Annotated in this window: 217 protein-coding genes, 4 tRNA genes, 2 pseudogenes and 1 riboswitch (2 of these 224 cut by a window edge); of the genes and pseudogenes, 148 read left to right on the plus strand and 75 right to left on the minus strand. The window is 71.6% G+C overall.

Annotated elements, in window-relative coordinates; genetic code table 11:
* Together BLU27_RS19195 and BLU27_RS19200 are read left to right on the plus strand one after the other, a co-directional pair.
* Nucleotides 1-685: the end of a hypothetical protein gene (locus tag BLU27_RS19195; RefSeq protein WP_172804995.1), read on the plus strand. It extends 1,703 nt beyond the left edge of the window; only the last 685 of its 2,388 coding nucleotides appear in the window; the start codon falls outside the window, past its left edge; the stop codon is at nt 683-685.
* Nucleotides 686-747: 62 nt separating this feature from the next.
* The gene (locus tag BLU27_RS19200; RefSeq protein WP_092655055.1) at nt 748-2,364 is read left to right on the plus strand and encodes an SRPBCC family protein; all 1,617 of its coding nucleotides are present in this window, start codon (nt 748-750) and stop codon (nt 2,362-2,364) included.
* 663 nt (nt 2,365-3,027) lie between these two features.
* On the opposite strand, the gene BLU27_RS19205 is transcribed toward BLU27_RS19200, so the two are convergent.
* A complete protein-coding gene (locus BLU27_RS19205) occupies nt 3,028-3,324 on the minus strand; it encodes a hypothetical protein (RefSeq protein ID WP_092655056.1) in 297 nt (98 codons plus the stop codon).
* Nucleotides 3,325-3,379: 55 nt separating this feature from the next.
* The gene (locus tag BLU27_RS19210) at nt 3,380-3,784 is read right to left on the minus strand and encodes a DUF3618 domain-containing protein (protein WP_157728682.1); all 405 of its coding nucleotides are present in this window, start codon (nt 3,782-3,784) and stop codon (nt 3,380-3,382) included.
* A 321-nt stretch (nt 3,785-4,105) separates the two neighbouring features.
* On the opposite strand from BLU27_RS19210, the gene BLU27_RS19215 reads away from it, so the two are divergent.
* From BLU27_RS19215 to BLU27_RS19265, 11 genes are all read left to right on the plus strand, one after another.
* On the plus strand, nt 4,106-4,426 hold the full coding sequence (locus tag BLU27_RS19215) for a gas vesicle protein GvpO (protein ID WP_092655058.1): 321 nt from the start codon (nt 4,106-4,108) through the stop codon (nt 4,424-4,426).
* Nucleotides 4,423-4,830 carry a gas vesicle protein gene (locus BLU27_RS19220; protein WP_197681495.1) on the plus strand — a complete coding sequence of 136 codons (408 nt, stop codon included), beginning with the start codon at nt 4,423-4,425 and terminating at the stop codon, nt 4,828-4,830. Before BLU27_RS19215 ends, BLU27_RS19220 begins: the two co-directional genes overlap by 4 nt.
* Nucleotides 4,830-5,615 (plus strand): GvpL/GvpF family gas vesicle protein, encoded by a 786-nt coding sequence (locus tag BLU27_RS19225; protein ID WP_092655060.1) that lies wholly within the window; start codon nt 4,830-4,832, stop codon nt 5,613-5,615. The genes BLU27_RS19220 and BLU27_RS19225 overlap by 1 nt, the downstream gene beginning before the upstream one ends.
* Complete coding sequence (gene gvpJ / locus BLU27_RS19230; RefSeq protein ID WP_092655061.1) at nt 5,608-5,826, plus strand: gas vesicle protein GvpJ; 219 nt, start codon at nt 5,608-5,610, stop codon at nt 5,824-5,826. The genes BLU27_RS19225 and gvpJ (BLU27_RS19230) overlap by 8 nt, the downstream gene beginning before the upstream one ends.
* Entirely contained in the window at nt 5,823-6,182 is a 360-nt protein-coding gene (locus tag BLU27_RS19235; protein WP_092655062.1) for a gas vesicle protein K, read from the plus strand. Before gvpJ (BLU27_RS19230) ends, BLU27_RS19235 begins: the two co-directional genes overlap by 4 nt.
* Entirely contained in the window at nt 6,170-6,634 is a 465-nt protein-coding gene (gvpJ, locus tag BLU27_RS19240) for a gas vesicle protein GvpJ (RefSeq protein WP_092655063.1), read from the plus strand. The genes BLU27_RS19235 and gvpJ (BLU27_RS19240) overlap by 13 nt, the downstream gene beginning before the upstream one ends.
* Before the next feature lies 1 nt (nt 6,635).
* On the plus strand, nt 6,636-7,391 hold the full coding sequence (locus tag BLU27_RS19245; RefSeq protein WP_157728684.1) for a GvpL/GvpF family gas vesicle protein: 756 nt from the start codon (nt 6,636-6,638) through the stop codon (nt 7,389-7,391).
* Between the two features lie 81 nt (nt 7,392-7,472).
* Complete coding sequence (locus BLU27_RS19250) at nt 7,473-8,156, plus strand: hypothetical protein (protein ID WP_092655065.1); 684 nt, start codon at nt 7,473-7,475, stop codon at nt 8,154-8,156.
* Nucleotides 8,157-8,170: 14 nt separating this feature from the next.
* Nucleotides 8,171-9,358, plus strand: coding sequence for an SRPBCC family protein (locus BLU27_RS19255; RefSeq protein ID WP_197681496.1), 1,188 nt, complete (start codon nt 8,171-8,173; stop codon nt 9,356-9,358).
* A gap of 253 nt (nt 9,359-9,611) precedes the next feature.
* Nucleotides 9,612-10,031 (plus strand): STAS domain-containing protein, encoded by a 420-nt coding sequence (locus BLU27_RS19260; RefSeq protein ID WP_157728686.1) that lies wholly within the window; start codon nt 9,612-9,614, stop codon nt 10,029-10,031.
* 107 nt (nt 10,032-10,138) lie between these two features.
* A complete protein-coding gene (locus BLU27_RS19265) occupies nt 10,139-11,101 on the plus strand; it encodes an SDR family NAD(P)-dependent oxidoreductase (protein WP_092655067.1) in 963 nt (320 codons plus the stop codon).
* Here the strand turns inward: BLU27_RS19265 and BLU27_RS19270 are convergent.
* The gene (locus BLU27_RS19270; protein ID WP_157728688.1) at nt 11,073-11,366 is read right to left on the minus strand and encodes an HAD family hydrolase; all 294 of its coding nucleotides are present in this window, start codon (nt 11,364-11,366) and stop codon (nt 11,073-11,075) included. The genes BLU27_RS19265 and BLU27_RS19270 overlap by 29 nt on opposite strands.
* Nucleotides 11,363-11,800 carry an HAD family hydrolase gene (locus tag BLU27_RS29235; RefSeq protein ID WP_157728690.1) on the minus strand — a complete coding sequence of 146 codons (438 nt, stop codon included), beginning with the start codon at nt 11,798-11,800 and terminating at the stop codon, nt 11,363-11,365. The genes BLU27_RS19270 and BLU27_RS29235 overlap by 4 nt, the downstream gene beginning before the upstream one ends.
* 107 nt (nt 11,801-11,907) lie before the next feature.
* Between BLU27_RS29235 and BLU27_RS19275 the strand changes: the two genes are divergently transcribed.
* Both BLU27_RS19275 and BLU27_RS19280 read left to right on the plus strand, forming a co-directional pair.
* Entirely contained in the window at nt 11,908-12,942 is a 1,035-nt protein-coding gene (locus BLU27_RS19275) for a MurR/RpiR family transcriptional regulator (protein ID WP_092655069.1), read from the plus strand.
* A gap of 12 nt (nt 12,943-12,954) precedes the next feature.
* Entirely contained in the window at nt 12,955-13,938 is a 984-nt protein-coding gene (locus BLU27_RS19280) for a DUF6528 family protein (protein WP_092655070.1), read from the plus strand.
* Nucleotides 13,939-13,983: 45 nt separating this feature from the next.
* On the opposite strand, the gene BLU27_RS19285 is transcribed toward BLU27_RS19280, so the two are convergent.
* Nucleotides 13,984-15,531 (minus strand): threonine/serine exporter family protein, encoded by a 1,548-nt coding sequence (locus tag BLU27_RS19285; RefSeq protein WP_092655071.1) that lies wholly within the window; start codon nt 15,529-15,531, stop codon nt 13,984-13,986.
* Between the two features lie 202 nt (nt 15,532-15,733).
* On the opposite strand from BLU27_RS19285, the gene BLU27_RS30620 reads away from it, so the two are divergent.
* Entirely contained in the window at nt 15,734-17,389 is a 1,656-nt protein-coding gene (locus BLU27_RS30620) for an HNH endonuclease signature motif containing protein (RefSeq protein WP_092655072.1), read from the plus strand.
* 117 nt (nt 17,390-17,506) lie between these two features.
* Here the strand turns inward: BLU27_RS30620 and BLU27_RS19295 are convergent, their stop codons facing one another.
* The 4 genes from BLU27_RS19295 to BLU27_RS19310 form a co-directional block, all read right to left on the minus strand.
* Nucleotides 17,507-17,995, minus strand: coding sequence for a MarR family winged helix-turn-helix transcriptional regulator (locus tag BLU27_RS19295; protein WP_092655073.1), 489 nt, complete (start codon nt 17,993-17,995; stop codon nt 17,507-17,509).
* 62 nt (nt 17,996-18,057) lie between these two features.
* Complete coding sequence (locus tag BLU27_RS19300) at nt 18,058-18,708, minus strand: LysE family translocator (protein ID WP_092655074.1); 651 nt, start codon at nt 18,706-18,708, stop codon at nt 18,058-18,060.
* An 85-nt stretch (nt 18,709-18,793) separates the two neighbouring features.
* A complete protein-coding gene (locus tag BLU27_RS19305) occupies nt 18,794-19,528 on the minus strand; it encodes a class I SAM-dependent methyltransferase (protein WP_241827518.1) in 735 nt (244 codons plus the stop codon).
* A complete protein-coding gene (locus BLU27_RS19310; RefSeq protein ID WP_092655075.1) occupies nt 19,525-20,445 on the minus strand; it encodes a phosphotransferase family protein in 921 nt (306 codons plus the stop codon). Before BLU27_RS19310 ends, BLU27_RS19305 begins: the two co-directional genes overlap by 4 nt.
* A 294-nt stretch (nt 20,446-20,739) precedes the next feature.
* Here BLU27_RS19310 and BLU27_RS19315 point away from each other — a divergent pair, with 294 nt between their 5' ends.
* The 4 genes from BLU27_RS19315 to BLU27_RS19330 all read left to right on the plus strand — a co-directional run bounded on the left by BLU27_RS19315 (nt 20,740) and on the right by BLU27_RS19330 (nt 25,140).
* Nucleotides 20,740-21,825 (plus strand): Gfo/Idh/MocA family protein, encoded by a 1,086-nt coding sequence (locus BLU27_RS19315; RefSeq protein WP_092655076.1) that lies wholly within the window; start codon nt 20,740-20,742, stop codon nt 21,823-21,825.
* Between the two features lie 98 nt (nt 21,826-21,923).
* Entirely contained in the window at nt 21,924-23,525 is a 1,602-nt protein-coding gene (locus tag BLU27_RS19320) for an N-acyl-D-amino-acid deacylase family protein (protein WP_092655077.1), read from the plus strand.
* Nucleotides 23,522-24,853, plus strand: a complete 1,332-nt coding sequence (locus BLU27_RS19325) for an alanine racemase (protein ID WP_092655078.1) — start codon at nt 23,522-23,524, stop codon at nt 24,851-24,853. Before BLU27_RS19320 ends, BLU27_RS19325 begins: the two co-directional genes overlap by 4 nt.
* Before the next feature lie 41 nt (nt 24,854-24,894).
* The gene (locus BLU27_RS19330; protein WP_092655079.1) at nt 24,895-25,140 is read left to right on the plus strand and encodes a hypothetical protein; all 246 of its coding nucleotides are present in this window, start codon (nt 24,895-24,897) and stop codon (nt 25,138-25,140) included.
* 50 nt (nt 25,141-25,190) lie between these two features.
* On the opposite strand, the gene BLU27_RS19335 is transcribed toward BLU27_RS19330, so the two are convergent.
* Complete coding sequence (locus BLU27_RS19335; protein WP_092655080.1) at nt 25,191-25,568, minus strand: PPOX class F420-dependent oxidoreductase; 378 nt, start codon at nt 25,566-25,568, stop codon at nt 25,191-25,193.
* A gap of 129 nt (nt 25,569-25,697) precedes the next feature.
* On the opposite strand from BLU27_RS19335, the gene BLU27_RS19340 reads away from it, so the two are divergent.
* Nucleotides 25,698-26,315: a TetR/AcrR family transcriptional regulator gene (locus BLU27_RS19340; RefSeq protein WP_157728692.1), complete on the plus strand. Its 618-nt coding sequence runs from the start codon at nt 25,698-25,700 to the stop codon at nt 26,313-26,315.
* Nucleotides 26,316-26,403: 88 nt separating this feature from the next.
* Here the strand turns inward: BLU27_RS19340 and BLU27_RS19345 are convergent, their stop codons facing one another.
* On the minus strand, nt 26,404-27,159 hold the full coding sequence (locus BLU27_RS19345) for a Clp protease N-terminal domain-containing protein (protein ID WP_092655082.1): 756 nt from the start codon (nt 27,157-27,159) through the stop codon (nt 26,404-26,406).
* A gap of 74 nt (nt 27,160-27,233) precedes the next feature.
* Complete coding sequence (locus tag BLU27_RS19350; RefSeq protein ID WP_241827519.1) at nt 27,234-29,273, minus strand: N-acetylmuramoyl-L-alanine amidase; 2,040 nt, start codon at nt 29,271-29,273, stop codon at nt 27,234-27,236.
* A gap of 202 nt (nt 29,274-29,475) precedes the next feature.
* Here BLU27_RS19350 and BLU27_RS19355 point away from each other — a divergent pair, with 202 nt between their 5' ends.
* Together BLU27_RS19355 and BLU27_RS19360 are read left to right on the plus strand one after the other, a co-directional pair.
* Complete coding sequence (locus tag BLU27_RS19355; RefSeq protein WP_092655083.1) at nt 29,476-30,210, plus strand: MBL fold metallo-hydrolase; 735 nt, start codon at nt 29,476-29,478, stop codon at nt 30,208-30,210.
* Between the two features lie 118 nt (nt 30,211-30,328).
* Complete coding sequence (locus tag BLU27_RS19360) at nt 30,329-31,339, plus strand: aldo/keto reductase (protein WP_092655084.1); 1,011 nt, start codon at nt 30,329-30,331, stop codon at nt 31,337-31,339.
* A gap of 16 nt (nt 31,340-31,355) precedes the next feature.
* On the opposite strand, the gene BLU27_RS19365 is transcribed toward BLU27_RS19360, so the two are convergent.
* Entirely contained in the window at nt 31,356-32,012 is a 657-nt protein-coding gene (locus BLU27_RS19365) for an MBL fold metallo-hydrolase (protein WP_092655085.1), read from the minus strand.
* 75 nt (nt 32,013-32,087) lie between these two features.
* On the opposite strand from BLU27_RS19365, the gene argS reads away from it, so the two are divergent.
* From argS to BLU27_RS19385, 4 genes are all read left to right on the plus strand, one after another.
* Complete coding sequence (gene argS / locus BLU27_RS19370; RefSeq protein WP_197681497.1) at nt 32,088-33,821, plus strand: arginine--tRNA ligase; 1,734 nt, start codon at nt 32,088-32,090, stop codon at nt 33,819-33,821.
* 37 nt (nt 33,822-33,858) lie between these two features.
* Nucleotides 33,859-34,452: a DUF5998 family protein gene (locus BLU27_RS19375; protein WP_092655087.1), complete on the plus strand. Its 594-nt coding sequence runs from the start codon at nt 33,859-33,861 to the stop codon at nt 34,450-34,452.
* 38 nt (nt 34,453-34,490) lie between these two features.
* Nucleotides 34,491-35,651 (plus strand): alkaline phosphatase family protein, encoded by a 1,161-nt coding sequence (locus tag BLU27_RS19380; protein WP_241827520.1) that lies wholly within the window; start codon nt 34,491-34,493, stop codon nt 35,649-35,651.
* Between the two features lie 75 nt (nt 35,652-35,726).
* The gene (locus BLU27_RS19385) at nt 35,727-36,383 is read left to right on the plus strand and encodes a thymidine kinase (protein ID WP_092655089.1); all 657 of its coding nucleotides are present in this window, start codon (nt 35,727-35,729) and stop codon (nt 36,381-36,383) included.
* Nucleotides 36,384-36,433: 50 nt separating this feature from the next.
* Here the strand turns inward: BLU27_RS19385 and BLU27_RS19390 are convergent, their stop codons facing one another.
* The gene (locus BLU27_RS19390) at nt 36,434-37,792 is read right to left on the minus strand and encodes a M20/M25/M40 family metallo-hydrolase (protein ID WP_479683686.1); all 1,359 of its coding nucleotides are present in this window, start codon (nt 37,790-37,792) and stop codon (nt 36,434-36,436) included.
* Nucleotides 37,793-37,860: 68 nt separating this feature from the next.
* Nucleotides 37,861-38,811, minus strand: a complete 951-nt coding sequence (locus tag BLU27_RS19395; protein ID WP_092655090.1) for a S66 peptidase family protein — start codon at nt 38,809-38,811, stop codon at nt 37,861-37,863.
* A 104-nt stretch (nt 38,812-38,915) separates the two neighbouring features.
* Here BLU27_RS19395 and BLU27_RS19400 point away from each other — a divergent pair, with 104 nt between their 5' ends.
* Nucleotides 38,916-39,839, plus strand: coding sequence for a sulfurtransferase (locus BLU27_RS19400; protein ID WP_092655091.1), 924 nt, complete (start codon nt 38,916-38,918; stop codon nt 39,837-39,839).
* On the opposite strand, the gene BLU27_RS19405 is transcribed toward BLU27_RS19400, so the two are convergent.
* The 3 genes from BLU27_RS19405 to BLU27_RS19415 form a co-directional block, all read right to left on the minus strand.
* On the minus strand, nt 39,783-40,271 hold the full coding sequence (locus BLU27_RS19405) for a hypothetical protein (protein WP_092655092.1): 489 nt from the start codon (nt 40,269-40,271) through the stop codon (nt 39,783-39,785). The two genes, BLU27_RS19400 and BLU27_RS19405, sit on opposite strands and share 57 nt — an antisense overlap.
* Before the next feature lie 231 nt (nt 40,272-40,502).
* The gene (sepH, locus tag BLU27_RS19410) at nt 40,503-41,669 is read right to left on the minus strand and encodes a septation protein SepH (protein ID WP_157728694.1); all 1,167 of its coding nucleotides are present in this window, start codon (nt 41,667-41,669) and stop codon (nt 40,503-40,505) included.
* A gap of 233 nt (nt 41,670-41,902) precedes the next feature.
* Nucleotides 41,903-43,126 (minus strand): MFS transporter, encoded by a 1,224-nt coding sequence (locus tag BLU27_RS19415; protein ID WP_092655094.1) that lies wholly within the window; start codon nt 43,124-43,126, stop codon nt 41,903-41,905.
* Nucleotides 43,127-43,275: 149 nt separating this feature from the next.
* Here BLU27_RS19415 and BLU27_RS19420 point away from each other — a divergent pair, with 149 nt between their 5' ends.
* From BLU27_RS19420 to BLU27_RS19460, 9 genes are all read left to right on the plus strand, one after another.
* On the plus strand, nt 43,276-44,352 hold the full coding sequence (locus tag BLU27_RS19420) for a ferrochelatase (protein ID WP_092655095.1): 1,077 nt from the start codon (nt 43,276-43,278) through the stop codon (nt 44,350-44,352).
* 122 nt (nt 44,353-44,474) lie between these two features.
* A complete protein-coding gene (locus BLU27_RS19425; protein ID WP_092655096.1) occupies nt 44,475-46,592 on the plus strand; it encodes a S9 family peptidase in 2,118 nt (705 codons plus the stop codon).
* Nucleotides 46,589-47,449, plus strand: a complete 861-nt coding sequence (locus BLU27_RS19430; RefSeq protein ID WP_172804996.1) for an inositol monophosphatase family protein — start codon at nt 46,589-46,591, stop codon at nt 47,447-47,449. Before BLU27_RS19425 ends, BLU27_RS19430 begins: the two co-directional genes overlap by 4 nt.
* A gap of 568 nt (nt 47,450-48,017) precedes the next feature.
* The gene (locus BLU27_RS19435; RefSeq protein ID WP_092657888.1) at nt 48,018-49,103 is read left to right on the plus strand and encodes an ABC transporter permease; all 1,086 of its coding nucleotides are present in this window, start codon (nt 48,018-48,020) and stop codon (nt 49,101-49,103) included.
* Between the two features lie 2 nt (nt 49,104-49,105).
* A complete protein-coding gene (locus BLU27_RS19440) occupies nt 49,106-50,023 on the plus strand; it encodes an ABC transporter permease (RefSeq protein WP_092655097.1) in 918 nt (305 codons plus the stop codon).
* A gap of 9 nt (nt 50,024-50,032) precedes the next feature.
* Nucleotides 50,033-50,920, plus strand: coding sequence for an ABC transporter ATP-binding protein (locus BLU27_RS19445; RefSeq protein ID WP_092655098.1), 888 nt, complete (start codon nt 50,033-50,035; stop codon nt 50,918-50,920).
* Entirely contained in the window at nt 50,913-51,812 is a 900-nt protein-coding gene (locus BLU27_RS19450) for an ABC transporter ATP-binding protein (RefSeq protein ID WP_092655099.1), read from the plus strand. The genes BLU27_RS19445 and BLU27_RS19450 overlap by 8 nt, the downstream gene beginning before the upstream one ends.
* A complete protein-coding gene (locus BLU27_RS19455; protein WP_092655100.1) occupies nt 51,809-51,994 on the plus strand; it encodes a hypothetical protein in 186 nt (61 codons plus the stop codon). The genes BLU27_RS19450 and BLU27_RS19455 overlap by 4 nt, the downstream gene beginning before the upstream one ends.
* A 48-nt stretch (nt 51,995-52,042) precedes the next feature.
* Nucleotides 52,043-53,908: an ABC transporter substrate-binding protein gene (locus BLU27_RS19460; RefSeq protein WP_092655101.1), complete on the plus strand. Its 1,866-nt coding sequence runs from the start codon at nt 52,043-52,045 to the stop codon at nt 53,906-53,908.
* A gap of 162 nt (nt 53,909-54,070) precedes the next feature.
* Here the strand turns inward: BLU27_RS19460 and BLU27_RS19465 are convergent, their stop codons facing one another.
* Nucleotides 54,071-55,288 (minus strand): ABC transporter permease, encoded by a 1,218-nt coding sequence (locus tag BLU27_RS19465; protein ID WP_092655102.1) that lies wholly within the window; start codon nt 55,286-55,288, stop codon nt 54,071-54,073.
* Complete coding sequence (locus BLU27_RS19470; protein ID WP_092655103.1) at nt 55,285-56,244, minus strand: ABC transporter ATP-binding protein; 960 nt, start codon at nt 56,242-56,244, stop codon at nt 55,285-55,287. Before BLU27_RS19470 ends, BLU27_RS19465 begins: the two co-directional genes overlap by 4 nt.
* A 338-nt stretch (nt 56,245-56,582) precedes the next feature.
* Between BLU27_RS19470 and BLU27_RS19475 the strand changes: the two genes are divergently transcribed.
* A complete protein-coding gene (locus BLU27_RS19475) occupies nt 56,583-56,882 on the plus strand; it encodes a DUF4193 domain-containing protein (protein WP_092655104.1) in 300 nt (99 codons plus the stop codon).
* A gap of 185 nt (nt 56,883-57,067) precedes the next feature.
* Here the strand turns inward: BLU27_RS19475 and BLU27_RS19480 are convergent, their stop codons facing one another.
* Together BLU27_RS19480 and BLU27_RS19485 are read right to left on the minus strand one after the other, a co-directional pair.
* Entirely contained in the window at nt 57,068-57,310 is a 243-nt protein-coding gene (locus BLU27_RS19480; RefSeq protein ID WP_241827521.1) for a DUF4235 domain-containing protein, read from the minus strand.
* A gap of 159 nt (nt 57,311-57,469) precedes the next feature.
* Nucleotides 57,470-58,072 (minus strand): DUF3093 domain-containing protein, encoded by a 603-nt coding sequence (locus BLU27_RS19485; protein WP_092655106.1) that lies wholly within the window; start codon nt 58,070-58,072, stop codon nt 57,470-57,472.
* 53 nt (nt 58,073-58,125) lie between these two features.
* On the opposite strand from BLU27_RS19485, the gene dut reads away from it, so the two are divergent.
* From dut to BLU27_RS19505, 4 genes are all read left to right on the plus strand, one after another.
* Nucleotides 58,126-58,611 carry a dUTP diphosphatase gene (dut, locus tag BLU27_RS19490; RefSeq protein ID WP_241827522.1) on the plus strand — a complete coding sequence of 162 codons (486 nt, stop codon included), beginning with the start codon at nt 58,126-58,128 and terminating at the stop codon, nt 58,609-58,611.
* A gap of 1 nt (nt 58,612) precedes the next feature.
* Nucleotides 58,613-59,380, plus strand: a complete 768-nt coding sequence (locus tag BLU27_RS19495) for a DUF3710 domain-containing protein (protein WP_241827523.1) — start codon at nt 58,613-58,615, stop codon at nt 59,378-59,380.
* A gap of 64 nt (nt 59,381-59,444) precedes the next feature.
* Nucleotides 59,445-59,840 carry an OB-fold nucleic acid binding domain-containing protein gene (locus BLU27_RS19500; RefSeq protein ID WP_092655108.1) on the plus strand — a complete coding sequence of 132 codons (396 nt, stop codon included), beginning with the start codon at nt 59,445-59,447 and terminating at the stop codon, nt 59,838-59,840.
* 2 nt (nt 59,841-59,842) lie between these two features.
* Nucleotides 59,843-60,724, plus strand: a complete 882-nt coding sequence (locus BLU27_RS19505; RefSeq protein ID WP_157728696.1) for a DUF3159 domain-containing protein — start codon at nt 59,843-59,845, stop codon at nt 60,722-60,724.
* 12 nt (nt 60,725-60,736) lie between these two features.
* On the opposite strand, the gene BLU27_RS19510 is transcribed toward BLU27_RS19505, so the two are convergent.
* A complete protein-coding gene (locus tag BLU27_RS19510) occupies nt 60,737-61,420 on the minus strand; it encodes a potassium channel family protein (protein WP_092655110.1) in 684 nt (227 codons plus the stop codon).
* Nucleotides 61,420-62,082 (minus strand): potassium channel family protein, encoded by a 663-nt coding sequence (locus BLU27_RS19515; RefSeq protein WP_092655111.1) that lies wholly within the window; start codon nt 62,080-62,082, stop codon nt 61,420-61,422. The genes BLU27_RS19510 and BLU27_RS19515 overlap by 1 nt, the downstream gene beginning before the upstream one ends.
* Before the next feature lie 131 nt (nt 62,083-62,213).
* Between BLU27_RS19515 and BLU27_RS19520 the strand changes: the two genes are divergently transcribed.
* Entirely contained in the window at nt 62,214-64,259 is a 2,046-nt protein-coding gene (locus BLU27_RS19520) for an APC family permease (protein ID WP_092655112.1), read from the plus strand.
* An 84-nt stretch (nt 64,260-64,343) separates the two neighbouring features.
* Nucleotides 64,344-65,285: an LLM class F420-dependent oxidoreductase gene (locus tag BLU27_RS19525; RefSeq protein WP_092655113.1), complete on the plus strand. Its 942-nt coding sequence runs from the start codon at nt 64,344-64,346 to the stop codon at nt 65,283-65,285.
* A 26-nt stretch (nt 65,286-65,311) separates the two neighbouring features.
* Here BLU27_RS19525 and BLU27_RS19530 read toward each other — a convergent pair whose 3' ends face one another.
* Nucleotides 65,312-65,845: a CGNR zinc finger domain-containing protein gene (locus BLU27_RS19530; RefSeq protein ID WP_092655114.1), complete on the minus strand. Its 534-nt coding sequence runs from the start codon at nt 65,843-65,845 to the stop codon at nt 65,312-65,314.
* 25 nt (nt 65,846-65,870) lie between these two features.
* On the opposite strand from BLU27_RS19530, the gene BLU27_RS19535 reads away from it, so the two are divergent.
* The 6 genes from BLU27_RS19535 to BLU27_RS19560 all read left to right on the plus strand — a co-directional run bounded on the left by BLU27_RS19535 (nt 65,871) and on the right by BLU27_RS19560 (nt 73,465).
* Complete coding sequence (locus BLU27_RS19535; RefSeq protein WP_092655115.1) at nt 65,871-66,158, plus strand: hypothetical protein; 288 nt, start codon at nt 65,871-65,873, stop codon at nt 66,156-66,158.
* On the plus strand, nt 66,155-66,748 hold the full coding sequence (locus tag BLU27_RS19540) for a hypothetical protein (protein ID WP_092655116.1): 594 nt from the start codon (nt 66,155-66,157) through the stop codon (nt 66,746-66,748). Before BLU27_RS19535 ends, BLU27_RS19540 begins: the two co-directional genes overlap by 4 nt.
* Before the next feature lie 174 nt (nt 66,749-66,922).
* The gene (locus BLU27_RS19545) at nt 66,923-67,702 is read left to right on the plus strand and encodes a YcnI family copper-binding membrane protein (RefSeq protein ID WP_092655117.1); all 780 of its coding nucleotides are present in this window, start codon (nt 66,923-66,925) and stop codon (nt 67,700-67,702) included.
* A gap of 89 nt (nt 67,703-67,791) precedes the next feature.
* Nucleotides 67,792-68,352 (plus strand): copper resistance CopC family protein, encoded by a 561-nt coding sequence (locus BLU27_RS19550; RefSeq protein ID WP_157728698.1) that lies wholly within the window; start codon nt 67,792-67,794, stop codon nt 68,350-68,352.
* 17 nt (nt 68,353-68,369) lie between these two features.
* Nucleotides 68,370-70,415, plus strand: coding sequence for a bifunctional copper resistance protein CopD/cytochrome c oxidase assembly protein (locus BLU27_RS19555; RefSeq protein ID WP_157728700.1), 2,046 nt, complete (start codon nt 68,370-68,372; stop codon nt 70,413-70,415).
* Between the two features lie 242 nt (nt 70,416-70,657).
* Nucleotides 70,658-73,465, plus strand: coding sequence for an aconitate hydratase (locus BLU27_RS19560; RefSeq protein WP_092655120.1), 2,808 nt, complete (start codon nt 70,658-70,660; stop codon nt 73,463-73,465).
* A gap of 117 nt (nt 73,466-73,582) precedes the next feature.
* Here the strand turns inward: BLU27_RS19560 and BLU27_RS19565 are convergent, their stop codons facing one another.
* The 3 genes from BLU27_RS19565 to BLU27_RS19575 form a co-directional block, all read right to left on the minus strand.
* Complete coding sequence (locus tag BLU27_RS19565; protein WP_092655121.1) at nt 73,583-74,059, minus strand: hypothetical protein; 477 nt, start codon at nt 74,057-74,059, stop codon at nt 73,583-73,585.
* 114 nt (nt 74,060-74,173) lie between these two features.
* The gene (lysX, locus tag BLU27_RS19570; protein ID WP_092655122.1) at nt 74,174-77,599 is read right to left on the minus strand and encodes a bifunctional lysylphosphatidylglycerol synthetase/lysine--tRNA ligase LysX; all 3,426 of its coding nucleotides are present in this window, start codon (nt 77,597-77,599) and stop codon (nt 74,174-74,176) included.
* A 113-nt stretch (nt 77,600-77,712) separates the two neighbouring features.
* Nucleotides 77,713-78,171 (minus strand): HIT family protein, encoded by a 459-nt coding sequence (locus BLU27_RS19575; RefSeq protein WP_092655123.1) that lies wholly within the window; start codon nt 78,169-78,171, stop codon nt 77,713-77,715.
* Between the two features lie 193 nt (nt 78,172-78,364).
* Between BLU27_RS19575 and BLU27_RS19580 the strand changes: the two genes are divergently transcribed.
* The 3 genes from BLU27_RS19580 to BLU27_RS19590 all read left to right on the plus strand — a co-directional run bounded on the left by BLU27_RS19580 (nt 78,365) and on the right by BLU27_RS19590 (nt 83,463).
* The gene (locus tag BLU27_RS19580) at nt 78,365-79,729 is read left to right on the plus strand and encodes an ROK family transcriptional regulator (protein ID WP_241827524.1); all 1,365 of its coding nucleotides are present in this window, start codon (nt 78,365-78,367) and stop codon (nt 79,727-79,729) included.
* Nucleotides 79,730-79,923: 194 nt separating this feature from the next.
* Nucleotides 79,924-81,843, plus strand: a complete 1,920-nt coding sequence (dxs, locus tag BLU27_RS19585; RefSeq protein ID WP_092655124.1) for a 1-deoxy-D-xylulose-5-phosphate synthase — start codon at nt 79,924-79,926, stop codon at nt 81,841-81,843.
* An 84-nt stretch (nt 81,844-81,927) separates the two neighbouring features.
* On the plus strand, nt 81,928-83,463 hold the full coding sequence (locus BLU27_RS19590) for an amino acid permease (protein WP_092655125.1): 1,536 nt from the start codon (nt 81,928-81,930) through the stop codon (nt 83,461-83,463).
* Between the two features lie 110 nt (nt 83,464-83,573).
* Here the strand turns inward: BLU27_RS19590 and BLU27_RS19595 are convergent, their stop codons facing one another.
* The 6 genes from BLU27_RS19595 to BLU27_RS19620 all read right to left on the minus strand — a co-directional run bounded on the left by BLU27_RS19595 (nt 83,574) and on the right by BLU27_RS19620 (nt 90,257).
* Nucleotides 83,574-83,960: a VOC family protein gene (locus BLU27_RS19595; protein ID WP_092655126.1), complete on the minus strand. Its 387-nt coding sequence runs from the start codon at nt 83,958-83,960 to the stop codon at nt 83,574-83,576.
* Between the two features lie 86 nt (nt 83,961-84,046).
* The gene (locus tag BLU27_RS19600) at nt 84,047-86,167 is read right to left on the minus strand and encodes a 3-hydroxyacyl-CoA dehydrogenase NAD-binding domain-containing protein (RefSeq protein ID WP_092655127.1); all 2,121 of its coding nucleotides are present in this window, start codon (nt 86,165-86,167) and stop codon (nt 84,047-84,049) included.
* A 35-nt stretch (nt 86,168-86,202) separates the two neighbouring features.
* Complete coding sequence (locus tag BLU27_RS19605) at nt 86,203-87,399, minus strand: thiolase family protein (protein WP_092655128.1); 1,197 nt, start codon at nt 87,397-87,399, stop codon at nt 86,203-86,205.
* Nucleotides 87,400-87,495: 96 nt separating this feature from the next.
* The gene (locus BLU27_RS19610) at nt 87,496-88,278 is read right to left on the minus strand and encodes a DNA alkylation repair protein (protein WP_241827525.1); all 783 of its coding nucleotides are present in this window, start codon (nt 88,276-88,278) and stop codon (nt 87,496-87,498) included.
* 150 nt (nt 88,279-88,428) lie between these two features.
* Nucleotides 88,429-89,676 carry a ribonuclease D gene (locus BLU27_RS19615; protein ID WP_092655130.1) on the minus strand — a complete coding sequence of 416 codons (1,248 nt, stop codon included), beginning with the start codon at nt 89,674-89,676 and terminating at the stop codon, nt 88,429-88,431.
* On the minus strand, nt 89,673-90,257 hold the full coding sequence (locus tag BLU27_RS19620; protein WP_092655131.1) for a DUF3000 domain-containing protein: 585 nt from the start codon (nt 90,255-90,257) through the stop codon (nt 89,673-89,675). The genes BLU27_RS19615 and BLU27_RS19620 overlap by 4 nt, the downstream gene beginning before the upstream one ends.
* Nucleotides 90,258-90,423: 166 nt before the next feature.
* Between BLU27_RS19620 and hemE the strand changes: the two genes are divergently transcribed.
* The gene (gene hemE / locus BLU27_RS19625) at nt 90,424-91,497 is read left to right on the plus strand and encodes a uroporphyrinogen decarboxylase (protein WP_092655132.1); all 1,074 of its coding nucleotides are present in this window, start codon (nt 90,424-90,426) and stop codon (nt 91,495-91,497) included.
* A 118-nt stretch (nt 91,498-91,615) separates the two neighbouring features.
* Here the strand turns inward: hemE and BLU27_RS19630 are convergent, their stop codons facing one another.
* On the minus strand, nt 91,616-92,710 hold the full coding sequence (locus tag BLU27_RS19630) for a DUF4349 domain-containing protein (protein ID WP_157728702.1): 1,095 nt from the start codon (nt 92,708-92,710) through the stop codon (nt 91,616-91,618).
* Between the two features lie 28 nt (nt 92,711-92,738).
* On the opposite strand from BLU27_RS19630, the gene hemG reads away from it, so the two are divergent.
* The 3 genes from hemG (at nt 92,739) to BLU27_RS19645 (ending at nt 95,508) form a co-directional block, all read left to right on the plus strand.
* Nucleotides 92,739-94,262 (plus strand): protoporphyrinogen oxidase, encoded by a 1,524-nt coding sequence (gene hemG / locus BLU27_RS19635; RefSeq protein WP_241827526.1) that lies wholly within the window; start codon nt 92,739-92,741, stop codon nt 94,260-94,262.
* Nucleotides 94,259-94,975 carry a hydrogen peroxide-dependent heme synthase gene (hemQ, locus tag BLU27_RS19640; RefSeq protein ID WP_092655135.1) on the plus strand — a complete coding sequence of 239 codons (717 nt, stop codon included), beginning with the start codon at nt 94,259-94,261 and terminating at the stop codon, nt 94,973-94,975. Before hemG ends, hemQ begins: the two co-directional genes overlap by 4 nt.
* A gap of 140 nt (nt 94,976-95,115) precedes the next feature.
* Entirely contained in the window at nt 95,116-95,508 is a 393-nt protein-coding gene (locus tag BLU27_RS19645) for a hypothetical protein (protein WP_092655136.1), read from the plus strand.
* Between the two features lie 74 nt (nt 95,509-95,582).
* Here BLU27_RS19645 and msrB read toward each other — a convergent pair whose 3' ends face one another.
* A complete protein-coding gene (gene msrB, locus BLU27_RS19650; protein WP_092655137.1) occupies nt 95,583-96,041 on the minus strand; it encodes a peptide-methionine (R)-S-oxide reductase MsrB in 459 nt (152 codons plus the stop codon).
* Nucleotides 96,042-96,134: 93 nt separating this feature from the next.
* Between msrB and BLU27_RS19655 the strand changes: the two genes are divergently transcribed.
* Entirely contained in the window at nt 96,135-97,172 is a 1,038-nt protein-coding gene (locus tag BLU27_RS19655) for a helix-turn-helix transcriptional regulator (protein WP_092655138.1), read from the plus strand.
* Here the strand turns inward: BLU27_RS19655 and BLU27_RS19660 are convergent.
* Nucleotides 97,162-98,547 carry an endonuclease/exonuclease/phosphatase family protein gene (locus BLU27_RS19660; protein ID WP_092655139.1) on the minus strand — a complete coding sequence of 462 codons (1,386 nt, stop codon included), beginning with the start codon at nt 98,545-98,547 and terminating at the stop codon, nt 97,162-97,164. The two genes, BLU27_RS19655 and BLU27_RS19660, sit on opposite strands and share 11 nt — an antisense overlap.
* 10 nt (nt 98,548-98,557) lie before the next feature.
* A complete protein-coding gene (locus BLU27_RS19665; RefSeq protein ID WP_092655140.1) occupies nt 98,558-99,664 on the minus strand; it encodes a single stranded DNA-binding domain-containing protein in 1,107 nt (368 codons plus the stop codon).
* Nucleotides 99,665-99,925: 261 nt separating this feature from the next.
* Between BLU27_RS19665 and BLU27_RS19670 the strand changes: the two genes are divergently transcribed.
* The gene (locus tag BLU27_RS19670) at nt 99,926-100,324 is read left to right on the plus strand and encodes a hypothetical protein (protein ID WP_092655141.1); all 399 of its coding nucleotides are present in this window, start codon (nt 99,926-99,928) and stop codon (nt 100,322-100,324) included.
* Nucleotides 100,325-100,372: 48 nt separating this feature from the next.
* Nucleotides 100,373-102,157, plus strand: a complete 1,785-nt coding sequence (locus BLU27_RS19675; RefSeq protein ID WP_092655142.1) for a WXG100 family type VII secretion target — start codon at nt 100,373-100,375, stop codon at nt 102,155-102,157.
* Nucleotides 102,158-102,303: 146 nt separating this feature from the next.
* On the opposite strand, the gene BLU27_RS19680 is transcribed toward BLU27_RS19675, so the two are convergent.
* Nucleotides 102,304-103,227 carry a hypothetical protein gene (locus BLU27_RS19680; RefSeq protein ID WP_092655143.1) on the minus strand — a complete coding sequence of 308 codons (924 nt, stop codon included), beginning with the start codon at nt 103,225-103,227 and terminating at the stop codon, nt 102,304-102,306.
* Between the two features lie 946 nt (nt 103,228-104,173).
* Here BLU27_RS19680 and BLU27_RS19685 point away from each other — a divergent pair.
* The 3 genes from BLU27_RS19685 to BLU27_RS19695 are packed head-to-tail and all read left to right on the plus strand — an operon-like array spanning nt 104,174 to nt 107,687.
* On the plus strand, nt 104,174-105,241 hold the full coding sequence (locus tag BLU27_RS19685; protein ID WP_092655144.1) for a hypothetical protein: 1,068 nt from the start codon (nt 104,174-104,176) through the stop codon (nt 105,239-105,241).
* Nucleotides 105,242-105,294: 53 nt separating this feature from the next.
* The gene (ligD, locus tag BLU27_RS19690) at nt 105,295-106,341 is read left to right on the plus strand and encodes a non-homologous end-joining DNA ligase (RefSeq protein WP_092655145.1); all 1,047 of its coding nucleotides are present in this window, start codon (nt 105,295-105,297) and stop codon (nt 106,339-106,341) included.
* A gap of 44 nt (nt 106,342-106,385) precedes the next feature.
* Nucleotides 106,386-107,687, plus strand: a complete 1,302-nt coding sequence (locus BLU27_RS19695; RefSeq protein WP_092655146.1) for an RNA polymerase sigma factor — start codon at nt 106,386-106,388, stop codon at nt 107,685-107,687.
* Nucleotides 107,688-107,715: 28 nt separating this feature from the next.
* Here the strand turns inward: BLU27_RS19695 and BLU27_RS19700 are convergent, their stop codons facing one another.
* Genes BLU27_RS19700 through BLU27_RS19710 form a run of 3 tightly spaced genes read right to left on the minus strand, consistent with a single transcriptional unit; the run spans nt 107,716 to nt 110,188 of the window.
* Nucleotides 107,716-108,255, minus strand: a complete 540-nt coding sequence (locus tag BLU27_RS19700) for a hypothetical protein (RefSeq protein ID WP_092655147.1) — start codon at nt 108,253-108,255, stop codon at nt 107,716-107,718.
* A gap of 60 nt (nt 108,256-108,315) precedes the next feature.
* Entirely contained in the window at nt 108,316-109,386 is a 1,071-nt protein-coding gene (locus BLU27_RS19705) for an ATP-dependent DNA ligase (protein WP_092655148.1), read from the minus strand.
* Nucleotides 109,387-109,423: 37 nt separating this feature from the next.
* Nucleotides 109,424-110,188, minus strand: coding sequence for a pyrimidine reductase family protein (locus BLU27_RS19710; RefSeq protein WP_157728704.1), 765 nt, complete (start codon nt 110,186-110,188; stop codon nt 109,424-109,426).
* 205 nt (nt 110,189-110,393) lie between these two features.
* Here BLU27_RS19710 and BLU27_RS19715 point away from each other — a divergent pair, with 205 nt between their 5' ends.
* Nucleotides 110,394-111,248: a polyphosphate kinase 2 family protein gene (locus BLU27_RS19715; RefSeq protein WP_092655150.1), complete on the plus strand. Its 855-nt coding sequence runs from the start codon at nt 110,394-110,396 to the stop codon at nt 111,246-111,248.
* 123 nt (nt 111,249-111,371) lie between these two features.
* Here BLU27_RS19715 and BLU27_RS19720 read toward each other — a convergent pair whose 3' ends face one another.
* The 8 genes from BLU27_RS19720 to BLU27_RS19750 form a co-directional block, all read right to left on the minus strand.
* Nucleotides 111,372-111,836 carry a MarR family winged helix-turn-helix transcriptional regulator gene (locus BLU27_RS19720; protein WP_092655151.1) on the minus strand — a complete coding sequence of 155 codons (465 nt, stop codon included), beginning with the start codon at nt 111,834-111,836 and terminating at the stop codon, nt 111,372-111,374.
* The gene (locus tag BLU27_RS19725; RefSeq protein WP_241827527.1) at nt 111,833-113,644 is read right to left on the minus strand and encodes an MFS transporter; all 1,812 of its coding nucleotides are present in this window, start codon (nt 113,642-113,644) and stop codon (nt 111,833-111,835) included. Before BLU27_RS19725 ends, BLU27_RS19720 begins: the two co-directional genes overlap by 4 nt.
* Before the next feature lie 175 nt (nt 113,645-113,819).
* Nucleotides 113,820-115,919, minus strand: coding sequence for a glycogen debranching protein GlgX (gene glgX / locus BLU27_RS19730; RefSeq protein WP_092655152.1), 2,100 nt, complete (start codon nt 115,917-115,919; stop codon nt 113,820-113,822).
* 402 nt (nt 115,920-116,321) lie between these two features.
* Complete coding sequence (locus BLU27_RS19735) at nt 116,322-117,083, minus strand: sirohydrochlorin chelatase (RefSeq protein WP_197681498.1); 762 nt, start codon at nt 117,081-117,083, stop codon at nt 116,322-116,324.
* Nucleotides 117,070-118,389, minus strand: a complete 1,320-nt coding sequence (gene cobA, locus BLU27_RS19740; protein ID WP_092655154.1) for a uroporphyrinogen-III C-methyltransferase — start codon at nt 118,387-118,389, stop codon at nt 117,070-117,072. Before cobA ends, BLU27_RS19735 begins: the two co-directional genes overlap by 14 nt.
* On the minus strand, nt 118,386-119,102 hold the full coding sequence (locus tag BLU27_RS19745; protein WP_092655155.1) for a phosphoadenylyl-sulfate reductase: 717 nt from the start codon (nt 119,100-119,102) through the stop codon (nt 118,386-118,388). Before BLU27_RS19745 ends, cobA begins: the two co-directional genes overlap by 4 nt.
* Nucleotides 119,099-119,245 (minus strand): hypothetical protein, encoded by a 147-nt coding sequence (locus BLU27_RS29620; protein WP_172804997.1) that lies wholly within the window; start codon nt 119,243-119,245, stop codon nt 119,099-119,101. Before BLU27_RS29620 ends, BLU27_RS19745 begins: the two co-directional genes overlap by 4 nt.
* Complete coding sequence (locus BLU27_RS19750) at nt 119,242-120,951, minus strand: nitrite/sulfite reductase (protein ID WP_092655156.1); 1,710 nt, start codon at nt 120,949-120,951, stop codon at nt 119,242-119,244. Before BLU27_RS19750 ends, BLU27_RS29620 begins: the two co-directional genes overlap by 4 nt.
* A gap of 396 nt (nt 120,952-121,347) precedes the next feature.
* Here BLU27_RS19750 and BLU27_RS19755 point away from each other — a divergent pair, with 396 nt between their 5' ends.
* Entirely contained in the window at nt 121,348-121,929 is a 582-nt protein-coding gene (locus tag BLU27_RS19755; RefSeq protein ID WP_092655157.1) for a TetR/AcrR family transcriptional regulator, read from the plus strand.
* A 35-nt stretch (nt 121,930-121,964) separates the two neighbouring features.
* Nucleotides 121,965-122,567, plus strand: a complete 603-nt coding sequence (locus BLU27_RS19760) for a DUF4865 family protein (RefSeq protein ID WP_197681499.1) — start codon at nt 121,965-121,967, stop codon at nt 122,565-122,567.
* Nucleotides 122,568-122,582: 15 nt separating this feature from the next.
* On the opposite strand, the gene BLU27_RS19765 is transcribed toward BLU27_RS19760, so the two are convergent.
* Nucleotides 122,583-124,262 (minus strand): acyl-CoA dehydrogenase family protein, encoded by a 1,680-nt coding sequence (locus BLU27_RS19765; RefSeq protein ID WP_092655159.1) that lies wholly within the window; start codon nt 124,260-124,262, stop codon nt 122,583-122,585.
* Nucleotides 124,263-124,280: 18 nt separating this feature from the next.
* Here BLU27_RS19765 and BLU27_RS19770 point away from each other — a divergent pair, with 18 nt between their 5' ends.
* A complete protein-coding gene (locus tag BLU27_RS19770) occupies nt 124,281-125,333 on the plus strand; it encodes a YihY/virulence factor BrkB family protein (protein ID WP_172804998.1) in 1,053 nt (350 codons plus the stop codon).
* On the opposite strand, the gene BLU27_RS19775 is transcribed toward BLU27_RS19770, so the two are convergent.
* From BLU27_RS19775 to BLU27_RS19805, 7 genes are all read right to left on the minus strand, one after another.
* Nucleotides 125,315-126,613, minus strand: a complete 1,299-nt coding sequence (locus tag BLU27_RS19775; protein WP_479683687.1) for an ArsB/NhaD family transporter — start codon at nt 126,611-126,613, stop codon at nt 125,315-125,317. The genes BLU27_RS19770 and BLU27_RS19775 overlap by 19 nt on opposite strands.
* On the minus strand, nt 126,610-128,277 hold the full coding sequence (locus BLU27_RS19780) for a potassium/proton antiporter (protein WP_092655160.1): 1,668 nt from the start codon (nt 128,275-128,277) through the stop codon (nt 126,610-126,612). The genes BLU27_RS19775 and BLU27_RS19780 overlap by 4 nt, the downstream gene beginning before the upstream one ends.
* Before the next feature lie 382 nt (nt 128,278-128,659).
* The gene (locus BLU27_RS19785) at nt 128,660-129,136 is read right to left on the minus strand and encodes a hypothetical protein (protein WP_092655161.1); all 477 of its coding nucleotides are present in this window, start codon (nt 129,134-129,136) and stop codon (nt 128,660-128,662) included.
* 222 nt (nt 129,137-129,358) lie between these two features.
* Nucleotides 129,359-129,430, minus strand: a tRNA-Val gene (locus tag BLU27_RS19790).
* 16 nt (nt 129,431-129,446) lie between these two features.
* A tRNA-Cys gene (locus BLU27_RS19795) sits at nt 129,447-129,520 on the minus strand.
* Nucleotides 129,521-129,576: 56 nt separating this feature from the next.
* Nucleotides 129,577-129,649, minus strand: a tRNA-Gly gene (locus BLU27_RS19800).
* A 58-nt stretch (nt 129,650-129,707) separates the two neighbouring features.
* Nucleotides 129,708-130,910, minus strand: coding sequence for a CapA family protein (locus BLU27_RS19805; RefSeq protein WP_092655162.1), 1,203 nt, complete (start codon nt 130,908-130,910; stop codon nt 129,708-129,710).
* A 110-nt stretch (nt 130,911-131,020) separates the two neighbouring features.
* On the opposite strand from BLU27_RS19805, the gene BLU27_RS19810 reads away from it, so the two are divergent.
* Nucleotides 131,021-131,842 carry an aminotransferase class IV gene (locus BLU27_RS19810; RefSeq protein WP_092655163.1) on the plus strand — a complete coding sequence of 274 codons (822 nt, stop codon included), beginning with the start codon at nt 131,021-131,023 and terminating at the stop codon, nt 131,840-131,842.
* Between the two features lie 123 nt (nt 131,843-131,965).
* Here BLU27_RS19810 and BLU27_RS19815 read toward each other — a convergent pair whose 3' ends face one another.
* Nucleotides 131,966-132,403: an SsgA family sporulation/cell division regulator gene (locus BLU27_RS19815; protein ID WP_092655164.1), complete on the minus strand. Its 438-nt coding sequence runs from the start codon at nt 132,401-132,403 to the stop codon at nt 131,966-131,968.
* Nucleotides 132,404-132,704: 301 nt separating this feature from the next.
* Here BLU27_RS19815 and BLU27_RS29240 point away from each other — a divergent pair, with 301 nt between their 5' ends.
* Entirely contained in the window at nt 132,705-133,337 is a 633-nt protein-coding gene (locus BLU27_RS29240; RefSeq protein ID WP_157728706.1) for a TIGR02611 family protein, read from the plus strand.
* 47 nt (nt 133,338-133,384) lie between these two features.
* Nucleotides 133,385-133,456: transfer RNA gene (locus tag BLU27_RS19825), tRNA-Val, on the plus strand.
* 144 nt (nt 133,457-133,600) lie between these two features.
* Here BLU27_RS19825 and yaaA read toward each other — a convergent pair.
* On the minus strand, nt 133,601-134,401 hold the full coding sequence (yaaA, locus tag BLU27_RS19830; RefSeq protein WP_092655165.1) for a peroxide stress protein YaaA: 801 nt from the start codon (nt 134,399-134,401) through the stop codon (nt 133,601-133,603).
* 162 nt (nt 134,402-134,563) lie between these two features.
* On the opposite strand from yaaA, the gene BLU27_RS19835 reads away from it, so the two are divergent.
* The 8 genes from BLU27_RS19835 (at nt 134,564) to BLU27_RS19865 (ending at nt 142,672) form a co-directional block, all read left to right on the plus strand.
* Entirely contained in the window at nt 134,564-136,156 is a 1,593-nt protein-coding gene (locus tag BLU27_RS19835; RefSeq protein WP_092655166.1) for an Hsp70 family protein, read from the plus strand.
* Between the two features lie 65 nt (nt 136,157-136,221).
* Nucleotides 136,222-137,316 carry a J domain-containing protein gene (locus tag BLU27_RS19840; RefSeq protein ID WP_092655167.1) on the plus strand — a complete coding sequence of 365 codons (1,095 nt, stop codon included), beginning with the start codon at nt 136,222-136,224 and terminating at the stop codon, nt 137,314-137,316.
* A gap of 2 nt (nt 137,317-137,318) precedes the next feature.
* Nucleotides 137,319-137,954, plus strand: coding sequence for a nucleotide exchange factor GrpE (locus tag BLU27_RS19845; protein WP_092655168.1), 636 nt, complete (start codon nt 137,319-137,321; stop codon nt 137,952-137,954).
* 102 nt (nt 137,955-138,056) lie between these two features.
* Nucleotides 138,057-140,042 (plus strand): threonine--tRNA ligase, encoded by a 1,986-nt coding sequence (gene thrS, locus BLU27_RS19850; RefSeq protein ID WP_092655169.1) that lies wholly within the window; start codon nt 138,057-138,059, stop codon nt 140,040-140,042.
* A gap of 21 nt (nt 140,043-140,063) precedes the next feature.
* A complete protein-coding gene (locus BLU27_RS29245) occupies nt 140,064-140,228 on the plus strand; it encodes a hypothetical protein (RefSeq protein ID WP_157728708.1) in 165 nt (54 codons plus the stop codon).
* A complete protein-coding gene (locus tag BLU27_RS19855; protein ID WP_157728710.1) occupies nt 140,228-140,494 on the plus strand; it encodes a PfkB family carbohydrate kinase in 267 nt (88 codons plus the stop codon). Before BLU27_RS29245 ends, BLU27_RS19855 begins: the two co-directional genes overlap by 1 nt.
* Before the next feature lie 98 nt (nt 140,495-140,592).
* Nucleotides 140,593-141,999: a Si-specific NAD(P)(+) transhydrogenase gene (gene sthA / locus BLU27_RS19860; protein ID WP_092655171.1), complete on the plus strand. Its 1,407-nt coding sequence runs from the start codon at nt 140,593-140,595 to the stop codon at nt 141,997-141,999.
* 160 nt (nt 142,000-142,159) lie between these two features.
* The gene (locus tag BLU27_RS19865) at nt 142,160-142,672 is read left to right on the plus strand and encodes an HIT family protein (RefSeq protein WP_241828032.1); all 513 of its coding nucleotides are present in this window, start codon (nt 142,160-142,162) and stop codon (nt 142,670-142,672) included.
* 48 nt (nt 142,673-142,720) lie between these two features.
* Here BLU27_RS19865 and BLU27_RS19870 read toward each other — a convergent pair whose 3' ends face one another.
* The 3 genes from BLU27_RS19870 to BLU27_RS19880 all read right to left on the minus strand — a co-directional run bounded on the left by BLU27_RS19870 (nt 142,721) and on the right by BLU27_RS19880 (nt 146,619).
* Nucleotides 142,721-143,116: a cupin domain-containing protein gene (locus tag BLU27_RS19870; RefSeq protein WP_092655173.1), complete on the minus strand. Its 396-nt coding sequence runs from the start codon at nt 143,114-143,116 to the stop codon at nt 142,721-142,723.
* 135 nt (nt 143,117-143,251) lie between these two features.
* Nucleotides 143,252-144,226: an alpha/beta fold hydrolase gene (locus tag BLU27_RS19875; RefSeq protein ID WP_092655174.1), complete on the minus strand. Its 975-nt coding sequence runs from the start codon at nt 144,224-144,226 to the stop codon at nt 143,252-143,254.
* 224 nt (nt 144,227-144,450) lie between these two features.
* Nucleotides 144,451-146,619 carry an elongation factor G-like protein EF-G2 gene (locus BLU27_RS19880; protein ID WP_092655175.1) on the minus strand — a complete coding sequence of 723 codons (2,169 nt, stop codon included), beginning with the start codon at nt 146,617-146,619 and terminating at the stop codon, nt 144,451-144,453.
* A gap of 242 nt (nt 146,620-146,861) precedes the next feature.
* On the opposite strand from BLU27_RS19880, the pseudogene pgsA reads away from it, so the two are divergent.
* The 16 genes and pseudogenes from pgsA to BLU27_RS19960 all read left to right on the plus strand — a co-directional run.
* Nucleotides 146,862-147,443: pseudogene (gene pgsA, locus BLU27_RS19885) on the plus strand (phosphatidylinositol phosphate synthase); the annotation flags it as partial.
* 128 nt (nt 147,444-147,571) lie between these two features.
* Nucleotides 147,572-148,615, plus strand: a complete 1,044-nt coding sequence (locus BLU27_RS19890) for a phosphatidylinositol mannoside acyltransferase (protein WP_241827528.1) — start codon at nt 147,572-147,574, stop codon at nt 148,613-148,615.
* Complete coding sequence (locus BLU27_RS19895; RefSeq protein ID WP_092655177.1) at nt 148,615-149,781, plus strand: glycosyltransferase family 4 protein; 1,167 nt, start codon at nt 148,615-148,617, stop codon at nt 149,779-149,781. Before BLU27_RS19890 ends, BLU27_RS19895 begins: the two co-directional genes overlap by 1 nt.
* Nucleotides 149,778-150,317, plus strand: coding sequence for a LemA family protein (locus BLU27_RS19900; protein ID WP_172804999.1), 540 nt, complete (start codon nt 149,778-149,780; stop codon nt 150,315-150,317). Before BLU27_RS19895 ends, BLU27_RS19900 begins: the two co-directional genes overlap by 4 nt.
* Nucleotides 150,318-150,398: 81 nt before the next feature.
* Nucleotides 150,399-151,334, plus strand: a complete 936-nt coding sequence (gene pdxS, locus BLU27_RS19905) for a pyridoxal 5'-phosphate synthase lyase subunit PdxS (RefSeq protein WP_092655178.1) — start codon at nt 150,399-150,401, stop codon at nt 151,332-151,334.
* Between the two features lie 168 nt (nt 151,335-151,502).
* Nucleotides 151,503-152,117, plus strand: coding sequence for a pyridoxal 5'-phosphate synthase glutaminase subunit PdxT (gene pdxT, locus BLU27_RS19910; RefSeq protein ID WP_092655179.1), 615 nt, complete (start codon nt 151,503-151,505; stop codon nt 152,115-152,117).
* A gap of 6 nt (nt 152,118-152,123) precedes the next feature.
* Entirely contained in the window at nt 152,124-152,885 is a 762-nt protein-coding gene (locus BLU27_RS19915) for a YebC/PmpR family DNA-binding transcriptional regulator (protein WP_092655180.1), read from the plus strand.
* 199 nt (nt 152,886-153,084) lie between these two features.
* Nucleotides 153,085-154,845 carry a serine/threonine-protein kinase gene (locus BLU27_RS19920; protein ID WP_092655181.1) on the plus strand — a complete coding sequence of 587 codons (1,761 nt, stop codon included), beginning with the start codon at nt 153,085-153,087 and terminating at the stop codon, nt 154,843-154,845.
* 113 nt (nt 154,846-154,958) lie between these two features.
* Nucleotides 154,959-155,642 (plus strand): crossover junction endodeoxyribonuclease RuvC, encoded by a 684-nt coding sequence (ruvC, locus tag BLU27_RS19925; RefSeq protein ID WP_092655182.1) that lies wholly within the window; start codon nt 154,959-154,961, stop codon nt 155,640-155,642.
* Nucleotides 155,639-156,352: a Holliday junction branch migration protein RuvA gene (gene ruvA / locus BLU27_RS19930; protein ID WP_092655183.1), complete on the plus strand. Its 714-nt coding sequence runs from the start codon at nt 155,639-155,641 to the stop codon at nt 156,350-156,352. Before ruvC ends, ruvA begins: the two co-directional genes overlap by 4 nt.
* Nucleotides 156,353-156,442: 90 nt before the next feature.
* Nucleotides 156,443-157,519: a Holliday junction branch migration DNA helicase RuvB gene (gene ruvB / locus BLU27_RS19935; protein ID WP_092655184.1), complete on the plus strand. Its 1,077-nt coding sequence runs from the start codon at nt 156,443-156,445 to the stop codon at nt 157,517-157,519.
* 235 nt (nt 157,520-157,754) lie between these two features.
* On the plus strand, nt 157,755-158,123 hold the full coding sequence (gene yajC, locus BLU27_RS19940) for a preprotein translocase subunit YajC (protein WP_157728712.1): 369 nt from the start codon (nt 157,755-157,757) through the stop codon (nt 158,121-158,123).
* A 32-nt stretch (nt 158,124-158,155) separates the two neighbouring features.
* A complete protein-coding gene (gene secD, locus BLU27_RS19945) occupies nt 158,156-159,868 on the plus strand; it encodes a protein translocase subunit SecD (RefSeq protein ID WP_241827529.1) in 1,713 nt (570 codons plus the stop codon).
* 1 nt (nt 159,869) lies between these two features.
* Entirely contained in the window at nt 159,870-161,117 is a 1,248-nt protein-coding gene (secF, locus tag BLU27_RS19950) for a protein translocase subunit SecF (protein WP_092655186.1), read from the plus strand.
* Entirely contained in the window at nt 161,114-161,656 is a 543-nt protein-coding gene (locus BLU27_RS19955; protein ID WP_172805000.1) for an adenine phosphoribosyltransferase, read from the plus strand. Before secF ends, BLU27_RS19955 begins: the two co-directional genes overlap by 4 nt.
* 465 nt (nt 161,657-162,121) lie before the next feature.
* Entirely contained in the window at nt 162,122-164,347 is a 2,226-nt protein-coding gene (locus tag BLU27_RS19960) for a RelA/SpoT family protein (protein WP_241828035.1), read from the plus strand.
* Between the two features lie 175 nt (nt 164,348-164,522).
* On the opposite strand, the gene BLU27_RS19965 is transcribed toward BLU27_RS19960, so the two are convergent.
* Together BLU27_RS19965 and BLU27_RS19970 are read right to left on the minus strand one after the other, a co-directional pair.
* Nucleotides 164,523-165,761 carry a DUF349 domain-containing protein gene (locus tag BLU27_RS19965; protein ID WP_241827530.1) on the minus strand — a complete coding sequence of 413 codons (1,239 nt, stop codon included), beginning with the start codon at nt 165,759-165,761 and terminating at the stop codon, nt 164,523-164,525.
* A gap of 19 nt (nt 165,762-165,780) precedes the next feature.
* Nucleotides 165,781-166,266, minus strand: a complete 486-nt coding sequence (locus tag BLU27_RS19970; RefSeq protein WP_092655189.1) for a hypothetical protein — start codon at nt 166,264-166,266, stop codon at nt 165,781-165,783.
* A 211-nt stretch (nt 166,267-166,477) separates the two neighbouring features.
* On the opposite strand from BLU27_RS19970, the gene BLU27_RS19975 reads away from it, so the two are divergent.
* The 19 genes from BLU27_RS19975 to aroB all read left to right on the plus strand — a co-directional run bounded on the left by BLU27_RS19975 (nt 166,478) and on the right by aroB (nt 188,110).
* A complete protein-coding gene (locus BLU27_RS19975; protein WP_092655190.1) occupies nt 166,478-167,215 on the plus strand; it encodes an MBL fold metallo-hydrolase in 738 nt (245 codons plus the stop codon).
* 9 nt (nt 167,216-167,224) lie between these two features.
* Nucleotides 167,225-168,580 carry a histidine--tRNA ligase gene (gene hisS, locus BLU27_RS19980; protein ID WP_092655191.1) on the plus strand — a complete coding sequence of 452 codons (1,356 nt, stop codon included), beginning with the start codon at nt 167,225-167,227 and terminating at the stop codon, nt 168,578-168,580.
* On the plus strand, nt 168,577-170,418 hold the full coding sequence (gene aspS, locus BLU27_RS19985) for an aspartate--tRNA ligase (protein ID WP_092655192.1): 1,842 nt from the start codon (nt 168,577-168,579) through the stop codon (nt 170,416-170,418). Before hisS ends, aspS begins: the two co-directional genes overlap by 4 nt.
* A gap of 293 nt (nt 170,419-170,711) precedes the next feature.
* Nucleotides 170,712-171,689, plus strand: a complete 978-nt coding sequence (locus tag BLU27_RS19990; RefSeq protein WP_092655193.1) for an ABC transporter permease — start codon at nt 170,712-170,714, stop codon at nt 171,687-171,689.
* A gap of 45 nt (nt 171,690-171,734) precedes the next feature.
* Complete coding sequence (locus BLU27_RS19995) at nt 171,735-173,537, plus strand: ABC transporter substrate-binding protein (protein WP_092655194.1); 1,803 nt, start codon at nt 171,735-171,737, stop codon at nt 173,535-173,537.
* Between the two features lie 88 nt (nt 173,538-173,625).
* Complete coding sequence (locus tag BLU27_RS20000) at nt 173,626-174,618, plus strand: ABC transporter permease (protein WP_092655195.1); 993 nt, start codon at nt 173,626-173,628, stop codon at nt 174,616-174,618.
* Nucleotides 174,615-175,715: an ABC transporter ATP-binding protein gene (locus BLU27_RS20005; protein WP_092655196.1), complete on the plus strand. Its 1,101-nt coding sequence runs from the start codon at nt 174,615-174,617 to the stop codon at nt 175,713-175,715. Before BLU27_RS20000 ends, BLU27_RS20005 begins: the two co-directional genes overlap by 4 nt.
* A 13-nt stretch (nt 175,716-175,728) precedes the next feature.
* A complete protein-coding gene (locus BLU27_RS20010; protein ID WP_092655197.1) occupies nt 175,729-176,886 on the plus strand; it encodes an ABC transporter ATP-binding protein in 1,158 nt (385 codons plus the stop codon).
* Nucleotides 176,887-176,935: 49 nt separating this feature from the next.
* Nucleotides 176,936-178,339 (plus strand): replication-associated recombination protein A, encoded by a 1,404-nt coding sequence (locus BLU27_RS20015; protein ID WP_422386053.1) that lies wholly within the window; start codon nt 176,936-176,938, stop codon nt 178,337-178,339.
* Between the two features lie 124 nt (nt 178,340-178,463).
* Nucleotides 178,464-178,883 carry a DUF948 domain-containing protein gene (locus BLU27_RS20020; protein WP_092655198.1) on the plus strand — a complete coding sequence of 140 codons (420 nt, stop codon included), beginning with the start codon at nt 178,464-178,466 and terminating at the stop codon, nt 178,881-178,883.
* A complete protein-coding gene (locus BLU27_RS20025) occupies nt 178,880-179,179 on the plus strand; it encodes a DUF6167 family protein (RefSeq protein ID WP_197681501.1) in 300 nt (99 codons plus the stop codon). The genes BLU27_RS20020 and BLU27_RS20025 overlap by 4 nt, the downstream gene beginning before the upstream one ends.
* Nucleotides 179,179-181,857 (plus strand): alanine--tRNA ligase, encoded by a 2,679-nt coding sequence (gene alaS, locus BLU27_RS20030; RefSeq protein WP_092655199.1) that lies wholly within the window; start codon nt 179,179-179,181, stop codon nt 181,855-181,857. The genes BLU27_RS20025 and alaS overlap by 1 nt, the downstream gene beginning before the upstream one ends.
* Nucleotides 181,858-181,872: 15 nt before the next feature.
* The gene (gene ruvX, locus BLU27_RS20035) at nt 181,873-182,340 is read left to right on the plus strand and encodes a Holliday junction resolvase RuvX (RefSeq protein WP_092655200.1); all 468 of its coding nucleotides are present in this window, start codon (nt 181,873-181,875) and stop codon (nt 182,338-182,340) included.
* Nucleotides 182,333-183,436: an endolytic transglycosylase MltG gene (gene mltG / locus BLU27_RS20040; protein WP_092655201.1), complete on the plus strand. Its 1,104-nt coding sequence runs from the start codon at nt 182,333-182,335 to the stop codon at nt 183,434-183,436. Before ruvX ends, mltG begins: the two co-directional genes overlap by 8 nt.
* Nucleotides 183,437-183,484: 48 nt before the next feature.
* Complete coding sequence (locus tag BLU27_RS20045) at nt 183,485-184,363, plus strand: shikimate dehydrogenase (protein WP_197681502.1); 879 nt, start codon at nt 183,485-183,487, stop codon at nt 184,361-184,363.
* Nucleotides 184,364-184,443: 80 nt separating this feature from the next.
* Complete coding sequence (locus BLU27_RS20050; protein ID WP_092655202.1) at nt 184,444-185,274, plus strand: prepilin peptidase; 831 nt, start codon at nt 184,444-184,446, stop codon at nt 185,272-185,274.
* 30 nt (nt 185,275-185,304) lie between these two features.
* Nucleotides 185,305-186,483, plus strand: a complete 1,179-nt coding sequence (aroC, locus tag BLU27_RS20055) for a chorismate synthase (RefSeq protein WP_092655203.1) — start codon at nt 185,305-185,307, stop codon at nt 186,481-186,483.
* Entirely contained in the window at nt 186,480-187,013 is a 534-nt protein-coding gene (locus BLU27_RS20060) for a shikimate kinase (protein WP_092655204.1), read from the plus strand. Before aroC ends, BLU27_RS20060 begins: the two co-directional genes overlap by 4 nt.
* Nucleotides 187,010-188,110: a 3-dehydroquinate synthase gene (aroB, locus tag BLU27_RS20065; protein ID WP_092657912.1), complete on the plus strand. Its 1,101-nt coding sequence runs from the start codon at nt 187,010-187,012 to the stop codon at nt 188,108-188,110. Before BLU27_RS20060 ends, aroB begins: the two co-directional genes overlap by 4 nt.
* Before the next feature lie 34 nt (nt 188,111-188,144).
* Here the strand turns inward: aroB and BLU27_RS20070 are convergent, their stop codons facing one another.
* The 3 genes from BLU27_RS20070 to BLU27_RS20080 are packed head-to-tail and all read right to left on the minus strand — an operon-like array spanning nt 188,145 to nt 189,539.
* Nucleotides 188,145-188,405, minus strand: a complete 261-nt coding sequence (locus tag BLU27_RS20070) for a Prokaryotic metallothionein (RefSeq protein WP_092655205.1) — start codon at nt 188,403-188,405, stop codon at nt 188,145-188,147.
* Nucleotides 188,406-188,455: 50 nt separating this feature from the next.
* Entirely contained in the window at nt 188,456-188,899 is a 444-nt protein-coding gene (locus tag BLU27_RS20075; RefSeq protein WP_092655206.1) for a MerR family transcriptional regulator, read from the minus strand.
* Between the two features lie 49 nt (nt 188,900-188,948).
* Complete coding sequence (locus tag BLU27_RS20080; RefSeq protein WP_092655207.1) at nt 188,949-189,539, minus strand: ribosomal protein L7/L12; 591 nt, start codon at nt 189,537-189,539, stop codon at nt 188,949-188,951.
* A 100-nt stretch (nt 189,540-189,639) separates the two neighbouring features.
* Here BLU27_RS20080 and aroQ point away from each other — a divergent pair, with 100 nt between their 5' ends.
* The 8 genes from aroQ to BLU27_RS20120 all read left to right on the plus strand — a co-directional run bounded on the left by aroQ (nt 189,640) and on the right by BLU27_RS20120 (nt 196,441).
* Nucleotides 189,640-190,074, plus strand: coding sequence for a type II 3-dehydroquinate dehydratase (gene aroQ, locus BLU27_RS20085; RefSeq protein WP_092655208.1), 435 nt, complete (start codon nt 189,640-189,642; stop codon nt 190,072-190,074).
* 55 nt (nt 190,075-190,129) lie between these two features.
* Nucleotides 190,130-191,230, plus strand: a complete 1,101-nt coding sequence (locus BLU27_RS20090) for a M24 family metallopeptidase (protein ID WP_092655209.1) — start codon at nt 190,130-190,132, stop codon at nt 191,228-191,230.
* Nucleotides 191,231-191,329: 99 nt separating this feature from the next.
* Nucleotides 191,330-191,887, plus strand: a complete 558-nt coding sequence (efp, locus tag BLU27_RS20095; protein WP_092655210.1) for an elongation factor P — start codon at nt 191,330-191,332, stop codon at nt 191,885-191,887.
* Nucleotides 191,887-192,297 carry a transcription antitermination factor NusB gene (gene nusB, locus BLU27_RS20100; RefSeq protein ID WP_092655211.1) on the plus strand — a complete coding sequence of 137 codons (411 nt, stop codon included), beginning with the start codon at nt 191,887-191,889 and terminating at the stop codon, nt 192,295-192,297. The genes efp and nusB overlap by 1 nt, the downstream gene beginning before the upstream one ends.
* Before the next feature lie 370 nt (nt 192,298-192,667).
* Nucleotides 192,668-193,315, plus strand: coding sequence for an ABC transporter permease (locus tag BLU27_RS20105; protein WP_197681503.1), 648 nt, complete (start codon nt 192,668-192,670; stop codon nt 193,313-193,315).
* Nucleotides 193,308-194,609: an ABC transporter ATP-binding protein gene (locus tag BLU27_RS20110; protein ID WP_092655212.1), complete on the plus strand. Its 1,302-nt coding sequence runs from the start codon at nt 193,308-193,310 to the stop codon at nt 194,607-194,609. Before BLU27_RS20105 ends, BLU27_RS20110 begins: the two co-directional genes overlap by 8 nt.
* A complete protein-coding gene (locus tag BLU27_RS20115; RefSeq protein WP_241827531.1) occupies nt 194,606-195,385 on the plus strand; it encodes an ABC transporter permease in 780 nt (259 codons plus the stop codon). Before BLU27_RS20110 ends, BLU27_RS20115 begins: the two co-directional genes overlap by 4 nt.
* Nucleotides 195,386-195,400: 15 nt before the next feature.
* Nucleotides 195,401-196,441, plus strand: coding sequence for a glycine betaine ABC transporter substrate-binding protein (locus BLU27_RS20120; RefSeq protein ID WP_092655213.1), 1,041 nt, complete (start codon nt 195,401-195,403; stop codon nt 196,439-196,441).
* Between the two features lie 310 nt (nt 196,442-196,751).
* Here BLU27_RS20120 and bldD read toward each other — a convergent pair whose 3' ends face one another.
* Entirely contained in the window at nt 196,752-197,255 is a 504-nt protein-coding gene (gene bldD / locus BLU27_RS20125; RefSeq protein ID WP_092655214.1) for a transcriptional regulator BldD, read from the minus strand.
* A gap of 373 nt (nt 197,256-197,628) precedes the next feature.
* On the opposite strand from bldD, the gene pyrR reads away from it, so the two are divergent.
* From pyrR to BLU27_RS20200, 16 genes and pseudogenes are all read left to right on the plus strand, one after another.
* Nucleotides 197,629-198,246 (plus strand): bifunctional pyr operon transcriptional regulator/uracil phosphoribosyltransferase PyrR, encoded by a 618-nt coding sequence (gene pyrR, locus BLU27_RS20130; RefSeq protein WP_092655215.1) that lies wholly within the window; start codon nt 197,629-197,631, stop codon nt 198,244-198,246.
* Nucleotides 198,243-199,208, plus strand: a complete 966-nt coding sequence (locus tag BLU27_RS20135; protein WP_172805001.1) for an aspartate carbamoyltransferase catalytic subunit — start codon at nt 198,243-198,245, stop codon at nt 199,206-199,208. The genes pyrR and BLU27_RS20135 overlap by 4 nt, the downstream gene beginning before the upstream one ends.
* The gene (locus BLU27_RS20140) at nt 199,205-200,494 is read left to right on the plus strand and encodes a dihydroorotase (protein ID WP_092655217.1); all 1,290 of its coding nucleotides are present in this window, start codon (nt 199,205-199,207) and stop codon (nt 200,492-200,494) included. Before BLU27_RS20135 ends, BLU27_RS20140 begins: the two co-directional genes overlap by 4 nt.
* A gap of 67 nt (nt 200,495-200,561) precedes the next feature.
* Entirely contained in the window at nt 200,562-201,839 is a 1,278-nt protein-coding gene (gene carA, locus BLU27_RS20145) for a glutamine-hydrolyzing carbamoyl-phosphate synthase small subunit (protein WP_092655218.1), read from the plus strand.
* Nucleotides 201,839-205,117: pseudogene (gene carB / locus BLU27_RS20150) on the plus strand (carbamoyl-phosphate synthase large subunit); the annotation flags it as partial. The gene carA and the pseudogene carB, both read left to right, overlap by 1 nt.
* Nucleotides 205,118-205,240: 123 nt before the next feature.
* The gene (gene pyrF / locus BLU27_RS29625; RefSeq protein WP_172805116.1) at nt 205,241-206,083 is read left to right on the plus strand and encodes an orotidine-5'-phosphate decarboxylase; all 843 of its coding nucleotides are present in this window, start codon (nt 205,241-205,243) and stop codon (nt 206,081-206,083) included.
* 42 nt (nt 206,084-206,125) lie between these two features.
* Nucleotides 206,126-206,965 (plus strand): 3'(2'),5'-bisphosphate nucleotidase CysQ, encoded by an 840-nt coding sequence (gene cysQ, locus BLU27_RS20155; protein WP_092655220.1) that lies wholly within the window; start codon nt 206,126-206,128, stop codon nt 206,963-206,965.
* 167 nt (nt 206,966-207,132) lie between these two features.
* Complete coding sequence (gene mihF, locus BLU27_RS20160) at nt 207,133-207,453, plus strand: integration host factor, actinobacterial type (protein WP_092655221.1); 321 nt, start codon at nt 207,133-207,135, stop codon at nt 207,451-207,453.
* A 4-nt stretch (nt 207,454-207,457) separates the two neighbouring features.
* Nucleotides 207,458-208,066, plus strand: coding sequence for a guanylate kinase (gene gmk / locus BLU27_RS20165; protein WP_092655222.1), 609 nt, complete (start codon nt 207,458-207,460; stop codon nt 208,064-208,066).
* A gap of 2 nt (nt 208,067-208,068) precedes the next feature.
* Entirely contained in the window at nt 208,069-208,362 is a 294-nt protein-coding gene (gene rpoZ, locus BLU27_RS20170) for a DNA-directed RNA polymerase subunit omega (RefSeq protein ID WP_092655223.1), read from the plus strand.
* A gap of 76 nt (nt 208,363-208,438) precedes the next feature.
* Complete coding sequence (gene coaBC, locus BLU27_RS20175; protein ID WP_092655224.1) at nt 208,439-209,698, plus strand: bifunctional phosphopantothenoylcysteine decarboxylase/phosphopantothenate--cysteine ligase CoaBC; 1,260 nt, start codon at nt 208,439-208,441, stop codon at nt 209,696-209,698.
* A gap of 107 nt (nt 209,699-209,805) precedes the next feature.
* On the plus strand, nt 209,806-210,027 hold the full coding sequence (locus BLU27_RS20180; RefSeq protein ID WP_092655225.1) for a hypothetical protein: 222 nt from the start codon (nt 209,806-209,808) through the stop codon (nt 210,025-210,027).
* 58 nt (nt 210,028-210,085) lie between these two features.
* Nucleotides 210,086-211,105, plus strand: a complete 1,020-nt coding sequence (locus tag BLU27_RS20185; RefSeq protein ID WP_092655226.1) for an Rv2578c family radical SAM protein — start codon at nt 210,086-210,088, stop codon at nt 211,103-211,105.
* A gap of 117 nt (nt 211,106-211,222) precedes the next feature.
* Nucleotides 211,223-212,419 carry a methionine adenosyltransferase gene (metK, locus tag BLU27_RS20190; protein WP_092655227.1) on the plus strand — a complete coding sequence of 399 codons (1,197 nt, stop codon included), beginning with the start codon at nt 211,223-211,225 and terminating at the stop codon, nt 212,417-212,419.
* Nucleotides 212,420-212,479: 60 nt separating this feature from the next.
* Nucleotides 212,480-214,543, plus strand: a complete 2,064-nt coding sequence (locus BLU27_RS20195) for a primosomal protein N' (protein WP_172805003.1) — start codon at nt 212,480-212,482, stop codon at nt 214,541-214,543.
* A gap of 40 nt (nt 214,544-214,583) precedes the next feature.
* Complete coding sequence (locus BLU27_RS20200; RefSeq protein ID WP_092655228.1) at nt 214,584-215,231, plus strand: HAD family hydrolase; 648 nt, start codon at nt 214,584-214,586, stop codon at nt 215,229-215,231.
* A gap of 30 nt (nt 215,232-215,261) precedes the next feature.
* On the opposite strand, the gene BLU27_RS20205 is transcribed toward BLU27_RS20200, so the two are convergent.
* A complete protein-coding gene (locus BLU27_RS20205; RefSeq protein WP_092655229.1) occupies nt 215,262-215,843 on the minus strand; it encodes an NUDIX hydrolase in 582 nt (193 codons plus the stop codon).
* Nucleotides 215,844-215,991: 148 nt separating this feature from the next.
* Here BLU27_RS20205 and def point away from each other — a divergent pair, with 148 nt between their 5' ends.
* The 10 genes from def (at nt 215,992) to BLU27_RS20255 (ending at nt 224,288) form a co-directional block, all read left to right on the plus strand.
* Nucleotides 215,992-216,537, plus strand: coding sequence for a peptide deformylase (def, locus tag BLU27_RS20210; RefSeq protein WP_206744624.1), 546 nt, complete (start codon nt 215,992-215,994; stop codon nt 216,535-216,537).
* A 50-nt stretch (nt 216,538-216,587) separates the two neighbouring features.
* Entirely contained in the window at nt 216,588-217,514 is a 927-nt protein-coding gene (gene fmt / locus BLU27_RS20215; RefSeq protein WP_092657920.1) for a methionyl-tRNA formyltransferase, read from the plus strand.
* Nucleotides 217,514-219,019, plus strand: a complete 1,506-nt coding sequence (locus BLU27_RS20220; RefSeq protein ID WP_092655231.1) for an RsmB/NOP family class I SAM-dependent RNA methyltransferase — start codon at nt 217,514-217,516, stop codon at nt 219,017-219,019. Before fmt ends, BLU27_RS20220 begins: the two co-directional genes overlap by 1 nt.
* Nucleotides 219,020-219,032: 13 nt before the next feature.
* A complete protein-coding gene (gene rpe, locus BLU27_RS20225) occupies nt 219,033-219,704 on the plus strand; it encodes a ribulose-phosphate 3-epimerase (protein ID WP_092655232.1) in 672 nt (223 codons plus the stop codon).
* A 9-nt stretch (nt 219,705-219,713) separates the two neighbouring features.
* The gene (locus BLU27_RS20230) at nt 219,714-220,223 is read left to right on the plus strand and encodes a cupin domain-containing protein (protein ID WP_241827532.1); all 510 of its coding nucleotides are present in this window, start codon (nt 219,714-219,716) and stop codon (nt 220,221-220,223) included.
* Between the two features lie 72 nt (nt 220,224-220,295).
* Nucleotides 220,296-220,437: riboswitch (FMN riboswitch) on the plus strand.
* A gap of 126 nt (nt 220,438-220,563) precedes the next feature.
* Nucleotides 220,564-221,214, plus strand: a complete 651-nt coding sequence (locus BLU27_RS20235) for a riboflavin synthase (protein ID WP_092655233.1) — start codon at nt 220,564-220,566, stop codon at nt 221,212-221,214.
* Nucleotides 221,211-221,906 (plus strand): nicotinamide riboside transporter PnuC, encoded by a 696-nt coding sequence (pnuC, locus tag BLU27_RS20240; RefSeq protein ID WP_092655234.1) that lies wholly within the window; start codon nt 221,211-221,213, stop codon nt 221,904-221,906. Before BLU27_RS20235 ends, pnuC begins: the two co-directional genes overlap by 4 nt.
* Entirely contained in the window at nt 221,903-223,168 is a 1,266-nt protein-coding gene (locus tag BLU27_RS20245) for a bifunctional 3,4-dihydroxy-2-butanone-4-phosphate synthase/GTP cyclohydrolase II (RefSeq protein WP_092655235.1), read from the plus strand. Before pnuC ends, BLU27_RS20245 begins: the two co-directional genes overlap by 4 nt.
* A complete protein-coding gene (gene ribH, locus BLU27_RS20250; RefSeq protein WP_092655236.1) occupies nt 223,165-223,686 on the plus strand; it encodes a 6,7-dimethyl-8-ribityllumazine synthase in 522 nt (173 codons plus the stop codon). The genes BLU27_RS20245 and ribH overlap by 4 nt, the downstream gene beginning before the upstream one ends.
* A 29-nt stretch (nt 223,687-223,715) precedes the next feature.
* Nucleotides 223,716-224,288: a SixA phosphatase family protein gene (locus tag BLU27_RS20255; protein ID WP_157728714.1), complete on the plus strand. Its 573-nt coding sequence runs from the start codon at nt 223,716-223,718 to the stop codon at nt 224,286-224,288.
* A 93-nt stretch (nt 224,289-224,381) separates the two neighbouring features.
* Here the strand turns inward: BLU27_RS20255 and BLU27_RS20260 are convergent, their stop codons facing one another.
* From BLU27_RS20260 to BLU27_RS20280, 5 genes are all read right to left on the minus strand, one after another.
* Entirely contained in the window at nt 224,382-225,224 is an 843-nt protein-coding gene (locus BLU27_RS20260; RefSeq protein ID WP_092655238.1) for an ABC transporter permease, read from the minus strand.
* Nucleotides 225,221-226,270, minus strand: a complete 1,050-nt coding sequence (locus BLU27_RS20265; RefSeq protein ID WP_092655239.1) for an ATP-binding cassette domain-containing protein — start codon at nt 226,268-226,270, stop codon at nt 225,221-225,223. The genes BLU27_RS20260 and BLU27_RS20265 overlap by 4 nt, the downstream gene beginning before the upstream one ends.
* Before the next feature lie 237 nt (nt 226,271-226,507).
* The gene (locus BLU27_RS20270; RefSeq protein WP_092655240.1) at nt 226,508-227,191 is read right to left on the minus strand and encodes a PadR family transcriptional regulator; all 684 of its coding nucleotides are present in this window, start codon (nt 227,189-227,191) and stop codon (nt 226,508-226,510) included.
* A gap of 125 nt (nt 227,192-227,316) precedes the next feature.
* Nucleotides 227,317-228,528 carry a phosphoserine phosphatase SerB gene (serB, locus tag BLU27_RS20275; RefSeq protein WP_092655241.1) on the minus strand — a complete coding sequence of 404 codons (1,212 nt, stop codon included), beginning with the start codon at nt 228,526-228,528 and terminating at the stop codon, nt 227,317-227,319.
* Nucleotides 228,529-228,581: 53 nt separating this feature from the next.
* Nucleotides 228,582-229,448 (minus strand): SDR family oxidoreductase, encoded by an 867-nt coding sequence (locus BLU27_RS20280; protein WP_092655242.1) that lies wholly within the window; start codon nt 229,446-229,448, stop codon nt 228,582-228,584.
* 123 nt (nt 229,449-229,571) lie between these two features.
* On the opposite strand from BLU27_RS20280, the gene melA reads away from it, so the two are divergent.
* Nucleotides 229,572-230,168, plus strand: partial view of an alpha-glucosidase/alpha-galactosidase gene (gene melA, locus BLU27_RS20285; protein WP_092655243.1) — the start only. Its footprint extends 957 nt past the window's final position; 597 of the gene's 1,554 nt are visible here — the first part of the coding sequence; its start codon is at nt 229,572-229,574; its stop codon lies beyond the right edge, outside the window.

Below are 230,168 nucleotides of genomic sequence, written 5' to 3' on the forward strand. Positions count from 1 at the left end.
GTCGGGTGAGGGTGCGAAGAAGGCGACATCGGCGCGGGGTGGGGCCAAGAAGGCCACAGCTGCGGATGGTGGGGCGGCGAAGAAGGCGACATCGGCGCGGGGTGGGGCCAAGAAGGCCGCTTCGTCGGGTGAGGGTGCGAAGAAGGCGACATCGGCGCGGGGTGGGGCCAAGAAGGCGACCTCCGCCCGGGGTGGGGCCAAGAAGGCAGCCTCCTCCGGTGGTGGGGCCAAGAAGGCCGCTTCGTCGGGTGGGGCGAAGAAGGCCGCCGCCTCCCGCGGCGGGGCGAAGGCGACCTCCGCCCGGGGTGGGGCCAAGAAGGCCGCTTCGTCAGGTGAGGGCGCGAAGAAGGCGACATCGGCGCGGGGTGGGGCCAAGAAGGCGACCTCCGCCCGGGGTGGGGCCAAGAAGGCAGCCTCCTCCGGTGGCGGGGCCAAGAAGGCCGCTTCGTCAGGTGAGGCGAAGAAGACGACCTCCGCTCGGGGTGGGGCCAAGAAGGCAGCCTCGTCGGGTGAGGGTGCGAAGAAGGCCGCATCGCGCACAGCTGCGAAGAAGACCACATCAGCCGGCGGGGCGAAGAAGGCCGCATCCTCCCGCACCGGTGCCAAGAAGACCGCATCGACTGGTAGCGCGAAGAAGACGGCTTCGTCCCGAGGCGGGGCGAAGAAGTCGGCATCAGCGTCCTAGAGCCGTACCTCGAACTCTGGACGTAGGTCCACGCGCACCGGTCGGTAAGGAGAGGAGAGCAGATGGCAGGCAAAGGAAAGTCGGTGCTGGCCGATGTCGGGTCGTCACTGCTGAAGGGACCTGTGGGGGATCGCCTCAAGCAGGAGGCACGCGAGTTCGCCACGGCCCGGGGGTCGGACTTCGTCCAGTCCCTCGGCGGCCGGCTCGAGGGGGTCACGCAGCGGCTGGAAGATCACGCCGAGAACCCCAACGGCCGTAAGAACAAGAACGGCGGCGGCGACGAGGAGGGTCAGGAGGACGGCGACGACTCCCAGCCCGGCCGCCTCGCCTCGCTGGGGTCAGGCCTGAAGGACAAGGCCAAGTCGCTTGTCGGCAAGGGCGACGATGACGGTGAAGACGGCGAAGACGGCGAAGAGGGAGAAGGCGGCGAGGGCGGCGACGGCGAGAAGAAGGGCCGTGGCAAGGGGCGGTCCGGTCCGAAGATGACCAACATCATCGAGGACATCAACGTCGGTGTGCCGGTGTCGGTGGCGTACGACCAGTGGACGCAGTTCCAGGAGTTCGGCTCGTTCATGAAGGGCATTCGAGGGGTCGACGCCAAGGACGAGGTGGAGAGCAACTGGCGCGGCAAGGTCTGGTGGTCCACTCGTAGCTGGAGTGCTCGCGTCACGGAACAGATTCCGGACCGGAAGATCGCCTGGACGACCGATGGTGCGAAGGGCACCACGAAGGGCACCGTCACCTTCCACCCGTTGGCCGACGACCTCACCAAGATCCTTGTGGTCGTCGAGTACTACCCCAAGGGGTTCATGGAGAAGACGGCGAACCTCTGGCGGGCGTTCGGCCGTCGGGTGCGTCTCGACCTCAAGCACTTCCGCCGGTTCGTCACCACACAGGGTGAGGCGTCCGGGTCGTGGCGCGGTGAGATCCGCGACGGCGAAGTCGTTCGCGAGCCCGACGAGAACGACGACTACCGCCGCGAGGACGATTTCCGTCCGCCGAACAAGCTCCACTCGGATGACTCAGAGGACTCCGACTTCGACGACGAGACGGAAGACGACGAGTTCGACGACGAGTTCGACGACGAGGACGACGACTTCGACGATGAGGACGAAGGCTCCGAAGAGGACGACGAGCCGACCGACGAGTTCGACGAAGACGGTGAGCCTTCGGACGAGTCCGAGGACGCCGATCAGGGTGACGACGAGGGTGCGCCCGAAGACGCGGCGGATTCGGATGAGCCGACCGACGAGTCCGAGGACAGCTCCGACGCCTCCGACGACATCTCGGACGAGCGCGCTGCTGAGTCCGAGCAGGGCGACGAGCCGAGCGACGAGTCGGAGAACGACGCGGACGAGCCGGCCGAGAGGCCTGCGCGCAGGCGTCGTCCGAGCTCGCGTGAAGGCGCGCGTAAGCGCCCGCGCCGGCGCCCCGACAGCGAGTCCGGCGACGGCTCGGATGAGTCGGCCGCCGAGTCCGACCAGGGCGGCGACCAGTCCGACGAGTCCGGGGACAACGCGGACGAGCCGGCCGAGAGGCCCGCACGCAGGCGGCGCCCGAGCTCGCGTGAGGGTTCGCGTCAGCGCTCGGAGCGGAGCTCCGACGGTGAGCGCAACGGCCGTTCGAGCGAAGGCCGTCGCTCTCCCCGCCGGGCCCGGAAGTCGACCACCTCGGCATGAGCACCAAGCGGTGAGCCACACCGCGTTGAGATGAACGAAGTCGTGCCTCTCGCGAGCAGCGGGGGGCACGACTTCGTCCGCGGTGAAGTGTCGTCCGCGGTGAAGTCAGTCGGCGCCAAGCGCTCTGGAGTGGGTGGGAACTTCAGCCGGCGTCCAGTCCGCGCAGGCGGCGACCGTCCCCGTCCAGACGCGTTGCGGTGCGACCCGGACGAACAACCCGGTGAGCGCGTGCGTGACCCGCTGGTGCCGAGGGTCAGGCTCTCCTCCACCGGCCAGACGCTGCCCGGCTCGGTGAGGCTGCGCCAGACCGTCCGGCGACCTCGGCCGGCAGGGCGCGCCGCAGCACCTCCACCAGGTCGGCCCGGTGGAGGTGTGTACCTTGCCACGGGACCCGACCGGAAGGCCGTGCGCACGCACGTCTGCCCGGGCGCCCAGGACGTCGAGTGTGCGCAGGGCGTTCGGCCACAGGGACAGACATGCACCGACCTCGGCGATCACCGGCGCGCGCTCGAGTACGGTGACGGACCATCCGGCCCGCCGCAGTCCTACCTACCGCCGTCGCGAGGCCACCGATCCCGCCACCTAAGACCACGGCGTGGCGAGCCATCTCCCTGCCCCCGTTGCCAATGCCTCAGCCTTCCGGTGACCGGCACCATGCCGCGGCTACGGGTTCGAGTGCCCCTTCGGTCCCCTCGCACTCCTGGGGACCCGCGCCCCCCGCAGCAGGTCGGCGTGTTCGCTTCGGGTGGCGACCGACCAGGAGGCCGGGACGGAGACGGCGCCGAGGTGACTGAGCAACCGCGCCACCCGGTCCCGCACCATGCCGCCGGCAGCCGCCGAGTGGGTGCAGACGGCGGCAGGTACGGAACCGGTGACGGCCAGAACGGTGACGGCGCGGGCAGCGGTGTCCCGGACGCCGCGCGCCACCTGCTGGACGTACGGAACGGCCTTGTTCGTCATGGACCTCTCTCGTCCGCGAGTACGTCACTGGCTCACGCGAATAGGCGTGGAGGGGTCAGTGCTTCCTGATCCGGCGCAACAGGAGCAGCGATCCCAGCGCCACCGGGACCGCCACCGCGACGGCCTTGCCGTTGCGGGTGCGTACGGTCTTTGCGACCTGGGTGCCGGTCCTCGCGACCTGGGTGCCGGCCTTGCGTAGTTGCTTCGGGCCGTCGGTGCGCGCCGTCGCGGACAGGTCCTTCGCCTTGTCCCGGGCCAACGTGGAGGCGCTGGTGGCGCCGGAGCGCACGCGTCCGGTCAGCTTGGCGGACTTATCCTGGGCCATCGCTCGTACGTTCATCTTGGTCCCAATCTCGTCGATGGTTCCACGTAGTCGCTCGCGGGCCTGGTCGACCTGAGCCTGGATCTCGGCGGGTCCGGCGGCCTCGCCGTGGGTGTTCGCGTTCTGCTGGTCGCGCATCCGTGCCTCCTCCCGCCGGTTCGGTGATCTCTTGCTATCGGGACCTGTCAACTGCGTCAAGTCGCCCGTTACGGCGGGCGAACCACCTCTGGCGATTTCGCGGACGGGAATCGCGGCGGCGGCGCCACCGAACTCGGACATCTGGCCGCCGCGTGCGTACTGAGGGGTTCGTCGCACCTACTCACAGTCATTCCTTGTCAGGAAGGCCAAATCACCTCGCGCGACACAACTCAACCGATGCGGTAGCGTCGCGAAGGCGTCATCGGGGGGTGACAGAGTCGAACACGAAATACTGACCTGACCCATATCCGCTGGGGACTTATGACCGAGCGACAGCAATCAGACGCCGACCAACCCCGGGAGCGGGTGCCTCGCGCCAAGAAGAAGCCGAGCATGGCCAAGGTCATCCGTGGAGCCGTGCAGCAGTTCGGTGAACTCACCGGCAAGCAGGCCGACGGGGTGAGTGGCGTACGCCGTGAAGGTGACGGCTGGTCGCTGCTCGTCGACGTGGTGGAGCTCGAGCGCATCCCCTCCACGACGACGGTGATCGCGACCTACCGGCTCGACGTCACCGCCGACGGCGAGCTGGACGGCTACGAGCGCCTGCGCCGATATGTACGTGGATCGGTGGATCCGTCGTGACGCAGTCGATCACCGGTCGCAACCCTCGGCCCGACACGCTGGCCGACGTCCTGGAACGCGTTCTGGACAAGGGTGTCGTCATCGCAGGCGACATCGTCGTGAACATCCTGGACATCGAGCTGCTCTCGCTGAAGCTGCGGTTGTTCGTCGCCTCCGCCCAGACCGCCCAGGAGATGGGCATGGACTGGTGGACGCGCGACGAGTTCTTCACCTCCCAGGCGACCGGCGGTGGCAACAAGAACGGCGAGGTCGAGGGCAAACGCGCCCCGGCTGAGCTGGAGGCGGAGAACGACCAGCTGAAGGAACGCATCGAACGTCTCGAGCGCGCGATCGCCGACCGCGAGCTTCCGGAGCGATCCGGGCGATCGAACCAGTCCGACGACACGCAGGAGGAGGATCGCTGATGACGGCGGGCAGTGCTCGCGGCCTCTACCTCTTCGCCATCGTCGGTTCCACGGCGGTCGACCTGTCCGGCCTGCCGGGCATCGTCGGGGGCAGCAGCCCGCGGCTGGTCGCTCACGGCGACCTCGCGGCCGTGGTGGCCGACGTTCTTCTTTCGGCGCTGGACGTGCGGGAGGAAGAGGTCACCGAGGACGGCCCGCTCGCCCGGATGGCGATGGACCACGACACCGTGATCCGCGCCGTCTTCGACCAGACTCCCGCGCTTCCGCTGCGGCTGGCGACGGTCGTCGGCGACGAGGACGCCGTGCGGCGGCTGCTGGAGGAGCGTTCCGCCGAGATCCGCGACCTGCTCGCCCGGCTGGCCGACCACCAGGAGTGGGGGGTGAGGCTGCGCCGCGAGGCCGGGAAGTCCGACCCGAACGCCGAACGCGAACGCGACCGTGCGGGGCGTCCGTCCGGGCGTGCCTACCTGCAGGCGCGACGGGAGGCGTTGCGAGCAAGCCAGGAGCAACGCCACGCCGTACGCCAGGCCGGCGACGAGGTCTACCGCGCGCTGGCCGAGCACGCCAGCGACGCCACCCGGCTGTCGTCCGGCGGTGGGGCCGTCCTTCTGCTGAACGCCACCTATCTCGTTCCCACGTCGGCGACCGACACGTTCCGGGGCGTAGTGGAGAAGTACGCCACCGAACTGCAGGCCGGCGGGGTCCAGGTCGAGCTGACCGGCCCCTGGCCGCCGTACAGCTTCGCGCAGGTGACCATCGGATCGCAGGCGGCGGCCGATGGCTGACCGCACGCTCGTCACCGGTTCGGGCGGGGGCACCAGTCTGGTGGACCTGCTGGACCGCGTTGTCGACCGTGGGGTGGTGGTGTCCGGCGACATCATCATCTCCCTGGCCGGCATCGACCTGATCCAGGTGAACCTCCGGCTGTTGCTGATCGGGCTGGAGACGGCCAACGAGATACACCGCACCAACCTCGAAGGGAGGGGCGCGCGATGAGCGAACCGGCACACCTGCCGCGGCTGCCGGACCTGCGGCGCACCCCTCGCATCGACGCGAACGCCGAGGACCTCGGTAGGGGCCTCGGACAACTCGTCGTGGCTCTGCTCGAACTCGTCCGTGACCTCCTGGAGCGCCAGGCGATCCGGCGAATGGACGGCGGAAGCCTGGACGACGAGGAAATCGAACGCCTGGGGGAGGCGCTGCTCGCACTGGAAGACAAGTTCGCCGAGCTCCGGGAGATCTTCGGGGTCGAACGCGAAGGACTCCGACTCCCGGTCGACGTCGACGACCTGCTCGACGAACACGAACGGCTCGACACCACAGGGAGGCACAACAAGCCATGGCAGCTGTAGCAACGCAGGGAATCAACCGTGCGCCCCGGCCGAGCAGTCTCGCGGATGTCCTCGAGGTGATCCTCGACAAGGGCATCGTCATCGACGCCTACGTCCGTGTCGCGCTCGTGGGTATCGAGATCCTCACCATCGACGCCCGGATCGTGATCGCGAGCGTGGACACCTACCTCCGGTTCGCCGAGGCGGTCAACCGGCTGGACCTCGGCCAGCAGGAGGACCAGGTGGCCGGCCTTCCGGGCCTGGTCCGGGAGGTGACCGGGGACGGCGACTCCGGCGGCAGCAAGACCAAGGGTGCACTGAGCGGAATCAAGGAGTCCTTCTCCTCCGACGATGACGACGACGAGGATGACGACTCCGGCCGGGAGCGGTCCGCCACTCGCCGGAGGTCTTCGTCGAGCCGGAGCGCACCGCGGTCGCGGCGCGCCAGCCGTCAGCCGACAGAGGAGTCCTGAGATGTTGTTGTTGCACGGAGTGGTCCCGGCCGGCCGCGAGATCGACGAGCAGGGTGAGCTTTCGGGCGAGGAGTACCAGATCGTCCAGGACGGTGATCTGGCCGTCCTGGCGCGGGAGGTTGCCGACGCCGAGGAGCTGACCGAGGACGACGCGGTGAAGTACCTCGACGCGCTGGTCGAGCTGGTGCGCGGCGGGCCCGTCCTGCCGCTCCGTTTCGGAACGGTCGCTCCCGATGTGGACGCGGTACGCTCGGAGGTGCTCGCGCCGGCGGCCGAGGAGTTCATCCGGGCGCTGGAGGCGACCGCCGATCTCGTGGAGCTCCGGCTGACGTTCACCCTCACCGACGAAGCCGTCCAGCGGCTGTTCAGGGAGGACCCCGAGCTACGCGCGGCGGCGGGCCGCGGCGGGCCGGGAAGTGAGATGTCGGAACGCATCGAGGTCGGGCAGCTCGTCGCGCAGCGGCTCACCGAACAACGCTCACAGCTCGTCGCCGCCTGGGTCGCGACGCTGGACGAACTCACCGAGGACACGAAGTCGATCAGCTCGTCGGAGGAGGGCTGGGAGCAGGTGGCCCTCCTCGTCCGCCGGGAGCGGTTGGACGAGTTGGACGAGGCGGTCAGGGCGCTCGCCAACGAGGTGGACGGGCTGGCTGAGGTCGAGTACGTCGGACCGCTGCCGCTCTACAGCTTCGACGCGATCGGAATGGCCGAAGCGTCGACCACAGCTAAGTCTCAGCAGTCCCGCTGGGGCTGGTGAGCTTGACGGCCGGAAGACCTTCACCGCGGGGGACCGCGGTGACGAGGCCGGGTCTTTCGCCGTAATCGAGAGGAGAACACCGTGGATGACAGGACGAAGATCGCTGCCGCGGTCGCGGGGGGATACCTCCTCGGCCGGACGAAGAAGGGAAAGGCCGCCATAAGCCTGGCCCTGTGGCTCGCGGGTAAGCAGCTTGGTCTGCAGCCGCGCGAGCTCGTCCGGGAGGGTGTGCTCAAGCTGGCCAGCACGCCACAGATCACCCAGCTCGGCGACCAGCTGCGCGGTCCGGTCGCCGAGGCCGGCCGCAAGGCGGCGTTGGCAACGCTGGAGTCGCAGCTCAACCGGCTGTCCGACGGCCTGCAGTCGCGCACCAGCTCCCTGACCGAGAAGTCCTCGAAGCTCAAGGACAAGGCCGGAGAGACCGTTCAGGGCGCCGACGACGAACTCGACGACGACTACGACGACGAGTACGACGACGAGGCGGACGACCGCGCCGACGACCAGGCCGACGAGGACGAGCCCGAGGCCGACGACGAGCCCACGGACGAGGCTGACGACTCCGAGGACGCCGAGGAGCCCGCGGCCGAGCGCCGGGAGCGGCCGCGGCGTCGCCCCCGCGAAAGCGGCGGGGACGACTCGCAGGAGAAGCCGCGCCGTAGGCGCCCAAGTTCGGACGCGCCCCGCCGGGCCGCGAGCAGGACCCGTTCGGCGGGCTCCCGCCGTCAGGGTTCCGGCTCCGGCCGGCAGGTTCGGTCGCGGGGCTGAGGAAGGAGAGCCGGGTGGCTTCCGAAAAGAGCTCGCTCCTGGGGGACGTCGGTAAGGCTCTGATGAAGAGCCCTGCCGTCGAGCGCCTCACCGACGAGGCGAAGGAGTACGCCGCCGCCCGCGGATCGGAGCTTGTCGAGTCGGTCAGCGGCAAGCTCGGTTCGCTGACCGAGAAGTTCGAGGATCAGGCCGGGAACCCCACCGCGATGACGGCCGGGGTCAAGGCGCTGCTCGAGGGCAAGTCGCCGTTGAGGGCCGGCATGAGCGCTCTCGGCCAGGGCCTGAAGAACAAGATCAAGGGCCTGTTCGGCGGCGGTCGTACCGGGCCGAAGATGACCAACATCATCGAGGACATCGAGATCGGTGCGCCGGTGTCGGTGGTGTACGACCAGTGGACGCAGTTCCAGGAGTTCGGCTCGTTCATGAAGGGTGTCGAGGGCGTCGACGCCAAGGACGAGGTGGAGAGCAACTGGCGCGGCAAGGTCTGGTGGTCCAAGCGGAGCTGGAGCGCGCGGGTCACCGAGCAGGTTCCGGACCGCAAGATCGCCTGGACGACCGAAGGTGCGAAGGGCACGACCAAGGGTGTCGTGACCTTCCACCCGCTGGCCGACGACCTGACGATGCTCCTCCTCGTCATGGAGTACTACCCCAAGGGGCTGTTCGAGAGGACAGCGAACATCTGGCGGGCGTTCGGCCGCCGGGTACGCCTGGACCTCAAGCACTTCCGCCGGTTCGTGACGATCCAGGGGGAGGCCTCGGGGTCGTGGCGCGGTGAGATCCGCGACGGCGAAGTGGTTCGCGAGCCGGACGAGAACGACGACTACCGCCGCGAGGACGACTACGCCTCGCGGGGCAAGGCGAAGTTGGACGAACGTCCGGACGAGGACGACCTCGACGACGAGGCGGACGAGGACGCCGACGACGCGGACGAACCCCGCGACGACGACGATCTCGACGACGAGCCGGAGGACGACCGGGACGCCGACGACGAGCCGGAGGACGACCGGGACGCCGACGACGAGCCGGAGGACGCCGACGAGCCGGAGGACGACGACCAGGACGCCGACGACGAACTCGACGACGAGTACGACGAGGACGACCGTTCGGGCGACGAGCCGGACCACGACTCGTCCGTGAACGGCAACGGCCGGGGCCCTTCGCCTCGTCGCCGGCGCCGCCGCCACGCCGAGGCGGTCCGCTGACCGACCCGACCGGGGCGGACTCGCGGGAGTCGCACGTAATCCCGACTGTCACCTCGCAACGACACAGGGCGCTCGTGAAGTGCCGGTTTCGACCGGCCTTCCGGGCGCCCTGCGCCGTATGACGACCGTTCATGACGCGGGCCACTGTCCAGGGGTGCCGGAACGGACCCGGTTGGCCGGTTCGGGTTCGCTGGCCTACGGTGGGGGAGAACGGCGCGCTTCCGGCCCAGTCCCAGCGAACGGAGCGAACCCCGTGTCGACCAACGAAACCAAGGCGAACGCCGTACACAACACCGGCGGCGCCGACCCCCAGATCCGCATCAACGCGAGCCACACCGGAGCCGGCGCTCTTGTCGCGTCCGTGACCGGCGACCTGGACCAGGCCACCTCCCAACAGCTGTCCCAGCAGCTCAACCACCTGCTCGACGAACGACCGGCGATGGTCGTGCTGTCGTTGGAGGACGTGCCCTTCCTCGACTCCGGCGGCCTCGACGTCCTGGTGAACGTCCAGCGCCGCGCCCACGCCGAGCAGGTGCCGGTGCGCATCTGCGCGCCGCGCAGGGGGCCTACCAAGATCCTTCAGCTCACCGGCCTTGACGTCGCGTTCGACATCTACCCCACGGTGGGCGACGCGCTGGCCGGCACCGCCAACGCGGGTTCTCCCTTCGCCTGAGCCCGGGTCCCGGCGGTTTCACAGCCGGCACCTCGGGTACGCGATCTTCGACCCGGACCACCACGCTGGTCCCTTCGCGACGTGCCCCCGAGGGCGGTTGAGATCCGATGGAAGAACCCCCGACCCGAACAGCCCTGGTGACCGGTGCCTCGCGTGGGCTCGGCCTTCTGGTCGCGCGTGAGCTCGCCCGGCGCGGCTACTCCCTGGTGCTGTGCGCTCGCACGGCCGAGGACCTCTACGCGGCCCGGGATGATCTGACCGCCCGCGGCGCGGACGTCCTGGCCGTTCCATGTGACGTGCGAAACGCGCAGGAGGTCGAGCATCTGGTCGCCCGCGCTATCGGCTACCGCGGTGGCCTCGACGTGGTGGTCAACGTGGCGGGCATCATCCAGGTCGGGCCGCTGGAGTCGGTGACCCTGGACGAGTTCCGGGACGCGCTGGACACCATGTGCCTCGGCCCGGTCCAGGTCACGCTCGCGGCGCTGCCGCACCTGCGCGAACGCCGGAGTGGCCGGATCATCAACGTCACGTCGATCGGTGGGAAGGTCGCGGTGCCGCACATCCTGCCGTACTCCGTGGCGAAGTTCGGAGCGGTCGGATTCTCCGAGGGCCTGCGCGCCGAACTCGCGGGCAGCGGCATCTCCGTCACCACGGTCGTACCCGGGCTGATGCGCACCGGCTCCCACGTGCGGGCGTCGTTCGCCGGGCAGTCGACCAAGGAGTACGGCTGGTTCTCCGCCGCGGCCAGCGCGCCGCTGCTGTCGATGGACGCCGAGCGCGCTGCCCGCCGGATCGTGGCGGCGGGCCTGGCCGGGCGGGCGGAGGTCACGCTCACTCCGGCCGCGATCCTCGGCGCCAGACTGGCCGGGTTGATGCCGGGTACGACGAGCAGGCTGCTCGGCCTGGTCCGGCCGCTGCTGCCCGGCCCGCCCGCCGATGCCGGGCAGGCCGTTGCCGAGCCCGGCCACCGGGCCCAGGCGCGGACGGAGTCCAGGGTGCTCCGTGCCCTCACCACCATGGGGCGTTCGGCCGCGCAGAGGTTCAACCAGCGGCGCGCGACGGGTACCTGACCGGCGCCGGAAGGAAGGCCCGGACCTCGGCGAGAGTTCGTACGTGCTCGTGGTCACCGGGGGCGTCGCAGTCGGCGTACGGGTCGTAGTGCACGGCCAGGATGTCCGCGGCCTGGGCGCCGCGGACGTCGGCCGGCACGGTGTCACCGACGTGGACCGCGCGGTCGCACGTGACGCCGACCGCGTCCAGCGCGGCCCGGAAGAAACGCGGGTCGGGCTTGTCGTAACCGACGACGGCGCTGTCCAGCACCGCGTCCACCGTCACACCCAGGCCTCGCCCTCCTGGCACATCGCGGCCTCGCGCAGCATCTGAGCGATCCGCCCGTCCGCCTGGGACACGATCGCCACGCGCACTCCCTCGCCGGTGAACTCGGCCAGCGCGGCCCTGGAGGCAGGGTCCGGCGCGTGCCACATGTTTCGCGTACGGGAGACCGCCCGATAGTCCTCGACCGCTGCAGGCAACCGCTCGGCCGGAACGCCCGCGAACCTCGGCAGCAGTTCGTAGTAGTCACGCAGCTCCCCCCGGGCGGGGAACGCGGCGTTGTGTGCGGCGTAGTGCGCCCGCAGGAACTCTTCCTCGGTGTCGACACCGCCGTGCCGGGCGACGACCGGGGTGAGCAGCGCGGCGTTGGGCAGCAGGAGAACTCCGCCCACGTCGACGAGCAGGGCGGTGGACGAGGCGAACTCGGCTGACGACACCAGATCCTCCATTGCTGGACGCTTGATGGGACACGTTGCGGACACGTTGCTGGTCGCGTGGTGGAAATGATTGACGCCTCAGAGTACTGGATGTAAATATTGCCCGCATGGGATCGACGGGGGTGCATGAGGCGAATGCCAACGCCACGTTGCTGGAGCGGATCGCGTCGATGCGCGACACGCTCACTCCCACTGCCCGCCGGATCGGTGACGTCATCTGCGAGGACGCGGCTCTGGTCGCCCGGATCGGGATCGAGGACCTGGCCGAACGCACCGGCACCTCCACTGCCAGCGTCAACCGCTTCTGCCGGATGCTCGGCCTCGCCGGCTACACCGAACTCAGGTTGGTGCTCGCGGGGGAGGCCGGCCGAGGTGGCCCGGCCGACCGCCATGACCCGGACGCCGACCCGAGCGGTGACATCCCGGCGGACGCCGATGCCGAGACGACCGTGGCGCTGCTCGCGTCGTCCACGGTGCACGCGATCAGGCGTACGGCGGAACTGCTCGACACCTCAGACCTCGACCGGCTGGCCGGAGCCGTGGCCGAGGCCGGACAGGTGCAGGTCTTCGCGTTCGGGGGAAGCGCCGACGTCGCGCACTATCTCGCCGCCCAGCTCACCGGCATCGGTGTCCCGACGCTCACCTCCGCCGACGTCCACACTGCCGCCGCGTACGCGGTGACGTTGGGACCCAACGACGTCGCGATCGCGATCAGCCACTCCGGCCGCGCGGTCCAGGCGATCGAACTCCTCGACCTGGCCCGCTCCCGTGGCGCGACCACGGCCGCCGTCACCAGCAGCGCGGTCTCTCCGCTGGCCGCCGACGCCGACGTCACGCTGGCCACCACCGCCCGTACGGCGACCTACCGCTATCGCGGCACCGCCGGGCGGCACGCACAACTGTTCGTCACCGACGCGCTGTACGTGCGGGTGGCGCAGCGGCGAGCCGAGTCCGCCCGGCAGTTGCTCGACCTGGCCGGGGCCGCCACCGCCCGCTACCAGCTCGGGCCGTCGAAGAAGCCGGCGCGCAAAGCAGCACCCAAACCGGCGAAACCAGGCACGAAGCAAACCCCGAGACAAGCGGGGAGATCATCCGAACGCACCAGGAGCAGCAGCAGTCGCACCTCGAATCCCCACCACTGAAGGAGAACGAGCATGCGTGTGACCCGCGGCATCCTTGCCGGAGTGTCCGCCTGTCTGTTGGCCGCGACTGTCGCCGGGCCCGCCGCCGCGGCCACGGCCGCCGGCCGTCCCCGTCCAGCACCCATCATCGTCACCGAGCAGGCCGGCGACCGCATCGTGGTGCTCGACACCACCAAGCGCTGGGCGAACTCCAACGCCACGCTGTGGTCGTGGCGGCCCGGCGCCGACAGCGACACCGGCGACACCAGCACGTCGTGGGGGCTGCCCGACGACGCTCGCCTGCGTACGGGCGCCGACGGCCGCCAGTACGTCCTGGTCACGGACTCCTACGGGTTGCTCGCCTCGGTGCCCTATCCGGACAAGGGTCCGGTTGCGTGGTCGGTCGACGTCGGACGAAGTCCCAACCCGCACGGCATCGACCTCCTGCCCGACGGCAACATCGCGGTCGCCGCCAGCAACGGCAGCTGGATCCGCGTCTACACCGCGAGCCAGGGCAGGCATTCCGACACCTACGTCGAGGCCGCGCTGCCCGGCGCGCACGAGGTCTGGTGGGACGCGCGTCTGACCGTCCTGTGGGCGATCGGCGACCACCTGCTGGTGAAGTACGCCGTGGGCGGCACACCGGCGGCGCCGACCCTGACCCAGCAGGCGGCGTACACCCTGCCGAGCAACTGGGGCCACGACCTCGGGCCGGTGGCCGGCGACCCCGACCGGCTGTGGCTCACCACCGTGTACGGCGTCCACCAGTTCCAGAAGTCCACCGGGAAGTTCGTCAGCTTCCCTCGTCAACGTGAGCTTTACGCGCTCAACATCAAGAGCGTGGGAACGGACGCGGCCACCGGCACCGTGCTGGAGACCACGCCGAAGGCCGGCAACCCGTGCAGCTGGTGCACCGACCAGGTGGACCTGTTCGTCGGCGCTGACCAGACGGAGGAGAAGGTCCTTCCCGGCGCCCAGATCTACCGGGCCCGCTGGTTCGACGAGGAGAGCTCGTAGGGCAGATCCGGGACGTGGTTCCCGAGCAACGTCGGCGCGGGCGGGTCAGCCGGTTCTGGAGCCCGCGCCGGCGCGGCTGCCGCGGTCGTGATCGTCCCACCGGTCCCGTCGGTAGCGGCGGACGCGGAGGTCGCGGCGGGGACGGTGGTCACGGCGAGGACGGTGCACAAGTACGCGTACCGGGCCCACCAGCCGCGGTCCGGCGTACCTGCGTTCCGACCGTGACAACCCACGGCGTAGCGGCTGGAGAAGGAACTCGCCCAGGATCGCCCCGGCCGCGAGGGCGAGCGACTCGGTGGCGGCGAGCAGCAGGCCGGAGATCCCTCCGCGGCTGTCGCCCTGGGTGATCTGCAACATCGCGGAGTAGATCGTGAGACCGGGCAGCATGGGAACGATCGCCGGCAACACCACCGCCAGGGCCGGCAGCCGCCGCCGGGCCGCGATCGCCTGCCCGCACATGCCGATGGCGACCGCGACCAGCCCACGTGCCATCGACGGTGAGGACAGGACCTCGTCCAGTGCGAGGTAGGCGACCCAGCCGAAGCCGCCGAGCAGGAACACCGCCGGCAGCAGCCGCATGGACGCGTACAACCCGACCGCCATCGCGGCCGCGACCACCCCTGCGGAGAGGAACCGGGGCGGCAGCCCGGCCAGGGTGAACGGTGCCGGCGGGGTCACCGTCATCGTCACGCCCGCCTGACGGGCAACGATCAGGGCCGCCGCCACCCCTCCGGTGATGCCGGCCGCCAGCAGCACCACCTCCATCGCGCGGGCGGATGCGGTCACCATGAACCCCGTCAGCGCGTCCTGTACCGCGCCGAGCAGCGCGACACCGGGCAGCAGCAGAACCACCCCGCCGGCCACGACCAGGCCGGGCTGGACCGGCGCACCCATCCCCGTCAGGGCCACGGCCACCGAGGTGACCAGGGACGCACCGATGAAGTTCAGGTAGAAGTCGGGGAGGTTGCGCCTGGCCAGCCGGCGGCCCAGCCGGTCGATGACCACGGTGGTGCAGAAGGTGACCAGAGCGAGCAGCCACCCGCCGCCAAGCTGTACGGCCACCGCGGCGGCGAGGGCACCCCAGGCGCCGCTGACCACCCAGCGGGGATAACGCTTCGGCGAGCGGACGACGGCGTTCAGCCGCAGGTACGCAGCGTCCGGGGTCAGCGAGCCCTCCGTGAGCCCCAGCACCAGCTGGTGCAGAGCCACCAGCCGGTTGTGATCCACGGCGCGCACCCGCACGATCCGCAGGTCGGTCAGCGGCGCCCCCGAACCCTCGACCGCCACCGAGACCAGCACCTGGGTGTAGGTGACCGACGCCTCCACGTCCTCCAGCCCCAGGGCCGTGGCGCTGGCCACGATCGAGGCCTCGACGTCGACTGAGCCCGCACCACTTCGCAGCAGCAGTTCACCGAGCCGGAGCAGGAAGTCCAGTGCGTGCCGCAGGTCACGGTCGTCGGCGTGGGTGGCGGTGCGTACAGGGTACGGCGAGTGCCGTGGGCGTTGCGAGACGACGGGCTCGTCCCTGCGTAGCGCGGCGCCGGCTGCTCGTCGTAGGCGGTTCCGCATCCCGGCGGTGGCGGGGTCGTGCACAGTAAGTCTTCCTCGTCGCGTCGTCTCGCGTGCCAACCGCACTAAGGTACGAGGGTCCTCGGCGCGCCCACGCGCGAGCCGGTCCGGATCGGCGTAGCGCCTCTCGTTGGCGGTGCTGTCAGGTGCCTCGCTCCCGATGGATGATTCTCAACGCTGTTGTGGACAACGGGTTGTTGTCGGTGGTTGCCGGTAGGGTTCGAACATGTCTTCGACCGCCCAGGAGTCTCCTCGCAGCGGAGGTGGCACACCGCTGCATCCGTTGCTGGCTGCCTTGGGCATGGTCACCGCCGGCAACGACGTGGTGTTGTCGACGTCGGTGGTGTCGTTGACGGCCGAGCATGCCGGGGAGGCGCTGGAGGTACTGGGCCGGGAGATCGCCCGGCTGCAGGCGGCCCAGCTGAAGGTCGTCCGCCAGGCCGAGGCCTGTGACGTCGGCAAGCTCACCGGGGCGCCGAACGCCACCGTCTATCTTCGGACGGCTCTGCGGATGAGCAGGCACGAGTCCTCTGCCACCGTCGGCCTCGCGCGCGACCTGGACAAAGCGGTCCCGTCGACCGGGGACGCGCTCGCCGCCGGGAACGTGTCGGTGCGGCAGGCGCAGGTCATCGCCGATGCGGTCAAGAAGCTCCCCGACTACGTGGGTCCGGAGGAACGGGTCGAGGCGGAGGGGTTCCTGATCGGCAAGGCCCGGTTCCACAATCCTGATGAGCTGCGGGTGCTGGGTACGAAGCTTCTGGAACGGGTCGCGCCGGAGGAGTACTACCGGCAGCTGGGCGAGGAACTTGCCAGGAAGGACCGCACAGCAGAACAGAAACGGTCCCTGCGCTACTCCCCGAACGGGGTTCCGCAGTCGGAGTCGGTGCACATCAGCCTCCCGGCGTGGGAGATGGAACTGCTCCGCAAACTGATCGAACCCCTCGCCGAACCCGTCAAGGGGGCAGACCCAGACCACCGGCCGATCGACCAGCGTCGAGGCGACGCGTTCGCCGAACTCATCGGCATGCTGGCCGCTGCGGCGAAAGCACCTGTCCGTGGCGGCAGACCACCACAGGTCGCGGTCACCATCCCACTCGACACCCTCCTGAAGGGCACGGGTGCGGGGACGGTCGACGACACCGCAACTGTCGTCCGTCCCAGGCCGTGCACCTGCCCCTGCACAGACCCCAAGTACGCCAAACAGAGCACCAAGAAGCCCGCCGAGGCCGGAGAGCCGACATCAACGGAAGCCGGAGGTCAGGAGGAAGGCCAAGTAGGTAAGGAGAAACGACCATCGTCCGGCACCGGCGCGCTCGCGGACGGGATGCCACCACCGCGAGAACCCGGCCAGCACCCACAATCAGATGTCGGGGATCCGGAGAGTGACGCTGAACCCGAGAAGGGTGCTGCGGGCCCGGGGGCTGCCGTCGACCCGCATGACGGGTGCCCCACCTGTGGAGGTGGCGGGTCAGCCCGCTACCTCGGCGCCGACGGCAAACCGATCTCGGCGGCGACCGTGCGCCGGCTGGCCTGCGAGGCCGACCTCATCCCCGCCGTCCTCGGCGGCGACGGGCAAGTCCTCGACCTCGGCCGCTCCGACCGGTTCTTCAAAGAACCACAACGCCGTGCACTGGCCATCCGCGACGGACACCACTGCAACTTCCCCGGCTGCCAAATCCCCGAACCACGCTGCATCACCCACCACATCAACCCCTGGGACCACGGCGGCCCGACAGACCTCGCCAACGGCGTACTCCTGTGCCGCCACCACCACACCACCATCCACCACAAAGGCTGGCAAGTCCGCATGGGCAGCCACGGCCACCCCGAATACACACCCCCGGAATGGTCCGATCCGAAGCGACGCGTCCTTCGCTCCTGAATGAGATCCGGCGTGAGCCCCGTCCGGCCGCTGAGTCCGATCCGCTGACGAGACCCGGCCCGACCGGTGGATTCGAGCGGCCCGCGGGCGGCAAGGATGAGTGCCGCGGGAGGAACGCTAGGGCTCCCGTTGCCGGGCTCGGCGGACCGGACGGGGAGCCTCCACGGGGTCGGCGAGGTGGCCGGTGGTCAGTCGCTCGAGCGCGCGCAGGAAGACCTTGCGTTCGTCGGCGGGAAGCGCGGCGAGTGCCTCCTGGTGCACCCGATCGACCACCCGTTGGCTGCGCCGGGCCATCCGCGTTCCCTCCTTCGTGACAGCCACGATCCGAGCCCGGCGGTCGGTGCTGGACGGCCTGCGCTCTGCCAGCCCGGCCTGCTCCAGTGCGTCCACCGTCACCACCATGGTGGTCTTGTCCATGTCGCCGAGCTCCGCGAGCTGGATCTGGGTGCGCTCCTCCTCCAGGGCATGCACCAGGACACAGTGCATGCGGGCGGTGAGCCCGATCTCGCCCAGCGCGGCCGCCATCCGCGACCGCAGAACATGGCTGGTGTGGTCCAGCAGGAACGACAGGTCTGGTTCGGAGCGGCTCGGAGCCATGGCGGTCATGCCGTCCAGGCTACAACTCGGTCCGATACGGATTATCCGAGAAGCGCCGTTTCGGGGCCAGCTCACGGGCTGGCGAGTGCCCGGGACCGGTCCGCGGCGATCCGTACCGCCAGCCCGGCGAGCACCGTCCCCATCAGGTAGCGCTGCACCCGCAGCCAGGTCGGCCGCCGGCCGAGGAAGGAGGCCAGCGACCCTGCGCTCAGGACGATCAGAGCGTTCACCGTCAGCGCCACGGTGATCTGCGTCAGCCCGAGCGCCAGGCTCTGCCCGCCCACGTGACCGCGCGCAGGGTCGACGAACTGCGGCAGCAGCGAGACGTACAGGATCGCGATCTTGGGGTTCAGCAGGTTGGTGACGAACCCCATCGCGAACAGTCGGCGCGGCGGGTCGATCGGCAACGCCTTCGGTGTGAACGCCGACTCACCGCCGGGCCGCACCGCCTTCCACGCCAGCCAGAGCAGGTAGGCCGCGCCGCCGAGTTTGAGCGCGGTGTAGAGCGCCGGCACCAGCGAGAAGACCGTCGCCAGACCCGCCGTCGCCGCGAGGAGGTAGACGAGGAACCCGGCGGCCACGCCGGTCAGCGACACCAGGCCCGCTCGGCGTCCCTGGGTCACCGAACGCGACACGAGATAGATCATGTTCGGTCCGGGCGTGAGGACGAGACCAAGGGCGACGGCAGCGATCCCGAGCAGGGCATGTGGGCTGGTCGGCATGCCTGGGCAAGTTCCGCCCGGGCCGCGATTATTCCCGGCGGCCGGATTCCACCCACCCACCCGCGGCGGACCACCCACCCGCGGCTCAGTCGGAGGGGCGGTCCTCCACCAGCCGCCACACCGTGGTCTGCTTGGCCTCCGCGTCTTCCAGGGTCACCGGCACCGGCATCCGGTACGACGCGACCGCGACGAACCCGTCCGGAGGCAGGTAGGTACGCCCCGGGTCACCGACGAGGACGCGGGCTCCGCCTGCCCGTGCCCGGCGCAGGAAGGGCAGCATCCGGGCGGCGGTTGCGCGTTCGTAGAAGATGTCGCCGGCCAGGACCACGTCGGCGTCGACCGTCGGCTCCGCCAGCAGGTCACCGAGGTGCCCGGTCACGTGTACGGCGTTCGCGGCGGCGTTGCAGCCGATCGCCGCGAGGGACAGTGGGTCCAGGTCGTTCGCGGTGACGGCGGCGGCACCGGCCCGTGCCGCGGCGATCGCGACCAGGCCCGAGCCCGAGGCCAGGTCGATGACCCGCGCACCGGACACCTCGGCCGGATTGTCGAGGATGTACCTCGCCAGCGCCTGCCCGCCGGCCCAGGCGAACGCCCAGAACGGCGGCGGTGAGTCGGAGAGGCCGAAGGCGCGTTCGGTCTCCTGCCACAGCCCGATCGCGTCCTCGGCGAGGTGGAGGCTGACCTCCGGCACGCCGGGCACCGGCCGCAGCCGGGTGTGTGCCCGGACGAAGTGGAGGAATTCGTCGGACTCCGCACTCAGGCCTGCACTCGCGCCGGGGTTCAGGCCCGCGTTCGGGTCGGCGTTCGGGTCGGAGTTCACAGCTGGGCAACCGTTCGGGCCAGCCAGTCCTCGAAACGCGTCCAGTCCGCCCGGGCGGCCGGCGTCGACGGCTCGGGCGCGTCGAGCAGTCCGTCGCAGGTGTCCAGCAGGTCCCAGTACGGATGGTGCGCGTCGGTCACGCCGACCCCGCGGTAGAGCGCCAGGAACTGTTCGGCTGCCTCGCCTCCGTAGCGCCCGGCCAGGTTGAGCCGCATCCGGGCGAGGTCGATGCCGCGCGGGCCGAGGCAGCCGGTGGTCCAGTCGACCACCCCGACCAGGCGGTCGCCGTCCCACAGCGTCTGGCCGGGATGGTAGTCGCGGTGGATGAATCCCAGGGTCGCCGGCGGCGGTCCGGCGGCCACCACGTCGAAGACCCTGTTCCACAGCCTGGGCGCCGCCGACCAGGCCGGAGGGCGCCGGTCGCCGTCGCGCTGGCGGTCGTAGTAGGGCCGGTACGGCGGGAGGGCCCGCACGACCGGAAGGTCCACGGCGTGGATGAGGGCGAGCGTCTCCGCCAGTTGCGCCAGCACGTTCCGGTCGGCGCGTACGGGCGGGCTACCGGGCACGCGCGTGGTGAGCAGCGTGGGCACGTCGCACATCGTCGGCGTGGTGTCGGCGGCCACGAGCCGGGGCGCCGGGACGTCGGTGCTGCCCAGCAGGCCGAGCACGGTGGCCTCGTTCGTGGGGCGGTACCACGGGTCGGTGCGCAGCCGGTCGGCACGGTGGAAGCGGCGCAGGGCCAGACGGTGCAGAACGCCGGTGGCGCTCAGCACGTCGACCGCGTGCAGGGTGGTCGAGTCGACACCCATCAACCGTACGGACGCCACCAGGCCGCCCTGGCCGGTGACCTCGCGTACCCACCGAAGCGTTGCGCCGGACGGTGGGGGTACGCCGTCCGGCCGCTGGTCGACACTCATCGCGTGCCTGAACGTTACCGGCGCGCTCGCGGTGCGCGGTCCCGCCTCGGGGCCGGTCCCCTTCCGTCACCGACGCCGCCGCGGGCCGGTCCCGTTCCGTCACCGCCCGGCTGCTCCCGGCGGCAGACTGGGAGGTACGCGACCGGCCGTTGGCGCGCGCCGGCCGACCGGGGTCTCGTGACCGGGGGGCAAGTCCTGCCCTGGCGTAGGCGTTGAGCGCGCCCGGAGGTTGGCCCTACACTTCCGGTCCGGACTGAAAACGCACGCCGGCCACCACGGATCGTCAGGAGCGTCATGGACTCGCCTCGCCCGGCAACGACGCCGGCGCCGACACCGCCCGTACGCCGGCGCGTCGGCCTGGTCGGTCTGGGCAGCATCGGTGTCACCCATGCGCGCGTCCTCGCCGAACTCCGGTCCGAAGTCGAACTCGTGGTGGTGAGCGGGGGAGCGGGCACCGACCTCGCCGAACTCGGCTGGCCGCAGGCCACCAGAGCCGACCCCGCGGAGATCCTCACTCGTTGCGATCTCGACCTGGTGGTGCTGTGCGGTCCGACACCCACCCACGCGCCGCAGACGCTGGCCGCTCTGCGCGCCGGCCGCAACGTCGTGGTGGAGAAGCCGCTGGCGCTGGACGTGGCCGCCGCTCAGGAGATCGCGTGGGAGGCGGTTCAGTCCGGGCTGATGGTGTCGGTGATGGCGCAACGCCGGCTGGAACCCCAGCACCTCGACATCAAGCGCCGGCTGGACGCCGGCAAACTCGGCCGGCCACTCCTCGGCGAGACGTTCGTCCACTGGCACCGCGACGACGCCTACTACAGGCACGCGTCGTGGCGAGGCCGGCAGGAGAGCGGCGGTGGTTCGGTGATGAACCAGGCCGTGCACAACATCGACCTGCTCCGGTGGTTCCTCGGCGCGCCGGTCGAGGTCACCGCGCAGTCGGCGACGCTGGGACACGACCCGTCGGTGATGTCCGCCGAGGACACGACGGTCGCCACGCTGCGGTTCGTCTCGGGTGCGCTCGGCGTGGTGGTCTCGTCCACGGCCGTACGCCCGGGAGATCCGGCGCGCCTCACCCTCCGCACCAGTACGGGCACGATCGAACTCGCCCACGACAAGGTCACCCGCTGGGACCTGCCCGGCGTACCCCCTCCACCCGGCACTCCACCGGAGGGCGCCGGCCCGGCGAGCGGCGCGCAGAACCCGGCCGCGATCGGCCTGGCCGGACACCGGGCGCAGTGGCGCGACATCCTGGACGCGTTGCGGGAGGACCGGCCGCCGGCCGTCGACGTCACCGACGGTGTGAAGACCGTACGGTTGCTGTGCGCGATCTACTCCGCCGCCGCCACCGGACGGGCCGTCCAGCTTCATCCCGAGCCCTGACACCCGGGATGCCTGCCCCTTATTCGGCTGGGACCGGATAGCCTCGGCCGCGGGGCCACCAGCCGGTGGCCGGAGCGCGCGGACGCGGCGAGGTGTGAGTGAGCGGGTACGACATCCTCCTGACCGGCGGCACCGTCGTGGACGGCACCGACCCGGGCGGCCCATCCGGTGGCGGCAGCGGAGCGCATCCACGACGCGCGGACGTCGGCATCAGGGACGGCCGGATCGCCGCCGTCGGGGACCTGGGCGGCGACGTCTCCGCCCGAACCGTTCTGGACGTCACCGGCCGGTACGTGCTCCCCGGCTTCGTCGACTCCCACGTGCACGCCGACGCGGTGCTCGGCCGTCCCGACGTCCAGGAAGCCATGCTCCGGCAGGGCGTCACCTCGGTGGTGCTCGGCCAGGACGGCCTGTCGTTCGCGCCCGGCTCGGCGGAGACGGTGGCCTACGTCGCCCGCTACTTCGCCGCCGTGGACGGTACGCCGCCGCCGGAGCTCGCGGGTGGTTGCACCGTCGCACAGTTGCTGGACTTCTACGACCGCAGAACTCCGGTCAACGTCGCCTACCTCGTTCCCCTCGGCACGGTCCGGCACGAGGTGCTCGGGCCCGACGACCATCCCGCCGGTGACCGGTTGCCCGAACTCGTGCGCCTGGTGGAGCAGGGACTGGACGAGGGCGCGGTCGGCGTCTCGACCGGGCTGGAGTACGTCCCCGGCGTGTTCGCCGACTTCGACGAGCTCGCCGCACTGTGCCGGGCCGCTGCCGCGGCGGGCGTGCCGTACGTCAGCCACCTGCGCAGCTACGACGGCGGCGACGCGCCCGGCATGGTCGAGGCCCGTGACCTCGGCCGGACGACCGGCGTCCCGATCCACGTCTCGCACCTGCGGGGGCGGGCCGAACCCCTCCTCGCCCACCTCGCCGACTGTGCAGCGGACGGCGTGGACGCGACCTTCGACGTCTACCCGCACATCTACGGCAACACCATCCTGGCGATGAAGGCGCTTCCGCCGCAGGTGCAGGCAGGCGGAGTCGAGGCGACCCTGCGCCGGCTCGCCGACCTGACCGTGCGCGCCGAGCTGCGGTCGAACTGGTTCCCGCGGGTCAGCACCGACCTTGCGCCGGCGATCCTCGGCTACGTGGCGGGGGAGAAGTTCCGCTGGGCCGAGGGCCGTACGCTCGCGCAGGCATGTGCGGAATCCGGGCTCGACCTGCCCGACCTGCTGTGCGACCTGTTGCTGGACAGCGACCTCGCGGTGGGCGCGATCATCCCGGCGCCGGGTGGTGACGAGTCCGACCTGCGGGCGATGCTGCGCGACGACCGGCACGTCGGCTGCTCCGACGCCATCTACCTCGGCGGACACCCGCACCCGCGCGGCTGGGGAGCGTTCGCGCGTTTCCTCGGCCGGCACACCCGGGAGCTGGGCGACTGGACGTGGCCCCAGGCAGCATGGCACCTTGCGGGGCATCCCGCCCGGCGGTTCCAGCTCGCCGACCGGGGCCGGCTGACCGAGGGCGCGGTCGCCGACGTCGTGGTGGTCGACCCCGAGCGGGTCCACGACCAGGCGACGTACGACCACCCGAGGCAGCTGGCCGACGGGGTGAACGACGTACTGGTCGCCGGCGAGCTCGTGCTGGCCGGCGGCGAACTCACCGGCGCGACCCCCGGACGCGCCCTGCGACGAGGAGAAGCCGGCCGATGACCACCACCACCGACGAGGCGAACGTTCCCGTGGCCGGCGTCGCCTACGACGCGCAGGTCCTCGACGCCACCCTGGCGGCGCTGCGCGAGCAGCCGATCGGCCCGGCGGAGAAGGGATTCACCGCTCTCGCCCCGCTGACGCCGGCGGATCTGGTCGAGCGCAAGGCCGGCTTGCGTACCGGCGAACTCACGTTCCCGTTGATGGTGCTGCGGGAGACCGCGCTGGCCGCGAACGTCTCCACCATGGCCGCCTGGTGCGGCGAACGCGGCGTGGTGCTTGCACCGCACGGGAAGACGTCGATGTCGCCGGAGATCACCGCGCGGCAGCTGCGGGCCGGTGCGTGGGGAATCACCGCGGCGACGATCGGGCAGGTGCGCGCCTACGCCGAGTGTGGCGTACGCCGGATCCTGCTGGCCAACCAGCTCGTCGATCCGGCCGGCATCGGCTGGCTGGCCGCGGCGACGACCGCCGACCCGGACCTCACCGTCTACGTCTGCGTCGACAGCACCGAGGGCGTGGCGCTGCTGGACGAGGCGCTGCGCGCGCACGCCGCGAGCCGGCCGCTGCCGGTGCTGGTCGAGATCGGCGTACCCGGCCGGCGGACCGGCGCGCGCGGGCACGACGCCGCCATGACCGTGGGCCGGGCCGCTGCCGCCGCACCGATGCTGCGGGTCGCGGGCGCAACGGGCTACGAGGGTGTGCTCGGGCACGGGCGCGACGAGCCCGCGCTCGCCGCCGCTGCGGAGTTCTGCCAGGAGGTACGCGCCCTCGGTGTCGCCCTGCGCGAGGAGGGCCTGGTGGACGTGCCCGACGGCCGGCTGCTGCTGTCCGCGGGCGGCAGCACGTACTTCGACGTGGTGGCGCAGGAGCTGACCGGCGTGCCGTCGTCGACGGTGGTCGTCCGCAGCGGCGGGTACGTCACCCACGACGAGGAGCTGTACGGCCACGCCACCCCGCTGCCCACCGGCGGCCGTCCGCACGAGCTCCGGGCTGCGCTGGAGGTGTGGGCGTACGTCCTGTCCCGGCCGGAGCCGACCCGGGCGCTGGTGGGGGCCGGCCGGCGGGACGTGCCCTTCGACGTCGCGCTGCCGTCGGTGCGCGCGGCGGTGGGTCCGGACGGTCGTCGCCGAGACGTCGAGGGTGTACGCGTCAGCGCACTCAACGACCAGCACGCGTTCCTCGACCTGCCGGCGGAGGCCGACCTGGCCGTCGGCGACCTGGTTCGCCTCGGGATCTCCCACCCGTGCACGGCCTTCGACAAGTGGCGGCTGGTCCCGGTCGTGGACGAGGACGACCGGATCGTCGAGGTGGCGCACACGCTGTTCTGACCCGCGGTCCGGATCCTGCCGCGGCCGGGTATCCAGCGGGCATGCGCAACCCACGCCTCGTCCTCGCCGCCCTGCTCGTCCCGGCCGCCCTCACGGTCGCGGCCAGCGCTCCCACAAGCGGTCACAGCATCTCGTTCCGGTACTACGACTCCGGCGACGGCGGGACCGGGGCGGACCAGTGTGCCAAGCCGCTGTCCGAGCGCGAGGGCGGATGGGCCTGTTACGAGGTCGACCCGTCGCGGGACGACTCGGCGTCAACCCGGGATTGGCATCAGCCCGGCGACTGAACAGCGCGGTGCCGACGACGGTCTCGGCGACGGCCTGCGACGTCGGCACGTCAGCGCCCGGTGTCACGGGCGTGCCGGGCGGTGAGTTCGTCGCTTTCCAGGCCCCAGGACACCACCCGGGTGGGGTGGATCCGGATCGTGTCCGCCAGCAGTTCGCCGCGGCCCCGGATCTCGATCCCACGCGGTTGCCACGGAGGGAGAACCTCGTCGACGACGAACGCGACCACACCGGTGCGCCGGATGTCGCGGTACTTCTTGGTCGCCTCGACGTTCCTGCCACCGAGGTCGATCGTGTCGTGCTCGGCGTTGTACGACCAGCCGGTCGGGGTGACGTGGGGCATGCCGTCCGGGCCGACGGTGGCGACCCGGCCGAGGCGGCGCTCGCCGCCGTCGAGGAAGGCGAGTTCGTTCGCGGTGAAGACACTCATCCGGGCTCCTTCGCGTGCTGGGCCGGCTGGGCAGCCCCGTCAGACGCCTGGCGGACCAGCCCGGAACTTGACGCGATGTATAGTTCCCAGAGTAGGCACGGCGTCCGGTTCATGCCAGGGAGAACGCAGATGCCGACGACGGAGCCGCCGGGCAACGCCAGGAGCCGGCGTACCCGGCAGGCCCTCCTGGGTGCCACCAGATCGATTCTGGAGAAGGACGGCTTCGAGGCACTGACCATGCAGTCGGTCGCCGACCGGGCAGGTGTCACCCGGGCCGCGATCTATCTGCACTTCCCGTCGCGAGCCCACCTGGTCGCCGCGTTGTCCGACTACATGGCAAAAGCCGCCGGGCTCTCGGAATCACTTGCGAAGGTGTGGGCCGCACCGGACGCGCCGGCCGCCCTGGAGGAGTGGGCACGCCACCTGGCCCGCTACCACGTTCGACTGCTGGCCGTCGACCGCGCGGTCGAGCGGGTACGCCGGGACGACGCGGACGCTGCCGCACACCGGGCGCGGGTGCGGGCCGCGAAACTCGCCAACTGTCGCCGGCTCGCCGACCGGCTCGCGACGGAGGATCGGCTGCCTCCGCCGTGGACACCGGCGACAGCCGCGGACATGCTCTATGCGCTGTCGACGTCGGACGTCGTGGAGTCGCTGGTCGCGGACCGACACTGGTCCCAGCGGCGGCTGGCCGACCACCTCGGCCGACTGCTGCGGGCGAGCTTCGTCAGCGCGGCCAGTCCCTGACGGGGCGCGAGACCCGACCCGGACCCGGGCCGCGGCGGCGTGCCCATGTCACTGGGGACGGCACGCCGCCACGGTCGGACTCCAAGCCCTATGCGCGCTTGCGGGTGCGCTTTGCCGCGGGGCGCTCGGGGGCCTGGGCGGACTGCCGGCTCACCTCGTCGCGCAGGGCGGCGTAGTCCAGTCCGGCCTCGGCGAGTGCCTGGCCGGCCGGAGTGCGCGGGTCGCTGGTCAGGGCGAGAAGCACGTGCTCGGTGCCGATCTCGCCGCGGCCCAGCCGAAGGGCCTCGCGCACCGCGACGTCCAGCGCCCGAACCGAGGCCCGGCCGAGGGGTGGGTTCTTCGTGACCCGGCGCGGGCCCTCCGCGGTGAGCCGCGACCGCGCGGCGCGGCGAACGTCGGCCACTCGCACACCCGAGGCCTTCACCGCGCCGACGGCGCCGCCACTGCGGTTGTCCAGCAACGCCAGCAGCAGGTGCAGGTCGTCGACGTAACGGTGGTGATGGGAGACGGCAAGGTCACGGGCCGCCGCAAGGGTGGCCGTCGCCCGAGTGCTGTAGGGGAGAGCGGCGCGGCTGCCCGCCGCCTCCACGTCGACCCCCTCAGCCGGAACGAACCGCTGCTGAGCCGCCTGCCGGGTGACGCCGAGCGCCGCACCGATGTCGGTCCAGGACGCGCCCTCGTGGCGCGCCTGGTCGACGAAGTGCGCGACCACGTGCTGCGCAAGAGCGTCCAACCGCGTCGCAGCCGCCCGTGCGGCACCGACCCGCTCCAGCGGAGTGGCCTCGGTCTGTTCGCCTTCCACCGCGGCGATGATCTGGTCGAGATCCAAGTCGTTGACAGCCATGGGGACAGACTGGTTGGATGATCGCCCTATGTCAAGCAGACCTTGACATAGTTGGCCGCACGTAGCCTCGTGGTTCAGCCGGTGGGAGACACGAGGTCGACGTCGTCGGCGAGCACGTAGCCGACCCGGTGGCCGAACTGCACCTGGTAGTAACGCATCTGCCCACGGATGACCTGGTGGTCGGCGGGGTCGAAGGTCACCGCACGGTAGTACTCCGCCTCCGCCTGCAGTCCGAGCACGTAGTCCTGCCCGGCGGGCCAGGTGTACTGCAACGGCACCAACGCCTGCACGGGAACGTCCGGCGGATAGGCGGCGGCCTCGGGGTAGGCGCGGCCGTAGATCTGCACCGAAGCCTTTCCCTGCTTGGGTTTCACCAGCGTCGCCTTCGTCCACACCGCACGCGGAGCGTCGGCCGGGTTGAAGAACCACCCCTTCTGGCCGAGGTACCAGATCGCGGTCCACTCACCACGCACCTCCGCGACGGCGTACTGCTGACCGGTGGAGACCCGGCTGCCGATGTCGGCGACGTTGGTCGTACTCACACCGTCGGGCGGGTTGCTGCCCACGTCCCGGAGCAGGGGAGCGTCCTGACGGGGCTCGGTGTGTAGGAGCACTGCCGACGACGGCCAGGCCCGGCAGCGGCGCGGCCGTCCCTCTGACGGCGGGCCGGGGTTGTCCTCGCAGTGGGTGAAGACGGGCCGGTTGGTCGCGAAGTTCGGCTTGATGGTCACGACTCCACCGGCGGAGGAGGCGTTCTGGGTGAACGGTGCGCCGAGGAGCTCGAAGTAGTGGGCCCAGTCCCAGTAGGGGCCCGGGTCCCAGTGCATTCCCTCCACCAGACCGGGAGTGACGCCGGGAACGTTGTCGTGGCCCAGGATGTGCTGGCGGTCCAGCGGGATGTCGTACTTCGCAGCGAGGTATCGCACCAGGGAGGCGGAGTTGCGGTACATCACCTCGGTGAACCAGTCGCCGCGCGCGGCGTAGCCCTCGTGCTCCAGTCCGATCGACTTCGCGTTGACGTACCAGTTGCCCGCGTGCCAGGCGACGTCCTTGGTGGCTACGTGCTGGGCGATGTGGCCGTCGCTGTCGCGCAAGGTGTAGTGCCAGCTGACGTAGGTCGGGTCCTGGGCAAGCCTGATGGTGCCGGCGTAGCTGCCCTCGGTGCTGTGGATGACGATGTAGCGCACCTTCTGGCTGTTCGGCCGGTCAGCGAGGTCGTGGTTTCCGTAGTCGCCGTCGCCGAGTTCCTGGTACGGCGCGGGAATCCACTCACACCCGAGGCCGGCGGGACACTCCACCTGCTCCGCTGCGTTCGTGGCGGTGTGCAAGCCCAGCTTGCGCAGCCAGCTCCGGTCCGCACGTACGCCGGTCGCCGCGAGCGTGACCCGCCGGCCGTCGTCGGTCGTGCGGGTCGCGCCCTTCCGGATCTGGGCGTAAACCTCGTCGGCGAACGAGCGGGCCGTGGTCTCCTCGGTGGCGCCGGAGTACGCCGCGACCGCGCCGTACCAGTCACCGGGGTCGGTGGCGCCCGCTCCGCCCAACCGGCGTTGGTACTCCGCGAGCACCGCCGCACCGCCACGGATGTTGGCGGCCGGCTCGGTGCGCAAGGTGGCCTTGCCCAGGCCGGTCAACCGCGCGGCGAGGTCGACGGTCTGGAAGGCCGGGCCACGGGGCACCCTCGTCGCGCCCGGGCGCGACGGGTCGCCGCGTTCCCCCGGAGCCGGTGCGCCGTCGCGGGCCGTGGCCGCGGCCAGGTCGGTGAGGTGCATCGGGCCGTAGCCGCCTGCCATGGAAGGCCGTCCCTGGTGGGCGTCCCAGCGCGTCTCGAGGTAGGACACACCGAGCAACACCGGCAGAGGTACGGCGTACTCCCGAGCGGCCCGAACGAACGCCGCCTGGCCGGAGGCCGAAACCCCTGCTGTGGTTGAGCCCTGAGTGCTCTGCCCGCCCTGCCCGCCCTGGACACCCTGGACACCTGCACCCTGGACCGACGCCCGGGCGCCGACGGCGGGTACGCCGCTCATCGCCAGTGCCGCGGCCGCCACGGCGGCGGTGGCGACGCCCACGCGCAGGGACCGCGACTTCCTGGGCTTCCTCGGAAAGCTCCGGCGCATCACTGACCTCCCCGTCAGCCACGCGGCACCGGCCCACGCCGCGCGATGTCGCGCTCAGCGTTATCCCACCTGCCGAGCCGCGTCAACGGATTGCGCACAACCGGACGTCGCCGCAGATATTTCCCGGCCACTCCTCCGCGGAAGGACACCCAAGGGCTCGGACCGGCCACGCGCCGGCGCCGGCTGCCCTACCGTGGTGCGAATGAAGGCAACCACCGTGGTTCCGGGCGTCTACCGCATCAAGCACGGGTTCGTCAGCTCCTACGTCGTGGAGTCCGACGACGGCCTCGTCCTGGTCGACACCGGCGAACGCAAGGACGACGAGGACATTGCCGAGGGCCTGCGGCAGCTTGGCCGGGAGGCGGCGCAGATCCGCCACATCCTGGTGACGCACCACCATTCCGACCACGTTGGGGGCCTGGCCGCGATGGTGCGGCGTACTGGTGCTTCGGTATACGCCCATCCGATCGACGCGGGTGTGGTGCGTGGCGACACTCCACGGCAGTGGCCGCAGTGGGAGGGCATCGTCGCCCGCGTGCTGGGTCCCCTCGTCGCGCGGATGAACGCCCGGGGCGGAGAACCCGAGCCCGCGCCGGTCGACGTCGAGGTCGACGAGGGGCAGCGGCTGCCGTTCGCGGGCGGGATCCGGGTGATCCACACACCGGGCCACACCCGCGGGCATCTGTCGTTCCTGCTCGAACGCGACGGCGGAACGCTCCTCGTCGGCGACGCGGCGGTCCACCTCGCCGGTATCCGCTCGTCCGCCGGCCGGGCAGGGGAGATCGTCACCGAGGACATGCCGGCGGCCGCGCGGAGCTTCCGCCGGCTCGGGGAACTCGACTTCGAGAAGGCCGTGTTCGGCCATGGCGAGCCGATCCTGTCCGGTGCGTCCGAGCGCTTCCGGCGGAAGGCCGGTCGCGGGCGCGGTCGTTCCTAGCCGGCTCAGGGTGCCGGCGGCGAGGCCGCCCACCAGGCCCGACAGGCCGAATTGGTCCGGTGATCGACCTCGCGATCGGCTCGTCCGCGCGGGCTGATCCGCCCGTAGGTTTCGGTTCATGGAACACCGTTATCTCGGCCGCACAGGCCTGCGGGTCAGCGAACTCTGCCTCGGCACCATGACGTTCGGACAGTCCACCGACGAGGCGACCAGCCACAAGATGCTGGACCGCTTCGTGGAAGCCGGCGGGACCTTCGTGGACACCGCCGACGTCTACGGCGCCGGCTCCAGTGAGGAGGTCGTCGGCCGCTGGCTGTCGTCCGCGAACCGCGACGACATCGTGCTCGCCACCAAGGTGTACGGCCGGATGGGCGCGGGCCAGAACGACACCGGCGCCGGCCGCAAGCACATCATGGCGGCGGTGGAGGCCAGCCTGCGCAGACTCGGCACCGACTACATCGATCTGTACCAGGTGCACGTCTTCGACGACGGTACGCCGATGGAGGAGACGCTCGGCACCCTCGACCGGCTGGTGCAAAGCGGCAAGGTCCGGTACGTCGGAGCCAGCAACTACACCGGCTGGCAGTTGCAGAAGTCGGTCGACGTCGCCCGGCACAACGGCTGGGAGCCGTTCGCCTGCCTGCAACCGCTGTACAACCTGCTCGACCGCGACGCCGAACTCGAACTCGTCCCCGTCTGCGAGCGCGAGGGCCTCGGCCTGATCGCCTGGAGCCCGCTGCGCGGCGGCTGGCTGTCCGGCAGGTACCGCCGCGGCGCCGGCGGTGCGGTGACCGGCTCCCGCGTCGACGAGGCGAGCGGCAACGAGAACGGCGAGAGCTGGGAGCGTTACGCCAACGAGCGCACCTGGACCGTCCTGGACGCGCTGCACGACATCGCCGAGTCGACAGGTCACTCGCCCGCGCAGGTCGCACTGCGCTGGCTCGTGCAACGGCCCGGGGTGACGGCGCCGATCATCGGCGCGCGCACACTGGAGCAGTTCGACGACAACCTCGGCGCGGCCGGCTGGTCACTGAGCGCTGCGGAGATGGCCCGGCTGGACGAGGCAAGTGAGTTCACCCGCCCCTATCCGTACGCCCTGCTGCGGTCGTTCGTCCGCAGGCCCGCCTGAGCCGAAGCCGCCGCTCTCACCAGCCGCGGGCGCGCCACTGCGGCAGGTGGGGCCGCTCGGCACCGAGCGTGGTGTCGGCGCCGTGGCCGGGGTAGACCCACGTCTCGTCCGGCAGGCGGTCGAACAGCTTGTGCTCCACGTCGTCGATCAACCGGGTGAAGTCCTTCTTCGACCCGTGGGTGTTGCCGACCCCGCCGGGGAACAGGCTGTCACCGGTGAACAGGTGCGGGCGCCCGCCCGGCTCGTCGTAACACAACGCCACCGAGCCGGGCGTGTGCCCGACCAGGTGGGTGACGGTGAGGACGCAGGACCCGACGCGTACCTCGTCGCCGTCGTGCAGCGGCTCGGTGGTGGGCACCCTGATGCCGGGCGCGTCGTCGACGTGGGCGGCGGTCGCCGCGCCGGTCCGGTGGACGACCTCGGCCAGGGCCTGCCAGTGGTCGCCGTGCCGGTGGGTGGTGATCACCCGGGCCAGCGGCGCGCCTCCGAGCAGGTCGATCAGCGTGCCGGCGTCGTTGGCCGCGTCGATCAGGACCTGCTCGCCGGTCTCCCGGCAGCGCAGCAGGTAGGCGTTGTTGTCCATCGGGCCCACCGAGATCTTGGTCAGGGTCAGCCCGGCGAGTTCGCGGACCGCTGGGGCGCCCCCAACCTTCACATTTCCGTCGTACGCCATGGCACGGACGGTAGCGCACCGCCAAGTGACCCGCCGCGTGCTTCCGGGTGGGTGGGCATGCGATCCTTACGTGTTGTGACCGACCTTCCCGAGCTGCTCGCGCAGAAGCTGGCCCGTGCCTTCGCCGACGTGGCGGGATCGCCCGCCGATCCGGCGGTGCGCCGTTCCGACCGTGCCGACTACCAGGCCGATGGCGCGCTGCGCCTGGCAAAGCAGCTCGGCCGCCCGCCGCGCGAGGTGGCGGCAGAGGTGCTGGAGCGCGCCGACCTCGGCGAACTGGTCGCCAACGCGGAGATCGCCGGGCCCGGGTTCGTCAACCTCACCGTCGCCGACGAGGCGCTCTCCGGGCTGGTCGAGCAGATGTCGGCCGACACCGAACGGCTCGGGGTGGCCACGATTCCGGAGCCGGAGCGGGTCCTGGTCGACTACTCCGGCCCGAACGTCGCCAAGGAGATGCATGTCGGGCACCTGCGCTCGACGATCATCGGCGACGCCCTGTCCAGGCTCCTGAGCCATCTCGGCCACGACGTCATACGCCAGAACCACATCGGCGACTGGGGCACGCAGTTCGGCATGCTGATCGAGCACATGCTCGACCTCGGCGCCGGCGAGACGGCACAGGAGCTGTCCGTCGGTGACCTCGGTGAGTTCTACCGCGACGCCCGGGCGAAGTTCGACGCCGACCCGGACTTCGCCGACCGGTCCCGCCGCCGGGTGGTCGTTCTGCAGGGCGGCGACCCCGAGACGCTCGCCCTGTGGCGGGTGCTGGTGGAGGAGTCCGAGCGCTACTTCGCCGCCGTCTACGAGCGGTTGTCGGTGCTGCTGACGCCTGCGGACATCGCGGGGGAGTCCAGCTACAACGACCAGCTGGCCTCGGTGATCGACGAGCTCGTCCAGCTCGGGCTGGCCCGGGAGAGCGAGGGCGCGCTGTGTGCCTTCCCCGAGGGCTTCACCGGCCGCGACGGCGGGCCGATGCCGTTGATCCTGCGCAAGAGCGACGGCGGTTTCGGGTACGACACGACCGACCTGGCCGCCCTGCGCCACCGCGTCCACGACCTGAAGGCCCGCCGGCTGGTCTACATCACCGACCTCGGCCAGCGGCTGCACTTCGAGCTGGTGTTCCAGACCGGCCGGGAGGCCGGCTGGCTCGGTGCCGACGCGCGGGCGGAGTTCCAGGGCTTCGGCGTCGTGCTCGGCCCGGACCGCAAGCGGCTGCGCACCCGGGCCGGTGAGTCGGTCAAGCTGATCGACCTGATCGAGGAGGCGGTCCGGCGGGCCGCGGCGGTAGTGGCGGAGAAGGCCCCCCACCTGTCCGCGGAGGAGCAGGCCGAGGTCGCCCAGATCGTGGGCATCGGCGCGCTGAAATACGCCGACCTGTCCAACGACCGGGCAAAGGACTACGTCTTCGACTGGGACCGGATGCTGTCCTTCGACGGCAACACCGCGCCGTACCTCCAGTACGCCCACGCCCGGATCCACTCCGTCTTCCGGCGTGGCGAGATCGACCCGGCGAGCCTGGCCGGCGCCAAGGTGGTGCTCGCCGACCCGGCCGAGCACGCCCTGGCCCTGCGGCTCACCGAGTTCGAGGGCGTGCTGCACAAGGCGGTCGAGGAGGTGGAGCTGCACCGCATCGCGGGGTACCTCTTCGACCTGGCCACCGCGTTCACGTCGTTCTACGAGCGCTGCCCCGTGCTGCGCGCGGAGGACGAGGCGACCCGGACCAGCCGCCTCGTCCTGTGCGACGTGACCGCCCGGGTACTGGCCACCGGACTGTCGCTGCTGGGGATTGCCGCGCCGATCCGCATGTAGGACGCTGCCCTCGAGGCAGGCGTGGAAGGATGACCGCATGAGTGAGTCCGCGAGCGCGACGCAGGGGCTGCGCGCGGCCATCGACCGCAGTGGCTACTACCCGGACGTCGTCGCCGACGCGTTGGAGACCTGTCTGGCCGGTGAACGGGTCGTCTCCTTTTTCGTCCACCACGAGCCGACGTTCTACTCCGAGGAGGTACGCCGGCACATCACGGTGCTCGTCCTCACGCCGAGCAGGCTGGTCCTCGGCCACACCGACGAGCACCCGGCCGACGACACCCTGCCGACGCCGTACGCCACCGCCTCCACCGAGGCGGTGCCCATCGACCGGGTGAGTTCGATCGTGGTGAGCCGGGTGGTGGCCAACCCGGCCGCGTACGAGCCGGGCGGCGCCGTTCACGAGGCGATCCTCACCATCGGCTGGGGCGCGATGGGCCGGCTCGACCTGGAGCCCGCCACCTGCGCCGACCCCAACTGCGAGGCCGACCACGGTTACACCGGCACGTTCTCCTCCGACGATCTCACCGTGCGGGTGAGCTCGGCGGTGGAGGGCGGCGACGCCGTGGGCAGGCTGCTCGGCTTCGCGCAGGAACTGTCCGTACTCACCCGGCGCCCGCCGCAGTTTCGATGACCTCGCCGGAGGGGGGCGGGCCGGGTACGCCGGCCCCGTTGGCTCCGCTGCCTCCCTCGGCTCCGCTGCCTGCCTCGGCTGCGTCGGATCTGGTGCTCCCGCGCTACGGCGCCGGCGCGTTGTCCGACGTGGTGCCGTCCGCCCTCGCCGCCCTCGGAGTCGAGGGCGAGCATGACCTGCTCGGCCTGCCGCCGTCGGACAGGTACGTCGTCATGCTCGTCGACGGGCTGGGCTGGCACCTCCTGCACCGCCACGCAGAGGACGCGCCGTTCCTCACCGGCGAGGGCCGGATCAGGCGCTCGCTGACCGTGGGCGCGCCGTCCACCACCTCCACCAGCCTGGCGAGCCTGGGCACCGGGCTCCCGCCGGGCCGGCACGGCATCGTCGGCTACACCATGGCCATCCCGGGCACCGACCGGCTGCTCAACACGTTGCGCTGGGACACCACGGTGGAGCCGCTGGTGTGGCAGCCGCACCAGACGGCGTTCGAACGCGGCGTCCAGGCCGGAGTGGCCGTCACCACCGTGTCCCGCAAGGCGTTCCGGGGCTCGGGCATCACGGTGGCCGGGCTGCGCGGCGGGGAGTTCGTCCCCGCGGACAGCGCCGGGCAGGCCACGGCGGGAACAGTCGAGGCGAGCCGGCGCGGAGACCGCAGCCTGGTCTACCTGTACGAGGGTGACCTGGACTGGACCGGCCACCGCGCGGGCGTGAACTCTCCCGCGTGGCGGCACCAGCTGTCCGCGCTCGACCACTTCGCCGCCCGGCTGCGCTCGGCGCTGCCGGCCGACGTCGTACTCCTGGTCACCGGTGACCACGGAATGCTGGACGTGGCGCCGGATCGCCGGGTGGACGTCGACTCCGCGCCGCAGCTGCGCGCCGGTGTGCGGATGGTCGGCGGCGACCCGCGGCTGCGATACCTCTACACCCACGAGGGAGCAGCCGGCGACGTGGTGGCGACGTGGCGGGAGCGGCTCGGCGACGGGGCCCTCGTACTGGGCCGGGACGAGGCGATCGCGACCGGGTGGTTCGGCGAGGTGGAGGACCGCGTGCGCCCGCGAATCGGTGACGTGGTGATCGCCGCGCTGGACGAAACGGCGGTGGAGTGCAGGCGGGACTTCCCGATGGAGCCGCTGATGGTCGGCTGGCACGGCTCGCTCACCGCCGAGGAGATGCTGGTGCCGCTGGTGGTGGCCGACTGACCGGGTGATCGCCCTCAGCCGACCACTCGCCCCCGCCGACCACCCGGCGCGGTCGATAGGCGAGGATGGCCCGCCGTGGCCGACCTCGTCTTCTTCACCGGAACCATGGACTGCGGCAAGTCGACGCTTGCCCTGCAGCTGGACCACAACGCCCGGCAACGCGGCCTCGCGGGACGGCTGTTCACCTGCCACGACCGGGCCGGCGCGGCTACCCTGTCCAGCCGGCTGGGACTCACCGTGCCCGCCGTGGAGGTACGCCCGCACCTCGACCTCCAGCAGTACGTCGTCGCCGAGATGACCGCGGGAGCGCGTATCGACTACCTCATCTGCGACGAGGCGCAGTTCTACTCCGCTGCGCAGATAGAGCAGCTCGGGCGGGTCGTGGACGAGCTGAGCGTCGAGGTCTACGCGTTCGGCATCCTCACCGACTTCCGCACCCGGCTGTTCGAGGGCAGCCAGCGGCTGGTCGAACTCGCCGACCGGTTGGAGTCGCTGCAGGTGCAGGCCCTGTGCTGGTGCGGTCGCCGCGGCACCCACAACGCCCGGACGGTGGCCGGAGTGATGGTCACCGAGGGGGAGCAGGTCGTGGTCGGCGACACCGACGAGGGAGCCACCCTGGAGATCGGGTACGAGGTGCTGTGCCGGCGCCACCATCGCCGGCGGGTCACCGCGCACGCCGCGGGAGCCGGATCGCCGTCGCCGGACGTCCTGCCGTTCGGCGCGTCCGCCTGACGCGGAGCCTTCCGGACCGGCCGGGCCGGGACGCGGCCCCGCAGCGGGCCTCAGACCGTACGCAGGAAGTGGTCCAGCACCCGCGCCCCGAACCGCAGACCGTCCACCGGCACCCGCTCGTCGACCCCGTGCGCCAGGCCCCGGAGCGGGAAGTCGGCCGGCAGCCGCAGCGGGGAGAAGCCGTAGCCCGCGATGCCGAGCCGGGCGAACGACTTGGCGTCGGTGCCGCCGCCCATGCAGTACGGCACCACCACGGCGTCGGGGTCCTGCGTACGCAACGCTGCGGCCATCGCCTCGAACCACGGCGAGTCGATCGGCGCGGACACTGCCTCGGTGTAGTCCAGGATCTCCCGCTCGACGTGGGGCCCGAGGAGCTCGTCGATGGTGTCCAGGAACTCCTGCTCGGTGCCCGGGAGCGCGCGGCCGTCGATGTTGGCGTGCGCGGTGCCGGGGATGACGTTGATCTTGTAGCCCGCGTCCAGCATCGTCGGCGTCGCCGTCGCCCGGACCGTCGCGGCGGCGAGCGCCCCGGCCTTGCCCAGCCGGTCGATCGTGGCGTCGACGTCGGCCAGGTCGACGTCGACGCCCAGCGCCGCGCCGGTGCGTTCGAGGTAGGCCCGCACGGTCGGGGTGAGCCGGACCGGCCACTCGTACGCCGCGATCCGGGCGAGCGCGTGCGCCAGCCGGACGACGGCGTTGTCGGGATTGGGGCGGGAGCCGTGACCGGCCCGCCCGCGGGCAGTGAGCCGCAGGTGGATGGTGCCGCGCTCGGCGGCGGCAACCGGATACAGGCGCACGCCGTCCACGTCGAAGGAGTGCCCGCCGGACTCGCTGATCCCGATGGCGCAGCCGGCGAACAGGTCCGGGTGCTCGTCGACCAGCCAGCTCGCGCCGTAGTCGCCGTGCGCCTCCTCGTCGGCGACGAACGCCACCACGACGTCGCGCCGCGGCCGCAGACCGGCCGCGGACCACGACCGCACCACGGCGAGCACCATCGCGCACATGTCCTTCATGTCGACCGCGCCGCGGCCCCACACCAGGCCGTCGCGAATCTCACCGGAGAACGGCGGCACCGACCACTCGGCCGGATCCGCGGGTACGACATCGAGGTGGGCGTGGACCAGCACTGCCTCCGCCGCCGGGTCGGTGCCGGGGATGCGGACCACGACGTTGGCCCGCCGGGGCGCGGACTCCAGCAGTGTGGGGGACAGGCCCGCGTCGGTGAGCACGCCCGCGACGTACTCGGCGGCCTCGCGCTCACCCGCCGAATCCCCGGGCCCCCGGTTTGTGGTGTCGAAGCGGATCAGCCGGGCGCACAGGTCCTCCACGCCCTCCTCCGGCCGGTGGGCCGGCGAAGTGTCGACGTGCTGCTCGGTCGCGTTGGTGTTGGCCTCGTCGATTCCGGTCACGTCCGCCCCTTCGCTCAGGTTCGCTTCGTACTCGCTTCGTCCTTGCTTGGTCTGGTTGGTGATTCTCGTCAGCCCAGGGCCTCGGTGAGGTTCAACTGCGCCACCCCGCTCCCGGGGTCGGCGACCAGCTCCACCTCCGCACCGAGCGGGACCGAGAGCTGTGCCGGGCAGTGCCCGAAACCGAGCTCCCAGATGACGGGTACGCCGAGCCCGCCGAGCCGGTCGGCGAGCACCGCCCGCACCGTCTCCAGGTCGCCGGACTCCACCCACGAGCCCAGCGCGATCCCGGCCACTCCCTCGAAGTACCCCGCACGCAGCAGGTGGGTCACGAAGTGGTCGATGCGGTACGGCTCCTCGGTGACGTCCTCGAGCAGGACGATCGACCCCGGCGGTGGCGGCGCGACGTCGGGCACTCCGCGTCCGGAGACGACCAGGCTGAGGTTGCCGCCGACGGTGCGCCCGCGTGCCCGGCCGGGCACCATGGGCTGCGCCAGCGGGCCGGACAGCACCAGGCCGGCATCCGGCTCGAACAGCAGCCGGCGGAGGTTCTCCTGGGCCGCCGGGTCGTCCACGAACGACGCTGTCCCCACCATCGCCCCGAACACCGTTGGTATGCCGAGCCGGGAGCCGATCACCTGGTGCAGCGCGGTGACGTCGCTGGAGCCGGTGAACACCTTCGGCGAGGCGGCGGTGATCGCGTCCCAGTCGAGCAGGTCGAGGATACGGAGCGCGCCGTACCCGCCGCGGGCGCAGAAGATCGCGGCCACGCCCGGGTCGCACCAGGCACGGGTCAGGTCACCGGCCCGGTCGGCGTCGGCACCGGCGAGGTAGTCGAAGGTCGGGTGCCGGTCGCGGGCGTGCGGGGCGACCTCGACCTCCAGGCCCCAGGAGCTGAGGACGGCGAGGCCCTTGTCCAGATACTCCGGTACCAGCGGTCCGGACGGCGCCACCACCACCGCCCGATCACCGGGACGCAGCCGGCACCACCCGACCGGACGGGGGAACGCGGATGTCGGCATCGAACCCTCCTCGGCGGCCGGCGCTCGATGCCGCCGGGCAGCCAGCCTGTCAGATCGCCGGACACCAGTCGATCACCGGCCCACCGCCTGGGAGACTGGCCGCCATGAGTCCGATCCTCTCCGTGCCGGACCTGGCCACCTGGCTTGCCGGTGACCACCCGCCCGTCGTCCTCGACGTCCGGTGGACGTTGACCGGCCCACCGGCCCGCGAGGTCTACCAGGCCGGGCACGTGCCCGGTGCGCGCTATGTCGACTTCGACACCGTGCTGTCCGGGCCCGCCGACCCCGCCGGCGGTGGGCGGCACCCCCTGCCCGCCCCGGAGGTGTTCGCCGCGGCGATGCGTGACCTCGGCGTACGCACCGACACCGACGTGGTGGTGTACGGCGCACCCGACGGCTTCGGCGCCGCGCGCGCCTGGTGGTGCCTGCGGTACTTCGGGCACCGCTCGGTACGCGTGCTCGACGGCGGGTTCGCCGCCTGGGTGCGGGCTGGTCAGCCGGTCGAGACGGGGGAGCCGGCTGCCATGGAGGCGGCGGGTGACTTCGTTGCCCGGCCCGGTGGCATGCCGGCGCTCGGCGCGGACGAGGCGGCCCGGCTGGCCCGGTCCGGCCTGCTGCTCGACGCCCGGGCGGGCGAGCGCTACCGCGGCGAGACCGAGCCCGTCGACCCCGTGGGTGGCCACATCCCCGGTGCGCTGAGCGCTCCCACCGCGGCGAACCTCGACGCCGACAGCCGGTTCCTGGACCCCGCCCGACTACGGGAGCGGTTCGCGGCCCTCGGGATCGAGTCGCCGGCGGACGGCCTGCCAGGCGACGACGTGTCCGGGGACCACGCGGCGCCGGTTGCGGTGGACCCGGCCGAGGGCGGATGCGGCGTGGGCACCTACTGCGGTTCCGGAGTGAGTGCGGCGCAGCAGGTGCTCGCGCTGGAGCTGGCCGGCGTACGCGCCGGGTTGTACGTCGGCTCCTGGTCAGACTGGGTGTCCGACCGTCAGCGGCCGGTGGCCACCGGCCCGGACCGGGGCTGACGTCCACGCCGCGGGCGAGCCGGCGGACGTGCCGGCACCCGGGGCGAGTTCGGCGAGCAGTCGTTCGAACAGCCCCGCGGCCGCGTCCACGGACAGCAGCCCGGCCTCGTAGCCGCGCCAGCCGTGTTCGGCGGCGCCGTCGTAGCGCGCGCCGTCGACGGCAACCGCGCCGGCCCGCAGCACCACCCGGGGCGGCGCCTGCGGGGCGGGCAGGTGCTGACCGCAGCCGCAGTCGCAGTGGCCGGCCGGGTCGGCGAACAGAACGTCATCCTCGGCGTACCGCTCGAGGTCCACGGTCGTTCCGTGGCACCGAAAGTGCAGCAGGCCGCCGACCGGGGGCAGTGCCCACAGCCGCACCGGGACGGGGTGGCTCGGCGGCACGACACGCAGGCCGCGGTCGAAAAGAGTGCGAGTCCAGGCAGCGAAATCCATCGCGGGCGTCCTCGAAGATGCTGGTTGATGCTGCGGCGGCAGGCCGCGGGACCGGATGAGGTCAGCAGCAACAACAACAGCGGTGCAGGACGCCAGAACGCATGGCCGAAGTCTGCCAGCATTCCGGCCCGGCCGAACATGGCGTCCAGCATCCGGACACGATGTCCAGCGCAGCCGGGGACGAACCCACCCGGCCCAGGATCGCCCAGGACGAAGCAGACGCCGGGGGGACTACTCCGAACCGCGGCCGCCGCCGAAGAGGATGTCGTCCCAGCTGGGTACAGCGCTGCGGCCCTTGCCCTTGCCGCCGGCCGCTCGTGCCCGGCGGCGCCGGGCCTCCGCCGCCCGCCGACGAGCAGGCTGCTCCGGCGCGGGCTGCTCCTTCTCCACGGCCGGCTCGCTCTCGGCAGATACCTCGGGCTCGGCGACAGCTTCGGGTTCGGGGACGACCTCGACTTCGGAATCGCGGGCCCGCCCGTCCGAGGCGGCCGGTGCCGGGGGCGGCGGGAGTTCGTCCGCCGGCGCGGACGCTGCCGCCTGCTCGGTGTCCGGTGCTTCGTTCAGGTCGGGAACCTCGTCCGGCGCGAGGTCGTCGGGTTCGTTCGCGGTACCGCGGGCACTCGGCGCCGGCACCACACGCGGGCCCTGCCCGGCGGCGACCTGGCGGCCGATGCTGTGTGAGAGGTCGATGGTGTCCTCTGTGTCCGGCCTGGCGTCGTCCGGCGGCGGAGCGAGCCGCAGCCGGTGCGCCTCACGCGACTGCCGTTCGGCCGCGGGCTCGGACGGGGCCGGCGCGGCGGGCGGAGGGACGATGCTGTCCATCGGCGCCTCACCCACCAGGGCACGCGCCTTGGCGTCGGAGGTGACGACGACCCGGCCGAGTGGGTCATAGCTGAACTTCGCGCGGTGCTCCTCGCCCTCGAACGTGAAGGTGACCGTGACCGCCCAGCGCCCCTCGGGAGTGCGCCAGGCGTCCCACGTGGCGTGGTCGCGACCGACGCCGAGCGCGTCCAGCCGGCTGCCGACCGCCTCGTCGAGGATCTGCGCCGGTCCCTCGCGGCCGTTACGGCGAAGGGCGCAGCGGCGGGCCTGTCCGGCGGTGTACTCGCGTTCGGCAAGCACGGGACCGGCGTAGCGCAGGATCCGCTCGATCGGCACCTCGGCGGCCGCGGCGACGGACTCCGACGACTCACCGGCACGCAGCCGCGCCTGGATCTCCTTGGGTCGGAGCCGGCTCTGCTTCTCCAGGGGGGCCGAACCCTGCCGCGCCCGATCGCTCACCACGGCTCCGCGGAGCCGGTCGTCGATCTTGAGTGCGAACTCCTCCCCCGAGCCCTCGTGAGTCAGGAGCAGATGGGTGCCGTCGTCGCTGAGGTGTACCAGCCTGACGTCGCGCACGGTGTGCCTCCCCACTTGTCGAGCCTGCTCAGTCTCTCGCGTACCGGAGGGACGATGCCAGGCACCGCGCCGGAGACACCCGAGGCGGTTCGACTGATCCGTGGTCTCGGGGGAGTACGCCATTCGCGAAGACCCTACGGACCCTAGCGCGTCGGTGTCGGTCTCCGGGGCGCGCAGAAGGGCAGGCCGGGGTCAGGAAGGGCGGGCGAAGGTCCGGCGATGGCCGGCAGGCGTCACGTCGTGGTCAGCTCGACGGGCTCGGTGACATCGGCGGGCGCACCTCGTCGCGGCGCCCTGGCCACGAACGCGACGAGCACGGTGACGACTCCGGCGGTGAGGGGGACGTAGAAGCCCGCGCGTCCACCCGCGGCGTCGACGACCTGACCCGCGACAGCGGCACCGGCCGCCACACCCGCGGCCATCCCGGTGGTGGTCCAGGCCATGCCCTCGTTGAGCCGGGCCGGCGGGACGGTGCGCTGCACGACCGCCATGCTCGCCACCAGCGTGGGCGAGATCGCGAACCCGGCCAGGAAGAGGACGACGCCGAGCACGCCGAGGTGACCGATGAACGGCAGCGGCAGCATCGTCGCGGCGATCGACGCGGCGCCGAGCCGGAACCGCTTCATCGGCGGCATCCGCAGCCGCATCGCTCCCAGCGCCAGCGCCGACAGCATGCTCCCCGTGGCCCAGCCGGCCAGCAGAAGACCGGACGCGGACCGGTGACCCGCGTCGGAGGCGACCGCGACGACCACGACCTCGGCGCTGCCGAACAGCGCGCCGAGACCCGCGCACGCCACGACGACGGGACCGAGCACCGGCCAGCCGAGCGGTGGCTTCACCTGTTGCCCGCTGCCGGGACGGTGGACCGGCGGCTGGGTACGCCGCTGTGCGGCCAGCAGGCAGGCGCCGACCACGCCCGCGACGATGGCCGTCACCAGTCCCGCGACCGGGCTCACCGTGGTGGCCAGCAGGGTCACCAGCGGCGGGCCGACCATGAAGACGACCTCGTCCAGCAGTGCCTCCAGCGCGAACGCCGTGTGCAACTCCGGCTTGCCCTCGAGCAGATGGGTCCACCGGGCGCGGACGTAGGAACCGACCAGCGGGCCGGACGCTCCGGCGACCGCCGCCAGCGCCTGGGGGAGCGGGGACGCCACTCCGGCCCGTACTGCGACGATCAGGCCTCCCAGCGCGACCGCGTTGAGCGCCGCGATCAGGGGAAGGACGAGGTGCTGCCCGTGGCGGTCGACCAGGCGGGCCTGCACCGGGGCCAGCACCGCCGCCGCGATGACATAGGACGCGGAGATCGTGCCGGCCAGGCCGTAGGAGCCGGTGGTGGCCGACACGAGCAGGACCAGACCGAGCCCAACCATCGACAGCGGAAGTCGGGCGAACCAGCCGGTGAGGGAGAAGGCCAGGCTCCCGGGATGGCCGAGGATCGTGCGGTAGGGGCTGAACATGACAGGGCAGCTCACGGTTGGGGTTGGTCGGACGTGGTGGTGGTGGTGCGGTGCCTCACGTGCTGTGCGATGTGCGGCGACGAGCCCGGGGAACCGCTCCGCTCACCCTAACGAGCAGCACCGACAGGGCACCTGCGAATATCGGGACCATGCGAGCCGTCCCGATCGATGCCGTTCTGCTGGTCTCGTTCGGCGGACCGGAGAAACCGGACGACGTCGTGCCATTCCTCGAGAACGTCACCCGCGGGCGGGGCATTCCTCGCGAACGCCTCGCCGAGGTGGGCCAGCACTACTTCCTTTTCGGCGGCCGCAGCCCGATCAACGACCAGTGCCGGGCGCTGAAGGCCGCGATGGAGGAGGACCTGCGGGATCGCGGCCCGGACCTCCCGGTCTACTGGGGAAACCGCAACTGGGACCCCTACCTGTCCGACACGCTCGCGCGGATGCGCTCGGCCGGGGTCCGGCGGGCGGCCTGCCTGTTCACCAGTGCGTACGCGTCCTACTCGGGGTGCCGGCAGTACCGCGAGAACCTCGCCGACGCACTGACCGACATCGGCGAGGGCGCCCCCGAGCTCGTCCGGCTGCCGCACTACTTCAATCGTCCCGGTTTCGTCGCTCCCTTCGTGGACGGGACGGCCGACGCGCTGCGGAGCCTGCCGGCCGGGTCGCGGATCGTCTTCGTCACCCACTCGGTGCCCGAGGCGATGAACGCCGCCAGCGGGCCCGAGGGCGGCCGCTACGTCGCCGAACACCGTGACGTCGCGACCACCGTGGCCACCGAGGTGGCCGGCCGGACCGGCCGGGAGGTCGGCTGGGACCTCGTCTACTGCAGCCGGTCCGGTCCGCCGAGCCAGCCGTGGCTGGAGCCGGACGTCAACGACCACCTCGCGGCGCTGGCCGATCGAGGAGTGCCGGGCGTTGCGGTGGTGCCGATCGGTTTCGTCTCCGATCACATGGAAGTGCTGTACGACCTGGACACCGAGGCCCGGGCCACCGCCGGCCGGCTCGGGGTGGCTTTCACCCGGGTGGCCACGCCGGGGGTCGACCCGAGGTTCGTTCGCATGGTCGGCGACCTCGTCCGGGAGCAGGTCGCCGCGGACAAGGATGACGAACGCGGCGGGGGCACCGAGCTGACGGGTTCTCTGGGGCCCACCTGGGGCAACTGCCCAGCCGGGTGCTGCCGCAACCCGCGCGGTGACCGCCCGGCCGCCTGCGACGCCGGCTGAGTCCGTCCGAACCACCGTCCGAACCACCATCCGAGGCGCGCGCCGACCCTGACCGGCCGGAGTGGGCCCGCGGTCGAAGATCATCTCGCCCTGTGGGGGTGGCCGCCCCTAGGCTGATCCGCATGACTGCGGAGACGGCCACCCCCTTCCACGATCTCGACACATACGTAGCGTTGCGGCGCCTCGCCGGTCTGTGGCTGGCGCCGGACGGCAGCCGCCTGGTGGCCGCCGCCCAGCAGCTCTCACCCGACCGCAAGAAGTACGTCACGTCGTTGTGGCAGGTCGACCCGTCCGGTGCGCGCCCGGCGCGCCGGCTCACCCGCGGCACCACCGGCGAGAGCGGTGCGGCGTTCCTGCCCGACGGCTCGCTGCTGTTCGTGGCCAAACGACCCCACGAGGAGTGGCCGGAGCCGCCGGAGTCCTCGCGGTCCGAGGAGTCCGAGGTGCCCGCCGACACCGACTCGGCGGAGGCGTCCGCCGGTGACGGTGACGGCGCGAACGACGCCGACAAGCCCGCCCTGTGGGTGCTGCCCGCCGGAGGCGGCGAGGCGCGTCGGGTGCTGGCCCGGCCGGGTGGGATCGGCGGAGTCATGGTGGCGCGGGAGGCGGGCACGCTCGTGTTCACCGCACCCACCCTTCCCGGCACCAAGTCCGCCGACGACGACCGTGAGCGCCGCAAGGCCCGCGCCGACGCGTCGGTGTCGGCGATCCTGCACGAGAGCTACCCCGTTCGTTACTGGGACCACGACCTCGGCCCGGACGAGCTCCGCCTTTTCGCCGCCGACGCGTTCGACGTCGACGAGGGCCGGCCGCGGCCCCGCGATCTCAGCCCCGAGCCCGGCCGCGCGCTGGACGAAGGCTCGGCCGACGTCAGCGCTGACGGGCGCACCGTCGTCAGCACGTGGAAGGTCGCGACCCGCCAGGGCGACCACCGCGTCGACCTGGCGGCGTTCGACACCGCGACCGGAGAGCGCCGGGTGCTGGCCACCGACCCCGACCACGACCACGAGGGCCCCCGAATCTCACCGGACGGCCGTTGGGTGGTGTGTTCGCGCGAGCGCCGTAGCACCACCGAAGCCGCGCCCGACGTCACGTTGTGGCTGGTCCCGCTGAACGGCGGTGAGGCGCGGGACCTCACCCCCGAGCTCGATCTGTGGCCGCGCGAGCCCCGCTGGTCCCCGGACGGGCACACCATCTACTTCACCGCGGACGAACGCGGCCACTGCCCGGTCTTCGCCGTGGACGTCGCCACCGGCTGCATGCGCCGGCTCACCGCGTCCGGCGCCTATGCCGCACTCGAGCCGGCGCCCGACGGCCGTTCCCTCTACGCGCTGCGCAACGCCGTGGACGCGCCGCCGTCGATCGTCCGGCTCGCGGTCGGCGCCGTCGACCAGGAGGCGGAGCGACTGCGCGGCCCGGAAGCGACCCCCGAACTCCCGGGACGGCTCACCGAGGTGACCGCGACCGCCCAGGACGGCTCGGACCTGCGGGCCTGGCTGGTGCTTCCCGACGGCGCTTCCGCGCAGCAGCCGGCACCGCTGCTGCTGTGGATCCACGGTGGTCCGCTGTCGTCGTGGAACACCTGGAGCTGGCGATGGAACCCATGGCTGATGGCCGCCCGCGGGTACGCCGTCCTGCTGCCCGATCCGGCGCTGTCCACCGGGTACGGCCAGGAGTTCGTCGACCGGGGGTGGGGCCGTTGGGGTGCCGAGCCGTTCACCGACCTGATGGCGGTGACCGACGCCGCCCTCGAGGTGCCCGAGATCGACGCCGACCGGACGGCGGCGATGGGTGGTTCGTTCGGCGGCTACATGGCCAACTGGGTGGCCGGGCACACCGACCGGTTCAAGGCGATCGTGACGCACGCCAGCCTGTGGGCCCTGGACCAGTTCGGTCCGACGACGGACGTGGCGTCCTACTGGTTCCGCGAGCTCACTCCCGAGCGCGCCCTCGCCAACTCACCGCACCTGTCCGCGGAGCAGATCACCACGCCGATGCTGGTGATCCACGGTGACCGCGACTACCGAGTGCCGATCGGGGAGGGCCTGCGGCTTTGGTGGGAGCTCAACCGCCTGCACGACGGCGACCCGGCCGAGCTGCCGCACCGCTTCCTCTACTTCCCCGACGAGAACCACTGGGTGCTCTCACCGCACCACGCGAAGGTGTGGTACTCCACGGTGTTCGCTTTCCTCTCCTGGCACGTCGAGGGGGCGGGCTGGGAACGCCCGGAGCTGGTGTGAGCGCGGAAACGACCGGCGATCCCGCGGCGCTGCTCGACCTCGCGGCACGGACGGCGCGCGAGGCGGGCGAGCTGCTTCTCGCGCGGCGGCTGACCGACGAGGTGAGCGTCGCGCACACCAAGTCGACGCCGACGGACATCGTCACCGCGATGGACACGGCGTCGGAGGCGCTGATCCGTGACCGGCTCCGTGTCGCGCGCCCGGACGACACCATCCTCGGCGAGGAGGGCGGCAGTGTCCCTGGCGGATCCGGGGTCAGGTGGCTGGTCGACCCGCTCGACGGCACCGTCAACTACCTGTACGGCCTGCCGGCGTACGCCGTGAGCATCGCCGCGGAGGTCGCCGGCGAGGTGGTGGCCGGTGCCGTGTTCTGTCCGCCCGCCGGGGAGTTGTGGACGGCGGTGCGGGGTTCCGGCGCCTGGCTGAACGACCAGGCGGTGCGGGCCGGCGACGTGTCCGAGCTCGACCGTGCGCTGGTCGGGACGGGCTTCTGGTACGACTCCGGCCTGCGCGCCCGGCAGGCCGAGCTGTTGCGGCACGTCCTGCCCCGCGTGCGCGACGTCCGCAGGATCGGGTCGGCGGCGCTGGACCTGTGCTCGGTGGCCTGCGGCCGACTCGACGCCTACTACGAGACCGGATTGCATCCATGGGACTGGTCGGCAGGTCTGCTGGTGGCCCGGGAGGCCGGCGCCCGGGTCGGTGGCCTGCCGGGGGAGGCCGCGAGCCGCCGGCTGGCGATCGCCGCAGCGCCGGGTGTCTTCGACGAGCTGCGGTCGCTGGTGGTGACCCACGGGGCGGACGTCGTGGGGAGCCCGGTGGTGGCCGTCCGCGGCGCGAGCAGTTCGGGCGGCTGCTAGTCGGACGCCCGACGCTTGGTTTCTTCGACCGTTCGGTGTGCGCGGAAGAAACCAATGCGGTAAATCTCACATTGCTCCGCATCAAAGCCGTGCCTTGACTGCACTTGGTAATTGTCCGAACGCTTTCCGGAGTCACCCGGAAACTGGTCCGTGAGCCTTCACCGCAAACGCTGTGACAACGCCACCGGCCCTCCCGCCGATTCGTACACAACCGACGGTGCGCGAACACCGGAGAACCTCCCCGGCGCGTGGTTCCGCCGGTACGACACGGACGCCGCCAAATCGCCACGAAACCAGACATAAGGTGTAGGAGCTTGCGCGAAACGGGATGGACATAGCCAGGACTGTGCAGATTTCCGCAACAAAATCGGGTTACAACTTGCCTGATGTGGTTCCGTTCCGCCCCGGTGAAGGTATACGTTCCGGGTCAGCCGAAGTTCCCGGTGCGAATCCGTACGGGGAGCACTATGTGAAACCACGCATCCCTGTGACGACAGTGTCGGATCGACTGCGCATTGTGCGCGGAAGCCGCCGGTCGTACCGGTGATGAAGAAGCCGGGAGGTGAAGGTGGCTGCGACCGAAAGCCTGGAGACGGACGAGCCGGAGAAGGGCTCGAAACCGGCCGGCCGGAGATCGTCCACGACGAGGTACATCGTGGGCCGGGTCGTCAAGGCTTTCCTGACGATCTACGTGGTTGCGACCGCCATCTTCTTCCTGGTGCGACTGCTGCCGGGCAACCCGGTGGACGTCTACATCAACCAGCAGATCGCGCAGTACGGCATGAGCTACCAGGAGGCCGCCAACGCCGCGGCCGGCCTGTTCTCCTTCGACCCGAACGAGTCGAAGTTCATGCAGTACGTCCACTACCTCAGCGGCCTGGTCCAGGGTGACCTGGGCACCTCGCTGCTCTCGCCGGGCTCCTCGGTGACCTCCCAGATCGGCGCCTACCTGCCGTGGACGTTGTTCAGCGTGGGCATCGCGCTGATCATCAGCTTCCTGCTCGGCATCGGCATCGGCATGGCGATGGCCTACCGGCGCGGCGGGATCTTCGACCACGCGATGACCCTGGTCGCCTCGATCACGCACTCCGTCCCGAACTTCCTGCTGGCGATGATGATCATCGTCTTCTTCGGCGTCCAGCTGGAGTGGCTGCCGATCGCGAACATGCGCGGCGCCTACTCGCCGGGCGTGCACCCGGAGTTCAGCCTGTACTTCCTCTCCGACGCCTTCTACCACGCAGCCCTGCCGATGTTCGTCTACGTGCTGACGTCGCTCGGTGGCTGGATGCTGGTGATGAAGTCGTCGACGGTGGAGACCCTCGGCGAGGACTACGTGACGGTCGCCCGGGCGCGGGGGCTCACCGACCGCCGGATCCAGGTGCAGTACGTCGGCCGCAACGCCATGCTGCCGCTGTTCACCAGCTTCATCCTCTCCCTCGGCTTCGTCGTCGGCGGCTCGATCCTGGTCGAGCAGGTGACGCAGTACCAGGGCATCGGATTCCTGCTCTACGAGGCGGTCCAGCGTCGTGACTACCCCGTCCTGCAGGGCATCCTGCTGATCGTCACCATCTCCGTGGTGCTGGCAAACCTCGTGGCCGACCTGCTCTACAGCCGGGTCGACCCGCGGATCCGCATCACCAGCAAGGAGGGCTGACCGTGACCCAGATCCTCGACACCGGCACGATGCAGCCGGCCCAGGCCCCGGCGCCGGACGAGCAGGGCACGGGCGCGTTCCGCTCCTTCGTCCGTGAGCTGATGCGCAGCAAGACCGGCTTCCTCGGCTTCTGCGTCTTCACGCTGATGGTCCTCGTGTGCCTGATCGGCCCGCTGTTCACACCGAACGACCTGCCGACCAACACCAACCTCATCTACGGGCCGGCGAGCTGGAGCCACCCGTTCGGCTTCGACTCCGAGGGCCGCGACGTGTTCATCCAGGTCGTCGACGGCGGCCGGGCGGTCATCCTGGTCGGCTTCCTCGCCGCCCTGATCTCCACCGTGATCGCGGTGGTGTTCGGTGCGCTGGCCGCCTACCTCGGCGGTCGGGTCGACTCCATCATCGTGACGGCCACCGACATCGTGCTGACGGTGCCGAGCATCATCCTGCTCGCGGTACTGGCGGCGTTCTACCGCGTGGGCGACTCGATCACGCTGGCCATCATCCTCGGCGTGCTCGGCTGGCCCGGTCTGCTGCGCGCCGTCCGCGCCCAGGTGTTCTCGCTCAAGCAGCGGGAGTACATCGAGGCGGCCAGGCTGCTCGACCTCGGCACGGGCCGGATCGTGATCCGGGAGATCCTGCCCAACATGGCGAGCTTCATCCTGATGAACTTCGTCATCGGCATGACCAACGCCATCTACGCGATGGCCGGTCTGTACCTCCTCGGCCTGGCGCCCATGCAGGGCGACAACTGGGGCATCATGATCAACTTCGCCTGGACCCGCGGCGCCATCTTCTTCGACGGCAGCCTCGGCTACATCCTCGGTCCGGTCCTGTCGATCTGCATCCTCCAGCTCTCGCTCGTGACGATGGCGAGGTCGTTCGAGGAAATCCTGAACCCCCGACTGCGGCACAACTAGGAGGACGCTGTGGGAGAAGGCGTAGTCGAGGGTTCGAACGCGAACCCCACGGGCGAGCCGGTCCTGTCGGTGCGCGACCTGGTGGTCGAGTACAAGACCGGGCAGGGCGTGAACGACCCGGCCCACCGTGCCGTTGACGGTGTGAGTTTCGACCTCTACCCGGGCGAGAGCATCGCGCTGATCGGGGAGAGCGGCTGCGGGAAGACCACCCTCGGCCTTGGCCTGCTCCGGCTGCTGCCGAAGCTGGGCTCGATCCCGTCGGGGTCGGTGACCTACCGGCGCCGGGACGGTTCGACGGTCGACCTGCTCAAGCTCGACAAGCAGCAGCTGCGGAAATTCCGGTGGTCCGAGGCCGCCATGGTGTTCCAGGGCGCGATGAACTCCTTCAACCCGGTGCTGAAGGTCTGGGACCAGATGTACGACACCGTTCGCGCGCACGACCGCTCGATGTCGAAGCGAACGGCGTACGAGCGGGCCACCCAGGTCCTTCGGGACGTCGACCTCGACCCGGACCGGGTGCTGAAGTCCTACCCGCACGAGCTGTCCGGCGGCATGCGCCAGCGCGTGCTGATCGCGATGGCGATGCTGCTGCGTCCGCAGATGCTCATCCTGGACGAGCCGACCACGGCGCTGGACATCCTCACCCAGCGGGCGATCGTCGACCTGATCCACGAGCTGCACGAGCGGCTGGACTTCGCGATGATCTTCGTCTCGCACGACCTCGCGGTGGCCGCCGAGCTGGCCACCCGGGTGGCCACGATGTACGGCGGCAAGATCGTCGAGATGGGCGACGTACGCGACATCTTCTACCGCCCCCAGCACGACTACACCAAGAGCCTGATCAACGCCGTGCCCACCGTGACCGAGGAGCGCAAGGAGGTGCCGACCCATGGCTGACGAGGCGACGTCCGGCCCGCTGCTGGAACTCGACCGCATCACGCAGGTGTTCAGCACCCGCCGCGGCGAGGTGCGGGCCGTCGACGACGTGACCCTGCGGCTCGGGGTGGGCGAGGTGATGTGCCTGGTCGGGCAGAGCGGCTCCGGCAAGAGCACCACGGCGAAGATCGCCTCCGGGCTGCTGCGTCCCTCCGAGGGCGTGGTGCGGTTCGAGGGTGAGGACATCCTCGGGCAGCGGCGCCCGGACAAGAGCCGGTTCAAGCGGTTCCGCCGCGCGGTGCAGTACGTCCACCAGGACCCCTACGCCTCGCTGAACCCGATCCAGGACGTCTACTCCACGCTGTCGGCGCCGCTTCGGCGGCACGGCCTGGTGAAGAACCGCTCCCAGGCGCGTGAGCGCGTGGCCGAACTCCTCGCCCAGGTGGGGCTCACCCCGCCCGAGACGTTCATGCCGAAGTTTCCCCACCAGATGTCGGGTGGGCAGCGTCAGCGGGTGGCGGTCGCCCGGGCGCTGACCCTCGAGCCGCGGTTGATTATCGCGGACGAGGCGACCTCGATGCTCGACGTGTCCATCCGGATCGGGCTGCTCGGCATGCTCACCAAGCTGCGTACCGAGCTCGGCGTCGGCTTCATGTTCATCACCCACGACCTGGCGATGGCGAAGTACTTCGGCGCCGAAGGCGACATCGCGGTGATGCACGAGGGGAAGATCGTCGAGTACGGTCCGACCCTTCGGGTGATCGGCGACCCACAGGACGCCTACACCCAGGCGCTGCTGGAGGCCGTGCCCGAAGCCGACCCCGACCTCGCCCGGCGCAAGCGGGCGGCCCGCACCGCGGCCAAGGCGGCGAACGCCGACGGCGCACCGGCTAGTGGGGCCCCGGCGGCATGATCGGCCCCGGTGCCGGACTCGTGGCGTTCCGGGTGGCGGCGTTCGTCGTCGTCTTCTCCGGGCTGCTGTTGCTGATCGTCGAGCCCGGCACGGCACAGTTCGTGATCACCTGCTTCATGCTCGTCATGGGGCTGTTGTTCGCGGCGTTGGTCTTCGTTCTCGTACGTCTGAAGAATCGCTAGGCAGAACCCTCCTAGCGCTGCACTGATCCCTTGATGGGGAGGAACCTGATGAACGCAACACCAGGCCCGTTCGGGCCCCAGCTTTCCCGGCGACGGGTGCTCGAGATCTTCGGCCTCGGTGCCGCGGGCGCCGCGGTGCTGTCCGCGTGTGGCGGCCAGCACAGCGGTAACGGAGGGGGCGGGGCTGGCGGCGGCGGTGGAGCCGGCGGTGGCGGTGGCAAGGGCGGCGAGTTCCGCGGTGCCTATCCGTACTCCGTGCCGCCCAAGGGCCACTTCAACCTGATGAGCGGCGTGACCGACGCGATCCTCGGTGGCACGCCCTACCAGGACCTCATTCTTCTCCCCGGCGGCATGTACCGCTGGGCGGAGAAGAAGTGGGAGCCCATGCTGGCCGAGAAGTGGGAGTTCGACGGCAAGGCGAAGACCTTCACCTACCACGTCCGCCAGGGCCTTTCGTGGAGTGACGGCAAGCCGATCACCAGCAAGGACGTCGTGACGACGTTCTGGTGCCGGCGGATCATGCGCCAGGTCGAGTGGGACCTGATCGACGACGTGAAGGCCACCGACGACCAGACCGTGGTCTTCTCGATGAAGAAGCCGTCGACGGTGCTGGAGCGGTACGCCATCCGCCAGGCGATCTTCTCCGACGCGACCTACGGCGAGTTCGCCAAGCGCGCGCAGGACCTGTTCAACGGCGGCAAGGACCTCGACAGCCCCGAGGGCAAGAAGCTGAACGAGGACCTGCAGGGCTACCGCCCGAAGAACCCCGCAAAGGAGTTCATCACCAGCGGCCCCTTCACGTTCGACTTCAACAGCATCACCAACGCCCAGCTGACCCTGCTCAAGAAGGACAAGGGTTACGCCACGGACAAGGTGCTGTTCGACCGGGTTGTCCTCTACAACGGCGAGGTGCCCACCATCACCCCGCTGGTGGTCGGCAAGCAGGTCGACTACGCCACCCACGGATTCCCGGTGGCCACCGAGAAGCAGATGATCAAGAAGGGCCTGCGGATCATCCGTCCGCCGGTCTACTCCGGCCCGGCGATCTTCTTCAACATGGCCAAGCTTCCGGAGTTCAAGGACGCGCGGGTCCGCCAGGCCATCGCGCACGCGATCAACCGCAACGACAACGGCACGTTCGCCCTCGGTGACTCCGGCAAGGGCGTGAAGTTCATGACCGGCTTCTCCGACAACCAGGTGCCGGACTGGCTGAGCGACGCCGAGCAGGCCAAGCTCGACAAGTACGACCTGGACCCGAAGAAGGCGGCGGACCTGCTCACCCAGGCCGGTTGGAAGAAGCAGGGCAACTCCTGGATGAAGCCGGACGGCAAGCCGGCGGCCTACGAGATCACGTTCCCGGCGGAGTTCGCCGACTGGTCGGCGGCCGGTGAGAACGCCGCCAAGCAGTTGTCGGCGTTCGGGATCAAGGTCACCGGCCGCGGGGTCACCTTCACCCAGCAGCCGATCGACGTGGACAAGGGCAACTTCGAGCTGGCGATCCAGGGCTGGGGTACGTCCTCCCAGCCGCACCCGCACTTCGCCTTCGTCGCCGACCTGTTCACGCACAACATCCCGATCGCCGCCAACCAGGGTGGCAAGGGCATGGACTTCGAGCTGAAGCAGAACACCAAGGCGTTCGGCCAGGTCGACCTCCAGGAGGTCGTGCTCTCCGCCGCGCAGGGCCTGGACGAGGCCGAGCAGAAGCGCAACGTCGCCAAGGCGGCGGTGGTGTTCAACGAGTTGCTGCCGATCGTGCCGCTGTTCGAGCGGTACGGCAACAACCCGTGCCTGGAGGGTGTCCGGGTCGACAAGTGGCCGGCCGACAGCGACCCGCTGCTGCAGAACTCCCCGTACGCCGACAACTTCACCATCATGTTGATGTTGTCCGGCGACCTGAAGCCGGCCGGCAAGTAGGCCCGCCCAGGTAGTCGCGGAGCAGTCGCGCAGTAGCCGCGTACGCGAAACGGCCCCCGCACGATCTCGTGCGGGGGCCGTTTCGTCTGTGCGTCCCGGCTCTGCCGGCAGGCTCCCGGTCGGCAGGCTCCGGTCGGAAGGCTCCCGGTCAGTAGGCTCCGGTCAGCTGGTCGCCTCGACAGCCGAGGTGGAGCGTGTCCGCGCGCCGCGCCACGCGTCCAGCAGGGAGATCTTGGCGCCCATCCGCAGGATCGCGCCCTCGTAGATCCGCGCACCGGTCACGACCAGGGCGGCGATCGCGGCCAGCATCAGGACCAGGGCCAGCCCGATCTCCCACAGCGGTGCGTCACCCCGCGCCATCCGGACCGGAGCGCACAGCGCCGAGAACGGCGGCAGGATCGCGAGCACCCGCGAGACCAGGGCGTCGGGATGGGCGTTCACGTAGAACGTCGCGAAGAACGACACCATGATCAGCATGTTGGCCGGCCCGATGACGTTCTGCAGCTCCTCCTGGCGCGACACCCTGGCCGCGCTGGCAGCGAACACCGAGCTGTAGAAGGCATAGCCGAGGACGAACCACAACAGCACGAACCCGACCGGGATCAGCAGGTCGGTGGTGACGTTCAGCATGCCGGTTGCGTTGCCCAGGCTCAGCCCGAACGCGGCGATCACGGCCAGTTGGGCGAACCCGAGGAGCCCGATGCCGAGGATCTTGCCGGCCAGCAGCGCCCTGGTGGAGATCGCGGAGAGGATGAGCTCGACCACCCGGCTCGCCTTCTCCTCGACGATGCCGAACGCCACCCACATGCAGTAGCCGATCAGCTGGCCGTAGAGCACGATGCTGCCGATGAACGCGATCTGGCCGCGCATCTCGGCCTTGGGGTCGGTCGGGTCGAGGGCGTCGACCGCGAGCGGCGCGACCTGCTGGGCCGCCCGAACCGCCGCGGGGTCCATGCCACCCTGACGAAGCCGCTCTGCGGCGACGACGTCGCGGTGGGCGGTCTGGATCGCCGCGGCGATCTGCGGGTCCAGCTTGTCCTTGACGACCACCTTCCCGGCGGCGACGTACGCGTCGAGCTTGCCGTCGGTGATCGCCGCCCGCGCCGCCGCCTCGTCGGCGTAGCGGGCGCGTTCGACCGTGAGGTCGAGTGCCGTGGCCTGGGTCTTCACCGAGGCGGCGAGCTGGTCGGCGGCGGGTCCGGCGTAGGCCAGTCGATAGGTGTCGTCGCCGCCCAGCAGCTTGGGCAGGAAGAGCACCACGCCCAGGATGACCAGCGTGAGGACGGTGGAGAACCAGAACGACTTGTCCCGCAGTCGCTCGGTCAGCTCGCGACGGGCCACCGTGCGGGTGGCCTCGGACATGGACAGCGGGGCGCTCATGCCGGGATCTCCTGGGTGGCCGGGCTCGGGGCGGTGTGGGACGAGGACTCCGTGAGGTCCTCGGAGACGACCTCACGGAAGAGGTCGACCAGGCTCGGGGTGAGCGGCCGGAACTCGTGCACCGGGCCGGCCGCGCGGGCGGCGTCGAGCAGCTGCTGCGGGTCGACCGTGGCGGCGAGCTCGACCGTGGTGGCCAGGCTGTCGTCACGCCGGTCCTCGGCGACCACCTCGACTCCTGGAACGGCGGCTGTCCAGCCCGCGCCCGCACCGACCGCCACGAGGTAGCGGCGCGGGCGGTTCTGCTTCCGGAGCTCCTCGACCGTCCCGGTGGCGACGATCCGGCCGGCCCGGATGATGCCGACCGCGTGGCAGAGGCGTTCGACCAGATCGAGCTGGTGGCTGGAGAACAGCACGCCCACGCCGCGGCGTACCCGCTGGGCGAGGATCTCGGCCAGCGCGTCCACACCCACCGGGTCCAGGCCGGAGAACGGCTCGTCCAGCACCAGGAACGCCGGGTCGTGCACGAGTGCCGCGGCCAGCTGCACCCGCTGCTGGTTACCGAGGGAGAGTGCCTCCACCCGGTCACCGCCTCGGTCGGCCAGACCGAACTCCGCCAGCAGCTCCTCGACAGCGTTGGCCGCCACGTCGCGTGCGGTGCCGCGCAGCCGGGCGAGATAGACAAGTTGTTCGCGGATGCGCATCTTCGGGTAGAGGCCGCGCTCTTCGGGCATATACCCGAAGCTTCGCCGGGCGTCGGCGTCGGCGGGACGGCCGTTCCAGCGGACCTGTCCGGCGTCCTGTTCCAGGACGCCCATGAGGATGCGCATCGTCGTGGTCTTGCCCGCGCCGTTGGTTCCGACGAAGCCGAACATCTGCCCAGGCCCGACCGACAAGGAGAGATCATCGACGGCGACGCGGTCGCCGTACCGCTTGGTGACACCTACGAGTTCCAGCACAACGCAAGACTTTCAGGCGTTCGTGGTAAACCAGGTCATCCTCGGGGACGGTTTGTCATCGACCCGGGGTAGGATCCGGGCGCCGCGCATGTCGAACGGCGCGGGAGACCGCTCATTCGACGACCAGATCGACGACACCTATCCAGGTGCGTCCGGCCCGGAGCGGGGTAAGGCAGAATCTGCGCCCCGGATCGGGCACAAGTTCGGCCCGCCGTGCGTTAGGTGCTCGACAAGCAGTCCGGACCCGCTGCCCGAGCGCCGCAGACCGAGGGTCCCGTTACACACCGCACAACGACGTGCACACCGCAAGACCCGCTGAGCCAGGGGGAAGAGGGACGATGGCCACCGATTACGACGCGCCACGCAAGACGGACGAGGAGCTTTCCGAGGACAGCATCGAGGAGCTCAAGGCGCGGCGCATGGACAAGAACTCCGGGAAGGTCGACGTCGACGAGGCCGAGGTGGCCGAGACGTTCGAGCTCCCGGGCGCCGACCTTTCCAACGAGGAACTCTCCGTGCGGGTGCTGCCCCGCCAGGCGGACGAGTTCACCTGTTCGAGCTGCTTCCTGGTGCACCACCGCAGTCAGCTCGCGTTCGAGAAGAACGGCGGGCCGATCTGCCGGGACTGCGCCGCCTAGGTCCGCAGGACGGATCCACGCAGCACAGTCACACAGCAACGGCCGAGCGGAACAGCCAGGCAGCACAGCCGGACAGGCTGGACGGGGAACAAGAGACCTACGCGTCCGGGGGTGAGTGACCGCCACGTGCGGCGGCTCACCACCGGACGCGTCGTCATGTCCGGGCGGCCTCGCCTGGTCCGGTGCTACTTCGACGGCGGCAGCTCACCGGTCCAGCGCTGCCACAGCTTGGCGGCCTGCCGGGTCGCCAGCAGCCGGGCGATGGCGATGCCCATCCCGCTGGCCAGCGCCCAGGTGACCGCTTCCTTCCAGGTCAGGTCGGGATCCTCCGGGTCCGAGGGCGGCTCGTTGCCGGTGACGTAGCGCCAGCTGGTGTCGACCGCCTTCCGGGTCAACGCCACCGCGGCCAGCGTGCTGACACTCCGCACGAGGGTCCATCCGAGTTTCGACCTTTGCACGTGGAACCTCCCTGTTTTGGTCGAGTCTGGCATGTCGTGACCGTGCTCGCGCGAGATCCGGGCGGGGCCGGCCCGGAGTGTTGGGTGACCGCCGGCGGCCCGGTCTCGGGCGAACCGGCCCCCCGCGGCTCAGTCCGTGAGGGACCGGGAGCCCCGAGCCCGCTCCATGGCGGCTGCCAGCTGCTCGGGATGACGGCTCGCGACGTACCAGTACGGCGTGGGGTCGGTCGGGTCGGTGATCTCCACCCGGACCCCCCGGGAAATGTAGGGACGCAGGAACATCCGGGCGGTCGCGTCGGCCGCCGGGCCCCGCAGCGCCCGGGCCTGCCCGGTCGTCAGGGCCAGCACCGAGCCGATCGTCTGCTGCGGTGCCCTGGCCTTGCCGACCGAGAGCCCGGCGCCGTCCACCAGGACCCGCGTACTGCCGAGGTAGCCCAGGCCCGCACCACACAGTGCCGCCGCCAGGGCGCCGATCACGTGGCCGGGGCCGCCCATGGCGTGCTCCGCGGCGAACCACAACGACGCGACCATCACCGCCGCGAACGCCCACCAGGACACCGGCACCCACCAGCGTTCGGCGTAGAGCGTCCCCGACTCGTGCCCGGAGTTGGGGCCGGACCGGGGCTCGGAGTGGTGCTCGGAGTGTTCGAACTCGGGTCCCGGCGAGCCGGTCGGCGCGGCGTCCGCGGGCTCCGCGCGGCGATCAGGGGTGTGATCCGATGGCGCGTTCACGTCGGCAAGCCTCCCACCGCGAGCACCCGGGATTGCGAGTAGGGTCGGGCACCGTGACCAGCGCGGACGACGTACCGGTGTTGATCCGGCGTCTCGACCAGGACGTGACGATTCCGGCGTACGCCCACCCCGGCGACGCCGGTGCCGACCTCGTGACCACGGTCGACGTCACTCTTGCGCCGGGGGAGCGCGCGGTGGTTCCCACCGGCGTGGCGATCGCGCTGCCTGCCGGGTACGCCGCCTTCGTGCACCCCCGTTCCGGCCTCGCTGCCCGCCTCGGCGTATCGATCGTCAACGCCCCGGGCACCGTCGACGCCGGCTACCGCGGCGAGATCCAGGTCGTCCTGGTCAACCTCGACCCGCACACCACGGTCGAGTTCCGGCGCGGTGACCGAATCGCGCAGCTGGTGATCCAGAAAGTCGAACGTGCCCGGTTCGTCGAGGTCGACTCCCTGCCGGGGTCGCTGCGCGGCGCCGACGGCCACGGCTCGACCGGGGGCTTTACCGACGCGGGCCAACCCCGCGGTGGAGGGATCTGACGTGATTTTCCGAAGGGCCAACTCCTCACCCGCCGACCTCGACGCGCGCGACCGTCGCCGCCGGGGCCGCCGTCCGGCCGACGACGACGTGCCCACGTACGCCGTCGACGAGCAGTCCGGCACCGAGGCCGCCGACACCGGCGCGGGAACGCGGGCCGCCACGGGCGCCACGCCGCGTGCCCAGGGGCCCTACGACGCCAGCGAGGTGGAGTCGCTCCACGAGCCGCTGGAGGTGGGCCGGATCGACCTCGGCGGGCTGCAGGTGCACCCGGTCGAGGGGATGGAGCTGCGGCTGCAGGTGGACGAGGAGTCCCAATCCGTGGTCGCCGCGCTGTTCGTCCAGGAGGACTCCGCGCTGGAGCTGCGGCCGTTCGCGGCACCGCGCACCGAGGGCCTGTGGGACGAGATCCGCCGCGAGATCGCCGCCGAGACCACCCGGCGCGGAGGCATGGTGACCGAGGGCACCGGGCCGTTCGGGCCGGAGGTGAAGGTTGTCGTCCCGGCCATGATGCCCGACGGCCAGCAGGCCACCCAGGCGTCCCGCATCGTCGGTGTGGACGGCCCTCGGTGGTTCCTGCGCGGCACGCTGATCGGCCGCGCGGCGGTCGAACCCGACGCCGCCGAACCCCTGCTCGCGGCGATGGCGCAGGTGGTCGTGGTCCGCGGCAAGGGACCGATGGCGCCGCGCGACATGATCCCGCTGCGCCTGCCCGACGAGGCCCAGCGGGTCGGCCCGGAGGACGCCGATGACGTCGACGGCCTCGGCTGACCGGCACCGCCCGCGCCGTGCGGCGGTCTCGTCGTGTCCTGAGCCCCCGAGTACGCTGCGTCGCATGAGCGGCGACACAACCAGGTCGACACGCACCGGTATGTGGCGTCGTGCCCTTTCCAGACTGACCAGCAGCCAGGACGACCTCGAGGCGGCCGAGCTGCAGGACGACGTGCTGGAGGCGGGCTACGACCCGATCCACGGCTGCGCAGACCGTGAGCAGGTCAAGCTGCGCGGCACCATCAAGACGGTGACGTTGCGCCCCCGGGCGGGCACGCCCGCACTGGAGGCGGAGCTGTACGACGGGTCCGGAAAGGTGGCCCTGGTGTGGCTCGGCCGGCGGCGGATCGCCGGGATCGAACCCGGCCGGAACATCATCGTCCGGGGCCGGATCGCGGTCCACGACGACCGAAGGATCATGTACAACCCCCGCTACGAACTCAGGCCACTGGGAGAGTGAACGTGACCGACGGACCGTCGCCCCGCCCAGACGACGACTCGCCCGGTTGGGTGCCGGGCCGGCCCGCCGACCACATCGAGGCTCCCGAGCGCACCGAGGCTCCCGCCCGGCAGGACGCCGCGGCCGAACCGTCCCCGGCGCGTGCCGGCACGCCGGCGGCGGATGAGTCCGAGGAGTCAGAGGGGTCCGAGGAGTCAGAGGGGTCCGAGGAGGCAGAGGGGTCCGAGGAAGAGGACGCCTTCTCCCTCCTGCGCGTCTTCGGCGGTTGGAGTGGGCTCCTGGACGCAGGACTTCCCGGTCTGGCGTTCGTCGCCGCCTTCACTCTGTCCGGCCAGCAGTTGCGGCCGGCGCTCATGGTGGCGATCGGGGTGGGCGTGGTGTTCGCCGCGATCCGGCTGGTACGCCGCGACCCGCTGCAGAACGTCGTCGGCGGCTTCTTCGGCGTCGCCATCGCCGCGCTGATCGCCAACGCCACCGGCAAGGCCGCCGACTTCTACCTGCCCGGCCTGTTCATCAACGCCGCCTACGCGATCGGCTACCTCGTCGCCAACCTCGCCCGTTGGCCGCTGATCGGTGTCGTGGTGGGGCTGGCCGCGGGTTGGGGCACGGCGTGGCGGGACGACCCGGTGCTGCTGCGGGCGTTCACCCGGGCGGGCTGGCTGTGGGCGGGGTTCTTCCTGCTCAAGCTCGCCGTCCAGCTGCCGTTGTACCTCGCCGACCAGGTGGTCGCGCTCGGCGTGGCCCGGGTCGTGATGGGCTGGCCGCTGTGGCTGGTCCTGCTCTGGCTGACGTACGTCGTGGTGAAAGGCTCGGTGCCGCAGGAACACTTCCGTGCGGTCAGGCAGGCCGCCGAGCGGATCGCCGCCCGGCAGCACCCCAAGTGATCCCTGGCCCCGTCAGCTCTGGCGGGCCTTCTTCGCCTGGTGCGGGCACAACAGCTCCTGGAGCTCCTTCTCCCGCTCGGTGACGGCGACGAACAGGAGTTCGTCGTGCGCCTCCAGCGGAGTGTCGCCGGTGGGCACCAGCACCCGGCCCTCCCGCACGATCGCCACCAGCACTGTGTCGGGCGGCCAGGAGACGTCCTGGACGCGGTTTCCGATGCAGGTGGAGTCGGACGGCAGGGTGAGCTCGACCAGGTTGGCCTCGCCCTGGCGGAAGGTGAACAGCCGTACCAGGTCGCCGACGGAGACGGCCTCCTCGACCAGCGCGGCCATGATCCGGGGAGTGGAGACCGCCACGTCGACACCCCAGGACTCGTTGAACATCCACTCGTTCTTGGGGTGGTTGACCCGGGCGACCACCCGCGGGACGCCGAACTCGGTCTTGGCCAGCAGCGACACGACGAGGTTGGCCTTGTCGTCGCCGGTGGCGGCGATGGCCACCTGACAGCGGTGCAGCGCGGCCTCGTCGAGGGTGGACAGCTCGCAGGCGTCGGCCAGCAGCCACTCCGCGTTGGGCACCGCCTCGGCCTTGGTGGCCCGCGGGTCCCGGTCGATCAGCAGGACCTCGTGGTTGTTCTCCAGGAGCTCGGCGGCGATGGAGCGGCCGACGTTGCCGGCCCCGGCGATCACGACACGCATCAGACGTCCTCCGGTCCGGTGGCGAACGCGGCCTCGACCTTCTCGATGCCGTCCTCCCGCATGATGACGTGCACGAGGTCACCGTCCTGGATGACCGTGTCCCGGTGGGGGAGGATCCCTTCGCCGAGGCGGGTCAGGAACGCCACCCGGGCGCCGGACGCCTGCTCCAGGTCGGTCACCCGGTGGCCCACCCAGGCGGGCCCGATGTGCACCTCGGCCAGCCGGACCGTGCCGGTCGGGTCGCGCCACTCCGGCTCCGAGCCCTCCGGCAGCAGCCGTCGGATGATCTGGTGCGTCGTCCAGGGGATCGTGGCCACGGTGGGGATGCCGAGCCGCTGGTAGACCTCGGCCCGGCCGGGGTCGTAGATGCGGGCCACCACGTTGTCGACGCGGAAGATCTCCCGTGCGATCCGCGCGGCGAGGACGTTGGAGTTGTCACCGCTGGAAACCGCCGCGAACGCACCGGCCTGCTCGATTCCGGCCTCGATCAGGATGTCCCGGTCGAAGCCGATGCCGGTGACGGTGCGCCCGGCGAAGTGCGGGCCCAGCCGACGGAAGGCCTCGGCCGCCCGGTCCACGATCGCGACGCTGTGGCCGCGGTCCTCCAGGCTGTGCGCGAGTGTGGAACCGACCCGGCCGCAGCCCATGATCACGATGTGCACAGTGTCCTTCTTCGCACGATCTCTCGTCAGGGCAAAACCGAACGCTACACCGGGGCGAGCGTGCCCGCCCGACCGGCGGGTGATCCAGGCGCAACGCGACCGGATCAGCCCGTACCTCTAGCATCCCTCCCGTGGGATTAGGTGATCTGGGCAAACGTCTGCTCGTCGGCCGGAAGCTCCGCAGCACCCAGCTGGGCGAGACACTGCTGCCGAAGCGGGTGGCCCTTCCGGTCTTCGCCAGTGACGCGTTGTCGTCCGTGGGCTACGCACCGGACGAGATCTTCATCACCCTCTCCGCGGCCGGCCTGGCCGCGTACGCCTTCTCGTGGAAGATCGGGATCGCGGTCGCCCTGGTCATGCTCGTGGTGGTGGCCTCCTATCGCCAGACGGTGCAGGCCTACCAGTCCGGCGGCGGCGACTACGAGGTCGCGAGCGTCAACCTCGGCCAGTCGGCCGGGCTCACCGTGGCAAGCGCGCTGCTGGTCGACTACGTGCTCACCGTGGCCGTGTCGATTTCCTCGGCCGCGCAGTACGCCGCGACCGCGATCGGGTCGCTGCAGGGCCACCAGACCATCGTGGCGGTGATCGCCACGTTGTTCCTGATGACGATGAACCTGCGCGGCATCCGCGAGTCCGGCACGGCCTTCGCCATCCCGACATACCTCTTCATGTTCGCCATCCTCGGGATGGCGGCCTGGGGCTTCGTCCGGCTGGCACTCGGCAATCTGCCGGAGGCGGAGAGTGCCAGTCTGCACGTCGCACCCGAACCCGGGTATGCCCATGGGCTGATGGGGCTCGCCGGGGTGTTCCTGATCCTGCGGGCGTTCGCCTCCGGAAGCGCGGCGCTCACCGGCGTGGAGGCGATCAGCAACGGCGTACCCGCGTTCCGCAAGCCGAAGGGCCGCAACGCCGCCACCACGTTGCTGATGCTGGCCGTGGTCGCGATCACGATGGGTGTCGGCGTCAACGTGCTGGCCAACCTCATGCACGTGCGGATGGCCGAGCGGCCTGCCACGCAACTGCTGCACGCGGACGGCACGCCGGTGGGGCCGCACTACCACCAGCCGCCGGTGATCAGTCAGCTGGCCGCCGGGATCTTCGACCACTTTCCGATCGGCTTCTACGTGGTCGCCGCAGTCACCGGCGTGATTCTGGTGCTGGCCGCCAACACCGCGTTCAACGGCTTTCCGGTTCTCGGCTCGATCCTCGGGCGGGACGGCTTCCTGCCCCGGCAGCTGCACACCCGCGGTGACCGGCTGGCGTACTCCAACGGCATCATCCTGCTGGCCGGCTTCGCGATCGTGCTGATCCTCGCGTTCCGTGCGGACGTCACCCGGCTGATCCAGCTCTACATCGTCGGCGTGTTCGTGTCGTTCACGGTCAGCCAGACCGGCATGCTGCGGCACTGGGGCAGGCTGCTGCGCACAGAACAGGACCCCACCGCCCGCGCCCGGATGCAACGCAGCCGGATGGTCAACGCGGTCGGCCTGGTGACCACCGGCCTGGTGCTGATCATCGTGCTGATCACGAAGTTCAGCCACGGGGCGTGGATCGCGCTGGCGGCGATGGCCGTGCTGTTCATGCTGATGAAGGGCATCCGCAAGCACTACGACCGGGTGGCCGCCGAGATCGCGATCGACACCGACGAGGATATGACGCTGCCGTCGAAGGTGCACGCGGTCGTGCTGGTGTCCAAGTTGCACCGGCCCAGCCTGCGGGCGATCGCGTTCGCCCGCGCGTCGCGCCCGGACGTACTGGAGGCGGTGACCGTCGACGTCGACCCGGAGGAGACCGCCCGGCTGGTGGACGAGTGGGACCACCGCGGGATCCCGGTGCCGCTGAAGGTGCTGGCCTCGCCGTACCGCGAGATCACCCGGCCGATCGTGGAGTACGCCCGAAGCATCCGCCGGGCCAGCCCGCGCGACATCGTGATGGTCTACATCCCGGAGTACGTCGTGGGCCGCTGGTGGGAGCAGTTGCTGCACAACCAGAGCGCCCTGCGGCTCAAGGGCCGGCTGCTGTTCACCCCGGGGGTGCTGGTGACCAGCGTGCCGTACCAGCTGCGGTCGTCGCGGATCGCCGCCCGGCGCGAGGACAGCCCGTGGCGGGCGCCGGGGCAGGTACGCCGGGGCGGGCCGGGACGCGCGGCGCGCGAGCGGACCGGCATCCGCCGCTGACGGCACCGACTGCACTGACAAGCGGCGACGGGCGCTGACCGCGCCGACCGGGTGGGGAGCCGGCGCGTCGGGAAGGATGCCGGCATGGACCTGCGCATCTTCACCGAACCCCAGCAGGGCGCGACGTACGACGACCAGCTCCGCCTCGCCCGTGCGGCGGAGGACTGCGGCTACGACGCGTTCTTCCGTTCCGACCACCTGCTCGCCATCGACGGCATGCCGACCGCCGGACCGGACGGACTGCCCGGTCCCACCGATGCGTGGACGACGCTGGCCGGCCTGGCCCGCGACACCACCCGGATCCGGCTGGGCACCCTGGTCTCGCCGGTGACCTTCCGGCCGCCGGGGTTGCTCGCCGTGCAGGTGGCGCAGGTGGACCAGATGTCCGGAGGCCGGGTCGAACTCGGGCTCGGCGCCGGTTGGTACGAGCGGGAGCACCGGGCGCTCGGACTGCCGTTCCCCTCCCGGCGGTTCGAGCTGTTCGCCGAGCAGCTCGCGATCCTCACCGGGCTGTGGTCGACGCCGGTGGGCGAGCGGTTCGGCTTCGAGGGCGAGCACTACCAGCTCACCGACGCGACCGGGCTGCCCAAGCCGGTCCAGTCGCCACACCCGCCGATCATCGTGGGCGGTGCCGGGCGCCGCCGTACGCCCGCACTGGCGGCGAAGTACGCCGCGGAGTTCAACCTCGGCTTCGCTCCTCCGGAGGAGATGGCGCCGGCGTATGAACGGGTCCGGTCGGTGTGCGCCGAACAGGGCCGCGACCCCGGCACGCTCCGGCTGTCGGCCGCGCTGACCGTGAGCTGCGGCCGCGACGACGCCGAGGTGGCCCGGCGGGCCGCGGCCGTCGGCCAGGACCCGGCGGCGCTGCGGGAACGCGGCCTGGCCGGTACGCCGGCGGAGCTGGTCGACCGGATCGGCACGTACGCCGAGCTCGGCGTGTCGAGGTTCTACCTCCAGCTGCTCGACCTCACCGACCTGGACCAGGTGGAGCTGATCGCGGAGCAGGTTGCCCCGCAGCTGCGCTGACCCGGGGCTCAGCGCACCGACCGGGCTCAGCGCACCGACCGGGCGCGGTGGTCTGCGACGCGCACCCGGTTGGCACACCGCAGCGAACAGAACCGCCGCCGGCCGTTGCGGGAGGTGTCCAGGAACACCGCACCGCACCCGTCCCGGTCGCAGCGCCCGAGCCGTTGCCCGGCGGCGTCGCAGACCACGTGCGCGAGGCCGGCGGCGGTCTGGGCGCGGACGCGGGTCACCACGTCCGGGTCCTCGGGGAAGTAGTGCAGGTGCGGTGGCCGGCCGCCGTGCCGGCTGACGAAAGGGCGGCTCGCGCCGAGGTCGAGCAGTTCGTTGACCAGGGCGACCTGGCGGTCCAGGTCGGGCTCGCCGTACGCCTGGTCCAGGTGGGCGGCCCAGGCGGCCAGGTCGCCGGCTTCGCGCCGGGTCAGCCGTCCGGGCTCGAGCTGGTGCGCGGCCAGGATCCGGGCCAGCGCTTCCGGGTCGGGCGGGCCGGCGGCCTCCCGGCACTGGTTGACCAGAGCGGTCGCCAGCCGGGCCGCCGATCCTCCGTAATGGTTGAAGTGCACAAGACCATGACAGCACGCTGGGGAGGTGCACGACCACGAGGGCTGTCCGACCTGCGGCTGGCCGGTAGCCGACCTGGGCGAACCGGGCGGAGCGGGCGAGTTGTTGTCCCGGCACGGCACGTCCGCGGGCACGGTGACGTACGTACGGTGCGTCTGCGGCGGCTTCCTCGTCCTGGTGACGGGAGCCGTCGCGGGCGGCGCCGGCTCCTGGCAGCCGGGCGAACAGGGCACTGGCCACCGGGGGGCCGCCACGCCGCTGGACGCACCTAGACTCTGGACCGACGTACTTCCGAGCGAACGGGACCGGTCGTGAGCCACCCCGGCAGTGGGCCGCCGCGGATCATCCGCGGCGCGTTGCTCGCGGGCTGTTGCACCGCCCTGGCGGTGCTGGGTCACGCCGGCGCGAGCGGCGATCCGCCGCCGGTGGCGGCGCTGGTGGCCGGCACGGTCGTCGTCGGCGCGGCGTTCGCGGTGCTCGCCGACCGGCGGCGAGCGTTCGGCCGGATCCTCGCGGCCGCCCTGGTGGCGCAGGCGGTCTTCCACGTCCTGTTCTCTCTCGCCTGTTCCCACGGGTACGAACTCACGACCGGAACCACTCTCACGTCCGGCTCGGTCGCCGGCGCGTTGGCGGAGGTGTCCCCAGGCCCGGTGATGGCCCTCGCCCACCTCGGCGCCGCCGTGGTGCTCGCGGCCCTGGCCACGGCCGGCGAGACGCTCGTGTGGGCGGCGTTCCACCTGTTCGGGCTGGTGCGCCTGCCCACCCTGACCCTGCCGGCCCCGGCAGGGGTGAACGTCACCCCCGCGCGCAACCACGACGACGATCTCCCGGGGGCCCGTGAGCTCCGGATCCGCCGAGCCCACCGGCGGCGAGGACCACCGGCCCCCATGCCGGCGCCGGCCTGAGCCACCGCCACATCCACCGCCATCCCCTTCAGCCTGCTCAGCACCGGCGGACGGGACGACGAGAGTGCGGACGGGCCGGGAGCCGACCGAGCCGCCGTCCTGTCGCCCATGTCGCCGCGCCGGGTACCCGACCGCTGGTACCGCATCCTGGCGCGGGTTTGCCGAAGGGTTCTCATGCACGCCAGACCGCTTCACCCCGTCCGTACCTCACGGTCGGTCCGCACGTCGCTGCGGCGCGCGGCCGTGGTCACCGGCACCGCCGCCGCTGCCCTGCTGCTGTCCGCCGGGATCGCCTCCGCTCACGTGACCGTCGATCCCGGCGAGGCCGGCCGGGGCGAGTACGCCAAGCTCACCTTCCGGGTGCCCAACGAGTCCGGCACCGCCTCGACCGTCCGGGTCCGGGTGAACTTCCCGGCGGCGACGCCGCTCCCGTCGGTCCGGGTGAAGCCGCACCCAGGCTGGACGGTGAAGGTGACCGAGTCCGAGCTTCCGCGGCCGGTCGACGTCGGTGACGTACGACTGGACCGCGCCGTCACCGCGGTCACCTGGACCGCCGCCGAGGGCTCCGCGATCGGGCCGGGGGAGTTCGACGAGTTCGACGTGTCGGTCGGCCCGCTGCCGGAGAAGACGTCCACGTCGTCGATGTCGTTCCCCACCGTCCAGACGTACGACGACAGGAAGGTCGTGCGCTGGGACCAGCCCCAGGCGCCGGGGGCCGCCGAGCCGGAGCATCCCGCTCCGACGCTCACGCTGGTCGCCGGCTCAGGCGGTCACCACGGCGTTGAGCCCGCAGCCGACTCCACCGCCGCATCGGCGGACCCCAGCGCCGCGTCGGCGGACTCCACCGCCCGCACGCTGGGGACGGCCGGACTGGCGGTCGGGATCCTCGGCCTGGCCGCCGCCGGGTACGCCGTGCTGGCCGTCCGCCGGCTCGGCCGGGGCGGGGCACGATGACCGGCGGGCCGGGGACGCTCGGCCGAACCAGCCCGGCCGGAGCGCCCGGAAGAGCGCGGGGTGCGAGAGCGCGGGGTGCCGGAGCGAGGGTGCTCGCCACCGCGCTGGTGCTCGCCGGGTGCCTGGGCCTGCAGGCCTGGTCGTCGGTTCCGGCGTTCGCCCACGCGGCGCTGGTCTCCAGCGACCCGAAGGACGGCGCGGTGCTCGACCGGCCACCGCGGCGGATCACGCTGGAGTTCGACGAGGCGATCTCCCGGAAGTTCGACTTCGTCGCGGTCAGCGGGCCCGGCGGCGCCACCTACCAGTCCGGCGGCGCGCGGGTGCTGGGTACCAAGGTGACCCAGCGGCTGGCCGACCTGGGCCCGGCCGGTACCTACCAGGTCGCCTGGCGGGTGGTGTCCGCCGACGGGCACCCGGTGTCGGGGACGCTGAGGTTCACCACCCGCACCGCCGGAGGAGGACACGCTATGCCGGCCACCACGAAGCCGGCGAAACCCGGCACGCGGTCCGCGGCGGGCAAGAAGAACTCCTCCGGTACGCCGTGGTGGCCGATCGGAGTGGCGGCGCTCGTGGTGGTCGCCGCCGGCAGCGGGCTGATCGCCGCCCGGCGGCGGCGCGACGGCGACCCGCCGTCACCGGGCGAGAGTTAGGTGGGGATGCTGTGAGCGTGACCGAACGTCGAGACGCCGGCAGCCGGCCGGTCCGGGGCGACAGCCGCCCGGGTCCGGCCGGCCACGTCCCCTGGGTCGCGGCCGCCTGGCTGCTGGCCGGGGTGGGCGTGCTCGTGATCGCCCTGGTGGTGGGCGGGGGACGGCCGAAGCCTGCCGCCCCGGGGCTGCCCGACCCGGGGATGCTGACCGGCTGGGGCCTGCCGATCGCCAAGCTGGCCATGGATCTCGCCGCGGTCGGCGCGGTGGGGTCGTTGTTGTTCGGGGTGCTGGCGCCCACGCGGGCCGGGGCGCTCGAACCCGCCGCCACCCGGGCGCTGCGCGGAGCGGCGACCTGTGCGTGGGCGTGGGCGGCAGCCGCCGCGCTGACCCTGATGTTCACCCTCTCGGACTTCCTCGGCATCCCGGTCACCCGCCTGGACTACCGGGACAACCTGGCCGGTTTCGTCGCCGAGGTGACCCAGGGCCGGTCGCTGGCGGTCGTCTTCCTGCTCGCGGTCATCCTGGCCGCCACCGCACGCGGCGTGCGTACGCTCAACGGCGTCGCCCTGCTGCTCGTGCTGGCGGTCACCGCCACGCTGCCGCCGGCACTGACCGGTCACTCCGCCTCCGCCGCCGACCACGACATCGCCACCTCCAGCCTGCTGGTGCACATCGTCGCGGTGACGCTGTGGGTCGGCGGCCTGGCCGGCCTGGCGGTGTACGGCCGGCGGGCGACCACACCCGCGCTGGGCAGTGCCGCCGGCCGGTACAGCGCGCTGGCCCTGTGGTGCTTCGCCGCCGCGGGCTTCTCCGGGCTGGTCAACGCGTGGGTACGCCTCGGCGGGATCGCTCCGCTGTTCACCTCGTCGTACGGCTGGCTGGTCCTCGGCAAGCTCGCCGCACTGGTCGCCCTCGGCTGGTTCGGCTGGTGGCACCGCCGCCGGACCCTGCCTGCCCTGGGACGGAAGACGCCTGGCGGTTTCCGCCGCTTCGCCGCAGTGGAGGCGACGGTGATGGCCGCCACGATCGGGCTGGCCGTCGCGCTGTCGCGCACCCCCACGCCGGTGCCGGAGGAGGCGGAGCGCCAGTCGACCGCGCAGGCCCTGATCGGCTGGGCCGTTCCGCCGTTCTCCTGGTCGCACGTGCTCACACTGTGGCGGCCGGACACGCTGGTGCTGGTCGCCGCGGCCACGGGCGTCGTCCTCTACCTGCGCGGGGTGTGGCGGCTGCGGACCCGGGACCTGCGCTGGCCGGTCGGGCGTACGGTCAGCTGGTTGTTCGGGGTGGCCGTCACCGTCTTCGTGTTGTGCTCGGGTGTGGCGACGTACGCACCGGCGATGTTCAGCGTGCACATGGCCCAGCACATGACGCTCACCATGCTCTCGCCGATCCTCCTGGCCATGGGCGCTCCGGTGACGCTGGCGCTGCGCGCCCTGCCGGCCGGCCGCCGCGGAGGCCGGGAGCAGAACCAGGGTCGGGGCATGCGCGAGTGGATCCTCACCGTGCTGCACAGCCGGGTGGCCCGGGTGATCACCCATCCTCTGGTGGCGCTGGCGTTGTACGTCCTGAGCCTGTACGCGTTCTACTTCACCGGGCTGTTCGCCGCGGCGATGAGCAACCACACCGGCCACCTGCTGATGACGTTCCACTTCCTGGCGGTCGGGTCGCTGTACTTCTGGCCGATCATCGGGCTGGACCCGATGCCACGCCGGCTGCCGCCGTTCGGCCGAATGCTGCTGTTGTTCGCGTCCATGCCGTTCCACGCGTTCTTCGGCGTGATCGTGATGACCACCACGACGGTGCTCGGCGCGGAGTGGTTCGCCGGCCTGCGGCTGCCGTGGCTGGACCCGCTGGCCGACCAGAACGTCGGCGGGGGGATCGCGTGGGCCGCGGCGGAGCTCCCGGTCCTCATCGTCCTCGGTGTGGTGTTCGCGCAGTGGGTGCGAGCCGACGCCCGGGAGGCGAAGCGGCTGGACCGGCGCGCCGACGCCGGTGACGACCGGCTTTCGGACTACAACGCGATGCTGGCCCGGCTGGCCGCCCGGGACGATTCCGGTCGCTGACCGAGGCTGCTGCCGCCGGTAGTCCGGCAGCTCGAGGGGACGGGTGGCGCCGGCTCGCCCGATCCGTGTATCTTGACGTCGAGATAATTACGATGGGGCCGGACCGCATCCGGACCCCGGCCGGTGCACCCGGAGCATCGGTGGGCAGGATGGCCGACGGGCCGACAACGCAGGATCGACCGGGACCTACCGGGACTCGGCCGGACTCTGCGGACAGATCCAACGGACAAGGGGAGAGGGCCATGGCGAGCGTCGACAGCTTCGGAGCCAAGGGACAGCTCGAGGTCGGTGAGGCGTCGTACGAGATCTACCGGCTCGCCGCCGTCGACAGCGCCGAGCGGCTGCCGTACAGCCTGAAGATCCTGCTGGAGAACCTCCTGCGCACCGAGGACGGCGCCAACATCACCGCCGACGACATCCGGGCACTCGCGCAGTGGGACGCGAACAGCGAACCCAGCAAGGAGATCCAGTTCACCCCGGCCCGGGTCATCATGCAGGACTTCACCGGCGTGCCCGCCGTGGTCGACCTGGCCACGATGCGTGAGGCGGTGCGCGACCTCGGCGGCGACCCGGCGCGGATCAACCCGCTGTCGCCGGCCGAGCTGGTCATCGACCACTCCGTCATCGCCGACGTGTTCGGTACGCCGGACGCGTTCGCCCGCAACGTCGAGATCGAGTACGAACGCAACAAGGAGCGCTACCAGTTCCTGCGCTGGGGCCAGGGTGCCTTCGACGACTTCCGGGTCGTGCCGCCGGGCACCGGCATCGTGCACCAGGTCAACATCGAGCACCTCGCCCGGGTGGTCTTCGGCCGCGAGGTCGACGGCTCCCGGCAGGCCTACCCCGACACCTGCGTCGGCACCGACTCCCACACCACGATGGTCAACGGCCTCGGCGTCGTCGGCTGGGGCGTGGGCGGCATCGAGGCCGAGGCGGCCATGCTCGGCCAGCCGGTGTCGATGCTCATCCCGCGCGTGGTCGGCTTCAAGCTGAACGGCGAGCTCCCCGAGGGCGCCACCGCCACCGACCTGGTGCTCACCATCACCGAGATGCTGCGCAAGCACGGCGTGGTCGGGAAGTTCGTGGAGTTCTACGGCCCGGGTGTGGGAGCGGTCCCGCTCGCCAACCGCGCCACCATCGGCAACATGTCCCCGGAGTACGGCTCCACGATCGCGGTGTTCCCGATCGACGAGGAGACCGTGCGCTACCTGCGGTTGACAGGCCGTCCGGACGAGCAGGTCGCACTGGTCGAGGCGTACGCCAAGGAGCAGGGCCTGTGGCACGAGCCCGAGCGCGAGGCCGCCTACTCCGAGTACCTCGAGCTCGACCTTTCCACGGTCGTCCCGTCCATCGCCGGGCCGAAGCGGCCGCAGGACCGGGTGAGCCTCAGCGACGCCAAGCAGGTCTTCCGCGGCGTGCTCACCGACTACGTCGCCGCCGCGCCGAAGACGAACGGCGACGAGAAGGGTTACGACGAGGCGTCCGCGGAGTCCTTCCCGGCCAGCGACGCGCCCTCCTTCAGCGGTGACAACCACGCCGACCAGCCGGCGGGCTACGCCTCGGCCGCCCGCGGAGCGAACGGGCGGCCGACCGCGCCGACCCGGGTCACCCTCGCCGACGGCACCGAGTGCGAGCTCGACCACGGCGCTGTGGTGATCGCCGCGATCACCTCCTGCACCAACACCTCCAACCCGTCGGTGATGGTGGGTGCGGCACTGCTGGCCAAGAAGGCGGTCGAGCGCGGCCTGAACCGCAAGCCCTGGGTCAAGACCACCCTGGCGCCGGGTTCGAAGGTCGTCATGGACTACTACGAGCGGGCCGGTCTCACGCCGTACCTCGACAAGCTCGGCTTCAACCTGGTCGGCTACGGCTGCACCACCTGCATCGGCAACTCCGGCCCGCTCATCCCCGAGGTGAGCCAGGCCGTCAACGACGCCGACCTCACCGCGGTGTCGGTCCTGTCCGGCAACCGCAACTTCGAGGGCCGCATCAACCCCGACGTGAAGATGAACTACCTCGCGTCCCCCCCGCTGGTGGTGGCGTACGCCCTCGCCGGCAGCATGGACGTCGACCTCCGCACCGAGCCGCTCGGGCAGGACAGCGACGGCAACGACGTGTTCCTCGCCGACATCTGGCCGTCGGAGCACGAGGTCGAGGAGGTCGTCGCCGGCGCGATCGCCAGCGAGATGTTCACCCGCGACTACGCCGACGTGTTCGCCGGCGACGAGCAGTGGCAGGGCCTGCCCACCCCCGAGGGCGACCTGTTCGCGTGGGACGAGCAGTCCACCTACGTGCGCAAGCCGCCGTACTTCGAGGGGATGTCCGCCGAGCCCACGCCGGTGCGCGACATCACCGGTGCGCGGGTGCTGGCCAAGCTGGGCGACTCGGTGACCACCGACCACATCTCCCCGGCGGGCTCGATCAAGAAGGACAGCCCTGCTGGTGCGTACCTTCTGGACAACGGCGTGCAGTTCCGCGACTTCAACTCCTACGGTTCGCGGCGCGGCAACCACGAGGTGATGATCCGCGGCACGTTCGCCAACATCCGGTTGCGCAACCAGCTGGCGCCGGGCACCGAGGGCGGCTTCACCCGTGACTTCACCGCGGGCGGCGAGGTCACCACGATCTACGACGCCTCCATGCACTACCAGGAGGCCGGCACGCCGCTGATCATCCTTGCCGGCAAGGAGTACGGCTCGGGTTCGTCCCGCGACTGGGCGGCCAAGGGCACCGCGCTGCTCGGTGTCAAGGCGGTGTTGGCGGAGTCGTACGAGCGGATCCACCGGTCCAACCTCATCGGCATGGGTGTGCTGCCGCTGCAGTACGCCCACGGTGAGTCGGCCGAGTCGCTCGGCCTCACCGGCGAGGAGACCTTCGACGTGGTGGGGATCGAGGCGCTCAACGAGGGGGAGACCCCGCGTGAGCTGACCGTGCGCGCGGACGGCCGGGAGTTCCGTGCCGTCGTACGCATCGACACCCCGGGTGAGGCCGACTACTTCCGGCACGGCGGGATCATGCAGTACGTCCTGCGGTCCCTGCTCGCCCACTGAGGCAGACGCCCGGGTGGTGCCCCGTCGCCCCCGTCCCACGTTGTCGTGGGCACGGGGGCGACGTCGCGTTCGGGTGCCGGTTGCGAGCCGGTAGCTGCGCGCCGGCAGTGGTACGCGTCAGGCGGCCTCGTAGGCCTGGGTGGGATAGTCACCGGCCTCCTCGTCGGTGGCGGCCCGCCGGCGCAGGGCCGAGGCGCCGATCAGCACCAGGACCAGCCCGCCGAGCGCGATCCACGCGCCGGGCTGCGCGTCGGCCACCCGGAACTGTGCCGCCCCGTCGGCGAAGGCGACCCTGCCCACCCACAGCCCCACGGTGGCGAGGCCGAGCAGGAACGACAACCACAACAGCACCCGCACCAGCAGCAGGGCGCCCAGGACGCCGATCGCTCCGGCGACCGCCAGCGGAGCGGCCATCGACGTCCAGTAGTTCAGGGTCTGGCCGGCCAGGTCGTTGACCGCTGGCCGGGTGAGGAGTTCCTGCAGGCGCACCTGCTGCGGCGAGCGATTTCCGATCCAGTCGAAATAGGCGCCGCTCGCGATCGCGATGGCTCCGATGGTGGCGAGTACCGCCGCCCGAGGACGAACGATTGTCATGGCCGGACCTCCAGCGTCGTACCGATCCCCGTGTGGCTGCCCCCCGCGACTTTCGACTGAGCAACCTACCCCAAACTGGGCCGCCGGTGGGGAACGAAAGCTGCCAGGAACGGCTCAGGTGCGGTGGTCGCCGCGCGGACGCACCAACGGGAACAGCAGCGTCTCCCGGATCGACCGGCCGGTCAACGTCATCACCAACCGGTCGATGCCGAGACCGAGTCCGCCGGCCGGCGGCATGCCGTACTCCAGCGTGCGCAGGAAGTCCTCGTCGAGCTGCATCGCCTCCGGGTCGCCGCCTGCGGCCAGCAGCGACTGGGCGGTGAGCCGCCGGCGTTGCTCCACGGGGTCGGCGAGTTCGGAGTACGCCGTCCCGAGCTCGACGCCGAACACCACGAGGTCCCAGCGTTCGGCCAGCCGCGGGTCGTCGCGATGCGGCCGGGTGAGGGGCGAGACCTCGGTGGGGAAGTCGGTGTAGAACGTCGGGCCGACGGTGTTCGGCTCCACCAGCGCTTCGTACACCGCGAGGACCGCCGCACCGGCACCGGCCGCCGCGTCGACGTGCACGTCGGCGCGTGCGGCGTACCTGCGCAGCGTCTCGGCATCGGTGCCGGGACCCACCTCCTCACCGAGCGCGGCACTCACCGCCGCGTGCACGCTCACCACCGGCCACTCCCGCGCGAGGTCGACCTCGATGGTGGCGCCGTCGGTTCTGTGAGGGTCGGTACGAGTCAGCACGGTGCCGCCATGCACCGCACGGCAGGCGGAACGGACGAGATCGCAGGCCAGCACCCGCATGGAGTGGTAGTCGCCGTACGCCTGGTAGGCCTCCAGCATCGTGAACTCGGGGTTGTGCGTCGCGTCGGCGCCCTCGTTGCGGAAGTTGCGGTTCAGCTCGAAGATCTGCTCCAGCCCGCCGACGAGCAGCCGCTTGAGGTACAGCTCGGGCGCGATCCGCAGGTAGAGCGGCAGGTCGTAGGCGTTGATGTGGGTGCTGAACGGCCGGGCGTTCGCGCCGCCGTGCACCGGCTGCAGCATGGGCGTCTCCACCTCCTCGTACCCGCCGGTCCGAAGGGTGTCGCGGACCGCCGCGACCACGGCCCGCCGGTGCGCGAAGAGGACCCGGCTGCCGGGCCGGGTGGCCAGGTCGACGGCGCGCTCGCGCACCCGCGCCTCCGGGTCGGTGCGGCCGTGCCACTTGTCCGGCAGGGGGCGCAGGCACTTCGCGGTCAGCGCCCAGCCGATCGCGCGGACGGTGAGCTCACCGGACCGGGTCGTACCGACGTGGCCGGTGACGCCCACGTGGTCGCCGAGATCGACGTCGTGCTTCCACCGGGCGAGTGCCGCCGGGTCGGTCAGGTGGTGCTGGTCGAGCATCACCTGCAGGTCGCCGGTGCCGTCACGGACGGTGGCGAAGCCCAGCCCGCCGAACGTCCGCAGGCCGACGACCCGACCGGCGACGCCCACCTGCCGGCTCGTCCAGGTGTCGGGCCCGAGGCAGGCGAACTCTGCGGCGACCTCGGCGGCGGAGGCCGTGCGGGGATAGCCGACGGGGTAGGGATCGACGCCCTCCGCGCGCAGCCGGCGCAGTTTGTCCCGGCGGACGCGTTCCTGTTCGGGCAGGGCGCGTTCGCGGTGGGCCTCGAGCTGGTCGAGGTCGGCGGCCGGTTCCTCGCCGGGGCGGACGCCTCCGCCGGCGGGTCCCTCGGCTGCCGTCTGGACGGCACCGGCACCACCGACGGCACCGGGTGCAGCGGGCAGCCCGGCGGCACCGGCCGTCTCGGTGCCGGCCCGCTGCGGCACCTTCGTGGCCAGCCCGCGCGCACCGCCCCGGCGCAGCCGGCGTCCCGGCCAGACGGGGACGGGCACCAGGCCCTCCGCGATCCCGGACGCCACCGCGATCCTGGGCAGGTCCCGCGACCTCGGGTAGCACAGGAACCTCGTCACCCACTCGGGCTCGAACTTGGCGTTCGCGCGGTACAGCGCCTCGATCTGCCACCAGCGCGAGGCGAGGAGCAGCGTCCGCCGCCACATCCGGGCCACCGGGCCCGCGCCGATCTCGGCGCCCTCCACCAGGCCGGACCGGAAGATCGCGAAGTTGAGGGAGATCCGGTCCACGCCGAGTGCACGCGCCGCCTCCACCAGGCGGGAGACCATCAGCTCGACCACGCCGTTGGGCGCGGCGGGCGAGCGGCGCATCAGGTCCAGGGATAGGCCCCGGCGGCCCCACGGCGCGAACGACAACAGGGCGCGCCGGTAGCCGTGGCGGTCCAGGCACTCGACCAGGACGCACCGGCCGTCGCGCGGGTCGCCGAGCCGGCCGAGCGCCATCGAGAAGCCCCGCTCGCCCTGCGTACCCCGCCACCGGTCCGCGTCGGAGCCGATCTCGGCGAACTCCTCTGCGGGGATGTCGGCGTGCCGCCGGATCCGGCAGGTGTAACCCAGCCGCTCCAGCCGTTGCACCGCCTGGCGTACGCCACGCATCCGCCGCCCGGCCAGGTCGAAGTCGGCCACCCGCAGCACCGCCTCGTCGCCGAACTCGAGGACGTGCAGGCCCGCGTCGGCGTAGGCGTGAGCTCCCGCCGCGGTCGTCCCCATCACGGCCGGCGCCCAGGCGTAGCGGCGGGCCTCGGCCAGCCAGGCACGGATCGCCGCCGGCCACTGCCGCGGGTCGCCCACCGGGTCGCCGGAGGCCAGGCTGACCCCGGCCACCACGCGGTAGGTGACCGCCGCCGCGCCCGAAGGGGCGAAGATCGCCGACTTGTCCTGGCGGGTCGCGAAGTAGCCCAGGGAGTCCTCGGCGTACGTCGTCAGCAGCGCACGGAGCTGCCGGTCATCGTCCGGCGTCTGGTACAGCGTCTTGCGGCGCGGGCGGAACAGCACCCAGGCGCCGGCGAGCTGCACCGCCGCGCCGAGCAGGCCGAGGAAGACCGTCACCGGGTGCGGGGGCGGGGGAGAGGCAAGCTCGCGGAACACGTCGAACCGGTTGGTCGTGGCGTTGGTGCCACCGGTGAGGAACACCAGCGCGGTCGCCGCCCGGTCGCCGACGGACGCGATCTGCCCGGGGAAGAGCGTCAGCGCCGCCATCCCGAGCACGAACCCCACCACGACGGCGACCGCCACCGTGGCCAGCGCCCGCCAGCCGGCCCGCGGCGCGACCTCGGCGTCGAACGCGGGCCGGGCGAGGACAAGGATCACCAGCACCGCCGTCAGCACGGCGAGGCTGAGCAGGCCGTGGTGCACGATCACGACCTCGGCGACGTCGTACACCATGTTCGGCACGATGAGCAGCAGGACGAGGAACCACCAGGCGATGCGCTTGCGGCGCCGGACCGCGGCGGCGAGGATCCCGAGGTAGGCGGCGTAGGCGAGGTTCGGCTGAGCGCCGATGGTGGTCAGCTCGATGAGGTCGCGTACGGGTTCCAGCACGCTCCGCAACCCCGGGAACAGCGCGGTGACCACACAGAAGATCGCCACGGCGGTCAGGAAGCGCGCGATCCAGGTCGCCAGGACCGCTGCCCTGGCGTCCTTGCGAGGAGCCATCCGCGGCTACCTCACTGGTCCCGCGCCGGCGGCCGGGCACTCGGCGGGGCACTCGGCGGGTCCGTACGCACGCACGCTCGGCAGGATACGGGGCAGAGCTGAAGGTCCATCGCTCAGAGGGCCGCGCGTACCTTCGCGGCGTACTCCCTGGCCTCGTCCTCGTCGGCGTACTTGTGCCGCGGCCAGAAGAAGCCCCGCAGGCCGTCTCCCTTGGTGCGCGGCACCACGTGGGTGTGCAGGTGCGGGACGCTCTGGCTGACCCGGTTGTTGACCGCGACGAAGGACCCCTTCGCGCCGAGGCCGGTCTCCATCGCCCGGGCCACCCTCTGGATCGCCGCGAGATAGGGGTCACGCAGGTCCCCGGGCAGGTCGAGCAGGGTGTCCACGTGCGCACGGGGGACCACCAGCGTGTGCCCCTTGAACACCGGGCGTACGTCGAGGAACGCCACCACGTCCTCCTCGTCCAGCACCAGGTCGGCCGACCGGTCGGCAAGGATGCCGCAGAACACGCAGCTGCCGGTGGCGGACGTGGAGCCGCCCGACGTGGGGGAGCCCGACGTGGAGGTAGGCATGGTGGACAGATTACGGCCTGTCCACCTCCGGACCGCAGAACCGCCGCGCACACAGGGCGACATGACGTGCCGATTACGGCAACGTGCTCCGGCTGGTAAACCCTTGACGATCAGATGACGGAATAGTTGTCTGTGGCGCGTGACGCACCGGCCTGGTTCGCAGGCGTCGCTTCGGGCGGCAAACGTACGTCGGGTGCTGGCAGCGGTCCGGGCACACGGCGTACTCAGTCAGGCCGAGATCGCGCGGATCACCGGTCTCTCGCCGGCCTCGGTCTCCAACATCGTGCACCAGTTGGCCGACGCGGACGCGGTCGAACTCTCCCCGGGGATCCGGGGTGGCCGGCGGGCGCAGGAGGTGCGCGTCCGGTCCGACGGCGGCCTGGTCGTCGGGCTGGACTTCGGCCACCGGCACATCCGGGTGGCGGTGTCCGACCTGCGCTTCGTCGTACGCGCCGAACGCCGGGTGGAGTGCGACGTCGGCGCGTCGGCGTTGTCGGCGCTCGCGGTCGCGGAGAAGCTCGTCGGCGAGTTGCTGGACGAGATCGGCACCACCCGGTGCGGCGTCCGGGCGGTCGGCCTCGGCCTGCCGGCACCTATGGGTCCCGACGGCGGCACCCTTGCGGCGTGGCCGATCCTGCCGAGCTGGTCCACGATCGACCCCGCCCGGCACCTCGCCGAGCGGCTGGAAGCGCCGGTCTACGCCGACAACGACGCCAACCTGGGCGCTCGGGGCGAGCTGTACTTCGGCGCCGGGCGTGGCGTTTCGGACCTGGCCTACATCAAGGCGGCCACCGGCCTGGGCGCGGGACTGGTGGTGGCCGGGAACGTCTACCGCGGGTACGCCGGCTCCGCGGGGGAGATCGGCCACCTCACCATCGACGAGATGGGCCCGGTGTGTTCCTGCGGCAACCGCGGCTGCCTGGAGACGATGGTGGGCGCGCCGTACCTCCTGGAACTCATCCGGCACAGCCACCCCGAGGTGCGGACGGTGGAGCAGTTGGTCACCTGTGCGCTCGCCGGCGACGGCGGCTGTCAGCGGGTGGTCGCCGACGCGGGCCGGCACATCGGCTTCGTGGCCGCGAACCTGTGCAACGTCGTCAACCCCGAACGCGTGGTGGTGGGCGGCGACCTCGCGGCGGCCGGTGACCTGCTGCTGGAGCCCCTGCGGTCCGCGATGCCCCGGTATGCCGTGGTCACGGTGGCCTCGACTCCCGTGGTGGCCGCGCTGACGGGGGAACGGGCGGAGGTCCTCGGCGCCCTGGTCCTCGCGGTCGAGCAGTTCCAGCGCCGGCACGACCAGGGCGACGGTGCGGAGCCCGGCCGGCATCCGGCCAGGAACGACCCGGGCAGGAACGACCCGGCCAGGAACGACCCGGCCAGGAACGACCCGGCCAGGAACGCGGGCGGGGGCACCCCGAGCATGGATTCCCCGGACGGCACCGGCGGCCCCGGAGCCCGTGCGGAGGCCGGCCTGGGCAACGGGCTCCACCGCCCGGTGGGTGACCCCGCGGCGGACCTCGGCGCCGCGGCCCGCAGCCCGGTGGCCGGTCCGGCGTAGCCCGATCGGGACACTTTCGGAGAAGTCGTCCCGCGGGCATTCCGGAGTGTCCCACCGTGTCACCTCCGTCACCCGGGGTGCCGAACGGGGCGTGGCGTACGTTACTCACCAGTCCAGGTCCCACCCGACGGCCGCGCGGCACTCTAGACTCGACCCCAGCCAGACGGTGGACCAAAGGCGTGGGAGGGAGCGGCATGGGTGTGCTCGAGAAGGTACGGGAACCAGCCGACCTCAACGCTCTGTCCGACGAGCAGCTCACCACCCTCGCCCGCGAGATCCGCGACTTCCTGGTGGCCAAGGTCTCCCGCACCGGCGGCCACCTGGGCCCCAACCTCGGCATCGTCGAGCTGACCCTCGCCCTGCACCGCGTCTTCGAGTCCCCCAGGGACCGGATCATCTTCGACGTCGGCCACCAGGCCTACGTGCACAAGATGCTCACCGGCCGCCAGGACGGATTCGACCTGCTCCGGCAGAAGGGCGGCCTGTCGGGCTACCCCAGCCGGGCGGAGTCCGAGCACGACCTGGTGGAAAACTCCCACGCCTCGACGTCGCTGTCGTACGCCGACGGGCTGGCGAAGGCCTACCAGCTGCGCGGTGAGGACCGGCACGTCGTCGCGGTGATCGGCGACGGCGCGCTGACCGGCGGCATGGCCTGGGAGGCGCTGAACAACATCGCCGGCGCCAAGGACCGGCCGCTGGTCATCGTGGTCAACGACAACGGCCGCTCCTACACCCCGACCGTCGGCGGCATCGCCGACCACCTCACCGCCCTGCGCACCGACCCCCGCTACGAACGCGTGCTGGACCTCGTCAAGCGGTCACTGAGCCGGACCCCGCTGGTCGGGCCGCCGCTGTACGACGTTCTGCACGGCATCAAGCGCGGGCTCAAGGACGTGATGGCGCCGCAGGGCCTGTTCGAGGACCTCGGGATGAAGTACGTCGGGCCCATCGACGGGCACGACCGCGAGCTGGTCGAGCACGCTCTGGAACAGGCGAAGAACTTCGGCGGCCCGGTCATCGTGCACTGCGTGACCCGCAAGGGCTACGGGTACGACATCGCCGAGCAGGACGAGGCCGACTGCTTCCACAGCCCCTCCGGCGCCTTCGACCCGCTGACCGGCACCCCGGTCGCCGCGCCCGGTGCGAAATGGACCAACGTGTTCCGCGACGAGCTGGTCGAGCTCGGCCGGGAACGTCCCGACATCGTGGCGATCACCGCCGCCATGCGGCACCCGACCGGGCTGGACGCGTTCGCCCGCGAGTTCCCCGAGCGGTCCTTCGACGTGGGTATCGCCGAGCAGCACGCCGTGACGTCGGCGGCCGGTCTCGCGATGGGTGGAATGCACCCCGTGGTGGCGATCTACTCCACTTTCCTCAACCGCGCGTTCGACCAGATGCTGATGGACGTCGCCCTGCACGGGTGCGGTGCGACCTTCGTGCTCGACCGGGCCGGGGTGACCGGCGAGGACGGCCCGAGCCACAACGGCATGTGGGACATGTCGATCCTGCAGGTGGTGCCAGGTCTGCGGCTGTCCGCTCCGCGCGACGGCGCCCGGCTGCGCGAGCTGCTCCGCGAGGCGGTCGCGGTCGACGACGCTCCGACGGTGCTGCGGTTCCCCAAGGGCGCGCTGGTTGACGACGTGCCCGCCATCGAACGCCGGGACGGGGTCGACGTCCTGGTCCGCGAGGGTGACACCGACGTCCTGCTCGTCTGCGTCGGCTCGATGGCCGCCACCGGAGTCGAGGTGGCCGCCCGGCTCACTGGCCAGGGCATCGGCGTCACCGTCGTCGATCCCCGCTGGGTGAAGCCGGTCAACCCCGTCCTGGTGGACCTGGCCCGCACCCACCGGCTGGTGGTGTCGCTGGAGGACAGCGGCCGGGTCGGCGGATGCGGTGCCGCCCTCGGGCTCGCCCTGTCCGACGCCCGGGTGGGCACGCCGCTGCACGTCGCGGGCATCGCCCAGCGGTTCCTCGAGCACGACAAGCGGCCTCAGCTGCTGGCCGAGATGGGGCTCGGCGCCCAGGACCTCGCCCGCGACATCGTGGAGCGGATGGCCCAGGCAGACGACGCCGCTCTGGTGACGGACGATCACGGAGCGGTGTCACGCGGTTGATCAGTCGTTCGGCTCGCTGACCTGCGACGAAGCCGGCCGCCGACCCCGCTGGCCGACCGGGGTCCGGTCCTCTACGTTGGTCCGATGAATTCTCAGGACCCGCGCGGATCGACGTCGGTCATGCGCACCAAGCCGGTCGAAAAGGCCATCTCCGACACCGAGGCGCCGGAGCATCGGCTGAGGAAGAACCTCGGTGCGCTCGACCTCACCGTGTTCGGTGTCGGTGTCACGATCGGTGGCGGTTTGTTCGTGCTCACCGGCACGGCCGCGGCGACGTACGCCGGTCCGGCGGTGGCGCTGTCGTTCGTGATCGCGGCGGTTGCCTGTGGGCTCGCCGCCCTGTGTTACGCGGAGTTTGCCTCGACCGTGCCGGTGGCCGGTTCGGCGTACACCTTCTCCTACGCCACGCTCGGCGAGCTGATCGCGTGGATCATCGGCTGGGACCTCATCCTGGAGTTCTTCGTCGGCGCCGCGGCGGTGTCCAGTGGTTGGTCGGGCTACCTCGCCAGCGCGTTGCAGGGCACGCCGCTGCAGATACCCGCGTCGGTGGCCAACACCAAGGAGGGGTTCATGAACCTCCCGGCGGGGCTGCTCGTCCTGGCCCTGACCGCGGTGCTCGTCCTCGGCATCAAGCTGTCCAGCCGGATCAACCAGGTCGCCGTCGCGATCAAGGTCGGCGTTGCCCTTCTGTTCGTGCTGGCCGGGATCTTCTTCGTCAAGACCGCCAACCTCACCCCGTTCGTTCCGCCCAGCCAGCCCACCAAGGGCGGCGGCGGCAGCCTCACCGAACCGCTGGTGCAGGTGTTGTTCGGCATGCAGCCGGCAGCGTTCGGCTGGGCCGGGGTGATGAGCGGTGCCGCGGTCGTGTTCTTCGCGTTCATCGGCTTCGACGTGGTGGCCACCACCGCGGAGGAGACCCGCAAGCCGCAGCGCAACCTCCCGATCGGGATCATCTCGTCGCTGGCGATCTGCACCGTCCTCTACGTCACCGTCAGCCTGGTGGTGACCGGCATCCAGAGCTACAAGAAGATCGACCCCGCCGACGCGGCGCCACTGGCCACCGCGATGACCCACGCCGGGCACCCCGCACTGGCCAGGATCATCTCCGTCGGTGCCGCCGTCGGCATCATCGTCGTGGTGATGATCCTGCTGCTCGGGCAGAGCCGGGTCGCGTTCGCGATGGCTCGCGACGGCCTGTTGCCGCCGGTGTTCGCCAAGGTCCACCCGAGGTTCCGTACGCCCTACGTCGTCACCGTCGTGGTCGGCGTCGCGGCGGCACTGCTCGCGGCGTTCACCTCGATCGACGTCCTGGCCGAGCTCGTCAACGTCGGGACGCTGGCGGCGTTCATCCTGGTCAGCATCGGTGTGCTCGTCCTGCGCAAGTCCCGGCCCGACCTCCAGCGCGGCTTCCGCACGCCGCTGGTGCCGGCGCTGCCGATCGTCTCCGCGCTGGTCTGCTTCTACCTCATGCTCAACCTCGCGGTGGAGACCTGGCTGCGGTTCCTGGTGTGGATGCTGATCGGACTGGTCATCTACTTCGCGTACGGCCGCCGTCGGTCCCGGTTGGTGACCGGCAACGTCGGGACGGGCGACCAGCAGGGCCGCGCCGGCCGGGGCTAGCAGGCTCGAGCAGAGCTGCGCCGTCGGCACGGCTTCCGGTGAAGCGCGGAAGCCGTGCCGACGGGCCGACGGGCCGCCCGGCCCGTCGATTCTTCCGCGGAAGAATGCGCTCAGAGGTGCTGGACCACCTGGATCGGGTTGCCGTCGGGGTCGGCGGTCCACGCGATCAGCAGTCGGCCGAGCCATTCGTGTGGCTGGGCGAGGATCGGAGCTCCTGTCGCGGCGATCCGCGCGAGAGCGGCAGGTGTGTCGTCGGTCCACAGGACGACGGCCGCCCGCTGGCCGGTGGGAACGGGATCGAGGCCGTGGTCGTCGCGTACCGACGAGACCGCGGCGATTCCGAGCCGGTAACCGTCGAGAACCAGGTCGACGTGGATGGGAGCCCCCTCGGTGGGGACCCGGAACACCTCACGGAATCCCAGGCCGGCGTAGAAGGCCGCGGCCCGGGAAACGTCCTCGCTGAACAGGGTGACCTGCGGGGTTCGAAAAGCAGCCACGCCCGGACCGTAGCGGACCGGCGTACGGGCTCCTGCGAGAGACCACCGGGTCGACCGGCCGGGTCGTACGGCCGGGTGTACGGCGTTCAGGCCGGCAGACTGGCGACTCCGACCGGGAGGAACCGCCGCCCGGTAACCCGCTCGGCGATACCGCTGCGGTCGAGGTAGGGCGTGATGCCGCCCAGGTGGAACGGCCAGCCCGCGCCGAGGATCATCGCCAGGTCGACGTCGGGTGCGTCGGCGACCACGCCGTCGTCCAGCAGCCGGCGTACCTCGTCGGCGACCGCCGCCATCGCGCGCTCGCGCACCTGCTCGGCGGTGGAGGGCCGGTCACCCTGCTCCAGCAGGGCACGGGTGTCGTCGTCGAGGAACGGCTTTCCCTGGGCGTCCCACGACCACAGGCCAGGCTTGTTCGCCGCGACCAGCCGCTGGAGGTTGGGGGAGACGTAGAACCGGTCGGGGAACGCCTCGTGCAGCGTCTCGGCCACGTGCAGGCCGACGGCCGGCCCGACGAGTTGCAGGAGCACGAACGGCGTCATCGGCAGGCCGAGCGGGAGCACCGCCTGGTCGGCGACCTCCACCGGCGTCCCCTCGTCGACGCAGCGGGTGACCTCGCCCATGAACCTCGTCAGGATGCGGTTGACGACGAACGCCGGCGCGTCCTTGACGAGGATCGCGTTCTTCTTGAGGCCCTTGGCGGTGGCGAACGCCGTCGCCAGGCTGGCATCGTCGGTGCGCTGCCCGCGGACGACCTCCAGCAGCGGCAGGATCGCCACCGGGTTGAAGAAGTGGAATCCAACCACGCGTTCGGGATGGGCCAGCTTGCTCGCCATCGTGGTGACCGACAACGACGAGGTGTTGGTGGCGAGGACGCACTCGGGGGAGACGATCCCCTCGAGTTCGGCGAAGACCTGCTGCTTGACCTTCATCTCCTCGAAGACGGCCTCGAGCACGAAGTCGCAGTCGGCGTAGACGTGCTTGTCGGTGGACCCGGTGACCAGTGCCTTCATCCGGTTGGCCTGGTCACCACTCACCCGGCCCTTCGCGGCCAGCTTGTCCACCTCGCCGCGGACGTACGACAGGCCCTTCTCGACCCGCTCGTCGTCGATGTCGGTGAGCACCACGGGGACCAGCAGCCGGCGGGCGAACAGCAACGCCAACTGGCTGGCCATCAGGCCCGCGCCGACGATGCCCACCTTCGTCACCGGCCTGGCCAGCGACTTGTCCGGGACGCCGACGGGCTTCTTCGCCCGCCGCTGCACCAGGTCGAACGCGTACAGCCCCGACCGGAGCTCCTCGCTCATCAGCAGGTCGGCCAGCGCGTCGTCCTCCAGCGCGAAACCCTCTTCCTTGGAACAGGTCTTCGCCGCCGCGATGATGTCGAGTGCGCGGATCGCCGCCGGCGCGGCGCCGTGCAGCTTGGCGTCGACGAACGCGCGGCCACGGGCGACGGCCGCGTCCCACGCCTCGCCCCGGTCGACCGGCGCCCGCTCCACCCTGGCCCGTCCGGTGAGCACCTGCCCGGCCCAGTCGAGGGAGCGTTCCAGGAAGTCGGCGCCCTCGAACGTCGCGTCGGCGATGCCGAGCGGCTGGACCTGCGGCCCGCGCAGCATGCGGTTGTTGTTCAGGGCGTTCTCGATGATCACCTTCACCGCCCGCTCGGCTCCGACGAGGTTGGGCAGCAGCCAGGTGCCGCCCCAGCCGGGCAGGATGCCGAGGAAGCATTCGCTGAACGCCACTGCCGGCGCGGTGGCGATGACCGTTCGGTAGGTGCAGTTGAGCGCGACTTCCAGCCCGCCGCCGATCGCCAGGCCGTTGATGAACCCGAACGACGGCTTGCGACCGTCGTCGAGCTTGCCGAACACCTCGTGGCCGTACCGCGCGATCTCCTTGGCCTGCTCGCGCCGGGTGATCCGGGGCATGCCGCTGATGTCGGCGCCGGCAGCCAGGATGAACGGCTTGCCGGTGATGCCGATCGCCGCGACGTCCTCGCGGGCGAGGGCGGACTCGATGGCCGCGTCCAGCTCGGCCAGCCCCTTCGGGCCGAACGAGTTGGGCCGGGTGTGGTCGAGGCCGTTGTCGAGGGTGATCAACGCCATCGTTCCGGCGCCGTAGGGAAGGTCGACGTCACGGACGTGTGCGTGCGTCACCACCTCGTCGGGGAAGACGGCGGCGAAGTCCCGGGTGAGGGTGGTCGGGCTGGTCACGGTGCCTCCTGATGCGCTTCGGTCGTGGTGCCCGCTCACGCGGCGCCCTGCCAGTGGGGGTTCTCCCAGACGACGCTGCCGCCCATGCCGATGCCGACGCACAGCGTGGTGAGGCCGTAGCGTACGTCCGGGCGGTCCTCGAACTCCCTGGCCAGCTGCAGCATCAGCCGCACCCCGCTGGACGCCAGCGGGTGCCCGACGGCGATCGCCCCGCCGTAGGGGTTGAGCCGCGGGTCGTCCTCACGCAGGCCGAAGTGGTCACAGAACGCCAGCACCTGAACGGCGAACGCCTCGTTGATCTCGATCAGCCCGATGTCGTCCATCGTCAGCCCCGCCTGGGCGAGGACCTTCTCGGTGGCGGGGATGGGGCCCTCGCCCATCACCTCCGGCTCGACCCCGACGAAGGAGTAGGCGACCAGCCGCATCTTCGGCGTCAGGCCCAGCTCCTTCGCCACCTCCTCCGAGGACAGCAGGCAGGCGGTCGCGCCGTCGTTGAGGCCGGCGGAGTTGCCCGCCGTCACCCGGCCGTGCGGCCGGAACGGCGTACGCAGCTGGGCGAGTGCCTCGACGGTGGTGTCCGGGCGCGGAGGCTCGTCGACCGTGGCGAGCCCCCAGCCCTCCTCGGTGCTGCGGGTCGCGATCGGCACGAGGTCGGGCTGGATGGCGTTGTCGGCGTAGGCCTTGGCCAGCTTGCGCTGGCTGGCCGCGGCGTAGGCGTCGGCGCGTTCCTTGGTGATGCCGGGGAAGCGGTCGTGGAGATTTTCCGCTGTCTGGCCCATCACCAGGGCGGACGGGTCGACCAGCTTCTCGGAGATGATCCGCGGGTTGGGGTCGACTCCCTCGCCCATCGGGTGGTGGCCCATGTGCTCGACCCCGCCGGCGATCACGACGTCGTAGGCGCCGAAGGCGATGCCGGACGCGGTGGTCGTCACCGCGGTCATCGCACCCGCGCACATCCGGTCGACCGCGAAGCCGGGAACGGTCTTCGGCAGCCCGGCCAGCAGGGCGGCGGTGCGCCCGATGGTCAGGCCCTGGTCGCCGGTCTGGGTGGTGGCGGCGATGGCGACGTCGTCGATCCGCTCGGCCGGCAGGCTCGCGTTGCGGCGGAGCAGCTCGCGGATGCACTTGATCACCAGGTCGTCGGCGCGGGTCTCGGCGTACATGCCGCCTGCCTTGCCGAACGGCGTACGGACGCCGTCCACGAAGACCACGTCACGGAGCTCACGGGGCACGTCGCTCTCCTCGTCGTCGGACCGTCGGGCTTGCCTGACTGGTTGCCTGACACCCCTGATGCTACTCACTGGTAACAAGAACGCGCGGCATCCGGGTCAACTCGTTCGTCCCGGGCCGTCGCCCGGGTCGTCCGCGTCCGCGGGCGGAAGGTGCTTCAGCGCCTCCCGGCGGGAAAGCGGGGCGAGCCGGTCCTTCTGCTCGGCGACGTAGGCAAGCACCCAGGTGGGGTCGGTCCCGGCATACTCCCGCAGCGCCCACCCGATCGCCTTGCGCAGGAAGAACTCCGACCGGCCCAGGCTCGGCTCCAGACACGCGCGCAGCAGGGCCGTGTCGGCGGCGCCCTTCGCCTTCAGCTGCGCCAGGATGGCGACCCGGCGCAGCCAGATGTCCTCCCCCGCCGCCCATTCGAGCAGGACCGGAGCGACGGCCGCGGGATCCCCGGCCAGGATGGGGCCGACACGGTTGGCGGCGATCTCGTCGACGTAGTCCCACCAGGCGCCGGTCACCGCGAGGTGTTCGTAGAGGTCCAGCGTGCCGGGGTCCTGCCAGTGGCGGTAGGCGCGGTGCCCGGTGAGGGCCAGCGCGGCGTAGCGCTCCTCGCGGAACGCCGCGTCGTCCCACAGGGCGCGGACGGTGGCCGCCCAGGAGGCCCGGTCACCGAGGGGATGTGCGGCCAGCACCTGCCGGCACAGCTTGCTCACGACCGGTGCCGGCACGCCCCGGAACGGCATCTCCGACTTCATGTACGCCCGCATCCGCTCCGCCCGCTCTGGGTCGGCGGCCGCGGCCAGACCTGCACGCACGGCCTCGACCAGCCGATGGGCCGGCTCGGCCCGACCGGGCGTCGGCGCCAGGATTTCCGAGGGTGGTCGCTTCACGCCGCGGAGCATAGAAGCCGGCACCGACAGACCGCGGATGCCGCGTCGGTGCAGGCGGCGAAGTCAGGGAAGGCGGCGAAGTCAGGGAAGGCGGCGAAGTCAGGGAAGGCAGCGAAGCCGGGGGAGGGCGGCGAAGTCCGGGGAAAAAGGTCAGGCCGGGTCGGGCAGGTGCGCGGCGAGTGCCTCCGCCAGCGCCGCCGCGGTGAGCTCGACCTGCCAGTCGCGCGCACCCCGCTCGCGCAACGCCTTGGCCACCGCCTCCGGCGTGGGATCGGCGGGCGGATCCCACGCCAGCCGGCGTACGGAGTCAGGGGTGAGGAGGTTCTCCACCGGCAGCAAGAACCGGTCGGCGATCGCGTGCAGGCTGGTCCGGCAGGCGGCCAGCCGCGCGGCCGCGGACGGGTCCCGGTCGGCCCAGGCGCGGGCCGGCGGCGGTCCGTCGTAGGGCATGGTGTGCTCGGGCAGTTCCTCGTCGGCAAGCTCGCGGGCGCGCCGCACCGCCGCCCACCACAGGTCGAGGTCGCGGCGGGCGGCGCGGTTCTCGAACGGGCCGAGTGCCGCCAGCTGTGCCCTGCTGGTCGGTTTGGTGCTCGCCGCCGTGATGATGGCGAGGTCGCTCAGCACCCGGCCGGGGGAGATGTCGCGCCGGCGGGCGACTTCGTCGCGCGCGGTCCACAACGAGCGGACGTAGGCGAGTTCGCGGCGGTTGCGGATCCTGTGGAGGCCGGAGGTGCGCCGCCACGGTTCTCGCCGGGTCTCTCGCGGCTCGTGCCCGACGAGTGCGGCGAACTCCTGCGCGGCCCACTTGCGCTTGCCGGCTGCGTCCAGCGCGTCGGCGAGTACGTCACGCAGCTCCACCAGGAGCTCGACGTCCAGCGCTGCATAGACCAGCCAGGGTTCGGGCAGTGGCCGGGTCGACCAGTCGACCGCGGAGTGGCCCTTCTCCAGCGTGAAGCCGAGCAACTCCTCGACCAGCGCGCCCAGGCCGACCTTGGGGTACGAAAGCAGCCGGCCCGCGAGTTCGGTGTCGAACAGGGCGCGGGGACGGAATCCCAGCTCGGCCAGGCAGGGCAGGTCCTGGTTGGCCGCGTGCAGCACCCACTCGGTGTCGGCGAGTGCCGCGTCGAGCTCGCGCAGGTCCGGGCAGCGAACCGGGTCGATCAGCGCGGTGCCCGAGCCCGCGCGGCGGAGCTGGACCAGATAGGCCCGGTGGGAGTAGCGGTAGCCGGAGGCCCGCTCGGCGTCCACGGCGACCGGTCCGTGCCCGGCGGCGAACGCCTCGACCGTGGCGGCGAGCGACTCCGGACTGTCGATGACCGGTGGCAGGCCGTCATGGGGCTTCAGCAGCAGAACAGGTGCACCCTTCGCGGGTCCGAACGAGGGGGCCTGGTCTGTCACCGGCTCCTCACCCGCCGGCCGGGGATGGGGACGACGCCGGCCGGGACGGTCGGCAGGCCGGCCGAGGTGCACAGCAGCCGGCCCCAGGCAAGAGCGTGCCGGCCGAGGGCGTCGTCCACGGGTGTCCAGGAGGCACGGATCTCCAGCTCGGCACGCGCCGGCTCGTCGGCCATTCCGCCGAAGCTCTCCGAGGCGACCCGGGTCACGGTGCCGCTGGGCGCGGTGTAGTCGGCGTCCTCGGCGTCGAGTGCCTCCACCAGCCAGGACCACCCGACCCCGCCGAGGAGTGGGTCGGTGACCATCTCGGCCTCGACCTCCGCTCGGACGTACGCCACACACCGGAAGGTACCGTTCCAGGCCTCGTGGCCCTCGGGGTGGTGGAGCAGGACGAGCCGGCCGCTGGCCAGATCCAGGTCGTCGACGACGACGTCGGCGCTGATGGCGGCCGCGAAGGGCGCGACTCGCTGAGGTGCCGGCACCTCCTCGGCGATGATCTCGGGCCGGAAGGGTGCGGCACGTATCTCGCTCAGCGCCCGTTGGAAAATCTCGGGCGGGGCGTTCGAATCCGTACGCGCAGCCACGCGGGAGAGCCTACGTCGGCCCACCCCCGCCCGCCGGGGACCGACGCGCCGAGAATCCCGGCGATACCCGGACAAGTACGGAAACAAACCTGCGAACCGTGTCCGTTGGCGGACACGCTGGCGGTGCCGTCGGAGCTGTCGGACCGACCGCCTACGCTTCGAAACTGTGAACACCAGCGCCGCACAGACCCGCCCGACCCATACCGGCACCGACCTCGCCGACTCGGCGTTCCTGCGCGCCTGCCGCGGCGAGCCCGTGCCGCACACCCCGGTGTGGTTCATGCGCCAGGCCGGCCGTTCGCTGCCGGAGTACCGCGCGCTGCGCGAGGGCGTTCCGATGCTCGAGTCGTGCACCCGGCCCGAGCAGGTGGTGGAGATCACCATGCAGCCGGTTCGCCGTTACGGAGTGGACGCGGCGATCTTCTACTCCGACATCATGGTGCCGCTGAAGGCCATCGGCGTGGACCTCGACATCGTGCCCGGAGTCGGGCCGGTGGTAGCCGAACCCATGCGCTCGCTCGACGACCTGGCGCCGCTGCGGCCGATCGAGCCCGGCGACGTCCCGTACGTCATCGAGTCGATCCGCGGGCTCACCGCCGAGCTGGGCGGCACGCCGCTGATCGGGTTCGCCGGCGCGCCGTTCACACTGGCGTCCTACCTCGTGGAGGGCGGCCCCAGCAAGGACCACGCCGCGACGAAGGCACTGATGTACGGCCGGCCCGACGTCTGGCACGAGCTGCTCGGACGGCTGGCGACAATCGCCGCGGGCTTCCTGCGCATCCAGGTGGAGGCAGGTGCGTCCGCGGTGCAGTTGTTCGACTCCTGGGCGGGCAGCCTGGCTCCCGACGACTACGACCGGTACGTCCGGCCGCACTCCGAGGCGGTCCTGGCGGAGGTGGGCACGCTCGGCGTCCCCCGCATCCACTTCGGCGTGGGCACCGGTGAGCTGCTGGGCTCCATGGCGGCGGCCGGCGCGGACGTCGTGGGAGTGGACTGGAGGGTGCCGCTGGCAGCCGGCATCGACCGTGTCGACGGCCGGCCGGTGCAGGGCAACCTCGACCCGTCGCTGGTGTTCGCGCCGTGGGAGATCGTGGCGGAGAAGGCGGCCGGCATCCTGACCGCCGGGCAGAAGGCACCCGGGCACATCTTCAACCTCGGGCACGGCGTCCTGCCCAGGACCGACCCGGACGTGCTGGCACGGCTGGTCGACTTCGTGCACACCGAGTCCGCCCGGGGCTGATCCCTGACCCCGCCTCGACGGCGCGAACTGGCGGGTGCCGAGTGCGGCGGAGAAGGTTCCCGACGTGCGTGGCGCCGGGCCCGCCCGCAGCCGGTGGTCGCAGGGCCGGTGGCGCCGCTCAGGAGCCGGCCGGCGGAGGTGTCGGCTCCACCGGCGCGGGCGGGCGGGCGGACCTTGCCCGCAGCCGGCGCCGCAGCGGTACGCCGACCAGGGCGCACAGACCGACGAAGACGAGGAACGGCATCGCCGCGCCGAGCGCGGTCAGCACCGCCTGCCCAGTCGCGGCGAACGCGGACCAGCCCGAGCGCAGTCCCGCAAGGAACCCGGTCCCCGCGTGGTCGGAGTCGTCGGTGCCCGGCGCCGGCGGGGTCTCGAAGTCGACCCGGATCGTGGCCAGGGTCGCCTGACCGTCGAGGGCGGCGGCCCGGGCCTGCAGCGACTCCAGTTCGGCCTCGCGGGAGGCGAGTTCGGTCTCGACCTGCATCACCTCACCGACGGTCTTCGCCTGGCCGAGCAGCGTGCGCAGCCGGTCGATGCTGCGCTGCTGGCTCTTCACCCGGCTGGCCACGTCGACCACCTGGTCGGTGACGTCGGTGGCCTGTTGGGAGTCGGTGCGTACGGTGCCCAGTTCGCGGAGCGCGCCCACCACCTGGTCGAAGTCCGCGACAGGCACCCGCAGCACCAGGCTCACCCCGGTGGCCGAGGTCCTCGTCGTGCCGCGGCTGCCCGGGGTGCCCGGGTTTTCGGACCCGGGCACGACCTCGTCGGAACTGCTCTCCTGGCTGGCGACGTACCCACCTGCGCCTTCGGCGAGGGAAGCGGCGCGGCGGGCCGCTGCCCGAGCGTCCTTGGTACGGATAGCCAGGGTGGCGGTCCGGACGATGGACCGGCGGAGCTCGCTCAGCTCGACACCGGCTGGCTGGGCCTTCGCCCCGCCGGCCTTCACCCCGGTGTCCGTGCCGGATTTGGCAGCGGATCTCTCGTCGGGCTGCCCGGCCGACTCCGGTGCGACGGCAGGGTGGGCCTTGCTCGCCGACCCCCCGCCCGCCGAACCGCCCGCGCGCTCGGCGCTCTGACCGGCACACCCGGCCAGTGCCAGGGCGACGACGGCCGCCAGCAGCAGGAGTCCACGCGTACGGGCGAACCACGAGGAGCGGGCCGGCTGGGCCGGCTGGATCAGCTGGGTCGGACGGCGGGTTTCTGGGCCGGTCATGGTGGACCTCCGCGAGGAACGAGCCGGGATGATCGTGGTTCCTGACGTAGGGCGGGCGTACGGCATGATCACCCGGTTGGTGCTGTCCCGACGCGCACGGGCCGGGCAAGGTTGCCCGCCCCAGGTCTGGGAAGGTGGGCGTATGCGGGAGATCGTGATCGTCGGCGGCGGCATCGCGGGTGCGGCTACGGCGTGGTTCCTCCATCAGGCCGGCCGCACCGACCTCAGGGTGACGATTCTGGAAGGGTCACCCCGGGTCGGCGGCAAGCTGGCCACTGCCGAGCTCGCCGGGATCCCCGTCGACACCGGGGCCGAGGCGATGCTCAGCCGGCGCCCGGAAGCGGTCGAACTCGCCCGCGCCGTGGGACTCGGCGACGCCCTCCGCCATCCCGCCACCACCTCCGCCTCGGTGTGGACCCGCGGCGGCCTGCGTCCGCTTCCGGCGGGCACCGTGATGGGCATTCCCGCCGACCAGGCGGCGGTAGCCGGCGGCGGCATCCTGGGGCCGGACTCGATCGCCCGGATCGGCGCCGAACCCCACGAACCCGGGCCGCCGCTGACCGGTGACGTGTCGATCGGGAAGTACGTCGAACGCCGGCTGGGCAGGGAGATCGTCGACCTGCTCCTCGAGCCCCTTCTCGGCGGGGTGTACGCGGGCCACGCGGACGAGCTGTCCCTGGAGGCGACCGTCCCGCAGCTCCTGGCCCAGCTGCGCACCGATCCCTCGCTGGTGCGCGCCGCCGCCCGCGCCAAGGCGGCCGCGCCCACCTCCGACGCGCCGGTGTTCGCCGGGCTGGACGGCGGCGTCGGCCGGCTTGTCCCCGCGGTGGTCCGGGCCTCCGAAGCGGACGTACGTACGGACACGACGGTCCGCGCGCTCACCCGCACCGCCACCGGCTGGGAGCTCCTCACCGGCCCCACCCGGGAACCGGTGACCGTCCGCGCCGACGCGGTGGTGCTGGCCTGCCCGGCCCGCCCGGCGAGCCGGCTGCTGGAAAGCGTCGCGCCCGGAGCGGCCAGCGAGCTCGCCGGGATCGAGCACGCCAGCATGGCGACGATCGCGCTGGCCTACCCCGCGTCCGCCGTACCCGCCGACCTGCCCGGCTCGGGCTTCCTGGTGCCACCGGTGGAGCACCGGGCGATCAAGGCGGTGACGTACTCCTCCCGCAAGTGGGGCTGGCTGGCTGAGCGGGCACCCGAGCTGGTGATCGTGCGCGCCTCGATCGGCCGGCACCGCGAGGAGGCCGACCTGCAGCGGTCCGACGAGGAACTGGTCGCCGCCGCGCGTGCCGACCTGGCCGCCGCCACCGGGATCGCGGGCGAACCGGTCGACACCCACGTCCGGCGCTGGGGAGGCGCGCTGCCGCAGTACGCCGTCGGTCACCGGGCGCGAGTCGAGCGGATCCGCGCCGGCGTCGCCGCTCACCCCGGCCTTGCCGTGGCCGGCGCCGCCTACGACGGGCTCGGCATCCCCGCCTGCGTGGCGAGTGCCCGGTCGGCCGCCACCCAGGTGCTGGCCGCTCTGCCTGCCGCGGGGACAATGACCACATGAGCGCACCACGACAAGAGACCGGCAGCGCGCGCCCCAAGGCACGTGACCTGAACCAGACGATTCGGTACACGATGTGGTCGGTGTTCCGGCTGCGCGAGCCGCTGGGAGCCGACGGCCGGGCGCTGGCCGCGGAGGTCGAGGACCTGTTCGGGCAGCTGGCCGGCAAGGACGTGGTGGTCCGCGGCACCTACGACGTCTCCGGGTTGCGCGCCGACGCCGACCTGCTGATCTGGTGGCACGCCGCCGACGCCGAAGACCTGCAGGAGGCGTACAACCGGTTCCGGCGTACCGCCCTGGGCCGGCACTTCGACCCCGTGTGGTCCCAGCTCGCCCTGCACCGCCCGGCGGAGTTCAACAAGAGCCACATCCCGGCCTTCCTCGCGGAGGAGGAGCCGAGGAGCTACGTGAGCGTCTACCCGTTCGTCCGGTCCTACGAGTGGTACCTCCTGCCCGACGAGGAGCGCCGCGCGATGCTGGCCGAGCACGGGATGATGGCCCGCGACTACCCCGACGTACGCGCCAACACGGTGTCGTCGTTCGCGCTCGGCGACTACGAGTGGATCCTCGCCTTCGAGGCCGACGAGCTGCACCGGATCACCGACCTGATGCGGCATCTGCGGGGCGCGAAGGCCCGGTTGCACACCCGCGCGGAGGTGCCGTTCTTCGCGGGGCGGCGCAAGCCGATCGCGGACATCGTCGACCAGTTGCCCTGACCACCGACGCGGCCCGGCCCGCATCGGACCGCCCATGTGTGAAGGTTGGGGCGGGGGACGGGCCGTGGATTGCGCGTGAGCTCGCGCGGATGCCGGGACGGTGCCGTGGATGCTCAGGTGAGCAGGGGAGAGGAGCGGGCGTGAGCTGGCTGCGGAAGGTGTTCGGCGGCAGGGACGACCTGTCGGCGGCGCCGGTGACCATGGACGTCGAGCGCCGCAAGGCGCAGTTGATCCGGCTGGAGAACGCACTCGACCGGCTGGTCGAGGTGATGAAGGCCAACGAGGAGCGAATGGCCAACCCCGCCTGGAAGGAACGCATGGCGGAGTACCGCCGGATCTCCGGTGAGTGCTACAAGCTGCGGTCCGGCGGGTTCACCCGCGAGCAGATCCTGGACGTGGCGTTCGAGGTGCGCCCGGTGTTCGGCGGCGAGCTTCCGCCCGACGTACGTGCCGTCGAGCCGCCACAGGAGGAGGCGCTCGCCGCCGCTGCGGAGATCCAGGCCGTGCTTCCCGGCGAACGCCCCACGAACTGAGGTACCCCCGGTCCGCCCGGGTTCTGCCGCGGGTCTGCTCGGGGGGTGCGCGTTGGCTCAGCGCCTGCCGAGGCTCACGACGTCCCGGCCCCCTCGTCGGGTTCGAGCGTCAGGGACACGGAGTTGATGCAGTAGCGCTGGTCGGTGGGCGTGCCGTAGCCCTCGCCCTCGAAGACGTGCCCGAGGTGGGAGTCGCATCGCGCACAGCGCACCTCGGTGCGGACCGTACCGAACGACCGGTCCTCCAGCAGGCGCACCCTCTCCCCGGCCATCGGCGACCAGAACGACGGCCACCCGCAGTGGCTGTCGAACTTCGTGTCGCTGCGGAACAGTTCGGCCCCGCAGGCGCGGCAGCGGTAGACGCCGGTGGTCTTGGTGTCGACGTACTCGCCGGTCCAGGGGCGCTCGGTGCCGGCCTGGCGGAGAACTGCGTACTCCTCCGGCGACAGCTGGGCGCGCCACTCCTCGTCGGTCCTGCGGATCTGGTCGCTGTGCGCGGTCTGGGCGGTCTGTGCATTCTGGTTCTCCGGCATGGTTTCGACCCTACGCCGCCACGCCCAGCGCCCACGGTGGAGCCGCGTCCTCAGCGGACACGAACTGACCGCAATGTCGGGCATGCTGTGCGCATGGCGAACACCAGCTCCCGGACCTTGCGGCTGCTCTCCCTGCTCCAGACCCACAGGTACTGGCCCGGCCGGGAGCTCGCCGACCGGCTCGGAGTGTCCGTACGCACCCTGCGCCGCGACGTCGACCGGCTGCGCGAGCTGGGATACCCGGTGGACGCCAACCGCGGCGTCGACGGCGGCTACCAGCTCGCCGCCGGCGCGGCCCTCCCGCCGCTGGTGATCGACGACGAGGAGGCGGTGGCCGTCGCGATCGGCCTGCGGGTCGCCACCCAGGCTGCGATCGCCGGCATCGAGGAATCCTCGGTCCGGGCACTCACCAAGATCATCCAGGTGATGCCGCCGCGGCTGCGCCGGCGGGTGGACACCCTGCGCACCGTGACCGTGCCCGCGGCGTGGACCGGCGGGCCCACGGTGGACGCGGAGATCCTCACCACGCTCGCCCAGGCCTGCCGCGACGAGGAGCAGCTCAGGTTCTCCTACACCGCGCACGGCGGCGTACGCAGCGAACGCCAGGTGGAGCCGCACCGCCTGGTGTCGCTGGGCCGCCGGTGGTACCTCGTGGCCTACGACCTCACCCGGCACGACTGGCGCAGCTTCCGGCTGGACCGGGTGGCCGAACCCCGCAGCACCGCCACCCGCTTCCGCCCCCGTGAACTCCCCGCGGAGGACGCGGCGGCGTTCGTCCGGGCCGGGATCGACAACCGCTCGGTCACGACCACCGTGGAGGTGCTCGTCCACGCGGCCGCCGAGGAAGTTCGCGCCAAGGTCGGGCAGTGGGCGACCGTCGAGGACGCCGGCAAAGTGAACAGCGCGGAGGCCGGCAAGGAGAACAGCGAGGACCGGTGCCGGCTGCTCATGACGGTCGACTCCCTGGACTGGGTGCTGATGACGGTCGGCGTGGTGGGTGCGGAGTTCGAGGTCGTCAACCCGCCCGAACTCGCCGAACGCGTACGCGAGTGGTCGGCGAGGTTCGGCCGGGCCGTGGCCGCCAGGGACGGTGCGAGGACCGCACCGGCGGCTGCTGAGGTCACGGGCTGATCCGCACCACCTGGGGGTCGTGGTCGCTCACCTGGTCGGCGAACTCCGCGTTGACGTGCACCACGTCGTACCCACGCACCCGACCGGAGAAGCCGGCCGACCGGTTGCCGATCAGCGCCGGGCTCACCAGGATCTGGTCGAGCACCTGGGAGTTGCCGTCGAAGACGTAGGAGTAGCGCTCGGCCGGCGCCAGCAGGGAGGGCAGGCTCACCAGCGTCCGGCCATCCTGCAGGATCTGGCTCGTACGCGAGAACTCGAAGTCGTTCAGGTCACCGACGACGACCACCTCCGCGTCCGGCTGGACCGCCTGGATCCGTGCCACGAAGTCGTGCACGAGGCCGGCCTGAGCGTGCCGCTGCGTCTCCGACGAACGCACCGGAGGCTGCCAGCGGCCGAGCAGGGGCTCGTCACCGCCCTTGGAGTTGAAGTGGTTGGCGATCACGAAGAAGGTCCGGCCGTGGTAAGTGAACTCACCGGCGAGCGGCTTGCGCGAGTCCTGCCACGCCTCGTCGCCGGGAGCGATCCGGCCGGGGGACAGTGTGAGCGCCGCCTGTCCGTCGGCCCGCCGGACCACGTCCGTGGCGGTCGTCGCGTCACCGCCTGCCCGGTCGACGAAGGACACCCCGCGGTCGGTGCGGAACAGGAACGCCACCCGGATGTTGCCGGTGGGCTGACCCCCGTCTGCCAAATTGACCGGGGAGATCTGCCGCCACTGGTACGCCGGGCCGCCGGCCGCGGCGATCGTGTCGGTCAGCATCCGCAGGGTCCGGTCCGCCGACACCACGCCGTCCGACGTGCAGGTGGACGAAGGACCGTTGGGGCACTCCGGCCCGGTGTCGTCCTGGACCTCCTCCAGCGCCAGGACGTCGGGTGCGGCGAGGTTGTGCACGATCGTCTCGGCCAGCCGGTCGAACTTCTCCTGCCGGTCGGTCGGGTCGAGGTTCTCCACGTTGAAGGTCGCGATCGCCACCTCGTTGCGCGCCGGAGCCTGGGTGACCTCCTTGGTCAGCCCACCTGAACGGACCGTCGGCACAGAGGTGGGATAGACGCGGAAAGTGCCGTAGTCGTAGGAGAGCGGGCCACTCACCGCGCCGGTCAACGTGTCACCGACGTTCGCGGCCGGCATCTGCTGGTAGACGATCTCGTCGTCGACGGTGAGCCGCGCGGTGTTGGGCGTTTCGTAGGACGCGTAGCGAACGCCGCCGGAACGCGTGCGGGGTGCACCGGTGGTGCCGGAGGGTACGACGGTCAGCTCGCCGTAGCTGTTGGTCGGCCCGACCACCTGCGCGTCGCGTACCTCCACCAGCATGCTTTCCAACGTCTCGTAGAAGTCGATCGCGTCCCGGTCGGGCCGGAAGTCGCCGGTAGTCTCCACGTCGACCCGGTTACCCGAGCCGTCGCCGCTGTCGGCGTTCCACCCGGCCGCCCGGCCCGATCAGGACCGGCGCCGGCATCTTCTCCTGTTGCGCGGCCCCGGTGAAGGTCGCGTCGGTGAGTTCGGTGAGGGCGAGGTTGGGACCGGTGCGCGAGGACGGACGGAACTCGCTCACCGTCGCGGTGACGGTGACCGTCGTGCCGACCTCGGGCTTCGCGCCGGAGGCGCCGGCGTAGACGTAGACGCCGTCGGAGGTCGTGTCGTCGCCGTCGCCCGTCGCGTCCTGCAGCCAGTAGCCGTCGAACTTCTTCGCCGTCACGACGCCGGTGGTGACGACCCGCTTGCCGTCGAAGGGCGAGCGGTGCCCGGGGCCCTGGACGGCGGGGATGCTTGCCTGCTCGGGCTCGGGACCGGGGCCGGTGCCTCCGCCGGTCTCCCCGGCGGCGTTGACCGGAGTCGGTGTGCCGGTGGTGAAGTCGGCCGCGTTGTCGTCGGTGTCGCGGGCGTCCGCCGCTCCGCTGCGGGCCGAGGAGGTGGCGTTGGTGGTGGCCGCCGCGGGGTGTCCCTCGAAGTCGTTGGCGCCGCCGTAGCCGAGGAAGTCCACCACGGCCGGGTCGGTGGCGCAGGCGGCGCCGCAGGAGAGCACGGTCGTTCCGCGCACCAAGGCGACCTTGCCGGCGGTGCCGGACAGGTTGATCGCGGTGCTGGACTGGTCGGGCCGGGGCAGATCCTGCCCCGTGCCGGAGCCGGGCGCGAGCCGGACGAGGAATGTGTGTCCGGGCGCCACGCTGCCCTGCAGGTCGACCTTCAGCGATCCGGACCCAGGCGCGGAACCACCGCCGAGGTTGCCCGACGCAGAGCCGTACTGCAGCGACAACCCGTCCAGCGACGCCGGGGCGCTGCCGTGGTTGGCGAGTTCGACGAAGTCGTTCGTGTACGCCGCACCGGCGTTGCCACCGCCGCCGTACACCTCGTTCAGCACCAGGTCGGTGGAAGCGGCCGAGGCGGACGTGGTGGTGGCGGCGAGACCGGCGAGGGCGAGCGCGAGGGTCGATCCCGCGGCCAGCGCCGTTCGAGTTCTGTGTGGAGAGGGGACACGGATGCGCCGACGCGTCATCGGAAGGCTCCAGGGGGTGGTCGAAACCTGCTCGAGTGTTCATATCACCACCGGCGGACAGGTGCGCGGCATCGCGGTGAACACGCGGTTATCCACAAGGCCCGCTTCGCCGGCTGCGCCGAGGTGATCGGGTCGCGTACCGTCGTTCCCGGACGCCACCCGCCGGCGTTCGCACACGTTCGACGATCCGCCGTCGCCGGCACCTCCCGGCCGGCCGGCGAGGTTCGTACGCCAGCTTTCACACGAGGACGGTGGCCGTAGATGGGGACAAAGGTCGAGCCGGGTGCGCTTGACTCCTTCGCGAAGTACGTCGACGAGCTCGCCGACGGATGGAACGACAAGTCGACCTCGGCCGCGGTGCACATGGCCGAGTCGCAGGAGGGCGACTACAACTATCCCCGGCTCGGTGACTTCGGTGGCGCCAAGACCTTGACGTCCACCTACGAGCAGAAGCGTGCCGACACGGCCAAGTCCTGCGGTGAGCTCTATTCCGCACTGCGCGGCCTGGCCAAGGCCACCCGGAAGATCGCCGACCAGTACCGCTCCGCCGAGGCGCTGAACCACGCCAACGTCGGCCAGATCGACAAGATCCTCGGCGAGAACATCAAACCCCCGACCACGGATCCGAAGAACCCGGACGCCGACCCGCCCAAGGCGTAGTGCCACCGACGCGACCGCGCTCCGGATCCACCGACGAGGGAGAGTGTGATGGGGGATTTCCCGACCGACGAGTTCGACAAGACCGAACACGCCAAGGTGATCGGCAAGCTGTGGGGTGCCTGGTCCCACATGCCGGAGACCGACACCGACACCGACACCGTTCCGTCGGCCAGTACGACGTACAACACCAAGACGTTGTGGCAGAACGTCGGTGCGCAGGCCGACACCCTGGCCGACGACCTCGACAAGGCGCTGAAGACGCTTCTCGACGGTGGCCACGGCAGCTGGGAAGGCGACGCGGCCGAGGAGTTCCGCAAGACGGTCAACCAGATCGTGCGGTTCACCCGCGAGATCGCGCACACCGCCGACAGCACGTACCCCAAGCCCGGCGGCGAGGGCGAGAAGAGCGACAGCAACTTCGAGACCGCCCACGCGGCCAAGAGTTTCGCCCAGATCTTCACCGACGTCGACTCCCAGCTCACGGCCACGCAGAAGGACGAGGCCCTTCCCGCGCCGCCCTACTGGACCACTCCCTACTGGGTGAAGTGGTGGGCCGACTTCGGGTGGGACTGGACCATCAAGTACGAGATCCGCAAGGGAACCGGGGACGGGAGCATCATCACCCCTCCGGGCGGAAAGGCGTGCTACGACTCCGACGAGATGTCCGGCGGCGACGACGGTGGAGGCGGCATTTACGCCACCGCACAGGTGAAGGTCGAGCGCAGCACCGACGGTATGTGCCACGGCTTCCTGCCGACGACCGACACCGAGAACAACAAGCTGATGACCTACTTCAAGTTCAACGAGAACGAGGAGAAGACCTGTCGGTCGTCAGCCAAAGCGCTGCTGGAGAAGTACGGCGACGCCAACAAGGCCATGCCGACCCCGCCGTCGGGCCTGAAGCTGACCTTCAAGTCCGATGACCCCGGCAGGTTCGGCGGTGGCGCCCCCAAGATTCCCGGTGGCGGCGGTGGCGCCCCCAAGATTCCCGGTGGCGGCGGTGGCGCCCCCAAGATTCCGGGCGGCGGAGGACATCCCCGGATTCCCGATGGCGGCGACCCTCCGAAGATTCCCGGCGACCGCGACGGCGACGGGATCCCCGACAACAAGGACAGGTACCCCGACGACCCGACCCGTGGCGGTGGCGACCCTCCGAAGATTCCCGGCGACCGCGACGGCGACGGGATCCCCGACAACAAGGACAGGTACCCCGACGACCCGACCCGTGGCGGAGGTGGCGGGTTCGACCCGAACAGGGACCGCGACGGCGACGGGATCCCCGACTACAAGGACAGGTACCCCGACGACCCGACCCGGGGTGGGGGTGGTCGCTTCGACCCGACCAACCTGCCCGACCGCGACGGTGACGGGATCCCCGACTACAAGGACAGGTACCCCGACGACCCCACCCGCGGTGGCGGCCCGGGTGGAGGGGCGGGCAACGTCGACACCGGTACGAGTACCGCCCGCGCCGGCGGATTCGGCGGTGGAGGCGGCGGATTCCCCAGCGGCGGGATCCCCGGAGGTGGCGGAGTCCCTGGCAGCGGTGGGATTCCCGGCGGCGGTGGACTTGCCGGCGGCGGTGTTCCGGCCGGCGCGCCGGCGGGATCACTCAACGTCGGCGGCACCGGAGCCGGCGCGAACGGCTCGGGAGGCCCTGGCGCGGCAGCCCGTTCCGGCATGGGCGGCATGATGCCGATGATGGGTGGCGGCATGGCCGGCGACGACGGCGGCCAGGAACAGCAGCGCACCACCTGGCTCGACGAGGACGAGGACGTCTGGGGCGGTAACGACGACGACGCTCCGCCTCCCGTGCTCGGCGGCGGCTTCTAGCAGAGGCGACGCGACCCCGACGGGCCGAGACGGTCCCGTTCGCGCGGGGCCGACCGGGCGGCGGGCCGAGCCATCGATGGTTCGGCCCGCCGCTGACGCCATGTCGAACCTACCCAGTGGCAACCGACGTCCGGCATGTTCGGGGATCACCGGCTCCCGGTGAGCACCGGAGTGACCGTGAGCTGTCCGTCCCCTTCGCCGGTGCGGACGACGGCCAGGTGCAGTCCGTCGACGTCGCCTTCCACGAAACCGTGCTCGGGTGTCAGGTGGCCGTCGATCCACCGCCGCGCCGCGGTGTACCCCTGCCCGTCAGCGACCTGGCGCAGCACGTCGCCGTACCGCTGCCTGAGTTCTGCGTCCGTGACCTTCGCCTTGCCGTCGTAGCGGAGCGCGCTCACCGCCACCTCCGTGGCGGAGAACCTCGCCCGGACGTCGTACGCCGACGACCTGCCGGTGCAACTGCCGGCGTCGCACTCGTAGCCGGCCTTGCCCAGCGAAGCCGCCATGGCGGCCGGGTCCTTCCGGAAGTCGGCGCCGCGCGGCATTGTCGGCGCGCCCGAACCCGCGAACGACGCGGTGGCCGCCTCCGGATGGGCGCTGAAGGTGACCACACCCCAGCTCAGGCGCGTGGCCTGATCGACGCCGTTGCCGAACGTGGGCAGTCCGGCGTACTCCTGCCCTAGCAGTGGCCTGCCGACCACCTCGACGACCTCCCGCACCGGGCTGACCGCGTCACCGGGCGGCCGGAGCTGACCGCGGATGCCGGCAGGCGGCGCGGCGTCGACCTCGACCAGCGCGGCATCGCCGTCGCTTCCGGTCGCGATCCGGACCGTCAGCCGGGTGCCGTCCGACTCGGTGCGGTAGCACGACCTCACCGTCGTCGGCGAGGACTGCGTGGCGTAACAGGCGAACCCCTTGCCTTCGAGCGGCCGGGTGAGTTCGGTGGCTGGTACGGGGGCGGCAGCGGGACTGGTCTTCTCCTCGTGCGGAGCGGATCCGCCGAGGCCGCCGCCCAGCACTCCGGCGCCGAAGAGGTAGCCGCCGACGATCACGGCGGCGAGGAGGACCACGACCAGGCCGCCGCCGAGTAGCCGGCGGCGCTTCGGAGCCGGCTTGGACGGTGCCTGCGGCGCCTCGGCAGCTTCGTCGGGCCGTGCCGGCCAGCCCGGCGGCGTCCGCGGTGGTCGCTGGTGTCCGGGTGGCGGTCCCTGGGGACCCGGCTGCGGTCCGCCGAACGGCGCGGCGCCCCGAGGACGAGGTGGGTCCTGCCCGAGTGCCGGCTGGTGGTGCTCCGGACGCCCAGCCTGCCCAGGGGGTGCGGTCCGCCAAGGGGGTGCGCCCTGCCCGGGGAATCGGCTTTCCCCGCGCTGCTGACCCTGCCCCGGAGGCGGATCCCCCAGGGGCGGTCCGGGCCGGGCGGACGGAGGAGGACCGGACCGTCGGGGCGGGCGCTGCGGCCCGGGTGGACCGCCGGCTCGCCGATGGGGACCGGCCGGACGTCCCGGTGGCGGTTGGCTCATGGGCGCCCAGTATGCCGTCCGGCCGTGGTCCGGTTGCGCACCTTCTGCCCGACTTTGACAACGCGCGAACGGCCGGTAAAGGTACCCACAGGTCGGTTCTCGTGCTGCTGGTGGCACTCCGGGTAACGACGAGGGTCCGGGCGACCTGCTGGTCGATCAACCGTCTGGCTCGACATCGCGGTACGTCCGATCGACCGACATGACGTCCGGTACGCCCGACCGACGTGACGAGGGGAGAAGCTGGCCAGTGCAACCTCCAGCAGGCCGTCGGCCGGGACCACCAGCACACGGACCGCAGCAGCGACCACCGCAAGGACCTCGGCAGGGACCGCCGCAGGGACAGCCGTACGGGCAGGACCCAGGACAGCGACAGGGGACACAGGCCGGCCGTCAGGCACCCGGAGGCCCGCCGCCGGCGAGGCCCGGCGGTCGTACGCACCTGCCGGGCCGGCGCACTCCGCCTCCGACGCCGCGCGGCGGGCGGCGCGCCGGCCGCGTGCTGGGACTGCTCGGCCTGGTGGTGCTCCTCGTCGCCGTCGCCGGGGGAGCGGTGTGGTTCGGCAAGAACTGGAACCACAGCTCGGCCGAGGACTCTGGTGACTACTACGGCAAGCAGGCGGACACCCCGCGCGAGGCCCCCACCTACGCCCAACCTGGTGGCACCGGTGGCGCGATGGGACGCGCCCTGCGTGCCAGCCTCACCTCCGCCGGCTTCTCCTGTACCCGTACCCCCGGAAACCGTTCGGCGCTGCTGACGTGCGTCCTGACCGGGAAGGACCCCGCACCTTTCGTGGCGAAGGTGACCGTGCTGACCGGCCGCGAGCAGGTCGTCCGGGTCGACGCCGACGTACGCCCCGACCCGGCCTGGTCGGAGCTGGACTCCGGCGGCGACAGCTTCGAAGGCGGGCCGGACGTGTCGGCCGTGGCGTACCGAACGTTCACCGTGCTGGGCCTGGCCGCGATCCCCGACGGTGAGCGCCCCGAGTTCGACAAGGCGATGCGGACGTCACTGTCGGAGAGGAGCCGGGAGACCGCGAAGACGTCGGTCGCCGACGTCGCCGTGATGGTGCGGACGTCCGGTCCGTCCACCTTCGAACTCAGGCGGGACCAAGCGAGTGGCCAGCTCGACTACACGCCGGGCCTCAGCCTGGTCACCCCGAAGGAGGTGTCGGCCGCGCTCGGCAAGCAGGGGCTGAGCTGCCGGCGGGCGGAGGAGTCGATGACCTGTACCCGTGGCGACGTCAAGGTCCACCTGACATTTCCCCGGCCGCGGACCAGGGGCCCCGACCAGAACATCACCGAGCTGACGGCCACCGCGCCGGCCGTCGGCGGCGCCGTCAACCCGGAGTTGCGGACCACCGCGCGAACCCTCACCGGGCTGGTGGTCGGGAAGTTCGGCGGTGCCGGGCCGGCGCAGTCCTGGGCCGGCGGTTGCTTCGGCGACCGGACCGCGGTGACGGTGGCGGGTGCCAGCACGCTGGTCTGCTCACCGCGCCTCACGGGGACGACCGGCTCCCCTCGGGTCGTGAGCCAGGAGTTTGCCGTCCGCCCGGTGCAGGACTGACGCTCCGGCCGCTCCCGGTCCGTCCTGGGGGTGGTGCGCGCTAGCGTTCCACCATGGCGACGCCGTACGAAGAGATCGAGGTCGGTGACCGCACCGTCCGCCTCACCAACCCCGACAAGATCTACTTTCCTGAGCGGGGCTTCACCAAGCGCGACGTGGTGCACTACTTCCTGTCCGTGGGCGAGGGCATCCTCGGCGCGCTGCGCGAGCGGCCGACGACCCTGGAGCGCTGGCCCGGCGGCGTATTCGAGGGCGCGAAGCTGTCCACCCGGGCCGACAACCGCGGCGACGCGTTCTACCAGAAGCGGATCCCGAAGGGTGCGCCCGAGTGGGTGGAGACCGCCCGCATCGCGTTCCCGAGCGGGCGGTTCGCCGACGAGGTCTGCCCGACAGAGCTCGCGGTGGTGGCCTGGGCGGCCAACCTCGGCACGCTGACGTTCCACCCCTGGCCGGTCCGGCGCGCCGACGTCGACAATCCCGACCAGATCCGGATCGATCTCGACCCCCAGCCCGGCACCGACTTCACCCACGCGGCCGCGGTGGCGCCGCGGTTGCGGGAGCTGCTGCACGAGCTGGGCATGGAGGGGTGGCCGAAGACCTCCGGTGGCCGTGGCCTGCACGTCTACGTCCCGATCCAGCCGCGCTGGCCGTTCACCGAGGTACGCCGTGCCGTGATCGCCCTGGGCCGGGAGCTGGAACGCCGGATGCCCGACCACGTGACGATCTCGTGGTGGAAGGAGGAACGCGGCGAGAAGGTGTTCATCGACTACAACCAGATGGCCCGCGACCGCACGATCGCCTCGGCCTACTCCCTGCGGCCCAATCCGCGGGCGACCGTGTCGGCTCCGCTGCGCTGGGACGAGCTGACCGAGGTCCGCCCCGACGACTTCGACCTGGAGACCATGCCCAAGCGGTTCGCCGAAGTGGGCGACCTGCACGCGCCCGTCAACGACGAGGCGTACGACCTCACGCCCCTGCTGGAGTGGGCCGACCGGGACGCCCGCGACCACGACCTGGGCGACCTGCCCTACCCGCCGGACTACCCGAAGATGCCGGGAGAGCCGATGCGGGTACAGCCCAGCCGGGCGAAGAAGGCCTGACCGCAAGGCGGGGTTGACGCTCGGGAGAGGTACACGGCACGGCGATGACGGACGAACGGGCCGCGAGCGCGGCGGTGGAGCAGGCGTTCACCGACCACTGGGGCCGGCTGCTCGCCCTGCTCACCGGACAGCTGCGCAGTATGGAGATCGCGGAGGAGTCGCTGGCCGACGCCTTCGAGCGCGCGGTCCGGCACTGGGCCGCGGACGGCGTACCCGACCGGCCGGAGGCCTGGCTGCTCACCACCGCCCGCCGCCGCGGCGTCGACCAGCTGCGCCGGGAGAAGACCCTGGCCCGCAAGCTTCCCCTGCTCGTCGTCGACGCCGAGCCGGCCGGGGCCACCGGCACCGCGGACGCCGCGGACCTCGCCGACCTCGGCGCCGGCACGGGGGAGGAGATACCGGACGAGCGCCTGCGCCTGTTGTTCACCTGCTGCCACCCGGCGCTGGCGATGCCGGCCAGGGTGGCCCTCACGCTTCGCATGGTCGGCGGCCTGACCACGGCCGAGATCGCCCGGGCGTTCCTGGTGTCCGAGCCCACCATGGCGGCCCGGATCACCCGGGCGAAGAAGAAGATCGCCGCGGCCGGCATCCCCTACCGCGTGCCGCGCGGTGCGGACCTGCCCGAGCGGCTCGACGGCGTCCTCGCCGTCCTGTACCTCGTCTTCACCGAGGGCCATGCGGCGTCGTCGGGGGAGACCCTCATCCGCCGGGGACTGTGCGCGGAGGCGATCCGGCTGACCCGGGTGGTGTCCGCGCTGCTGCCCGCGGAGCCGGATCCGGTGGCGCTGCTCGCGCTGATGATCCTCCAGCACTCCCGGCGCGACGCGCGCACCGACGAAAAGGGCCGGCTGGTCGTCCTGCCGGACCAGGACCGATCCCGCTGGCACCGGGCCGAGATCGAGGAGGGTGTCGCGCTGGTGGAGCGGGCTGCGTCGTTCGGGCGGGTGTCGGGCTACCTCGTGCAGGCGGCGATCGCCGCCGAACACGCCAGCGCGACCGAGGCGGACGGCACCGACTGGGCGGCCATCGCGCAGCTGTACGAACGTCTGGAACGCCTCACCGGCGGCTCACCCGTCGTCCGGCTCAACCGCGCGGTCGCCGTCGCCGAGACCGCCGGAGCCGACGCCGGGCTGGCCCTGCTGGACGGGCTGGACGACCGGCTCGGCGACTACCAACCGCTGCTGGTCACCCGGGCCGAGTTCCTCCGCAGGACCGGAGAACACGACGCCGCGCGGCGCGCCTACGCCAGGGCCCGGGAGCTGGCCGGGAACGACGCCGAGCGGGAGTTCCTCGGCCGGAAGCTGGCCGACCTCGACGGCAGGTCCGCCGAGGCGCCGCCGAACTAGGGGGCGCGGCGCCGCCGGGGAACGCCCATCAGACCGACCGCTCGTCGCGTACCGACGGACCGGCGGGCTTGTCGGGATCCCGGTGCTCGATGAGGTGCAGGCAGGGTACGCCGAGGCGGCGGCGTGCCTTGGACGTCCAGTCGACGTGGAAGAACTCCGCCACCACGTGCGGACGGGTGAGGATGACCACCTCGGAGGCCTGCCGCTCCCGGACCGCGTTCGACAGCGCCTCCACCGGCTCGGCCGAGGTGACCTCACCGTCGACGGCGCAGCCGCGTTCGGAGAGTGCGGCCAGGCTCTCGTCGAGCGCGGCCTGGCTGCGTTCGACGATCTCGGCCTGGATCTTGGCCAGGTCGACGTCGGGGAAGTTGAGCGCCGAGGTGGCGAGGACCTCGCTGGCGGCGATGGATCCGAGCGCGGACTCCACCCGGGCGGAGGCGTCCTCCACCGGGAGCAGCACGTGCACATGGGTGCGGCCGGGGTGGGTGCCGGCTCCGTAGAGTCCGGCGATCTGACCCGCGTCCACCCGCGACAGCGGCTTCTCGATCAGGAGCACGACCTCATACATCGCGTACTTCCTCCTCGCTCAGGTTCATCGTCCCGCGCCGGCTTCGAGGTGCAAAGGATGTCACTCCAGCCCCAGAATCTCCGCGAGGTCGAAGCGGACCGGCTCCTCGAGTTGGTCGTAACGGCACGACTCCGGCTGCCGGTCCGGGCGCCAGCGGACGAACTGCGCGGTGTGCCGGAAGCGCACACCCTCCATGTGGTCGTAGCGGACCTCGACGACGCGTTCGGGCCGCAGCGGCACGAACGACAGGTCCTTGCCCGCGCTCCACCGGCTCTGCTCGGCGTTGCGCGGCGTCCGGCTGCCGGCCTCCTGCTTCGCCCACGCCCACGGATGGTCGTCGAACGTGGTGACCAGCGGCTGGAGTTCGGTCAACAGCTCCCGCCGCCGGGCCAGCGGGAACGCACCGATCACGCCCACGCTGGCCAGGTCGCCGGCGTCGTTGTAGAGGCCGAGGAGGAGCGAGCCGATCGCGTCGGGTCCGCTCTTGTGCACGCGGTAGCCCGCGACCACGCAGTCGGCGGTGCGCTCGTGCTTGACCTTGAACATGACCCGTTTGTCCGGCTCGTACGGACCGTCCAGCGGCTTGGCGATCACCCCGTCCAGCCCGGCGCCCTCGAACTGGTGGAACCAGCGTTCGGCCAGGCTCCGGTCGGTGCTCGCGGGCGTCAGATGGATCGGCGAGGTGACCCCGGCCAGCGCCTCCTCCAGGGCATGCCGGCGCACCGAGAACGGCTCGCCGGTGAGGTCGCGGTCGTCGATGGCGAGCAGGTCGAACGCCACGAAGTGGGCCGGCGTCTGCTCCGAGAGCAGCCGCACCCGGCTGGCGGCAGGATGGATCCGCTGCTGCAGGGTGTCGAAGTCGAGGCGGCCGCGCGCGCGGTCGGGCACCACCAGCTCACCGTCGATCACGCACCGGTCGGGCAGCTTGGCCAGCACCGCCGCCACCACCTCGGGGAAGTAGCGCGTCATCGGCCGCTCGTTGCGGCTGCCGATCTCCACCTCGTCGCCGTCACGGAAGATGATCGACCGGAAGCCGTCCCACTTGGGCTCGTAGCTGTGGTCGCCGTGGGGAATGTGCTTGACCGGCTTGGCGAGCATCGGTGCGACCGGTGGCATCACGGGGAGCTGCATTCGCCCAGTCTGGCCGAACGCCGTACCGCCGCCCAGGTCACCCTGCCGTTTCGTGGTGCGAGCCGGTGAGCCACCGCTGGAACAGGAAGCCGTCCTCCTCCAGCAGGGAGGCCAGGGTGAGCCGGGTGGGTTCGGCCAGCAGCGGCCCGTGCGTGATCCGCATGGCCGGCCCGGCCAGCAGCTCCGGCGACTGGGTGAGGCACACCTCGTCGACCAGCGACCGGGCGAGCAGCTCCGCGAACAGGCTCGGGCCGCCCTCGGAAAGGATCCGCCGGTGTCCCCGGTCGGTGAGCGCGGCGACAGCCGCGGTCACGTCCACCTCGGACTCGCCGGCGATCGCGACGTCGACCCGCCGCTCGAGCGCGGCCCGGCGCTCGGGGGAGCAGTTCCGGGAGGTGATCACGACGGTGCGCGGGTCTGCCAGCAGCTTGTCCGGCAGGTCGAGGGTATGGCTCACCACGGCGATCGGCGGGGTGGGCGCGAGGCCGAGCTTCTCCCGCAGCGCGGTGAACGCGGGCCGGATGGTCGCCGGTCCGTAGCGTTCGGCGCGGGCGGTGCCGGCACCGACCAGGATCACGTCGCACAGCGCCCGCAGCAGGGCGAGTACGTGCCGGTCGGGCCGTCCAGAGATCGTCCCCGACCGCCCATCGGGTCCCTGCGCGGCACCGTCCACCGAGGAGACGAAGTTGACCCGCAGCCAGGGCTGATCGGCGGGGTAGCGGTAGATCTCGGCAAGTTCGTCGTCGGTCAGGTCCGCGGACTCCCGCGCGGGCTCGGCCGGACCGGTGGTGAGGATGCGCACCCGGCCGATCCCACCAGACGCGCATGCCGCCGCCGACGCCAGGTCCTGGTCCAGGCGCCCTCGCACTCGCGCGTGGATGCGGGCAGACTGGCCCGGGCAGACGTTGGCCGCCCGAACGTCAGGACGTCAGGGGGTCAGGACGTCAGGGGGTCAGGACGTCAGAAGGTCAGAACGTCAGACGGCGGACGGACGGAACAGAGCGCGGATGAGCAGGCACGACGTGGCGGAACGGCTGACTGAGGTACTCGCCTTGCCGCCGGGACCGGTGAATCTGGCGAAGCTGCCCACTGACGCCACCCCCGGGTTCGCGGGCGGCAAGCGCGCCGGCAAGCGGGCGCTCGCCGAACTGGCACCGACGGTCTCCGACCTGCAGGAGCGGCTGTTCGCCGAAGGCCATACCGGCGGCACTCGCAGCCTGCTGCTCGTCCTGCAGGGGATGGACACCTCCGGCAAGGGCGGGACGCTGCGCCACTCGGTCGGCCTGGTGGACCCGCAGGGCGTGCGCATCACGTCGTTCAAGGCACCCACCCGGGAGGAGCTTCGGCACGACTTCCTGTGGCGGATCCGCCGGGCGCTGCCCGAGCCCGGCTACCTCGGGATCTTCGACCGCTCCCACTACGAGGACGTGCTGGTCGCCCGGGTGCACGAGCTGGTTCCGCCGGAAACCTGGATGGTTCGCTACGACGTCATCAACGAGTTCGAGCGCGAGCTCACCGGCAACGGCGTGACCGTTGTCAAGTGCTTCCTGCACCTGTCGAAGAAGGAGCAGAAGAAGCGGCTGACCGCGCGGTTGGAGGACCCGACGAAGTACTGGAAGTACAACCCGGGCGACGTGGACGAGCGCGCCCGGTGGGAGGACTACCAGGCCGCCTACGCCGCGGCGCTGGAGCGCACGAACACCAGCGCCGCACCGTGGTACGTCGTGCCGGCCGACCGCAAGTGGTACCGCAACCTCGCCATCACCAAGCTTCTGGTGGAGCGGCTGTCCGACCTGGATCCGCAGTGGCCGCCCGCGGAGTTCGACGTCCAGGGCGAACTCGCCCGGCTGAACCGCACCTGAACCCGCGGCTCAGCCGTACGCCCGGACCCCTGTACGCCCGGAACCCTGTACGCCCGGACCCTGTCACCCCCGGACCCCTGTCACCCCCGGACCGCGTCGGCGGCCGAGGAAGCCGCCCGGACCTCAGGCGGCGTCGTCGCCCACCAGAGCCTCCAGCGCGGGCAGCGCGGCGACCAACGCGTCGTGCTGCTCGGGTGTCAGCCGCTCGACCCGGCTCCGCAGGGCTTCGGTACGCAGCGAGCGCAGCCCCCGGGCGATCTGCTGGCCCTCCTCGGTGGCGGCCACGATACTCGCCCGGCGATCGGCCGGATCGGACGTGCGGACGGCGTACCCAGCGCTCTCCAGGGTGGCCACCACCCGCGACAGGGTTGGTGGTGCGACCTGTTCGCGGTTGGCGAGGTCGCCGAGCCGCATCGGTCCGGCGTGCGTCAGCGTCGCCAGAGCGGACATTCCGCCGTGCCCGAGATCACCGCGCTGGGACGCGCCCTGCCGGCGCATCCAGCGGGACAGCCGGGCGATTGCGAGGTAGAGCCGGGTGGCCTCCTCCCGGTCCATGGTGGCGGGTCGTGTCGTCGCGTGGCCTGTCATGCGGCGGCACCCTCTTCCTCGATCGTCTGGCGTTCGCCGTGAACGTAGCGCTCACCCCGCAGCAGCGAGGCGCAAGCACCGATGACAGTCATGATTGCAGCCGCGGCGAACACGATCACCAGCCCGTGGTGGAACGGTGTGGCGATCAGCCGCGGAAAGAACTCCTTGCCGGTGAGCGTCGCGACGTTCGAGGCGGGCAGGTGGTCCAGCGCGCCGGTGGGGCCGAGCAGCTTGGCCATCGGGTTGTAGCCGAGGAACGCCGCGAACAGGCTGCCCACCGGCGGCAGGTTGCCCACCGACTCCGCGACCGAGGAGGAGACGCCCTGCGCCTCCAGCCCGCGAGTGAGCGAGGTCGGCAGTGAGTTGGCCAGGCCGGCGATCATCAGCGAGAAGAAGATTCCGATGGACAGGGAGGTCCCGGAGTTGAAGAACGTCCCGCGCATCCCCGACGCCGCACCGCGCTGGCCTGCCGGGACGCTGTTCATGATCGCGGAGGTGTTGGGCGAGGAGAAGAGTCCCGAGCCGATGCCGTTCACCGCGATCAGCGCGGCGAACGCCCAGTACGGGAACTCCACCGGCAACATCAGCAGGCCCACGAACGTCGCGGCCACCACCAGCAGTCCGCCGGTGGCGAAGGCCCGGGCGCCGTACCGGTCGGAGAGGTAGCCCGAGACCGGCCCGGCGAGCAGGAACCCGATGGTGAGGGGTACGAGGTAGATCCCCGCCCACAGAGGCGTCGCGGCGTAGTCGAAGCCGTGCAGCGGAAGCCAGATCCCCTGCAGCCAGATGATCAGCATGAACTGCATGCCGCCGCGCCCGATCGAGGCGAGCAGACCGGCGAGGTTCCCGGCGCTGAACGCGCGGTTGCGGAACAGCCCGAGGTGGAACATCGGGTCGGCCACCCGGGACTCGATCACGCAGAACGCGGCCAGCAGGGCCAGTCCGCCGAGCAGACCGGTCAGCACCCACGGGCTCGTCCAGCCCATGGTGTGCCCGCCGTAGGGCTGGATGCCGTACGTGATAGCCGCAAGCAGGGCGGTGAGGCCGAGGGCGAAGGTGACGTTGCCGGCGACGTCGATCGAGCCGCGCCGGCGTTCGCCGAGTTCGTGCAGCGAACGGTAGGACCAGATGGTGCCGAAGATGCCGATCGGCACGCTCACCCAGAACACCGCCCGCCAGTGCCACTCGGCCAGCAGCCCGCCGATGACCAGCCCGAGGAACGACCCGGCGATCGCTGCCACCTGGTTGATGCCGAGCGCCATGCCCCGCCGGTTGGACGGGAACGCGTCGGTGAGGATCGCGGTGGAGTTGGCGAACAGCATCGCCCCGCCCACACCCTGGACCACCCGCCAGCCGATCAGCCAGAGTGCGCCGGCGCTGTGCACGAACGGGTCCGCGGCGAGCAGGATCGAGGCGACGGTGAAGACCACGAAGCCGTAGCTGTAGATGCGGACCCGGCCGTACATGTCGCCGAGGCGGCCGAGGGAGACCACCAGGACCGCGGAGACCAGCAGGAAGCCCATGATCATCCACAGCAGGTAGCTCACGTTTCCCGGCGCCAGCGGGTCCAACCGGATGCCGCGGAAGATCGCCGGCAGGGAGATGATCACGATCGAGGAGTTGATCGTGGCCATCAGGACGCCGAGCGTGGTGTTGGACAGCGCCACCCATGGGTACCGTGGGTGGTCGCGTTCGTACCGTGTGCGCCTGCCGGCAGTCCGGCGTACGGACGTCTCGTCTCGTTCCCGGATGGCCTGGACGGACCGGACGTCTCCGGCGTCACCCGGCGGGTTGCTCGGCAAGGACACGGGTGCGGGCCTCCACGGGTCGGTTCAGAAATAGTTGCTTGCAGCTAACTAAACTAACCGATGCCGTGGAGGTGGATGTTCCCGGCCGCCGAAACGACCTCGACCCGCCCCGATGGCATCGGGGCGGGTCGCGGGTGTGCGTCGTACGAAGGTGGCGTACGGAGGCGAGGTGTGATCAGGCGCGCTTGAGCACCAGCAGGGAGCGGGAGAGCAGCTTCACCCGCTCGCCGGCGCGCACGACCTCCCGGTCGCTCACGTCGTCGTGGGCGGTGTCCATGACCTGCTCCCAGGCCTCGCCGTACTTCTGCGGGGGCAGCGCGAACTCCACGTCGTCCTCGGAGGCGTTGAACAGCAGCAGGAACGAGTCGTCCACGATCCGCTCGCCCTGCTCGCCCGGCTCGTGGATGGCCTCGCCGTTCAGGAACACCGTGAGGGACTTCGCGAACCCGGCGGTCCAGTCCCGCTCGGTCATCTCCTTGCCGTCCGGCTTGAGCCAGGCCACGTCGCCGAGCTTGTCGCCGTCGCCGTCGATGCCGGCGAAGAACCGCCGCCGGCGGAAGACCGGGTGCGCGGCCCGGAGCTCGCTGACCGCCCGGGCGTAGCCGAGCAGGTCGGTGTCGATCGCCTCCCAGTCGATCCAGGAGATCTCGTTGTCCTGGCAGTAGGCGTTGTTGTTGCCCTTCTGCGTACGCCCGAACTCGTCGCCGTACAGCATCATCGGCACGCCCTGGGACAGGAACAACGTGGTGAGGAAGTTGCGCTGCTGGCGCCGGCGAAGGGCGAGCACGCCCGGGTCGTCGGTCGGGCCTTCCACACCTGCGTTCCAGGACCGGTTGTCGTCGGTGCCGTCGTTGTTGTTCTCGCCGTTGGCCTCGTTGTGCTTGGAGTTGTACGAGACCAGGTCGTTCAGCGTGAACCCGTCGTGGGCGGTGATGAAGTTGATCGACGCGTACGGCTTGCGGCCCTCGTCCTCGTAGAGGTCGGAGGAGCCGGTCAGCCGCATGGCGAACTCGCCGAGCGTCGCCGGCTCGCCGCGCCAGAAGTCACGCACGCAGTCGCGGTACTTGCCGTTCCACTCCGTCCACAGCGGCGGGAAGTTGCCCACCTGGTATCCGCCGGGCCCGACGTCCCACGGTTCGGCGATCAGCTTCACCTGCGACACGATCGGATCCTGCTGGACCAGGTCGAAGAACGCCGACAGCCGGTCCACCTCGTGGAACTGCCGGGCCAGGGTGGCCGCCAGGTCGAACCGGAACCCATCCACGTGCATCTCGGTCACCCAGTAGCGCAGCGAGTCCATGATCAGCTGGAGTACGTGCGGGTGCCGCATGAGCAGGCTGTTGCCGGTGCCCGTGGTGTCCATGTAGTAACGCGGGTCGTGGTCGACCAGACGGTAGTAGGCGGCGTTGTCGATGCCGCGGAACGCCAGCGTCGGGCCCTGGTGGTTGCCCTCGGCGGTGTGGTTGTAGACCACGTCGAGGATGACCTCGATGTTCGCGCGGTGCAGGGCGCGCACCATCGCCTTGAACTCCAGCACCTGCTCACCGAGATGTCCGGTGGAGGAGTACAGGTTGTGCGGGGCGAAGTAGCCGATGGTGTTGTAGCCCCAGTAGTTGCGCAGACCCTTCTGGACCAGCAGGTCGTCGTGCACGAACTGGTGCACCGGCAGGAGCTCGACCGCGGTGACGCCGAGTGACGTCAGGTGGTCGATCATCGCCGGTGAGCCGAGGCCGGCGTAGGTGCCGCGGATCTCCTCGGGAATCTCGGGATGATCGACGGTGAGGCCCTTGACATGCGCCTCGTAGATGACGCTCTCGTTGTACGGCCGTCGCGGCGGGCGGTCGTCCTGCCAGTCGAAGTACGGGTTGACGACCACCGACTTCATCGTGTGCGGCGCGGAGTCGAGCGTGTTGAGCGTTTCGGGGTTTTCGAAGCGGTACGAGAAAAGCGCCTCGTCCCAGTCGATCTCGCCCTCGATCGACTTGGCGTACGGGTCGAGCAGCAGCTTCGCGGGGTTGCAGCGCTGTCCCTTGCTGGGCGCGTAGGGCCCGTGCACACGGAAGCCGTAGCGCTGTCCCGGCGCCACCCTGGGGAGGTAGCCGTGCCACACCGACGCTTCCCGCTCGGTGAGCGGGACCTTGGTCTCGCTGCCGGTGTCGTCGAACAGACAGAGTTCGACGGATTCGGCGACCTCGCTGAACAACGCGAAGTTTGTGCCGGCGCCGTCGAACGTCGCCCCCAGGGGGTACGGCGTTCCCGGCCAGACGTCGACCATTCGCGTTCCTTTCCTTGTCCTCTTGCGCGAATACTGCCAGGTCCGCAGTCGATCGGTGCGGCGCCTCCTGCCCGGTGGCGGTGAGCGTTTCCGGTCTGACCACGCTTCCGAGGCGGGTCACAGTGGGTAACCGGAGGCGCCGCGGGCGCGATTCCCAACCAGGTCAGCGATGTAGGGCCCCGGGGACGGCGCGCAGACCTGCGCCGGCCACCGGGAGGGCGGGCCGGGGAGGGGACGCCGGACGCTGCGGGGCCTGGCGATCCGGCCGCCGGACGGTCCGCCGGTCACTCCGGACGCGTGGGCACGGGACTGCATCGGGACTGCATCGGGACTGGACGGGCTGGACGGGAGCGCACTGGACCCGTCATACCCCGCGAGCAGTCCCGAACCCGGACGGCCGCGTCAATTCCCCGTTACGGGTTTTCCACCATCCGGGCGGCCCAGGCGATCATCCAGGCTCGCACGGTCGGCGACGATCGCCGCCACCTGCGGGCAGGCGCCCAGCGGCTCGGTGACCGCCACCGCACCTCCGGAGGCCGCAGCCGCACGGATCCGGTCGGCGAAGAAGCCTGGCGCCAGCAGGTACGTCGCGACGCCCACCCGGTCGGCGCCGCGCGCCCGAAGGTCACCGACCGCCTCCTCGACGGTGGGCGCGGCGGCGGAGGCGAACGCCCACCGGGCCGGTACGCCGAGCAGGTGGCCGAGGTCTGCGGCCACCTCGGCCACCGTGTCGTTCGCCTGCCGGCTGCTCGACCCCGCGGCGGCGAGCACCACCGCGTCGAAGGGCGGCTCCCCGGATGGTCGGGCCTCGGCGAGCCGGGCGGCCATCGCCTCCACCAGCCGGGGATCCGGGCCGAGCACCCGGCTCAGCCGGACTGTCCAGCCGCGCGACCGGGCGAGGTCCGCGACCGCCGGCAGGTCCTCCTGGGCGTGGTAGGCGTCGCTGAGCAGGAACGGCACGACGGCCAGGTCGGTGACGCCTTGGGCGGCGAGGCTCTCGACCGCCTCCTGCGGTGTCGGTGTGGCGAGCTCGAGGAACGCCGCGCCGGTGGCGAGGCCGGGACGCAGCCGCGCCACCGCCGCCGCGACCTCGTGGGCGACCGGCGCGGCGCGGTCGTCGCGGCTGCCGTGCGCGACCAGCAGCAGGCCCTCAGCCGTCGGCATTCCCCTGGGCATTCCCCTCGGCCGGGCCGGCCGCACCGGCCGGCTCGACTGCCTCGGCTGGCTCGGCCGCTGCTGCGGTGAGCGCGGTGAGTTCGGCCGCGACGTCGACCACCTCGCCGACCACGATCACGGCGGGGGAGCGGACACCGCGGGCGGCGGCGACCTCGGCGATGGTGGCCAGGGTTCCGGTGGTGGTGCGCTGGTCGGGGAGGGTGCCGCGTTCGACCACGGCGACGGGGGTGGTGGCGGGCCGGCCGTTCCGGAGGAGCCCCTCGGTCAGGGCGGGCAGCTGACCGACGCCCATCAGGAACACCAGCGTGCCCTCCGTGGCGGCGAGCCCCGCCCAGTCGGGCGTCTCCCCGGCACGGGCGTAATGAGCGGACACCACCGTGAACTGCCGGGCCACCGCGCGGTGGGTGACCGGGATGCCGACAGACTCGGGTACGGCAACCGCACTGGTCACGCCGGGTACGACCTCGCAGGGGACACCGGCCCGCGCACAGGCGAGCGCCTCCTCGGCTCCCCGGCCGAACACGAACGGGTCACCGCCCTTGAGCCGGACGACCCGCTGCCCGGCCCGGGCACGGGCCACCAGCAGGTCGTTGATCTCCAACTGGGTGAGTGCGTGCGCCCGTGGCCCCTTGCCGGCCTCGACCACCTCGACCTCGGCGTCGAGCTCGTCCAGCAGCGCCCGGGGGGCGAGCCGGTCGACCACCACCACGTCTGCGTCGGCGAGCAGCCGCCGACCGCGGACGGTGATCAGTCCCGGGTCACCGGGTCCGCCGCCCACCAGCGCCACGTGGCCGGCGCCCGGCGTGCGGCGTACCCGGCGCAGCGGCAGCTCCCCGGACTGCAGCCAGGTCGCGATGCGGTCCTTCAGCCGGCGGGCCCGGCGCGGGTCGCGGCCTGCGGAGACCGCCACGGTCACGTCGTCGAACCGGACCGTGGCGGGCGTCCAGGCCGCGGACCGCTTCGCGTCGTCGGCGCGTACGCACCAGATGCCGGCAGTCTCGGCCTCGGCGGCCACCGCGGCGTTGGTGTCGGCGTCGTCGGTGGCGGCCTGCACCACCCTGGCACCGGCCAGGTCACCGACCAGATCTCCGGCGGCGTACTCCCGGGCCACCCACTCCACTCGTCCGGGCTCCACCAGGGCGGCCAGGTCCTCACACAACGCCGGCGCGACCACCGTGACCACAGCACCGGCGTCCAGCAGCCCGCCCACCCGCCGCGCGGCTACCGGCCCGCCGCCGACCACGACCGCACGCCTGCCGGCGAGGTCGAGCAGCAGCGGGTAACGCGGGCTCATCTGTGGATGCCGCACTCGGTCTTCGCCCGGCCCGCCCACCGGCCAGCACGCGCGTCCTCGCCCTCGGCGACCCGGCGGGTGCACGGCCAGCAGCCGACCGACGGGTACCCGTCGTCCAGCAGCGGGTTGGTGAGGACGCCGTTGTCGGCGACGTAGCGGTCCACGTCGTCCTGGGACCAGCGGGCCAGCGGAGCGATCTTCACCTTGCCGCGCCGGGCGTCCCAGCTGACCACGGGGGTGTTCGCCCGGGTCGGGCTCTCGTCCCGGCGGATCCCGGTCGCCCAGGCGTCGTAGTTGGTCAGCGCCCGCTCCAGCGGGGCGACCTTGCGGAGCTGGCAGCACAGTTCGGGGTTGCGGCGGTACAGCTCGGGCCCGAGGGTGGCGTCCTGCTCCGCGACGGTCTGGCGCGGCCGCACGGTCACCAGGTTGATCGGGATGGTGACCGACGCGGCGTCGGCCGTACCCAGCGTCTCGGGGAAGTGGTAGCCGGTGTCAAGAAACACCACGTCCACCCCGGGCACCTGCTGGGAGACCAGGTGGGCGAGCGCGGTGTCCTGCATGGACGAGGTGACGGCGAACCGGTCGCCGAAAGTGTCGGCGGCCCAGCGCACGATCTCCGCGGCGCTGGCCTCCTCGAGGTCGCGGCCGGCCTGCCGGGCGAGCGCCTCCAGGTCGTCGCGGCACCGCCTGGGAGCCGTCGTCGCCAGCGTCATGAACGCACCGCCATTCCGGCGAACTTCACCGAGAAGACCCGGGTGCAGCCCCGGCACTCCCAGGCGCCGTGTGGCTCCTCGGCCGGCCGCAGGTCCTCCTCGGCGCAGTACGGGCAGTAGAACGGGGTCGCGCGTTCGGTCATGCCAAGGCCTCCTGCGGAGCTCGGGTGACCCACTGCGCGAACCGCTCCTGTGGCTCGCGCTGGTCGAGGTAGTGCCGTACGACGCGTTCGATGTAGTCGGGCAGCTCGGCGGAGGTGACCTTCAGTCCGCGCAGCTTGCGGCCGAAGCCCGCGTCCAGTCCGAGCCCACCACCGAGGTGAACCTGGTAGCCCTCGACCTGATTCCCGTCACGGTCCAGCACGATCTGGCCCTTCAGGCCGATGTCGGCCACCTGGATCCGGGCGCAGGAGTTCGGGCAGCCGTTGAGGTTGACGGTGACCGGGACGTCGAGCTCGGGGATCCGGCGTTCGAGCTCGTCGATCAGGTCGTGCGCGCGCTTCTTGGTCTCGACGATGGCGAGCTTGCAGTACTCGATGCCGGTGCAGGCCATGGTGTTGCGCCGCCACGCCGACGGGCGGGCGTGCAGGCCGAGGTCGGCGAACGCGGCCACCGCCGACTCGACCTGGGCCTCCTCGACGTCGAGGACGAGCAGCTTCTGGTGCGGCGTGGTGCGTACGCGGTCACTGCCGTGCGCCTCCACCACGTCGGCGAACTTCCCGAGCAGGGTGCCCGAGACCCGGCCCGCGACAGGGGCCAGGCCGAGGAAGAACTTCCCGTCCTTCTGCCGGTGGACGCCCACGTGGTCGCCGGGTACGGCAGGGATGGCCGGCGCGGGCCCGTCGACCAGCTTCCGCTTGAGGTACTCGTCCTCGACCACCTGCCGGAACTTCGCAGGGCCCCAGTCGGACATGAGGAACTTCAGCCGGGCACGGTGCCGCAGCCGCCGGTAGCCGTAGTCGCGGAAGACGCTGGTGACCGCCCACCACATCTCCGGCACCTCGTCGCGGGGCACCCACACGCCCAGCCGCTCGGTGAGCATCGGGTTGGTGGACAGCCCACCGCCGACCCACACGTCGAAGCCGGGCCCGTGCTCGGGGTGCACCACGCCGACGAACGCGACATCGTTGATCTCCGGCGCCACGTCGTGGTCGGGGTGCCCGGTGAGCGCGGTCTTGTACTTGCGGGGCAGGTTGGAGAACTCCGGGCTGCCGATGTAGCGGCGCGCGATCTCCTCCACCGCGGGTGTCGGGTCGATGATCTCGTCGGCGGCGATCCCGGCGACCGGGCTGGCGATGATCACCCGCGGGCAGTCACCGCACGCCTCCTGGGTCTGCAGGCCGACCGACTCCAGGCGTTCCCAGATGGCCGGGACGTCCTCGATCCGGACCCAGTGCAGCTGGATGTTCTGCCGGTCGGTGATGTCGGCGCTGTCCCTGGCGTACGTCGAGGAGACGTCGGCGATGGCCCGCAACTGGGCGACGGTGAGCTGGCCGCCGTCGATACGGACCCGGAGCATGAAGTACTCGTCGTCCAGTTCCTCCGGCTCCAGCGTGGCGGTGCGGCCGCCGTCGATCCCGGGCTTGCGCTGGGTGTAGAGGCCCCACCAGCGGAACCGCCCACGCAGGTCGGTGGGGTCGATGGAGTCGAAGCCGCGCTTGGCGTAGATCTGCTCGATCCTCGCGCGGACGTTCAGCGCGTCGTCGTCCTTCTTCAGCTGCTCGTTCTTGTTCAGGGGCTCGCGGTAGCCGAGCGCCCACTGGCCCTCACCGCGCTTCGGGCGCGGCTTTCGGGGCGCGGCGACGCGGCGGTCGGCGGTGCGGTCGGCGGCCTGGGACGCAATAGGCATGGAGTGCGATCCTCGCTGGAGAGCAGGTCACGGACGGGTGTGACAGAAAGCAGGTCTGGCGGCGGATCGGCGCGACCGGGCGCCCGGGTGGCCACCGGCAGAGAGTCGAGTGCGGCCAGAAGCGGGGCGCGTCAGCGCGCCCGGAGACAGAGCATGCTGCGCATTCGGCCGAAATCGAGGTGGCGCCGTCCGACGAGCAGTGGGCAGACGGGCGCAGTCATGGTCATCAGAGTGCGTGATCGAGACCTCACCAGGCAACCGACGTGACCGGTATCCGAGACGATTGTCTCGAATTCGGCACGGTGTTCCCGGCTACTTCCTGGCTTCCGGCTTCCCGGCGCCGGCCTGGTTACAGGTTCGCGTACGACTGTACCTACTAGTACGTATAGTGGCTGCGTGAGCAGCGCGGAACGCCTGATCGAGAGCACTCGGGAACTCCTGTGGGAACGCGGCTACACCGGCACCAGCCCCAGGGCCATCCAGCAGCGCGCCGGTGCCGGCCAGGGCAGCATGTACCACCACTTCTCCGGCAAGCCGGAGCTCGCCCGCGCCGCGATCGGCCGTACGGCGGAGGAGATGCGGGCGACGGCGGAGGCGGTGCTGTCCGCGCCCGGCCCGGCCCTGGAGCGGATCGCCGCCTACCTGCACAGGGAACGGGCGGTGCTGCGAGGGTGCCCGGTCGGGCGGCTCACCCAGGATCCGGACGTGATGGCCGACGCCACCCTCAGCGAGCCGGTGAAGCAGACCTTCGCCTGGCTGGTCGGACGCATTGCCGAGGTGCTCCGGGAGGGCCGGGACCGCGGGGAACTGGACGTCGCGCTGGACCCGGAGAGCACCGCCGCCACCGTGGTCGCCGTGGTGCAGGGCGGCTACGTGCTGGCCCGCGCCGCAGGCTCCTCCGAACCCTTCGACCGGGCGGTCTCCGGAGTGGCGAGCCTCCTCGCGGCACGCGGCACCTCCGCCCGGAACGACGACTAGCGCACCGCGACCGGGAGGCGGCAACCGTGTATGCCATGCAGTACGAACTCACCCTGCCGGCCGACTACGACATGGACGTCATCCGCGAGCGGGTGGCGCTGGGAGGCCACCTGCTCGACGACCGCGCCGGGCTCGGGCTGAAGGCGTACGTCATCCGTGAACGCGGCGTGGGTGGCTCGCCGGTGAACCAGTACGCGCCGTTCTACCTGTGGAACGACACCGGCGCGATGGCGCACTTCCTGCTGGGCGGCGGCGGATTCCAGAACATCGTCCGCGACTTCGGGCGCCCGCCCGTTCGACACTGGGTGGGCGTCGCCTGGCAGGCCGGCCCCGCCCGTGCGGAGGTTCCCAGGGCGGCCTCCCGGCTCGTCGCCCCCGCGCCCGTCGACGCGGACACCGACGGGACCGGCCTCGGCCTGGCAACGTGGGCCGAGCGGGAGACCGTGGTCCTTCGTGAGCTCGCCGGACGAGATGACGTCCACACCGCGGCTCTGGCGGTCGATCCGCACCACTGGCAGGCGGTGTGGTTCGTGCTGTGGAGGGACTCGGTGCCGGCGGACGCCGAGATCGCCGAAACGGCCACGGCCACGGCCACGGAACGCTACGAGGTGCTGCACCTGTCCGCGCCAGGCCCATGACCCGAACGGAGAGGACTAGCCGTCGTCCCCAGCGGGCAGAGGTGCGGGCGCGGCACGTTCGACGACCGCCGCCGCGTCGGTCCCTCGGGGGAGCGTCCCGAACGTCGCGCACCCGCCCGGGCCGAGCCGGGAGGCGCAGAAGGCGTCCGCCGCCTCGGCCGGGGCGTACCGCACGAGCAGGGCGCCCTGGAACACGACGGCGATACGCTCCGCCAGCCGGCGGGCGGCGTACTCCGGTTCGGACAGGTCCGCGAGCGAGGTCAGCAGGTCGTCCACCGCGTGGTCCAGCCGCGGGTCCGCGCCGCGGGCGGGGGCGATCTCGCCCAGCCAGGCGGTCAGCGCGTCGGGTTCGCGGCTCAGCGCGCGGAGCACGTCGAGTGCCTGGACCGAGCCTGCGCCCTCCCAGATGGAGTTCAGCGGCGACTCCCGGAACAGCATCGGCATGCCGGACTCCTCGACGTAGCCGTTGCCGCCGAGGCACTCCAGCGCCTCCGCGGCCACTGCCGGGGCCCGCTTGCACACGTAGTACTTCGCCGCCGGCAGGGCGATCCGCAGCAGCGCCCGCTCGCCCGGGTCGGTCGCGGCAGCGTCGGTCGCCGCCGCCAGCCGCATCGCCAGCGTGGTCGCGGCCTCCTGTTCCAGTGCCAGGTCGGCGAGCACGTTCGCCATCGCGGGCTGGTCGGCGAGGGAGCGGCCGAACGCCCACCGGTGCGTGGCGTGCCAGATCGCCTCGCCGACGGCCCGGCGCATCAGGGCGGCCGAGCCGAGTACGCAGTCCAGCCGGGTGGCGTTCACCATCGCAAGGATCGTCGCCACACCGCGCCCCTCCGGACCCAGCCGGGTGGCCAGGGCGCCCTCGAACTCCACCTCCGCGGAGGCGTTGGACCGGTTGCCGAGCTTGTCCTTCAGCCGTACCAGCCGGACGGCGTTGCGGGTGCCGTCGGGCAGCACCCGTGGCAGTACGAAGCAGGTGAGCCCGCCCGGCGCCTGGGCGAGGACGAGGAACACGTCGCTCATCGGCGCCGAACAGAACCACTTGTGCCCGGTCAGGACGTACTCACCGTCCGCACCACCGGGGTCCGCCCTGGTGGTGTTGGAACGTACGTCGGAACCGCCCTGCTTCTCCGTCATCGCCATGCCGGCCAGCGCGCCCCGCTTGCCGGCGACCGGCCGCAGGCCCGGGTCGTACGCGGTGGAGGACAGCTTCGGCGTCCACGCGGCCGACAGCGAATCCTCGGCGCGCAGGGCCGGCACGGCGGCGTACGTCATCGACACGGGGCAGCCGTGGCCGGCCTCGGCCTGGCTCCACAGGTAGAAGCCGGCGGCCCGGGCCAGGTGGGGCGTGGCCTCGCCACTGGTCCAGGCCGCCCCGTGCAGCCCCCATCCGACCGCCCGGCCGAGGAGGTGGTGCCAGGACGGGTGGAACTCCACCTCGTCGGCGCGTTCTCCGTAGCGGTCGTGGGTGACCAGGCGCGGCGCGTGCCGATGGGCGTCGAACGCCCACTCCCGCGCCTGCTCCGACCCGGCCAGCGCGCCGATCTCGGCGAGCCGCCCTCCGGCGGCGGCGAGGCCGGGCCGGCCCCAGCGGGTGAGCGCCTCGCCGAGCGCGCGGTCGGCGGCGAGCGCATCGTGTGGCGCCAGCGGCGGCGGCTGGTTGGACACCGCGTGGGTGGCGAACCGGCCAGTTGGGTTCATGTCGTTACGGTATGCCTCATGAGGGCCGGACCCGTGGGGGCGCGAAGCGTGGTGAGGATCCGCCGCCGGGTCCGGCGGACGCTCCTGTGGCGGCTTGTCCATGGAACGGTCGCGACCTGCCTGCGCTACCGCGTCACCGGCCTGGCGGCGGAGGGCGCGTTCTTCGCCATCCTGTCCCTTCCGCCCCTGGTCTTCGGGCTCGCCGGTTCCGTCGGGTATGTCGTGGGCGGATTCGGCCCGGAGGCCATCGGCGACGTCAAGGGCCAACTGGTCGACATCGCCCGCGGCGCGCTCACCGAGGACAGCGTTCAGCGGGTGATCGTTCCCACGCTGGACGCCGTCCTGGACCGCGGTCGCGCCGACGTCATCTCCATTGGTTTCGTGCTCGCCCTGTGGTCGGGCTCACGGGCGCTGAACGTCCTCATCGACACGATCACGATCATGTACGGCTTCGGCGGCCGCCGCGGCATCGTCCGGACCAGGGTGCTGTCGTTCTCGATGTACGTCGTGGCCCTGGCCATCGGCATCGTGGTCATCCCGCTGGTGCTGGCGGGCCCCACCCTGGTCGACTCGATCCTCCCGGCGCGGCTGGAGTTCCTGGTCTCGTTGTACTGGCCGGTCGTGGTGGTGGCCTCCACCGGGTTCCTCGCCACGCTCTACCACCTGGCACTGCCGGAGCGGACCCCGTGGCGGCACGACTTCGGCGGCGCCGCCGTGGCCATGGTGATGTGGCTTGCCGGTGGCTGGGTGTTGCGAACCACCCTCACCCGGACCATCGGCGGCACCTCGATCTACGGTCCGCTGGCCGCACCGATCGTGGTGCTGCTGTGGCTGTACGTCGTGGTGATCTCGCTGCTGGTCGGTGCGGCGTTCAACGCGACCCTGCACGCGCACCTGGAACGCCGTACCGAGGCCCGCCGCCGGGTGGCGGACGGGGCGGAGGCTCCGCGAGAGGTGTCGCCGCGCCCGGCCGAGGTGCTGCCCGGTGTGACGGTCGGGGAGCACCCGCTGGAGGCCCGCAGCACCGACGACGTCACCGACGACGTGCCCGATCAGCCGAGGGCGAAGTAGCGCAGCCAGACGTAGGGCCAGGCCAGCGTCACCGTCACCACGGTGACGATCGCGCCGTACTTCGTGAACTCCCAGAAGCTGATGCGTTCACCGTTGCGGGCGGCGATGCTGAGGACCACGACGTTGGCGCTGGCCGCGACCGCGGTCGCGTTGCCGCCGAGGTCGGCGCCGAGCGCGAACGCCCACCACAAAGCCTTCCCCTGCTCGGGGTTCGGCGCCGCGTCCACCACGCCCTGAACGATCGGCACCATCGTCGCGACGTACGGGATGTTGTCCACGAACGCGCCGAGGACCGCCGAGCCGAACAGCAGCGCGGTCGCCGCGAGGAGGTACTCACCGCCGACCGCCGAGATCGCCGCCTCGCCCAGTCGTTCGATCACGCCGGTGCGCACCAGCCCGCCGACGAGCACGAACAGACCCATGAAGAACACCAGCGTGGACCACTCCACCTCCTCCAGGAACTGCTGGGAGGACGTTCCGGAGACCAGCACCATCACCCCGGCGCCGAGGAGCGCGACGATGGAGGGTTCGAGGTGGAACACGGAGTGCAGCGCGAACGCCACCACCACCGCGAACAGCACGACGAGGCACCGGACGAGCATCTTCGGGTCGGTGATCGCCTCCCGTTCGTCGAGGTCCATCAGGTCCTCGGTGTGCTGCGGCGTACGGCGGAGGGTGTCCCTGAACAGCCACCGGCACATCAGGAGGAACACCCCGACCAGCACCACCACGATCGGTGCGAGGTTGAACAGGAAGTCGTTGAACGACAGGCCGGCGCGGGTGCCGATGATGATGTTCGGCGGGTCACCGATGAGGGTGGCGGTGCCGCCGATGTTGGAGGTCAGCGCCTCCGCTATGAGGTACGGCGCGATGGGGAGGCCGAGCCGCCGGCAGACCAGCACCGTGACCGGAGCGATCAGCAGCACCGTGGTCACGTTGTCCAGGAACGGCGACAGCACGGCGGTGATCAGGACGAGCATGACCATCAGCCGGTACGGCCGCCCGCGCGCCCGCTTGGCCGCCCAGATCGCGAGGTACTGGAACAGCCCGGTCTGTTTGAGGATGCTGACGATGATCATCATCCCGAGCAGCAGGAAGATGACGTTCCACTCCACGCCGGTCTCCTCGGCGAAGAACGCGGAGTGGGCGTCGACGATGCCGGCCAGCGCCATCAGGCCGGCGCCGGCCAGCGCCGCCGTGACCCGGTGCACCTTCTCGGTGGCGATGAACACGTAGGCGAGGACGAAGATGCCCACGGCCAGTACTGCGGTCAGGGTCATGAGATGTCCGTCCTGGTTCGCGGGCGGATCCGGCGCACGAGGCGCCCGGACGTCGAGGGCGGGCGGGAGTCGGCTGCCGAGATGGCTGGAGAGTCGGCGGCCGAGGTGGCCGGCGAGTTGCCTGCCGGGTCGGCAGCCGAGGTGGGAGCCGAGGTGGCAGCCGGTGGTGGGTCGTCGCCGTGTTCGCCGAACCACCGGGCCAGGCGGCCGGCCCTGGCCACGGCACGCAACCGGCGTTCGGTCTGCCGGCGCGCGCTCTCCGTGGTGACCACCAGCAGCTGGTCCCCGGCGCGGACGACGGTGTGGCCGGTGGGCACGAACGCCCGGCCGGTGCGGACGACGAGGCTGACCGCGGCGCCGGCCGGCAGCCGGAGTTCGTCCACGTAGACGCCGACGAGACGGGACCCCTCTGGTACGCCGACCTGGAGCAGTTCGGCGCCCGCCTCCTCCAGCGGGGCCGACTCCACGGTCAGGTCCAGCGCCTGCCCGGCGGCGGCGATCCCCAGCCGGCGGGCGAGGAACGGCAGCGTGGGGCCCTGGATCAGGGTGAAGACGACCACCAGGACGAACACCACGTCGAAGACCGTGCTGGCCGCGGGCAGGCCCGCACTCAGCGGGATGGTGGCCACCACGATCGGCACCGCGCCCCGCAGCCCGGCCCAGGACATGAACACCTGTTCACGCCACGGCACCCGGAACCCGGTCGTGCAGACGAGCACGGTCAACGGCCGGGCCAGCAGCAGCAGCGCGCCGCCGACGACGAGTGCGGGCACCAGGGCGGCGGCCAGCCGCCCCGGGCTGACCAGCAGCCCGAGCAGGACGAACAACCCGATCTGGGCCAGCCAGGCGGTGCCTTCGGCGAACCCGAGAGTGGCCCGCCGGTGTGGCAGTGGTGCGTTGCCGAGCCACAACCCGGTGACGTACGCCGCGAGCAGCCCGCTGGCGTTGATCATCCCGGCGCCGGCGTAGGCGAACAGCGCCATGGCGAGGGTCGCGATCGGATACAGCCCGGCGGCCGGCAGCGCGCTTCGGGACAGCACCCACTGGGCGACCCGGCCGACGACCAGGCCGACCAGGACACCGACGGCCAGCTGGTAACCCACCTGGCCGAGAGCGGTGACCGGGTTCGCCTGCGTCCAGGCGTCGGAGACCACCAGCGTCACCAGGATGACCACCGGCGGGTCGTTGAACCCGGACTCGGCCTCCAGGGTCGCTCCGAGCCGGCCCGCCAGCGGCAGCCTGCGGAGTACGGAGAACACCGCGGCCGCGTCGGTGGAGCCGACCGCGGCGGCGAGCAGGATCGACGTACGCCAGTCGAAGTTCAGGGCCGCGTGGGCGACGAACGCGGTGACGGCCACGCTGATCGCCACGCCCAGGGTGGCCAGCAGCGCGCTGACCCCGACGACCGGGCGGATCACCGACCAGCGGGTGGTGAGCCCGCCTTCGGCGAGGATCACCGCGAGCGCGATCAGGCCGAGGTTCTGGGTGAGCTGGGCGTCCTCGAACTCCAGGCCGAGGCCGGCCTCGCCGATCACCAGCCCGATCGCGAGGTAGACCAGCAGGGTGGGCAGGCCCGCCCTCGCCGACAGCCGGACGGCGGCTGTCGCGGCGAGCAGAACGATCATGGCGCCCGCGAGGACGACGTTGAGCTCAGCGGCGCTCACGGCGACCTCCGCGAGAGTCGCGGCGGTCTGGACGTAGGAGGCGGAGTCGGTGGAGTCGGCAGGCTCGGGAGTCTCGGCTGTCCCGGGAGTCTCGGCTGTCCCGGGAGTCTCGGGAGGCGTCGATGTGGGAGTGCGGACGGTCGGACGGACAGACAGGCGGACGGACGGACGTGGGTGGCGACGGTGGCGACGGCGGGGTCACGGCGCGGTGGTCGTGGCGGGAGACCACGAACGTGCAGGTGTCGGCGCGTGGCCTGCTGGCAGGCCGGCCGAGGTGCGCAACCACGCCGTGCACCGCGTACGAGCGGTTCACGGGTCGGACCTCCGGATGGTTCGCACGCGCCGGGGCGTGCGGGGAACTCAGGCGGACGGAGTCGGCTCGTCAGGCCTGTGGAGGTGCGCGGCTCGCGTGGTGGTCGGTGTGTGCGGCGTGTACCTGCCGGGTCGCCCCGGGCGGGGGTGCGGAAGCGACGGTGGCGCCGAGCGTGGGTGCCTGGTCGGGGAGGGTGGAGTTGAGTCCGTGGACCCAGGAGACCAGGGGTGCGCCGGCGACCACGGCGGCATCGGGTCGCTCGCCTCGTTCGGGGACCGGCGCCACGGACGCGACGGTGTGCTCACCAGCGGTGTCCGTGGGGGAGGCGGTCGCAGGGGTGACGGCGTGGATGCCGGCTGCGGCGGAGGAGGGGACCGGTGGAGAGCCCGGAAGCTGTGGGCCGCTCAGCAGGTTGCCGGCCAGCACGGCAAGCACGCTCAGGAGGAGCAGGGCCGACGGTGCCGCGGGAACCCGCCGTCGCCGGTGACGGGCCGGTCGAGCAGCGGTGGCCGCGGTGACCAACGCAGCGGTGGCGGAGGAACGCATGGTGCGGCACCTCCTCCGCTCGCTTTACCGTCCCTTTACCTTACGGGTCGTGGCAAGCGAGGGCGGGAGGCCAGTCGAGCGGCCCCGGTCAGGAGGCTGAGGCGCTGTACTGCTTCGGCGACGGCCGGGCGGGAGGAGCCCGTGCCGGGCAATCGATGCCGGACAACCGGTCCGGACAAGCGAAAGGCCCCGCCGGAGCGGGGCCCAACTGCGCATACGGGGTGGGCGATACTGGGATTGAACCAGTGACCTCTACCGTGTCAAGGTAGCGCTCTCCCACTGAGCTAATCGCCCGCATGTGCGAGGAGTTTGGAGGTGGAGACGGGATTTGAACCCGTGTACACGGCTTTGCAGGCCGTTGCCTCGCCTCTCGGCCACTCCACCAACGGCGCGCCGCCCTGCCGACCTGGATGAAAACCCAAGCCACCAGGCCCGCTCCGAGCGGACGACGGGATTCGAACCCGCGACCCTCACCTTGGCAAGGTGATGCGCTACCAGCTGCGCTACGTCCGCGTGTGCCCCGAGCTGTTTCCTCGACGCGCAGAGAACATTATCGGATCCCTCGCCAGGCTCAAACCGGGGGTGTCCCTATCCGTCCCAAACCGGTGCAGGCGGTCAGATCCGCGAAGTCCCGGCGCAGGCGTTCAGCCTGGTCACCGGAGGTGAATCGGGGCAGTCCGTCGGCCCCGACCCGGCCCGGAGTCCAGCGAGCTTCCCGCACCGACCGCCCCGTCATGGTCAGGGTGAGGACGCCCGTCGTCGACTCCCGTCGGCTGTTCCGGGAGTACCACACGAAGTTGCCCAGGCCGTACGCCACGAACGTGTCGTCCAGCGTCCCCGCACCCAGCTGGACGTGCGCGTGGCTGCCCACCACGACGTCGGCTCCGGCGCCGGCGAGCATCCGGGCGAGGTCGCGCTGGCCGGACGTCGGACAGCCCACCCGCTCCTGGCCCCAGTGGAGGTAGACGACCACGATGTCCGCCGTACGCCGGGCAGCCCGCACGGCGGCCAGCAGCCGCGCCGGCCGGACAGCGACCGCGATCCCGGCGGTGTCCTCACCCGCCGCGAAGTGCCGGGTGGTGGGATCGGGAACCGCGTCCGCGCCGATCACCGCGACCGTCGTACCCCGGATCCTCGCCACGTGCGGCGCGAACGCCTGAGCCGCGTCGGCCCCGATGCCGACCACCGCCACCGGAGCGTGCGCGGCTGCGGCGAGGGTGTCCCGCAGCCCAACCGGTCCGTAGTCGACAGCGTGGTTGTTGGCCATGGTCACCACGTCGATCCCCGCGGCGGCCACCGCGTCGAACGCGCTCGGCGGCGCCCGGAACCGGTAGCGCTTGTCCTCCGGCGCGCCACGGGTCGTGACGGCCGTCTCGAGGTTCGCGACCGTGAGGTCGGCGGCGGACAGCTCCGGGCGCAGGGGAGCGAGCGCGGTGCCCGGGTCCGCCAGCCGCGACCTGAGCTGGTTCTGGAAGTGGATGTCGCCGGCGAACGCCAGCGTGATCGGCTCCGGCGCGGGAGGCGTGACCCGGGGCGCCGGGGTCCCCCCGCGCGGCGTGGCGGTCGGGGTCCGGTCCGCCGCGGGGTTCTCCGTCGAAGCGGGGGAGGTCGCCGGGTCTGCGGCCCGCGTGGCGCCGCCGGCCGGTTGACTCGGGTCCGCGCCGGGCGGTGCGGAACAGCCCGCACCGAGCGCGAGCGCCCCCACGGCGACGTACGACACGAACAGCTTCGTCCGGGCAGACGCGATCCGCCCGAACCCCCCATGGCCGGCCATGCTTGGAGGGTAGGTATCCGAAGGTGCCCGTCGGGGGTCCTAGGCTGGCCATGTTGGCCTACGGCGGCGCAGGTCAGGCCGAAAGTCGCAGAAAGGGATGCGTGCGCAGAATGAGAGTTTGGGTCGACGGCCGGCTTGTCGAGGATCCGTACGCGCCCGCGCTGGCGCCCCTCGACCACGGCGTCACTGTCGGCGACGGCGTGTTCGAGACGCTCAAGGTCGTCGACGGCCGTCCGTTCGCGCTGACCAGGCATCTGGACCGGCTGGCCCGCTCCGCGCACGGCCTCGGGCTCACCGGGCTCGACCTGGCCGCCGTCCGCCGCGGCGTCTCCGCCGTCCTGGAAGCGTGGGACCGGCCCGGCGGCAGGCTGCGCATCACCGTCACCGGCGGCCCCGCACCGCTCGGGTCCGAACGCGGTGACCAGGGGCTGACCGTGATGGTGGCGATCGCCGAGCTGTCCGCACGACCCGACTCCACCGCGCTGGTCACCGTCCCGTGGCCGCGCAACGAGCGGGGCGCCCTCGCCGGGCTGAAGACCACGTCGTACGCGGAGAACGTCGTCGCCCTCGCCCACGCCCGTCAACACGGCGCGACCGAGGCGTTGTTCGCCAACACCGTCGGCAACGTGTGCGAGGGGACGGGCTCGAACGTGTTCGTCGTGCTCGGCGGTGAGGTCTACACCCCGCCGCTGTCGGCGGGCTGCCTGGCAGGAGTGACCCGCGCGCTGGTGCTGGAGTGGTGCGGAGGGTACGAGAAGGACCTGCCGGCGAGCGCGCTGGAGGAGGCCGAGGAACTCTTCCTCACCTCGACGACCCGCGACGTGCAGGCGGTGAACTCACTGGACGGGCGGAAGCTGCCCGCTCCCGGTCCGGTGACCGCACGGGTCATGGAGGAGTTCGCACGAGCGGCGGCCGATCGGATCGACCCCTGATCCGATCCGGCCGTACGCATCGTCGGATCGACCCCTGATCCGTGCCGAGGCGACCGTAGGCAATGTCGGATCGACCCCGGGCCACCCAGGAGGTGGGCCGGGGTCGATCCGCACGTAGCCTGGCTAGACCGCCGGGCCGGAGCTGCGGCGTAGTTCCTCGACCAGCAGGTCGAGGTCGACGTGCCCGCTCTCCTCACCCGGAGGGATGATCGAGTACGTGCTCTGCAGGAAGGTCGCGAGACCGTCCGCCGGAGCATGGAGCACCGCCTCCCCGTCGGGGGAGCGAAGCTCGATGAGCACGATGGCGCGCCCGGTCTCGTCCACGAGGGGCGAGACGTGCACGTCACCGTCACCGGTGGGCCGGAACAGACCTTCGGACAGGAGTTCCCTGGCGAAGACCCAACGGACTCCGCGGGGTTCGCCAGTGTGAAACACCGCGTCGACGGCATACGGGTCGGCGGCGTCATATCGGAGCTCTGCGGTCAGCCGCAGCGCGGCTCCCGTTCCGTCGATGAGGCGGAGCGGCAGCGCGTGGGTGACCGAAGCGGGTAGTGCATCCATCGGGGGGCGGGGGCCTTTCCGTGGGTGGTGCGGGACCGGCGGTAGGGCCATAGCGCGAGAGTCTGCTACTCCAAAGTCCCTTGCATCAAACCGGGGAGGCTGGTGCGTCCCGGTCTGGTCGAATTCGCCCCGGCAAACTTCTCAGCATGCGAGACGAGATCGCTGTTTTCCCTTCACCAGAAGGGGGTCGGACCTCAAGGTAGGCTCTGCGGCTATACCACTGGCAGCGGGGGCATTGTGTCTCCGGGCCCCGCGCTCAAACCATAACGGACGAAGCGCGGAGAACCACGCAGGAGGATTCGTGAACGCCTACCGACACACCGACCACGACGAGGGCGTGGCCGATGGCCGGCAGGCCGTCGCGCCCCCGCGACCGGACCGGCGCACCGTGGACGACAGCGACGCCAACGCATCCGAAAGCGACACGCCGCCCCGGTCGGACGTTCGGGGATCAGCCGACCACGGCGACCACGAGCAGGACAAGCACAGCGACGACCACGACGACGAGGACCACAAGAAGAAGCACCGGCCCTGGCGCCGGATCCAGTGGCACCACCGCGCGCGCCGCCGTATCCGCCGCCACCCCACGCTCAACGCCACCTGGCGCGGCGCGGTCTTCGTGGTCGGCGTGCTGCTCATCGTTGCCGGACTCGTCATGTTCATCGCACCCGGTCCCGGTTGGCTGACGGTCATCCTCGGGCTCGCCGTGCTGGCCACGGAGTTCGCGTGGGCGCACCGAACTCTGGAGTGGTCGAAGGACAAGGCGCGCGCGGCGGGCGAGAAGGCGATGGACCCGAGGGCCCGCCGGCGCAACCTCCTGATCGGGGCCGTCGTGGTGGTGCTCGTCGCCGCCACCGCGGCCGCGTGGGTGGTGACCCAGGGGTTGCCCGGCCCGGCGATGTCCACCTGGGAGTGGGTCCGGTCGTTGCGGTAGATGGCGATGCGCTAGGGTTTCTGTCGCCCCGTTCGGGGTGTGCAGAGGGGCGATTAGCTCAGCGGGAGAGCGCTTCGTTCACACCGAAGAGGTCACTGGTTCGATCCCAGTATCGCCCACTCACAGCCATGCAGGGTCGGCCCCGGTTCTCAACCGGGGCTTTACCTTTTGTGCTGCGAATCAGTGCAGCGAAGTTGCCCGTCAGGGGGCAAGGTGAGGCGGCTTCGGGACTCCAGACGACGGGTCTGCGTCAGCGGTCCGCGTCAGACCGAGGCGACCACGACGTCCAGCCGCCAGGGCCGCCCGTGTTCGGGGCGCTCGGCTTCGACCTGGTAGCCCAGCCCTCGCAACACGTCGACCAGGTCGTTCGGGCGGCGCGGGTTGTCCTCGCCGTTCAGCAGGTCACGGACCAGCCGGCCCTTGGTGGCCTTGTTGAAGTGGCTGACGACGGTACGGCTGGAGGCGTCACCCGGCCGGGTCTCCTGCAGCACCCGCACCGTCGCGGTGCGGCCGGCGAGTTCGCCGGTGGGCGTCCAGACGGTGGCGTACGCCGAGGAGCGCAGGTCCAGCACCAGCCCGCGCCCGGCCGCGCCGGCGATCGCGGTCGGCATGCTCTCCCGCCAGAACGCGCCCAGCGGGCCGACGCCGGGCAACCGGACGGTCATCGAGCAGCGGTACGGCGGGATGCGGTCGCGCAACCGGACCGCGCCCCACAGGCCGGAGCAGATCAGAAGGAAGCGCTGCGCCCGGCGCCGTTGCGCGGGCCCGAGCGAGGCCAGGTCGAGGGCGTCGTACAGCACTCCGGTGTACAGCCTGGCCGCCGGCAGCGTCGGCGCGTCCCGAAGTCGCGCGTCGCGTTCGACCTCGCCGCGCTGGCTCGCGGACAGCCCGAGCACGGCCATCGCCTCGTCGGTCCGGTCCGCGTCACCACACAGGTCGACGAGCGCGTCGAGGACCTTGGTGCGGGCGGGGGTGAGTTCGGGCAGCGACAGCGAATCCAGGTCCACCGGGCGGCCTCTGCCCGCGGCGGCCTTGCCCTCCGAGGGTGGCAACAGGATGAGCACGAACGGGAGAGTACGGGACGGGAACCGCCGGGGATGGCAGAGCCGGGACGCATGCTGCCGGGATGGCGGAACGCCACGAAGGTGAAGGTTCAGCTACGTTGGGTGGACCGGCACCGGTCCGGCCGCCGGTGTGGTGACTTGTGTCTTCGAAGGGACGGACTCGTGGGGCACACGATCGGCATCGACCTGGGCACCACCTACTCCGCCGCCGCGCGGGTGAACGAGCTCGGCAAGCCCGAGATCGTGGTCAACCGGGACGGCGAGCGCCTCACGCCGTCGGTCGTCCTCTTCCAGGACGAGCTGCCGATCGTGGGCACGATGGCGAAGCGCTCCGCGGTGACCGCGCCGCTGGACGTGGTGCAGTTCGTGAAGCGGTCGATGGGCGACCCGAGCTGGAAGTTCGAGACCAGCGGCGGGACGACGTACCGCCCGGAGGAGATCTCCGCGATCATCCTTCGTCGCATCAAGGACGACGTCGAGCTCGCTCTCGGTTCGCCGGTGACCGACGCGGTGGTGACCGTGCCCGCCTACTTCGACGACGCGCCGCGGCGGGCGACCATCGACGCCGGCCGGATCGCCGGGCTGAACGTCGCCCGGGTCCTCAACGAGCCGACCGCGGCGGCGCTCGCCTACGGCGTCGAGCACGAGGTCGAGGGCACCGTGCTCGTCTACGACCTCGGCGGCGGCACGTTCGACGTGACCGTGATGCGGGTGGGCGGCGGCGACTTCGACGTACTCGCCACACAGGGCGACCGCAACCTCGGCGGCTTCGACTTCGACAACCTCCTGATGCGCCTGCTGGACGAACGCTTCCAGGCCGCCGGTGGGCCGAGCCTGCTCGACGGCGCGGAGGCCGAGGCGGATCTGCGGGAGAAGGCCGAGATCGCCAAGCGCAGCCTCACCACGGTCGAGCAGACCCGGGTGGTGCTGTCCGGCGGCGGGGTGTCGAAGGTCGTGCCGCTCACCCGGGCGGAGTTCGAGGACGCCACCTCCAGCCTGATCAGCCGCACCCGCGACATCGCCGAGATCGTGGTCGGCGACGCCGGCCTGGACTGGTCCGGTGTCGACCACGTGCTGCTCGCGGGCGGGTCGACCCGGATGCCGATGGTGCGCTCGATGATCGAGAAGGTCTCCGGCCGTGAGCCCATCCGTTCGGTCAACCCCGACGAGGTGGTCGCGCTGGGCGCCGCGATCCAGGCGCACCTGGTCGACCTCGACGCTGCCGACGCCGCCCGCGGCGGGACGAACGGGAGCGCGACCGGCACCGGCGACGGCGCGAGCGCGGAGCAGCTGCCGGTGCTGGCCTCGGCGGTGACCCGCCCCCGCATCCGGGACGTCACCTCGCAGGGGCTGGGCGCGCTGGCCGTGCGCCGCGGCGCAGCCTCACCCGAGGACGTCGAGAACGTCGTCATCATCCCGGCCAACACCAAGATCCCCGCCAAGCGCGGCCAGGTGTTCGAGACCATCGAGGACAACCAGACCCGGCTCAAGGTCGAGGTGACACAGGGCGACGACGACGACCCCGACTACGTACGCGCGATCGGTGAGCAGACGTTCGACATCCCGCCCTACCCGGCGGGTGCGCCGTTCGAGGTGGTCTACGCGTACGACATCGACCAGACCGTCTTCATCGAGGTGCACGACAAGACGTCGGGGGAGCGGATCGGCACCTTCGAGGTGAACAACGTCGCGACGATGGCCGAGGGCGAGGTCGCGTCGGCCACCGACCGGATGCGGCTGCTGGACATCAGCTGAGTCCGCGACCGAAGCCGACTGAACCCACCTGAACCCGACTGAACCCGACTGAGGCCGCTGAAGCCATGCCCGTCGACTACTACGAGATCCTCGAGGTCGCGCCCGGGGCGAGCACCGAGCAGATCCGGGCGGCGATCACCGCTCAGCGCCGGGTCTGGGTACGCCGTCAGTCCAGTCCCGATCCTGAGCGCCGGGCGTACGCCGAGCAGCGGGTCCGTGACGTCGACGCGGCGGAGAAGGCGCTGCTGGACCCGGCGGCGCGTTCGGCGTACGACGAGAAACTCGCCCGGACCCGGCAGGCCGCCGCGACGGCAGGCAGCGGCGCCGCGGCCGGCGGCCAGGGAAACGGGCCCAACGGCGGCGGCCTACGCGACCGGGTGCCGGCACCCGCTCCCGCGCCGGGTGGATCGAGGGGGCCCGGCACCCCCGGCGGGGCCGGCTCCGGCGGCCCGGGCACCTCCGGTCACCGCCGCGACCCCGACCTGCACGACCACCTGCGGCGGGGCGACCGTTACCTCGAGCAGGGCCGCTGGCGCCTCGCCCAGGCCGAGTACGACTACGTCCGCGAACGCGAGCCCGGCAATCTCCGCGCGCTCACCGGCCTCGGCGCAGCCCAGGTCGGTTCCGGTCGGGTGAAGGAAGGGCTGGCGGTCCTGCAACGCGCGGTCGAGGCCAACCCCGACGCGGAGGACGTCAAGGTCGCGCTGGCGACGGCGCTGTACGAGGTGGCCGTCACCAGCGTGGACCACTGGGGCGACGGCCGGGGAACTGACCGGCCGGTGATCACCTCCCGGCGGCAGTACACGCTGGTCCGCCGGCACCTGCGCCGGATCCGCAAGCTCGACCTGACCGACTGGAACGTGAGGATGTACGCCGAGGAGCTGAAGGACTTGCTCGCAGAGGCGCGCGCCCCGGTGTGGGTTCGCAGCCGCTCGCTGCGGCTGTACCTCGTCCCGCTGGCCGGCGCGATCCTGTTCGTCGCCCTGGCCCACGTGGAGAGCCTGCGCGTGGTGGGCGCGTGCTGGATCGTGCTGATCGTCGCGTTGTACGTCGTCCGCCATCGGCAGCCGGCCTGGAAGCAGCACCGGCGCGGATACGGCCGCGGCCGTGGCGGCGGCCGCGGTCCCACCCACGGCGGGACCTTCCGGAAGGGGATCTAGGCATGTCGGAACGAACCTCGCAGCGGGCCGAACACCCGTCCGAACCACCGTTCGAGCAGGCGAGCGAGCAAGCGGGCGAGCAGCCGTTCCAGCAGCCCGGCGGCCGGCCGGTCGGGTCGGCGGAAGTGGCCGAACTGGCGCAGGAGGTGGCCGCGCTGCGCGACCTGTTCCAGCGCCGCCTGCTGGAGGACCAGGCCCGGCAGCGGATGTACGACGAGCTGTACCGCCAGCTGGAGTTCGCCCGGCAGGGGCTCGTCGACCAGTTCGTGGCACCGCTGGCCCGGGAGATCCTGCTGGTCGTGGACCGGATCGACGCGCTCACCGGCCAGAGGGGCGGGGGCGGGGCCGGACCACAGTCCGGAGAGAAGTCCGGAGCGGACGACGACGCCGGGAACCTCGGATCGGTGCGGGAGGAGCTGCTGGAGATCCTGCACCGGCGCGGCCTGCGCGAGGTCGACGCGTGGGGGCAGGACTTCGACCCGCGGGTACACGAGGCGGTGGCCCGGGTGCCGGTCGAGGCGGCCGACCAGGTGGGCCGGGTGGTGGAGGTACGCCGGCCCGGCTACGCGCTGGCCGACCGGCTGCTGCGTCCGGCCCAGGTCGGGGTCGGCTACCGGCCGGCAGGACAGCGGTCCTGACGGCGCGTGCGGCGGCTCCGGTGCGGCGGGGGTCACCGCATAGGATCGGCGGGTAGTCCACTCAGTCCACTCGCTGTCCCCGTACCCCCGGAGGAGCCCGAAGTGTCCGAGATCACCGTCACCGTCGTCCGTTCCGGCGAGCGCGCCGAGGCCGAGGTGACGACGGGCACGACGGCCGGTGAGGCGATCGGCGTCGAGCCCGGTGACCGCGCAGTCGTGGCGGCCCGTGTCAACGGCGAGCTGCGCGACCTCGCCTGGCCGCTGTCGGCCGGTGACGAGGTGGAGCCGGTGGCGATCGACAGCGCCGACGGCCGGGCGATCCTGCGCCACTCCACCGCGCACGTGCTGGCCCAGGCGGTGCAGGAGCTCTACCCCGAGGCGAAGCTCGGTATCGGCCCGCCGGTGGAGAACGGCTTCTACTACGACTTCGACGTGGCCGAGCCGTTCCACCCCGACGACTTCAAGCGCATCGAGAAGCGCATGCAGGAGATCGTCAAGGAGGGCCAGACGTTCTCCCGCCGGGTCGTCGGCGACGACGATGCCCGCGCCGAGCTGGCCGACGAGCCGTACAAGCTGGAGCTGATCGGCCTCAAGGGCGGTGCCGGCGCGGCCGCGGAGGGCGCCGGAGTCGAGGTCGGCGGCGGCGAGCTGACCATCTACGACAACCTGCGCCGCGACGGTGAGCTCGCGTGGAAGGACCTCTGCCGCGGGCCGCACCTGCCCACCACCCGAAACATCCCGGCGTTCAAGCTGATGCGGGTGGCCGCGGCGTACTGGCGGGGCAGTGAGAAGAACCCACAGCTGCAGCGCATCTATGGCACCGCCTGGGAGTCGCGCGACGCACTCAAGGCCTACCTCCAGCGGCTGGAGGAGGCCGAGCGGCGCGACCACCGCAAGCTCGGACGGGAGCTGGACCTGTTCTCCTTCCCCGACGAGCTCGGCTCGGGGCTCGCGGTGTTCCACCCCAAGGGCGGTGTCGTCAAGCGCGAGATGGAGGACTACGTCCGCCGGCGCCACCTGGAGGAGGGCTTCCAGTACGTCGGGACGCCGCACATCACCAAGGGCGGACTGTTCGAGACGTCCGGGCACCTGCCGTACTACGCCGACACGATGTTCCCGCCCATGGAGGTCGAGGGCGCGAACTACTACGTCAAGGCGATGAACTGCCCGATGCACAACCTGATCTACCGCTCGCGGGGCCGCTCCTACCGTGAGCTGCCGCTGCGGTTCTTCGAGTTCGGCGCGGTCTACCGGTTCGAGAAGTCCGGTGTCGTGCACGGGCTCACTCGGGTGCGCGGCATGACCCAGGACGACTCGCACTCCTACGTCGCCCCCGAGCAGGCCGCCGACGAGATCAAGCACCTGCTCGGGTTCGTGCTCGGGCTGCTCAAGGACTTCGGTCTGGACGACTTCTACCTCGAGCTGTCCACCCGCGACGACTCCGACAAGTTCATCGGCAGCGACGAGCAGTGGGCCGAGGCCACCAAGATCCTCGAGGACACCGCCAAGGAGACCGGCCTGGAGCTGGTGCCCGACCCGGGCGGTGCGGCGTTCTACGGCCCGAAGATCTCCGTGCAGACCCGGGACGCGATCGGGCGGACCTGGCAGATGTCGACCATCCAGTACGACTTCAACCAGCCGGCCGGGTTCGGGCTGGAGTACCAGGCGGCTGACGGCTCGCGGCAGCAGCCGGTGATGATCCACTCGGCGAAGTTCGGCTCGATCGAGCGGTTCCTAGGCGTGCTGGTCGAGCACTACGCCGGTGCGTTCCCTCCCTGGCTGGCGCCGGTCCAGGTGGTCGGGATCCCGATCACCGACGAGCACGTCCCCTACCTGCAGGACGTGGCCGCCAAGCTCACCGGGCACGGCGTCCGGGTGGAGATCGACACCTCCGACGACCGGATGCAGAAGAAGATCCGCAACGCTCAGAAGCAGAAGGTGCCGTACATGCTGCTGGCCGGCGACGACGACGTCGCCAAGGGCGCGGTGTCGTTCCGGTACCGCTCCGGTGAGCAGAAGAACGGCGTACCGGTCGACGAGGCGGTCGCGGAGATCCTGGACGCCGTACGCCGCCGCGTACAGGTCTAGGTCCGGCCGGCGGCTCGGCGAATGATCGCGGTCGTCGGGCACACCAGCGTCGAGACGACGGTGCCCGACGGCCTGCTGGCCGACGCCGACGCGTTCGGCGAGCACGTGCTGTCGACCTCGGTGTCCGGCGTCGGTGTCCGGCGTCGGTGTCAACGTGGCGTTGGCGCTGCACGCGGTGGGCCATGATGTGCGCTTCGCCTCGGCCGTCGGTCGCGGGGGTGGCCCGGACGGTGCACCTGCCCGCCGTAGGCACTCGTGAGGTGGTGAGCACGGTCGGCGCCGGCGACGCGTTGTTCGCCGCCTTCCTGGACGGCTGGACCCGCGGCCTGGAACCGCGGGCCGCGCTTCGCCGGGCGGCGTACCTCGCCTCCTGGAAGGTCGGCGCGGCCGGGGGAGCGGCGGGGTTCCTCGACCGCGCCGGCCTGGACGCGCTGGCCGCCGCTCGGTCCTGACCGGCCCCGATCAGCCCCCGATCGGCACTGATCGACACAAGTGCGGCGGCCCGGCAGGATGGTCGGGTCGGGCCCTCGCTGGTGTCAGGAGACTGCGGATGTACGACTACGACCTGCTCGTCATCGGATCCGGGCCCGGCGGCCAGAAGGCCGCGATCGCGGGCGCCAAGCTCGGCCGCCGCACGGCGGTGGTGGAGAAGCGGCACATGATCGGCGGGGTCTGCATCAACACCGGCACCATCCCGTCCAAGACGCTGCGGGAGGCGATCCTCTACCTCACCGGGCTCAACCAGCGGGAGCTGTACGGTTCGGCGTACCGGCTGAAGGACGACATCACCGTCGCCGACCTGTCCGCCCGCACCCAGCACGTCATCGGCCGCGAGATCGACGTCATCCGCAGCCAGCTCGCCCGCAACCGCGTGCAGATGCTGTTCGGCGTGGGCAGGTTCGCCGACGACCACACCGTCGCGGTCACCGGACCCGACGGCAGCGTGCGCACCGTCACCGCCGACCGGATCGTGATCGCGGTCGGCACCCGCCCCGCCCGGCCGTCCTCGGTGGCCTTCGACGGCCGCAGCATCGTCGACTCCGACCAGCTCCTGGAGATGGACCAGATCCCGTCGTCGATGGTGGTGGTCGGCGCCGGGGTGATCGGCATCGAGTACGCCTCGATGTTCGCCGCGCTCGGCACCAAGGTCACCGTGGTCGAACGCCGCGACCGGATGCTGGACTTCTGCGACCTGGAGATCGTCGAGGCACTGAAGTACCAGCTGCGCGACCTCGCGGTGACGTTCCGCTTCAACGAGACGGTGGCGCGGGTCGACCACCACGACGGCGCGACCCTGACCGTGCTGGAAAGCGGCAAGCGGATCCCCGCCGACACGGTGATGTACTCCGCCGGCCGGCAGGGTGTCACCGAGGCGCTCGAGGTCGGCAACGCCGGGCTGGAGGCCGACGCCCGCGGCCGGATCGCGGTCGACGAGCACTACCGCACCGCCGTACCCCACATCTACGCCGTCGGCGACGTGATCGGCTTCCCCGCGCTGGCGGCCACCTCGATGGAGCAGGGCAGGCGGGCCGCCTACCACGCCCTGGAGGAACCCGTCGGGACCGAACTGGGCGAGCTGCAGCCGATCGGCATCTACACGATCCCCGAGATCAGCTACGTCGGCCGTACCGAGGACGAGCTGACCGAGGCGAACGTGCCGTTCGAGGTTGGCGTCTCCCGGTACCGCGAGCTGGCCCGTGGCGCCATCCTGGGCGACAGCTACGGCATGCTCAAGCTGCTCGTGCACGCGGAAGAGCGGAAACTGCTCGGCGTCCACGTGTTCGGCACCGGTGCGACCGAGCTGGTGCACATCGGGCAGACGGTGATGGGGTGCGGTGCCTCCGTCGACTACCTCGTGGACGCGGTGTTCAACTACCCCACGCTGGCGGAGTCCTACAAGGTCGCCGCACTGGACGCGATGAACAAGATGCGGGCGGTGCAACGCTTCCTGACCTGACCCGGACGGGGTGGGTGCGGGGCGGGACGGGCGAGGCGCGCGTGGGGCGCACGCCGTCCGTAAGATCTGGTGGGTGGACGAGCCGGAGCACCAGCACCAGCCGGATCAGCCCGGCGAGCCCGAGCGGCCCGCCGATCCCGAGCCGCAGGAAGGCGTCGGCATCCCCGACGCGTTCGAACGGCTGTGGACGCCCCACCGGATGGCCTACATCCTCGGCGAGAACAAGCCGCGCGGCGACGGGCCCCGCGACGGATGTCCGTTCTGCGACATCCCGCACCGCTCCGACGAGGACGGGCTGGTGGTGACCCGCGGCAAGGTCGCCTTCGCGGTGCTCAACCTCTACCCCTACAACCCGGGCCACCTGATGGTCTGCCCGTACCGCCATGTCGCCGACTACACCGAGCTCACCGACGAGGAGACCGACGAGGTCGCCCTGCTCACCAAGCAGGCCATGCGCGCGGTGCGGGCGGCGTCGGGCGCGCAGGGCTTCAACGTCGGGCTGAACCAGGGCCCGGTCGCCGGCGCCGGCATCGCCGCCCACCTGCACCAGCACATCGTGCCGAGGTGGGCAGGCGACACCAACTTCATGCCGGTCGTCGGCCGGACCAAGGTGCTGCCGGTGTTGCTGCGCGAGACCCGGGCTCTGCTGGCGCAGGCCTGGCCGACCGACTGACTGACCCGACCACCTGATCCGTCCGAGCCGGTCGGCGGACCGGTCCGCTCAGGTACCCAGCTCGTGCCCGGTGGTGGCGTCCAGGTGGGCGGGCACCTCGTCGTGCCGGTCACCGACGGACGACGTGCCGGTGGGTTCGAACAGCATGATCGACGCGCCCTTCGGTGCGGACGGCTTGTGCTCGGTGCCCCGCGGCACGGTGAAGACCGACCCCGGGCGCAGGACCACGGTCCGTTCGCCGGCGGGCTCGCGTAGGGAGATGTGCAGTTCGCCGTCGACGACCAGGAAGAACTCGTCGGTGTCCTCGTGGACGTGCCACACGTGCTCACCCTCGGCCTTGGCGACCCGGACGTCGTAGTCGTTGACCCGGGTGACGACGCGCGGGCTCCACCGCGCGTCGAAGGATGCCAGCGCGTCGTTCAGCGCGATCGGATCTTTGCTCATGCACCTACTGTGCCTGCTTACGCGACGGGGACGCAGGTACTGGTTCGGCCGGGGCCGAGCCGAGGGCGGTGGCGCCCCACGTCGCTCGTGCCCCGGCCCGAACCGGTGAACCACCGGCGAACGAACCCCCGAGTGCTACAGCTGCGCCAGGAACGTGTAGATCGCGTCGCCGTTGCCCGGCAGGCCCTCGTGGCCGTAGTCCGGGTAGATCCGCAGGGACTTCTCGCTGGTGATCTTGTTGTACGCCGCGAACTGCGTGGACGGCGGGCAGACCTGGTCGCCGAGCCCCACGCCCATCAGGATCTCCGCCCGGATTCTCGGCGCGAGGTGCTGGACGTCGACGTACCCGAGGGTGGTGAAGACCTCGTCCTCGCGTTCGTGCAGCGGGTCGAAGCGGCGGAACCACTCCTGCAGTTCGGCGTAGGCGTGCTTGGCCAGGTCGAGGTCCCACACCCGCCGGTAGTCGGTCAGGAACGGGAACGTCGGGGCGGCCCGCCTGATCCGGGGCTCCAGTGCTGCACAGGCGAGGGTCAGCCCGCCACCCTGGCTTCCACCGGTGGCGCCGACGCGGTTCTCGTCCACGTCGTCCATGTCCATGACGATCCGGGCCAGCAGGGCGGTGTCGAGGTAGACGTGGCGGTAGTACAGCTTCTCGGGCGCCTGTGCCAGCCCGTCGTCCAGGCCGCGGACGATGTGGCCGCGCAGGGTCCAGCCGGTCACCCCGCCGACGTCCTCCGACAGCCCGCCCTGACCGCGGCAGTCCAGCGCGGCGACGGTGAACCCGAGTGCCACGTGGCCGAGCAGCTCCGACCAGTCGGCCGAGCGGCCGGAGTACCCGTGGAAGTGGACCACGCCGGGGTGCTGCCCGGAGGGGTTGCGGGGACGCAGCAGCTTGGCGTGCACCCGGGCGCCGCCGGTGCCCTGGAACCACAGGTGGAAGCACTCGGCGAACGACGTCTGGAAGTCGGCCGGCTCCAACTCGACCTTCGGGTCGAGGGTGTCCAGCTCGGCCAGCGCGGCGTCCCAATACTCGTCGAAGTCCGCGGGCCGGGGGTTGGTGCCGGTGTACGTCGCGAGCTTTTCCCTCGGCATGTCGAACGTCAGGGGCATGGACGGTCCTTCCTGAGGCGGTGGAGCTGGGATGAGGCCGGCGCGGGTCGTCACCCGGGGCACGTACGACGGCACCGCGCGCCACCCTGCGCCCGGCACCTCGGGTACGTGCCCTCGACCTGCCCAGCAGCGTAGTGACGCATCAGCCCACGCCGGGGCGCGCCTTCCTGCACTGGCCACGGCGGTCCGCCGGCGCCCGGCTCACCGGCGGACCGCCGTACGGCTCATCCCTCCGCGGCGTGCTGCTCCTGCGCGAGCTTGCTCGCCAGCTGCGCCGGCATCGGCTCGTAGCGGACGAAGTCCCGGCTGAACGAGCCGTTGCCATGCGCCATCGACCGCAGGTCGACGGCGTACCGGGTGATCTCGATCTGCGGCACCTCGGCCTTCACCAGCGTCCGCCCCTGCCCGACGGGCTCGGTGCCGAGCACCCGTCCGCGCCGCCCGGACAGGTCGCCCATCACGGTGCCCACGAAGTCGTCGTCGACCAGCACCGACACCACGTCGACGGGTTCGAGGAGGCAGACCTGGCCCTGCGCGGCGGCCTCGCGCAGGGCGAGCGCCCCCGCGGTCTGGAAGGCCATGTCGGAGGAGTCGACGCTGTGCGCCTTCCCGTCCACCAGCGTCACGCGGATGTCGACGACGGGATAGCCGGCGCTGATCCCGCGTTCCATCTGCGTGCGTACGCCCTTCTCCACGCTCGGGATGAACTGCCGGGGGACCGCGCCGCCGACCACCTTGTCCACGAACTCCAGGCCGGAGCCCTGGGGGAGCGGCTCCACCTCGATCTCGCAGACGGCGTACTGGCCGTGGCCGCCGCTCTGCTTGACGTGCCGCCCTCGCCCGGTCGCCCTGCGGCCGAACGTCTCCCGCAGCGGGACGCGGACGGGAACCTGGTCCACCGACACGCCGTACCGGTTGGCGAGCCGGTCGAGAACGACGTCGGCGTGCGCCTCGCCCATGCACCACAGCACCAGCTGGTGGGTCTCGGCGTTGTGCTCGATCCGAAGGGTCGGGTCCTCGGCCCCCAGCCGGGCCAGCCCGAGCGACAGCTTGTCCTCGTCCGCCTTGGCGTGCGCGGTGACCGCGATCGGGAGCAGCGGCTCGGGCATCGACCAGGGCCGCATCAGCAGCGGGCGTTCCCTGGCCGAGAGGGTGTCGCCGGTCTCCGCGCGGGACAGCTTGCCGATGGCACAGATGTCCCCGGCCACGCAGTGGTTCAGGGAGCGCTGCAGCTTGCCGAGCGGCGACGACAGCGAACCGACGCGTTCGTCCTCGTCGTGGTCCTCGTGGCCGCGTTCCTCGCCGAAGAACGCCGACGAGTGCCCGGAGACGTGCAGCACGGTGTCCGGCCGCACGGTGCCGGAGAAGACCCGCACCAGGCTGATCCGGCCGACGTACGGGTCGGAGGAGGTCTTCACCACCTCGGCGAGGAGGGGACCGTCGGGGTCGCAGGGCAGCCGCCCCTCGGACTTGCCCACCGGGGTGTAGACCTCGGGCTGGGGGTGCTCGAGCGGGGAGGGGAACGCGCTGGTCATCACCTCAAGCAGTTCGGCCATGCCCACGCCGGTGGTCGAGCACGCCGGGAGGGCCGGGAAGAACGACGCCTGCGCGACCGCCTTCTCCAGGTCGTCCACCAGGACCTTCGCGTCGATCTGTTCGCCGCCGAGGTAGCGGTCCATCAACGTCTCGTCCTCGGACTCCTCGATGACGCCCTCGATCAGCGTGCCCCGCGCGTCCGCCGCGGCGTCGGCGTACTCCGGCGGTGCCGCGCCCTCGGTGCGGGTGCCCGAGGAGTAGTCGAACAGCTTCTCCGACAACAACCCCACCAGCCCGGTCACCTGGCCCTGGCCGTCGACCGGGAGGTACAGCGGCAACACCTTCTCCCCGAACGCCGCCCGCGCCTGCGCCAGCACGCCCGCGTAGTCGGCACGGTGGTGGTCGAGCTTGGTGATCACCACCGCCCGCGGCATGCGCACCGACGCGCACTCCTGCCACAGGGCCTGGGTGGGACCGTCGACACCCTCGCTCGCGGCGATCACGAACAACGCGCAGTCGGCGGCGCGCAGCCCGGCCCGCAGCTCGCCCACGAAGTCGGCGTACCCGGGGGTGTCCAGGAGATTGATCTTGATGCCGTCGTGGACGACCGGTGCCAGGGACAGGCCGACCGACCGCTGCTGGCGATGCTCCACCTCGTCGAAGTCGCTGACGGTCGCGCCGTCCTCCACCCGGCCGGGGCGGGGGATCGCTCCCGTGGCCGCCAGCAGGGCCTCGACCAGGGTCGTCTTGCCGGAGCCGGACGGGCCGACCAGCACGATGTTGCGGATCCCATCGGGCCGGTCGGCCGTCGGTGCCTGACCGGCGGCTCCACCGGGGTTGCTCTGTTTGTCCGCCATGGCGACGCCTCCTTGCGCGCGCGTGCTGTGTGTACAGCCGGACGCGCCCGGACGGCTGCCGTCCGTGACGGCGCCCTGACATGTGGTTTTCCACCTTTCACCCGGCCCGGCCAGCGCACAAGCCCCCCGCGCTGAGTAGCATCGGCGCGTCCTGCGAACCCGGACCGGACCCAGACCGAACACCGGGCCCAGACGAAACGCAGACGGACGACCAGGTCACCGAGCGAGCGGGCTACCCCCACATGTTGCGAAGGTTCCACCAGTTCTGGCTACGACTACTGACCCCGGTCGCGCGCTTCTTCCTGCGTGTCGGCATCGGTCCGGACATCGTCACCGTGGTCGGCACCGCCGGGGTGTGCGTCGGCGCGCTCGCCTTCTACCCACGCGGAGTGCTCTTCTGGGGAACGGTGTTCATCACCGTCTTCGTGTTCTCCGACATGATCGACGGGCTGATGGCCCGGATGTCGCAGCGCTCGTCGAAGTGGGGCGCGTTCCTCGACTCCACCCTGGACCGGATCGGTGACGCCGCTGTGTTCGGCGGCCTGACGCTGTGGTTCGCCGGTGGCGGCAACAGCTTCTGGCTCGCCTGCGTGGCGCTTTACGACCTGGTGATGGGCAACGTCACGTCGTACGCCAAGGCCAGGGCGGAGAGCCTGGGCATGACCGCCAACGTCGGCATCGCCGAACGCGCCGACCGGCTGGTCGCGGTCCTGGTGGCCACGGGCCTGGCCGGACTGGGAGTGCCGTTCCTCCTGCCGGCCGTCCTGTGCCTGCTGGCCGTCGCGAGCACGGTGACCGTCGTGCAGCGGATCCTGGCGGTGCGCGCGCAGGCGCTGGCCAACGAGCGGGGCCCGGGCCGCGGTCCGGGCGGTGCCACGACGAGCGGGACCGCCACCGGAGCGGGCACCGAGCGGCCGGGCACCGGGCGACCGGGCGCGGAGAGGGAGGCCCGGTGATCGCAGCCGGCCGACCCGCCGCCGAGGACCCGGGTCGAGACCGTCCGCACACCGACCACCCTCACAGCCGTACGGACGACAGCCATAACGCCGACAGCCGTACCGCCGACCGTCTGTCGTTCCCGCTCCGCCTGAAGTACGCCGCGAGCTACCGCGCCTACGCCGCCGGCTGGAAGGTCCTGCGGCTGCTGCCCGCGCCCGCCGCGTACGGCCTGCTGCGCCTCGGCGCCGATCTCGTCTGGCGGCGCCGGTTCAAGGGCGTGCGGCGTCTGGAACGCAACCTCGCCCGCGTACGCCCCGAAGCCACTCCCGAGGAGCTCCGTCGGCTGTCCCGGGCCGGGATGCGCTCGTACTTCCGCTACTGGTGTGAGGCGTTCCGGCTGCCCGACCTCGACCCGGACGACATCAAGGGCGCGGTCGTCACCCATGGCGAGGACGCGTTCTGGGCGGCGATGCGGTCCGGCAAGGGCGTGGTGGCCCCGCTGCCGCACATGGGCAACTGGGACTTCGCGGGCGCGTGGGCCGCCGCCAACGGCGCTCCGGTGACCACGGTCGCCGAACGCGTGCGTCCCGAACGCCTCTACGACCGGTTCGTCGCCTACCGTGCCGCGCTCGGTATCCAGGTGCTCGCCGCCACGGGCGGCCCCGACCCGATGCGGGTGCTCGCCGACCGGCTGCGGGAGGGCGGACTCGTCTGCCTGGTCGCCGACCGCGACCTGTCCGCCCGCGGCGTCGAGGTCGACTTCTTCGGCGAGCGCACCCGGATGCCGGCCGGCCCGGCGGCGCTGGCGCTGCGGACCGGCGCCACCCTGCTGCCGGTCACGCTGTGGTACGACGGACCCACCATGCACGTGCGCTTCCATCCGGCAGTGGCCAAGCCGCCCGGCTCCCGGCAGGCGATCCGCGACCTCACCCAGCAGGTCGCCGACGCCTTCGCCGCCGGGATCGCCGAGCACCCACAGGACTGGCACATGCTGCAGCGGATGTGGATCGCCGACCTCGAACCCGCCCGCCGCGCGGACCTCGACCGGGGGCGATGATGCGGATCGGCATCGTCTGCCCCTACTCGCTGGACGCGCCCGGCGGGGTGCAGAACCACGTCCGCGACCTGGCCGAGGTCCTGCTCGCCGAGGGGCACGCCGTGTCCGTGCTCGCCCCGGCCGACGACGACACACCAGTGCCGCCGTACGTCGTGCCCGCGGGCCGGGCGGTCCCGGTGCCGTACAACGGCTCGGTGGCCCGGCTGGCGTTCGGCCCGGTGTCGGCTGCCAGGGTGCGCCGCTGGATCCGCGACGGGCAGTTCGACGTCCTCCACATCCACGAACCGGCCACCCCGTCACTGTCGCTGCTCGCGCTGTGGTCGGCGGTCGGTCCCATCGTGGGCACCTTCCACACCGCCATGCCGCGGTCGCGGATGATGAGCGTCGCCTCGTCGGTCCTGCGCCCGGCCCTGGAGAAGATCTCCGCCCGGATCGCGGTGAGCGAGCCGGCCCGGGCCACCCTCGTCCAGCACCTGGGCGGGGAACCCGTGGTGATTCCGAACGGCCTGTTCGTGGACCGGTTCGCCCGCGCCCGTCCCCGCCCGGAGTGGCAGGGCGCGGGCGGCACGATGTGCTTCCTGGGACGCCTGGACGAGCCGCGCAAGGGCCTCGCCGTCCTGCTGCGGGCGTTCCCGGCGATCTGGCGGGCCCGGCCCGGCGTACGCCTGCTGGTCGCGGGCCCCGGCGACGTCGAGGAGGCCCGCTCCGGGCTGCCCGCCGAGTGCCGGGACGCGGTCACGTTCCTCGGCCGGATCGACGACGAGGGCAGGGCCGACATGTTCGCCAGCTCGCAGGTGTACGTCGCACCGCAGACCGGCGGTGAGTCGTTCGGCATCGTGCTGGTGGAGGCGATGGCGGCCGGCGCGCCGGTGCTCGCCAGCGACCTGGACGCGTTCCGGCTGGTGGTCGACGGCGGGCGGCTCGGCCGGCTGTTCGAGGTCGGCGACAGCGACGACCTGGCCACCGGTGCGCTGGAACTGCTGGGGGACGCGGCCTTCCGGGACCGGCTGCGCGATGCCGCCCGGGTCGCGGTCCGCCGCTACGACTGGAGCAGCGTCGCCAAGGAGATCGTCTCGGTCTACGAGATGGTGGCCGCGGGTTACCCGGGTGTCGGCGAGGCCGACGACCGGAGCCGCGGTGTCCGGCCGGGCGGGAGGCCCCGGTGAACTGGAACTGGCTGCTGCTCGTCCTGGCCGTCCTCGCGGTGGCCGGGGTCTACCTCTCCTGGACGGCGGGCCGGATCGACCGGCTGCACGCCCGGCTCGACGCCGCCCGGGCGGTCCTGGAGGCCCAGCTGTTCCGCCGGGCGGCGATCGCGCTGGAGGTCGCCACGTCGGGCATGCTCGACCCGGCCACCTCGCTGCTGGTGATCGACGCCGCCCAGCGCTCCAGCGCCGCCGACGACGAGGAGGAACGCGAGGTCGCGGGCTCCGATCTGTCCAAGGCGCTGGCGGTCGTGTTCCCCGACGTGGAGACCAGCCAGGAGATCGCCACCGAACCCGGCGCCGCCGAACTCCTGGCCGAACTCGGCGCGGCCTGCCGGCGGGTGGAGATGGCCCGGAGGTTCCACAACGACACCGTGGCCACCACCCGTGCCCTGCGCGGCCGCCGGCTGGTCCGGTGGTTCCGGCTGGCCGGCCACGCGCGGATGCCCACCACCGTGGAGATGGACGTCACCCCGCCGGCCGGTCTCGCGCCCTGATCACCCGCCACGCGGCGGAACGTCACGCGCGGTCGCCTACCATGGATGTGCCGTTCCGTGCCCATATTCGCGAGGTAGACAGTGACCGAAGCACAGTCCGCACCCACCGACGCCACCAGCCGGCCCACGACCGCTCCCGTCACCGGGACCGCCAAGGTCAAGCGCGGCATGGCGGAGATGCTCAAGGGCGGGGTGATCATGGATGTGGTCACGCCCGAGCAGGCGAAGATCGCCGAGGACGCCGGCGCCGTCGCGGTGATGGCGCTCGAGCGGGTCCCCGCCGACATCCGGGTACAGGGCGGCGTCGCCCGGATGAGCGACCCCGACATGATCGACGGGATCATCAGCGCGGTCTCCATCCCGGTGATGGCCAAGGCCCGCATCGGCCACTTCGTCGAGGCGCAGGTCCTGCAGGCGATCGGCGTCGACTACGTGGACGAGTCCGAGGTCCTCACCCCGGCCGACGAGGCGCACCACATCGACAAGTGGGCGTTCACCGTCCCGTTCGTGTGCGGCGCCACCAACCTCGGCGAGGCGCTGCGCCGCCTGTCCGAGGGCGCGGCGATGATCCGTTCCAAGGGCGAGGCCGGCACCGGCAACGTCGTCGAGGCGACCCGCCACATGCGGTCCATCCGCGCCGAGATCCGCCGGCTGGCCACGCTCGACGACGAGGAGCTGTTCGTCGCCGCGAAGGAGCTGCGCGCGCCGTACGACCTGGTGCAGGAGGTGGCCCGCGCCGGCAAGCTGCCGGTCGTGCTGTTCACCGCCGGCGGCATCGCCACCCCGGCCGACGCGGCGATGATGATGCAGCTCGGCGCCGAGGGCGTCTTCGTCGGCTCGGGCATCTTCAAGTCCGGTGACCCGGCCAAGCGGGCCGAGGCGATCGTGAAGGCGACCACCTTCCACGACGACCCCGACGTGGTGGCGAAGGTGTCCCGTGGCCTGGGCGAGGCGATGGTCGGCCTGAACGTCACCGACCTGCCGGAGAGCCAGCGGCTGGCCACCCGCGGTTGGTGACCATGCACGTGTGAGGGGCGCCGTCGGTGTCGGCGATGTCGTCGGCGCCGGCGCCCTTCTGCTCGTCCGCACGAGTTGGTACGACTCGGCACGACTCGGGGGAAGTTGGGCCGCCCTCGTAGACTGGGACTTTGCCCTGAGTGTGCCCCCGAGTGCGCAAGGAACCCAGTGAGCGAACCCACCATCGGCATTCTCGCCCTGCAGGGCGACGTCCGCGAACACCACCGGATGCTGACGGAGTCCGGCGCGAAGCCGGTGAACGTCCGCCGGCCCGAGGAGCTCCTCGGCGTCGACGCCCTCGTCGTCCCGGGCGGGGAGTCGACCACGATGTTCAAGCTGGCGGCGGCGTTCGACCTGCTCGAGCCGCTGCGCAAGCGGGTGGCCGCGGGCATGCCGGCGTTCGGCACCTGCGCGGGGATGATCATGCTGGCCGACCGGATCCAGGACGGAATCGAGGGCCAGCAGACGGTCGGCGGGATCGACGTGACCGTACGCCGGAACGCGTTCGGCCGGCAGGTGGACTCCTTCGAGGCCGACGTACCGCTGGACGCCATCGACCCCAGCCCCCAGCCGCAGCCGTACCACGCGGTGTTCATAAGGGCACCGTGGGTGGAGTCGGTGGGCTCCGGTGCCGAGGTGCTCGCCCGCGTAGCCTCCGGTCCGGCCGCCGGTAGGATCGTTGCGGTCCGCCAGGGTCGCCTGCTCGCCACGGCCTTCCACCCAGAGCTTGCCGGCGACGCGCGCATCCACCGTTTCTTCGTCGAACTCGTGAAGGAGGCGTAGCCCGCCATGTCCGGCCACTCCAAGTGGGCGACCACGAAGCACAAGAAGGCCGTCGTCGACGCCAAGCGCGGCAAGCTCTTCGCGAAGCTGATCAAGAACATCGAGGTCGCCGCGCGCGTCGGCGGGGGAGACCCGGCCGGCAACCCGACGCTGTTCGACGCCATCCAGAAGGCGAAGAAGTCGTCGGTTCCCAACGACAACATCGATCGCGCGGTCAAGCGCGGCGCGGGCCTGGAAGCCGGCGGCGCCGACTACCAGACGATCATGTACGAAGGCTACGGACCGGCCGGGGTCGCGATCCTGATCGAGTGCCTCACCGACAACCGCAACCGCGCCGCCGGTGACGTACGCACCGCCACCACCCGCAACGGCGGGACGATGGCCGACGCGGGCAGCGTGTCCTACATGTTCAGCCGGCGTGGCGTCGTGGTCGTCCCCCGGGAGCAGGACGGCCGCGTCCTCGGCGAGGACGACGTGTTGGGCGCCGTGCTCGACGCCGGTGCCGAGGAGGTCAACGACCTCGGCGAGGCGTTCGAGGTGATCTCCGAGCCGACCGACCTGGTGGCTGTGCGCACCGCGCTGCGCGACGCCGGGATCGACTACGACTCCGCCGACGCGAGCTTCGTCCCCAGCGTGACCGTGCCGCTGGACGAGGAGACCGCGCCGAAGGTCTTCCGGCTGGTCGAGGCGCTGGAGGACTGCGACGACGTGCAGAACGTCTACGCCAACTTCGACGTCTCCGACGAGATCATGGAGAAGGTCGGCTAGCGGACCTTCTACCGGGCGCGAGCGCGCCTTCCTGACACTCCGCCGCCGTCTTCGCCCGCGCAGCCGGGCGGGCGGGCGGCGGTTTGTCGTACGACCGGGTGTTTCGACCGGTTTTCCGGGTCGACCTCAGGGTTTCGTCAGGGTCGGCGGGGCACGCTTGCGCCCTACATACGCGACCGGCGGCGGTTACCGTGTTGGCGTGCGACGCGACCTCGCCGACGAAGCCACCACAGTCGAGTCGGCCCGACTCGGCGGCTACGTGCTTCACGAGCGGGTCGGCCAGGGCGGCATGGGCGTGGTCCATCGGGCCACCGACCCCCGTGGCCGGGTGGTGGCGGTCAAGCTCCTGCGCCCGCACATCGCCGGCGACGGCGAGTCCCGTGCCCGGTTCGCGCGCGAGGCGAGGGTGCTCGCCCGGGTGCGTGGGCGGCACGTCGCCCAGGTGCTCGACGCCGACGTGGCGGCGGCCACGCCGTACCTCGTCACCGACTTCGTGGCCGGCCCGGCGCTGTACGAGGTGGTCGACGCCGACGGTCCTCTGGCCGGCGCGGAGCTGGCCGACCTCGCCGGGGACCTGGCCGACGCGCTCTGCTCGATCCACGGCGCCGGCGTGGTGCACCGCGACCTGAAGCCGGGCAACGTCCTGCTGGCCGACGGGATCGCAGTGGTGATCGACTTCGGCATCGCCCAGATCGCCGACGACACCCGGATGACCACGCCCGGCCTCGTGTACGGCACGCCCGGGTACGTCGCGCCGGAGATCCTCACCGGCGCCGACGTCACCGGCGCCGCCGACGTGCACGCCTGGGCGGCCACGGTGGCCTACGCCTCCACCGGCCGGCCGCCGTTCGGGCGCGGGCCGCTGGAGGCGGTCGCCTACCGCGTCCTGCACGAGGATCCCGATCTCACCGGCTGCCCGGAGTGGCTGGAGCCGGTGCTCGTCCGGTGCTTCGCGAAGAACCCCGCCGAGCGCCCCACGTCCGCACAGTTGCTGCGCTGGCTGGAGACGGGGGAGGAGCCACCCGCGCCGGATCCGGGCGGCGGGTACGACGACGAGTACGACCCGGCCGGGGCGTACGAGACCGACGACCCCGATCACCCGGAGACCGTGCGCCTCGGCACCGGCGTACCAGTGGGGACGTTCGCGGACGGGACGTATGCGGACGACGGCCACTCCGGCGGCCCGTACGCCTCGTCCGGCGGCACCGCCGTCTACCCTGCCGTCCCCCGTGAGGACGAGGAGGACGACCGGCAGGACGGGTACGACGAGACCTGTCCCGACCAGTGGTACGGCGAGGGCCGGCCCGAGGATCCCGGTCCGGACGGCGAGGGTGCTGCCGAACCCGCCGCCGCCCGGTCGTCGCACTCGGGCCTGCCGCGGGCGTCGTACCGCGTGGTGACCGCGCTCGGCTTCCTCACCGTCGGGGCGCTGGCGGCGGTTATGCCGTTCGGCGCACTCGCCGTGCTGGTCGGCTGGCTGCTGGTCGCGTGGACGGTGCAGGGCTCGGCCGGATTCGTCGAGCGCCGTCGCCACCAGCGGGGCCGCCGGCGGACGGATCCGTTCGCCGCCGCGGCCGTCCTGCCGTGGCATGTCGTCAGGGCGGCGGCGGTCACGGTCCTCACGGTCGCGGCGGCGCTCGTCGGCGCCGGCTTCCTGGCGGCGGTGCTGGTCCTGTTCTTCTACGTCGGTGCGATCAGCCCGCGCTGGGACCTGGCCTGCGGTGTCACCGGACTGGTCGTGTCCGCGCTGACCTGGTGGGGCATCCGCGGCGAAGGGCTGCAGGAGGGTTCCCGGCGGATCCTGCGCCGGGTCGTCGGCCGCCGCAGGGGAGTGCTGGTCGCCACGGGCGTGGTGCTCGCCGCGCTGACGTTGTTCCTGGTCGCGGTGGCGAGCGGTGAGCCCGTGTCCTGGTGGCCGCTGGAGCACAACCCGTTCCCGCGACTGGACTGGCCCGGCTGACCTCCGGAGCGCACGGTCTCGGCTCGCTCCGGCGCGTCGCCCGCTCCCGCTGATCAACCACCGCTAGGCTCCGAACAGGTGTTCGGTGAACGACGCGGGAGGTACGACGGCCGGTGCGGGTGCTCGGAGTCGACCCCGGCCTGACGCGCTGCGGGCTCGGGCTGGTGCAGGGCGGGCATCCCCGCCAGCTGGCGCTGGTCGCCGTCGACGTCGTGCGCACCCGGCCCGACGAGGAGCTGGGCGCCCGCCTGCTGGCCGTCGACCGGGCGGTCGGTGACTGGCTGGACGAGCACCGGCCCGACGCGGTGGCGCTGGAGCGCGTGTTCAGCCAGCACAACGTCCGCACCGTGATGGGAACCGCCCAGGTGAGCGGCGTCGTTCTGGCCGCGGCGGCCCGGCGCGGCATCCCGGTCGGCCTGCACACGCCCAGCGAGGTCAAGGCGGCGGTCACCGGCAGCGGCCGGGCCGGCAAGGAGCAGGTGACCAACATGGTGACCAGGATCCTCGCCCTGGCCAGCAAGCCTCGCCCGGCAGACGCCGCGGACGCGCTGGCACTGGCCATCTGCCACCTGTGGCGCGGACCGGCGGCGGCCCGGATCGAGGCCGCGAAGGCCCAGGCGTCGAAGCTGCAGGCCGGGCGGACCGCGACTCGCGCCCGGCCGGCCAACGCCGCGTCCGGAGCGACCTCCGGTGCGACGGCCAAAACCTGGACCAACGCGACGACCAGCGCGACGACCGGTGCGGCCAGGTGGCAGACTCCACGCCGCGCCACCGACCCACCGAGGAGCAGCACGTGATCGCATTCGTCCGTGGAACCATCGCCTCCGTCGGGCTCGACACCGCGGTCGTCGAGGTCGGCGGTGTCGGCATGGAGGTCCGGGCCACCCCGGCCACGCTGGCCGAGCTGCGCGTCGGCGCGACCGCGAAGTTGCCGACCAGCCTGGTCGTCCGGGAGGACTCCCTGACGCTCTACGGCTTCGCCGACGACGACGAGCGTGCGGTCTTCGAGCTGCTGCAGACCGCCAGCGGCGTCGGGCCGCGACTGGCGCAGGCGATGCTGGCCGTGCACCGACCGGACGAGCTCCGCCGCGCGGTCGCCGCCGAGGACCTCGCCGCGCTCACCAAGGTTCCGGGCATCGGCCGCAAGGGCGCCCAGAGGATCGTGCTGGAGCTGAAGGACCGCCTCGGCGCACCGGTCGGCGGCTCGGCCCCCGCCGGTGCCGCGCTCCCGGTCGCGGGAGTGGCGCCGGGTGCCGCCTGGCGTGACCAGGTGCGCGGCGCACTGCTCGGCCTCGGCTGGTCCGCCCGGGAGGCCGAGTCCGCGCTGGACGCGGTCGCACCGATGGCGGAGGAGATGGCCGGCGGAGCCGGGGCGAACGCTCCCGGGTCCACCAACGGAGCCGGCGGCAAAGTCAACGACAAGGGCGCGAACGGAGCCGCCGGCGCCGGCGCGCCCGACGTGGCCGCGCTGTTGCGGGCCGCTCTCCGAACGCTCTCCAGGGCCTGAGGAAGACTCTCGAGCCGAGACCCGGCCGGGCAGCACACCCACCACACCGGCCAGTGCGCACACCGCGATCCGACCATCCGAGGAGTCCGCATGACGTCCCACGTCGACGACGGCGGCGACCACTCCGTCGGCCGTTCCCTGATCGCCGCGGAGGCCGCCGCCGACGAGAGCACTGTCGAGGCGGCGCTGCGCCCGCGCACCCTGGCGGAGCTGATCGGCCAGGGCCGCGTCCGCGACCAGCTCGGGCTGGTGCTCGAGGCGGCCCGCAGTCGCGGTCGCCCGCCGGACCACGTGCTGCTCGCCGGTCCGCCAGGGCTGGGCAAGACCACCCTGGCGATGATCATCGCCGCCGAGCTGTCCGCGCCGCTGCGGGTGACCAGCGGCCCCGCCATCCAGCACGCCGGTGACCTCGCCGCCATCCTGTCCTCCCTGGCCGAGGGGGAGGTGCTCTTCCTGGACGAGATCCACCGGATGAGCCGCCCTGCCGAGGAGATGCTCTACATGGCGATGGAGGACTTCCGGGTCGACGTCGTGGTCGGCAAGGGCCCGGGGGCGACCGCCATTCCCCTGGAGATCCCGCCGTTCACGTTGGTGGGTGCGACCACCCGCGCCGGACTGCTGCCGGGGCCGTTGCGGGACCGGTTCGGCTTCACCGGCCACCTGGAGTACTACGAGGTGGACGAGCTGGACGAGATCGTCCGCCGGTCCGCCCAGTTGCTCGACGTACCCATCACCGACCACGCCGCCCGGGAGGTGGCCAGCCGCTCTCGCGGCACGCCGCGGATCGCCAACCGGCTGTTGCGCCGGGTCCGCGACTACGCCCAGGTCCGCGCCGACGGAGTCGTACGCACGAAGACGGCGCAGGCGGCGCTCGACCTGTACGAGGTGGACGAGGAGGGCCTGGACCGGCTCGACCGGGCCGTGCTCGACGCGCTGTGCCGCCGGTTCGGTGGCGGCCCGGTGGGGGTGTCCACCCTCGCCGTCGCGGTCGGCGAGGAACGCGAGACAGTGGAGGAGGTGGCCGAGCCGTTCCTGGTCCGGCGGGGGTACCTCGCCCGCACTCCGCGGGGCCGGGTGGCGACGCCGGCGGCCTGGCGGCAGCTCGGGTTGGCGCCACCGGCCGACGCGGCGTTCGGTCAGTCGCCCAGCCTCTTCGACGATCCGTGAGCGGCGCGGAGCCCGCCCCGTCGCCATGGCCTTCGCCGAGATCGTCACGGTGATCGTCGCAGTGATCGTCGCAGTGATCGTCACGGAGACCAACGGAAAGGCTCGCCCGTCACGGACAGGTCGCACGCCGCCGCGCCGGACAGCGCCGCTAGACTCCGCCGGTGGCCGTGCGTGACATGGCCGTGGCCAGACGACCAAACCGACGATCCCGACGTCGGGGAAGGAAATGACCTCCATGCTTCTCAGCCAGGCGGCCACCGGCGGCGGCTCCAGCTACTGGACGCTGCTTCTCCCGATCCTTCTGTTGGTGTTGTTCTGGGTCGTGGCGATTCGTCCGCAGCGACGCCGCCAGCGCGAAACCACGGACATGCAGAGCAAGCTCCGGCCCGGTCAGCAGGTCATGACCGGGGCGGGCCTGCTGGCCACCGTGCACGCCGTGGAGGACGACGCGGTGGTGCTCGAGATCGCGCCGGGGGTGTACGCCCGGCACGTACGCCAGGCCATCGTCCGCATCATCGAACAGCCGGAGCAGCCCTCGCAGCCGCAGGTCGGCGAAGGCACCACGCCGCCGCCGAGCGACCGCCCCGAGGACCCCACGGCATGAGACCCGCTTCACGGGGAGAGTGAGTAGACGACGTGGCGACGAAGAGACCGCATCCCTGGCGTTCTCTCGCGGTGCTCCTGGTGGCGCTGCTGGTCGGTGTCGGGCTGATGGCCACGCTCGGTGCGTGGACACCGCGGCTCGGCCTCGACCTACGCGGTGGCACGTCCATCACGCTCACCGCGCGGCCGTCGGCGGGCCAGGGTCCGGTCACCCCGGAGAAGCTCGCCGAGGCGGTCCAGATCATCCGCAACCGCGTGGGCGCGATCGCCGAGGCGGAGGTGACGACCCAGGGCAACGACCACATCGTGGTCGAGGTGCCGGGCGTCGGTCAGGATCAGATCGTCCGGCTGGTCGGCAGCACCGCGGAGCTGCGTTTCCGGCAGGTGCTGGCCGCGGCACCGGTCTCCGCGGCGGCGCCGAAGCCGAAGGCCACGCCGTCCAGGTCGCCGGCCACGCCGAAGCCGAAGCCGTCGGTCTCCCCCTCCGCCAAGCCCTCGAAGAGCGCCAAGCCGCGCTCTCCCGGCCGGGCGGTGCCGCAGGCGTTCCGGCGGGACGCGGCGAAGCCCACTCCCACGCCGACCCCCAAGACGGCCACCCCGAGCCCCAAGGCGACCACCCCTACGGTCGACAACGGCAAGGTGCAGGTCTCCACGACCGGGGCCTCGCCCCAGCAGATGGCCGAGCTGCAGAAGTTCAAGTGCGCCGACTACACACCCGGCAAGGACAACCCCAAGCAGGCGCTGTTCACCTGTGACCGCGAGGGCACGACGAAGTTCGTCCTCGGCCCGGCGATCATTCTCGGCTCGGAGATCGCCGACGCCAGCGCCCAGCTGCCCCAGAACCAGCTCGCGTGGCAGGTGGGCCTGCGCCTCAAGGGCGCGGGCAAGAGCAAGTTCGCGCAGGCGAGCACGCAGATGTACCAACTGCAGCAGCCGCTGAGCCAGTTCGCGATCGTGCTGGACGGCAAGGTGGTGTCGTACCCCGTGATCCAGGGGCCGATCACCGACGGGCAGGCGAGCATCACCGGCAACTTCTCCCAGCAGGAGGCGACCGACCTCGCCAACACGCTGAAGTACGGCGCCCTGCCGCTGAGCTTCGAGACCAGCCAGGTCTCCGCGGTGTCTCCCACGCTGGGAAGCGACCAGCTCACCGGTGGCCTGATCGCCGGGGCGATCGGTCTCGCGCTGGTGGTGCTCTACTCGTTCTTCTACTACCGGGGACTCGGCCTGGTGGTCGTGCTGTCCCTGGCGGCAGCCGGTGCTCTCGTCTACGCCTCGGTGGTACTGCTCGGCACCGCGCAGGGCTTCACCCTGACCCTGGCCGGGATTGCCGGCCTGATCGTCGCCATCGGCATCACCGCGGACTCCTTCGTCGTCTACTTCGAACGCCTGCGCGACGAGGTACGCGAAGGCCGAAGTCTGCGCACCGCGGTGGAGACCGGCTGGGTGCGTGCCCGGCGCACGATCCTCGCCGCCGACTCGGTGTCGCTGCTGGCGGCGGTGGTGCTGTACGCGCTGTCGGTAGGCAACGTCCGCGGCTTCGCGTACGCGCTGGGGCTGACCACGCTGATCGACATCATCATCGTGTTCGTCTTCACCAAGCCGCTGGTCACGCTGCTCGCCCGCACGCACTTCTTCGGCGAGGGACACCGCTTCTCCGGACTCGATCCGTCCCGGCTCGGTGTGCCGCGCGAACGCCTGGCACCGCGCACCGCAACCCGCGCCTCGGCGCCGAAGGGGGCCTGACATGTCGCGCCTGGGTGCCGTCGGGCACAAGCTCTACACCGGCGAACTCTCGCTGAACTTCGTCGGCCGGCGGAAGCTGTGGTACCTCATCTCCGCGGTCGTCCTGCTGATCGCGATCGGCGCCGTGGTGTTGCGCGGACTGAACTTCTCCATCGAGTTCCGCGGCGGCGTGGACTTCCAGGCGCCGGTGACGTCGGGTTCGGCGCAGGCCGCCATTCCGGGCGTACGTACCGCCGTCGCCGACACCGGTGTCCTCCACAGCGCGGAGCCGGTCGTCACCTCGATCGGCAGCAACCAGGTGCGGGTCGAGACCCCGCCCCTGAGCACCGACGAGATCGCCAAGGCCCGCACCGCGATCGCCCAGCACCTCAAGGTCTCCGAGGGCCAGATCGACTACTCCAGCATCGGGCCGACCTGGGGTGCCCAGATCACCGACAAGGCACTCCTGAGCCTCGGGGTCTTCCTCGTCCTGGTGATGGGGGTGATCTGGCTCTACTTCCGCGAATGGCGGATGTCGGTGTCGGGTCTGGTCGCCCTGCTGCACGACGTGGCGATCACCGTCGGCATCTACGCCCTGGTCGGCTTCGACGTCACCCCGGCAACGATCATCGGCGTGCTCACCATCCTGGGCTACTCGCTGTACGACACGGTGGTCGTCTTCGACAAGGTGCGGGAGAACACCCGGTCGATCTCCTCGGGCAGCCGGTGGACCTACAGCGAGGCGGCCAACCTCGCCGTCAACCAGACGCTCGTCCGGTCGATCAACACCTCGATCATCGCGCTGCTGCCGGTGGCCGGCATCCTGTTCGTCGGCGCCGGCCTGCTCGGTGCGGGGACCCTGAAGGACCTCTCCCTCGCGCTGTTCATCGGCATCGCGGTCGGTACGTACTCCTCGATCTTCATCGCCACCCCGTTGCTGTGCGACCTGAAGGAACGCGAGCCGGCGATGCGGGCGCTGGCCCGCCGGGTGGAACAGCGCCGGGCCGGTGCCGCGAAGAGCGCGGGTCCCACCCCTGCCGGCCCGACCGCAGCGGTCGGCGCGACCAGCACCGCCCCGAACGCCGCGGGGGAGGAGCCCGCCGGCGGCGAGGCGCCGGGGGCGAACGGCACCCGGCAGTCGGTGCCGGCGACCTCCCGCGCGCAGGGCCGCCCAGTCGGCAGGCCGCAGTCGACCAGCAGGTCGTCCGGGCGTACCCAACCGCAGCGCAAGCCGAGGTCGTCCCGGCGTCCGAAGGGGCACGGCCGATGAGCGAGATCCGCTCGGCGGACCGCCTGGTCGCGGACCTGGTCCGGGACGTACCGGACTACCCCAAGCCCGGCGTCCTCTTCAAGGACATCACGCCGCTGCTGGCCGACCCGGAGGCGTTCGGGCACACCGTCGAGGCACTCGGCGCGCCCTGGCGGGACGCCGCACCGCGCGTGGACAAGGTGGTCGGCATCGAGGCCCGGGGCTTCATCCTCGCCGCGCCGGTGGCGCTGGCCCTGGGCGCGGGGTTCGTTCCGGTCCGCAAGGCCGGCAAGCTGCCCGGCCCGACGTTCGCCCGCTCCTACGCGCTCGAGTACGGCCAGGAGACCCTCGAGGTGCAACGCGACGCCTTCGAGCCGGGTGACCGGGTGCTCATCGTCGACGACGTACTCGCCACCGGTGGCACCGTCGAGGCGGCGAATACCCTCATCCGCGACGCCGGAGCGGAGGTGGCCGGGATCTCGGTGCTCCTCGAGCTCACTTTCCTCGCTCCGCGCACCAGGACCGGCGATCTCACCGTCCACTCGCTGCTGCCGGTCTGAGGAATCGCACCCCGCGCCTGGCGGGCAGCGGGCCGGGGGTGGACACTGGAGGAGCGGGCCCAACCGGACCTGCCGGACAGCCCGGTCACCGGAGACGAACCGGACAGGGTGGTACGACGGTGGACGGGCGGGTCGACATCGGACGGGCTCGGACAGGGTTGACCGCGACCCGACTCGGTGCCCGTAAACTGGTTTCTTGCCGCCCCCGAGGAGACCGCAGTGGCCGACGAGACCGCTCCATCCGCGCCGGCGCGCCGTGAGGTGTCCCCGGCGCCGCACCGCTCGGTGAGCGTGTCCAGGAGTCGCGCCGCGGCCCTGGAGGCAACCGCACCGGACTCCGACACTCGTCCGGCGCAGTCGCCCCAGGGGCCGAACGGCACCGCCGAGACCGTTCCGTCGAGCGGTCGGCGTGCGTCCTCTGGCGGGCAGGCCGCGGTCGGGCCGTTCTCCGCCTCGTCGCGACGGATGCGCCAGCGGCTCGCCCGGCTGGGCCGGACGCCGCAGGGCAACCCCGTGCTGGAGCCGCTGTTCCGGATCGTCCGCAGCACCCACCCCAAGGCCGACCTGGCGCTCATCGAGCGCGCCTACCACACGGCCGAGCGCTATCACCGGGGCCAGACCCGCAAGAGCGGCGACCCGTTCATCACCCACCCCGTCGCCGTGGCCACCATCCTGGCCGAGCTCGGCATGACGCCGCCCACCCTGTGCGCGGCGTTGCTGCACGACACGGTGGAGGACACGCCGTACACCCTCACCGAGCTCCGCAACGACTTCGGCGACGAGATCGCGCTGCTGGTCGACGGCGTGACCAAGCTCGACAAGGTCAAGTACGGCGAGAGCGCCCAGGCCGAGACCATCCGCAAGATGGTCATCGCGATGGCCAAGGACATCCGGGTGCTGGTGATCAAGCTCGCCGACCGGCTGCACAACATGCGGACGCTGCGATACGTCAAGCAGGCCTCCCAGGAACGCACCGCACGGGAGACCCTGGAGATCTACGCCTCGCTGGCCCACCGCCTCGGCATGAACACGCTGAAGTGGGAGATCGAGGACCTCGCCTTCGCCACGCTGCACCCCAAGCTGTACGACGAGATCGTCCGGCTGGTCGCCGAGCGGGCGCCCTCGCGCGACGAGTACCTCGCGAAGGTCATCGACCGGGTGCAGTCCGACCTGCGCGAGGCGAAGATCAAGGCGACGGTCACCGGCCGGCCCAAGCACTACTACTCGATCTACCAGAAGATGATCGTGCGGGGCCGGGAGTTCGGCGACATCTACGACCTGGTCGGCATCCGCGTCCTGACCGACTCCGTACGCGACTGTTACGCCGCCCTCGGCGTCATCCACGCGCGATGGAATCCCGTGCCCGGGCGGTTCAAGGACTACATCGCGATGCCGAAGTTCAACATGTACCAGTCGCTGCACACCTCGGTGATGGGGCCGGAGGGCAAGCCGGTCGAGATGCAGCTGCGGACGTTCGCGATGCACCGGCGGGCCGAGTACGGCGTCGCGGCCCACTGGAAGTACAAGGAGGACCCGACCGCCGGTCCGGAGACCGACAACGGCGGCCCCAACGACATGGCCTGGCTCCGGCAGCTGCTGGACTGGCAGCGCGAGACCGAGGACCCCGGCGAGTTCCTGGAGTCGCTGCGCTTCGAGATCAACTCCACCCAGGTCTACGTCTTCACCCCGCGCGGAGACGTGATCGCGCTGCCCACCGGCTCGACACCGGTCGACTTCGCATACGCCATCCACACCGAGGTCGGACACCGGTGCATCGGCGCCCGGGTCAACGGCCGACTGGTCCCGCTGGAGAGCCAGCTAGAGAACGGCGACCTGGTGGAGGTGTTCACCTCCAAGGCCGAGGGCGCCGCGCCGAGCCGCGACTGGCTGACCTTCGTCCGCAGTCCGCGTGCCCGCAACAAGATCCGGCACTGGTTCACCAAGGAACGCCGCGAGGAGGCCATCGACCAGGGCAAGGAGCAGCTGGCCCGGATGGTCCGCAAGGAGGGCCTGCCGCTGCAGCGGATGCTCACCCACGAGTCGCTGGCCGCGATCGCCCGCGAGCTGAAGTACTCCGACGTGTCGGCGCTGTACGCCGCGGTCGGGGAGGGCACCATCACCGCGCAGTCGGTGGTCCGCCGGCTGGTGGAGTCGGTCGGCGGCTCCGGCGAGGAGGCCGAGGACGTCTCCGAGGCGGTCATCATCTCTCCGGAGACCGGCCGCAAGGAGCGGTTGCCCCGGGGCGACTCCGGTGTGGTCGTGAAGGGCGTGACCGACGTCTGGGTGAAGCTCGCCAAGTGCTGTACGCCGGTGCCGGGCGACGCGATCGTCGGGTTCGTCACCCGCGGCGCCGGTGTGTCGGTGCACCGCGGCGACTGCGTCAACATCGGCCACCTGACCGCCCAGCCCGAACGCATGGTCGAGGTCGAGTGGGCGCCGACCGCGCAGAGCCTGTTCCTCGTCGCGGTCCAGGTGGAGGCGCTGGACCGCGCCCGGCTGCTCAGCGACATCACCCGGATCCTGTCCGACCAGCACGTCAACATCCTGTCGGCGTCGGTGACCACCACCCGCGACCGCGTGGCGAAGAGCAGGTTCACCTTCGAGATGGGCGACCCCAAGCACCTGGGCCACGTGCTCCGCGCGGTGCGCAGCGTGGACGGCGTGTTCGACGCCTACCGCGTCACCAACTGACTGACGAGCACGCCGGCTAGGCGGGGCGGTGCCTGGGACGACGACAACGCGGTCAGGCGGGATGCGGAGCGGGAGCGGGTCGTCCGCGCCCGGCTGACAAGGCGGAGGAGGAAGCGCGTAGCGGTGTTCTACGCGTGACGACGACAACGCGGTCAGGCGGGATGCGGAGGCCCGCTCAGCCGGAGAACTCGTCGAGGGTCTTCTCTACCTCGGCCAGCCACGCCCGCCGGGCGTCCAGAGCCTCCTGCGCGCGACGTTCGCCGGTGACGTCGCCCTTCGCCTGCTGGGCTTCGAGCTCGCGTTCGAGGTCGGCGATCGAGTTGCGCAGCTGGCTGAGTGTGTCGTTGGCGCGGGCGCGCGTCTCGGGGTTGGTCCGGCGCCACTCGTTGCTCTCCGCCGACCGGATGGCTTCCTCGACCTTGCGCAGCCGGCCCTCTACCGTACGAACGGAATCGCGTGGGACCCGCCCGATCTGGTCCCAGCGAGCCAGCAGCGAACGGTAGGCCTCCCGGGCGGCACGGTGGTCGCGTACCGGCAGCAGTGCCTCCGCCTCGACCAGCAGCGCCTCCTTCTGCTCGAGGTTGGCGCGGTACTCCGCGTCCTGCTCGGCGAACGCCGCGTTGCGGGCGTTGAAGAACCGGTCCTGTGCTGCCCGGAACCGCTTCCACAGTTGGTCTTCCACGTCGCGCGCGGCGGGCCCGGCAGCCTTCCAGCGCTGCATGAGGGTGCGGAACTGCGTGGTGCCGCGGCCCCAGTCGGTGGAGTCGGCCAGCGCCTCGGCCTCGGCGGCGAGCGCCTCCTTGACCTGGCGGGCGTCCTCGCGGCGTACGTTCAGCTCCGAGAAGTGCTGCTTGCGCCGGCGGGTGTAGGACGTACGGGCACTGGAGAAGCGCCGCCACAGCTCGTCATCGGTCTGCTTGTCCAGCCGGGGCAGCGCCTTCCACTGCTCAAGCAGCTCGCGGAAGCGCCCGACGCCGTGCCGCCAGTCCGAGCCGCTCGCCAGGGCCGCGGCCTCGTCGGCGATCGCGGACTTGGCCGACCGGGCCTCCTCGAGCTGCCGCTTGCGCTCGGTGCGACGCTCGGCGCGCCGCCCGGCGATCACTTCCTCCAGCTGGTCGAGCCTGGCCGACAGGGCACCGAGGTCACCGATCGCCTGGGCGCCTGCGAGGTTGCGGCGCTCGCGGCGCAGTGCGTTGTGGGCGTCGTCGGGGGCGAGGATGCCGCTCTCCACCCGGGAGGCGAGCAGGTCGACCTCCAGCGCGAGGGCGTCGTACTTGCGACGGAAGAAGGCCAACGCTCCCTCGGGATCGCCGACCTGCCAGGATCCGATGGCGCGCTCGCCCTCGTCGGTGCGGAGGTAGACCGTGCCGTCGTCCGCGACCCTGCCCCAGGGCTCCTCTGCCGTTCCGCTCACTGCACGCTCCCGTCGCAGATCACGTCGTCGTGACCTTGACATCTTTGCCGATGACCGAGGAAACCGCCCGCTCGGTCCCCGCTTCCCCGTGATCGAACGGGGACGAGTCACCGTAGCCAGTGAGGAATCGCTCGGCACCGGGTTTTTCACCACCGACCGGCCCGGCCGGGCCCGGTTGGCCCGGCTCCACGCGTTGCTCGCCGTGGCGCGGACGATCGGTCCCGCTCCCAAGAATGTAGCCCGGCCCCGGCGTGGCGGGAGGTGCCGCGAGTACGCCGATCCCCGCCGAGGTGCCCGGCCTGGCGGAGGCGGAGGCGGAGGAGTTGTCGCCGCGAAGGAGGAAGAAGACGAGGTAGACCACCGCGGCCACGGCGAGCACTCCGAGGACGACCGCGACGACGACGGCGTTTCGCCGGGCTCGGCGCCGGCGGGTGGCACGGCGGACCTGCTGACGCTCCCAGTGCTGCCTGGCGAGGCGGCGTCGGCGCTGCTCTTTGGTGACCACCGAAGGCCCCGTTCTCTCCGCTTAGCTGTCCGATGACCGGTGTGCCAGTCTAGGAGACGCCTTGGCCCCGGTAGGGGAGTGTGTCCCGGTAATCGCCAGGACCGGCCAGGTTCGCCGCGCCGGACACGCCGCCGGTAGTCTTCGAAGGTCCCCCCGCCTCGTCCCGACCGCCCCAGAGCGCCCAGACCGCCACCCGACCGCAGAGGATTCCATGCTCGTCGCCGGCTTTCCGACCGGAGTGTTCGCCGCGAACTGCTACCTCGTGGCGACGGGGCCGGGCGAGGACTGCGTGGTGGTCGATCCGGGCCAGGACGCGGCGAGCGCGGTGGACGAGGTCGTTCGCGAGCACCGGCTCCGGCCGGTGGCGGTTCTGCTCACCCACGGGCACCTGGACCACATGTGGTCGGTGCTGCCGGTGTGCGGGAGCTACGACGCGACCTGCTGGGTCCACCCGGCCGACCGGCCGCTGCTCGCCGACCCGTTGCGCGGCCTGCCGCCGGAGTGGGCCGGCGCGCTGCTCGGCGGCGGGCAGTCCTTCGCCGAGCCCGACGACGTACGCGAGCTCACCGACGGCGCCCGGGTCGACGTCGCCGGGCTGAGCTTCACCGTCGACCACACCCCGGGCCATACCAGCGGGTCGGTCGCGTTCCGTACTCCCGTCGAGGGGGACGTACGCGGGGCAGGTGCCCCCACGTGGACCGGCCAGGCGAGCGCGGCGCCCGAGCTCATGTTCGCGGGCGACCTGCTCTTCGCCGGGTCGATCGGACGCACCGACCTGCCGGGCGGTGACCATCCGACGATGCTGCGCAGCCTTGCCGACAAGGTGCTGCCGCTCGACGACCGGATCGTGGTCCTGCCCGGCCACGGTGACCAGACGACCATCGGCCGGGAACGCCAGACCAATCCCTTCCTGAGAGGGCTCGTGCCCGGCCCGGCACGGAGCGGGTGAAGATCGCAGATGAGTTTCCAGGCGCCCAAGGGCACCTTCGACGTCGTACCACCGAGATCGGCCACCTGGCTCGCGGTGCGGGAGGCACTGAGCCGACCGCCCCGGCTGGCGGGGTACGAGTACGTCGAAACACCGATGTTCGAGGACACCGGGCTGTTCGTCCGCGGCGTGGGTGAGTCGACCGACGTGGTGACGAAGGAGATGTACACCTTCGCCGACCGGGGGGGCCGCTCGCTGACGCTGCGCCCGGAGGGTACGGCCGGCGTGCTGCGCGCCATCGCTGAACGCGGCCTGCACCGCGGCCAGCTTCCGGTGAAGGTGTGGTACGTCGGGCAGAACTTCCGGTACGAACAGCCGCAGTCCGGCCGCTACCGCCAGCACACCCAGGTCGGGGTGGAGACGATCGGCGGCGACGACCCGGCCCTGGACGCCGAGGTCGTCTGGATGGCCTGGCAGGCCCAGCGGCAACTCGGCCTCACCGGCACCCGGCTGCTGCTCAACAGCCTGGGCTGCCGGGAGTGCCGTCCGGCCTACCGCGAGCTCCTCCAGGACTTCCTGCGCGGGATCGACCTGGACGACGACACCCGCCGGCGGGCCGCGATCAACCCCATGCGGGTGCTGGACGACAAGCGCCCGGAGGTCCAGGCCCAGCTCACCGACGCGCCGATGATCACCGACCACCTGTGCGGCGCGTGCAAGGAGCACCACGAGCAGGTCCGCTCCTACCTCGCCGATCTCGGCGTGGAGTGGGAGGACACGCCGCGTCTCGTGCGCGGGCTCGACTACTACGTACGCACGACGTTCGAACTCGTCCACGGCGGGCTCGGCGCGCAGTCCGCCATCGGTGGCGGTGGCCGCTACGACGGGCTGCTGGCCACGATCGGGGGCCCCGACCTCGGCGGGGTCGGCTTTGGGCTCGGCCTGGACCGCACCGTGCTCGCCGTCGAGGCGGAGGGGCTGACGGTCGGGGAGACCAGCCGGTGCGACGTGTACGTCGTACCCCTCGGCGCCGCGGCCCGGCGGCGGACGGTCACCCTGCTGCGGGATCTGCGCGAGGCGGGCGTACGGTCCGACACGAGCTACGGTGGCCAGGGCCTCAAGGGCGCGATGAAGGCGGCCGACCGTTCCGGCGCGGCGTTCGCGCTCGTCCTCGGCGACCGCGACCTGGAGCAGGACAGCGCCCAGCTGAAGGACCTGCGCAGCGGCGGACAGCGGGCCGTCCCGCTCGCCGACCTGGTCGACGTAGTGGCGGAAGCCCTGGCGACGGCGCACGCCGAACAGGACCGACCAGGCCAGAACGGACCAGGCCAGAACCCTTCAGGGCAGGACCAGACAGCACCGACAACGAAGGAGACGCACGGGTGATCCGTACGCACGAGGCCGGCACGCTACGCGCCGACCATCTGGACGCGACCGTGACCCTGGCCGGCTGGATCGCCCGGCGCCGTGACCACGGCGGCGTGGCCTTCCTCGACCTGCGTGACGCCTCCGGGACCGTCCAGGTGGTGATCCGCGACGAGGAGACCGCGCACGGCCTGCGTCAGGAGCACTGCCTGCGGGTGGTCGGTGAGGTCCGGCGCCGTCCGGAGGGCAACGCCAACCCCAACCTGCCGACCGGCGAGGTGGAGGTGGTGGCCACCGAGGTGGAGGTACTCAGCACCGCCGAGGCGCTGCCGTTCCCGATCGAGGAACACCACCAGACGCCGGTCAACGAGGAGGTCCGGCTCCGGCACCGCTACCTCGACCTTCGCCGGCCGGAGATGGCGGCCAAGCTGCGCACCAGGTCGCGAGTGACCCGGCTGATCCGCGACGTGATGGACGAGCACGGCTTCGTCGACGTGGAGACGCCCTACCTCACGCGGTCCACCCCCGAGGGCGCCCGCGACTTCGTGGTGCCGGTCCGGTTGCAGCCGGGCAGCTGGTACGCCCTTCCGCAGTCGCCGCAGCTGTTCAAGCAGCTGCTGATGGTCGCCGGCATCGAGCGCTACTACCAGATCGCGCGGTGCTTCCGGGACGAGGACTTCCGCGCCGACCGGCAGCCGGAGTTCACCCAGCTCGACGTGGAGATGTCGTTCTGCGACACCGACGACATCATCGCGCTGACCGAGCAGGTGCTCGCCCGGGTGTGGAAGACCGTTCTGGGGTACGACATCCCGCTGCCGATCCCGCGGATGACCTACGCCGAGGCGATGCGCAGGTTCGGCATCGACCGGCCCGACCTGCGCTTCGGCAACGAGCTGGTCGACTTCACCGAGTACTTCGCGCAGACGCCGTTCCGGGTCTTCCAGGCCAAGGGCGAGGACTTCCACGTCGGCGCCGTCGTGATGCCCGGAGGAGCGGGGCAGGCGCGCAAGGAGCTGGACGCCTGGCAGGAGTGGGCCCGCTCGCGCGGTGCGAAGGGTCTGGCGTACGTGCTGGTCGGTGAGGGCGGCGAGCTCGGCGGCCCGGTGGCCAAGAACCTCTCCGAGGACGAGCGTGCGGGCCTCGCCGAGCACGCCGGTGCGAAGCCGGGCGACTGCGTCTTCTTCGCGGCCGGCCCGCGCACGGAGGCGCTGGCACTGCTGGCGGCGGTGCGCCTCGAGGTGGGCGAGCGCTGTGGGCTGATCGACCACTCCCGCTGGGAGTTCTGCTGGGTGGTCGACGCGCCGATGTTCGAGCCGGTGGAGACATTCGGCGGCGAGAAGGGGTGGACGGCGATCCACCACCCGTTCACCGCGCCGACGGCGGAATGGGCCGACCGGTTCGAGGAGGATCCCGGGCAGGCGCTGTCCCAGGCGTACGACATCGTGCTGAACGGAAACGAGATCGGCGGCGGGTCGATTCGTATTCACCGGGCCGACGTCCAGCAACGCGTCTTCGACCTGATCGGCCTGTCGCACGAGGAGGCGGCCAGCCAGTTCGGGTTCCTGCTGGAGGCGTTCAAGTACGGCCCGCCGCCGCACGGCGGCATCGCGCTCGGGCTGGACCGGCTGGTGGCGCTGCTGACCGGCGCGGAATCGATCCGCGACGTCATCGCGTTCCCCAAGAGCGCGTCCGGCGCCGATCCGCTCACCGGCGCGCCCACGCCGATCTCGCCGGCCCAGCGCCGGGAGGCGGGAATCGACGTGGTCCCGGGCAAGTCGTCCGGAACCGGACGCCACCGGGCAGACGACGCGAAAGTCACCGATAGGGTCGGCAGCGACGACGCTGCGTCAGGAGCCTGACTTTCTTTCACTGCAGACGACCTGGGCGGAAAACGCCGTCAAGTACCCGTCGATGACGTTTGTGTTTCGGCGGCCGGCCCCTTCGGGCCGGCCGCCGTTTTAATTACCCAGCGTGCCGTAGCTGCTGCAAATCGCTTACCTTTTGTCACGGCAAGCGTTTACAAATCGTGATCCAAACGGCGCTGTGTATATGCCCGATGTCGTTTATCGTCAGGCGTCACACACTTCGGACACAGCGCGTCGCCGACTGCTGTGTGTCGTGATTCGTAAGCCAGGAAGGCGTACGGCAACCCATGGCGGACCCGACCCTGCTCGAGACCGGTAGCAGTACACCGGTCGCCCCTCCGGAGAACCCGGTCAAGAGCAAGTCTCCGACGCAGATCGCGCTGGAGCGGCTTCGTAAGGACAAGATCGCCATCATCTGCGCGGTCGTCGTCCTTTTCTTCGTTCTGCTCGCGGTCTTCGCCGACGTCATCACCGCCGTCACCCACACCGACCCGAGCACCCTGCACCAGGACCTCGTCGACGAGTACGGCTTTCCGACCGTCAACCCCAGTGCGGCGCACCCGTTCGGGCTGGAACCCCGCCTGGGCAGGGATCTGTTCGCCCGCTGGGTGGAGGGCAGCCGCCCGTCCCTGATCGTCGCAACCAGCGCGGCGGTCATCTCCACGGTCATCGGCACCGCGATGGGCCTGCTGGCAGGCTTTCTGGGCGGACGGATCGACCGGGCCATCTCCTGGCTGATCGACCTGATGCTGTCGATGCCGCTGATTCTGTTCGTGTTCGCGATCGTCCCGGTCGTACAGGCACGGTTCCCCTCCGACGACGCCACCGTCTCGAAGGTGCGGCTGTGGTCGCTGGTGGCGATCTTCGCGATCTTCGGCTGGACCGGCCTCGGCCGGCTGGTCCGGGCACAGGTGCTGTCGCTGCGCGAGCGGGAGTTCGTCCAGGCGGCCCGGGCGATCGGCGTACCGACGCACCAGATCCTGTTCCGCGAGCTCCTGCCCAACCTCACCGGCCAGATCATCGTGTTCCTGTCGCTGGCGGTGCCGAGCTACATCGCTTCCGAGGCAGGGCTTTCCTACCTCGGAATCGGGCTGACCGAGCCGACACCCTCGTGGGGGCGCACCATCAACTCCGCGCTCACCTATTACCAGACGTACCCCATCTACTTCTGGCAACCGGCGCTGGCGATTCTCGTTCTGGTGCTGGCACTGAACCTTCTCGGCGACGCGATCCGCGACGCCTTCGACCCAACGACTCGTCGGTAGCACGTGCCGACGGCCCACTGCAAGGAAGGCAAGTAAGTGACTCGTATGCGATGGAGAAGGCTGGCTGCAGCCGCCGGCGTGCTCGCGCTCGGCGCGACGGCCGCCTGTGGGGGAGGCGCCTCGCCTTCGGAGAAAGCGCAGGAGCAGCAGAAGAAGCAGCAGCAGGGTGGTTCTTCTGCCGAGGCGCCCAAGGGCGGCGGTTTCGACGTCGTTCTCGACGCCCAGGCCAAGGCGCCGGCCAAGGACATCGCCGGTGCGCAGAAGGGCGGCACCGCGACCGTCCTCACCGCGGCGGCGCCGGAGACCTTCGACCCGACCCGGGCCTACTACATCGACTCCCTCGCGGTGCTGCGGCTGACCGCGCGCACCCTTACCGCGCTGGAACTTCGCGCGGACGGGAAGTACTACCTGGTCCCCGACCTGGCCACCGACCTGGGCCAGCACAACGCGGACTACACCGAGTGGAAGTTCACCCTCAAGGACGGGCTGAAGTACGAGGACGGCTCTCCGATCAAGGCCCAGGACGTCGCCTATGCGGTGAAGCGGTCCTTCGCGACGGAGGAGCTTCCCGGCGGCCCGACGTACCAGCAGAGCTACTTCCTGGACGGCACGAAGTACAAGGGCCCGTTCAAGTCCAAGGCCAACGGCGGCGGACTGGACTACCCGGGCGTGTCCACCCCTGACGACAAGACGGTCGTCCTGAAGATGGCCAAGCCGTTCCCGGACCTCGCCTACTACGCGACCTTCCCGGTGTTCAGCCCGATCCCGCAGGCCAAGGACACCAAGGACGCCTACGGGAACAAGCCGCTGGCGGCGGGCCCGTACAAGTTCGACAGCTACCAGAAGGGCAAGCGCCTGGTCCTGGTCAAGAACGACCAGTGGGACCCCAACACCGACCCGGTGCGCCACCAGTACGTCGACAAGTACGACTTCAAGTTCAGCCAGAACCCGATCAAGCTGCAGGAGCAGCTGATCGCGGACAACGGCCCGGACCAGACCGCGATCACCTACGACGGTGTCGACTCCTCGCTGCTGCCGAAGATCCAGGGCAAGGAGCCGGAGAAGCGGATGCTGACCGGTGACGGCACCTGCACCGACTTCATCTACCTGGACACCCGGCGGATCCCGCTCGAGGTGCGCAAGGCGCTGGTCACGGCGTGGCCGTTCGACTCGATCCACAAGGCGGGCGGCGACAGCCCGTTCACCTACACCCCGGCGACGACGATCCTGCCGAAGGTGACGCCCGGGTTCGTGAAGTACGACCTGTTCGGCAACGGCGGCAAGGGTGACGGCGACCCGGCGAAGGCCAAGAAGATGCTGGAGAAGGCCGGAAAGCTCGGCTTCGACGTCGTGTGGGCCTACTCAAACGACAACGACATCGCCGCGCAGGTCTCCGCGGTGCGGTCGCAGAAGCTGAAGGCGGCGGGCTTCAAGACCACCGCGATCCCGATGCCGCGCGACCAGGTGCGGGCGGAGTTCGACAACCCGAAGTCGAAGATCAACATCAGGCCGCTGGGCTGGTGCCTGGACTGGCCGTCGGGCACGACGGTGTTCCCGGCCATCTTCGACGGACGCCTGATCGCGCTCAACCCGACCTCCGCGCCGAACAAGTCGTTCCTGAACGAGCCCGACATCAACGCCGAGATCGACCGGATCTCCTCGCTTCCGCTGGATAAGCAGGAGCCGGAGTGGGCCAAGCTCGACAAGACGATGATGCAGAAGTACGTGCCGGTCATCCCGGTCGACTACAACAAGACCAACTTCCTCTTCGGCTCCAAGCTCGGCGGTGTCGTCCTCGACCCGTTCAGCGGCGGGCCCGACTTCACCAAGCTGTACGTGAAGCAGTAGGCAGTACCCGGCGGGTGGGAAGGGCGATCCCCTTCCCACCCGCCGCTCGGTCAACAGTCTTTCGGGCCGCACCGCGAGGTTTGCCAACATGTTCGGATACATCGTGCGACGGATCGTCGCCGGCATCGCCGTGATCCTCGTGGTGATGGTCGCGTCGTTCTTCCTGTTCTTCCTCGGGCCTTCCCAGCCCGAGTACTCCATCTGCGGCAACCGCAACTGCACGCCCGACCGGCTCGCGGACATCCGGCGCAGCCTGTCGCTGGACAAGCCCGTGCCCGAACAGTTCGCGGAGTTCTTCACCGGCATCGTCACCGGCCGGGAGATTCACTCCGGCGGGTTCGTGAAGAAGTGCGACGTGCCCTGCCTGGGCTACTCGTTCGTGGCCGACCAGCCCGTCACGACGATGATCGTGCAGGGACTTCCCGTCACGATCTCGGTCGCGCTCGGTGCGATGGTCATCTTCACCGTGTTCGGTGTCACCACCGGTGCCCTGGCGGCGATCCATCGCGGAACCCTGTGGGACAAGACCCTTGTCAGCGGGTCGATGGTGCTGACGTCGTTCCCGTACTACCTCGTCGCACTGCTCGCCGCCATCTACCTCACGATCCAGTACCAGGTACTTCCGCGCAGCGGGTACGAACCATTACTGCAGAATCCGCTCGGCTGGTTCAAGGGCCTGCTGCTGCCGTGGGTGGTGCTCGGTGCGGTGTACGCAACGAGCTACGCCCGCTACACCAGGGCCGCCATGGTGGAGGCGCTCGGTGAGGACTTCGTCCGTACCGCGCGGGCCAAGGGACTCACCGTACGCAAGGTCAACTTCAAGCACGCGCTCCGCGCCGGCCTGACGTCGGTGGTGACGATCCTCGGCCTCGACCTCGCCAACCTGCTCACCGGCACGGTGTTCACCGAGCAGATCTTCAACGTGCAGGGGCTCGGCCTGATCGCCCTCAACGCCTTCGGCAACGGCGACCTGCCGGTCATCATGGGATCGGTGTTGTACGCGTCGTTCCTGCTGGTGGCGCTCAACATCGTCGTCGACATCGTCTACAGCTTCCTCGACCCGCGGGTGCGACTCGGATGACCACCAACGACAACTCCAGGACCACGGGGGCCCCCGGCTCCACCGGGACCTCCCGAACCTCCGCGGACGACGGCACGCCGTTCCTCGCGGTGGACAACCTCTCCGTCCGCTTCCCGACCCCCGACGGCATCGTCAACGCCGTCACCGAACTCTCCTACGACGTGCACCTGGGCCGGACCCTCGGCATCGTCGGCGAGTCCGGGTCGGGCAAGAGTGTGTCCAGCATGGCGATCATGGGCCTGCACGACCGGCGCCGGGCGAGGATCACCGGCAGCATCCGCCTGCAGGGCACGGACCTGGTGGGTGTGGACGACGAGCGCATGCGGCGCATCCGGGGCAACGCCGTCTCGATGATCTTCCAGGACCCGCTGTCCAGCCTGCACCCGTTCTTCAGCATCGGCGACCAGATCGCCGAGGCGTACCTCGCCCACCACAAGGCGTCCAAGGGTCAGGCTCGCAGACGCGCGATCGAGATGCTGGACCGCGTGGGCATCCCGCAGGCCGCCCGCCGGGTCGACGACTACCCACACCAGTTCTCCGGCGGTATGCGCCAGCGGGCGATGATCGCGATGGCGCTGGTCAACGACCCCAAGCTGCTGATCGCCGACGAGCCGACCACGGCCCTGGACGTGACGGTGCAGGCGCAGATCCTCGACCTGCTGCAGGACCTGCAGAAGGAGTTCGGTTCGGCGATCATCCTGATCACCCACGACCTGGGCGTGGTGGCCGAGGTCGCCGACGACGTGCTGGTGATGTACGGCGGCCGCTGTGTGGAGTACGGCACCGGCAGGCAGATCCTCACCCGGCCCGAACACCCCTACACCTGGGGGCTGCTGTCCAGCGCGCCACACCTGACCGGTGACCCGGACAAGCGGCTGAATCCCATCAAGGGGATGCCGCCCAGTCTGATCAACCTGCCGTCGGGGTGTTCGTTCCACCCGCGTTGCCCGTACGCGCCCCGGCTGCCCGACGACCGGTGCGTCACCACCCTGCCCGAGCTGCGGCCGGGCGGGCGGGTGCAGAACCACCTGAAGGCGTGCCACCTACCGGATCCCGACGAGATCTTCGTCGAAGAGATCCTGCCGCGGATCGGGTGAGGGAGAAGCTGCCATGACCGAAAGCACCACCAGACCCACGTCCCCCGCGACCGGCACGGGACCGGCCTCCACCCGGCGGCCCGTGGGCGACCCCGCTGCTCCACTGCTGGAGGTACGCGACCTCGTCAAGCACTTCCCGGTCCGCTCCACCGGCGTGGTCCGGCGGGTGGTCGGCCAGGTCCAGGCGGTGGACGGGGTCTCCTTCACCGTGGGGCGCGGCGAGTCCCTCGGCCTGGTCGGCGAGTCCGGCTGCGGCAAGTCGACGACCGGCCGGCTGATCACCCGGCTGCTGGACCCGACCAGCGGCGAGGTCCGCTTCGAGGGCACCGACATCAGTACGCTGACCGGCCGGAAGCTGCTGCCGTACCGGCGCAAGATCCAGATCATCTTCCAGGACCCGTACTCCTCGCTGAACCCCCGGCACACCGTGGGCAGCATCATCGGCACGCCGCTGCGGGTGCACGACATCGTCCCCCGGAACAAGGTGCTGTCGAGGGTGCAGGAACTCCTCGAGGTGGTCGGTCTCAACCCCGAGCACTACAACCGTTATCCGGGGGAGTTCTCCGGCGGCCAGCGGCAGCGGATCGGGATCGCCCGGGCGCTCGCCGTGCGGCCCCAGCTGATCGTGGCCGACGAGCCGGTCAGTGCCCTGGACGTGTCGATCCAGGCCCAGGTCGTCAACCTGCTCGCGGACCTGCAGAAGGAGTTCGGCATCTCCTTCGTGTTCATCGCCCACGACCTGGCGGTGGTACGTCACTTCTGCCCCAGGGTCGCGGTGATGTACCTCGGGAAGGTCGTCGAGATCACCGACCGGGAGCGGCTGTACACCCAGCCGCACCACCCCTACACCCAGGCACTGCTGTCGGCGGTGCCCGACGTGGGACAGGCGGCGATCGGCGGCCGGCGGGAGCGGATCCGGTTGTTCGGCGACGTGCCCAGCCCGATCGACCCGCCGTCGGGATGCCGGTTCCGTACGCGGTGCTGGAAGGCGCAGGAGATCTGCGCCACCCAGGAACCGCCGCTGATCCAGATCGCGGGCGGACACCGGGTGGCCTGCCACTTCGCGGCCCCGCCGACGGCGGCCGACGCCCAGGCGAGCCAGGTGGCCGCGGCCGCCGCGGCCGAGGGCGACGGCGAGGTCCACCCGGAGGACCTGACGTCGCTGCGCTGACCGCACGCGGGCCGGATGGAAGGGGGCGGCTCCGGATAGTCTCGGGGCCGTGACCGACGAGGCGTTGTTCGAGGTGTCCGGCCGGGCCGGCGGATCCGGCGGCCCGGGTGCCACCGGTGCCACTGGAGCCGGTGCGCCCCGTGGCTCCGGGAGCCTGGCCGACACCGACCACCAGGCGGCGCCGCTGGCCGTACGCATGCGCCCCCGGACCCTCGACGACCTGGTGGGCCAGCGTCAGCTGCTGGCACCGGGTGCGCCGCTGCGCCGCATGGTCGAGGGCGACCAGGCCATGTCGCTGCTGCTGTGGGGGCCGCCCGGCTCCGGCAAGACCACGATCGCCTCGATCGTGAGCCGCCAGACCAACCGCGCTTTCGTGGAGGTCTCGGCCGTTTCCGCCGGGGTGAAGGAGGTCCGCGCCGTCATCGACGCGGCCCGCCGCGACCTCGGGAGAGGCCGGGAGACGGTGCTGTTCGTCGACGAGGTGCACCGGTTCAACAAGGCCCAGCAGGACGCACTGTTGCCGGGCGTCGAGAATCGCTGGATCTCACTGGTCGCGGCCACCACCGAGAACCCCTTCTTCTCCGTCATCTCACCGCTGCTGTCGCGGTCGTTGCTGTTGCGGCTGGAGCCGCTGTCCGACGACGACATCGGCGAGCTGGTCGACCGGGCGCTCGCCGACGGGCGCGGACTGGCCGGCGCGGTGGAGCTGGCCCCGCAGGCCCGCGAGCACCTGGTCCGGATGGCCGGCGGCGACGCCCGGCGGGCGCTGACCTACCTCGAGGCCGCGGCCGGCGCCGCGCAGTCCAAGGACACCAGCGAGGTCGACCTGGCCACGCTGGAGACGGCGGTCGACCGGGCCGCGGTCCGCTACGACCGCGACGGCGACCAGCACTACGACGTCGCCAGCGCGTTGATCAAGTCGATCAGAGGCAGTGACGTGGACGCCGCGCTGCACTACCTCGCCCGGATGGTCGAGGCGGGGGAGGACCCCAGGTTCGTCGCCCGCCGCCTGGTGATCTCGGCCAGCGAGGACATCGGGATGGCCGACCCGACCGCGCTCGCTGTCGCGGTGGCCGCCCACCAGGCCACCCAGTTCGTCGGCCTGCCCGAGGCCGCGATCAACCTGGCCCAGGCGGTCATCCACCTCGCGCTGGCGCCGAAGTCCAACGCGGTGGTCACCGCGATCGGGGCGGCCCAGGCCGACGTGCGGTCGGGCCGGATCGGCCGGGTGCCGGCGCACCTGCGTGACGCGCACTACAGCGGTGCCAGGAAGCTCGGCCACGGAGCCAGCTACCGCTACGCCCACGACGACCCGCGCGGCATCGTTGCCCAGCAGTACGCACCCGACGAGATAGCCGGCCGGACCTACTACCACCCCACCGGCCGGGGCGCCGAAGGAGCCGCGGCGCAGCGCCTGGAGCGAATCCGGCGCATCCTCGCCGGCGAGGAGTGAGGGCCCGATGCGGCCCTTCCACCGGCGGCGGAATCCTTCGGGCAAACCGTGCCAGGTCGGCGCCGCGACACGGCACCCAGGGGCGGCGCGCGCCGCGCCGTCAACCGTTATAGGTTTGGTCGCCATGACTGCCGGTGAAATCGCGGGCTTGATCGCGGCCGCGGCGCTGCTGCTGCTCGTGGGGCTTCTCGCCTACCCCATCCTCAAGCTCGGCAAGGTGCTGGACGAGACCCGCCTGCTCGTCCGGGGCGTCTCCGACGAGAGCGTACCGTTGCTGGGTGAGGTCACCACGACGGTGACGACCACCAACGCCCAGCTCGAACGCGTCGACGCGATCACGTCGCGGGTGCAGACCGTCTCCGACAACGTCGCCGGCCTGAGTTCGCTGTTCGCGGCCACGCTCGGTGGCCCGCTGGTGAAGGCGGCCGCCTTCTCCTACGGCGTTCGCCGGGCGATCACCGCGCGTAGCCGCCGTGACGTGGAGCGCGAGGTGCGTTCGCAGATGCGCGGTGGCCGCCGCCGTAAGGGGGCCGACGTCGCATGAGGCGATTGGTGTGGGTCGTGGTGGGAGCCACCGTCGGTGTCGTGGTCGTCCGCAAGCTGTCCCAGCAGGCGGAGATCTTCAGCCCCCAGGGCCTGGCCAGGCAGCTGGGCGGGCTCGGCGAGGCGGTGCGTGCGTTCGGTGAGGAGATCCGGGCAGGCATGGACGCCCGCGAGCAGGAGCTGCGCAGCGCCCTCGCGCTGGACGCCCCCGAGCCGAACGGTCACACGGGTCTGGACGTCGAGGCCGCGACGCGCCTCGCCCGTGACCCGAACACGAGCTGGAGGGACGGTAACTGATGGACACGGCGGAGATTCGCCGGCGCTACCTGCGCTTCTTCGGGGAGCGCGGCCACACCGTCGTTCCGTCGGCCTCGCTGCTCCTCGACGACCCCAACCTGCTGTTCGTCAACGCCGGCATGGTGCCGTTCAAGCCCTACCTGCTGGGCCAGGAGACGCCGCCCTATCCCCGGGCGACCAGCGTGCAGAAGTGCGTACGCACCGGTGACATCGAAGAGGTCGGCAAGACCACCCGGCACGGCACGTTCTTCCAGATGAACGGCAACTTCTCCTTCGGCGACTACTTCAAGGAACAGGCGATCGAGTCCGCCTGGGAGCTGGTCACCCGCCCGGTCGGCGAGGGCGGCTTCGGCCTGCCGGAGTCCCGCATCTGGGTGACCGTCTACCACGAGGACGACGAGGCCGCCCGGATCTGGCAGCACCGCATCGGGCTGCCCGAGCACCGCATCGTGCGCCGCGGCATGGCCGACAACCTGTGGTCGATGGGCGTGCCCGGCCCGTGCGGACCGTGCAGCGAGCTCTACATCGACCGCGGCCCCGAGTACGGCTCCGAGGGGGGCCCGGAGGTCGACGAGGACCGCTACCTGGAGTTCTGGAACCTCGTCTTCATGCAGTGGGTGCGCGGCGAGGGCCCGGCCAAGGAGGGCTACGAGCTGCTCGGCGACCTGCCGGCCAAGAACATCGACACCGGCATGGGCCTGGAGCGGATGGCCGCGCTGCTGCAGGGCGTGGACAACATCTACGAGAACGACGAGATCCGGCCGGTCCTCGACCGCGCGACCGAGCTGAGCGGGCGCGCGTACGGCGCAGACCACCAGGCCGACGTACGCCTGCGGGTCGTCGCCGACCATGTGCGCTCGGCGCTGATGATCGTCAGCGACGGCATCTCGCCGGGCAACGAGGGACGCGGCTACGTACTGCGCCGGATCATCCGCCGGGCCGTCAACCAGATGCGGCTGCTCGGCGTCGACGAGGCCACCATGCCCGCGCTGCTGCCGGTCAGCCAGTCGCGGATGAAGCTGTCCTACCCCGAGCTGGAGCGGGACTGGCAGCGGATCAGCTCGGTCATCTACGCCGAGGAGGAGACGTTCCTCGGCACGCTGAAGACCGGTGCCCAGATCTTCGACCTCGCGGCCACCGAGACCAGGCAGTCCGGTGGGTCGGTGCTGCCCGGGGCCAAGGCGTTCCAGCTGCACGACACCTACGGCTTCCCGTTCGACCTGACCATGGAGATGGCTGCCGAGCGCGGCCTGTCGGTCGACGAGGAGGGCTTCCGCCGGCTGATGGCCGAGCAGCGCACCCGCGCCAAGCAGGACGCAGCCGCCCGCAAGACCGCACACGCCGACCTGTCCGCCTACCGTTCGGTCGCCGACACTCTCGGCCGCTCGGTGGAGTTCACCGGGTACGACGAGGTGGTGTCGGAGGCCCGCGTGGCCGGCCTGCTGGCCGGCGGGGAGCCGGTCACCTCCGCCCGTGAGGGCGAGACCGTCGAGCTGGTGCTGGACCGTACGCCGTTCTACGCCGAGGCCGGTGGCCAGCTGGCCGACGAGGGCGTGGTCGAGCTGGCCAACGGCGCCCGGCTGGTCGTGCACGACGTCCAGTCACCGCTGTCCGGCCTGATCGTGCACCAGGCGAAGGTGCTCGAGGGTGAGGTCGTGCCGGGCGCCGCCGCGCAGGCCCTGGTCGACGTGGAGCGCCGGCGCGCGATCTCGCGCGCGCACACCGCGACCCACATGGTGCACAAGGCGTTCCGGGAGGCGCTCGGGGAGACCGCGGCGCAGGCGGGCTCGGAGAACGCCCCCGGCCGGTTCCGGTTCGACTTCACCGCCACCGGCCCGGTGCCGGAGAGCGTGCTGGCCGAGGCCGAGGAACGCGTCAACGACCTGCTGCTCGCCGACCTGCCGGTGACCGCGGAGGAGATGCCGCTGGTCGACGCGCGCCAGGCCGGCGCGATGGCGCTGTTCGGTGAGAAGTATCCCGACGTGGTGCGGGTGATCTCCGTCGGCGACTGGGCGCGGGAGCTGTGCGGAGGCACGCACGCCGGCCGTTCCGGCCAGCTGGGCGTGGTCAAGCTGCTCTCGGAGTCCTCGATCGGTGCCGGCATCCGCCGGGTGGAGGCGCTGGTCGGCGCGGACGCCTACCGCTTCCTCGCCCGCGAGCACGTGCTGCTCGGTCAGCTCGCCGAGGCGGTCAAGGCCCGTCCGGAGGAGCTCCCCGAGCGCGTGGCCGGCATCATCGACCGGCTACGCACCGCCGAGAAGGAGCTGGAACGCATCCGCGTGCAGCAGGTGCTCGCCGCGGCGGGCCAGCTCGCCGCCAGTCCCAAGGACGTGTTCGGGGTGTCGTTGGTCGCCCACCGGGTGGACGGCGCCTCGGCCGGTGACCTGCGCAAGCTGGCGCTCGACGTGCGCGGCCGGATGCCCGCCGACCGGCCGGCCGTGGTCGCCGTCGTCGGTACCAGCGGTGGCCGGCCCTCGGTGGTGGTGGCGGTCAACGACGAGGGCCGCAACTGGCGGCTGTCGGCGGGTGCGCTGGTCAAGGTGGCCGCCGGGGTGCTCGGCGGCGGTGGCGGGGGCAAGGACGACGTCGCGCAGGGTGGCGGCACCGACCCCGGCAAGGCCGACGAGGCCCTTCGCGAGGTCGAGTACGCCGTCGGCACGCGGGTCACGAGCAGCTGAGCGCGGACGGCGACGATGCGCGGCGGCGTACGGCTGGGTGTCGACGTGGGCGATGTCCGAATTGGGGTGGCCCGCTGCGACCCGTCCGGATATCTCGCGGTCCCGGTCGAGACGGTCCGGCGCGGCGCGGGTGACCTCGAGCGGCTGGCCGCGCTGACCGAGGAGTCCGAGGCGGTCGAGGTCGTCGTCGGGTTGCCGGTGTCGCTGTCGGGCCGGGAGGGGCCCGCCGCGGCGAAGGCCCGCGAGTTCGCCGGCGAGCTCGCCGAGCGACTCGCACCGGTCCCGGTGAGGCTGTTCGACGAACGTCTGTCGACGGTGGGTGCGCAGCAGGGGTTCCGGGCGCAGGGGCGGTCCACCAAGAGCACCAGGAACCGCATCGACCAGGCAGCGGCAGCGGTCATCCTGCAGAACGCGCTCGACACCGAGCGTTCCACAGGAAAACCGCCGGGCTCGCCCGTAAGGAGAAGGTCCGCCAGTGAGTGAGCTCGGGTTCCAGACCTCCGGCCGCGTACGCCACCGCCGCGGGCGCGGCTGTGTCGCCGTACTGGTCGCACTCGCCGTGATCGGCGGCCTGGGTGTGGTCGCGGTGATCAAGGGCCGTGCCCTGCTGTCGGACGCGTTCAGCGTCCCCGACTACACCGGTTCCGGCCAGGGCCAGGTCGTGGTCCAGATCGAGCAGGGTGAGTCCAGCACCGACATCGCCGACACCCTCGAGCAGAAGGACGTGGTGAAGAGCGCGGAGGCGTTCACCCGCGCGGCCCGCAACGACTCCAGAGCGCTGTCGATCCAGCCCGGCTACTACCGGCTGCGGGAACAGATGGCCGCCAAGAACGCACTGGGCCTGCTGCTCGACCCCGAGTCCAGGATCATGGACCGCGTGACCGTCCCGGAGGGCCGCCGCGTGTCCCAGATCGTCTCGATCCTGTCGGACAAGACCAAGATCCCCGAGTCGGAGTTCGAGCAGGCACTGAAGGACCCGTCCTCGCTGGGGCTGCCGAAGTACGCAAGGGGCAAGGCGGAGGGCATGTTGTTCCCCGCGACGTACGACGTCGACCCGGGGACCACCGCCGCCTCGCTGCTCGGCGACATGGTCAAGCGGCACAACCAGGTGAGCGCGCAGCTCGGCCTGACCGACGGCACCGCGCAGTCCGACTTCGACCCGCTGCAGGTGGTCACGGTGGCCAGCCTCGTCGAGGCGGAGGCCCGCCGACCCGCGGACTTCCCGAAGGTCGCCCGGGTGATCTACAACCGGGTGGCGAAGAACCAGCGGCTGCAGCTGGACTCGACCGTGCACTACGCGACCAACCGCTACGACACTCCTTCGACCACCCGGGCCGAACGCGCCAACCCTTCGCCCTACAACACCTACGTGCACCCGGGCCTGCCGCCGGGGCCGATCAACTCACCCGGTGAGCGTGCGCTGCGCGCGGCCATCCGTCCCGCCGAGGGCTCGTGGATGTACTTCGTGACCGTCAATCCCGACACCGGCGAGACGAAGTTCGCCACCACGCTCCCCGAGCACGAGAGATACGTGCGGCAGTTCCAGAACTGGTGCCGTGCGCACTCCGACCGCTGCTGACGGCCGGTCCACGACGTGCCTGCTGACGAGGAGGGAAGGGAGCCGACGGTGGGGGCTGGGGCCGAACCCTGGAACCACACGGCGAAGCCGGGGGACAAGTACGTACGCCGGTGCGCGGTGCTCGGCTCTCCGATCGCACACTCCCTGTCGCCGGTACTCCACCGCGCGGCGTACGCGGAGCTGGGCCTGCCGTGGCGCTACGACGCGTTCGAGGTGGGCGAGGTGGGGCTGGCCGCCTTCCTCGACGGCCTCGACCCGACCTGGCGCGGCCTGTCCCTGACCATGCCACTCAAGCGGGCCGTCATCCCGTTGTGTGACGAGGTGACCGAACCCGCCCGGCTGGTCGGCGCGGTCAACACTGTCCTGTTGGCCGGCGGCCGGCGTACGGGCACCAACACCGACGTACCCGGCCTGATCGAGGCGCTGCGCGAACGCGGCGTCGCAACCGTCCGTGAGGTCCTGCTGGTCGGTGTCGGGGCCACCGCCTCCTCCGCACTGGCCGCCTCGGCGGCGATGAACGCGAGCCGGGTGTGGGCGCTGGCCCGCGACCCGGCCCGCGCCCAGGACCTGCACAGGCTCGCGGCCGAACTCGGCGTCGACCTGCGCGTCGTGGCCTGGGGCGACGCCGCGGTCGACCTGCCGGCCCGGCTCGACCTCGCGGTGTCCACCGTGCCCGACGCGGCGGCGGCACCGGTCGCCGACGGCATCGCCCAACGGGCCGAGGTGGTCTTCGACGTGCTGTACGACCCGTGGCCGACCCGGCTGGCCGAGGCTGCCGCCCTGGCCGGGCGGGTGGTGGTCGGCGGCCTCGACCTGCTGGTCCACCAGGCCGCGTTGCAGGTGGAGCAGATGACCGGGAAGACCCCCGTGCCGGTGGCCGCGATGCGGACAGCCGGCGAGCGGGCCCTGCGCGCCCGGGCCGGATAGCCCGCCGCGGTCCCGGCTGCCCTGGCCGGCCCTGTGGACAACCGGCCGCGACCCCGCGCCGGCCGCTAGGCTCCGTCACCGTGACGGCATGGAACATCGCGTTCGTGGCGGGTTGCGTCGCGGTCGGCGGTGTCGCCGGGACGCTGGTGCCGGCCTGGGTGGCGCGGCTGCCCGATCCGGTCCAGCCGGACAGTAATCCGAACGCCGGGCTCGACATGGAGCTCGACCGGGATCTCGACAGGGAGAGCGCCGAGGCGGTCAGCGGCGAGGCCGACCACGGAATCGGCGGGACCGGCGACGACGGCCCGTCCCCGGACGACAGGCCCGTCTCCTATGCCGAGCTCGCCCGCTGGCCGTCCCTGCCCGCGGTGGCTGCCGTGGCGACCGCCCTGACCTGGGGTCTGCTGGCCTGGCGGCTGGGACCCGACGCGGCCCTGCCGGCCGTCCTCTACCTCGCCCTGGCCGGGATCCTGCTCGGCTACGTCGACCTGCGGGTGCGGCTGTTGCCCAACGCCGTGGTCCTGCCGTCGTACGCCGTGGTGGTAGCGCTGCTCGGCGGTGCCGCGCTGGTCACCGGTGCCTGGACCAGGCTGGCCTGGGCGTTGGTCGGCGGGGCGGCCCTGTGGTCGTTCCTGGCGTTGCTGGGGCTGCTCGCCCCGTCCGGGCTCGGCTTCGGCGACGTCAAGCTGGCCGGGGTGCTCGGGGTCGGCCTGGGCTGGTTCGGCCTGCCGTACGTCCTGGTCGGCACGTTCGCGGCATTCGTGCTCGGCGGGGTGGTGAGCCTCGGTCTGGTCGTGGCCGGCCGCGCGCATCGCAAGACCGCGATCCCGTTCGGGCCGTTCCTGCTGGCGGGATTCCTGCTCACGGTGATGTACGGCGAACAAGTGCTCGGCTGGTACCTCACGCGCTGAGCCTGCGGGCGCCGTGAAAGACTTTCCGGCATGCTTCGGTGGCTCACCGCGGGCGAGTCGCACGGCCCCGCCCTGGTCGCAATTCTCGAAGGACTGCCGGCCGGCGTCCAGATCACCACTGACGACGTCAGCCGCCAGCTGGCTCGCCGGCGGCTGGGCTACGGCCGCGGCGCCCGGATGTCGTTCGAACGTGACGAGCTGGACTTCCTCGGCGGCGTCCGGCACGGCCGCACGCTCGGCGGGCCGGTCGCGGTGCGCGTCGGCAACAGCGAGTGGCCCAAGTGGGCGAAGGTGATGGCCGCCGACCCGGTGGACCCGGACGAGCTCGCCAGCCTGGCCCGCAACGCCCCACTGACTCGGCCCCGCCCCGGGCACGCCGACCTGGTGGGCATGCAGAAGTACGGCTTCGACGAGGCCCGCCCGGTCCTGGAACGTGCCAGCGCCCGGGAGACCGCGGCCCGGGTCGCGCTCGGGTCGGTCGCCACGGCGTTCCTGAGCCAGGCGCTGGACGCGACGGTCCTCAGCCACGTCGTGGAGCTGGGCACGGTGCGGGCACCGGCGGGCAGTGTCCCGTCGGCGGGTGACCTGGAGCGCATCGACGCCGACCCGGTGCGCTGCCTGGACCCCGCGACCAGCCAGGCGATGGTGGCCGAGGTGGACACCGCGCACAAGGAGGGCGACACCCTCGGCGGCGTCGTCGAGGTGGTCGTGTGGGGACTCCCACCCGGGCTCGGCAGCCACGTGCACTGGGACCGTCGGCTGGACGCCCGGCTCGCGGCGGCGCTGATGGGCATCCAGGCGATCAAGGGTGTCGAGGTCGGCGACGGGTTCGAGCTGGCCAGGACCCGAGGGTCGGCCGCCCAGGACGAGATCGAACGCCGCGAGGACGGCCTGCGCCGTACCTCGGGCCGTTCCGGCGGCACCGAGGGCGGCATGTCCACCGGTGAGCTGCTGCGGGTACGCGCGGCGATGAAACCGATCTCCACCGTGCCGCGCGCGCTGCGGACCGTGGACGTCGCCACCGGCGAGGAGGCCCGTGCCCACCACCAGCGTTCCGACGTGTGTGCGGTGCCGGCCGCGGGCGTGGTCGCCGAGGCGATGGTGGCGCTGGTCGTCGCCGACGCCGTACTCGAGAAGTTCGGCGGCGACTCGGTCCCGGAGACCCGGCGCAACGTCGCCGCCTACCTCGACCAGCTGAGCATCCGGTGACCGCGCCGAAGGTCGTCCTCATCGGCCCGCCCGGTGCAGGCAAGAGCACGGTGGGCACCCTGGTCGCCGAGCAGCTCGGCGTGACGTTCCGCGACACCGACGCCGACGTGGAGGCCGAGACCGGAGCTGTGATCGCGGACATCTTCGTCGACCAGGGCGAGACCGCGTTCCGCCGGTTGGAACGCGCCGCCGTGCGCCGGGCGCTGACCGAGCATCCGGGTGTGCTCGCCCTCGGCGGCGGAGCGGTCCTGGACGCCGACACCCGCCGGGACCTGTGCAGCCAGCACGTGGTGTTCCTCGACGTCTCGCTCGCCGACGCGGCCCGGCGAGTCGGCCTGGACACCTCCCGGCCGCTGCTGCTCGGCAACGTCCGCGGCCGGCTCAAGCAGCTGATGGACGCCCGGCGTCCGCTCTACGGCGAGGTCGCCTCGGTGGTGATCTCCACCGACGGGCGAGAACCCGCCGACATCGCCGGTGAGGTGGTCCGCACCGTGCGGGGCACAGGCACTGCGGGGGAGTGCCGGTCGTGAACGAGTCCGTCCGGATCCCGGTCCGCACCGCCCGGCCCTACGACGTCGTCGTCGGTACGAACGTGCTCCACGAGCTGCCCGGCCTGCTCGGCGACGGCGTACGCAAGGTCGCCGTCGTGCACCAGCAGGCACTGACCGCGACCGGCGAACGGATCCGCGACCTGCTGACCGGGCAGGGCTTCTCGGCATACCTGCTGGAGGTGCCCGACGCCGAGCAGGCCAAGACGGCCGAGGTCGCCGCCCGCTGCTGGTCCGCGCTCGGCGCGTGGGGCTTCACCCGGTCCGACGCGCTGGTCGGGGTCGGCGGGGGAGCGACCACCGACCTCGCCGGGTTCGTGGCGGCCACCTGGCTGCGCGGCGTGGCTGTGGTGCAGGTGCCGACCACGTTGCTCGGCATGGTCGACGCGGCCGTGGGCGGCAAGACCGGCATCAACACCGCCGAGGGAAAGAACCTCGTCGGCGCCTTCCACGAGCCGACCGGCGTCCTGTGTGACCTGGCGAGCCTGCGCACCCTGCCCGCACCCGACTACGTGAGCGGCCTGGCCGAGGTCGTCAAGTGCGGATTCATCGCCGACCCGGTGATCCTGGACCTGATCGAGGCCGACCCCGCAGCCGCGGCCGACCCGGCAGGCGACCTCACCGCCGAGCTCGTGGAACGCTCGGTCCGGATCAAGGCCGGAGTCGTCGCCGACGACCTCACCGAGACCTCGGCCACCGCCGGCGGCGGCATCGGCCGCGAGGTGCTCAACTACGGGCACACCATGGGCCACGCGATCGAGCGCGCCGAGCACTACCGCTGGCGGCACGGTGCCGCGGTGTCGGTCGGCCTGGTCTACGTCGCCGAACTCGCCCGGCTGGCCGGGCGCCTGGACGAGCAGACGGCGCGGCGGCACCGGGACATCCTGGGCCTGCTCGGCCTGCCGACCGCCTACCACGGCGCCGACTGGCCGACCCTGCTGGCCGGGATGCGGTTGGACAAGAAGGCCCGCGGCGACCTCGTACGCTTCGTCGTCCTGGACGGCCTGGCCAAGCCGGGCCTGCTGGAGGGGCCCGAGACCGCGCTGATGCGCTCGGCGTACGACACGATCGCGGGCTGACCCGACGCTCGCCGGCCGCAGCCTCGCGGCACCGTCAGCCGGGGCGTACTCCGGCGGCGTCCTTGATCTCCTTGCCGTGCGCGGCACCGGAGCCACGGGCACAGTGGGCGCAGCAGAAGAACCTGCCGTCGACCTCCACCCCGTGTCCGATGATCCGGCAGCGGCACTGCTCGCACACCGGAGCCAGCCGCTGCACCGCGCACTCGAAGGAGTCGAACGTGTGCACCGCACCGCTTCCGGTGTGTACCTCGAACGACATCCAGTAGTCGTTGCCGCAGACCTCGCAGGCGCTCATGGCCTGAAGGCTTCCCGGCCGCGCACCCGGTAACACCCGGCACACCCGGCTCAGGCGTACCGGCCGGTCCCAGGCGTCGATTCCGGGGCCGGATCCGGGGCCGGATCCTGGGCCCGCTCCGGTGTCGAATCAGGGAGCGTCGCCGAGGGGGCTGCGGACAGCACGTGGTCCAGCATCTCCCGCGAGGTGGCGAGTTCGTCGATGGCGCGGCTGATGCGGTCGCGTTCCCGGCGAAGCTGCGCGACCAGATCGGGACAGGTGGGGACGAGCCGGTCGTCGTCGGTACGTACGCACGGCAGCACCTGGGCGATCGTCGCGGTCGGCAGGCCGGCGGCCAGCAGGCAGCGGATCCGCCGGACGGCCTCCACGTCGGTCTCGCTGTAGACGCGGTAGCCGCTCGGCAGCCGCTCCGGGGCGAGCAGCCCCTGCTGCTCGTAGTAGCGCAACAGACGCTCGTGCACCCCGGTCCGCGCCACCATCTCCTTCATCCGCATCCGCGGAACCTCCGGTCGTGACTCGTGGGCCTGCGCCGAAACGCCGGGCTCAGCCGAGGGCGCGGACGAACCGCTGCGCGTCGGCCAGGCCCATCCCGGTCTCTGCCCGGACCAGCCGGACCGCCTCGATCTCGCGGCCCTGTGACCGCAGCGAGCGGGCCCGGGCGGCCAGGTCGGCGGGCGAGCCGTCCGCCGACTCGTGCGCCTCGTCCGGCTCGTCCGACTCGTACGACTCCGGAGCCGCGGTGGACGGGGTGACGTCGACCGCGTCGCCACGCAACACCACGGTCGGCGGGCGGTGCCCGGCAGCGATCGCCTCGACCAGGGCCTTGGCGTCGGCGAGGCCGAGCCGGGTCGACTCGCGCAGCTCCTTGATGGCCTGGATCTTCTTGTTCTGGCCGAGCAGCGCCACCACCACGGCCACCACCATCGGGTCGACCGGCTGGTTCAGGATCCGTGCGGTGCTCGTCCGGGCAGGCCGGCCGGACGGCCCAGGCCCCGACTGTCCGGGGAGGCCGGATCCTGCGTACGGCCGGCCGCCCGATACCGCGCGGTCGGCCCCGGGCCCGCGCCGCCGGAACAGCACCATCCCCACGAGGACGGCGAGTCCGGCGAGAATCACCACCAGGACGTCGGTCACGTGAGGATGCTAATGCCGCAGGTACCGTCCGTCAGCTCTGGCCACCGAGGGCGCGGTGGGCGGGCGGGGAAACGGCCGCCGGATGCCCTAGCCTGGCGAGGTGCGTGTTCTCGTCCTGAACGGCCCCAACCTCGGCCGCCTCGGTTCGCGCGAGCCGGACGTCTACGGCTCCACGTCGTACGCCGACCTGGTGGCCTCCTGTGCCAAGACCGGCGCCGAGCTCGGCCTGGAGGTGGAGGTTCGCCAGACCGACCAGGAGGCGGAGCTGGTGGGCTGGCTGCACGAGGCCGCCGACACCTCGACCCCGGTGGTGCTGAACCCCGCCGCGTTCACCCACTACTCCTACGCCGTACGCGACGCGTGTGCGCAGCTCACGGCTCCGCTGATCGAGGTGCACCTGACCAACCCGGCGCGGCGGGAGGCGTTCCGGCACACCAGCGTGGTGGCCGGGGTGGCGACGGGGACGATCGCGGGCTTCGGTTTCGAGTCGTACCGCCTGGCGCTGTCGGCGGTGGCGGCCACCCACCGTCCCTGAGCTGTGATCGTCTTCCGGGCTTGCCCCTGACGGGCCGGGGCGCAAGGGTGGAACGGTGCCTGACATCCACGCCGCCCGCCGGGCCCGGCTGCGCGACCTGCTCGCCGCCCGGGACGTTCCCGCCGCACTGATCACCCACCTCGTCAACGTCCGGTACCTCTGCGGGTTCACCGGGTCCAACGCCGCCCTGCTGGTACGCGCCGACGGCACCGAGGGCGACGACGCCGCGGTGCTGGCCACCGACGGCCGGTACGCCGACCAGTCCGCGGCACAGTGCCCGGACCTGGAGATCGTCGTCGACCGGCAGTTGCTGGCGGCGCTGGCGCGGCGCGCGGCCGCGTGGGGCGTCTCCCGGCTCGGTGTGGAGACGCACTCACTGACCGTCGACGCGCTGGAGGCCCTCCGTTCGCTCGAACCCGGCCTGGCGCCGGGCTCGCTGCACCGGGCCGTGGAGGGGCTGCGGGTCGACAAGGACCACGTGGAGCTCGACCACCTCCGGCAGGCCTGTGCGGTGTCGACGAAGGCGCTGGCCGGCCTGTTCGCCGGCCCGCTCGTGGGCCGGTCCGAGCGCGAGATCGCCCGCGACCTGGAGACGCGGATGTACGCCGCGGGTGCGGAGGCGGTGGCGTTCGCCACGATCGTCGCGGGTGGGGAGCATTCGGCGATTCCGCACCACCAGCCGACCGACCGGGCGCTCCGGCCGGGCGACTTCCTGAAGATCGACTTCGGTGCCCGCTACGAGGGATACCACGCCGACTGCACCCGCACCGTGGTCGTCGGGGCCGAACCGGCGGACTGGCAGCAGGAGATCCACGACGTCGTCCGCGCCGCCCAGCGGGCCGGCCGGCACGCCCTGACGCCAGGCGCCGCCCTGTCGGACGTGGACGCGGCGGCCCGGGACGTGATCGACGCCGCGGGCTACGGCGAGCGGTTCACCCACGGCCTGGGGCACGGCGTCGGGTTGGAGATCCACGAGGACCCGTTCTTCGCCAGGACCGCGGAGGGTAAACTCGGCCCTCGCACTCCTGTCACCATCGAGCCTGGTGTCTACCTGCCGGGCCGCGGTGGTGTCCGCATCGAGGACACGCTGATCGTCCACGACAGCGAGGTGGAGGTGCTCACCAAGGCCGGCAGGGACCTCCTCGTCCTGGCCTGACGGAACCAGCTCCGGCCGGTTCCCGCCAGGCGCCGGCCCGCTTCCGCCCGAACGGGTCGAAGCGACACGAACCGCAGCAGCTGAGAGGCGAATACCGCAGTGGCAACCACGAACGACCTCAAGAACGGCATGGTGCTCAACCTCGACGGCCAGCTCTGGGGCGTGGTGTGGTTCCAGCACCACAAGCCGGGCAAGGGCGGTGCGGTCGTGCGCACCAAGCTGAAGAACGTGCTGTCGGGCAAGGTGGTCGACAAGACGTTCAACGCCGACGTGAAGGTCGACGTCGCCACGGTCGACAAGCGCGAGATGACCTACCTGTACAACGACGGCGAGTCGTTCGTCTTCATGGACGCGACCACCTACGACCAGCTGCCGATCTCCGCGGAGACCGTCGGCGACGCGGCCCACTTCATGCTGGAGAACCAGAACGCCGTGGTCGCGGTGCACGAGGGCGTCCCGCTGTACGTCGAGCTTCCGGCGTCGGTCGAGCTGACCATCGAATACACCGAGCCGGGCCTGCAGGGCGACCGGTCGACCGGCGGCACCAAGCCCGCCCGGCTGGAGACCGGCTACGAGATCGCGGTGCCGTTGTTCATCACCACCGGCGAGAAGGTCAAGGTCGACACCCGCACCGGCGACTACCTCGGACGGGTGTAGTGCCCGCACGATCGAAGGCACGCAAGCGGGCGGTCGACGTTCTCTACGAGTCCGAGCTGCGCGGCCGCCCGCCGCTGACCACGCTGGCCGACCGCATCGAGCTGGCCGACCCGCCGGTGCCCGACTACACCCGTCAGCTGGTGGAGGGCGTGGTGGAGCACGCCCAGCGGCTGGACGAGCTCCTCGCGGCGCACGCGCAGGGGTGGACCCTGGACCGGATGGCGCCGGTCGACCGCAACATTCTGCGGGTCGGTGCGTACGAACTCCTCTACGCCGACGACGTGCCTGACGCGGTGGCGATCAGCGAGGCGGTCCGGCTGGCCCGGGAGCTGGCGGGTGAGGAGTCCCCGGCCTTCGTCAACGGGCTGTTGGCGCATCTGCTGGAGCTGAAGCCGACCCTGCTGCCCTGAGCGCCGCCGTCGAGTGCTGACCGAGCGCCGCGCGGAGATCCGTACTGAGCGCGGCGCGCCCGTAACCGACCGCGGCGCCGCCGCGCGTCACGTGTCGCGGCCCAGAGTGAGAATTTGCACTCTTCGTCCGTTTTGGGTAGGAAAGACCCCCAACGCGCCGGACGTGTTGGTACCCGGGCCGTCCGCATCGCAGCCGTGCCGTACGCCACGACACCCGACACGCCGGGCACGCTGCCCGACCCCGCGGGACACAGTCCGCTTGCGGGCCGGGTGGCAAGGCCGGGTTGCCTGCCGCAGGTCCGGGTTGGCAGTCGCCAAGTCCGGGTTGGCAGCACCCAGGTGGCAAGTCCAGCTAGGAGGAGACCGCCGCGTGAATCTGTGGGACTTCCTCGTCGACCGCCGCGAAGTGCTGGTGTTCCAAGGTTTCCAGCACGCCTCGATGGTGGCGCAGTGCGTGGTTGCGGCCACGCTGCTCGCCCTCGTGGTGGCGGTTCTGGTCCAGCACAACAAGCGAGCGGTCGGCCTGGCCACCGCCACCACCGCCGTCGGGCTGACGATTCCGGCGTTCGCCCTGCTCGGCCTGCTGATCGCACCGCTCGGAATCGGGGTGGCGCCGGCGGTCACCGCGCTCGTCTTCTACGCCACCCTGCCCATCCTGCGCAACGCCGTCGTCGGCCTCGCCGGGGTCGACCCGGCGCTCGTCGACGCCGCCCGGGGCATGGGAATGAGCCGGTTGACCACCCTGGCCCGGGTCGAGATCCCGCTCGCCTGGCCGGTGATCCTGGCCGGCATCCGAGTCTCCACCCAGATGGTGATGGGGATCGGCGCCATCGCGGCGTACGTCTCCGGCCCCGGCCTGGGCGGCCTGATCTTCACCGGCCTGGCGCGGCTGGGCGGCGCCAACTCCGTCAACTCCGCGTTGGCGGGCACGGTGTCCGTGGTCGTTCTGGCCCTGATCTTCGACGGCATCCTCGTGCTCGTCGGCAAGTACACGACCTCGAGGGGTATCCGTGTCTGAGTCCACACAGCAGTCGTACCGGCCGAGCCGAGCCGGCGGCGCCGACCGCTCCGGCAACGGGCACGGCGTGCCGATCGAGCTCGTCGGCGTCACCAAGCGCTATCCGGGCCAGCGCGCTGCCGCGGTGGACAACGTCAGCATGCACGTCCCCGCCGGCGAGATCGTCGTGTTCGTCGGACCGTCCGGCTGCGGCAAGACGACGACGATGAAGATGATCAACCGGCTGATCGAGCCCACCAGCGGGCAGATTCTGCTCGACGGCGACGACGTGGGCCGCCGCAACGCCGACGATCTGCGGCGGGGGATCGGGTACGTCATCCAGGCGGGCGGGCTGTTCCCGCACCTCACCGTGGGCGCCAACATCGGCCTGGTCCCGGGCCTGCTGAAGTGGAAGAGCTCCCGGACCGCCGAGCGCGTCGACGAGCTGCTGGACATGGTGGGCCTGGACCCGGCACAGTACCGCGACCGCTACCCGCGAGAGCTGTCCGGCGGGCAGCAGCAGCGGGTCGGCGTCGCGCGGGCACTGGCCGCCGACCCACCGGTGCTGCTGATGGACGAGCCGTTCGGCGCACTGGACCCGATCACCCGCCAGCACCTGCAGGACGAGCTGTTGCGGATCCAGGAGGAGCTGGGCAAGACGATCGTGTTCGTCACCCACGACTTCGACGAGGCGGTGAAGCTCGGCGACCGGATCGCGGTGCTGGCCGAGCGTTCCCGGATCGTGCAGTACGACACTCCAGCCGAGATCCTCTCCAACCCGGCGGACGAGTCGGTGGAGGGCTTCGTCGGTGCGGGCGCGGCGCTGAAGCAGCTCACCCTGCGCCGGGTCGGCGGCGTCGAGCTGGACGAGGCGGTGACCGCCACGGTGGGGGAGCAGGCGAACGAGGCCCTCGCGCGCACCCGCGCCGCGGGCCGCGAGAACTGCATCCTGCTCGACGAGCGCCGCCGCCCGGTGCGCTGGCTGTCCCTGCGCGAGCTCGGCCGCGAGCGGGGTTCGCTGGCCGCCCGGCGCCGCGACGAGGGCCTGGCCGTGGTCGGCACCCAGGCCACCCTCAACGACGCGCTGGACACGATGCTCACCTCCAGCCACGGCGTGGTCGTGGTCACCGGGCGGCGCGACACCTACCAGGGCGTGATCCGGGTCGAGACGGTGATGAACGCCATCCAGGAGCTCCAGTCCGGCGCCCAGTCCGGCGCCCACCCGGCCGGACCCGGGGGAGAGCCCGCGGCCCGCCCGGACGACCCGTCGGCCGACGGATCCGGAACCGCCGGGACTGCCGGGGTCGCGCGGTGAGCGCCGCCACGGCCAACCCCGACGCGCTCGAGCTCACCGAGGACGCACCTGGCCGGCCGGCACGCCTGCGCTGGATCGGCCAGCCGGTTGTCGTCGCGTTGATGGTCGGGGTCGTGGTGGCCTACGTCCAGTTCGCCCACCACGACGCGGTGACCGCCCGTCAACTCAACCTTGCGACGCTGGCGAACCGCACCTGGGAGCACATCGTGCTGGCCGCGGTGTCCACCGCGGTCGTACTGGTGATCGCGTTGCCGCTCGGGGTGATCCTCACGCGGCGGCGGACCCGCGCCGCCGCCCCGGTGATCGTCGCGCTCGCCAACATCGGGCAGTCCGCGCCGGCGATCGGTCTGCTCGTCCTGCTCGCGCTGTGGCTCGGCCTGGGCTTCAGCACCACCATCATCGCCCTTGCGGCGTACGCGATTCTCCCGGTGCTCCGCAACACGATCACCGGTATCCAGGGCGTGGATCCGAACCTGGTCGAGGCCGGCCGGGGGATGGGGATGTCCGCGACGAGGGTGCTGCTGCGCATCGAGGTCGTCCTCGCGGTGCCGGTGATCCTGGCCGGGATCCGGGTCGCCCTGGTGCTGCTGGTGGGCACCGCGACGCTCGCGACGTTCGTCGACGGCGGCGGTCTCGGCAGCCTGATCACCTCCGGCATCACGCTTCAGCGCACCAGCGTGCTGGTCGTCGGTGCGGTCCTCGTGGCCGCGCTGGCCCTGCTCATCGACTGGCTCGGCCGGGTCGTCGAGGAAGTCGCCCGCCCCAAGGGCATGTGAAGGGAGGCCGGTCAGATGTCGCAGGAACACCCGCAGAACACCCATCCGGACCGCACCGGGCCTCGCCGGCCCCGCGCCGGGCGCCTGACAGCGGCGCGAGCGGTCGCGCTGGTCGTACTCGCCGGGCTGCTGCTGGCCAGCGGCTGCGGGCTCAAGGGCGCCTCGCAGTTCGCACCCGAGGCCGACCCCGGTTCGATCGAACCCGAACCCACGCTGAAGGACGCCCGCGTCGTGGTGGGCGGCAAGGACTTCACCGAGCAGCTGATCCTGGGCAAGATGGCGGTGATCGCCCTGCGGACAGCCGGAGCCGACGTCGTGGACCAGACCGGCATCTCCGGCAGCGTCGCGGTACGTCAGGCCCTGCTGCGCGGCGAGGTCGACGCCAACTGGGAGTACACCGGTACCGCCTGGATCAGCTACCTCGGCAGGACAAAGCCGATCACCGGCCGGATGGCGCAGTGGAAGGCCGTACGTCAAGCAGACCTTGCCAAGCACCACCTCGAGTGGTTCGCGCCCGCGCCGATGAACAACACCTACGCGTTCGCGATCCGTTCGGAGGAAGCGAACAAGCTCGGCGTGTCGAAGCTTTCGGACCTGAGGAAGCTGCCGAAGAAGGACCTGACGTTCTGTGTGGAGTCGGAGTTCGCCAGCCGCGACGACGGTTTCGAGCCCATGCTCAAGACGTACGGCATTCCGCTCGGCTCCAAGGTTCCGCGCGGCAACATCCGCACGATGAGCACCGGCGTCGTCTACGACGCCACCGACAAGGGGCGCTGCAACTTCGGCGAGGTGTTCACCACCGACGGCCGGATCAAGGCACTGGACCTGAAAGTGCTCGCCGACGACAAGCACTTCTTCCCCAACTACAACGTGGCTTTCAACGTGCGTGCGGACATGGCCCGCAAGTACCCGCGGCTGCGTGCGGTGATGGAGCCGCTGACGGCGAAGCTGACCACCGCCACGATGCTGGAGCTCAACGCGAAGGTCGACGTCGACGGTGAGGACCCCGGACTCGTCGCCCGCGACTGGATGCGCGCCAAGGGTTTCGTCCGCTAGGGCAGGGATCCGCATCCCGGCCGGCCGGGGTACCTACTCCACGAACGTGTGGACGTTGCGTACCCCGATGGGCGAATCCATGGCATTGGTGTTCCTGCCGGCCGCGATCGTGGCGGTCCGCGCGGTATTTCTCGGCGAGCACTGGGCGCGCTGAGCCTCAGGGGGTGTTGCCGTCCGAGACGACGCCGGGCCCAAGAGCCGTTCGGCCCGGCCGCGGGGCGAGGAGCCCCGCGACCGGGCCGAACCGGACGAGTTGCGGCGTGCGCCGCGAAAACACTGTCGAGCACCCGGGCGGTGTGTTCGACGGTGCTCAGGCCTCGTCGTCGGAGACCGCCTCGGCGGCCTCGGCGTTCAGGACACCCCAGGCGACCAGCCGGTCGGCGAGCACGCTGGGGCGCTCGTCGTAGATCACCGCGAGGGTCCGCATGTCCTCCTTGCGGATGGACAGGACCTTGCCGTTGTAGTCGCCACGCTGGGCCTGGATGGTCGCGGCGTACCGCGCCAGCGGCGCGACCTCGACGCCCTCCAGTTCGCCGAGGCGCTCCAGGTCGAGCACCAGCTTCGGCGGCGGCTCGGCGGCGGCACCGATCGGGCCCACTCCGGGGAGGAGCTCGGTGATCGGCACGCCGTAGAACTCGGCGAGCTCGGAGAGCTTCTGGACGGTGACGGCCCGGTCCCCGCGTTCGTATGAGCCAACGACCACCGCTTTCCAGCGGCCCTTCGACTTCTGCTCTACCCCGTGGAGAGAAAGCCCCTGCTGCTGCCTGATCGCGCGAAGTTTCGCGCCCAGGGACCGTGCATAGTCACTCGGCATCCGTGCTCAACCATCCTTAGATCATCGAGGGACACGGTAGTGCCGCGCCCAAAATAGTCACGGAGCGTGACGGTAACCTGGAGCGACTCCCACGTCAAGCCAACCCGGCCCGGAGTTGGCGCCCTCCAAGATCATTCCGGCTCGTCCACGCCGGAGGGAGCGCTTCGAAGTGACGTGCGGCACGTGGCCCGACCACCGGTCGCGACACGGGGCCGCGACACCGGCGGCGCTGCCCGCGTGGGTGCGGCCGGGGTGGGCTGCTAGTCTCGGCAGCGGTTGGGCCCGGTCCGCCGGCAGCGCGAGGTCAGGCCGACCACCCAGTACGACGTCCTTTAACGGCCCGTCCAGAGAGGCGGGGAAGGAGGTCACATCGATGCCTGCTGCCCGCGATCCGAACCCCCAGTCGGGCCCGGAGCATGATCGGGACCGGCACGACGGCCACCGAGCGGTGCTCGACGAGGCCGACATCACCAGGGCGCTGACCCGGATCGCCCACGAGATTCTCGAACGCAACAAGGGCGCGGGCGATGTCGTCCTCCTCGGCGTTCCGACCCGCGGGGTCGAGCTCGCCCGGCGCATCGGCGAGCGGATCAGCTCCGTCGAGGGCGGTTTCGGCGGCGTCGGCGCGCTCGACGTCACGATGTACCGCGACGACCTGCGGCTGCGCCCCACCCGCGCGCTCGGCCACACCGCCATCCCCGAGGGCGGCATCGACGGCCGGATCGTGGTTCTCGTCGACGACGTGCTCTTCTCCGGCCGCACCATCCGGGCCGCGCTCACCGCCCTGGACGACATCGGCCGCCCGCGCGCGGTCCAGCTCGCGGTCCTCGTCGACCGCGGCCACCGCGAGCTGCCGATCCGGGCCGACTTCGTGGGCAAGAACCTCCCCACCGCGGCACACGAACGGGTCGCGGTCTACCTCAGGGGGTCCGACGGCCGCGAGGCCGTGGTCATCACGAAGGAACCATCGACCGAGGGCGGTGTGTCGTGAAACACCTGTTGTCCGCGGGCGATCTCGACCGGGACGAGGCACTGCTCGTCCTGGACACCGCGGAGAAGCTGCGCGAGCTGGCCGACCGGCCGATCAAGAAGCTCCCCACGCTACGCGGGCGTACGGTCGTCAACCTCTTCTTCGAAGACTCCACCCGCACCCGCATCTCGTTCGAGGCGGCGGCGAAACGGCTGTCGGCCGACGTGATCAACTTCTCCGCCAAAGGGTCCAGCGTGGAGAAGGGCGAGAGCCTGAAGGACACCGCGCTGACCCTGGCCGCGATGGGCGCCGACGCGGTGGTCGTCCGGCACCCGGCCAGCGGCGCGCCCCACCGGCTGGCCGCCTCCGACTGGATCAGCGCCAGCGTCCTGAACGCCGGCGACGGCACCCACGAACACCCCACGCAAGCGCTGCTTGACGCGTTCACCATGCGCCGCCACCTCGGCGACCTGGATGGGCGCCGGGTGGCGATCGTCGGAGACGTCCTGCACAGCCGGGTGGCCCGCTCCAACGTGCTGCTGCTGCAGACGCTCGGCGCCGACATCACGCTGGTGGCGCCCCCCACGCTGCTGCCGGTCGGGGTCGAGCAGTGGTCCTGCTCGACGTCGTACGACCTGGACGCGGTGCTGCCCAAGACCGACGTGGTGATGATGCTGCGGGTGCAGCGCGAACGCATGAACGCCGCGTTCTTCCCCAGCGCCCGCGAGTACAGCCGCCGCTACGGCCTGGACGCGTCGCGGATGGCGTCACTGCCCGAGCACGCGCTGGTGATGCACCCGGGCCCGATGAACCGCGGCATGGAGATCTCCGCCGACGTCGCCGACTCCACCCGGTCGGTGATCGTCGAGCAGGTCACCAACGGCGTGGCCGTCCGGATGGCCGCGTTGTACCTCCTTCTCGCCGGGGCCGGCCCGGCCATCGACGACACCGTGCCCGAGCAACGCAGCAGGGAGACGCCATGAACGAGACCTACCTCCTGCGCGGGGCCGGCCCGCTCGGCGCGAAGCCGGTCGACGTCCTCGTCCGCGACGGGCACGTCGCCCAGGTCGGCAACCGCCCGTCGGCCAAGGGCGCCACCGTGGTCGACGCCGCCGGACTCGTGCTGCTCCCCGGGCTCGTCGACCTGCACACCCACCTGCGCGAGCCCGGCCGCGAGGACGCGGAGACCGTGGAGACCGGCACCGTCGCGGCCGCACTCGGCGGCTTCACCGCGGTGTGCGCGATGCCCAACACCCTCCCGGCCGCCGACACCGCCGGTGTCGTCGAGCAGGTCTACCGGCTCGGCCGGCAGTCCGGCCGCTGCGACGTCCAGCCCATCGGCGCGGTCACCGTGGGACGCGGCGGCACCCAGCTCGCCGAGCTCGGCGCGATGGCGGATTCCGCCGCCGGCGTACGCATGTTCAGCGACGACGGCGACTGCGTGTCCGACGCGGTGCTCATGCGGCGCGCACTGGAGTACGTCAAGGCGTTCGACGGCGTGATCGCCCAGCACGCGCAGGAGCCCCGCCTCACCGAAGGCGCACAGATGAACGAGGGCGCGCTGTCCGGCGTTCTCGGGCTGCGCGGCTGGCCCGCGGTCGCGGAGGAGGCAATCATCGCCCGTGACGTGCTGCTGGCCGCCCACGTCGGGTCCCGGGTCCACATCTGTCACGTCTCCACCGCCGGCTCGGTGGAGATCCTGCGCTGGGCGAAGAGCCGCGGCTACCCCGTCACCGCGGAGGTGACGCCCCACCACCTGCTGCTCACCGAGGACCTGGTGGCGAGCTACGACCCGATCTACAAGGTCAACCCGCCCTTGCGCACGGGCGAGGACGTCGAGGCGCTTCGCGCGGCGCTCGCCGACGGCACCATCGACGCGGTGGCCACCGACCACGCGCCGCACCCGGTGGAGGACAAGGAATGCGAGTGGCTCGCCGCGGCGATGGGGATGACCGGCCTGGAGACCGCGCTTCCCGTCGTCCAGCAAGCCATGGTTGACACCGGCCTGCTCGACTGGGCAGGAGTGGCCGACCGGATGTCGGTCCGGCCCGCCCGGATCGGCCGGCTCGCGGGCCACGGCCACGACGTCGAGGTGGGCGCGCCCGCCAACCTCACGCTCTACGACCCGGCCGCGGCCTGGGAGGTCGACCCGGCCGAGTCCGCCAGCCGTTCGCGCAACACCCCGTACGCCGGCCGGACCCTGCCGGGCCGGGTGGTGGCAACCTTCCTGCGGGGGCGCGCGACGGTCCTGGACGGGAAGCCGCAGTGAGTGCCGGCCATCCGACCGGCGAGCCAACCGCCGGCGAACGACGTGCCGACGAACCAAGTACGAAGCCATGCCCGTGAGTGGAGGACGGTTGTCGAGGAACACCCAGCCCAGTGCCCTGCTGGTCCTCGAGGACGGCCGCGTGTTTCGCGGCCGGTCCTACGGCGCCGAGGGTGAGACCTTCGGCGAGGCGGTCTTCTCCACGGGGATGACCGGCTACCAGGAGACCCTGACCGACCCGTCGTACCACCGCCAGGTGGTCGTCCAGACGGCCCCGCACATCGGCAACACCGGGATGAACGACGAGGACCCCGAGTCGCGCCGCATCTGGGTCGCGGGGTACGTCGTCCGCGATCCGGCCCGGCTGCCCTCCAACTGGCGGTCGCGCCGCAGCCTGGACGACGCCCTGCGCGCCGACGGCGTGGTCGGCATCAGCGGCGTGGACACCCGCGCCCTCACCCGGCACCTGCGCGAACGCGGCGCGATGCGGGTCGGCATCTCCAGCACCGAGACCGACCCGAACGCGCTGCTGGAACGCGTCCGCGCAACCCCACGTATGGAGGGGGCCGAGCTGGCCGCGGAGGTCACCGCCACCGAGCCCTACGTCGTACCCGCCATCGGCACGAAGCGGTACACCGTCGCCGCAGTCGACCTCGGCATCAAGTCGATGACCCCGCACCGGCTGGCCGAACGCGGTGTCGAGGTGCACGTGCTGCCCGCCACCACGGCGCTGGAGGACGTGCTCGCGCTCGGACCGGACGGGGTGTTCATGTCCAACGGCCCGGGCGACCCCGAGACCGCCGACCACCCGGTCGAGGTACTGCGCGGCGTCCTCGCCCGCGGCATCCCGTTCTTCGGCATCTGCTTCGGCAACCAGGTGTTCGGCCGGGCGCTCGGCCTGGGCACGTACAAGCTGCGCTACGGGCACCGGGGCATCAACCAGCCGGTGCAGGACCTCACCACCGGCAAGGTGGAAGTCACCGCGCACAACCACGGTTTCGCGGTGGCCTGGCCGACGGGCAGTGACGACAGTCCCGATGGCGGCCCTGACGACGCCGCGGACACCTCGGCCACGGGAAGGTCACGGCGGCACGCACGCGCCGCGATCGAGACCGAGTTCGGGCCGGCCCGGGTCACCCACGTGTGCCTGAACGACGACGTGGTGGAGGGCCTTTCGCTGTCGGACCGGGAGGGCCGCCTGCGCGCCTTCTCCGTGCAGTACCACCCCGAGGCCGCCGCCGGGCCGCACGACGCGGCGTACCTCTTCGACCGGTTCGTCGGCCTGATGGCCGGCGCCGGACGGACCGACTCCACGGGGACGACCACTCACCCGGAAGGAGCCGCCTGATGCCCAAGCGGACCGACATCTCCTCGGTACTCGTCATCGGCTCCGGCCCGATCGTCATCGGCCAGGCCGCGGAGTTCGACTACTCCGGAACCCAGGCCTGCCGCGTGCTGCGCGCCGAAGGGCTGCGGGTGATCCTGGTCAACTCCAACCCGGCCACGATCATGACCGACCCGGAGTTCGCCGACGCGACGTACGTCGAGCCGATCACGCCCGAGCACGTCGAGAAGATCATCGCGCTGGAACGCCCGGACGCCCTGCTGGCCACCCTCGGCGGCCAGACGGCCCTCAACGCCGCGGTCAAGCTGCACGAGTCCGGCGTCCTCGCCAAGTACGACGTCGAGCTGATCGGCGCGTCCATCGACGCCATCCAGCGCGGGGAGAACCGCGAGTCGTTCAAGAAGATCGTCGACGAGCTCGGCGCGGAGTCCGCCCGCAGCCGGATCTGCCACACCCTCGACGAGTGCCTGGCGGCCGCCGGCGAGCTCAACTACCCGGTGGTCGTGCGGCCGTCGTTCACGATGGGCGGCGCCGGCTCCGGCATGGCCTACGACGAGGACGACCTGCGCCGGATCGCCGGTGCCGGGCTGCAGGCCAGCCCCACCACCGAGGTGCTGCTCGAGGAGTCGGTGCTCGGCTGGAAGGAGTACGAGCTCGAGGTCATGCGCGACCGCGCCGACAACGTGGTCATCGTGTGCTCCATCGAGAACCTCGACCCGATGGGCGTGCACACCGGCGACTCCATCACCGTCGCGCCGGCGATGACGCTCACCGACCGCGAGTACCAACGCATGCGTGACGTCGCCATCGGCGTCATCCGTGCGGTCGGGGTGGACACCGGCGGCTGCAACATCCAGTTCGCGATCAACCCGGCCGACGGCCGGATGATCGTGATCGAGATGAACCCCCGGGTGTCCCGGTCCAGTGCGCTGGCGTCGAAGGCCACCGGCTTCCCGATCGCCAAGATCGCCGCCAAGGTCGCCCTCGGCTACACCCTGGACGAGATCCCGAACGACATCACCGAACAGACCCCGGCCTCCTTCGAACCCACGCTGGACTACGTGGTGGTGAAGGTGCCGCGGTTCGCGTTCGAGAAGTTCCCGCACGCCGACCAGACCCTCACCACGCACATGAAGAGCGTGGGGGAGGCGATGGCGATCGGCCGCAACTTCACCGAGGCGCTGAACAAGGCCCTGAGGTCGATCGAGAAGTCCGACGCGGCGTTCGTCTGGTCGGGGGAGCCGCGGGCCAAGGAAGACCTGCTGGCATCGATCGCCACCCCGCACGACGGCCGGCTGCGCGAGGTCGTGGAGGCCATCCGCGCCGGGGCGACCCCGGAGGAACTGCACGAGGCGACCAGGATCGACCCGTGGTTCCTCGACCAGCTCTTCCTGCTGCACGAGGTGGCCACCGAGGTCGCCGAGGCGCCCGAACTGACTGCCGACGTGCTGCGGGCCGCCAAGCGGCACGGCTTCGCCGACCGGCAGATCGCCGCGATCCGCGGTATGCGTGAGGACGTCGTACGCGGGGTCCGCTGGGCCCTCGGCATCCGCCCGGTCTACAAGACCGTCGACACCTGCGCGGCGGAGTTCGCCGCCCGTACGCCGTACCACTACTCCAGCTACGACGAGGAGACCGAGGTCGGCCCGCGCGAGCGCCCCGCGGTGATCATCCTCGGCTCCGGGCCCAACCGGATCGGGCAGGGCATCGAGTTCGACTACTCCTGCGTGCACGCGGCCCTCGCCCTGCACGAGGCGGGGTACGAGACGGTGATGGTCAACTGCAACCCCGAGACCGTCTCGACCGACTACGACACCAGCGACCGGCTCTACTTCGAGCCGCTCACGCTCGAGGACGTCCTGGAGATCGTGCACGCCGAGGAACAGGCCGGTCCGGTGGCCGGCGTGGTGTGCCAGCTGGGCGGGCAGACCCCGCTCGGGCTCGCACAGGGCCTGGAGGACGCGGGGGTCCCCATCGTCGGCACTCCGCCCGAGGCCATCCACCTGGCCGAGGAGAGGGGCGCGTTCGGCCGGGTGCTCGCCCAGGCGGGCCTGCCCGCGCCCAAGCACGGCACGGCCACGTCGTTCGCCGAGGCGAAGCTGATCGCGGACGAGATCGGCTACCCCGTCCTGGTGCGCCCCTCGTACGTCCTCGGCGGCCGGGGGATGGAGATCGTCTACGACGACTCCGCGCTGGAGGACTACATCGCCCGCGCGACGGCCATCTCACCCGAGCACCCGGTGCTGGTGGACCGCTTCCTCGACGACGCGGTCGAGATCGACGTGGACGCGCTCTACGACGGCCAGGAGCTGTACCTCGCCGGCGTGATGGAGCACATCGAGGAGGCCGGCATCCACTCCGGCGACTCCGCCTGCGCCCTGCCGCCGATCACCCTCGGCACCGAGGAGATCGCCCGCATCCGCCGTTCCACCGAGGCGATCGCCGCCGGGGTGGGTGTCCGTGGCCTGCTCAACGTGCAGTACGCCCTGGCCGGCGACGTGCTCTACGTCCTGGAGGCCAACCCGCGCGCCTCGCGGACCGTGCCGTTCGTGTCCAAGGCGACCGCGACCCCGCTCGCCAAGGCCGCCGCCCGGGTGATGCTCGGCACGTCCGTGGCCGGCCTGCGCGCGGAGGGGATGCTGCCGGCGACCGGTGACGGCGGCCAGCTGCCACCCACCGCGCCGCTCGCGGTGAAGGAGGCGGTGATGCCGTTCAACCGGTTCCGCTCCGGCGACGGCCGCGCCATCGACACCCTGCTCGGGCCGGAGATGCGCTCCACCGGCGAGGTGATGGGCATCGACGCCGGCTTCGGGGTCGCGTTCGCCAAGTCCCAGGCCGGCGCCTACGGCGGCGCGCTGCCCACGAAGGGACGGGTGTTCGTGTCGGTCGCCAACCGCGACAAGCGGCACATGATCTTCCCGGTCAAGCGGCTGGCCGACCTCGGGTTCGAGATCCTGGCCACCGAGGGCACCGCCAACGTGCTCCGCCGCAACGGCGTCGTCGCCCGGGTCGTCCGCAAGGCCAGCCAGGGCACCGGCCCGCACGGCGAGCCCACCATCGTGCAACGGATCGCGGCCGGCGACCTCGACCTGATCGTCAACACCCCGCGCGGCACCACCTCCGGCGGTAGCCCGCGGGTGGACGGGTACGAGATCCGCACCGCGGCGATCATGGCGAACATCCCCTGCATCACCACCGTGCAGGGCCTGGCCGCCGCGGTGCAGGGCATCGAGTCGCTGCGGGCCGGCGAGGTGACGGTCCGCTCGCTGCAGTCGTGGGCACAGGCGGAGTGGGCCGACGACCGCGGCAACGACTCCGCGGGCGGCAGCGTCAGCGTCAGCGAACGCGCCCACGAAAGCGGCCACGAAGGCGGCCGCGAAGGCGGCCACGAAGGGAAGACGGACATGACGGAGACGTTCGGTGCCCGGCTGCGGGCCGCGCTGGACGAGCGCGGCCCCCTGTGCGCGGGCATCGACCCGCACGCCGCCCTGTTGCGGTCGTGGGACCTGCCCGACGACCCGGCCGGACTGGAACGCTTCGCCCTCACCGCAGCGGAGGCCCTCGCGCCCCGGGTGGCGGTGGTGAAGCCGCAGTCGGCGTTCTTCGAGCGGTTCGGCAGCCGCGGCATCGCGGTGCTCGAGCGCGTGATCGCCACCAGCCGGGCCGCCGGCGCGCTGGTGCTGCTGGACGCCAAGCGCGGCGACATCGGGTCCACCGTCCAGGCGTACGCCGAGGCCTACCTCGACCCCGCCTCGCCGTTGTTCGCCGACGCGCTCACCGCGAGCCCCTTCCTCGGCTTCGAGTCACTGCGCCCGCTGCTGGACACCGCGGCCAAGCACGGCAGCGGCGTGTTCGTGCTCGCGCTGACCTCCAACCCCGAGGGCGCACAGGTGCAACGGGCACGCGGCGAGGACGGCCGCACCGTCGCGGGCGGCATCCTCGACCGGCTCGCGGCGGCCAACGCGGGCGCCACGCCGCTGGGGTCCTACGGCGCGGTGGTCGGTGCGACGGTGGGCGACAGCGGCGAGGACTTCACCGCCGTGAACGGCCCGCTGCTGGCACCCGGCCTGGGCGCCCAGGGCGCGACCCCGGCCGACGTGCGGCGGGTCTTCGGGGCAGCGGCGCGCAACGTCGTTCCGGCCACCTCACGCGAACTCCTGCGCACCGGGCCGTCCCCACAGGCACTCGCCGACGCCGCCGACCGTACCAACGACTCTCTGCGCGCCGCACTGGACGCGCCGCGCTGAGCGTCGGCGGCGGCACCCGACGGGTCTGCCACGATAGGCACCATGCCTGCCAAGCGTGCCGACGCGACCGACTCCGCAGCCACCACCGACCCGACCGGCTCAGCCGGCACCGCCACGCTCGTGGACCGGATCCGCGCGCTCGCCGAGCGTGCCGGTGAGGAGATCCTCGCGGTCTACGCCGCCGCCGACCCCGGCGCCCGGGAGAAGGCCGACCGCACTCCGGTCACCGAGGCCGACCTGCGCGCGGAGGGGGTGATCGTGGCCGGGCTGGCCGAGCTCTCGCCGGACCTCCCGGTGGTGGCCGAGGAGGCCGTCGCCGCCGGTGACGCGCCGGACGTGGGCGGTACGCCGTTCTGGCTGGTCGACCCGCTCGACGGGACCAAGGAGTTCCTGTCCCGCAACGGCGAGTTCACCGTCAACATCGCCCTGGTCGAGGACGGCACGCCCGTGCTCGGTGTGGTCCACCTGCCCGCGATCGGCGTGACGTACGTCGGCGGCCCCGGGCGCGCCGAACGCCTCGAGGGCGGCCACGGCACGCCGCTCGGGGTCGTACCCACGCCCGACACCGGCGCGCGGGCCCTGGTCAGCCGCAGCCACCTCGATCCGGAGACGCAGCGGTGGCTGGAGGGGGTGGAGGTGGGCTCGTTCGTCCAGGCGGGCAGCTCGCTGAAGTTCTGCCGGATCGCCGAGGGCTCGGCAGACGTCTACCCGCGGTTCGGCCGGACGATGGAGTGGGACACCGCCGCCGGCCACGCCGTCCTGCTGGCGGCCGGGGGAGCGGTGGTCACGCCAGACGGCGCGCCGCTGCGCTACGCAAAGCCCGGGTTCGCCAACTCTCCGTTCGTCGCGTTCGGCGGGACCCGGCCCGCTCCGTTGCACTGAGTGGGCGACCCCGGTTTGCCGCACTCGCCCCCGCTGGGTAGGTTCGCGTCCATCGTGGGTGTTCGCGATGCACGGACGGTTTCGGGACCCCGGCCGCCGAGCACGTGGACCACCGAGCAAGAATCGCTGCACCCAAGACCCGTCGTACAGCCTCGAGGTGACCGTCCGTGCCGCTACCTCACCTGACCCCCGAAGCCCGGCAGGCCGCGCTGGAGAAGGCCGCACAGGCCCGGCGTGAGCGTGCTGAGGTGAAGAACCGACTCAAAAACTCCGGCGCCTCGCTCGGCGAGGTCGTCAAGCTCGGGCGTGACTCCAACGAAGTGATCGGCAAGATGCGGGTGTTCGACCTGCTCTGTTCCATGCCGGGCGTGGGCAAGGTCCGCGCCCAGCAGATCATGGAACGCATCGGAATCTCCGAGAGCCGCCGTGTGCGGGGGCTCGGAGACAACCAAGTGGCTGCGCTGAAGCGTGAGTTCGGCGAATCCTGAGACCGTGTACGACCGGACCGCGGCGGGGGAGACCCGACGTCCGGTGGCTCGGTTGACCGTGCTCGCCGGCCCGACAGCCGTGGGCAAGGGCACCCTCGCCGCGGAGATCCGGCGTACGCACCCGGAGGTGTGGATCTCGGTCTCGGCCACCACCCGCCGCCCGCGGCCGGGAGAGATCCACGGAGTGCACTACTGGTTCGTCTCCGACGAGGAGTTCGACCGGATGGTCGCCGACGACGCCCTGCTGGAGTGGGCGGTCGTGCACGGCACCCACCGCTACGGCACCCCGCGGGCCGCGGTCCAGGAGAAGCTCACCGAGGGGCGCCCGGCGCTGCTGGAGATCGATCTGCAGGGCGCCCGGCAGGTTCGCCAGACCATGCCGGACGCGCTGTTCGTGTTCCTGGCGCCGCCCAGCTGGGAGGAGCTCGTCCGCCGGCTGCTGGGCCGGGGCACCGAGTCGGCGGAGGAGCAGGAGCGCCGGCTGGAGACCGCCCGGGAGGAGCTGGCCGCCGAGAAGGAGTTCGACGTCACCGTCGTCAACACCGAGGTGGGCGTCGCCGCGGAGGAGTTGGTAACCTTGATGCGCTCCCATCCATATTCTCCGGAGGCCTGAGCTTGTCTGGTACCCAGCCTGCTGCCGAGGGCATCACGTACCCGCCCATCGACGACCTGCTCGAGAAGAGCGACTCGAAGTACAAGCTCGTCTTGTTCTCCGCCAAGCGCGCCCGGCAGATCAACGCCTACTACGCCCAGCTGGGCGAGGGCCTGCTCGAGTACGTCGGCCCCCTCGTGGACACCCACGTCCAGGAGAAGCCGCTGTCCATCGCGCTGCGTGAGATCAACGAGGGCCTGCTCACCGTCGAGGACATCGAGCCCACCGACGAGGGCGGCCAGCCGGCGGCTTCCTGACCGCCGGCGGCGACGCACGGACCTCCCCCAGCGGCCATGACGACCGCGTTCTCCCGACCGCAGTTCGGAGCTGACGATGCCGGGTGCCCCCAGACCTCGAGTGGTGCTCGGCGTCGCGGGCGGCATCGCCGCCTACAAGGCCTGCTCGTTGCTGCGCCTGCTGGTGGAGGTTCCCTACGACGTCCGGGTCGTGCCCACCGAGAGCGCCCTGCGCTTCGTCGGTGAGGCGACCTGGGCGGCGCTGTCGCACCAACCGGTGCACACCACCGTCTGGGACGACGTGCACGAGGTGCCCCACGTCCGGCTCGGCCAGCAGGCCGACCTGGTCGTCGTCGCACCGGCCACCGCCGACCTGCTCGCCAAGGCCGCGCACGGGCAGGCCGACGACCTGCTCACCTCCACCCTGCTGACCGCCCGCTGCCCGGTCGTGTTCGCGCCGGCCATGCACACCGAGATGTGGGAGCACCCGGCGACCCGGGCCAACGTGGCCACGCTGCGCGAGCGGGGTGCGCTCGTGCTGGAGCCGGCCGAGGGACGCCTGACGGGCGTCGACACCGGTAAGGGCCGGCTGCCGGAGCCGGAGCAGATCTTCGACGTCTGCCGCGGCGTGCTCGCCCGCGGCGACGAGCCGCTGGTTGCCGACCTCGCCGGCCGGCACGTCGTGGTGAGTGCCGGCGGAACCCGGGAGTACCTCGACCCGGTGCGCTACCTCGGCAACCGCTCGTCCGGTCGGCAGGGCTACGCGCTCGCCCGCACCGCAGCCCTGCGAGGCGCCTCGGTCACCCTGGTGGCGGCCAACGTCTCGCTGCCCGACCCGGCCGGGGTGAAGGTCACCCGGGTCGGCTCGACGCGGGAGCTTCGCGATGCCGTCCTCGCCGCCGCGCGCGACGCCGACGCCGTGGTGATGGCCGCCGCACCCGCCGACTTCCGTCCGGCCGGCTACGCCGACGCCAAGATCAAGAAAGCCGACGACGGTTCCGCCCCGACGGTGGAGCTGACCCAGAACCCCGACATCCTCGCCGAGCTCTCCCATGACCGACCGCGCCCCGGCCTGGTGGTGGCCGGCTTCGCCGCCGAGACCGGGGACGCCACCGCGGGTGTCCTCGACCACGGCCGGGCCAAGCTGGCTCGCAAGGGCTGCGACCTGCTCGTGGTCAACGAGGTGGGGGTGGACAAGGGGTTCGAGAGCCCCGACAACGAGGCGGTGATCCTGGGGGCGGACGGCTCGCAGACCGTTGTGCCGCGTGGCGCCAAGGAGGCGCTCGCCCACCGGATCTGGGACCTCGTAGCCGTCCGCTGGACCGCCACCGAACCCCCCTCGGTACCGCACCGCTGACTCCCCGCGTTCGCCGGGCGCCACGCGCGGCGTGACCTTCATGGGAGTTCTCTCATCCAGCGTGTCATGAAGCGGACGGACCGGCAGACCGTGGCTAGTCTCCCGGAATGGCCGAAATCGCTACCGTCCTGATCCTCGGTGCGGCGGTGATCGCATTCGTCGCCGGACGGCGTTACCAGCACTTCGTCCGTACGGTGAACGACACCAAGGTCGCCCGAGCCAACGTCCGCCGCTACGGCGCCGCCCGCTGGCCCGCTCTGCGCGCCCTGGTGGTCATGCTGGCGTGCCTGGTCGTCTACCTGTTCGCGGCCAGGGCGTTCACCGGCTGATCGGCCCGGGCGACCCCGGCAGGAAGCGTCTCGAACGCGCGTTCGATAGGCTGGTCCGGTGCGATGGGATCGTCAACGACTCACCGGCCGCTCCGGTGCCGACACAAGTGCCGACCAGCCGGCCGAGCTGGCGTTGTTCGGGCTGGACGCGTGCGCCCGCACCTTCGACACCCCGGAGTTCCGGGGCATGACGTTCTACGAGATCCATGCCAAGTCACTGCTGAACAAGGTGCCCTCGGCCGCCCGGGTGCCGTTCGACTGGACGATCAACCCCTACCGCGGTTGCGGGCACGCCTGCGTCTACTGCTTCGCCCGGCGCACGCACGAGTACCTCGACCTCGACGCCGGCCGCGACTTCGACACCAAGGTGATCGTCAAGGTCAACGCCGCGGCCGTGCTGCGCCGGGAGCTGGCCCGGCCGAGTTGGCGCGGGGAGCCCGTGGCGATGGGCACCAACGTCGACTGTTACCAGCGGGCCGAGGGCCGGTACGCCCTGATGCCCGAGATCATCACCGCGCTGCGCGACGCGGGCAACCCGTTCTCCATCCTCACCAAGGGCACACTGCTGCTGCGTGATCTCGACCTGCTGCGCGAGGCGGCGCAGGTGACCGACGTGGGACTCAGCGTCTCGGTGGGTTCGGTCGACGCCGGGCTGTGGCGGCAGGTGGAGCCGGGGACCCCGAGCCCGCAGGCCAGGTTGCGGATGGTCCGGACGCTGACCGACGCGGGCTTTCGGGTCGGCGTGCTGATGGCGCCGATCCTCCCGCACCTCGGTGACGCACCCGACCAACTCGAGGAGACCGTACGCGCGATCGCCGCCTCCGGGGCGAGCAGCCTCACCCCGATCGTGCTGCACCTGCGGCCCGGCGCACGGGAGTGGTACCACCGGTGGCTGGCCCGGGAGCACCCCGAACTGGTGCCCGTCTACCGCGACCTGTACGGCTCCGGCTCCTACGCCCAGGCGGCCTACCGGAAGCGGATCTCGGCGACCGTCGCAATGCTCGCCCGGCGCCACGGAGTGGGCACAGACCGCGATTCTCACCGAAACGCCCCCCATAGCGAGCCTCCTCCCAGCTGACCTGGCTAGGCTTGCGGGCACCGCACAACCGAGAGCGGCCGCTCGCGGCCTCCGCGCGCCCCGCTCACCCGCCCGTGCCTTGGCGCCCGAAGGCAGTGCCTAGAAGAAAGGATGGCCGTGTCCCGACGACTGTTCACATCCGAGTCGGTTACCGAGGGCCACCCGGACAAGATCGCCGACCAGATCAGCGACTCCGTACTCGACGCACTCCTCGCGGAGGACCCAGGCAGCCGGGTCGCGGTGGAGACGTTGCTGACGACCGGGCTCGTCGTGGTGGCCGGCGAGGTCACCACGAGTGCCTACGCCGACATCGCCTCGCTGGTGCGCGAACGCATCCTCGACATCGGCTACGACTCCTCGGCCAAGGGCTTCGACGGCGCTTCCTGTGGTGTCACGGTCTCCATCGGCTCCCAGTCGCCCGACATCGCCCAGGGGGTGGACACCGCCTACGAAGGACGCGCCGACGGCTCGGTCGACCCGATCGACCTTCAGGGTGCGGGTGACCAGGGCATGATGTTCGGCTTCGCCTGCGACGAGACCCCCGAGCTGATGCCGCTGCCGATCACGCTCGCGCACCGGCTGGCCAAGCGGCTCACCGACGTCCGCAAGGACGGGACGCTGCCCTACCTCCGTCCCGACGGCAAGACGCAGGTGACGATCGAGTACGACGGCGACCGGCCCGCCCGGATCGACACGATCGTGCTGTCCACGCAGCACGCGGCCAACATCGACCTCGACAACATGCTGACCCCGGACATCCGCCAGCACGTGATCGAGCCGATCATCGGCGAGCTCGACATCGAAAGCGCCGGCTACCGGCTCTACGTCAACCCGACCGGCCGGTTCGAGCTGGGTGGGCCGATGGGCGACGCGGGCCTGACCGGCCGGAAGATCATTGTCGACACCTACGGCGGGTACGCCCGGCACGGTGGCGGCGCCTTCAGCGGCAAGGACCCGACAAAGGTCGACCGGTCCGCGGCGTACGCCATGCGCTGGGTGGCGAAGAACATCGTCGCTGCCGGGCTGGCGAAGAAGTGCGAGTGCCAGGTCGCCTACGCCATCGGCAAGGCGCAGCCGGTCGGCTTCTACGTCAACTGCTCCGGCACCGAGGCCGCACCGATCGACGTGATCGAGAAGGCCGTGCAGCAGGTGTTCGACCTGCGCCCGGCGGCGATCATCCGCGACCTCGACCTGCGGCGGCCGATCTACGTCCAGACCGCCGCCTACGGTCACTTCGGCCGGGAGCTGCCCGACTTCACCTGGGAGCGGACCGACCGCGCCGAGGAACTGCGCAGCGCCGCGGGCCTCGGCTGACCCACTGACCCACGAGAGGGGCAGGCCACCTGTCGGTGGCCTGCCCTACTCTTTGCAGCCGTGACCGAGGACGACGGGGGCCAGCTGGCGCTGGTGCGGGGCAAGGTGCGCAAGCCGCGCGCCGCGAGCCCGCAGCAGCCGGCTCCTGAGCTTCCGGTCGCACGCGTGCTGGTCGACGTGCCCTTGGCGCACCTCGACCGGCCCTTCGACTACCTCGTGCCCGAGCGGTTGCACGCCACCTGCGTGCCCGGGGCCCGGGTGCGCGTCCGGTTCGCCGGGCAGGACCTCGACGGCTTCGTGCTCGAGCGGGTGGCCGAGTCCGACCACCGCGGCCGGCTGGCGCCGCTGCGCCGGGTGGTGTCCGCCGAGCCGGTGCTCGCACCTGAGATCGCCCGGCTGGCCCGCCGGGTCGCCGACCGTTACGCCGGCACGCTCGCCGACGTTCTGCGGCTGGCGGTGCCGCCGCGTCACGCACGGGTGGAGGGCGCCGCCCAGAAGCCCGCTTCGGATTCCACTCCGAAACCCGCCGACGGCGAAGTCCCCGACGCAAGCCCTGCCGACGCACTCCGGCCCGGACCCTGGGGGTCGTACCAGACCGGCGTCGCGTTCCTGGAGGCTCTGCGCCGCGGCGACGGACCGCGTGCGGTCTGGACCGCCGCACCCGGCGAGGACTGGCCCGCCGCGCTCGCCCACGCCGCCGCTGCGACCCTCGCCGGTGGCAGGGGTGTACTCGTCGTCGTTCCCGACCAGCGTGACGTGGCCCGCTTGGACGCCGCGTTCGGCGAGCTGCTCGGGCCCGACCGGCACGTGGTCCTGACCGCCGAGCTCGGCCCGGCCGAGCGCTACCGCCGATTCCTGGCCGTCCGGCGAGGCGGTGTGCGCTGCGTGGTCGGCACCCGGTCGGCGGCGTTCGCCCCGGTCGCCGACCTCGGCCTGGTCGCCTGCTGGGACGACGGCGACGACCTGCACGCCGAGCCGCGCGCCCCCTACCCGCACGTGCGCGAGGTCTTGTTGCTGCGGGCACACGAGTCCGGCTGCGCGGCGTTGCTCGGCGGGTTCGCGTGCACCGCCGAAGGAGCTCACCTGCTGGCCACGGGATGGGCGCGGCCGCTGGCCCCCGAGCGTGCGGTTGTCCGCGAGCGCGGCCCGCGGGTGGTGGTGGCCGGCGACAACGACACCGACCTCGCCCGCGACCCGGCGGCCCGCGCGGTGCGGCTGCCGCACCGGGCGTTCGAACAGGCCCGGGCCGCCCTGGGCTCCGGGCCGGTGCTGGTGCAGGTGCCCCGGTCCGGCTATCTCCCGGCCCTGGCCTGCCAGACCTGCCGGGGCCCGGCGCGCTGCGCGGCCTGCGCCGGGCCGCTCCAGCTCGGCTCCGCCGGCGCACCGCCGAGCTGCGGATGGTGCGGCCGGCCCGCGGTGTCGTGGCGGTGCCCCAACTGCGGCGGCGGCCGGTTGCGCGCCCCTGTGGTCGGCGCCGGCCGGACCGCCGAGGAGCTCGGCCGGGCGTTCCCCAGGGTTCCGGTGCGCACGTCCGGCGGCCCGCGCGTGCTGTCCACTGTCGGCGCCGAACCCGCCCTGGTGGTCGCCACCCCCGGCGCGGAGCCGGTGGCCGAGGGCGGATACGCAGGTGCGTTGCTGCTGGACTCCTGGCTGGCGCTGGCGCGCGCCGACCTGCGGGCCGGGGAGGAGGCGCTGCGCCGTTGGCTCAACGCCGCGGCGTTGGTCCGGCCGGCACGCGCGGGCGGCTCGGTCGTCGTCGTGGGCGAGCCTGCGTCGCCGACGATCCAGGCCCTGCTCCGGTGGTCGCCGCAGGCCCAGGCCGAACGCGAGCTCGCCGAACGCGAGGCCGCCAGGTTCCCGCCGGCGGTTCGGCTGGCCACCCTGACCGGGGCGCCGGACGCCGTACGCGACCTGGCCGGGCTGGTCGAACTCCCGCCCGGCACCGAGGTGCTCGGCCCGGTGCCCCAGGCCGCCGAGGACGAGGTCGTCCGGCTCGTCCTGCGGGTGCGGTGGGCAGACGGCGCCCGCCTGTCCGCGGCGCTGAAGGCGGCACAGGCCGTACGCAGTGCCCGCAAGGCGCCGGGCCCGGTCCGGGTCCAGGTCGATCCCGCCGTGCTCGGGTAGGCCCGCACCCACGTGACCACCGCGGGTAGGGTCGGCGTTCGTGACGCACGCTGACCTCCCACCGGCTTCGCCGTCCCGCACACCGCTCGAGGCGGTCGTGTTCGACGTGGGCGGGGTCCTGCTGGACTGGAACCCGCGCTACCTCTACCGCTCGCTGCTGGCCGACGAGGCGGAGGTCGACCGGTTCCTCGCGCAGGTGTGCACGCCGGAGTGGAACGCCGCGCAGGACGCGGGCCGGACCTGGGCCGAGGGCGTGGCCGAGCTGACCGCCCGGTTCCCCGAGCACCGGGACCTGATCCGTGCCTACGACGAACGCTGGGCGGAGATGGTCGCCGGCACCCTGGAGGAGACCGTCGCGGTGCTGGACACGCTGCGGGCCGCCGGCGTACCGACGTACGCGCTGACGAACTTCTCCGCCGAGAAGTGGACGATCGCCTGCGAGAAGTGGCCGTTCCTCGCGGACCTGGACGGTGCGGTCGTGTCCGGGGTCGAGCGGGTCTCGAAGCCGGACCCCGCGATCTACCGGCTGCTCCTGGACCGGCACGACCTGACCGCGGACACGACGTTCTACACCGACGATGTACCCGTCAACGTGCACGCCGCCCGCTCGGTGGGGCTGCGTGCGGAGGTCTTCGTGGACGGGTCGACGCTCCGCGGCCAGTTGAAGGCGGCCGGCCTGCCGGTGTGATCTCGGGTTCGGCTCTTCCCACGGCCCGTGTCAGGGGAGTGGCGTCGGCGAGGACTCCTCGGCCGCGGACCGGCCGCCGCCGAGCTCGTCGAACGCGAGCGCGTACAGCACGGCGGTGAACGACAGCCCGTCCCGCATCCGCCCGTCGCGCACGATCCGGCGTACCTCCGGCAGCGGCACCCACTCGACCCGCTCCGCCTCGCTGGGATCGCTCGGCGTCCCCACCCTGGTGGCACCGTCGGCGAGGAAGAGGTGGAAACACTGGTCGGCGATCCCGTTGCTCGGGTGGTACGCCGCCAGCTCGCGCAACGGCCCCGGCCGCCAGCCCGTCTCCTCCAGGACCTCGCGCTCGGCCGCCTGGGCCGGGCTCTCGCCCGCGTCGACGCCGCCGGCCGGGATCTCCCAGCCCCAGGTGTCGGTGATGAACCGGTGCCGGTGCAGCAGCAGCAGACCGCGTTCGGGGTCGTGGACCACCACGCCGGCGGCCGGGCGTGGCATGCGCAGGACGTGGTGGTCGAACCGGCGCAGTCCGGGCACCTCGACGTCGGCCAGGGTGAGCCGCACCCAGTCGCTGGAGTAGATCTCGCGTTCGCCGTGCACGGTCCATCGCATGGTCTCGACCCTAGGGGGAGTTGCCCTGCAGGCGGAGCACAGCGGGCGGTGACGCCCGGTCCCGATGCCCCCGAATGGCCCGGTCGGTCCGGATCCGGGGCGTCCGTAGACTGGCGGGGACGCCTGTGAGCTGATCGAGGAGACCTGCGTGGCTGTCCAGCCCATCCGACTGTTCGGTGACCCGGTGCTGCGGACCCCGGCCGAGCCCGTACGCGACTTCGACAAGGAGCTGCGCAAGCTGGTCGCGGACCTCACCGAGACCATGCTCGACGCGCCCGGGAGCGGCCTGGCCGCCCCGCAGATCGGCGTCGGCCTCCGGGTCTTCACCTATCACGTCGACGACGTCATCGGTCACCTGATCAACCCCCAGCTCGACCTGTCCGAGGAGGAACAGTTCGGGCCGGAGGGGTGCCTGTCGATCCCCGGTTTCACCTTCGACTGCCGGCGCGCGCTGCGGGTCGTGGCCAAGGGCTACGACATGCACGGTGAGCCGGTGACCGTGGAGGGTTCGGATCTCCTCGCGCGGTGCGTCCAGCACGAGACCGACCACCTCGACGGCGTGCTGTTCGTCGACCGGCTGGACCGGGAGGCGCGCAAGGCCGCCCTGCGGGCGATCCGGGAAGCGGAGTGGGCCGGCGCCACGCCGCCGCAGGTTCGGGTGTCGCCGCATCCGACACTGGGCCGGGCGCTGTAGTGCCGGCCGCGGTGGCGGGGGAGCCCGCGGCGCCGGGGCAGACCGCCCGGCTGCGGTTGCTGTTCGCGGGTACGCCGGAGGCGGCGGTGCCCGCCCTGGAGGCGATCCTGGTCGGCCGTCACGAGGTCGTCGCCGTGCTGACCCGTCCGGACGCGCCCTCGGGTCGGGGTCGCAAGCTGCACCCGTCGCCGGTCGCCGAACGCGCGCGCGCCGCCGGGATCGAGGTGCTCACCCCGAAGTCCGCGAAGGACCCGGCGTTCGCCGACAGGCTGCGCGAGATCGCCCCCGACGCCTGCCCGGTCGTCGCGTACGGCGGACTGTTGCCGGCGAGCGTGCTGGAGGTTCCCCGGTACGGCTGGATCAACCTGCACTTCTCCGTGCTGCCCGCCTGGCGCGGCGCGGCGCCGGTGCAGCACGCGATCCGCGCCGGTGACGACGTGACCGGCGCGTCGACGTTCCAGATCGTGGAGGAGCTGGACGCCGGCCCGGTGTACGGCGTTCTCACCGAGCCGATCGGCCCCACCGACACCGCCGGCGACCTGCTCGACCGGCTGGCGCGCAGCGGCGCCCGGCTGCTGGCGGACACGCTGGACGGCATCGCCGCGGGCACCCTGGAGGCCCGGCCCCAGCCCACCGACGGCGTGACCTACGCGCGCAAGGTCGAGGTCGACGACGTACGCGTGGACTGGAAGGCGCCGGCCTTCGCCGTCGACCGGCTGGTCCGCTCGGCCACGCCCGCGCCCGGCGCGTGGACGACGTTCCGCGGCGAACGCCTCAAGCTCGGCCCGGTCACCGTGGTCCCGGACGCCGAAGTGCTGCCACCGGGGCGGCTGCGGGCGGAGAAGTCCGGGGTCCTCGTGGGCACCGGCAGCGTTCCGGTCGCCCTCGGCGAGGTACGCCCGCCGGGCAAGCAGGCGATGCCGGCGCCCGACTGGGCACGCGGCGCGCGGCCCGGTGACGAGGAGCCCCTCTCCTGATGGCCTCCGAGCCCGGCAGGGCGGGCAGTGCGGGCAGTGCGGGGCGGCGGCGGCCGGGCCCGGCCGGTGGATCCGGCGGGCGGCGGCGCGGCGGAGTGGACTCCGCCCGGCTGGCCGCCTACGACGTGGTGCACGCGGTGTCGGTCCGGAACGCCTACGCCAACCTCGTGTTGCCCTCGGTCCTGCGGGAGCGCGGCCTGTCCGGACGGGACGCCGCCTTCGCCACCGAACTCGCGCACGGCACCCTGCGGCGCGGCGGCTACGACGACGTGCTCGCCCGCTGTGTCAACCGTCCCTTGACGAAGCTGGACCCCGAGGTACGCGACGTCCTCCGCCTTGGCGCACACCAGATTCTCGGCATGCGGGTACCCTCGCACGCGGCGGTGGCGACCAGTGTCGACCTGGCCCGCAGGGTGGCCGGGATCGGCCCGTCGAAGTTCGTCAACGCCGTCCTGCGCAAGGTGGCGGCCCACGACCTGCCCGGTTGGCAGGCTGAACTCGCCCCGGCGTACGAGCAGGATCCGATCGGCAACCTCGCCGCGGTCCACGCGCACCCGCGGTGGGTGGTCGAGGCATTCGCGGACGCGCTCGGCGGGTCGCTCGCGGAGACGGCCGCCGTGCTCGCGGCCGACAACGAGCCTGCCCGGGTCACGCTCGCGGCCTGGCCGGGGCGGTCGAGCGTGGCGGACCTTCGTGCCGAGGGTGCCGAACCCGGCCGGTGGTCGCCGTACGCCGTCGTGCTGACAGAGGGTGGTGACCCGCACCGGGTCCAGGCGGTGGCCCAGGGCCGCGCCGGCGTCCAGGACGAGGGCAGCCAACTCGTCGCGGCGGCACTGGCGGAGGCACCGCTGACCGGTGACGGCGGCGACGATCGCTGGCTCGACCTGTGCGCCGGACCCGGCGGAAAGTCCGCGCTGCTCGCGAGCCTGGCTGGGCGGCGGTCTGCGGCGTTGCTGGCCACCGAACTCCAGCCGCACCGCGCGGAGCTGGTCGCCCGCACCCTCACTCCGCGGGGCCGGCGGTCCCGCGGAGTCCTCGGCACCGTGGTCGCCGACGGCACCGTGCCGGCCTGGCGGCCCGGCGCCTTCGACCGGGTACTGGCCGACGTACCGTGCACCGGACTGGGCGCGCTGCGCCGCCGGCCGGAGGCACGCTGGCGGCGGGCGGCAGGCGACGTCGCCGGGCTCACCCCGCTGCAGGGAAAGCTCCTGACCACCGCGCTTGACTCGGTGCGGGTGGGCGGCGTCGTCGCGTACGTCACCTGCTCTCCGCACCTGGCCGAGACCCGGGACGTCGTGGCCGGCGTACTGGCCGACCGTACCGACGTCGAACGCGTGGACGCGCGCCCGCTGCTGCCCGGCGTGCCCGATCTCGGCGACGGCCCGGAGGTCCAGCTGTGGCCGCACCGGCACGGCACCGACGCGATGTTCCTCGCCCTCCTGCGCCGTACCGGCATCCGCACCGACTCAGGCACCCGCACCGGGACCGGCGCCCCGTCCCAGTAGAGTCGCGACCACCATGGGCGTACAGATAGCACCGAGCATCCTGTCGGCCGACTTCGCGCGGCTGGCCCAGGCGGCCGAGTCGGTTCAGGCGGCCGACTGGCTGCACGTCGACGTGATGGACAACCACTTCGTCCCCAACCTCACGCTGGGGCTCCCGGTGGTGGAGTCCCTGCTCGCGGCGACGGACCTGCCGATCGACTGCCACCTGATGATCGAGGACCCCGACCGGTGGGCACCCGCCTACGCCGAGGCCGGGGCGGGCAGCGTGACGTTCCATGTGGAGGCCGCGCACGCGCCGGTACGCCTGGCGCGCGAGCTGCGCGCGCTGGGCACCCGCGCCGGGATGGCGCTGAAACCAGCCACGCCGGTCGAGCCGTACGCCGACCTGCTGGACGAGCTGGACATGCTGCTGGTGATGACGGTCGAGCCGGGGTTCGGCGGGCAGAAGTTCCTCGACCTGTGCCTGCCGAAGGTCCGGCGCGCGCGGGAGCTCGTGAGCGGGCGGGGCCTCGATCTGTGGCTGCAGGTGGACGGGGGAGTGTCGGCGGAGACCATCGAACGCTGTGCGGAGGCCGGCGCCGACGTGTTCGTCGCGGGCTCGGCGGTCTTCGGCGCCGACGATCCCGACCGAGCGGTCGCACACCTGCGGGCGCTGGCCGAGGAAGCCTCCAAGCCGACCGGGTAGGAATCTCCCATGAGCTTTCCCGAGTACGACTACTCCGCCGTGCAGTACCCCAGCCCGCGCTACACCGGCACCGACGGCGAGGTCAGCGCGACCTACCGGCCGGCCGGCCACCCGCCGGAGTTCACCTATCGTTCCGGCGGCAGCGTCCACTACCTGTCCACCGGTGCGTCCACCAACGGCGAGTTCGGCCTGTACCGCTGGGAGATGGGCCCGGAGCCGTCCGGGCCGAGCGAGCACTTTCACCGGTCCATCTCGGAGTCGTTCTACATCCTCACCGGCACGGTGCGGATCTTCGACGGCTCCCGCTGGATCGACACCGAACCCGGCGACTACGTGCACGTACCCGAAGGCGGGATCCACGCGTTCCGCAACGAGTCCGGCGAACCGGCCAGCATGTTGTTGCACTTCGCGCCCGGCGCTCCGCGCGAGGGCTACTTCGAGGGCCTGCCCGACCTGTCGAAGACCGACGAGGCCGAGCGCGCGGAGTTCTTCCTCCGGCACGACACGTTCTGGATCTGAGGCCGGAGCCCGGACTGCCGCGCCCGGACTTGCCGGGCCGTGCAAGACTGAACGTCGTACGAGCAAAGCTCGCAGCGTGCTCCGGGGTCGGTGAAAGTCCGAACCGGCGGTGACAGTCCGCGACCCGTGCGAAGTCGTTCCGACGGCCTCGCCCGGTTGACCAGGTGGAACTCCTGGACCGACGGTTAAAGTCCGGATGGGAGGCAGCACGCGGGCCACGGCTCCGTACCCGCTGTGCAGGCGAGGGCACCCCTCGTCCGCGTCGACGGGTCGGCGCGTGCCGTGACCCTCGCCTTCCCCGGTGCCCGCTCGGGCGGACCGGAAGGCGAGGGAGTAGCCGGTGTTCACCGGAATTGTCGAAGAACGCGGCGAGGTCGTCGACCTCGTGCGCCTGGGGGACTCCGCGCGGTTGACCGTACGCGGACCCGTGGTGACCAGTGACGCGCGTCACGGCGACTCGATCGCCGTCGACGGTTGCTGTCTCACCGTGGTCGAGGTCGAGCCCGGCGAGGGCCGGTTCACCGCCGACGTGATGGCCGAGTCGCTGTCGCGCACCAGCCTCGGCGCCCTCGCGCCCGGCCACCTGGTCAACCTCGAGCGTTCCGTACCCGCCGGCGGCCGGCTCGGCGGCCACATCGTCCAGGGCCACGTGGACGGCACCGGCCACATACTGTCCCGCCGGCCCACTCCCCGCTGGGACCTGGTCGAGATCGCCCTTCCGCCGCCGCTGGCCCGCTACGTCGCGGAGAAGGGCTCCGTCGCCGTGGACGGGGTGTCCCTCACCGTCGTCGAGGTCCGCGACCTTCCCGAGCCGGCGTTCACCGTCGCGCTCATCCCCACCACTCTCGACGTCACCACCTTGGGTGCCAAGCAGCCGGGTGCTGCGGTCAACCTCGAGGTGGACGTCATCGCGAAGTACGTCGAACGACTCACCCTCACCAGCGCCGCCCAGTCCGCCGAGCGGTCGCAGACCCAAGGAGCACACGCATGACCTGGTTGACCTGGCTGGTCGACGCCAAGCTGCACATCGGCGGCTCGGAGATCCTCTGGCGCGAGATCGTCGGCAACGGCTTCGGCCTGGCCAGCGCGCTGTTCGGGATGCGCCGCCGGGTGGCGGCCTGGCCGGTCGGCATGATCGGCAACATCCTGTTGTTCACCGTCTTCCTCGGCGGCGTGTTCCACGCTCCGCAGGACAAGGACCTGTGGGGCCAGGCCGGTCGGCAGGTGTTCTTCTTCGCGGTGAGCGCCTACGGCTGGTGGCGGTGGCGCCAGCAGTCTCGCGCCGACGCCGGTGACGGTGGCGCGGTCGCGCCACGGTGGGCGACCTGGCGCGAACGCGTCGGCATGCTGGTCGGCGCTGCGGTCGGCGTGGCGGTCTTCACCTACGTCCTCGGCCTGCTGGGCTCGTGGGGCCCGCTCGCCGACGCCTGGATCCTCACCGGCAGCATCCTCGCCACCTACGGCATGGCCCGTGGGTGGGTGGAGTTCTGGCTGATCTGGATCGCGGTGGACGCGGTCGGGGTGCCGCTGCTGCTGGCGGCGGGGTACTACCCGTCGGCGATCCTCTACCTCGTCTACGGCGGGTTCTGCGTGCTGGGCTTCGTCACCTGGGTCCGGGTCCGGGCGCGGATCGCGGCGACGCCCCAGCCGGCGGACACGGTGGCGGCGGGTGACCCCGCATGAGCACGCCGCGGGATCCGGTCGAGCGCGCGCTGGCCGACCTGGCCGCCGGCCGGGCGGTGGTCGTGGTCGACGACGAGGACCGCGAGAACGAGGGCGACATCATCTTCGCCGCGTCCGCCGCGACCCCGGAACTGGTGGCGTTCACCGTGCGGCACACCAGCGGCGTGCTGTGCGTACCGATGGAGGGCGCCGACCTGGACAGGCTCGCCGTCGGGCCGATGACCGCGGACAACCAGGACACCATGCGGACGGCGTTCTGTGTGACCGTGGACGCGGCCGCCGGGATCACCACCGGGATCAGCGCCGAGGACCGCACGCGGACCATCCGGCTGCTGGCCGACCCCGGCACCGGCCCGGACGATGTCGTACGGCCGGGCCACGTGTTCCCGCTGCGCTACCGACCGGGCGGTGTCCTGGCCCGGCGGGGCCACACCGAGGCCGCGGTGGATCTGGTCCGGCTCGCCGGACTCCCGCCGGTGGGCGTACTCGCCGAGCTGGTCGAGAACGACGGCACGATGATGCGCGGGGACGCGCTGCGCCGGTTCGCCGGCGAACACGACCTCGCGCTGCTCACGATCGAGGACCTCGTACGCCACCGCCGCCGGCACGAGCGGCTGGTGGAGCGGGTGGCCGAGACCCGGATACCGACGCGGCACGGTGACTTCCGCGCCGTCGGGTACCGCTGCACGGTCGACGGGTCCGAGCACGTCGCCCTGGTCCGCGGCGACCTCGCCATTGCCGAACGCACCGCCGACGGCGGTGGCCCGTTGGTCCGGCTGCACTCCGAATGCCTCACCGGTGACGCGTTCGGTTCGCTGCGCTGCGACTGCGGCCCCCAACTGGACCGCGCACTCGCGGCGGTCGCGGCCGACGGAGCGGGGGTGGTCGTCTACCTGCGCGGCCACGAGGGACGCGGCATCGGCCTGCTGGCCAAGCTGTCCGCGTACGCCCTGCAGGACACCGGCCACGACACGGTGGAGGCCAACCTCGCGCTCGGGCTGCCGGTCGACGCCCGCGACTACTGGATCGGCGCGCAGATCCTCGCCGACCTCGGCGTGGGACGGATGCGCCTGCTCACCAACAATCCGGCCAAACGCGCCGGGCTGGAGGCGTACGGCCTGACCGTCACCGCCACCACACCGCTGACGATTCCACCGAACGGCGACAACGCCCACTACCTCGCGACCAAGCGGGACCGGCTCGGGCACATACTTCCGGCCGAGGCCGGCGTCGTTCGGCAGACCACCGGGAGGGCGTCATGAGTGGAACGGGCGCACCGGGCGCCACCCGGATCGACGGCTCCGGCCTGCGGGTCGGCGTCGTCGCCGCGTCGTGGCACGACCAGGTGATGGGCGGGCTGCTGGACGGCGCGCTGCGGGCCCTGTCGGAAGCCGGGGTGAACGACCCGGTCGTGGTGCGAGTACCGGGTTCGTTCGAGCTCCCGGTGGTGGCCGCGCGGCTCGCCCGGTCCGGCCTGGACGCCGTGGTGGCTCTGGGCACCGTCGTACGCGGCGGCACACCGCACTTCGACTACGTGTGCCAGGCGGCGACGGCCGGGCTCACCGAGGTGAGCGTCCAGACCGGCGTGCCGATCGGCTTCGGGCTCCTCACCTGCGACACGGCCGAACAGGCGCTGGACCGCGCCGGGCTGCCCGGCTCCCACGAGGACCGCGGGTACGAGTCCACCCAGGCGGCGCTGCGGACGGCGCTGACCCTGCGCGACCTGGCAGGCGTCCTCCCGCCGGGTGGTGGCCACCGTGTCATCCCCGTGACCGGCTGAGAGTTGACGGGCTGAGGGAGGTGGACCTGGTGAGAGGACTCCGGACGAACCGGCGGTTGTTGCTCCTGCGCCACGGCAAGGCCGAGTCGCCGCTGGGACTGGCCGACGCCGACCGCCCCCTGGCCGACCGCGGCCGGGCGCAGGCCGGCTACGCCGGACGGCAGGCAAGAGAACGCGGCATCGTGCCCGACCTGGCGATCGTGTCTCCCGCACTGCGTACACGGCAGACGTGGTCGGAGTTCGCCGATGCGATGGGCGCCTCCGCCAAGCCTCAACCTGAAGTTGAGGTGGACATGGCTGGACCTGAAGTCGAGGTAGAGGTCGACGTCGACCGGCGGGTCTACGACAACACCGTGGACGACCTGCTCGACGTCCTGACCGAGGCGCCGGACGAGGTGCGGACCCTGCTGGTGGTGGGGCACAACCCGTCGATCGCGAGCCTCGCCGCCGTACTCGACGACGGATCGCCCGGCGCGGACCGGCACGGCCTGGCCGACGGATACCCCACCGGCACGCTGACGGTGTTCGACGTGGCGGGCTCGTGGAAGGCGGTGGGCCCGGGGTCGGGCCGGCTCCGGGCGGTGATCCGCCGGCCGTCCTGACGCCGGGCCCCGAGCAGGTCCCGAGCAGGTCCCGGCCTGGGCCTGACCTGGGCCTGAGCTGGACCTGACCGCGAGCGCGCTGTGGTCTCCGTCTCAGACCGAGCGCTGGTAGGTGCGGAACGCCCGCGCCGCCAGCCAGCCCATGACGGCCACGAGCGCCACCAGCAGCCCGAGCCGGCCACCGACCAGCCCCCAGTCCGGCGTCGCGGAGACCGCCGAGCGCGCGGCGACGGCCGCCCAGTCCACCGGATTGAACCGCGCCACACTGCCCACCCAGCCCGGCATCAGCGTGGGCGCCATCATCACCGAGGACAGGAACGACAGCGGCAGGATCAGGAACTGCGAGATGGCGATCAGCGCCTCCTGCTGGTGAACCAACAGCGCGATCGCGTCCGACAGCGCGGCGAAGACGACCGCCAGCAGCACCGCGCACACCAGTACGACCAGCAAGCCCGGCACTGCGCCGGCGAAGCGCGCGCCGGCCGCGAGCCCGACGCCGAGGACGATCAGCGACTGGATCACCGTCGTCACCGCCTGGAAGACCAGCGACCCGGTGATCAGCGCGCCGCGGCTGACCGGGGAGGTGAGGTTGCGGTCCATCACGCCGCGCTCCATGTCCTGGATGAACGACGTGCCCGCCCAGCCGGCGGAGAACATCGCCGTCATCACCACCACGCCGGGGGTGAGGTACTCCAGGTAGGAGCCGGTGCCGAAGCCCGGGAGCCGGGCGACGTTCCTGAACAGCTGACCGAACAACAGCAGCCAGATCATCGGCTGGATCAGCGTGAACGCGAGGTACGCCGGCTGCCTGGTCAGGGTGCGCAACGACCGTCCGGTCAGGTACGCCGAGTGGGCCAGGAACGTACCGGCCGAGCCGGCGCGTCCGTCGGTACGACCGTCGGCGAAGGTGTCTGTGGTGTCGGGGACAGTCGTCATCGGTTCTTCTCCTGCCGCGGGAAGGACGCCGCGTCGGCGCGGTCGAAGGACCGGCCGGCGTGGCGCAGGTACACGTCGTCGAGGGAGGGGCGGGCGACGGTCACCGCGGTCAGGCCGACCCGGGCTCCGTCGAGGGCGGCCAGAACGGCGGGCAGCGTGGCCGCGCCATTGGTCACCCGGGCCCGCACGGTCGTTTCCTCGACGGAGACGTCGTGCACGCCCGGCACGCCGGCCAGCACCGACCGGGCCGCTTCGGCCTGCTCGGCACCGACGATCTCCGCCTGAACGGTGTCGCCGTCCAGCTGCGCCTTGAGCTCGTCCGGTGTACCGGCTGCGACCACTCGGCCGCGGTCGATGATCACCAGCCGGTCGGCCAGCCGGTCCGCCTCCTCCAGGTAGTGGGTGGTGAGCAGCACAGTCAGGCCGTCCTCGCGGGCCAGCCGGGAGATCTCGGCCCACATCTCCGCCCGGGCCTGCGGGTCCAGTCCGGTGGTGGGCTCGTCCATGAACAGCACCGACGGCCGGTGCACCAGACCGGTGGCGACGTCGAGCTTGCGCTGCATGCCGCCCGACCACTTGCCGGCCAGGCGGTTGCCGGCCTCGGCGAGACCGAACCGGCCGAGCAGCTCGTCGGCTCGGGCCCGAGCCGACGGCCCGGACAGCCCGTGGATGCGGCCGGCCAGGACGAGGTTCTCCCGGCCGGTGCCCATCGGGTCGAACGCCGGCTTCTGCGAGACGTAGCCGATCGCCCGGCGCACCCACGCCGGCCGGCGGTGCACGTCGATGCCGGCGACGCTCGCCGTGCCGGCGTCGGCACGGGACAGCGTGGTGAGGATCTTCACCGTGGTGGACTTGCCGGCGCCGTTGGGCCCGAGCAGCCCGAACACCGACCCGGCGGGCACGGCGAAGCTGATGCCGGCCAGGGCGCGAACGGCCTTGTCGCCGCTGCCGTAGGTCTTGGTCAGGCCGGCGGCCTCGATGGCGGGCCGGCCGTAGGGGAGTGGTCCGGGGTCGTCGAGGACTCCGGACGCCGCGTACACGGACATGGTGCTCCTTCGCGTGGTGCCCGCCGGACGATCGCCGGCCGGGCGGTGTTGCCCCGGGGTGAACCCAGGGGTGAAGGAGTCGAGTGGTCGCGGTACGCGGATATCCTGAGCGGTGGAGGCCTTGGGATCCGCGCCCGGCGACGGGCTCGACTCGAGGTTGTGCCGCCGGCCCCTGACCCTGGTGTTGCCGCACCTGGTCGGGGGCCGCGTGCTTGTCGGCGCGGGGCGCCGAGCCGGCTAGATCGTGCGGCGGTCCTCCGTCCAGCTCAGTTCCTCGCGGAACTCCTCGTGCAGGATCGCCGAGGCCTCCTCCGAGGAGAGGTCACTCGCACGGAGTTCGTGCATCCGCTGCCAGAGCCGGTAGCCGCCAAGCTCGTGCGTGCGGATGTCGGCGACGAGGGAACGGACGAACGCGATCTCCGCGTCCAGGAGGGCGGAGGTGAAGTCGTACTCGATCATGAAGATCCGCGGGAAGTTGGGTGGCGCGGCCGCCCTGACCGCCTCACCCGCCGTCCGCTGCATCTCCAGGGCGCTCAGCCGCAGCTCCAGCAGCCGGAGCACCTCCTCGGGATCGAGCGCACCCATCAGCGACAGCGCGGCCTCGAAGTTGGTGAACTCCTTCTTCGGCACGCTGACCAGTTCGCTCAGCCAGTCGGTCATCCGGGCCTTGCCGGGCTCGGTGATCGCGTAGATCGTCCGCTCGGGCCGGTTGCCCTCCCGCAGCGTCTCCCGCGCCTCGATCAGGCCGGACTTCTGCAGCGAGGCGACGACCGAGTACAGCGAGCCGTAGTTGAGCTTGATGCTGTCCTCCTTGCGCCGCTCGCGCAGCGTGGTGGACATCTCGTACGGGTGCATCGGCCGCTCGTAGAGCAGGACGAGCACGGCCAGCGCCAGCGGGTTCGTCAGACGCGGCGTGGCCATCGCTCCTCCGTCGGTCCCGCCACCGGCTCGGGCAGCGATCTTTACTCCGGCTCGTTTACTCGAACCAGAGTATTCGCCCTCGGGTGGCTGTGCGTCAAGCGGTTTCGGAGGACATCCTTGCGGTCCTAGGCGGTCTCCGCGTCCGCCGCGTCGACCTCGTCCCGGGTGATGCCGAGCAGGTAGATGATCGCGTCCAGATAGGGAACGCTGACCGCGGTGTCGGCCGCCTCACGGACCACCGGCTTGGCGTTGAACGCCACCCCGAGCCCGGCCGCGGCGAGCATGTCCAGGTCGTTGGCGCCGTCGCCGATCGCCACCGTCTGCGACAACGGGACGCCGGCCGCCGCGGCGAACCCACGCAGCGCTTCCGCCTTTCCGGGGCGGTCCACGATCGGCCCCTCGACCCGGCCGGTGAGCCGCCCGTCGGCGACCTCCAGCCGGTTGGCGGCCACGAAGTCGATGCCGAGTTCGGCGGCGAGCGGCTCCACCACCTGGGTGAACCCGCCGCTGACCACGCCGATCTGGTAGCCCAGCCGGCGGAGGGTACGGGTGAGCGTGCGGGCGCCGGGGGTGAGCCGGACCTCGCGGCGTACCTCCGCCAGTGCTCCGGCGTCCACTCCGGCGAGCAGGGCGACCCGCCGGCGCAGCGACTCGGCGAAGTCGAGTTCTCCTCGCATCGCCTCGGCGGTGACCCGGGTGACCTCCTCCTCACAGCCGGCGTGCGCGGCGAGCATCTCGATAACCTCGCCCTGGATCAGGGTCGAGTCCACGTCCAGGACGACCAGCCGCTTGGCCCGGCGGTACAGGCCCGCCGGCTGGACGGCCACGTCCACGTGCGTGGCGGCGGCCTCGATGGCCAGCGCCTGGCGAAGCAGGTCGGGATCCACACCGGACACGTCCATCTCGATGGCGACCACCGGATAGCGGGCGATCCGGACGATGCGGTCGATGTTGGCGCCGGTGTCGGAGATCCGCCCGGCGATCGCCGCGACCGCCTTCGGCCGCAGCGGCTGGCCGAGCACCGTGACGTGGCTGCGGCCACTGCGGCGCGGCCGGTTGTCGCCGGCTCCGTCCTCGGTCTCGACGTACATCCCGAGGCCCCGGCCGACCTTCTCCACCGCCTGCCGCAGCCGGCCCACGTCACGCGGCGCGGTCACCAGGATGCCGAGGACCAGCCGGCCGCGCAGGACGACCTGTTCGACGTCGAGCACCTCGACCGGGTACCTCGCGAGGGTGTCGAACACCGCGGAGGTGACGCCGGGGCGGTCCCGGCCGGTGAGGGTGACGAGCAGGGTGGAGACGGGCGGCTTCGACGCGGGTGGATCGGTCGCGGGCACGTCGGCAACGTTAGTGGGGCCACCGCGGTGGTCCGGCGTCGGGCAGGTCCGGCTCAGCCGCGGCCGACGTAGGGCATCCGGGTCGCCATCACCGTCAACGTCGGCACGTTCGCCGAGAGCGGCAGGCTCGCCATGTAGACCACCGCGCGGGCGACGTGGGCGACGTCGATCGTCGGCTCGGGCCGTACCGAACCGTCCGGCTGTGCCACGCCCTCGGCCATCCGGGCGGTCATGTCGGTCGCGGCGTTGCCGATGTCGATCTGCCCACAGGCGATGTCGTACGGGCGGCCGTCCAGCGCGGTGGCCTTGGTGAGCCCGCTGATCGCATGCTTGGTGGCGGTGTAGGCGGCCGAGTGCGGGCGCGGCGTGTGCGCGGAAAGGGAACCGTTGTTGATGATCCGGCCTCCCCGGGGGCGCTGCGCCTTCATCAGCCGGACGGCGTGCTGGGTGCACAGGAACGCGCCCGTCAGGTTGACGTCCACCACCGCGCGCCAGTCGGCCAGCGCGACGTCCTCGACCGAGGTGGCGGGGGCGTTGCGCCCGGCGTTGTTGACCAGGACGTCCAGCCGGCCGTGGTGGGTGCGTACCGCGTCGAACAACGCGGCCACCGAGTCGGGGTCGGCGACGTCGGTGGGTACGGCGAGCGCCGGTTCGCCCGACGTGCTGGAGACGCCGGCCGACCGGACGGCATCCCGCCACGCCCGCGTACACTCCGCCGCCACCTCCGCCAGCGGCTCGGGCCGCCGCCCGGCGAGCACCACCGCGTAGCCGTCGGCGGCCAGGGCGATCGCGACCGCCCGGCCGACGCCGGACCCGGCCCCGGTGACCACGGCGACCGGAGCGGCCCTGCCCGTCTCGCCGGGACCGCCCGCGCCGGTGCTGCCGTCCTCGGCGTTCCTGCCAACTGCGTCGTCCGCCATCCCGCCAGGATGCCGCACCGTACGCCGTCACCCGGACACGCGGCGAGGAACGGGCTGACCGCTATGGGACGAGTGGGCGCGGCTGGGTTGTCGAGACATCAGATCTCTATCGACGCTGGTCGCATGACAACCCGAATCGCGATGCTCGGCGCCGGATCGCTCGGCTTCACCCGCCGCCTGGTGCGGGACATCCTGTCCGTACCCGAACTCGCCGACACGACGTTCGCGTTCCACGACATCAACGAACGCAACCTCGACATGGTGACCAGGCTGATCCGCCGCGACATCGAGGCCAGCGGACTGCCGGCCACGATCGAGCCGAGCCTGGAACGCCGCCGGGCCATCGCCGACGCCGACTACGTGTTCTCGGTGATCCGGCAAGGTGGGCTTGACGCCTTCCGGACCGACATCGAGATCCCGCTGAAGTACGGCGTCGACCAGTGCGTCGGTGACACGTTGTGCGCGGGCGGCGTCATGTACGGACAGCGCACGATCCCCGCGCTGCTGGACTTCTGCACCGACATCCGCGAGGTCGCCAAGCCGGACGTGCTGTTCCTCAACTACTCCAATCCGATGGCCATGAACACCTGGGCCTGCAACGAGTACGGCGGTGTGCGGACCGTCGGCCTGTGCCATGGCGTCCAGGGCGGCCACTGGCAGATCACCCGGTGCATCGAGCACTGGGCGAAGCGGGAGGGCCTGATCGGCCAGGACGAGACG

This window comes from Actinopolymorpha singaporensis (assembly GCF_900104745.1).
Lineage (GTDB): Bacteria > Actinomycetota > Actinomycetes > Propionibacteriales > Actinopolymorphaceae > Actinopolymorpha > Actinopolymorpha singaporensis.

Coding starts and splice junctions, on each gene's coding strand:
- BLU27_RS19765 (WP_092655159.1), bottom strand. CDS start 124,262: ATGAACCCAACTGGCCGGTTCGCCACCCACGCGGTGTCCAACCAGCCG.
- BLU27_RS19335 (WP_092655080.1), bottom strand. CDS start 25,568: ATGAGTGTCTTCACCGCGAACGAACTCGCCTTCCTCGACGGCGGCGAG.
- BLU27_RS19415 (WP_092655094.1), bottom strand. CDS start 43,126: ATGTTCAGCCCCTACCGCACGATCCTCGGCCATCCCGGGAGCCTGGCC.
- BLU27_RS19915 (WP_092655180.1), top strand. CDS start 152,124: ATGTCCGGCCACTCCAAGTGGGCGACCACGAAGCACAAGAAGGCCGTC.
- BLU27_RS19200 (WP_092655055.1), top strand. CDS start 748: ATGGCAGGCAAAGGAAAGTCGGTGCTGGCCGATGTCGGGTCGTCACTG.
- BLU27_RS19500 (WP_092655108.1), top strand. CDS start 59,445: ATGAGCGGCGACACAACCAGGTCGACACGCACCGGTATGTGGCGTCGT.
- secF (WP_092655186.1), top strand. CDS start 159,870: ATGTCGCGCCTGGGTGCCGTCGGGCACAAGCTCTACACCGGCGAACTC.
- BLU27_RS19225 (WP_092655060.1), top strand. CDS start 4,830: ATGACGGCGGGCAGTGCTCGCGGCCTCTACCTCTTCGCCATCGTCGGT.
- cysQ (WP_092655220.1), top strand. CDS start 206,126: ATGCCTGCCAAGCGTGCCGACGCGACCGACTCCGCAGCCACCACCGAC.
- BLU27_RS19395 (WP_092655090.1), bottom strand. CDS start 38,811: ATGCCGACATCCGCGTTCCCCCGTCCGGTCGGGTGGTGCCGGCTGCGT.
- BLU27_RS29245 (WP_157728708.1), top strand. CDS start 140,064: ATGATCGCGGTCGTCGGGCACACCAGCGTCGAGACGACGGTGCCCGAC.
- BLU27_RS20265 (WP_092655239.1), bottom strand. CDS start 226,270: ATGTCCGTGTACGCGGCGTCCGGAGTCCTCGACGACCCCGGACCACTC.
- BLU27_RS20120 (WP_092655213.1), top strand. CDS start 195,401: ATGTCGCAGGAACACCCGCAGAACACCCATCCGGACCGCACCGGGCCT.
- gvpJ (WP_092655063.1), top strand. CDS start 6,170: ATGGCAGCTGTAGCAACGCAGGGAATCAACCGTGCGCCCCGGCCGAGC.
- BLU27_RS19450 (WP_092655099.1), top strand. CDS start 50,913: ATGGCTGACGAGGCGACGTCCGGCCCGCTGCTGGAACTCGACCGCATC.
- BLU27_RS19425 (WP_092655096.1), top strand. CDS start 44,475: ATGACTGCGGAGACGGCCACCCCCTTCCACGATCTCGACACATACGTA.
- BLU27_RS19840 (WP_092655167.1), top strand. CDS start 136,222: ATGCCCGTCGACTACTACGAGATCCTCGAGGTCGCGCCCGGGGCGAGC.
- BLU27_RS19745 (WP_092655155.1), bottom strand. CDS start 119,102: ATGACGCTGGCGACGACGGCTCCCAGGCGGTGCCGCGACGACCTGGAG.
- BLU27_RS19510 (WP_092655110.1), bottom strand. CDS start 61,420: ATGCGTGTCGTGATCGCCGGGGCCGGCAACGTCGGCCGCTCCATCGCC.
- BLU27_RS19215 (WP_092655058.1), top strand. CDS start 4,106: ATGACCGAGCGACAGCAATCAGACGCCGACCAACCCCGGGAGCGGGTG.
- BLU27_RS19695 (WP_092655146.1), top strand. CDS start 106,386: ATGACGGACGAACGGGCCGCGAGCGCGGCGGTGGAGCAGGCGTTCACC.
- BLU27_RS19960 (WP_241828035.1), top strand. CDS start 162,122: ATGCGCCAGCGGCTCGCCCGGCTGGGCCGGACGCCGCAGGGCAACCCC.
- BLU27_RS19855 (WP_157728710.1), top strand. CDS start 140,228: ATGTGCGCTTCGCCTCGGCCGTCGGTCGCGGGGGTGGCCCGGACGGTG.
- rpe (WP_092655232.1), top strand. CDS start 219,033: ATGGGCGTACAGATAGCACCGAGCATCCTGTCGGCCGACTTCGCGCGG.
- BLU27_RS20180 (WP_092655225.1), top strand. CDS start 209,806: ATGGCCGAAATCGCTACCGTCCTGATCCTCGGTGCGGCGGTGATCGCA.
- ruvB (WP_092655184.1), top strand. CDS start 156,443: ATGACGTCCCACGTCGACGACGGCGGCGACCACTCCGTCGGCCGTTCC.
- hisS (WP_092655191.1), top strand. CDS start 167,225: ATGAGTTTCCAGGCGCCCAAGGGCACCTTCGACGTCGTACCACCGAGA.
- BLU27_RS19365 (WP_092655085.1), bottom strand. CDS start 32,012: ATGGCGTACGACGGAAATGTGAAGGTTGGGGGCGCCCCAGCGGTCCGC.
- BLU27_RS19705 (WP_092655148.1), bottom strand. CDS start 109,386: ATGCAGCTCCCCGTGATGCCACCGGTCGCACCGATGCTCGCCAAGCCG.
- carA (WP_092655218.1), top strand. CDS start 200,562: ATGCCCGTGAGTGGAGGACGGTTGTCGAGGAACACCCAGCCCAGTGCC.
- pyrF (WP_172805116.1), top strand. CDS start 205,241: ATGACGGAGACGTTCGGTGCCCGGCTGCGGGCCGCGCTGGACGAGCGC.
- BLU27_RS19700 (WP_092655147.1), bottom strand. CDS start 108,255: ATGTATGAGGTCGTGCTCCTGATCGAGAAGCCGCTGTCGCGGGTGGAC.
- bldD (WP_092655214.1), bottom strand. CDS start 197,255: ATGCCGAGTGACTATGCACGGTCCCTGGGCGCGAAACTTCGCGCGATC.
- BLU27_RS20245 (WP_092655235.1), top strand. CDS start 221,903: ATGAGCACGCCGCGGGATCCGGTCGAGCGCGCGCTGGCCGACCTGGCC.
- BLU27_RS19205 (WP_092655056.1), bottom strand. CDS start 3,324: ATGACGAACAAGGCCGTTCCGTACGTCCAGCAGGTGGCGCGCGGCGTC.
- msrB (WP_092655137.1), bottom strand. CDS start 96,041: ATGCCGGAGAACCAGAATGCACAGACCGCCCAGACCGCGCACAGCGAC.
- BLU27_RS19995 (WP_092655194.1), top strand. CDS start 171,735: ATGCGATGGAGAAGGCTGGCTGCAGCCGCCGGCGTGCTCGCGCTCGGC.
- BLU27_RS20025 (WP_197681501.1), top strand. CDS start 178,880: ATGAGGCGATTGGTGTGGGTCGTGGTGGGAGCCACCGTCGGTGTCGTG.
- BLU27_RS19845 (WP_092655168.1), top strand. CDS start 137,319: ATGTCGGAACGAACCTCGCAGCGGGCCGAACACCCGTCCGAACCACCG.
- BLU27_RS19975 (WP_092655190.1), top strand. CDS start 166,478: ATGCTCGTCGCCGGCTTTCCGACCGGAGTGTTCGCCGCGAACTGCTAC.
- BLU27_RS19565 (WP_092655121.1), bottom strand. CDS start 74,059: ATGACAATCGTTCGTCCTCGGGCGGCGGTACTCGCCACCATCGGAGCC.
- BLU27_RS19560 (WP_092655120.1), top strand. CDS start 70,658: ATGGCGAGCGTCGACAGCTTCGGAGCCAAGGGACAGCTCGAGGTCGGT.
- BLU27_RS19295 (WP_092655073.1), bottom strand. CDS start 17,995: ATGACCGCCATGGCTCCGAGCCGCTCCGAACCAGACCTGTCGTTCCTG.
- pnuC (WP_092655234.1), top strand. CDS start 221,211: ATGACCTGGTTGACCTGGCTGGTCGACGCCAAGCTGCACATCGGCGGC.
- BLU27_RS19460 (WP_092655101.1), top strand. CDS start 52,043: ATGAACGCAACACCAGGCCCGTTCGGGCCCCAGCTTTCCCGGCGACGG.
- BLU27_RS20075 (WP_092655206.1), bottom strand. CDS start 188,899: ATGCGGATGAAGGAGATGGTGGCGCGGACCGGGGTGCACGAGCGTCTG.
- ribH (WP_092655236.1), top strand. CDS start 223,165: ATGAGTGGAACGGGCGCACCGGGCGCCACCCGGATCGACGGCTCCGGC.
- BLU27_RS19805 (WP_092655162.1), bottom strand. CDS start 130,910: ATGGCCGGCCATGGGGGGTTCGGGCGGATCGCGTCTGCCCGGACGAAG.
- BLU27_RS20205 (WP_092655229.1), bottom strand. CDS start 215,843: ATGCGATGGACCGTGCACGGCGAACGCGAGATCTACTCCAGCGACTGG.
- BLU27_RS19955 (WP_172805000.1), top strand. CDS start 161,114: ATGAGCGAGATCCGCTCGGCGGACCGCCTGGTCGCGGACCTGGTCCGG.
- BLU27_RS19575 (WP_092655123.1), bottom strand. CDS start 78,171: ATGCCTACCTCCACGTCGGGCTCCCCCACGTCGGGCGGCTCCACGTCC.
- BLU27_RS19655 (WP_092655138.1), top strand. CDS start 96,135: ATGGCGAACACCAGCTCCCGGACCTTGCGGCTGCTCTCCCTGCTCCAG.
- BLU27_RS20260 (WP_092655238.1), bottom strand. CDS start 225,224: ATGACGACTGTCCCCGACACCACAGACACCTTCGCCGACGGTCGTACC.
- BLU27_RS19330 (WP_092655079.1), top strand. CDS start 24,895: ATGCGCAACCCACGCCTCGTCCTCGCCGCCCTGCTCGTCCCGGCCGCC.
- BLU27_RS19715 (WP_092655150.1), top strand. CDS start 110,394: ATGAGCAGGCACGACGTGGCGGAACGGCTGACTGAGGTACTCGCCTTG.
- BLU27_RS19880 (WP_092655175.1), bottom strand. CDS start 146,619: ATGGCGGACAAACAGAGCAACCCCGGTGGAGCCGCCGGTCAGGCACCG.
- BLU27_RS19455 (WP_092655100.1), top strand. CDS start 51,809: ATGATCGGCCCCGGTGCCGGACTCGTGGCGTTCCGGGTGGCGGCGTTC.
- BLU27_RS19315 (WP_092655076.1), top strand. CDS start 20,740: ATGGACTCGCCTCGCCCGGCAACGACGCCGGCGCCGACACCGCCCGTA.
- BLU27_RS19355 (WP_092655083.1), top strand. CDS start 29,476: ATGAAGGCAACCACCGTGGTTCCGGGCGTCTACCGCATCAAGCACGGG.
- BLU27_RS19760 (WP_197681499.1), top strand. CDS start 121,965: ATGCAGTACGAACTCACCCTGCCGGCCGACTACGACATGGACGTCATC.
- BLU27_RS20005 (WP_092655196.1), top strand. CDS start 174,615: ATGACCACCAACGACAACTCCAGGACCACGGGGGCCCCCGGCTCCACC.
- lysX (WP_092655122.1), bottom strand. CDS start 77,599: ATGGCTCCTCGCAAGGACGCCAGGGCAGCGGTCCTGGCGACCTGGATC.
- BLU27_RS19875 (WP_092655174.1), bottom strand. CDS start 144,226: ATGCCCCTGACGTTCGACATGCCGAGGGAAAAGCTCGCGACGTACACC.
- pyrR (WP_092655215.1), top strand. CDS start 197,629: ATGCCTGCTGCCCGCGATCCGAACCCCCAGTCGGGCCCGGAGCATGAT.
- coaBC (WP_092655224.1), top strand. CDS start 208,439: ATGCCGGGTGCCCCCAGACCTCGAGTGGTGCTCGGCGTCGCGGGCGGC.
- BLU27_RS20070 (WP_092655205.1), bottom strand. CDS start 188,405: ATGAGCGCCTGCGAGGTCTGCGGCAACGACTACTGGATGTCGTTCGAG.
- gvpJ (WP_092655061.1), top strand. CDS start 5,608: ATGGCTGACCGCACGCTCGTCACCGGTTCGGGCGGGGGCACCAGTCTG.
- BLU27_RS20010 (WP_092655197.1), top strand. CDS start 175,729: ATGACCGAAAGCACCACCAGACCCACGTCCCCCGCGACCGGCACGGGA.
- BLU27_RS19245 (WP_157728684.1), top strand. CDS start 6,636: ATGTTGTTGTTGCACGGAGTGGTCCCGGCCGGCCGCGAGATCGACGAG.
- BLU27_RS19210 (WP_157728682.1), bottom strand. CDS start 3,784: ATGCGCGACCAGCAGAACGCGAACACCCACGGCGAGGCCGCCGGACCC.
- BLU27_RS19670 (WP_092655141.1), top strand. CDS start 99,926: ATGGGGACAAAGGTCGAGCCGGGTGCGCTTGACTCCTTCGCGAAGTAC.
- BLU27_RS19235 (WP_092655062.1), top strand. CDS start 5,823: ATGAGCGAACCGGCACACCTGCCGCGGCTGCCGGACCTGCGGCGCACC.
- BLU27_RS19815 (WP_092655164.1), bottom strand. CDS start 132,403: ATGGATGCACTACCCGCTTCGGTCACCCACGCGCTGCCGCTCCGCCTC.
- BLU27_RS19340 (WP_157728692.1), top strand. CDS start 25,698: ATGCCGACGACGGAGCCGCCGGGCAACGCCAGGAGCCGGCGTACCCGG.
- BLU27_RS19420 (WP_092655095.1), top strand. CDS start 43,276: ATGCGAGCCGTCCCGATCGATGCCGTTCTGCTGGTCTCGTTCGGCGGA.
- BLU27_RS19775 (WP_479683687.1), bottom strand. CDS start 126,613: ATGACCCTGACCGCAGTACTGGCCGTGGGCATCTTCGTCCTCGCCTAC.
- yajC (WP_157728712.1), top strand. CDS start 157,755: ATGCTTCTCAGCCAGGCGGCCACCGGCGGCGGCTCCAGCTACTGGACG.
- hemQ (WP_092655135.1), top strand. CDS start 94,259: ATGAGCGCACCACGACAAGAGACCGGCAGCGCGCGCCCCAAGGCACGT.
- BLU27_RS19465 (WP_092655102.1), bottom strand. CDS start 55,288: ATGAGCGCCCCGCTGTCCATGTCCGAGGCCACCCGCACGGTGGCCCGT.
- BLU27_RS19665 (WP_092655140.1), bottom strand. CDS start 99,664: ATGACGCGTCGGCGCATCCGTGTCCCCTCTCCACACAGAACTCGAACG.
- BLU27_RS20000 (WP_092655195.1), top strand. CDS start 173,626: ATGTTCGGATACATCGTGCGACGGATCGTCGCCGGCATCGCCGTGATC.
- BLU27_RS19720 (WP_092655151.1), bottom strand. CDS start 111,836: ATGACAGGCCACGCGACGACACGACCCGCCACCATGGACCGGGAGGAG.
- ligD (WP_092655145.1), top strand. CDS start 105,295: ATGGCGACGCCGTACGAAGAGATCGAGGTCGGTGACCGCACCGTCCGC.
- BLU27_RS19525 (WP_092655113.1), top strand. CDS start 64,344: ATGGACCTGCGCATCTTCACCGAACCCCAGCAGGGCGCGACGTACGAC.
- BLU27_RS29620 (WP_172804997.1), bottom strand. CDS start 119,245: ATGACCGAACGCGCGACCCCGTTCTACTGCCCGTACTGCGCCGAGGAG.
- sthA (WP_092655171.1), top strand. CDS start 140,593: ATGTACGACTACGACCTGCTCGTCATCGGATCCGGGCCCGGCGGCCAG.
- ruvX (WP_092655200.1), top strand. CDS start 181,873: ATGCGCGGCGGCGTACGGCTGGGTGTCGACGTGGGCGATGTCCGAATT.
- BLU27_RS19375 (WP_092655087.1), top strand. CDS start 33,859: ATGAGTGAGTCCGCGAGCGCGACGCAGGGGCTGCGCGCGGCCATCGAC.
- BLU27_RS20220 (WP_092655231.1), top strand. CDS start 217,514: ATGGCCTCCGAGCCCGGCAGGGCGGGCAGTGCGGGCAGTGCGGGGCGG.
- BLU27_RS19275 (WP_092655069.1), top strand. CDS start 11,908: ATGGGATCGACGGGGGTGCATGAGGCGAATGCCAACGCCACGTTGCTG.
- BLU27_RS20230 (WP_241827532.1), top strand. CDS start 219,714: ATGAGCTTTCCCGAGTACGACTACTCCGCCGTGCAGTACCCCAGCCCG.
- BLU27_RS19325 (WP_092655078.1), top strand. CDS start 23,522: ATGACCACCACCACCGACGAGGCGAACGTTCCCGTGGCCGGCGTCGCC.
- BLU27_RS30620 (WP_092655072.1), top strand. CDS start 15,734: ATGTCTTCGACCGCCCAGGAGTCTCCTCGCAGCGGAGGTGGCACACCG.
- BLU27_RS19360 (WP_092655084.1), top strand. CDS start 30,329: ATGGAACACCGTTATCTCGGCCGCACAGGCCTGCGGGTCAGCGAACTC.
- BLU27_RS19990 (WP_092655193.1), top strand. CDS start 170,712: ATGGCGGACCCGACCCTGCTCGAGACCGGTAGCAGTACACCGGTCGCC.
- BLU27_RS19475 (WP_092655104.1), top strand. CDS start 56,583: ATGGCCACCGATTACGACGCGCCACGCAAGACGGACGAGGAGCTTTCC.
- BLU27_RS19405 (WP_092655092.1), bottom strand. CDS start 40,271: ATGGATTTCGCTGCCTGGACTCGCACTCTTTTCGACCGCGGCCTGCGT.
- BLU27_RS19770 (WP_172804998.1), top strand. CDS start 124,281: ATGAGGGCCGGACCCGTGGGGGCGCGAAGCGTGGTGAGGATCCGCCGC.
- alaS (WP_092655199.1), top strand. CDS start 179,179: ATGGACACGGCGGAGATTCGCCGGCGCTACCTGCGCTTCTTCGGGGAG.
- BLU27_RS19895 (WP_092655177.1), top strand. CDS start 148,615: ATGCGGATCGGCATCGTCTGCCCCTACTCGCTGGACGCGCCCGGCGGG.
- cobA (WP_092655154.1), bottom strand. CDS start 118,389: ATGAGCCCGCGTTACCCGCTGCTGCTCGACCTCGCCGGCAGGCGTGCG.
- BLU27_RS19345 (WP_092655082.1), bottom strand. CDS start 27,159: ATGGCTGTCAACGACTTGGATCTCGACCAGATCATCGCCGCGGTGGAA.
- BLU27_RS20280 (WP_092655242.1), bottom strand. CDS start 229,448: ATGGCGGACGACGCAGTTGGCAGGAACGCCGAGGACGGCAGCACCGGC.
- BLU27_RS19350 (WP_241827519.1), bottom strand. CDS start 29,273: ATGCGCCGGAGCTTTCCGAGGAAGCCCAGGAAGTCGCGGTCCCTGCGC.
- BLU27_RS19545 (WP_092655117.1), top strand. CDS start 66,923: ATGCACGCCAGACCGCTTCACCCCGTCCGTACCTCACGGTCGGTCCGC.
- BLU27_RS19630 (WP_157728702.1), bottom strand. CDS start 92,710: ATGACCGGCCCAGAAACCCGCCGTCCGACCCAGCTGATCCAGCCGGCC.
- BLU27_RS19750 (WP_092655156.1), bottom strand. CDS start 120,951: ATGCCTATTGCGTCCCAGGCCGCCGACCGCACCGCCGACCGCCGCGTC.
- BLU27_RS19265 (WP_092655067.1), top strand. CDS start 10,139: ATGGAAGAACCCCCGACCCGAACAGCCCTGGTGACCGGTGCCTCGCGT.
- BLU27_RS20020 (WP_092655198.1), top strand. CDS start 178,464: ATGACTGCCGGTGAAATCGCGGGCTTGATCGCGGCCGCGGCGCTGCTG.
- BLU27_RS20140 (WP_092655217.1), top strand. CDS start 199,205: ATGAACGAGACCTACCTCCTGCGCGGGGCCGGCCCGCTCGGCGCGAAG.
- BLU27_RS19785 (WP_092655161.1), bottom strand. CDS start 129,136: ATGCGTTCCTCCGCCACCGCTGCGTTGGTCACCGCGGCCACCGCTGCT.
- BLU27_RS19300 (WP_092655074.1), bottom strand. CDS start 18,708: ATGCCGACCAGCCCACATGCCCTGCTCGGGATCGCTGCCGTCGCCCTT.
- BLU27_RS20270 (WP_092655240.1), bottom strand. CDS start 227,191: ATGGCCACGCCGCGTCTGACGAACCCGCTGGCGCTGGCCGTGCTCGTC.
- BLU27_RS19590 (WP_092655125.1), top strand. CDS start 81,928: ATGAATTCTCAGGACCCGCGCGGATCGACGTCGGTCATGCGCACCAAG.
- BLU27_RS19400 (WP_092655091.1), top strand. CDS start 38,916: ATGAGTCCGATCCTCTCCGTGCCGGACCTGGCCACCTGGCTTGCCGGT.
- BLU27_RS19735 (WP_197681498.1), bottom strand. CDS start 117,083: ATGCCGACGGCTGAGGGCCTGCTGCTGGTCGCGCACGGCAGCCGCGAC.
- BLU27_RS19810 (WP_092655163.1), top strand. CDS start 131,021: ATGAGAGTTTGGGTCGACGGCCGGCTTGTCGAGGATCCGTACGCGCCC.
- BLU27_RS19280 (WP_092655070.1), top strand. CDS start 12,955: ATGCGTGTGACCCGCGGCATCCTTGCCGGAGTGTCCGCCTGTCTGTTG.
- hemG (WP_241827526.1), top strand. CDS start 92,739: ATGATCGTGGTTCCTGACGTAGGGCGGGCGTACGGCATGATCACCCGG.
- BLU27_RS19870 (WP_092655173.1), bottom strand. CDS start 143,116: ATGAGCAAAGATCCGATCGCGCTGAACGACGCGCTGGCATCCTTCGAC.
- aroC (WP_092655203.1), top strand. CDS start 185,305: ATGCTTCGGTGGCTCACCGCGGGCGAGTCGCACGGCCCCGCCCTGGTC.
- glgX (WP_092655152.1), bottom strand. CDS start 115,919: ATGGTCGACGTCTGGCCGGGAACGCCGTACCCCCTGGGGGCGACGTTC.
- BLU27_RS19310 (WP_092655075.1), bottom strand. CDS start 20,445: ATGAGTGTCGACCAGCGGCCGGACGGCGTACCCCCACCGTCCGGCGCA.
- dxs (WP_092655124.1), top strand. CDS start 79,924: ATGGGTGTGCTCGAGAAGGTACGGGAACCAGCCGACCTCAACGCTCTG.
- BLU27_RS19675 (WP_092655142.1), top strand. CDS start 100,373: ATGGGGGATTTCCCGACCGACGAGTTCGACAAGACCGAACACGCCAAG.